Origin of the sequence: Micromonospora sp. LA-10 (assembly GCF_051853095.1) — a bacterium.
Taxonomy (GTDB): Bacteria; Actinomycetota; Actinomycetes; order Mycobacteriales; family Micromonosporaceae; genus Micromonospora; species Micromonospora echinospora_A.
This window is the reverse complement of record NZ_CP195710.1, coordinates 4,839,192-5,064,088: the sequence shown is the minus strand read 5'-3', so window position 1 is coordinate 5,064,088 and position 224,897 is coordinate 4,839,192. Positions and strand designations below refer to the sequence as shown.

Here is a 224,897-nt window from a genome sequence, read left to right as displayed (position 1 = left end):
CGGCCGCGGCCCAGCCGAGCACCCGCCGCCCGAGGCGCAGGCGGGTGCCGGTACGCGCGGCGAGGGCGAGGCCGAACGCGACGGAGCTGACGCGTACCGCCAGCACTGGCCACATGCCGGCGCTCTCGTCGGCCTGGCCGAGCAGGGCGAAGAAGACGCCGAAGAGCAGTCCCGCGGCGAGCGCCATGGCCAGGACGCGGCCGGAGACGCGGCGCGCGGCGCCGCGCTCCCCCAGGCTGACCAGCGCGATGGCGACCACGGCGAGCCCCGCGCCGCCCAGCGCCACGGCGCCCGGGGAGTGGGCGAGGACCAGGCCGGCGACGATCGGCACGATCGCCGCGGTGATCGCGGTGACCGGCGCGACGACGGCCATGACGCCGGTGGCCAGCGCCCGGTAGAGCAGCATGACGCCGCCCGCGCCCGCCACCCCGGCCAGCAGTCCCCAGCCCAGGTCGAGCGCGCTCGGGGTGCCGGGCACGACGAGTACGAGCCCGACAAGCAGCGGAATGCTGAGGATCTGCGACACGACGGTGACGGCGATCGGATCGGCCCATCGGGACGCCTTGCCGCCGGAGAAGTCGGCAGTGCCGAAGGCGAGCGCCGAGACGGCGGCGAGGACAATGGGGAGCACCCCGCAGTCGTACCACAATAGTGACCGTGAAGGACAGTGTGATGACCGACGCAAGCGACCGGGTCGGCGCGGTGACCTCAGCGGTCGCCCGCCAGGTACGTGAGTTGCGAGCCGCCCGCAGCTGGTCGTTCGAGGAACTGGCCGGCCGGTCCGGCGTCAGCAAGGGCATGCTCGTGCAGATCGAGGGCGCCCGCACCAACCCGAGCATCGGCACGCTCTGCCGGGTCGCCGACGCGTTCGGCGTCAGCATCGCCCGGCTCCTGGAGCCGGCCGAGGAGAGCACGGTACGGATCAGCGCGGCCGACGACGCGCCGGTGCTGTGGCGCGGCCCGCACGGCGGCCTGGCGCGGCTGCTCAGTGGTCTCGGCGAACCCGACCTGGTCGAGCTGTGGGACTGGCGGATGGAACCCGGCGAGGTGCTGCGCTCCCCCGACCACGCCCACGGCACCCGGGAAATCCTGCACGTGCTCGACGGCGCCGCGACAGTCACCGTCGACGGCGTCGACCACGAGGTACGCGCCGGCGAGACCGTCGAGTTCCACGCCGACCGGGAGCACGGCTACCGCACGGCCGGCGACGAGCCGGTGCGCCTGATGATGGTGGTGGTCACCCCGTCGGGCGAATGGGACCGGCGGACCCGCTCACGCGAACCGCGCCCGAGCTGACCCGGGCGCGGTCGCGAACAGCGGTCAGGCCGACTTCTCCTCGCGGTCCCGCCGGCGCCGGCCGGTGAACTCGCGGGGCACGATCGTCGGGTTGACGTTCTCCAGCACGACCTCACGGGTGATCAGCACCCGTGCGGCGTCGGGGTTGCTCGGCACCTCGTACATCACGGAGAGGAGAACCTCTTCCATGATCGCCCGCAGGCCACGGGCGCCGGTGCCCCGGAGCATGGCCTGGTCGGCGATGGCCTCCAGCGCGGGCGGCTCGAACTCCAGCTCGACGCCGTCCAGCTCGAACAGGCGCTGGTACTGCCGGACCAGCGCGTTGCGCGGCTCGGTCAGGATCCGCACCAGAGCGCTGCGGTCGAGGCTGCGCACGTTGGTGATCACCGGAAGCCGGCCGATGAACTCGGGGATCAGCCCGAACTTCAGCATGTCCTCCGGCATGACCTGGCTGAAGATGTCGTCGGTCGACCGCTCGGAGACCGACCGGAGCCGGGCGCCGAAGCCGGTGCCGCCGGAGCCGGTGCGGGCCTCGATGATCTGATCCAGCCCGGCGAACGCGCCACCGCAGATGAACAGCACGTTCGTGGTGTCGATCTGGATGAACTCCTGGTGCGGGTGCTTGCGCCCGCCCTGCGGCGGCACGTTGGCGACAGTGCCTTCGAGCATCTTCAGCAGCGCCTGCTGCACGCCCTCCCCGGAGACGTCACGGGTGATCGAGGGGTTCTCCGACTTACGGGCGATCTTGTCGACCTCGTCGATGTAGATGATGCCCGTCTCGGCGCGCTTGATGTCGTAGTCCGCGGCCTGGATCAGCTTCAGCAGGATGTTCTCGACGTCCTCGCCGACGTAGCCCGCCTCGGTGAGCGCGGTGGCGTCCGCGATCGCGAACGGGACGTTGAGCATCCGGGCGAGCGTCTGCGCCAGGTGGGTCTTGCCGCAGCCGGTCGGGCCGAGCAGCAGGATGTTGGACTTGGCCAGCTCCACCCCGTCGGTGCCGGAGCCCGGGGCGCCGGCGGCCTCGGCCTGGATCCGCTTGTAGTGGTTGTAGACCGCGACGGCGAGCGCCTTCTTGGCCTGCTCCTGACCGACGACGTAGTTGTCGAGGAACTGGCAGATCTCCATCGGCTTGGGAAGCTCTTCCCACTTCACCTCGCCGGACTCGGCCAGCTCCTCTTCGATGATCTCGTTGCAGAGATCGATGCACTCGTCGCAGATGTAGACGCCAGGGCCCGCGATGAGCTTCTTGACCTGCTTCTGCGACTTACCGCAGAACGAGCATTTCAGTAGGTCGCCGCCGTCACCGATCCGTGCCACCTACGTTCTCCCTGCACTCATCGGCCGGAACGCCGGCCCTGACCTGCGGACGCCGGAGCGCCCGTCCGTCCTGTCGTTCCACCATGCTGTCGGATCCCCCGATCCGACCGGCGGAGCGGTACAGACCCGACGTTACCCGGTGGCCGGGTTTTCTCCGACCCCCAAAACCGGTGTGTCAGAGGTCGACCGGGAACGATACCCCGACCGACCTCCGACCACACGTGGCTCAGCCCGCGGCGTGCGACGCCAGCAGACCCTTCTTACGGCTGGTCAGGATCGTGTCGACCAGCCCGTACTCCTTGGACTCCTCGGCCGTCATGATCTTGTCACGGTCGATGTCCTTGCGGACCTGCTCGATCGGGCGGTTGCAGTGCCGGGACAGCATGTCCTCCAGCTGCGTACGCATCCGCAGGATCTCCCGCGCCTGGATCTCGATGTCCGAGCCCTGGCCGTAGCCGCCCTCGGTGGCCGGCTGGTGGATGATGATCCGGGAGTTGGGCAGCGCCATCCGCTTGCCCGGCGTGCCCGCGGAGAGCAGCACCGCCGCCGCGCTCGCCGCCTGCCCGAGGCAGACGGTCTGGATGTCCGGGCGGACGTACTGCATGGTGTCGTAGATCGCCGTCATGGCGGTGAAGGAGCCACCGGGCGAGTTGATGTACATGATGATGTCGCGGTCCGGGTCGGTGCCCTCCAGCGTCAGCAGCTGGGCCATCACGTCGTTGGCCGACGCGTCGTCCACCTGGACGCCGAGGAAGATGATCCGGTCCTCGAAGAGCTTGTTGTACGGGTTGGACTCCTTCATCCCGTACGACGTGCGCTCGACGAACGACGGCAGAACGTAGCGGTTGTGCACGGCCGCGAACTGGGGCGGCAGGCTCAGGTCGGTCATCGTCAGCTCCTCGGTCAGCTCAGGGTCCCGGCGCCATCCGGAACCTGGGCGGCCCCGATGATCACCTTGTCGATGAAGCCGTAGTCCATGGCCTCCTGGGCGGTGAACCAGCGGTCACGGTCCGAGTCCGCCTCGATCTGCGCCTGGGACTGGCCGGTGTGGTACGCGACCCGCTCCTGGAACATCCGCTTGGTGTAGAGCATCTGCTCGGCCTGGATCGCGATGTCCGACGCGGTGCCGCCGAGGCCACCCGACGGCTGGTGCATCATGATCCGCGCGTGCGGCAGGGCGTACCGCTTGCCCTTGGTGCCGGCGCAGAGCAGCAGCTGGCCCATGGAGGCCGCCATGCCCATCGCGACGGTCGAGACGTCGTTGTCGATGTACTGCATCGTGTCGTAGATCGCCATGCCGGAGTAGACCGAGCCACCCGGCGAGTTGATCCAGAGGAAGATGTCGCGGTCCGGGTCCTCCGCGGCGAGCAGCAGCAACTGCGCGCAGATGCGGTTGGCCACCTGGTCGTTCACCTCGCTGCCCAGGAAGATGATCCGCTCCTTGAGCAACCGGTTGTAGACCGAGTCGTCGAGGTTGCCAATGGAGTCGCCACCGCGGGCCTCGTTCACCCGGAGCGACTTCTTGGGGATGTGCATGTCGGTCATGGCAGCCCTTCGCTCTCCGTACCGTCCTACCCGACACTAACCGCTCAGCCGGGAGGCGTACTCCCGGTCGGGGCACTGTTCGCTCTCAGCGCAGTCACCCGCATGGCGTACCCCGGAAAGGGTTTCGGCCGCCTCCCGGCGCGCAGCGCGGGACGGCGGCCGACACCCCCGACGGTCAGTGCTGGTGGTCGTGCTCGGCCTCGTTCTGGGCCCGCAGCGCGTCGAGGGAGACCTCGTTGCCCGCCGAGTCCTTGATCTTGATCTTCTCCATCACCGCGGCGAGCGCCTTGCCCCGGCGGACGTCGCCGAAGACGGCCGCGGCGGCGCCGGAGCGGACCAGCTGGTCGTAGTACTGCTGCGGGGCCATGCCGGCGCGCTGCGCACGGTGCACGATCTCGTGACCGAACTCGTCATCGGAGACCTGCACGTCCTCGGCGTCGGCGAGGGTGTCCAGCAGGAGCTGGATCTTGACGCCGTCGGTGGCCGCCTCGGTCAGCTCGGTGTCGATCTGCTCCTCGGTCTTCTCCTCCGCCGCGAGGTACTCCTCCAGGGAGGCGCCGATGCGCTCGAGCTGGTCGACCATCGCGGCCTTGCGGCTCTCGACCTCCTCCTTGACGACGCCCTCGGGCGCCGGCACCTCGGCGGCGGCCACCATCTGCTCCAGGGCCTTGTCGCGGGCGGCGTAGATCTGCTCGACCTGCTTGTTCCGGGTCACCCGCTCACGCAGGTCGGCGCGCAGCTCGTCGATGGTGTCGAACTCGCTGGCCATCTGAGCGAAGTCGTCGTTGAGCTCGGGGAGCTCCTTCTCCTTTACCGTGCGGACGGTCACCGCCACGTCGGCGTCGCGGCCGGCGTAGTCGCCGCCGACGAGCTGCGTGGTGAAGGTGGTGTCGTCGCCGGCGGCCAGGCCGACCAGCGCCTCGTCCAGACCCGGCAGGAGCTGCTTGCTGCCCACCTCGTGCGAGATGTTGCTCGCCGAGCCGCCCGGGACCTCTTCGCCGTCGACGGTGGCGTTCAGGTCGATCTGCACGAAGTCGCCCTCCTGGGCGGCCCGCTCGACGGTCTTCAGCGTCGCGAAGCGCTCGCGCAGGCTGTTGATCTGCTCGTCGATCTCGCTGTCGGCGATCTCGATCTCGTCGACGGTCACCTCGATGGTGGCCGGGTCCGGCAGGGTGATCTCCGGCCGGACGTCCACCTCGGCGGTGAAGTTGAGCGAGTCACCGTCGTTGAACTCCGTGATGTCGACCTCGGGACGGCCCAGCGTCTTCAGGTCGTGCTCCCGGACCGCGGCGAGGATGTTCTGCGGGATGGCCTCCTGGATCGCCTCGTTGAGGACGGTCCCCCGGCCCACCCGCTGGTCGATCACCGCGCTGGGAACCTTGCCCCGGCGGAAGCCGGGAACCTGGACCTGCTGGCCGATCTCCCGGTACGCCTTCTTGAGGCTCGGCTCGAGCTCGACGAACGGCACCTCGATGGCGAGCCGCACGCGCGTCGGGCTCAGAGTCTCGACGGTGCTCTTCACAGGCGTACTCCTTGACGGATCTGGGTGTCAGTTCTGGGGCGTGATTGCGCGCATCGAGTGTAGGCGAGCCGGCCGACGGCATCGGCAGGGCCCGGGCACCGCGCGGAAAAACCGGCGGTTCCCGGGACGATCCGGTCGCGAACGACAGTCGGGGTGGCGGGATTTGAACCCACGGCCCCTCGCTCCCAAAGCGAGTGCGCTACCAAGCTGCGCCACACCCCGTGGCGACGAAGAGTGTATGCCGTCCGGTCCCCCACGCGGGTGACCGGGGCGCGGCGCGGCGGCGCGCGGTCGGGCGGGCCGCACGCCAGCTCGGGGAAATGGCTGGGTCCGGCTACGCGGGAAGGCACCACCTCGCCGAAATGGTGTGGATCTTGACGGTCGGCGGGAACCTCCGGGGTACGCGCTGCGCGGTGGCGGTGGTGATTGGGTACGCTGTCGACGCGCCCTGCTGTGGTGGGGCGCTCGCGGGCGTAGCTCAATGGTAGAGCTTCAGTCTTCCAAACTGACTACGCGGGTTCGATTCCCGTCGCCCGCTCCAACGGCCTCCGGCCCAGGTCAGAGGCGAATTCCGGCCTGGGCCGCATCCATTAGCCTGTCGCCCGTGGGAACCGACATCTATGGCTTCGTCGAGGTCCGGCACCCCTTCGCGGATGAGGACTGGTACGAGTGGGAGCCGTGGGTGTGTCTGATGCCGATCTCCCCGCTCTATCTGAGCGACGACGACGATGCCTTCGGTTGCCTGTTCGGGGTGCGGAACTGGCTGCGCTGGGAGCCGGTCGCGGCTGAGCGTGGTCTCCCGGCGGACGTGTCGGGTGCGGTACGTGGCAGCTATGACAGGGACGGCCGACTGGATCCCGCCGTCCACGGCGCGAGCTGGGTGTCCTGGGCCGAGTTGCGCGACCTCGACATGTCAGTCGTACCTGCTGCTCGCGGGCTGCTGCGAGTGGAGGATCCGCCGCTGCTGCGCAGGTTCCGGGTGGACGACGAATGGCCCGGCGAGTTCGTCGAGAAGTACGGCGTTCCCCCGGTTGGCGCATCCCCCACCGAGGCGGCGCCGGGTCGCTGGGAGGCGGGCGGGGTCACCGTCGAGTACGGACCGTTGGTGACCCGGCACGACGTGCTCGGGCCGGGCACCGGATGGGAGCACGTCTTCGCCGTCATGCGCGCGCTCGGCCAGCGTTTCGGCGACGACGGTGTGCGCCTGGTGGTCTGGTTCGACTAGCCGGACGGCGGCTCAGCGCGGAGCAGTCTGCCGAGGTGAGCGGCTACCGCTCACCTGGTCCTCGGCCTGCTCCAGCCACCGCCGGTACCAGCGGGCGAACCGAAGCGGCGTGCCGTCGTGGTCGTGCAGCGGCCGGAAACCGTCGTCCGCGGCGGTGTCGTCCGCCCACATCTGACCCCGTGCCGGGCCGGTCACGACAAGCGCCTCCCGCAGCGCGCAGCCGAGGTGACACAGGTGCAGCAGGCCGACCGAGTGTTCCGGCGCGAAGACGACGGCGTCGTGCTGTTCCCAGTAGGCGTCCTCGGCCGCGTTGAACTCGTCCTCCGAGGAGTAGTCGTCCTCGTCCGGCGGGCCGGGCAGTCCGTCGGCCGGGTTGAACGGCTCGACATGCGGAAAGGGCCGGCCGAGCGTGCTGCGGTCGGTGAGGTCGGCGCCGTCGCCCTCCCACTGCCACAGTCCGTCGAGGCGGCGCATCGGAAAGAGCCCGTACGCGGGCCCCGCGCCGCCTCGCCCCGCCCCGCCTCCAGCAGGAAGGACCGGTACTCGCCGGGCAGCTCCACTCCGAGTTGGGTCTCGACTTCGGCCAGTTCCTCGGCGCGCAGCGGCGGTTCGAGCCGCCAGCTGTGACTGGCGGCGCCGAAGACCTCACGAGCGCCGGGCGCGGCGGCCACCTGTGCCAGCCGCTCGCGTACGTCGGACCAGTCGGCGCTCGTCACGCGCGGGACGATACCGGCCCGGCGGCGCCGTCAGCCGGCACTCGGGGTACCCGCCCGCGCGGCGGGCGTCGCGTCGGCGGCGGGCTCGGCCGGCTTCGGTCGCTTCGCGAGAACGATCCCGACCACCAGAAGGAGCACGAGCAACGCCGGCACCAGCACGGGCGCCAAGGACTGCCAGAGGGGCCACACCGGCTCGGCGAGCCCGTTCGTGGTCAGGTCCAGCCAGGTCATCGCGGCGCCCGGGAGCAGGGCGACCGTCACCAGCACGCCCACCAGCCGGGGTACGCGCGGCCGTCGCCGCGCCAGCAGCCAGAACAAGGCCGCGCCGACGGCGGCGCCGAGCAGGGTGCCGGTGATGGTGGCGGCGAGGAACCCGCGGGGCGCGGACGGTTCCATGCTGAGCCTCGGCCCGTGCGCCCGGTAGGTGAGCGTGAGCGACGTTCCGTCTCGCTCGGCCCGCCAGCCGTCACACGGGGAACCCGGCACGTCCCGGAACTCCTGCCACCCCCGAGTCTGGGCGGCCACCCGCAGCCGCTCGGACAGCGCGCAGTCCGCACCGCCGCCGTACTGGAGTGCGACCTGACTCCCGCCGACGTCGTCGGGAGCCAGCGCGACGCCGTACCGGTAGCCGAGCGCGGTGAGCGAGCCGATCGGCTCGGTCCCGGGGAGCAGTTCCTGAGCCACGCTCAGCGCCTTGTCGATGCTGACCGGGGCGGCGCCCCGGCCGCCGTACCAGGAACCGGCGGCGAGGCCGACAGTGCCGAGCAGCACGGCGCCGAGCAGGACCACCGCGATGTACCGCAGCCGATGCCGCACCGGCCCACCCCCCGAAGTCGTGCGGCTCAGCGTAGCCAGCGCGCGCCATCCTCGATGCCCGGCGCGAGGACGGGACGCGCGTCCTAGTAGTGGTCCTCGATCGGCCGGCGCGCCTCGTCGAACAGCGCCGGTCCGTCGTACCGCACCGGGCGCGGCGCCGGGGTGGCCGGCTTGACCTCGTTGAACTGCTCGGTGGACAGCGCGTACACGACCCGGCCGAGGCCGGACGCGTTGATCGCCACAGTGCACATCGGGCAGGGCTGGCAGCTGGTGTACATGGTGGTGGCGACCGCCGCCTCGGGGGCGAGCTGCCGGGCGGCCCAGCGGGCCAGCTTCAGCTCCGGGTGCGCGGTGACGTCCCGGTCGGAGACCACCGTGTTGTGGTCCTCGATCAGGACGGTGCCGTCCGCGCCGACCAGCAGCGACGCGAACGGCCGCTCGCCGGACGCGCCGGCCCGGTCGGCGAGTGCCACGGCGCGGCGCAGGAACGCTTCGTCGTCGGGGTTCATCGGCTCTCCAGGTGGTCAGTCGGCGGCGATCTGCTCGACGGATCGGGCGGCGACGGCGAGCAGGACCGGGTCGCCGCTGCGGGCGTACGCGTCGCTCAGGGTGTCGGTGAATTTGATCGCGTGCGCGTCCCCGGTGTCCAGCGCCCGCGCCATGACCTCGCCGAGTTCCGGCCCGGCGGCCGGTGGGAGGGCACGGGCCCCGGCCGGGGCGTAGGCGGCAGTGACGGCGGCGGTCGCCGCCCATGCGGCGGCGAGACTCGGCTGCCACAGCGTCGGCGGCAGGGCCGGCAGGGCACGCAGCACGGCGTTCGGCGCGGTCGCCGCGTGCACGAGCATGACCGGGGCGGCGTACCCGTGGGTGCCGTGCCGGCGCACGGCGGCGTCGACGACCGCCGCGAGCCGGGTGGGCGCGTCGTCGGCCGGGTCGCCGGGCACCGCCGCCGCCACCGCCGGCCACCGGGTCACGTCGGCCAGTTGCGCCAGGCGGGACCGGATGCCGAACCGCTGATCGGGTACGCGGGGAACCGCGTCGAGCGCGGACCGCGCGTCGGTCGCGGGGTACGGCCCGGCGCCCGGCGGCGCGAGCGGCTGCCAGCGGGCGGCCCAGTAGGCGAGCCCGTGGCCGAGTTCGGCGACACGCGGTCCGGTCTCGGCGTCCAGCAGGGCGCGTACGGCGTGGCCGACCCGGATGACGCCGTGGGTGGCCCCGGCGGCGATGTCCGGCAGCAGTCGTGGCCACCAGCGGGCCAGCACGTCGCGCCACGGTTCGCCGGCCAGCTCGCGGTCGAAGAGGTCGAGCCAGTCGCCGGTACGCACCGGGTCGCCGAGCGGGTCGCGCCACTCGTCGGCGGCGATGCGCCGGATGCCACGTGGACGGTCGTCCAGCCGGTCGGCGTACGTGTCGATCCAGCGGTGCACCGCCCGCCCATGGCCGTGGCGCACCAGCGCCTCCGCGGCCATCGGCACGTGGTTGGACAGCCACCCGTCGCGCTCGGGACCGGTGTGGCGTACCCGCTCGTACGCCTCGTCGAGAACAGAGTTCGGCACACCCGGAAGCGTCCGACCTGAAGTCCGGTTGACGTCAAGCGGACGCGGAACCCGCGCGGATCGGAGGACGTCGAAGCGCCATGAGACTTCGTGGCCTGCTTGTCGTCGCCCTGGCAGCTCTCGGCCTCGTCGTGGTCATGTCACCCCCGGAACCCGCGTGGGCGTGCTCGTGCGTCGGGTCCACCATCGAACAGGACGACAGCGCCGACAGCATCGTCGTCGGCACAGTGTCGCAGGTGACCGATCGCTCGGTCCGGCTCACCGTCGAGTCCGTCGAGAAGGGCGGCGCCCAGGTCGGGAGCAGCCTCGGGTTGCGCGTCTCGCCCGGCGAGGCCTCGTGCGGCTACGACTTCCGGGCGGGAGTCCGATACCGGGTCAACTCGTCGGGTGGCGCCACCGGCGTGTGCGCCGGCATCCGCGAGCCGGCGGGCCCGGCGTCGGCCACCGTGCCGTCGGCGACCTCGGCGCAGCGGACGCGTGCCGCGGGAGCGCCTGCCCGGTGGATCGTCGGCGGCGCGACGGTGGTGGTGCTCGCCGCCGCCGGGCTGGTGGTGGCGGCCCGGCGGCGGACCGGACGCGAACAGCCCTGACGGCCGGTCAGGACAGGCGGCGGCGGATCTGCGCCTTGTCCTCCTCGGGCAGCGCGTCGGCCACCAGCACCCGGGGCAGCAGTTCCGACTCCAGCGTCGTGGCCCGGAACACCAGCGCCACAGTCACGTCGTGGTCGGGCCGGTGCACGACCTCGACCGGGTCCCCGGCGCCGACGCTGCCCGGCGTGATCACCCGCAGGTACGCCCCGGGCCGCGCCGCCTGGGTGAACCGCTTGATCCAGCCGCGCTCACCCAGCCATCCCTGGAACGTGCCGCAGGGGATGCGCGGGCAGGTGACCTCCAGCACCAGGTCCGGGCCGATCCGCCACCGCTCGCCGATCAGCGCGCCGTTGACGTCCAGCCCGGTGGTGGTCAGGTTCTCCCCGAAGCTGCCGTCGGCGAGCGGGCGGCCCAGCTCGGCCTCCCAGTGGTCGAGGTCCTCCCGCGCGTACGCGTAGACCGCCTGGTCGGTACCGCCGTGATGGGCCACGTCGTAGACCCGGTCGCCGGCCAGCCCGACCGCGCCGGTGCCCTTCGGTCCGGGCGCGGTGACGGCGACCCGCCCGTCCACGGGCCGCTTGTCGATGCCGGTGGCCCCGATGCCCTTCCACGGGTTCGGTTGCGGTCGGCCCACGTTGACGGAGATCACCCTCATGACGGCGACGGTATGCGGCCAAGGGCCGGACGGGCCAGTCCATTCCCTCGGGCCGGGTGAACGGCGAGGCGGCGTGACCTGCGTACGATGCGGGCCGGACATCCTCGTCGGGTGGTGGAGGTAGCCGCGGATGGCAGGCCAGCAGGACGGTTTCGCCCTCGGCGTGGACCTCGGCACCTCGAACACGGTGGCGGTGCTGCGCTGGCCGGACGGGCGGACCCGGCCGGTGCTCGTCGACGGCCATCCGATCCTGCCGTCCGGCGTGTACGCCGACGCGGCCGGTCACCTGCACGTCGGGCGGGACGCGCAGCGCCTGGCCCAGGCCGACCCGGCCGCCTACGAGCCGAACCCGAAGCGCCGGGTCGACGAGGAGACAGTGGAGCTGGGCGGGCGGGCGTACCGGCCGGCGGAGCTGCTGGCCGCGACGTTGCGCGCGGTCGCGGACGCGGCGGTGGCGGCGGTCGGGATGCTGCCCCCGGCGGTGGTCACCCACCCGGCGGCCTGGACGCCGGCCCGCCGTCAGGTGCTGCACGACGCGCTGGAGCTCGCCGGCTGGCCGGCCGCGGCCGAGCACACGCTCGCCGGGCCGATCGCGCCCGGCACCCGCCTGCTGCGCGAGCCGGTGGCCGCGGCGCGTTACTTCACGCAGGTGCTGCGCCGGCCGGTGCCGGTGGGCGGTTCGGTGGCGGTGTTCGACTTCGGCGGCGGCACGCTCGACGTGGCGGTGCTGCGCAACGAGGGCGCCGATCCGTGGGGCGACTCCGGCTTCCAGCTGATCGCCACCGGCGGTATCCCCGACCTCGGCGGGCTGGACCTGGACGCGGCCCTGCTCGGACGCCTCGGCGAGCTGGTCGGCGCGGCCCACCCGCGCGAGTGGGCCCGGCTGACCGACCCGACGACGACCGCCGAGCGGCGGGACCGCCAGCAGCTCTGGGACAACGTGCGCGGCGCCAAGGAGATGCTGTCCCGGGCCATGGTGGCGCCGGTGGCCGTACCGGGGGTGGAGGCGGCGGTGCCGCTGACCCGGGAGGACTTCGAACGCCTGGCCGCGCCGCTGCTGGCCCGGGCGGTGACGGAGACCCGGGAGGTGACCGCCGCCGCCGGGGTGCGCCCGGAACAGCTCAGCGGCCTGTTCCTGGTGGGCGGGTCGACCCGGGTGCCGCTGGTGGCCCGGCTGCTGCACGCCGAGCTGGGCATCGCGCCGACGGTGCTGGAGCAGCCGGAGATGCCGGTCGCCGAGGGCGCGCTCACCGACCTGCCGCTGCCCCGGCGCTCCGGGCGCCCCGCCGCGCCCGCCCAGGTCGCGCCGACCCAGCCCGCACCGGGCGAGGTGGACGCCGCCACGGTCCCGGCCGGTGCGACGAGGACGAGCCCGACCGCGCCCCTCGGCGGAGCGGACGCAGCGCCCGCCGGACCGCACGGCACGCTGGTCGCCGACGGCCCCGTCCCACAAACTCCCGCCACCAGGTACGACGGCACGCCGCTCGCCGGCCCGGTGCCGCTCCAGCCCACGAGGTACGACCACATGCCGGCCGCCCCCGGTCATGTTCCGCCGCACCCGGCCGCGGGCTACGGCGTACCCGGGTCGGCAGCTCCCCCGCCCGGCGGCGGCCGGCCGCCCGGCGTACCCGGGGCGCCCTTCTCCCCCGCGCCGAACGGTGTCCGGCCCGGCGGCGGCCGGCCACCGCGCGGCCGGTGGATCGCGCTCGGCGCGGGTCTCGTCGTCGTCGCCGTGGCGGCGGCGGTGCTGCTCTGGGTGTTCCGGGACCGGCACCCGGCGCTGGACTTCCACACCGCCGAGCTGGTGAAGACGGTGCCCGCCGGTGACACCCGGCCGGGCCAGATGTTCACCGCGACGCTCGGTGACCGCGCCTACCTGGCCCGGTCGCTGCCCGACGAACACCTGCACGTGACGGCCGTCGAGGCGGCCACCGGAGAGACGGTCTGGGAGAAGCGGACCGACGCGGCCACGCAGCGGTGGGCGGCGATCCGGGCGCTGCCCGACGGGCTGCTCGTCCTCGGCGACGCCACCGGCAGCACCCCGCGGGTGGTGGCGGTGCTCGACGGTGATTCCGGCACGCAGCGCTGGCGGACCGAGATCGGCCGCGACGACGCGCTGTTCTTCGGGCCCGACACTGTGGTCCGGGTGGACCGGGGCGGCGAGCGCCTGGTCGGTCTGCGGCTGGACGACGGCCGGCAGCGGTGGGAACGGCGCAACCCGCGCACCGAGTACGGCGACGCGCGCACGAAGGTGCTGCCGGTCGGGACCGGCGCGGCGCTGGACGGGCCCGGGAGCGCCGAGGGCTCGCCGCTCGTTCCGTGGGCGGGGAAGGCGGACCGGCTGGTGCAGGTCGGCGCGGACCGCTCGGTGCGGGTCCTGGACATGCGCAGCGGGAAGATCCTCAAGGACCGGGGCAACGTGGCCGGCCTCGACGATCCGATGGCCGCCCGCGACGACCGGCTGTACGTGGCGGAGGACGATCGTGGCCTGCGGCTGATCTCCTACGACCTGGGCAGCCTCGGCACGCCCAGCGTGCTGTACGAGGCGCCGGAGCAGGGCGGCCGGGTGAAGGATCTGGTCACCTGCGGGGAACGTCGCGTATGCCTGCTGGAGACGCCCGGCAGCGGCGCCGACGACACCCGGGTGGTGGCGGCGACCGAGGGCGCGGGCACCCGGCAGTGGCCGGCCCCGCGCGCCGAGTCGCTGGTGCCGGTCGGTGAACACGTGCTCGCCGGGCAGGGCTCGCCGGACGTGGTGACGCTGTTCGCGCCGGACGGCGCCGCGGTGCTGCGTGACCGGGACGGGTTCGCGGTCCGGCTGGACGCCGGCAACCTGCTGGTCTTCTCCGAGGCGCCGAGCGGCTTCGAGGACGACCGGGTCCTCGCCGGGATGGCGGTGGACGGCAAGCCGGTCGAGATGGGGCAGCTGAAGCAGATCCGCAGCGAGTCCTGCTCGTGGAACACCCAGATGCTGGTGTGCGGCGCGGAGAAGGAGTTCCGGTTGTACCGGTTCGCCGGCTGACCGGAAGTGAGCTTGACAGCGATCGATGCCTCGACTGGTGTGAACGGCAGAGAGATCGACGTTCGTCAGGAGGCCCCGTGTTCGTCCGACGACGGTGGACCGCGCTCGCCACCACAAGCATCCTGATCGCCGCTGTCCTGTCCCATCCCGGCGCCGGCGCCGCCGCGCCGGCCGCCCCCGCGCTCACCCTCGCCCCCACCGAGACCGCCCTGGTGCGCGTCCAACTGGCCGACCGGGCGCAACTCGACCGCCTGGTCGCCGGCGGCGCGGACCTGGCCAACCGTCCCCGCTCGCGGGACGGCAAACTCATCGCCGACCTGGTCCTCACCGGCCGCCAGCTCACCGACCTCACCCGGCAGGGCGCGACCGCACTGCAGGTCGTGCAGCGGGCCGACGACGGCACCCGGCGGATCGCCGAGAGCCGCCGCGCCGCCCAGGAGCGCACCCGCGCCGGGCTGCGTGCGAGCGGCGCCGCCGCTGTCGACACGCTCCAGTTCCTCCAGGCGTACTGGTGGACCACCGGCGGGCGGACGTTCCTCCAGGCCCAGGTCGCCACCACCGCCAGCGACGACCCGGACGTGGAGATCACCGTCACCTGGCGTACGGCCGACGGCGCCACCGGCTCGTTCCCGCTGTACCGCTTCGAGGACGCGGGCGAGTACCAGTACCACTACGCGCTGCCGCAGCCGGTGCCCAGCCGGCCCGTGCAGTTCACCGCCACCTCCAGCCTCGGCGGGACGAGCCGGCCGGTGACCCCGTCGCTCTGGCCGAACGCCTCCCCGCCGCCGCAGCCGGCCGGCTACCAGAAGGACTTCATCGACGCGTACCTGACGCCGGTGGACATCAAGGCGCGCATCGCCCGGCTCGGCCGCCAGTACCGCGACCTGGTCGACGTGATCGACCTGCCGAACAAGACCCAGGGCTACCGCCGGACCGCGGCCGCGTACCTGGGTGACCCGGCGGCCGCCGCCGTGGTGGTGGAATCGGTCCGCTTCGGCGACCAGGGCATGAACGGCGTGCAGGTACGCACCGTCGACCCGGGCCGGCCGAACCGGCCGCTGAGCATGCGCTACCGGGACCGGGTGCTGACCATCTCGCTGGCCACCGACCGGGCGGGCAAGGTGACGAGCACCACCGACGACGTCGCCGCCCTGATCAACGCCCCGCAGGGCGCCCGCTTCCGGGCCACCGTGGAGGAGGGCTCGGCCGGGCTGCCGATGCCGGTGACCGGGCCGGTACGCCTCGACGACGGGTTGCAGGGCACCGAGGTGCCGGCCCGGCCGTGGACGGTGCAGGCGCTGCGGATCGGCAAGCACCGTGACGGCTCCCGGATCGGCGTGCTGGCGTACTCGCAGGAGCACGCCCGCGAGTGGGCCACCCCGCTGGTCACGCTGGAGTTCGCCGAGCGGCTGCTCGCCAACGCCCGGACCGACGCGGCGACCCGAAAGCTGCTGGAGCAGGTGGACGTGTTCGTCATCCCGACGGTGAACCCGGACGGCGCGAACTACTCGTTCCACGACTACAACTTCCAACGCAAGAACCTGGTCAACCACTGCGCCGGCGAGGCGCGCGACCCGAAGTACCGCACCATGTGGGGCGTCGACCTCAACCGCAACTACACCGTCGGATCCCTGTTCGACGGGTACGTGGGCGCGAGCGCGAACTGCCTCGCGGGCAACTACGCGGGTACGGCGGAGCTGTCCGAGCCGGAGAGCCGCAACGTGATCGACCTGGCCAAGGCCCACCCGAACATCAAGTTCGCGATGAACGTGCACTCCTACGGCGGCTACTTCATGTGGCCGCCCGGGGCGTACAAGGCCGACGGGCGGGTGACGCTGCCGCGCCCGTCGATCGACGAGTCGACGCTGTTCCTGGCCAGCGCCCGGCGCATCGTCGGCGCCATCGCGGCCGAGCGCGGCACCGTCACCTGGCCGTCGCAGACCGGCCCGGTCGCCGACGTGCTCTACTCGGCGGCCGGCAACTCGGCCGACCAGCTCTACTACGAGCTGGGCATCTTCGCCTGGGACTTCGAGGTCGGCAACGACAGGTGGAACGAGGCCACCGGCCAGTGGGAGGGCGTCGGCTTCCAGCCGCCGTTCGACGAGGCGCACGGCGAGGCACAGGAGTACGCCGGCGGCCTGGTGGAGCTGGTCCGGGTGGCCAGCGACTACGCGGCCCGCAACCCGGTCCGGCGCTGACCCGGCGGTCCCGGCCGGCGGCGCGATCGTCGTTTCCGCCGGCCGGGACCGGGGTAGGGCGGGCACATGGAGACGAACACGAAGGCGTACCTGGTGGGCGGGCCGCGCGACGGCAGCAGCCAGGACGTGGATGAGCAGGCCCTGCTGGAGATCGAGATCGACGGGATGATCCACCGCTACATCCGGACCACCAAGGCGCACGACGACGGCGTGGTCTACAACTACGACGGCATGGTGGCGCCGGGCGGCGGCGAGCCGGGCGTCGAGGACCCCGCGGCGCGGGTCTCCTCGCCGAAGGCCGACGAGCAGGGGTGACCGCTCAGCCCAACGGGCGACGGATGAAGCCCGTGGGGCTGGGTAAGCCCGCACGGTCCTGGTGGAGCGACGACCGGTGTCGCGGCGTACCGCGGCCGGGCACGCGGGCGGGCGGCGCGAATGCCGCCCGCCCGCGCATCCCGGGGCAAACCGAGTTTGATCGACGACGGCTGTCGGCTAGCGTGCGCAGGCGTGAAGACCAATCGGATCTTGCCGATCCTCCTGACCTGTGCCGTGCTGGGGCTCACCGCGTGCGGCGACGAGAAGCCCTCGACCACGGCCGGGCCGGCGGCCACCTCGGCCTCCGCCGTCCCCTCCTCGGCGGCCCCCTCCTCAGCGGCGCCCTCGCCGTCGGCGGCCGCCGTGAGCGACAAGGAACTCTGCACCGCCGCCGAGAAGATCAACAAGGACATGCGGGCGAAGCTCATGACCGCCGTGCAGGCGGGCGGCGACCTGACGAAGCAGACCGGCGCGATCCTGACCGAACTCGGTGACCGGGTGGCCCAGCTCGCCGGAACCGCCGGCGACGGCAAGGCGGCCACCGCCCTGAAGGAGTTCGCCGCGGAGGCCGGCAAGGCGGGCTCGGCCGCCGACCCGGGCACCGCCGCCGACAACCCCGCCATGGAGAAGGCCAGCAAGGACATCAACGCCGCCTGCCGGACGGCCGGCGCGCCGACCACCTTCTGACGCCGACGACCCGGGTCGTCCGTCCGGCGCGCGCCGGACGGACGACCGTCAACTAGACGCCGGTCACCCAGTTCCAGGCGGAGACCACCCACTCGGTCTGCTGCAGGTATGCCACCCCCACGCCGACCAGGAACAGCGCGGTGACCAGATGGGCGCCCCGGGCGCTGCGGCGCACCCGCCCGAACTGCCGCTCCAGGATCAGCCGCCCGAGCAGCCGGGCCAGCGCGAACAGGCCGACCGCGGTGAGCAGGCTGAGCACGAACGTGAGCAGCGGCGCGATCAGATTGCCGCGCCCGGAGATCGCCCAGATGCCCCAGCAGACGAACGCGAACAGGGCCCCGGCTGCGCTCAGCTCCCCACCCTTGCGGGCCTGGGCGAGGTGCCAGCTCATCGGCCGGCGCGGCGCCGGCTCACCGGCCCAGTCGCCGTGCTGCTCGACAGTCGGGAACTGCTCGGTGCGGGGCGTACGCGGCGTGCGCGGCTGACCGACCGCCGCCACCCCGCGCTGGAACGCGTCCCGCTGCGGGGGCACCACCCCCGGCTGGGGCGGCACCTCCACGGTGCGCTCGGCCCACGGCTGTGTCTGGTCCGCCATCTTCGTCCTCCCCCTCGACCGACTCCGGCCTCGGTTCCGAGGGTAGCCAGCCCGCAAATAGGGTGCCGACCCCCATCGCGGTGCGATACACACGTGCCGTGACCGACGTGCTGGTATCCCGGGCTGAGGACTTCGACGACATCGCGGCGCTGCTGGCGCTGGCCTTCCACGGCGATCTCGACCCCGACGTGCAGGCGCTCGAACGCCCGATCTTCGAGCCGGACCGGTCGCTGCTGGTCCGCGACGGCGGGACGGCTGTGGCACACGCCGCCGCGTTCAGCCGCGAGCTGGCCGTACCCGGCGCGTACGTGCCGGCCGCGCACGTGACGATGGTCGGGGTCGCGCCGACGCACCGGCGCCGTGGCCTGCTCACCACGCTGATGCGCCGCCAGCTGCGGGAGGTCCACGACGCCGGCCGGGAACCGATCGCGGTGCTCTGGGCCAGCGAGGGACGCATCTACCCCCGGTTCGGCTACGGGTCGGCGGCCCCGCGGTACCTGCTGTCCGTCGACACCACCGGGCTGCGCCTGCCCGCCCCGACGTCCGCCGAGGGCACGCTGCGACTGGACCGTCCGGACGCGCACCGGGACGAGCTGGCCCGGCTGTACGAGCAGGCACGCGCCGACCGTCCCGGCTGGTCCCGCCGCGACGAGCGCTGGTGGACGTACCTGCTGGCGGACCTGAAGGCCCACCGGGGCGGCGCCACCGAACGCCGGGTGCTGCTGCACGAAGGGCCCGGCGGGCTCGACGGGTACGCGCTCTACCGGACGAAGGACAACTCCTCGGCCACCGGCCCGCAGGCCGAGACGCATGTCGGCGAGGTGGTGGCGCTCACTCCGGAGGCGTACCGGGCCCTGTGGCGGCTGCTGCTCTCGGTCGACCTGACCCGGCGGCTGTCGTACCCGATCGCGGCCCTGGACGAGCCGCTGCTGCGGCTGGTGGACGAGCCCCGCCAGCTCTCCCCGCAGCTCGCCGACGCGCTCTGGGTACGCGTGGTGGACGTGCCGGCCGCGCTCGCCGCCCGGCGCTACGCCACCGACGTCGACGTGGTGATCGAGGTCACCGACGAACTGCTGAAGGAGAACACCGGCCGCTGGCGGCTGGTCGGCGGGCCCGACGGCGCGCAGTGCACGGCCACCACCGCCCCGGCCGCGCTGACCTGCGACGTACGCGCTCTCGGCGAGATGTACCTCGGCGGCGCGAACCCGCCCGCGCTGGCCGCCGCCGGGCACGTCCGGGAGCTGGTCCCGCACACCCTGACCGCGCTCACCCCCGCGTTCAGCTGGCACCGGGCCCCCTCCCCCATGGAGGTCTTCTGACCGCCCACCCGCTCGCCCCGCCCCGGCCCGCCCCCGGCCCCGGCCCGGCCCGGCCCGGCCCCGGCGCGGCGCGGCGCGGCGCGGCGATCATGAAGTTAGCGGCGCAAACCGTCCGGTTTGTCCCGGCTAACTTCATGATCGCGCGGGAGCTCGGCCCGCGAGCCGTGCGGGCGGTAGCGCGGGGTGCGGGGCGGAGCGCGTGCGAAAGCGCGGGGTGCGATCGGCGCGCGGGTGGCCGTGGGGACGGTACGGTCGGGGCATGGGTGAGGCGGAGCGACGGCGACGACGGCTGCGGCATCACGGCGAGGCTGCCATCCCCGCCGACACCGACGGCAGCAGCGCCGACGGCACCACCGCCAGCACCGCCCCCGTACACGACGACGTGACGCCCCGGTCCCCGCGCGGCGGCCGGCCGGGCGAGCCGGAGCCCCGCGCGCGCCGCGCCGCGCCCGCCGAGGAGGGCGAGCGCGGGCTGCGCGGACTGGTCGGCTCCGGCTCGTCGCAGGTGAGCGTGACCGCCGCGCTGCGGGCACGGGACGCCGCCCGCCCCACCGACGACGATCTCGCCGAAGCCGAACAGCGGGTGGTGCTCATCCGCCGCAACTGGGTGCCGCGCGAGGACCTGCCCCGCAACGGGCGCTGAGCCCGCCGGGGCCGGTACCGCGGCGACGGTGCGGACCCGGTGACCGGATCGCCGAGAATCGGTGTCCGGTCAGGCGGGCAGCTCGGGCAGTTTGCGGCTCTGCTCGTAGGCGGCCACCTGCTCGATGCGCCGGCTGTGCCGGGGGTTGCCGGAGAACGGCGTGGTGAGGAACGCCTCCACGAGCGCCGTCGCCTCGTCCAGCGTGTGCTGGCGGGCACCGATCGCGACGATGTTGGCGTCGTTGTGCTCGCGGGCCAGCTGGGCGGTCTCCACGTTCCAGGCCAGCGCCGCCCGCACGCCGGAGACCTTGTTCGAGGCGATCTGCTCGCCGTTGCCGGAGCCGCCGATCACCACGCCGAGGCTGCCCGGGTCACCGACCACCCGGTCGCCGGTGTGCAGGCAGAACGCCGGGTAGTCGTCGTCCGGGTCGAAGGCGTGCGGACCCACGTCCACCACCTCGTAGCCCTGCTTGGCCAGGTGGTTGGCCAGGTGCACCTTCAACTCGAAACCGGCGTGGTCGGATCCCAGGTAGACGCGCATACCGCGCAGTCTGACAGGCCCGCCTCCGGGCCGGTGCACCGGCGGCGACCCGGAGGCGTTTTCGTCACACGGTCAGTGCGGCAGCTCGGCCACGACCAGGCCGGCCCGCGCCTTCGGGGTGAACCAGGTGCTCTTGCGGGGCATCTTCTCCCGGGCCAGGTTCACCGCGACGAAGTCGTCCACGGTCACCGGCGCGACGAGCACCGCCAGCTCGGCCCGGCCGGCGTCGACCTCGCCGACGAGCCAGCTCGCCAGGTAGTCGCCGCCCACGTACGTGATCCGCTTGTCGCCCGGGTCGAGGCCCAGCGCGTCGCGCAGCAGCAGGCGCTCGACGAGCGCGTGGTCGAGGTTCTCCAGCCGGCCGGCGCCGACGTGCGGCAGCGTCACCGCGTACCCCCGGCCGCCGAGGTAGAGGCGCACGACGCCGCCGGTGTCCGGCACGTCCACCGTCCCGTCCACCGGGGTGATCTCCGCGCCCGCGGCGCGCAGCCGGTCGAGCAGCTCGTCGGGCGTGGTGGTCAGCTCACTGACCAGCCGGTTGTAGGGCTGGATGGCGACCGACGCGGGCGTGGTGACCACCGCCAGGAAGCGCGGGAACCCGCCGGTCTGCGCGGCCAGGCTGCGGTGGTTGCCGTCCGCCACCACCAGGTCCCCGCCGCCGGCGAGCGCGGTCAGCTCGTCCTGCGCCGGGCCCGGGCCGAGCAGCCAGATGGCGTGCGTGCGACCGGACTGGTCGACGTCGGTCGCGGCGGGCGCGCCGGCCGCCTCGGTCGCCGCCGCGAGCGCGGCGTGCAGCTCGTCGCCCTTGCCGGTCTGGAGCAGGAGTACGGGCGAGAGCAGGTGACCGATCGCCTCGGCCAGCGCGACGCGCTCGCGCACCTTGGCGATGAACACGTCCTCGTTGCGGATCACCAGGCCCGGCTCGTCGGCGCGGGTGGAGATCTGGTCGGTGTCGACCATCGCCCACAGCCCGTACGCGTTCTCCTCGCCCGGCGCGCTGATCCGGTAGAGCACCACGACCTGCTCGGCCGGGGTGTAGCTGCCGTCCGCCTTCGCCTCGGCCAGGCGGGCCACCGCGTCCGGCAGCGCGTCGAGGAATGACTTCCCGAGGCTGCCGGGCGCCCGGTGGGGCATCTCGATGCCCAGAGCGCTGTGCGGATTCGCCTCGACGATGGAGGTGATCTCCGCGTCGTCGGCGAACTCGTCGTAGTTCTGCGCGCCGGTGCCGCCAGTGGTGATCCAGGCCCGGGCGATCGGATGCACGACCGTCATGTCCGCTGACGCTACCCGGGCCCCGATCGCCCCCGCCGCCGGACTCACCCGCTTACCACCAGGTGAAAGGAAGGGCCCCCTGTTAACGCCTCCGGTAGAGGAGGGGCCCCTTCTTAACACCGGGAAGGGCGACTCAGGCGGTGGGGTTACGGTGCCGGCCCGGAGTCGGACGGCGGGCCGGCGCGGCGGGGCGGGAGCCGGCGTTGAGGCGTACCGTCGTCGCACCCGCGACGGCCGGGTGGGCCGCGGCGCCGGTCCGCGACGGCGCCCGGGCGGGCCGGACGGTCTCGGCCGGCGGCGTCATCCGCGAGGTGGCCACCACCCGGGCCACGCCGACCACGATCGGCGGGGCCAGCAGGTCGGCCACCTCGGCCGGGCCGGCCGGCCAGTCGCTCTCGGTCACCGACCAGTACGTCGCACCGGAGTCCTCGGTCGCCTGCTGCGGCGCGTCGTCGGACATGCGGCGGTGCTTAGCCATGGGAACGCCTCCAGGAGCTGCCGTGGTGCGGCCCCGCGCGGGCCGTCGGCTGGGACACCCGGTGAAACGAGCCCCGCACCGGCCCGGTGACGGGCGGCGCGGGGCTCGGGGCGCGGCGTCGCGAGGGCCCGGGGTGTTAAGAAGGGCCCCTTCCTCTACCGGAGGCGTTAAGAGGGGGCCCTTCCTTGCACCGCATCAGTCGAAGATGGGGCCCTGCTCGCGGGTGCGCTTCAGCTCGTAGAACCCGGGGGTGGCGGAGACCAGCAGTACGCCGTCCCAGAGGCGGCCGGCGGCCTCACCCTTGGGCGCCGGCGTGATCACCGGGCCGAAGAAGGCGACCTGCCCGCCGTCCGGGCCCGGCGCGTGGATCACCGGCGTGCCCACCTCGGTGCCGACCGGCCGCATGCCCGCCTCGTGGCTGGCCCGCAGCGCGTCGTCGTACTGGGTGGACTCGGCGGCGTCGGCGAGCGCCGGGTCCAGGCCGACGTCGGTGAGCGCGCCCACCAGCACGTCCCGGCCCAGCTCCTCCTTGCCGAGGTGGATCCGGGTGCCCATCGCGGTGTAGAGCTTCGCCAGCGCCTCGGCGCCGTGCGCCTGCTCGACGGCGATGCACACCCGCACCGGGCCCCAGCCCTTGACCATCAGGTCCTGGTACTCCTCCGGCAGGTCCCGCCCCTCGTTGAGCACGGACAGGCTCATCACGTGGAACCGGATGTCCACGTCCCGGACCTGCTCGACCTCGAGCAGCCAGCGGGAGGTGATCCAGGCCCACGGGCACAGCGGGTCGAACCACATGTCCGCGGTGACACGTTCGGTCACGGTGTCATCCCTTCACGACTTCGTCCGCGCCGGGGACCCGGCACGGTCACCCCCGATCCTCCACCCCCTGCCGTATCGACCGGTACCGGAATGAGAGCGTGACCTCGACCACCGAGAGCGGTCCGTGCATGGAAGACTCGGTTCTCAGCGGACCGTCACGAGCGGCCCGGGAAAGACCGGTGCCGCGGGGCGCGGCGAGACGAGTGGGATGGAGACGAACAGTGCCGGGAGTGCGCAACCTGACCCAGGTCGAGGCGACCGAGCGGGCCCGCCTGCTCGAGGTGACCGGGTACGACATCAGCCTTGACCTGTCGACCGCGGTGCAGCCCACCGGTCGCACGTTCCGCTCGGTGACCGAGGTCCGGTTCCGCTGCGCCGAGCCGGGGGCCACCACCTTCATCGAGGCGGCCGCCGAGTCGGTGCGCTCCGCCACGCTCAACGGCGAGCCGGTCGACCTGTCCGGCTGGTCCGCCGAGAAGGGTCTCACGCTGACCGGCCTGGCCGCCGAGAACGTGCTCGTGGTCGACGCCGACTTCGGCTACTCCAACAGCGGGCAGGGTCTGCACCGCACCGTCGACCCGGTGGACGGCGAGACCTACCTGTACAGCCAGTTCGAGACCGCCGACGCGCAGAAGGTCTACGCCTGCTTCGACCAGCCCGACCTGAAGAGCGTCTACACCTGGCACGCCACGGTGCCGGACCACTGGCGGGTCGTGTCGAACATGCCGGTGGCCCGCGAGGAGGCGGCCGGTGAAGGGCTGAAGACGGTGCACTTCACCGTCTCGGAGCGGATGAGCACGTACATCACCGCACTGTGCGCCGGGCCGTACCACGAGGTGCGCCGCAGCCACGACGGCATCGACATGGGCTACTTCTGCCGGGCCAGCATGGCCCCGCACATGGACGCCGACGACCTGCACCTGATCACCACGCAGGGCTTCGACTTCTTCCAGGAGAAGTTCGGCGTGCGTTACCCGCTGCCCAAGTACGACCAGCTCTGGGTGCCGGACTTCAACGCCGGCGCGATGGAGAACTTCGGCTGCGTCACGCACGCCGAGTCGCACTACATCTTCCGCTCGCAGGTCACCGACTTCGAGTACGAGCAGCGCGCCAACACGATCCTGCACGAGCTGGCGCACATGTGGTTCGGTGACCTGGTCACCATGCGCTGGTGGAACGACCTGTGGCTCAACGAGTCGTTCGCCGAGTGGGCGAGCCACTGGTGCAACACGCACGCCACCCGCTTCACCGACGCCTGGACCACGTTCCTGTCGATCCGCAAGAACTGGGGTTACCGGCAGGACCAGCTCTCCTCCACCCACCCGGTCTACTGCGAGATGCCGGACCTGGAGGCGGTCGAGGTCAACTTCGACGGCATCACGTACGCCAAGGGCGCGAGCGTGCTCAAGCAGCTCGTCGCGTACGTCGGCGAGGAGCCGTTCCTGGCCGGCCTGCGCGCCTACTTCGGCAAGTACGCCTGGGGCAACGCCACCTTCGACGACCTGCTGTCCGAGCTGGAGACGGCCTCGGGCCGCGAGCTGCGCAAGTTCGCCGCGCAGTGGCTGGAGACCGCGCAGGTCAACACGCTGCGCCCGGAGGTGACCATCGGCGCCGACGGCACGTACGAGCGGGTGGTGGTCCGGCAGGAGGCGCCGTCGGGCTTCCCGACGCTGCGTACCCACCGCATCGGCGTGGGCCTGTACGACCTCGCCGACGGCCGGCTGGTGCGCCGGGAGCTGGTCGAGACGGACGTGACGGGCGAGCTGACCGAGCTGTCCGCGCTGCACGGCAAGCCGGCCGCGGACGTGCTGCTGCTCAACGACGAGGACCTCACGTACGCCAAGCTGCGGCTGGACGAGCGGTCCATGGCCACCGTGGTGCAGCACATCGCCGGCTTCGACTCGTCGCTGGCCCGGGCGTTGTGCTGGACGGCCGCCTGGGACATGACCCGCGACGCGGAGCTGTCGGCCCGCGACTACGTGGCGCTGGTGCTGGCCGGGCTGACCGCCGAGACCGACATCAACCTGGTCACCGCCACGCTGCGGCAGGCGAGCACCGCGCTGACGTTCTACGCGGACCCGGCGTGGGCGCCGACCGGCTGGGCGGACCTGGCCCGGACCGCCCGGACCGCGCTGGCCGCCGCCGAGCCGGGCAGCGGCTTCCAGCTCGCCTGGGCCCGCGCGTACGCCTCGTCGGCCCGCTCCGGGGAGGACCTGGCCGTGCTGCGCGGCTGGCTGGACGGCAACGGGGTGCCGGAGGGGCTGACCGTCGACACCGAGCTGCGCTGGACCGTGCTCCAGTCGCTCGTGGCCAACGGCGCGGCCGGCGCCGCCGACGTGGACGCGGAACTGGCCGCCGACCGTACCGCCAGCGGTGAGCGGGAGGCCGCGTACGCGCACGCGCTGGTGCCGACCGAGGAGAACAAGGCATCCGTGTGGGCGCTGCTCACCGGCCCGGACGCGCTGCCCAACTGGCGCAACCGGGCGCTGCTGCAGGGCTTCACCCACCCGGCGCAGGTCGAGCTGACCGCGCCCTACCGGGAGCGGTACTTCGCCACGGTGGACCAGGTGTGGGCGCAGCGCGACAGCGAGCCGGCGCAGGAGTTCGTGCAGCTCGCCTACCCGGCGTACCTGGTCGAGGAGGACACCGTCGCGGCCACCGACGCGTGGCTGGCCCAGGACGGGCGGCCGGCGTCGCTGCGGCGGCTGGTGGCCGAGGGCCGCGACGGCGTGGTCCGCGCGCTGAAGGCCCGCGAGCGCGACGCCCGCACCGCCTGAGCAGGGGTACGGGGCCGGCGTGGGTGGGAGCCCACGCCGGCGCCGGCTGAGGACACGGAAAAGCCCGGCCCGCGCGGTGCGCGGGCCGGGCTTCGTCGTGTGCGGGGCGGGTCAGCCCTTGCCGGCGTGACTGGCGAGCTGGTCGAGGCCCTGGATGATGCCGCCGGCCAGGTCGCCGCCGCCGAAGGCGGCCACCATGGAGAGCGCGGCCAGCTTCGTGTACGTGTCCGGGATGCGCTTGCGCGCGTACCGGCCGGTGACGACCTCCAGCTGCCGCTGGTTGGGCGACACCGCGATCAGCACCGAGCGGTCGGGCTCGGCGAGCTGGCGGTGCAGCCGCTCGGCGTGCTCCCGGATCGGCTCGTCGAGCCCGCCGACATAGACCGAGAAGACCAGGCCGGTGCCCTGGTCGGCGAGGCGCAGCGCCTCGTCGATGCGGAGCAGCTGACGGGTCGAGAACGGTCCGTCCAGCACGTCGGGCGGGTTGTCCGTCCCGGTCGTGGGCCGCGCTTCACCAACGGTCACTTGCGCCTCCGGTTCCACCGGCCGGCGCCTCCCGGCCGGCCTGCTCCTGCTTGCGGCTGGTCAACGCCGGCGCCTGCGCCCCGGCGGACAGCGCCGTGCCGGCCGAGTCGGCCAGCTGCTCCGGACGGCTCAGGAACCAGACCGGAGTGAAGTCGAAGGGCCGGCCCGGCCGGTAGCGCTTGGCGCCGCCACCGTTGCCACGGCTGCCGACGGCCGCGAGGGCGGCGATCAGCAGCACCACGGCGGCCGGGATGCCGACGAAGACCACCAACGTCTCGGTAACAGACAATCCCAACGCCCCCAGGCGGAAAGAGAGACCAGGAATGGTTCGGGTCGGGTGACCGGTCAGGACCGGCCGCGCCCCACCTCACTTGTGATGTTCACGTTAGCGGAGTCGGTGGCCAGCCAGATTGCGGGGTGCTGATCCCATCCGCCACTCCAGTCCTCAAGTTGCGCGGCAGTGGCGACCAACGTCGCGTCGTCGCCGTACCGGCCGGTGAGCAGCACCCCGACCGGCAGTCCGTCGGCGGTCCGTCCGAGCGGCAGCGAAACGGACGGATCGCCGGTGACGTTGAAGACCGCGCAGTACGGCGAGAAGCGCCGCTGCCTGTCGAAATCCTCCGCCGGTTCGAGGGCGGCGAGCGCGCCCACCGGCATGCGCGGGGCCGCGAGCGTCGGGCAGAGCAGCAGGTCAACCCCGGCGGTACGGCGCACGCCGAGGCGTACCTGCGCCTGCAGCTCGCCGAGCGCGGCCATCAGCGCGGGGACGCCCAGCGCCGCGCCGCGCTCGCGCAGGAACCGGGTCAGCGGCAGCAGCTCGCCCTCCCGGTCGGGCGGGATCGGGGTGACCGCCAGCGCGTACCAGACGGTTTCGAACAGCGGCCACGCCTGGGGGCCGAGCGGCGCGGGGACGTCGACCACCTCGTGCCCGGCGTCGGCGAGCAGCGCGGCGGCCCGGTCGACGGCGGCGACGCAGTCCGGGTGGACCGGCTCATCGGCGAGCATCGGCGTGGTGAAGCGGCCGACGCGCAGCCGGCCGGGTCCGGTGGCGCGCGCGGACCGGGCGACGCCGAGGTAGCCACCGGTGGGTGCGGCCGGAGGCAGGTACGGCTCGCCGGGCACCGGTCGCGCCAGCACGTCGAGCATCGCGGCCACGTCGGCGACGGTACGGCCGATCGGCCCGTTCACGGGCAGCCCGAAGCCGCCGAAGCCGAGTGGCCCGCCGGAGACCATGCCCCGGCTCGGCTTGTAGCCGATCAGGCCGCAGAGCGCGGCCGGGATGCGCAGCGAGCCGCCGCCGTCGGAGCCCTGGGCCACCGGCACGAGCCCGGCGGCGACCGCGGCGGCCGCGCCGCCGCTGGACCCGCCCGCGGTGTACGCGAGGTCCCACGGGTTGCGGGCGGGCGGCGCGACCAGCCCTTCGGAGTAGAGCGAGCAGCCGAGTTCGGAGGTGGTGGTCTTGCCGACGCTGACCAGGCCGGCTTCGGCCAGGAGGCGGACCACGTCGGCGTCGACGGGCGGGACGAAGTCGGCGAAGGCGGCCGAGCCGAAGGTGGTGCGTACCCCGGCGGTGAGTGTCAGGTCCTTGATCGCGGTCGGTACTCCGTGCAGGGGGTGCCGGTCCGCCGCCGGGACCGTGTCGGCCGCCCGGGCCGCCGCCCGCGCGCGCTCGGCGGTGACGGTGACGAACGCGCCGACGGTGTCGCCGAGCGCCTCGACCCGGCGCAGGTGGTGTTCGACCAGTTCCAGGCTGGACAGCTCGCCCCGGCGGATCGCGGCGGCCTGCTCCAGCGCGGTCAGGTCGTGCGGCTCGGCCATGCCGTCCATCCTGCCGGGCCGGTGGCCGGGAGGCCGGGCGACACGGCCGGTGCGGCGGTCCATATCCGGGTGACATGACCGGTTCGGGATGGTCCGCCGGGCGGGCGGGACACGCAGGATGTGCAGATCGACGCAACTCGATCGAAGGCCGCCCCCACCACCCCGAGGAGCACGCCGTGCACCACGCACCCGGCACACCGGCCCGTCCGTCCCGGCTTCCGCGCGCCCTGCGCCCCCTGCTCGCCCTCGCCCTGACCGCCGCCGGCCTCGCCGCCCTGCCGGTGACGCCGGCCGGGGCCGGCGACGGCGGGCCGGCAGCCGCGCTGGCTGCGAACCCCTACGAGCGCGGTCCCGCGCCCACCACCGCCTCCATCGAGGCCACCCGTGGGCCGTTCGCATTCGCCCAGACCAGCGTCTCCGCATCGAGCGTCAGCGGCTTCCGGGGCGGCACGATCTACTACCCGACCAGCACCGCCGAGGGCACGTTCGGCGCGGTCGCCATCTCCCCCGGCTTCACCGCCGGCCAGTCCGCCGTGGCGTGGCTCGGGCCCCGGCTGGCCTCCCAGGGCTTCGTGGTCATCACCATCGACACCCTCTCCGTCTACGACCAGCCGGCCAGCCGCGGCACCCAGCTCCTGGCCGCGCTCGACTACCTGACCGGCACCAGCGCGGTCCGTACCCGGATCGACCGCAACCGGCTGGCGGTGATGGGGCACTCGATGGGCGGCGGCGGCAGCCTCTCGGCGGCGAACGCCCGGCCGGCGCTGCAGGCGGCGATCCCGCTGACCGGCTGGCACTCGACGAAGAACTGGTCGTCGGTGCGCGTGCCGACGCTCGTCATCGGCGCGGAGAACGACTCGGTGGCCCCGGTGTCGTCGCACTCGGAGCCGTTCTACACCAGCCTGCCGGCCACGCTGGACAAGGCGTACCTGGAGCTGAACGCCGCGAGCCACTCGGCGCCGACCTCGCCGAACGTGACGGTGGCGAAGTACAGCATCTCCTGGCTCAAGCGGTTCGTCGATGACGACACCCGCTACGAGCAGTTCCTGTGCCCGGCGCCCCGGGGCACCGCGATCGAGGAGTACCGGGACACCTGCCCGCACTCCTGAACGGCTACGGGTGCGTCTGTCGTCGCCTCAGCCGAGGACAGACGCACCCGCAGGCTCTCAGCGGCCGAGGAAACGCAGCGCGTTGCCGCCGAGCAGCGCGGCCCGCTGCTCGTCGGTGAGGAAGTCCGCCCGGTGCACCACCTGGCCCACCGGCCGCTCCCCCAGCGGGTACGGGTAGTCGCTGCCGAGCAGCACCCGCTCGGCGCCCATGGTGTCCACGAGCAGCCGCAGCGCGGCCGGCTCGAAGACCACCGAGTCGACGTGGAACCGGTCCACGTAGGAGCTGGGCGGCGCGCTCGACGCGCCGCGTACCAGGTCGCCGCGGCGGTGCCAGGCGTTGTCGGCGCGGCCCAGCCAGAACGGGAAACTGCCGCCGCCGTGCGCGAAGCAGATCCGCAGCGTCTCCGGCACCCGGTCGAACACGCCACCGAGGATCAGCGCCAGCACCGACAGGTGCGTCTCGGCCGGCATCCCGGTCAGCCACCGGGCCATCCACCGGTCCAGGCGAGGACCGCCGGGCATGTCCCACGGGTGCACGAAGACCGGCGCGCCGACCTCGGCGCAGTGGGTGAGGAACTGCACGATGCCCGCGTCGTCCAGGTCGCGGTCGCCGACGTGGTTGCCGATCTCCACCCCGGCGTGCCCGGCCGCGAGGCAGCGGTCCAGTTCGGCGCAGGCCGCGTCCGCGTCCTGCAACGGCACCTGGCAGAACGGCACCAGGCGGTCGCCGCCGGCCGCGGTGACCTCCAGCGTGAGGTCGTTGAAGATCCGGGCCACCTTGACCGCCTGGTCGGCCGGGCGGTCGTAGCTGAAGAAGACCGGCGTGGGCGAGACGACCTGCACGTCCACGCCGTCGGCGGACATGTCGGCGAGCCGGGTCGGCGCGTCCCAGCAGGGCGCGCCGATCGGCCGGAACTCCGTCTCCCCCACCATGATCATGGCGGCGCGCTCGGAGTCCACCCGCAGCCAGGGCCAGCCGGACCCGCCGCACGCCGCGGCGAGGTCCGGCCACCCCTTCGGCACGACGTGCGTGTGCACGTCCACGACCGGCATCGACACCGGCGTCAGCCCTTGCCCGGGTGCAGCGCGCCGCAGTTGTCGCAGGTGCGGGCCTTCTCGTCGGCGTAGAACGCGGCGAAGACCGGGGGCAGGTCGGCGGCGATGTCGCGGACCTGCAACTCCACCTCGTGCACCTTGTGGTGGCACTCGGCGCAGTACCACTGGAACTTCTCCAGCGTGCCCTCCTCGCGGACCCGCTCGATCACCATGCCGATCGAGCCGGCCTCGGGACGCTGCGGCGAGTGCGGGGTGTTGCGCGGCAGCATCCACATCTGCCCCTCGCGCACGTGCACCGTACGCGGCCCCTCGGGGAGCATCAGGTTGACGTGCATGTTGCCCTTGACCTGGTAGAAGAACTCCTCGTACGGGTCGACGTGGAAGTCCGTGCGCTGGTTCGGGCCGCCCACCACCATGACGATGAAGTCGTCGCTGCCGGGCAGCATCTCCTTGTTGCCCACCGGGGGCTTGAGCAGGTGCTGGTTGTCGCCGATCCAGCCGGAGAAGCTGAACGGCTCGGCGATCTCACTCATGGGAACCTCCCGACGGAAGTAGGGCGACGGCCTGCATCTCGATCAGCAGATGCGGGTGCGGAAGCTGGTGCACGGCCACAGTGGTCCGGGTCGGGCCGGTGGCGTCGAAGAACTCGGCCCACACCTGGTTGTAGCCACCGAAGTCGTTCATGTTGACCAGGTAGCTGGTGACCTGCACCAGGTCGGTCAGGTCGGCGCCGACCGAGCGCAGCAGGTCCCGGATGTTCTCGATCACGGCCCGGGTCTGCTCCCGGATGTCGAGGTCCGTGGTGCCGAGCTCGTCCACCGACACCCCGGCGAACGTGTTGTCCGGCCGGCGCGACGACGTGCCGGACACGTAGACGAATCCGCCGGCCACCTTGACGTGCGGGAACGCGCCCCGCGGCACGGCCTTCCCGGTCACCACGCGGGCCGTGGCCGGGCCGCTTTCCGTTCGCGACTGCGGGGCTCGCAAACCCGGCTCACTACTCGCGCTCACGAGAGGGCCTTCAGGGTGGCGGAACCGAGCTTCTCCACTGTGGCGCGCACGTGCGCGCCCGGCCGCAGCGGCACCGCGGCGGTCGCCGCGCCGGCCAGGAACACCCAGCCCTTGCGCAGCCGGACGCCGTGCCGGCCGGCCAGCCGCAGACCCTCGTCCAGGGCACGACGCGGGTCGCCGAGGATGGCGGCGGTCGAGCCGACCTGCGCCACCCGTCCGTCGATCTCCAGCAGCACGCCGAGGTTGTCCAGCCCGTCCGGCACCGGCGACCACGGCCCGACCACGAACGCGGCGGCCGAGGTGTTGTCGGCGATCACGTCCGGCAGGGAGAAGGTGAAGTTCGCGTACCGGGAGTCGATCAGCTCGATCGCCGGGGCGACCGCGCGTACCGCCCGGGTGAACGAGCCGACCGGTTCGCCCGGGTCGGGCAGCCGGTCCAGCAGGAACGCCACCTCCGGCTCGACGCGCGGGTGGATGAAGCCGCCGACGTCGACGGTCCCGCCGTCGGGCACCCGCATCACGTCGGTCAGCCGGCCCCAGATCACCTCGTCCACGCCGACCTGGGCCATCTTGGCCTTGCTGGTCAGCCCCATCTTCAGGCCGACAAGCCGCTCGCCCCGGTCGAGGCGGCGTCGCACCAGCGCGGTCTGCACCGCGTACGCGGCGTCCACGTCGAGGCCCGTCTCGGCGGCGAGCTGCGGGATCGCGGTGGCGGTGTCGGCCGCCGCGCCCAGCTTCTCCGCGATGCCGGCGGTGTCCGGCCCGATCATGAGTTCTCCTTACCGGCCAGGTCCAGTGCCACGTCCACGATCATGTCCTCCTGGCCGCCGACCATCCGGCGACGACCCAGCTCGACCAGGATCGAGCGGACGTCCACGCCGTACTTGGCCGAGGCGCGTTCGGCGTGACGCAGGAAGCTGGAGTAGACACCCGCGTACCCCAGGGAGAGCGTCTCCCGGTCCACCTGGACCGGGCGGTCCTGCAAAGGGCGGACGAGGTCGTCGGCCGCGTCCATCAGCGCGAACACGTCGCAGCCGTGCTTCCAGCCGTGCAGCTCGGCGACCGCGACGAAGACCTCCAGCGGCGCGTTGCCCGCGCCCGCGCCCATGCCGGCGAGCGACGCGTCCACCCGGACGGTCCGCCCGGACGGCGAACCGAGCGGGCCGTCGCCGAGGATCCGGCCGTGCTCGACCGCCAGCACGCTGTTCGCCACGCCCAGGGACAGGTTGTGGTGCGCGTGGATGCCGATCTGCGTCTCCGGTTCCAGCACCTGCCGGTACGCGTCGACGCGCTGCGCCACGTCCGACATCAGCAGCCGCCCGCCGGAGTCGGTGACGTAGACGCAGTGCGCGCCGTAGGACTCCATGAGCTTGGCCTGCGCGGCCAGTCCGGCCGGGTCGTTGAGGTGCGACATCATCAGGAACCCGGAGACGTCCATGTCGTTCTCCCGGGCCCAGGCGATGTGCTGGGCCGAGATGTCCGCCTCGGTGCAGTGCGTGGCGATCCGGACGCTTGTCACGCCGAGCGCCTTCGCCGCCTTCAGGTCGGCGATGGTGCCGATGCCGGGCAGCAGCAGCGTGGTGAGCCGCGCGGTGGTGAGCACCTCGGCGGCGGCGGCGATCCAGTCCGCGTCGGCGGCGGCGCCGTGCCCGTAGTTGACGCTGGAGCCGGCCAGGCCGTCGCCGTGCGCCACCTCGACCGCTGCCACGCCGGCCGCGTCGAGCGCGGCGGCGATGGTACGCACCTGGTCGACCGTGTAGCGGTGCCCGATGGCGTGCATGCCGTCGCGCAGCGTCACGTCCTGGATGTAGAGGTCGGTCATCGCGCACTCACCTCCGTCGCGCGCAGCGCCACCAGCCGCTCCGCGGTGCGCAGCGCGGCCGACGTCATGATGTCGAGGTTCCCGGCGTACGCGGGCAGGTAGTGCCCGGCGCCGGAGACCTCCAGGAACACCGAGACCTGAAGGCCGGTGAAGTGCCGGCCGAGCACCGGCGCGTACGTGTCGACCCGGTCGAACTGCACGTCCTGCTTCAGCCGGTACCCGGGCACGTACTCCTGCACGGCCTTGACCATGTCGGCCACCGAGGCGGCGATCGCGCCCCGGTCGGCGTCGGCGTCCGGGCACAGGCAGTAGACCGTGTCGCGCATCAGCAGCGGCGGGTCGGCCGGGTTCAGCACGATGATGGCCTTGCCGCGTTCGGCGCCGCCGACCACCTCGATCGCCCGCGCGGTGGTCTCGGTGAACTCGTCGATGTTGGCCCGGGTGCCCGGGCCGGCCGACTTCGAGGCGATCGAGGCGACGATCTCCCCGTACGCGACGGGGGTGACCCGGCCGACCGCGTGCACGATCGGCACCGTCGCCTGCCCGCCACAGGTCACCATGTTGACGTTCGGCTCGCCCAGGTGCTCGTCGAGGTTCACCGGCGGCACCACGTACGGGCCGATCGCGGCGGGCGTCAGGTCGACGACGGTGCGCCCGTGCGCCCGCAGCACCTCGTCGTGACGCTTGTGCGCGCCCGCGGAGGTGGCGTCGAAGACGAGCTGGACGTCCGCGAACTCGGGCAGCGCGACCAGCCCGTCGACGCCCTCGGCGGTGGTGGTCACGCCGAGCCGCCCGGCCCGGGCCAGACCGTCCGAGGCCGGGTCGATGCCGGCCATCGCCACCATGTGCAGGCTCTCACTGAGCCGCAGCACCTTGATCATCAGGTCGGTGCCGATGTTGCCCGACCCGAGCACCGCCACTCCGACGCTCATGCCGGCCCTCCGCTGCGCTGCGTGCCGCCATGAGGCTCGACGGCCCTGTATCGATGATTCGCTCGCTGGCGCTCGCTCATGCGGTTTCCTCCGTCGAGAAACAGGTACGCACCGAGCCGAGCCCGGAGATGCGCGCCTCGTACGCGGCGCCGGGCGTGACCGGCACCATCGGCCCGAGCGCGCCGGACAGCACCACGTCGCCCGCGCGCAGCGGGTCACCGGCGCGGGCCATCGTCCCGGCCAGCCACTGCAACGCGTGCAGCGGATTGCCGAGGCACGCCGCGCCCGCGCCGACCGAGACCGGCTCACCGGCGTGCTCCAGCACCATGCCGCACAGCCGCAGGTCCACGTCGGCGAGCCGCCGGGGCGTGGTGCCGAGCACGAACAGTCCGCTGGAGGCGTTGTCCGCCACCGTGTCCACGATGGAGATGTCCCAGTCGGCGATCCGCGAGTCGACGATCTCGATGGCCGGCAGCACGTGGTCCACCGCCCGGATCAGGTCGACAGTGGTGACCCGCTCGTCCGGCAGGTCGGCGCCGAGCACGAAGGCGATCTCCGCCTCCACGCGCGGCTGGAGCAGCCGGCCGATCGGCACCTCGACGCCGTCGCCGACGGCCATGTCGTCGAAGAGCACCCCGAAGTCGGGCTGGAAGACGCCGAAGCTCTCCTGCACGGTCCGCGACGTCAGGCCGATCTTCGCGCCGACGCGGCGGTGCCCCTTGCCCAGCCGCTGCCGGGTGTAGACCTGCTGCACCTGGTACGCGGCCTCGACGTCGCCCTCGGGCAGCAGCCGGCCGCGCAGCGGCGGGCAGGGTTTGCCCTCCTGCCGGGCCACCGCGAGTTCCCGGTTGGCGGCCTCGATGTCCACGGTCATGGCGGTTCCTCGCTTACGTCGCTGGGGATTCCGGCCATTCTGCCCACCGCGCGCGCCCGCGCCAGTCTTCGCGCTCATGACAGGTCCACACAGACGTTCGTCAGTTCCGAATAGAAGTCGAGCGAGTGCACGCCGCCCTCACGGCCGACACCCGACGCCTTCACCCCGCCGAACGGGGTGCGCAGGTCGCGCAGGAACCAGGTGTTCACCCAGACGATGCCCGCGTCGAGCCGGGCGCCGGCCCGGTGCGCCCGGCCCACGTCCCGCGTCCACACCGTCGCGGCCAGGCCGTAGTCGGTGCCGTTGGCCAGCGCGAACGCCTCGTCCTCGTCGTCGAACGGCGCGACGTGCACCACCGGGCCGAAGATCTCCTCCTGGTTGGTGCGGGCGTCCGCGCCCAGCCCGGTGAGCACCGTCGGCTGCACGTACGCCCCGCCGTCGCGGCCGTCGCCGAAGCGCGGCGTGCCGCCTCCCGCGCGGACCTCGGCGCCCTCGGTGCGGGCCAGCGCGTAGTGGCCGAGCACCTTGTCCCGGTGCCCGTGCGAGATCAGCGGCATGTTCGCCGTCGCCTCGTCGTCCGGCCAGCCGTACGCCAGCTCGTCGGCCCGCTTGGCCAGCCGCGCGGTGAACTCCTCGAACACCGGCCGCTGCACGTAGATGCGTTCGGTGCAGAGACAGACCTGGCCGCCGTTGGTGAAGCTGGACCGCACCGAACCGGCGATCGCCGCGTCCAGGTCGGCGTCGGCGAAGACCAGGCCGGCGTTCTTGCCGCCCAGCTCGAAGCTGACCGCCTTCACCCCGTCGGCGGCGGCGCGCATGATCGCGCTGCCGGTGGCCGACTCGCCGGTGAACGTGATCGCGTCCACGCCCGGGTGGCGGGTCAGGTGCTCGCCGGCCGAGCCCGGGCCGAAGCCGTGCACCAGGTTGAACACGCCGTCGGGCACGCCGGCCGCGGCCATCACCTCGGCCAGCAGCGTGGCGGAGGCGGGGGTCTCCTCGCTGGGCTTGACCACCACGGCGTTGCCGCAGGCCAGGGCCGGGGCGACCTTCCAGGTGAGCAGCAGCAGCGGCAGGTTCCACGGCACGATCACCGCGACCACGCCGACCGGCTTACGGACCGCGTAGTTCAGCGCCCGGCCACCGGTCGGGGTGACAGTGGTGAACGACTCGGTGGGCGCGGTCGCGACGATCTCGGCGAACGCGCGGAAGTTCGCCGCGCCGCGCGGGATGTCGAGCGTCCGGGCCTGCGAGATGGCCTTGCCGGTGTCCGCCACCTCGGCGGCCACCAGGTCGTCGAAGCGCCGTTCCAGCTCGTCGGCGACCCGGCGCAGCACCTCGGCCCGTTCCCGCTCCCCCATCCGGCCCCACGGGCCGCGCAGCGCCGCCCGGGCCGCGGCGACCGCGTCGTCCACCGTGGACTGCGACGCCTCGACCACCTCGAACACCGGCTCGCCGGTGACCGGGCTGCGCTTGGTGAACCGGGAGCCGGCGTCGACGAACTCGCCGCCGACGAAGTTGCGCAGCAGGCCGGGGCCGTCCGGCGCGTGCCCGGCCATCAGCCGGGGATCCCAGAGCGTCATCGCCGCCGCCCCAGCGCCGCGCGGACCCCACCGGCGAGCAGCGCCACCGCGCCGGCCGCTACCGCGCCGACGACCGCGTACTGCGCGCGCACCCGGCGGCGCACCTGCGCGTACGGGGTGGTGGAGAAGGAGACCAGCTCGTACTGGGAGACGTAGCGGCCGGGCAGCGCGCGCTCCAGCGCGTGCTCGACCTGCTTGCGGGTACGGAACACCGGGGAGGCGACCTTGTCCCGCATCTCCACGAAGTTCGCCAGCGCCATCCGGGCGATCGCCTCCGCGTTGTCCTGCCGGCGGTGCTGGTAGAGCGACAGCGCGGCGGCCCACTCGTCGTCGCACTCGTCCAGGCAGCGGTCCAGCTCGACCACGTCCTCGAACGCGCAGTTCGCGCCCTGGCCGTAGAACGGCACGATGGCGTGGGCGGCGTCGCCGATCAGGCCGACCTTCCCGGCGACCTGCCACGGCGTGCAGCGCACCGTGCCGAGCAGGCCGATCGGGTTGTGCTGGTAGTCGTCGACCAGGTTCGGGGCCATCGGCACCAGGTCCGGGTAGTGGGTGGCGAAGAACTGCTCGATCGCCGCCGGGCTGCTGAGAGAGGCGAAGCTGCGGGTGCCGTGGGTGGGCCAGAACAGCGTGCAGGTGAAGGAGCGGTCCGGGTTCGGCAGCGCGATCATCATCGAGGTACCGCGCGGCCAGATGTGCAGCGCGCCCGGGTCGAGCGCGAACTCCCCGCCCAGCGGCGGGATGGTCAGCTCCTTGTAGCCGTAGTCGAGGAAGTCCAGGCTCTCGGTCAGGCCCCCGTACGCGAGCAGCTGCCCGCGCACCGCGGAGCCGGCGCCGTCGGAGCCGAGGATGACCGAGGCGGTGGCGGTGACCTTGCCCTGCGGGGTCTCGAACGTCATCTCGCCGCCGAGCGGGTCGAGGCCGACCAGCCGGTGGTCGAACGCGACGCGCACGTTCGGCAGCGCGGCGGCGGCGTCGAGCAGCGCGTTGTTCAGCGCGCCCCGGCTGATCGAGTTGATCGCCCGGTCCCCGGTGCCGCTGTAGGACTGGAACTCCGGCTCACCCTCGACCGGGTGGATCATGCGGCCGCGCATCGGCAGCGCGTCCGCCATCACCTCGTCCTCCAGGCCGATGCGGCGCAGCGCGTCCAGCCCGCGCTCGGACAGCGCCAGGTTGATCGAGCGGCCCCGCTCGACGGTGCCGGTACGCGGGTCGGGCCGCCGCTCGTAGAGGGCCACCGGGTAGCCGCGCCGCGCCAGGTAGCAGGCCAGCAGGCAGCCGGCCAGTCCGGCGCCGACCACAGCGATCTCGTCGCGCTCTCTCACGAGCCCTCCTTCTCAAACGTTGCCGCCAGCGCCTCGGCGACCCGCCAGCAGTCGTGGTACGTCGAGTAGAGCGGCACCGGGGCGAACCGGACGATGTCCGGCTCCCGGGCGTCGGCGACCACGCCGTGCTCGTGCCGCAGCCGCTTGGTCAGCTCGTTCGCGCTGCCCACCCCGATCCGCACGGAGAGCTGGCAACCGCGCCGGGCCGGGTCGCGCGGGGTGACCACGCTCAGCGGCCGGCCGGGCGTGACCTCGTCGAGCAGCTGCTCCAGCCATGCGGTGAGCCGCAGGCTGCGCTCACGCAGCGCCGGCATGCCGACGGAGTCGAACAGCTCCAGCGAGGTACGCACCGGGCCCATCGCGAAGATCGGCGGGTTGGAGATCTGCCACGCCTCGACGGTGGCCGGCGGCCGGGACACCGGGGTCATCTCGAACCGGGTGGCCGCCTCGGTGCTCCACCAGCCCTCGAAGCGCTGGATGGTCGGGTCGCCGAGGTGCCGCTCGTGGACGAAGACGCCGCCCAGCGCGCCCGGGCCGGAGTTGAGGTACTTGTAGGAGCACCAGGCGGCGAAGTCGACGTCCCAGTCGTGCAGCGCCAGCGGGACGTTGCCGGCGGCGTGCGCCAGGTCCCAGCCGACCACCGCGCCCGCGGCCCGGCCGGCGGCGGTGATGGCGGGGATGTCCATCAGCTCGCCGGTCAGGTAGTTCACGCCGCCGAGCATCAGCAGCGCCACGGTGTGGCCTTCGCGGGCCAGGAAGTCCAGCACGTCCTCGGTGCCGAGCGTGTCGGAGCCGGGGCGCGGCTTGAGGCGTACGACTGTGGTGTCCGGGTCCAGGCCGTGGAAGCGGGCCTGGCTGCGCACGGCGTAGCTGTCCGAGGGGAATGCGCTGTCCTCGATGACGATGCGGGTGCGCTCGCCGGCCGGCCGGTAGAAGCTGACCATCAGCAGGTGCAGGTTGACGGTGAGGGAGTTCATCACCACGGTCTCGGCGGGCAGCGCGCCGACCAGGCGGGCGGCCGGCGCGGTCAGCAGCTCGTGGTACGGCAGCCAGGGCCGCTCCGACTCCAGGTGCCCCTCCACGCCCAGGCGCTGCCAGGCGTCCAGGTCGGCGAGGAGCTCGTCCCGGGTGGCGCGCGGCTGGAGACCGAGCGAGTTGCCGGCCAGGTACGCCGTGTCGGGGTAGCGGCCGGCGTCGGCGGGCGGGATGTGGAACAGGTGCCGGTGGCCGGGGTCGGCGTCGTCGCGGCGGAGGGCTTCGTTCTCGGGGGTGTGCATGCTGTTCTCTCTCGTCACATCGCGGTGCGGGCCGACCACAGCTCCGGGAAGACCACCCGGGCCATGCTGCGCTGCAACCATGCCAGTCCGGCGGAACCGCCGCTGCCGACCTTGGCGCCCATGGTGCGCTGCACGGCCTTGACGTGGTTCCAGCGCCAGTCGCCGAACTCCTCGGCGATCTCGGTCAGCGCGTCGCCGAGCAGCCGCAGGTGGTTCTCCGGGCCGCTGTCGCCGTAGATCTGGACCCAGGCCGCCTCGATCGCAGGGTGCGCCTCGTGCTCGCCGTTCACGTCCCGCTCCAGCAGCTCGGCCGGCACGTCGAAGCCCTTGCGGGCCAGCAGCGCCACCACCTCGTCCCAGAGGCTCGGCGTGGCCAGCGCGGCGGTCAGCTCGTCGTACACGTCGGTCTGCCGGCGGAACGGGCGGATGAGCGCCCGGTCGCGCAGGCCGAGCAGGAATTCGAGCTGCCGGTACATCGCGGACTGGAAGCCGGAGCCCTCGCCGAGCCGGTCGCGGAAGCGGTTGAAGTCGGCCGGGCTCATCCAGCGCAGGCCGTGCCAGGCGGCGTTGAGGCCCTCCAGGTGCAGGGCGGCCCGGCGCAGCGGGGCCAGCGCCTCCCAGATCCGGTCCTCGCGCAGCTCACGCTTGGCGTGCCGCAGCTCGTGGCAGGTCAGCCCGAAGTACAGCTCCATGATCTGGCTGACCATCAGGAAGGACATTTCGCCCGGGTCGTCGCTGAGCGGCTCCTGGAGCCGGTGCAGGGTGCTGGCCCGTACGTAGGCGTCGTACGGCACGCGCTCGGCGAATTCCAGCGTCGGCTCGCCGCCGTTGCGTGCCGCCCGAGCCGCCCGTTCCTGGGGGGTTACCGGGCGCACTGCCGTCGTCTGTTCCACAGTCGTTCTCCGTCCGTGCGCGGGGTAGATGTCATGATCCCGCTGGTGGACGGCCGAATGGAATGCCTGTTCAACGGCGGTATGGTGGTCTCACCTCGCGAACCGAAACCATCTCGCGTCGTTCCCTTTACGGAAGGAAGGTCCCCGCGTGGACGACATGGACTGGGCGTTGCTGCGTGAACTCCAGGCCGACGCCCGGCTCTCGTACAGCGAGTTGTCCCGCCGGGTCCACCTCTCCCCGCCCGCTGTCGCCGAACGGGTACGTCGGCTGGAGGAGTCCGGCGTGATCACCGGCTACCACGCCCACGTCGACCTGACCCGGGCCGGCCGCACGGTGCTCGCCCTGATCCGGATGTCCTGCTACGGCGCGCGCTGCATCCTCAACGACCCCGAGGTCTCCGGCTGGCCGGAGATCATGGAGATCCACCGGATCACCGGCGACGCGTGCAGCATGCTCAAGGTCGCGGCCACGAACATGGGCGAGTTCGAGGAGGTCATCGACCGGCTCGCCCCGTACGGCCAGCCGTCCAGCACGATGGTGCTCTCCACGCCGCTGGCCTGGCATCCCGTGGTGAAGGCGCCTCGTTAGCTTCCCCTGCCCCCCGGGAAAGCAGGCGCCGCTGCCCGTCAGTGGGTCCGGCGCACCGTCGCGCCGGGAGGGGGGAACCATGCGAGGGCTCCTGTCACACCGCGTGCTGTCGTCCGTACTGGGTCTGTTCGGCCTGGTCGCGGCGTTCGTCCTGGCCACCGCGCCACCGGCGCGGGCCGGGGAGAGCGTGTTCATCGAGGTGACGCCGAACAGCGTCCAGGCCGGTTCCCGGGTGAACCTGCGGGCCGGCTGCGACAACAGCAACAACCGCCAGGCCCAGGTCACCTCGGACGCCTTCGGGCGGGTGACGCTGCGGCCCGACAACGGCTTCCTCACCGGCTCGGTCACCGTGCCCGGCAACAAGGCGCCCGGCGACTACCCGGTGAACCTGGACTGCTCCAACGGCAACACCGCCTCGACCATGCTCACGGTGCTGAACATGGCGCAGCCGAGCAAGGGACCGGCGACCGGCGGTGGGGGCGCCGCGGGCGGCCGGGGCACGGGCTCGCTGCTGCTGGTCGGCGGCCTGGTGGCGGTGGCCGTGGTGGCCGGCGTGAGCGCCCGCCGCAAGCCCGGTAACCGCGTCTGACGAGGCGCCGACATGGCCCGCTCATCGCGCCGCCGGGACCGCGCCGGCCCGGCGGCGGACCGCACCCGCCGTCGCGCCGCCGGCCGCCGGTCGCCGGAGCGCGCCGGACGGCTCCGGGCCGCGCTGCGGCTGACGTCCCGGGCCGCACGCCGGTTCGCCCACGTCGCCGGGCACGCCTTCACGGTCAGTGTCACCACCGCCGACCCGCGGTCCGGGCCGGTCCCGGCCCGCCCCGGCACGACCACCACCCGCCGGTACGCGCCGAGCCGCCACCCGGGCGTGCCGGTGCTCGTGGTGGCGAGCGTGATGGCGCTGATCGTGGCCATGCTCGGGCTGGAACGGGTGACCGGGGTCAGCGTGCTGCCGGACCGGATCGTCGCCGGCCTGCGCCCGCCGCCGAAGAAGTTCCCGGTGCTGCCGGCCAGCCCGCCGACCGACCTGAGCATCGGCAAGCTCGACCTGCGCGCGCCGGTGCACCGCGTCGGCATCGCGCCGGACGGGAGCATCGACGTGCCGGACGTGGACCGGGCCGGCGAGGTCGGCTGGTACGACCAGGGCCCCACCCCCGGCCAGTACGGCCCGGCCGTGCTCGTCGGGCACGTCGACACCACCACCGGGCCGGCCGTCTTCCACGGGCTGAAGAACCTCGACGACGGCGACCGGATCGAGGTGACCCGCGAGGACCGCTCGGTGGCGGTGTTCGAGGTGACCTCGATCGAGCGGTACGGCAAGGAGAAGCTGCCGGTGGAGGACGTCTACGGCGACTTCAGCCGGCCCAACCTGCGCCTGATCACCTGCGGTGGGCGCTGGGTGGGCGGGGAGACCGGGTACGCGGACAACCTGGTCGTCTACGCCGCGCTGGTCAAGGCGCGCTGAGCGCGCCGGTCAGGCCGCCTCGGACTCGGGCTCGCGCAGGTCGAGCCAGTCCGCCCAGCGCGGGTCGGGCGCGCGGTGCCCGAGGACCCGCCAGGCCGTCCCTTTCGGCGGGGCCGGCAGGTGGTGCAGCCGCCAGCCCAGCTCGGCCGGCGTCTTGTCGCCTTTGGTGTGGTTGCACCGCGCGCAGGCGGCGACCACGTTCTCCCAGGCGTGCCGGCCGCCCCGGCTGCGCGGGAAGACGTGGTCGATGGTCTCCGCCGGCCCCCGGCAGTACGCGCACCGCCACCCGTCGCGGGCGAACAAGGCCCGCCGGGACAGCCCGACGTGGGTGCGGTAGGGCACCCGGACGTAGCGGGTCAGGCGCACCACCGAGGGCACCGGTAACGCGTTGCGCGCGCTGTGCAGGATGCCCTCGCCGTCGGCGACGCAGATCGCCTTGGCGGAGAGGACGAGGATCGCGGCACGACGCACGGACACGACGCACAGGGGTTCGTAGGTGGCGTTGAGAACGAGCGCACCGGAGCCCGCCGTGGGTCGTATGTCAGGCATCGCGTTCACCCTCCCGGTCCAGCCGCTCCCGCCGCCTGTGCGCCGGAACCGTCCGCGAACAGCGCGGAACGACTCCGACGCCGGCCGGGATCACCGACGTCCGTTGCGCCAATAGTCCCTGATCGCGCCCTCGATTGCACGCACGAATCTGCAAGCGGCCCGCCGGATCACCCGCATCGGGGCGGTTCGCGCCCTCGCGCTACGCCGTGCCGACGCCACGCAGCGTGTCGAGCCGGACCCACTGGCCCTCGTGCGGGCCGGAGGCCAGGCGGTAGTGCTGGACGCCGTCGAGGGCGGCGCGCAGATTCACTGTCACGGTGTCGCCGACGGCGAGGCCGGCGGTCACCGCCGTCACCTTCCCGGCGTCGTCCAGGGAGTACGCCTTGCCGGGCGCGGCGACGACCACTACCGAGCGCGGGATGCGGTAGCCGATCGGGGCCGCTCTGCCGACCTGGTACGACCGGCCGGGGATCTCCTTGACCAGGTAACCGCTGAGGCTCCCCTCGCTGATGTCGTACCAGATGCCGGTCTGCCGCATCACCTTGTGCCGTTCCGTGGAGGCCGCTTCGGCGGGCCTGGTCAGGGAGATCCGCTTGCGCTCCAGAACCGTGCCGGCCGCGTCGAACTTGTAGCCGACGTGGTCCCCGGCGGCGAGCCGGATCGTTCCGGACACCCCGTGCATGGGGTGGTCGGAGTAGAACAGGTCCATGATCCCGGCGAAGGTCGGGTCGCCGGTGATCGCGTGCAGCACGGCGTGCTGGATGATGTGCGTCGAGTGGTACATGCCCGCGTCCTTGCGGTGGGTGAGGCAGTACCTGCTCCGCCACTGGCGGGTGCGGACGAGGCGGTGGGCGTCCCGGGCGGTGGTGATCGCCCCCTGGAGCATCTGCTTGGCTTGGGCGTCGCGGCTCAGGCTCCAGTAGTCCCAGAGTCCGAAGGCCGAGAAGATGTGCCCGTTGTAGGTCTGGTCGCCGCGCACCCGCGTCGGGTGGGCGTACTCCTCCAGCCAGAGCAGGCCGTCCTTGACGTACACCCCCCACGGCTGGCCGCCCACCGGCGGGAGCAGGTAGGACGCGAACGTCGCGTCGGCCGCCTGCCGCCAGTGGGTGCGGTCGCCGACGATCTGCGCCAGCCGGACGAACAGGCTCATCGCCTGGCCCTGGGCCATCATCGAGTACCACGGCGTCTGGTAGACGTCGGTGCCGCGGTGCATGGCGTGCCGGAACCGGTACGGGTAGAACCAGCCGTCCCCGCGGACGACCCGCCGGTCGATCAGGCGCTGCGCCTGCGTCATCGCCCGCTTCAGGCACACCTGCTCGCCGGTGACCCGGAAACTCTCCAGCAGGTTGATGCCGTACTGGGCCTGGGCGACGGGATGGTCGTAGAGCTTCCCGGTGAGCAGCGCCATGCGTACGCCGTGCTTGTCGTGCGTGCCCGTGTCGACGATCGGCAGCCGGACGCCGCTGTAGTAGGGCCGCTGCCCCTGCGGCAGGTCGCGGATCTCGAACGGGTCGCTGCGGAACTTGACCGGCGTTTCGGCCGACCACCTCGCCGCGCCGGTCGCCACCAGCGGCGCGGCGCCGGCCGCCGCCGCCACCACCGTCAGCACCTGACGACGGGACCAGGATCGACGGGCGCCTAAGAGCTCCTCCGTCATGTCGCTTCTCCCCTTGCTCCGCCCAGCTGCGCGCTGGACGGCCAGTCGCGGGGCCCCCGTGCGGGCCGGGGCGTTTTTGCCGCCCCCCGGTACAACGGAGCAGGACGGAAGGCGGGTTGCTCGGCCGGCGAGCCGCCGGCGGCCGGTCCGACGGTGGGTCCGCGCCGGACGGGCGCCGCGCGTGCGGTACGAAAGCACTGTGAATCTCTCCGACCTGATCTCCGCCCTGCTGTCCGCCGTCTCCGACCGGCGGCCGGACTGCCAGGGCAGCAGCTCCTGCGAGTGGGTGTACCGGGTCACCGACTCCGCCTGGTTCGCCGAGAGCAGCTACTGGATCCTGTTCAAGCCGCTGCGGGTGGCGCTGATCCTGCTGCTCGCGGTGGCCGCCCGCTGGGCGGTGCACCGGACCATCAACCGGCTGGTGCGGACCACCACCGACGGCGCGGTGCCGACGATGCTCCGCCCGCTGCGGGAGCGGATTCCCAGCGCCACGCCGGACCCGGACCAGTTCGTGCCGGAGCGGCGGCGGCAGCGGGCCGAGGCGATCGGGTCGGTGCTGCGCAGCATGGTCACCGCGTTCGTGTTCGGCATCGCGTTGCTGATGGTGCTCAAGGAGTTCAGCTTCGACCTGGCCCCGCTGCTCGCCAGCGCGGGCATCGCCGGTGTGGCGCTCGGCTTCGGCGCGCAGAGCCTGGTCAAGGACCTGATCGCCGGCCTGTTCATGTTGATCGAGGACCAGTACGGCGTCGGCGACACGGTCGACCTCGGCGAGGCGACAGGCGTGGTGGAGGCGGTGGGACTGCGGGTGACCACGGTCCGTGACGGCCGCGGGGTGCTCTGGTACATCCGCAACGGGGAGATCGTCCGCGTCGGCAACAAGAGCCAGGGCTGGGCCCTGGTCGTGGTCGACCTGCCGATCGGCTTCGCCGGCACCGAGGAGGCCACCGCCGTGCTGCGTACCGCTGCGGCGTCGGTGGCGCTGGACCCGGAGCTGGCGCCGAAGATCGTCGAGGAGCCGGAGGTCCTCGGCGTCGAGCAGATCACCGTGGACGGCGCGGTGATCCGTACCGTCGTCAAGACCACCGCGGACGGGCAGTTCGCGGTGGGCCGGGAGCTGCGCCGCCGCCTCGCCGAGGCGCTGGAGAACTCCGGTATCACCGCGCGGATCGCGGCGGCCCGGCTCTTTCCCGGGCTGCCGCCGCAGACGCCGACGCCGTCCGCGGCTGAGGGCACAGGTACCAGCGGACCCACCTGAGTCGCCGGACAAGCCGGACTATTTCCGGGGGTCGCGCTCCGCGCGGCCCCTCGGGTATCGTCCGTTCGGTTCAGTCGGAGATGCGACGATCAATCCGTTCGCCCTAGCCAGTTGTCAGACGATCGGGCAGAATCCGGTGAACACGCTCCACCGGGGAGCGTGCTCGTGTCCTCGCTGATCGGTTGATCTGACGACGGTTCCCGGTCGGGCCATCACAAGTGGTCGACCAGGAACGATGGAGGCGACGGTGTCCGACGAGCGACCCGCCCAGGAGGGCCCGGCCACCTTCCGCGACGTGTTCGGTCAGCCGGAGTTCCGGGCGCTGTTCGCCGCCAACATCCTCTCCTGGGTCGGCGACTATCTCGCCAAGGCCGCGGTCACCGTGCTCGTGCTGCGCGAGACCGAATCGGTGGCGCTCTCCGCCGCCGCCTTCGCGGTCAGCTATCTGCCCTGGCTGCTCGGCGGCCCGTTGCTCTCGGCGCTCGCCGAGCGGCACCGCTACCGGCGGGTCATGGTGATCTGCGACCTGATCCGGATGGCGCTGATGGTGCTCGTCGCCATGCCGTTCATGCCGGCCTGGTCGGTCCTCGCGCTGATCTTCCTGGCCACGCTCGCCAATCCACCGAGCCAGGCGGCGCGCTCGGCGGTGATGCCGCAGATCCTCGCCGGCGACCGGCTGGTGGTGGGCCTGTCCGCGTTCACCAGCGCGTCCCAGGCCGCCCAGGTCGTCGGCTACCTGATCGGCGCGACCATCGCCGCGCTGAACCCGAACGCCGCGCTGCTCGTCAACGCGGCGACCTTCGCCCTGTCGGCCCTGCTGGTCCGCATCGGCGTACGCGACCGGCCGTCGACGATGACCGCGATGCACCGCAGCCACCTGCTGCGGGAGACCGGCCAGGGCTTCCGGATCGTCTTCGAGCGGCCGGTGCTGCGGGCCATCGCGATGCTGGTGTTCAGCGCGATGCTGTTCTCGATCGTCCCGGAAGGGCTGGCCGCCGGCTGGGCCGCCGAACGCACCGACGGCGCGATGGACGCCGGCACCGCCCAGGCGGTCATCATGGCCGCCGGTCCGGTCGGGTACGTCCTCGGCGGGCTGATCATCGGGCGGCTGATCGCCCCGGCGCGCCGTCTGGCGCTGATGCGGCCGCTGATGGTCATCGCGCCCGCGGTGCTCGTGCCCGCGCTCCTCGACCCGACCCCGTCGGTGGTGGCGTTGCTCGCCGCCGCGTGCGGCTTCGCGGTCGCCGGGCTGGTGCCGGTCGCCAACGGGCTGTTCGTGCAGGCCCTGCCGGACGGCTACCGCGCCCGGGCGTTCGGCGTGATGGCCACCGGCACCCAGGTCATCCAGGGCGCCGCGGTGCTGGCCACCGGCGCTCTCGCCGAACGGTTCTCCGTCCCGTCGGTGGTCGGCACGTGGAGCGCGGCGGGCGTGCTGCTCATGCTCGTCGCGGCGTTCGCCTGGCCCCGGCCGAGCACCATCGACGCGGCGATCGCGGCCGCCCGCGCCGAGTCCTCCCCGGACGCCCTCGCGCCCGCGCACAGCGCGCGGGGCCCGGCGGCGGGCGACCGGGGCCGCGAGCACGGGCGGCGCCGGCACGCGGTGACGTGATCCGCGCCGCCCCGCGGGCGGGCGCGGCTGCGGGGCAGCACCTGGCAGGATGGAAGCGTGACTTCCCCAGGCGAGTCGATGACCCTCTTCGAGGCGATCGGCGGTGAACCGACCTTCCGCAAACTGGTGGACGAGTTCTACGCCGGCGTCGCCGAGGACCCGGTGCTGCGGCCGATGTACCCGGAGGAGGATCTGGGCCCGGCGGCGGACCGGCTGACCCTCTTCCTCATCCAGTACTGGGGTGGCCCGCACACCTATTCCGAGCAGCGCGGGCACCCCCGGCTGCGGATGCGGCACGCCCCGTTCCGGATCGGCGCCGCCGAGCGGGACGCCTGGCTGCTGCACATGCGCCGGGCGGTGGACGCGCTGGACCTGCCGCCGCAGCTCGCCGCCGCGCTCTGGGACTACCTGGAGCGGGCCGCCTACTTCATGGTGAACGTGATGGAGGACCCGGCGGCCGGCTGAGCCGCCGGGCTCTCAGAGCAGCGCGCCCTCGTCGTGCAGCCAGTCGACGAACGTGGTGGCGACCGCGGCGCCGCAGTCGAGCATCTCGACGAGCAGCGCGTCGTGGGCGCCGGCGCCGAGCGGGACCTGGAGTTCGGCGTAGATCGGGAGCTGGCCGCGCTCGGTCGGGTCGCCGATGTACGCCTTGCAGAAGCGGCGGGTGTGGTTCCACTCGTTGACCACCCGGTACGCCCGGTCGGCCCAGTCCGGCGGGACCGTCGCGTGCGGGCGGGCCCGCATCACCAGGATCTCGTCCTCCGGGCCCTCCAGCGCGACGAGCACGGCGTGCCGCTCCCACATGGCCAGCAGGTTGCCGTCGCCGTCGGCCAGGTAGCGCACGTCCAGCAGGTCGAGCGCGTCACAGACCCGGCTCAGGGTGACCGGGGCGACGGTGGCCGGCATGTCGGCCAGGGCCGGGCGCTCGGGCACCGGCGCGTCGTCTCCCGGCTGGCGCGGGGTCGGTGGTCCGACCCGGATGGTGTCATCCACTGTGACTCCGCTTCGAGTCTCCGGTTCGCCGCCAGCGGCGGGACCAGGGCGCCATGACCACCACGGCATCGCTCGCGCACCTCACTCCCCAGCGGATCCAATCGCCTACGGTGCGTTGGATCCGAGGAAGGACGGTACCCGGATAGACGGCGTGAGGCATCCCCCCAACGACCGCCCCAAACCGGAAGGACGATGACGGGTCATACGTTCGGACGACCCGGCGTCGGCCTGAGTGCAAGATCGGCGACAGTACGCGACCAGACCGCCCCGAACGGACCGACGAGCCCGACCCACCGGCCCGCGGCCCGCACCTGAACGTCGTCCTCGCCGCTGCCGGCGAAACCCATCCGGACCAGGCCCTGCACCAGCCGCTGCGACACCTCCACCGGCGTGCGCGGGTCCTCGTCCGGCGTCACCACCACCGCGACGTGGTCCAGCAGCGCGTCCCGCAGCACCCGCTGGCCGACCGCGCGGCCGGCCACCCCGTGCGTGGCCGCCTCGCGCAGCGTCCCGGCCGCCGCCTCCGCGATCCGGCGCAGCTCCGCGCCGGGCAGCGACTCCACCGCCCGGCTCGCGCCCGGCGGCAACTGCCAGCGCCAGCCGTCGTCGCGGCGCACCGGCAGCGCCGCGCCCCCGGCGGTGAGTTCGGCGAGCAGCTCCCCCGCCCCGACGGTGACGTCACCGGGGGCGTCGCCGGGCACGGTACGGACCACGAGCACCCCCCAGGGCAGCCGCGCCCAGAGGGCCGTACGTCCGGCGCCGGGCACCGGCCGCAGGCGGACCAGGGTGGCCGGGTCGAACCGGACCAGCCGCGCCAGGAAGGCGCCCGCGTCGGCCACCCCGGTCAGCCCGTGCCCGGTCGTCATCCGGTCAGCCCCGGCGCGTAGCGGAGCAGGAACGCGCGCTCGTCCGGCGTGATCCGGCGTGGCCGCTGGGCGGCGAGGTCGAACGGCACCAGCACCGACCGGGCGGTGCTGGCCAGCGTGTCGCCGTCGTACAGCTCGTAGGCGACCGAGAACGAGGCGTTGCGGATCTGGTCCACCCACAGCTCGATCCGCACGCTCGGGGCCGCCTCCGCGCTGGCCCGGCCGAGCGCGTAGTCGACCGGGCGCAGGTAGTCGACCTCGTGCCGGCGGATGACCACCCCGTCGGCGAACGAGCCCACTCCCCACGCCCGGCCGCCGGCGAACATCATCGCCACCCGGGCCTCCTCGTAGAGCGTGAGGAAGCGGGCGTTGTTGACGTGGCCGTACGCGTCCAGGTCGGACCAGCGCAACGCGCAGTGGTAGACGAAGCGGTCAGTCACGGGTGAGCTTGCGGTAGGTCACCCGGTGCGGCCGGGCGGCCTCGGCCCCGAGGCGGTCGATCTTGTTCTTCTCGTACGCCTCGAAGTTGCCCTCGAACCAGAACCACTTCGCCGGGTCCTGGTCGTCGCCCTCCCAGGCCAGGATGTGCGTGGCGACCCGGTCCAGGAACATCCGGTCGTGGGAGATGACCACGGCGCAGCCGGGGAACTCCAGCAGCGCGTTCTCCAGGCTGGACAGCGTCTCCACGTCCAGGTCGTTCGTCGGCTCGTCGAGCAGGATGACGTTGCCGCCGATCTTCAGCGTCAGCGCCAGGTTCAGCCGGTTGCGCTCGCCGCCGGAGAGCACCTTCGTCGGCTTCTGCTGGTCCGGCCCCTTGAAGCCGAACGCCGCGATGTACGCGCGGGACGGCATCTCGACCTTGCCCACCATGAGGTGGTCCAGCCCGTCGGAGACGACCTCCCAGACCGTCTTGTCGCCGTCCAGGCCCTGGCGGTTCTGGTCGACGTACGACAGCGAGACGGTCTCGCCGACCCGGACCGAGCCGCTGGTCGGCTGCTCCAGCCCGACGATCGTCTTGAACAGCGTGGTCTTGCCGACGCCGTTCGGGCCGATGATGCCGACGATGCCGTTGCGGGGCAGCGAGAACGACAGGTTGTCGATCAGCACCCGGTCGCCGAACGCCTTGGTCAGGTTCTGCGCCTCGATGACGGTGTTGCCCAGGCGCGGGCCCGGCGGGATCTGGATCTCCTCGAAGTCCAGCTTCCGGGTCTTCTCCGCCTCGGCGGCCATCTCGTCGTAGCGGTCCAGGCGGGCCTTGGACTTGGTCTGCCGCGCCTTGGCGTTCGAGCGGACCCACTCCAGCTCCTCGGAGAGGCGCTTCTTCATCTTGGCGTCGCGACGCCCCTCGACGGAGAGCCGGGCGGCCTTCTTCTCCAGGTAGGTGGAGTAGTTGCCCTCGTACGGGTAGGCCCGGCCGCGGTCCAGCTCCAGGATCCAGTTGGCCACGTTGTCCAGGAAGTACCGGTCGTGGGTGATCGCCAGGACGGTGCCCGCGTACTTGGCCAGGTGCTGCTCCAGCCACTGCACGCTCTCCGCGTCCAGGTGGTTGGTGGGCTCGTCGAGCAGCAGCAGGTCCGGCGCCTCCAGCAGCAGCTTGCACAGCGCCACCCGGCGGCGCTCACCACCGGAGAGCGTGGTGACGTCGGCGTCCGGCGGCGGGCAGCGCAGCGCGTCCATTGCGAGTTCGAGCTTGGAGTCGATGTCCCACGCGTCGGCGGCGTCCAGATCCTCCTGGAGCTTGCCCATCTCCTCCATCAGCTCGTCGGAGTAGTCGGTGGCCATCTGCTCGGCGATCTTGTTGAACCGCTCCAGCTTGGCCTTGGTCTCGGCGACCGCCTCCTCGACGTTGCCGAGGACCGTCTTGGCGTCGTTGAGCGGCGGCTCCTGCGCGAGCATGCCGACGGAGTAGCCGGGCATGAGCCGGGCCTCGCCGTTGCTCGGCCGGTCCAGCCCTGCCATGATCTTGAGGAGGCTGGACTTACCGGCGCCGTTCGGACCGACCACCCCGATCTTGACACCCGGCAGGAAGTTCAGCGTCACGTTGTCGAGCACGACCTTGTCGCCGTGCGCCTTGCGCGCCTTGTCCAGGACGTAGATGAACTGGGCCACGGTGCGGGCTACCTCCGTCGGTTGCGATCGCGGGCTTGTCGGGTGCGGGGCGCGGGCGTCGATCTCCGCCCGCCGCCGCCGGCCGGGAGCCGGCCGCACGCACGCCGCCGTCAATCCTGACAGGTACGGACCACCACGCCCACATCACCCCACCCCAGGGGTACGGCGGCGCGCCTCGTTGCCACCCCCGGTACTACTCGTTACCGTCGACAGTATGACCAAGAAGATCGCCATCAGCGTCCCCGACGACGTGGCCGAACGACTGGCCCAGGAGCAGAACGTCTCCGCGTTCGTCACCGAGAGCGTGCGGCAACGGATGGCGGGAGAGCGCACCAGGCGCGCGCTCCGGCAGGTCGGCTTCCGGCTGTCCGACGGCGGGCTCGCCGACGCGGGCCAGGCGCTCGACGAGGCCCAGGCGAAGATCACCCCGGAACTGCGCGCCCGGGCGGCCGAGTTGCTGAGCGAGTCGTCACGTGGACGGCTGACCCGTGACTGACCCCGGACTGGTGCTCGACACCGCCTGCCTGCTGGCCTACTCGGACGGCACCGAGGCGGTCGGGGAGCAGATCGCGTCGGTCGCGGACCGGGGGCAGACGGTGATCGTGCCGGCGCTGTGTCTCGCCGAGGCGTACCGGCAGGTGGCCGTGGACGGCTGGCGCCTGCTGGACATCCTCGGCGATCTCGACCACGTGGTCGTCACCCCTGTTGCGCACGACATGTGCATGTTCCTCGGCGGCTGGTCGCGCACGCTCCTGAGCATGGACCTCGCCCAGGTGGCACTGGAGGCCGCACGGGCTACCACGCCAATCATGAGCGACCGGCGGGAACTGCTCGGTGAGGTGCTGCCCAAGGAGTGGCCGATCATCGACCTCTGAGCCACCGGTGTCGACAAGATCACGCGGTGGGTTCGGCGGTTCTGGGACGGGTAGGTAACTCCGGCACGGGGCAACAGAGGCCGCAGCTACGCTCAGTACGCTCATCGCGGTGGACCCGTCAGTACCCGGAGGTGGCCGATCGTGACCGTCCGTAGCTCCTTTGTCGTAGTGGCCAACCGCCTGCCGGTCGACGAGGTGAGCACACCCGAGGGGCGGCAGTGGCGGCGCAGCCCGGGCGGGCTGGTCACCGCGCTGCACCCGGTGCTGGCCGAGCACCAGGGCACCTGGGTGGGGTGGGCCGGCGGCACCGGCGCCGCGCCCGAGCCGTTCGACCTGGAGGGCATCCGGCTGCACCCCGTGCCGTTGAGCGCCGAGGAACTGGAGCGCTACTACGAGGGCCAGTCCAACGCGACGATCTGGCCGCTCTACCACGACGCGGTGGAGACGCCCGCCTACAAGCGGCGCTGGCGCGAGGCGTACCGGTTGGTCAACGCCCGGTTCGCGGAGGCCGCCGCCGACGTGGCGGCCGAGGGCGCCACGGTCTGGGTTCAGGACTACCAGCTCCAGCTGGTGCCGGCGATGCTCCGCGAGCTGCGGCCGGACCTGCGGATCGGCTTCTTCCTGCACATTCCGTTCCCGCCGATCGAGCTGTTCATGCAGATGCCGTTCCGCACCGAGATCCTGCGCGGCCTGCTCGGCGCGGACCTCGTCGGCTTCCAGCAGCGGCTGGCGGCGCAGAACTTCGTCCGCCTGGCCCGGCACCTGCTCGGCCTGCGCTACGAGGGCCAGATGATCCAGGTCGACGGCCGGCAGGTGAAGGCCGGCGCGTTCCCCATCTCGATCGACACCAAGGAGATGGAGCGGCTGGCCGAGGACCCGGCGATCCAGGCCCGCGCCAAGCAGATCCGTGAGGAGCTGGGCAACCCGAAGACCATCATCCTGGGCGTCGACCGGCTCGACTACACCAAGGGCATCGAACTCCGCCTGAAGGCCTTCCGCGAACTCCTTGCTGACGGAAAGTTGACAGTTCCCGACGCGGTTATGGTGCAGGTCGCCACGCCCAGCCGCGAGCGTGTGGAGCACTACCAGGCACTTCGGGTGAAGGTGGAACGCGAGGTTGGCCGGATCAATGGTGAATTCGGCCGGGTCGGCGTGCCTGCAGTGCATTATCTGCATCAGTCGTACAGTCGCTCCGAACTGGCCGCGATGTACGTCGCGGCCGACGTCATGATGGTGACCCCGCTGCGAGACGGAATGAATCTGGTGGCCAAGGAGTACGTCGCATCGCGCGCCGACCAGGGCGGCGCGCTCGTGCTCAGTGAGTTCGCCGGCGCTGCCACGGAGCTGCGCCAGGCGTTCCTGTGTAATCCGCACGACCCGGACGCGGTGAAGGACGCGTTGCTGCGGGCCGTGCATGTCGAAAAGCCCGAAGCCCGCCGCCGGATGCGCGTCATGCAGCGCCATCTGCGCAGCCACGACGTGGGCCACTGGGCCAAGTCGTTCCTCAGCGAGCTCGGCGTGCCCGATACGGAGGCTGCGTGACCTCGCCCGCCCTCGCCGCCGCCCACGGCGGCGTGCTGGATCCCGAACTGCGTGCCGCGATCGGCCGCATCGCCCGGGTTCCGCAGCTTCTGGTCGCCTGCGACTACGACGGCACGCTGGCGCCGATCGTCGAGGACCCGAGCAAGGCCGTACCGCTGCCGGAGTCGGTGGCCGCGGTACGCGCGCTCGCCGCGCTGCCGCAGACCAGCGTCGCGGTCGTCTCCGGCCGGGCGCTGCGCGACCTGGCCACGCTCTCCCGGCTGCCCAGCGAGGTGCACCTCGTCGGCAGCCACGGCTCGGAGTTCGACATCGGCTTCGTCGAGCGCCTCACCCCCGAGCTGATCGCGGTCCGGCACCGGCTCCGCGAGGCGCTGCGGGAGATCGCCGCCGCGCACCCGGGCATCCGCCTGGAGCGCAAGCCCGCGAGCGTCGCCGTGCACACCCGCGGCGTCGACCCGCACGTCGCCGCCCGGGCCGTCGAAGCGGTCCGCAACGGCCCCGCGACCTGGGACGGCGTGACGGTCACCCAGGGCAAGGAAGTCATCGAGCTGTCGGTGGTGGTCACCAACAAGGGCACCGCCGTCGACCAGCTCCGTACCCAGCTCGCGGCCAGCGCGGTGCTGTTCATCGGCGACGACGTCACCGACGAGAACGCGTTCGGCAACCTGACCGGGCCGGACGTCGGCATCAAGATCGGTCCCGGGGAGACCCGCGCCGACTACCGGGTGTCCGAGCCGATCGAGGCGGCCCGCGCACTCGGGCTGCTGCTGGAGACGCGGCGGCACTGGCTCTTCGGCGAGCGGGCCGTGCCGATCGAGCGGCACTCGATGCTCGCCAACGGCCGTACCGTCGCGCTCGTCACCCCCGAAGCCAAGATCACCTGGCTGTGCCACCCGAAGCCCGACTCGGCGGCGATCTTCGCCGACCTGGTCGGCGGCAGCCCGGCCGGGCACTTCACGGTCGGACCGGAGCGTGGCGGCATACCGCTCGGCCAGCGCTACCGCAGCAACACGATGACCGTGGAGACCCGCTGGTCCGGCCTGACCGTGACCGACTGGCTCGACCTTCCGGTACGGCAGACCACGCCGGACGACCCGGCCGTGGTCAGCGGTGACTCGACACTGGTCCGGGTGCTCAGCGGCACCGGACGGGCCCGCGTCGAGTTCGCGCCGCGCCCCGAGTTCGGTCAGGTCGCGGTGCAGCTCCAGCCGCTCGACGACGGCCTGCTGGTGCTCGGCTCCAACGAGCCGGTCGCGCTGCACTCCCCCGGCGTCGAGTGGGAGGTCACGAACGACGCCGGGTACGAAACCGCGAAGGCGGTGGTCGACCTGTCGGCGGCCGGCGGCCAGGTGGTGCTGGAGCTGCGCTTCGGCACGCAGAGCCTGGAGCCGCACCGGCTGCCGGTGCACGAGCGGCAGGCCGCCGCCGAGCAGCCCTGGAAGGACTGGGTGGCCTCGCTGCGGCTACCAGCCACCGCCCGGGACCTGGTCGCCCGCAGCGCGCTGACGCTGCGCGGGCTCTGCCACGAGCCGACCGGCTCGATCCTCGCCGCGGCCACCACCTCGCTGCCGGAGGAGCTGGGCGGTGTCCGCAACTGGGACTACCGCTACTGCTGGCTGCGCGACGCCGCGATGACCGCCCGCGCCCTGGTCGACCTCGGCTCCACCGAGGAGGCCGAAGGGCTGCTGCGCTGGATCGACGGCGTGGTCGAGCGCACCGGCGGGCACCCGGAGCGCCTGCACCCGCTCTACACGGTGGACGGCTTCGAACTGGGCGCCGAGGCGGTCATCGACACGCTGCCCGGCTACGCTGGCTCCCGGCCGGTACGCGTCGGCAACCTCGCCAACCACCAGCTCCAGCTCGACGTGTTCGGCCCGGTCGCGGACCTGATCGCGGCCGTGGCCGACGCCCGGGGCTCCATCCGCGACGACGAGTGGCGGGTGCTGGAGAACATGGTCGAGGCGGTACGCCGCCGCTGGCACGAACCCGACCACGGCATCTGGGAGGCCCGCCTCCCACCGCGGCACCACGTCTTCTCCAAGGTCATGCTCTGGATGACTGTGGACCGGGCGCTGCACGTGGTGCGGCAGCACGGCGGCGAGGACCGGCCCGAGTGGGTCGAGCTGCGCGACCGGATCGCCTCGAACGTGCTGGAGCACGGCTGGCACCCGGAGGCCGAGGCGTACAGCGTCGCCTACGGGTACGAGGAGATGGACGCCTCGTCGCTGTGGATCGGCATCTCCGGGCTGCTCGCCGGAGACGACCCGCGCTTCCTCTCCACCGTGCTCAAGATCGAGGCGGAGCTGCGCAGCGGTCCGGTCGTCTACCGGTACCACTGGGACGACGGGCTGCCCGGCCGCGAGGGCGGCTTCCACATCTGCACGTCGTGGCTGATCGAGGCGTACCTGCGCACCGGCCGCCGCAGCGACGCCGAGGAGCTGTTCACCCAGATGCTCGACACGGCTGGGCCGACCGGGCTGCTCCCCGAGCAGTACGACCCGCTGGCCGAACGCGGGCTGGGCAACCACCCGCAGGCGTACAGCCACCTGGGCCTGATCCGCTGCGCCCTGCTCCTGGACAACATGCTCAAGCAGTAGCGCCCGTACGACGGCGGCGGGAGACCCTCCGGGTCCCCCGCCGCCGTCCGCGTTCCACCCGCCCGCCCCGGCCCGGCCCGCCCGACCCGGCCCACCCCGGCGATCTTGCACTTGCCGCCCCGGCAAAAGGGCTATAACGGGCACCGAGCGGGCACCAAGTGCAAGATCGGCGGGGCGGGGTCGGACGAGGGAGCGCGGGTCGGGCGAGGGCGCGCGGGTCGGACGAGGGCGCGCGGGCGGGTCAGGCGGGGGCGTCGGGAGTCAGGGCGTGCACGACGTCGCCGATCACGACGATCGCGGGTGGGCGCAGCGCGGCGGCCTCGACGTCGGCGGCGACAGCGGCGAGCGTGGAGCGCAGTGTCCGCTGGCCCGCTGTGGTGCCCTCCTGGATCACCGCGGCCGGGGTCTGCGCCGGCTTGCCGTGCGCGACCAGTGTGGCGCTGATCGCGGCGAGGTTCTTCAGCCCCATCAGGATCACGAGCGTGCCGCGCAGCCCGGCCAGCGCCTCCCAGCGCACCAGCGACGTGGGCGAGTCGGGCGCGACGTGCCCGGAGACCACTGTGAACTCGTGCGCCACGCCCCGGTGGGTCACCGGCACGCCCGCCACCTCGGGCACCGCAACCGCGCTCGTCACCCCCGGCACCACTGTCACCGGCACGCCCGCCTCGGCGCAGGCGAGCAGTTCCTCGCCGCCCCGGCCGAAGACGTACGGGTCGCCGCCCTTGAGCCGCACCACCACCTTGCCGGCCCGGGCCCGGTCCACCAGGATCCGGTTGATCTCCTCCTGGGCGCGCGACGGCCCGTACGGGATCTTGGACGCGTCGACCAGTTCGACGTCCGGGCGCAGCTCGTCCAGGAGCAGTCCGGGCACGAGCCGGTCGGCGACGACCACCTCGGCCTCGGTGAGCAGCCGCCATCCCTTCACGGTGATCAGCTCCGGGTCACCCGGCCCGGCGCCGACAAGCGCGACGCGGCCGCCGGTGTTAACAGGGGTCCCTTCCTCTACCTGAGGCGTTAACGGGGGGCCCTTCCTTGCGCTCAGCAAGCCGCGGACGGCGTCGCGGACGGCCATCGCGCGGCGGGGGTCGCCGCCGCCGAGGACCGCCACCGTGACCGGGCCGTGCCGGGTCACCGCCGGGGTCCACGCGCTCGCCGCCGACCTGTCGTCGGCGCGGACGCAGAAGATCCGTCGCTCGGCCGCGGCGGCGCTGACCGCCGCGGCGGCGGCCCGGTCGTCCACCGCCACCTGGACCAGCCAGGCGCCGTCGAGGTCGCCGGGGACGAACCGGCGCGGCTCCCAGTGCAGCCGCCCGGCGTCGACGTGGGCGCGCAGGGCCGGGGTCAGCTCGGGCGACACCAGCAGGACGTCCGCGCCGGCGTCGAGCAGCGCGGGCACCCGCCGGGTGGCGACCGCTCCCCCGCCCACGACGACCACGCGCCGCCCGTCCAGCCGCAACCCCAGGGGGTACGGGCTGGGCGACGTCGGTCCGGTCACTTCTCCGCCACCCCGGCGGAGTCGAACGTCGCGACCTCGTGCAGGACCCGGACCGCGCCGGTGACCACAGGCAGGGCGAGCAGCGCCCCGGTGCCCTCGCCGAGCCGCAGTCCCAGGTCGATCAGCGGCTCCAGGCCGAGGTGCCGCAGCGCCGCCGTGGCGCCCGGCTCGGCGCTGCGGTGCCCGGCGACCATGGCGCCCACCGCGTCCGGCGCGAACGCGGCGGCGGCGAGCGCGGCGCTGACCGCGATCACGCCGTCGAGCAGCACCGGCACCTGGCGGGCGGCGGCGCCCAGGATCAGGCCGGTCAGCGCGGCGTGCTCCAGACCGCCGACCGCCGCGAGGACGCCCAGCGGGTCGGCCGGGTCGGGCTCGTGCCGGGCCAGCGCGGCGCGCACCACCGCCACCTTGCGGGCGTACGTCTCGTCGTCGACCCCAGTGCCCCGGCCGGTGGCCGCCTCGGCGTCCACGCGCGCGAACGCGGCGATGAGCGTGGCCGACGGGGTGGTGTTGCCGATGCCCATGTCGCCGGTGAGCAGGATGCCCGCTCCGGCGTCGATCAGCTCGCCGGCGACCCGGATGCCGGTCTCGACGGCCGTACGCGCCTCGTCCCGGGTGAGCGCGGCGGTGACAGTCATGTCCCGGGTGCCGGGGCGTACGTTCGCGGCCACCAGGCGCGGTCCGGCCGGGTCACCGGGCTCGTCGGCTTCGGCGCCGGGGATCGGGGTGGCCACGCCGACGTCCACCACTGTGACCGAGGCACCGGCCTGGCGGGCGAACGCGTTCACCACGGCGCCGCCGGCCAGGAAGTTGGCGATCATCTGCGCGGTGACCTCCTGCGGCCACGGGGTCACGCCCTGGGCGTGCACGCCGTGGTCACCGGCGAAGATCGCCACCGCGGCCGGTTCGGGCAGCGGCGGCGGGCAGGTGCCGGCCAGCCCGGCGAGGCGTACCGAGAGCGGCTCCAGGGCGCCGAGCGACCCGGCGGGCTTGGTCAGCCGGCCCTGCAACTCGCGCGCCGCCGCCATGGCGGCCTCGTCCAGCGGCCGGATCGCCGCGACTGTGGACTCCAGCATCATGCCTCCAGGATCCCTGCCAGCGTCCTGATGAACGCATCAGTGGTGCCCGGGTCGCGTACCGCGATCCGGAGCCAGTCCGGGCCGAGCCCGGGGAACGTGTCGCCCCGGCGTACCGCCCAGCCCAGCGCGCGCAGCCGCTCCCGCACCTCGGCGGCCCCGGCGAGGTGGATCAGCACGAAGGCGCTGGCCGGGCGCCCCGCCACGCGTACCCCTGGCAGGCCGGACAGGCGGGCCACCAGGTGGTCGCGGTCGGCGGCGAGTTCGGCGGCGATGGCGCGTTCGGCGGCGACGGCGGCCGGCGTGGCGCAGGCGGTGGCGGCGGCGAGCGCCGGGGTGGAGACCGCCCAGAGCGGCTGCGCGGCGGCGAACCGGGCCAGCAGCGCGGCGTCGCCGAGCAGGTAGCCGATCCGCAGCCCGGCCAGGCCCCAGGTCTTGGTGAGGCTGCGCACCACCACGAGGCCGGGCAGGTCGCGGCGCGCGGCGAGGGACTCGGGCTCGCCGTCGACGCCGGGCGCGGCGGTGGTGTCGGCGAACGCCTCGTCGACCACGAGTACCCGGCCGGGACGGGCCAGCGCGGCGATCGTGCCCGCCGGGTGCAGGACCGAGGTCGGGTTCGTGGGGTTGCCGATCATGACCAGGTCGGCGTCGTCCGGGACGCGGGCCGGGTCCAGGCGGAAGCCGTCGGCCGGGTCGAGCAGCACGCGGTCCACCCGGTGCCCGGCGGCCCGCAGCGCCGCTTCCGGCTCGGTGAACTGCGGGTGCACCACCACCGGGCGGCGGGCGCCGGACAGCGCACGGGCGATCAGCACGAAGCCCTCGGCGGCCCCGGCGGTGAGAAGTACCTCCTCCGGGGGTCGCCCGTGCCGGTGAGCGACGGCGGCGCGGGCCGGCGCCGGGTCCGGGTACGCGGCCAGGTCGCCCAGCGCGGCGGTGACCGGGTCGGCCAGCCAGTCCGGCATCGGGGCGCGGCGCACGTTCACCGCCAGGTCGACCAGGCCGGGCGTGGCCTCGACGTCTCCGTGGTGGCCCAGGTCGGGCTCGTCGAGCGCGGCGGCGCTCCCGGTCGGTGGTGCGGGCATGTCCGCGATCCTGCCGGGAAGCCGCCGCCCGGGACAGCGCATCCCGGCGTGGGTCGCGTCACGGTCCGCCGGTTTATGAGTTCTTCTCATTTCCGAATCGGAAATGTCATAGCTTGACCCCGTGAGCAATCGTCCCCTTGCTTCCGCTGGCCGTCTCGTTCCTCTCCTCCGCGCCGGGCTGATCGCCGGCATCGTCGTCGCCGCCGCGTTGTACCCGCTGGTCGCCGTCACCGGCCTCGGGGCCAAGGCCACCGCGCACGCGATGGAACAGAAGACGAACATCCTCAAGACCGCGCTGCCGGCCGAGACCTCGTACGTCTACGCGCCGGACGGCAAGACCGTGCTGACCATGTTCTACGAGGAGTACCGGCAGTACACCAAGATCGAGAGCATGTCGCCGAACATCCAGCAGGCGATCGTCGCCGCCGAGGACAACCGCTTCTACCAGCACCACGGCGTCGACCCGAAGGGCGTGGCGCGTGCCTTCGTCTCCAACGCCCGATCCGGCGGCGTCTCCCAGGGCGCCTCGACGATCACCATGCAGTACGTGCGGATGGCGCTGCGGGACAGCGCGACCACGCCCAGGGAGGTCCAGGAGGCGACTCAGCAGACCAGCCTGCGCAAGGTCAAGGAGATGCGCATGGCGATGGACATCGAGAAGCACCTGAGCAAGGAACACATCCTGGAGCGCTACCTCAACTCGGCCTACTTCGGTCACCGCGCCTACGGGATCTACGCCGCCTCGCAGATCTTCTTCTCCAAGACCCCGGCGACGCTCACCCCGGTCGAGGCGGCCACGCTGGCCGGGCTGGTGAAGTCACCGTCGGAGTACGACCCGATCACCTCCGACCAGAAGGACGCCACCGCCCGGCGCAACTACGTGCTGGACAACATGTCCCGCCTCGGCTACCTGTCACCTGACGCCGCCGCGGCGGCCAAGGGCCAGCCGATCAAGCTGAAGCTGACCGACCCGCCGAACGACTGCGCCGCGATCGACGGCGGGCACCGCTCCTGGGGCTTCTACTGCGACTACCTGAAGAACTGGTGGAGCTCCCAGCCCGCGTTCGGCGAGAACCGGCTGGAACGGATGGACAAGCTGCGCCGCGGCGGCTACCGGATCGTGCTCGCGCTCGACCCGAAGACCCAGGCGGCGGCGGAGAAGAACGTCGGGGCCAAGGACAACACCGGCAGCCCGTTCGCCAACGGCATCGTGGTCGCCGAGCCCGGCACCGGGCGGATCAAGGCGATGGCGGTGAACCGGAACTACTCGCTCGACCTGGCCGAGAACCCGAACAGCTCGAACCCGGAGGCCGGGCCGAAGGTCAAGGCGAACTATCCGAACACGGTGGCGCCGCTGCTCGGCGGCGGGACGCTACCGGGCTACCAGGCCGGTTCGACGTTCAAGATGTTCCCGATGCTGGCCGCGCTCAACGCCGGGATGCCGCTGTCCACCGCGTACGACTCCCCGTACACGTACAAGTCGGCCGTCTACGACGGGTGGGCCCCGTCCAACGCCAGCGGGGCGATGACCGGGCGGCAGACCATGTGGTCCGGCTTCGGCAAGTCGGTGAACACGTACTTCGTCCAGCTGGAGGAGAAGATCGGCGCGGACGCCGGGGTACGCCTGGCCGAGCAGCTGGGGCTGCGCTGGCGTACCGACGTGGACCGGGACCAGGCTTCGCCGGCCAAGGTGAAGAAGTGGGGCGCGTTCACGCTCGGCGTCTCCGACGCCACCCCGCTGGAGATGGCGAACGCCTACGCCGCGATCGCCGCCGACGGGCGCTACTGCGAGGCGATCCCGGTCAACTCGATCATGAACCGGGACGGCTCGCCCGCCACGTACACCACACCGGGCGGGGTGCAGCGGGAGGTGGCCAAGCCCCGGTGCCGGCAGGTGGTGAACGCGGACGCGGCCCGGGCCGCCACGGACGCGGCACGCTGCCCGACCGGCGACACCCCGGCCAAGGGGAGTTGCGGCGGCTGGTCGACAGCCGACAGCGTCCGCGGCACCGTGGGCCGCCCGGTCGCCGGCAAGACGGGTACGACGGACAGCACCCGGTCGGCCTGGTTCGTCGGCTACACGCCGGAGCTGGCGGCGGCGAGCTTCATCGCCGACCCGGACAATCCGTTCAACGCGGTGGGCGACGGGCAGTCGCAGATCCCGGTGAACGCGGTGGCGCAGACGCTTCGGGATTCCCTGAAGGGCCAGCCGACCCGCCAGTTCACGCCACCCTCTGACCAGATAGTCGGCTGACCCGCCCTGATCCGCCCGGGGGTGCGCCCGGGTAGTCGATCAAGGAGTTTGCGTCCGGATCGCCTGATCCGCCGACGCGAGCTCCTTGATCGACGTTGCGGCGGGGACAGGCCGCCGGCCGCCCGGTCAGGCGGGCGCGGGCACGGGCGCCAGCGCGGCGGCCACCAGGCGAGCCGCGACGCCCGGGTGCGCGGCCCAGTGCGGCACGAGCTGCGAGGCGTGCACGGCCTGCCGGACGAAACCCTCCGGGTTGCCGCCCTCCCAGCGCCAGGCCGGCCGCTCACCGGCACGCGGCGTCAGCACGGCCGCGTGCTGCTTGTGCCCGGTCACTGTCGTACCGGCCGGCGCCACCACGCTGTCCGTGACCGCCGTGGCCGTGCGGTAGCCGACCACCAGGCCGTCCCGGACCGTGCCGACCGCGTCCAGCACGCCGCACATCGGCAGGCCGTCCAGCTCCCGGGCCAGCCAGAGCAGCCCGGCCCCCTCGGCGATCACCGGGCGGCCCGAGCGGGCCAGCTCGGCCACCGCGATGCAGAGGCGGCGGTTGGCGGAGAGCTGCTCCGCGTACGTCTCGGGCAACCCGCCGCCGACGACGAGCGCCCGCGTCCCGGCGGGCAGCGCCTCGTCGCGCAGCGGGTCGAGCGTGACCACCTCGGCGCCGGCGGCGCGCAGCAGCTCGGCGACCTCCGGGTGGCTGTACGCGCCGGCCGGGCCGCCGGCCAGCGCGACCACCGGGCGCTCCGCCGACGCCGGCGGGGCGTCGGCCGGCTCCGGAGACCACGCCTCAACGGTGAGCTCCGGAGCGGACCGGGCCAGCACCAGCAGCCGGTCCAGGTCGACGGTGGCGGCCACCGCCTCCCCGAGCCGGCGCACGCCGCGTTCGGCGTCGGCGTCGCCGCGCACCACCGGACCGGTGCCGTGCCGCCGGGCGGGCAGCACCGGGGGCAGTTCGTGCCTGCGCAGCGCGCCGTAGACCGGAACGCCGACGTCGTCGAGCGCCTCGCGCAGCAGCGCCTCGTGCCGGGGCGAGGCCACCCGGTTGAGGATCACGCCACCCAGCCAGAGTTCGTCGTCGTACGCCCGGAAGCCGTGCACCAGCGCGGCCACCGACTGGCCCATCGCGGCCACGTCCACCACCAGCACCACCGGGCTGCGCAGCGCGGTGGCCACCGCCGCCGTCGATTCGCTCTCCGGCCGCCCGGCCACCGAGTCGTAGAGGCCCATCGTTCCCTGCACCAGGGCGAACCCGGCCCCGGCCGCGCCGTGCGCGAAGAGCGGCACGATCCGCTCCGGGCCGACCAGCCTCGGGTCGAGCGTGCGCCCGGGACGGCCGGCGGCGAGCCCGAGGTACGCCGCGTCCACCTGGTCCGGCCCGACCTTGAAACCGGCCACCCGGAGATCCCGGTCGGCGAGGGCCGCCAGCAGGCCGAGAGAGACGGCGCCCGTGCCGTGCCCCGAGGAGGGCGCACTCAGCACGACGCGCGGCACGTCGGTCATCATCGACTCCTGATGTGGGTGGTTTCCGCCCGCGTGACCATACCCCGCCCCGCCCGGCCCGCGAGGTCCGCGCGTACCGCCGTTTCTGCCCGGCGACGGCGAGTGGCATCGCTCATACGGGTAGCCTTGGCCAACGTGTACCGGTTCCTGCTGACCCCGCGCTGGCTCGGCTACCTCGCGCTGACGCTCGTCGCCGCGACGGTGATGGTGTTCCTGGGCAACTGGCAGCTGGACCGCTACCGGGGCCGCACGGCGATCAACGACCGGATCGACGCCGGGGCCACCATGACGCCCGCGCCGCTGCGCGACGCGCTGCCCGCGCCCTCCGGCGGCGCCGGTTCCGTCGGTCCCGCTCCGGCCGAGCAGCTGACCTGGAGCCGGGTCACCGCCACCGGCCGGTACGACAGCACGAACACCGTCCTGATCCGCGGCCGGACCGTCGACCGGACGGTCGGCTTCGAGGTGCTGACCCCGCTGGTACTCGCCGACGGCAGCGCTGTGCTCGTCGACCGGGGCTGGATTCCGCCCGCCCCGGGGGCCGGCGCGATGGTCCAGCCGCAGGTGCCGGCGGCGCCGGACGGCGAGGTCACGGTGACCGGCCGGGTCGTCGCCAGCGAGAGCGGCGGGGGCGGGGTCGGCCGGCGCGACGGGACTTTGGAGGCCCGGCGCATCGACATCCCCCGGCTGGCCGAGCAGCTCCCCTATCCGGTGACCGGCGGGTACGTGCTGCTCGACGGGCAGACGCCGGCCGCCGACCCGGCCTTCCAGGCGGTGCAGATCGGGCACACGAACAACTGGCAGAACTTCGGCTACGTGTGGCAGTGGTGGATCTTCGCGGTGATGAGCCTGTTCGGCTACGGCTGGGTGGCGCGCCGCGAGGCCCGGCGACTCGCCGGGCTGGACAAGCCGGGCGAGCCGGTGGACCGGGCCGCCGAGCCGGCCGCCCCCACGTCCGCCTGAACCGGACCGGTCAGCCGGTGACCCGGCCGGCGTGGATGGCGCGGACCGCGTCGATGGTGTCCGCCTCGGCGGCCGTCTTGTCGTGGCGATAACGCAGCACGCGGGCGAAACGCAACGCCATCCCGCCCGGGTAGCGGCTGCTGGTCTGCACCCCGTCGAACGCGATCTCGACCACCTGCACCGGCCGGACCCGCACCTCCCAGTCGCCCTTCTCCACCGCGAGCGACAGGAACCGTTCGGTCTGCCAGCGCAGCAGCTCGTCGGTGAGCCCCTTGAACGTCTTGCCGAGCATGACGAACTCGCCGGTTCGCGGGTCGCGGGCGCCGAGGTGCAGGTTCGACAACCACCCCTCCCGCCGGCCGCTGCCCCACTCGACCGCGAGCACCACCAGGTCGAGCGTGTGCCGCGGCTTGACCTTCACCCAGGCCGAGCCACGCCGGCCGGCGTCGTAGGGCGCGGCCGGATCCTTCACGACCACGCCTTCCTGACCGGCGTCGACAGCCGCGGCGAACGCCGTGGCCGCCTGCTCCGCGTCGTCCACCTCGACCCGGTCGACGAGCAGCGACGCGTCGACCGCGCCGGCCAGAGCCGCCCACCGCTCCCGGCCGGGAGCGTCGATCAGGTCGGCGCCGTCGAGGTGCAGCAGGTCGAAGAAGTACGGCGTGAGCACCGGCTCGCCGGTGCGCTCGGCGGCGGCCAGCACTGCTGGCGCGACCGGCGCCTGCCCGGTGGTGCTGGGCGTGGCGCGCCGGGCCGCCCGGCTTGACGTCTCCTGGAACGGCAGCGGCCGGCCCGCCGCGTCCAGCCCGATCGCCTCACCGTCGAGCACCAGCTCGCGGGCGGGCAGCGCGCGGACGGCGGCCACCACCTGGGGCAGCCGGCCGGTGATCTCGTCCAGGCTGCGGGTGAACACGGCGATGTCCGCGCCGGAGCGGTGCACCTGGATGCGGATGCCGTCGAGCTTCACGTCGACCATCGCCGGCGCGCCGGTGGCGGTGAGCGCCTCGTCGACCGAGGGCGCGCTCTGCGCCAGCATCGGCGCCAACGGCCGGCCCACCTGGAGCCCGAACCCGGCCAGCGCCGGAGCGCCGCCGGTGAGCGCCGCGACCGCCACCGCCCGCAGGTCACCGGCGAGCAGCAGGGCACGCCGGACGGCCGCGACCGGTACGTCGGCGGCGCGGGCCACCGCGTCGGTCAGCAGCCCGGCCTGCGCGCCCTGACGCAGCTCGCCCCGGAACAGCCCGGTCAGCAGACGCTGCTCGTCGGCGGTCGCGGCGGCGAAGAGACGGCCGACGAGGTCCCGCCGCCGGGCCTGCGAACCGGCCCCGGCGACGCGGGAGATCTCCTCGACGGCCATGTCCACGGCGGCGACGGTGAGCGTCGGCTCGGCGGCCGGCGGAGGCAGGTCACGCAGGCCCGCCCAGCCGACACCGGTCTGCCGCTGGCGCAGCTCACCGGCGAGATAGCCGGCGCCGGCCGGGATCTCGCCCGGCTCCAACCCCCGCAGCGCAGCGGCCAGCAGCTCCACCTTGGCCCGTCTGCCACTGGTGGCGCCGACCGCGGCCGAGGTGGCCGCCAGCTCCGCGAAACGCACGCCCATATCCTGCCAGTCACCTGCGACACCGGGGCGGATCCGGCGACCCGGCACACCACAAGGGTGGCCGGGTCACCGGCGGCCGGTCAGGCCGAGACCGGTTCCTCGATCCGCAGGCCGCGGCCCCGCACGCCCTCGGCGACCCGGGTGAGCAGCGCGTCGAGCGTGACCAGCGCGGCGGAAAGCTCGCCGATCTGTTCGTTGAGCGTGTCCTCGGACCACGCGGAGACGTCGACGTCCCCCAGAGCACGGACGGCGGCCTGAAGCCGCTCCATCTCGTCGTTCGTACGCATGTTCGAAAGGCTATAACACCCCGCCCGTCGACACACCACAAACTCCGACATCGGCCCCGAAGTTACGGTTTCGACACCTCAGACGCGGTTTCCGGCCTCCGCCACCCGGGCCAGCAGCAGCGCCTCGGCCAGGCAGACGCGCGCGAACTCGCCCAGGTGCAGGCTCTCGTTCGGCCCGTGCGCCCGCGCGTGCGGGTCCTCCACGCCGGTGACCAGGATCGCGGCCTGCGGGAACATCTCCTGGAACGTGGCGATGAACGGGATCGACCCGCCCACCCCGATGTCGACCGGGTCGGTGCCGTCCCAGGCCGCCTTGAACGCCGACCGGGCCGCGTCGAACATCGGGCCGGAGGCGTCGATGACGCAGGGCGCGCCGTCGTGCTCCAGCGTCAGCGTCACCTGCGCACCCCACGGCGCGTGCCGCTCCAGATGCGCGGCCAGCGCCGCGTACGCCTTCTTCGGGTCGTCGCCCGGCGCCAGCCGTACGCTCAGCTTCGCCTTCGCCGACGGCACCAGCGCGTTCGGCGCCTCGCCGGTGGCCGGCGCGTCCACGCCCAGGATGGCCAGCGCCGGCTTGGTCCAGAGCCGGTCGGTGATCCGGCCGGTGCCGAACAGCTCCGCGCCGTCGACCAGGCCGGCCTCGGCGCGGAACCGGTCCTCCGGGTAGTCGACGCTGGCGCCGTCGCGGCCGACCAGCCCATCCACCGCGACGTCACCGGCCTCGTCGTGCAGCGTGGCGAGCAGCTTCACCAGCGCGGTGAGCGCGTCCGGCACGGCGCCGCCGAACATGCCGCTGTGCACCGCGTGGTCGAGCGTGCGCACCTCCACGAAGCAGTTCACGACGCCGCGCAGCGAGGTGGTGAGCGCCGGCACGCCGACGTCCCAGTTGGTGGAGTCGGCGATGACGATGACGTCCGAGGCCAGGTCGTCGCGGTGCTCGGCGAGCAGCCGCTCCAACGAGTCCGAGCCGTACTCCTCCTCGCCCTCGATGAACAGCACCACGCCGACCGGGAGCCGGTCGCCGAACGCGCGCAGCGCGGCGACGTGCGCCATGATGCCGGCCTTGTCGTCGGCGGCGCCCCGGCCGTAGAGGCGGCCGTCGCGCTCCACCGGCTCGAACGGGTCCGACTCCCACAGCGACAGGTCGCCGACCGGCTGCACGTCGTGGTGCGCGTACATGAGCACGGTGGGCGCGCCGGGCGGGGCCGCCTTCGTGCCGATCACGGCCGGCTGGCCGCCGGACCGGACGATCCGCGTGTCGAGGCCGCAGCCGCGCAGCAGCTCCGCCACCGCCTCGGCGGAACGCTCCACGTGCGAGTGGTCGAAGCCCTCGAAGGCGATGCCCGGGATGCGGACGAGTCGCTCGAGGTCGGCACGGACGCCGGGCAGTTCCCGCTCGACGGCGGCCCGCACCTCGGACTCGGAGAGGATCGGAGTGGTCATGAGCGGAATCGTATGCTGGCCTTACCCCGCCACGTCGCTCGAGCCCGATCGCCGCCCCACCCGCACGTAGTAGCGGTCCGCGTCGTGCGGCAGGTCCGGGGCGCCGTCGACGACCAGGTCCACCGCCGCCGCCGTGCCGTCGGCGGCGAAGTGCGCCCGCTCCCCCGCGTGCCAGCGGCGCAGCTCCGGCAGGATCTGCTCCCCGTCGCGGGCCACCGCCCGGCGCAACCGCAGCTCGGCCGGCGCGGTGACCAGCACCGACAGCGTCAGCTCGGGCCGCACCGCGGCGCGTGCCGCGCTCACCCCCTCGACGATCAGCACCGGCCCGGCCGGCACCGGCACCACCCGGTCCAGGAACCGGCGGCGCACCCAGCTGTAGCGGCGGTAGCCGCCCGCCCGGCCGGCCCGCACCGGGGCGAGCACCTGCTCCTCCAGCCGGGTCCAGAACGTGAGCTGGTCGTCCCAGCCGTCGAGCAGGTCGTCGGTGTGCACCAGCGGCGGGCGGACGCCGCCCGCCTGCGCCGAGAGCGCGGCCGCGAGGCGCGTCGCGAACAGACTCTTGCCCGCGCCGCTGGGCCCGTCGACGGCAACCAGCCGGGTACGCCCCAACCGCGCCGGACCGGCCAGCACCCGGCGGGCCAACCCGGCGTACGCCTCGATCAGGGCCACGTTCACCCGACCGACGCTAACGTTCCCCCGTCCGCTGGAACCTGCGACCCGGGCGGACCGTTTCACCGAGCGGCGGCGCGGGCCGCTGGGCATCATCGGGGGGTGCTCCATGACGTGATGTGTCCGGGCGTCGACGCCCTCCTGGAACAGGCCCGCGCCGGTCTCCGCCGGCTGACTCCGCACGAGACCGTCGAGGCGGTCCGAGGCGGCGCGCTGCTTATCGACACGCGTACCGAGGCGCAGCGCCGCGAGGAGGGTGAGCTGCCCGGCGCGATCGTCATCGACCGCACCGTGCTGGAGTGGCGGCTCGACCCGGCCAGCGACTGGCGCATCCCCGAGGCCACCGGGTACGACCGCGAGATCGTCGTGGTGTGCCGGGAGGGGTACAGCTCAAGTCTGGCCGCCGCCAGCCTTCAGACGCTCGGGCTGCGGCAGGCCACCGACATGATCGGCGGCGTGCAGGGCTGGCGGGAGGCCGGGCTGCCGATGTCCGACCGCCCGGCCGACGTGCGCTACTGAGCTCACAGCCGATCGCGCCGTCGCAGGCTCCTTGGCCGGACGGCAACGGCGCACGGCTGAGCCGCGGGCCGCCGGCCTGGGTCGCGCGGTCCCGGGCGGCCGGGCGCAGCGACGGCCTATGTCGAGGGCGCCCCGGGCCGCCAGCGCAGCGTCGTCCTGTGCCGGCGGCGCGCCGGGTGGCACGATCCGGGCCGCCGGGCGCGGCGACGGCCTATGCCGGTGGCGCTCCGGGTGGCACGAACGGCAGTCCGGGCGGCGGGCCGGACTCGATCAGCCGCCACAGCGCGTCCGTGTCGAGGTGTTCCTCGACCAGGTCGCCGAGCAGGTCGAGCGTCCGCTCCCGGGCCGCCGCGAAGGACGTGTCCGGCGCGACCTTGAAGCCGGCGCGTCCGGCCGCCGCCGCGACGTCGGTCAGGAACCGGCGGCGGAACGCGTCCGAGGAGAAGGCGCCGTGCCAGTGCGTGCCGTACACGTTGCCGAGGCGCGCGCCCTCGCCGGCGCCGTCGGCGTAGCGCAGCAGCGGCGCGAGGCCCGGGTCGGCGGCCGAGACGCGGCCGTGGTGGATCTCGTAGCCGTGCACCGGCACGTCTCCGGCGGCGGTGCCCTCGGCGCGGCGGACCGTCTTGCGCGGCTCGAAGGTGATCTCGACGGGCAGCAGTCCGAGGCCGGGCACGGTGCCCGCGCGGCTCTCCACCGCATCGTGGATCGCCCGGCCGAGCATCTGGAAGCCGCCGCAGATGCCGAGCAGTGGCCGCCCGGCGGCGGCGTGCGCCAGTACCGCGTCGGCCAGGCCGGTCTCCCGCAGCCAGGCCAGGTCGGCGACAGTCGACTTGGTGCCGGGGAGCACCACGAGGTCGGCGGCGGCCAGTTCGGCCGGCTCGACGGTCAGGCGTACCCGCACCCCCGGCTCGGTGGCGAGGGCCTCGACGTCGGTGGCGTTGCTGATCCGGGGTAGCCGCACCACTGCGACGTCGAGCCAGTCGGTGCCCCGGGGCGCGGGCGGGCGGCCGAGCACCCGCCCGTACGCGAGCGAGTCCTCCGCGTCCAGCCACAGGTCCAGCGCCCAGGGCACCACCCCGTACGTGGGGCGGCCGGTGACCCGGCGCAGCATGTCCAGCCCCGGCTGGAGCAGCCCGCGGTCGCCCCGGAACTTGTTCACCACGAACCCGGCCACCAGCGCCTGGTCGACCGCGTCGAGCAGGGCGACGGTGCCGAACATCGAGGCGAACACGCCACCCCGGTCGATGTCGCCGACCACGATCGTCGGCAGCCCGGCCTGACGCGCCAGCCCCATGTTGACGTAGTCGCCCTCGCGCAGGTTGATCTCGGCGGGGCTGCCCGCGCCCTCGCAGATCACCACGTCGTACTCCTCGCGCAGCTCGGCCAGCGCTGCGTACGCGGTGGTGGCGAGCCGGGACCGCACCTCGTGGTAGTTGCCGGCGGTGACCGTATCGACAGCCTCGCCGAGCAGCACCACCTGGCTGGCGTGGTCACTGCCCGGCTTGAGCAGCACCGGATTGAACCGCAGGTCGGCGTCGAGCCCGCAGGCTGCGGCCTGCATCGCCTGGGCCCGGCCCAGCTCTCCACCGCGCCCGTCCGGCCCGACCACGACGGCGGAGTTGTTCGACATGTTCTGCGCCTTGAACGGGGCGACCCGGACGCCCCGGCGGCGCAGCCAGCGGCAGATGCCCGCGGTGAGCACGCTCTTGCCGGCGTCGGAGGTGGTGCCGGCGACAAGCAGCCCGCCGCTCACCGCCCGCTCTCCGTGGCCCCGCTCCCCTGGTGCCCGCTCCCCGCCTCGGCCGCGCGGCCCCGGACGCGAGCCGCACGAGCGGGGTCGCGGGCTGCCCGGGTGAGGGCGCCCAGCGCAGCCCGCCCAGCCGCCCCGGCCAGGCGCCCGACGGTCACCGGGTAGAGCGCGGCCAGGCCGAGCGCGGCCACGCCGACCGCGCCGGAGATCCGGGCGGCCCGCTTCAGGTGCCGCGCCTCGGGGCGAGGGCCGTCACCGAGGAACGGCCGGGTCTCGGCTCGGCCGAAGTAGACATTGCGCCCGCCGAGCCGGACGCCGAGCGCGCCCGCCATGGCTGCCTCGCACTGACCGGCGTTCGGGCTCGGGTGGTCGGCCCGGTCCCGCCGCCACACCTGCCACGCGACGGCGCGGTCCCCGTGCGCGGCCGGTGCGACCGCCACCGTGAGCAACCCGGTCAGCCGGGACGGCACCAGGTTCAGCACGTCGTCCAGCCGGGCCGCCGGGGTGCCGAAGCGCGCGTACCGGGGCGAGCGGTGGCCGACCATCGCGTCGAGCGTGTTGGCCGCCCGGTAGCCGAGCAGGCCGGGCAGGCCCGCGACCGCGCCCCAGACCAGCGGGGCGACCACGGCGTCCGAGGTGTTCTCGGCGACCGACTCGACGGTGGCGCGGGCGAGTTCGGGCTCGTCCAGCGCGGATGGGTCCCGTCCGCAGAGGTTGCCGAGGCGGGCCCGGGCGGCGGGCAGGTCGGCGCGGCCCAGCGCCCGTGCCATCACCCGGGACTCGTGCCGCAGTGTGCGCCCACCCAGCACCGTCCAGGTGCCGGCGGCGACCAGCGCGGCCCGGGCCACCGGATGACGGCGGGTGGCCAGCGCGGCGGCGGCGCCGAGCAGGACCGGCGCGCCGACCGCCAGCGCCGTGAACGCGGCGCCGGCCGACCGGTCGGGGCGGTAGAGCCGCTGTTCCAGGGCACCGGCCGCCCGGCCGAAGCCGGCCACCGGATGCCACCGGCGGGGGTCACCGAGCAGCGCGTCGAGCGCGTAGCCCGCCACCAGTCCGGTCGCGTTCGCCATGGCGGTCGCCTGCCGCACCCGTCACCACCTCCGGCGGGCCAGCCTAGTCGTACCGCGGGGTGGTGACGCCGATGTCACCACCCCGCGCCCCCGTCGGACGAAGGCTCAGGCGGGCACCGGGGTGCGCCGCCTGCTCCGGCGCCCCGACGCGGTGCCGCCCGTGCTCGCGCCGCCCGGCTCGCCCGCACCCGGCCCGGAACCACCCGGTCCGCCGACCTCCGGCGGTGCGACCTCGCCCAGTTCGTCGTCCTCGGCCGTGGCCGGCCCGTCGTCCGCCACGTCGCCCAGCTCGTCCTCCCCTGCCGGGCCACCCGAACCGGGCTCGAAGCCGGTGGCCTGCCGCACGCCGGGCCGGTCGTCGAACGGGTCGGGCTCACCCACCCGCTCGACGGTGCCGACCAGCCCGACCCGGCCCCCGCCGTACTCCGGGGGCGGGAAGTCGTCGTCGAAGGGCCGGTCGTCGAAGGTGGCCGGGGCCTGCCCGTCGGGCACCGGCTCGGTCGTCTCGCCGTGCACCCGCTGCTCGGCCTCCGCGTCCTCGACCGTGCTGGTGGCCGCACGGGGCTGGTTGCGCAGGAACCGGGCCCGGCCGCGGCACAGGTCGTGCCCGACGGCGACCGCCTCCAGCTCGTAGAGCGTGCGGTGGGTGCCGGACTCGTCGGTCCAGTCCCGGGTGTAGAGACGGCCGGCGACGATCACCGGGTCGCCGACCGCGACCGAGGACGCGACTCCCTCGGCCAGACGGCGCCAGCAGTTCACCCGTACCCGCAGGCTGTTGCCGTCGACCCAGCGGCCGCTGTCGCGGTCGAGCCGGCGGGCGGTCGAGGCGACCTTGAAGTTGGCCACCAGCGTTCCGCTCTGGGTGGTCCGGCGCCACTCCGGCGCGGTCAGCACATTGCCGACGATCGTGACGTACGTATCGAACATCGCCCCTCCCAGGGATCGACTTGTCCCGGTGAGCGTCGTCCGGATGGCTCGCCCGGACCACCCGCCCACCCCTTGCCTGTGGACGACGGACCGCCTGTGGACAACCCCCTGATCAAGGTCCCGATCTGCTAGGCCAACCGGCCCTACGCGTCTGACCTGCGGCGACGCACGATCGAGTGGAGCCGGCAAGCAGGCGTTCCGGAATCACGCCGGTTGGGTAAGTGATTGATCAACCGAGAGAAAGGGAGCTCCCATGCTTCTCCGAGACGTCCGCGAGGCAGCGCGATGAGCGCCGTGGCGAACCCCGCGACCGTGGCCGAATGCCTGCGGGTCGGCGCCGGGTTCTCCCAGGGCGACCGCAACTGGATCGCCGAGCAGTTCGCGACCCTGGACACCCGGCTCGCCGGCTTCCACGCCGACGCCACCGAGCTGGAGGTCACCGTCAAGGATCGCGAGGCCCGAGGCCAGAAGGTGACCTTGGAGTGCTGGATCGCCGGGCGGCAGAAGATCGTCACCACCTCGACCGAGGAGGATCTGCACGCCGCGCTCAACGACGTCCGGGACGACCTGCGCCGCAAGCTCAACGACGCGAAGACCCGGCAGGAGCCGCGCAACAACAAGCACCTGCGCGCCGTCGACCAGCCCGAGGCCGCCCCGTTGCAGGACGCCGAGCGCGAGGACGCCGAGACCGCCTGAATTCCGGCACGGCCCGCCCGCACGGTGCCGGCGGGCGGGCCGTCCCTGCGCTGCGGCGTTGTTAACAAGGGGCCCTTCCTCTACCGGAGGCGTTAACAAGGGGCCCCTCCTTACAACCCCTACCGCCGGGTAGCGCGGCGGCGTACCGTCGCGGTCGTGGAACCGGACGTGCTGGGCGCCCCCTACGAGCGGCGGACGATCGAGCTGGGCACCGACGACGAAGGGCCGGTCGTCGCGACCCTGGTGCGGCGACGGGCCGACCGCCCGACCGGCCGCGCCGTGCTCTACGTGCACGGCTTCGTCGACTACTTCTTCCAGACCCACGTGGCTGACTTCTTCGCCGAGCGTGGCTGGGATTTCTACGCGCTCGACCTGCGCAAGTACGGCCGCAGCCTGCTGGCGCACCAGACCCCGAACTTCTGCCGTGACCTGAGCGACTACTTCCCCGAGCTGGACGCCGCCGCAGAGATCATCCGCGCCGAGGAGGGACACGACACCCTGCTCGCCATGGGCCACTCGACCGGCGGCCTGATCATCTCGCTCTGGGCGCACGACCGCCGCGACGCCGGCCTGGTCGACGGGATCGTGCTCAACAGCCCCTTCTTCGACATCAACGCGCCCTGGATGGTCCGCCGGCCCCTCGCGGCCGCCGTCTCCCGCCTGGGCCGCAGGGCGCCGCAGCGTGTCCTGCCGTTCGGCCTGGGCACGGTGTACGGCGAGAGCCTGCACGCCGACCACCGGGGCGAATGGCGGTACGACCTGGCCTGGAAGCCGCTGGCCGGGTTCCCGGTGCGGGCCGGCTGGATCAGCGCGATCCGGGCCGGTCAGCGTCGCCTGCGGGCCGGCCTGGACATCCCGGTGCCGGTGCTGCTCGCCTGCTCCACGCGCAGCTTCCGGGGCACCAAGTGGCACGACAGCGCCACCGGCGCCGACGCCGTCCTCGACGTCGAGCACATGGTGCGCTGGGCGCCCCGCCTCGGCCACCACGTCACGCTGGCCCGCTTCGACGGCGGGCTGCACGACCTCACGCTGTCCAGTCCGGGCGTACGCGAGAAGGTCTTCGCAGAGGTCGGGCGGTGGGCGGAGGGGTTCCTCCGCGCCGGGCCGACCGAACCGGAGCCCACGACGCCGCCGTCACCGCGGCGACCGGCCGACGCGACCGCCGAGGGCTGATTCGATCGGCCTCCCCGGTCGGCTCCCGGCCGACGGCCAGGCTCGGTCGGCGGCCTGATCGCCGGCGCCGGGCGGTCGGCTCAGTCGGTGACGACCGCCGCGAGCGCGGCGCGGATCCGGTCGAACGTGGCGACCGGGTGCCCGCCCTCACGCGGCGGCAGCAGCACGCCCAGGCAGCGCAACGCCGGCCCGCCGTCCGGTCCGGCCTCCACCGCGAACACCGGCGCGCCCACGTACCCGGCGGGCAGCTCCGTGGTGACCCGCACCTCGCCGCCGTCCCGGGCGACCCGCTCGACCACCGCTTCCAGCGGCCGCGACCCGTCCTCGCCCGCGCCCAGCGCAAGCACGAACGCCGAGGCGGGTGCCGCGCCGATCCGGGCGACCGAGTCGGCCGACGCGGCCACCGCCTCGGTCACCTGCTGGGTACGCCAGCGCCAGCCCCGGTCGTCGGCCCAGCCGTGCAGGCCACCGGTCGGCATCGCGGCGAGCCCCAGCTCCGGCAGGTGCAGCCAGTAGTCGGCGAAGCCGGGCAGCTCGATCGGCTCGTCCGCCCCCTCGGCCGGCTCGGTGACGCTCGGCCGCAACCCGATCTCCCCGTACGCCCGCTCGGTCAGCGCGTCGGCGGTGAGCAGCCACTCGTGCGCGACCTCCCCGTCGTCTGTGGCGCCGACCAGTTCGCTGTAGAAGAAGGCGGTGCCGAGGACGCCGGCCGGCGCGCCCGGCCCGTCCGAGCCGGTGAGAGGCAGGATCGCCCGTCCGAGGAGCTGACACAGCTCGAAGACGATCTCGTTCTCGGTTTCCTGGTCGAGCAGCATCCGACGAGGGTACGGATCGCGTCCCGCCCGGCCCGCGCGGGACCCGCCGGAACTGTGGTGCCGGTCCGGGGCCCGGCGTGGGACGCTGAGGGGCGGAACGGACGCGCCGACCCGTACCCCCGGGCGGGCCGGGACCGGCGGTACCCTCTTGGCGCGACGACCGTCGGCGCGCGCCCGTAGCTCAGCGGATAGAGCAGGGGACTTCTAATCCCAAGGCCGCAGGTTCGAATCCTGCCGGGCGCACCTTCACCACCGCAGTTCAGCGGCTCGGTGCGCCCGGCCCCGCACTTCCCGGCCAGGGCAGACCTGCACGTAGGCGAGCTACAGGTTGTTGATTCGGGCCAGCAGCTCCGCCTCGGTCAGGTTTTCCAGGACCGCGTCCTGCTTGCGGCCCAGGACCGCCAGCAGCTTCTCCTTCTCCAGCTTCTTGGCCGCCGCCGCCTTCGCCGCCTGGTCCTCGGAGAGGCGTACGGCGATGACGTGCTTGACGACCTCCAACTTGGTTTCCAAGGTCGCCTTGGCCGGATTGGCCTCGGTGGCCACGAACGACTCGGTGTCGACGGCCTTGAGTTCGGCGTTGACCGCCTTGGCGACGTCGTCGAGGCTGAAGCCGGACTTGGCGGTCAGCGGAAGCTCCCACAACTGTTCCGTGGTCAGCAGTCCCTTGGCAGACGGATAGCGGAACTTCTCCCGCGTGGCCTTCTCAAAAATGGTCACGACGACCTCTCTCCGATTTCTGGGCAGGGAATCAGAACTGGATGCTGACGAGGCGGCGCCGGCCGCCGGTCATGGTCACCTTGGCGACCACGGAGTTGCGGACCGTGGAGCTGAAGCCGAGGCCGGAAAGCTGATCCGGAGACGGCTCGCACTTGGTGCGGTCGCCGAGAACCTCGAACACCTTGCGGTGCGGTTGCAGGTCGCCGCGGAGGAACTCGTTGTAGATCCCGCGCGTCGGCTGGTCGTTCACGCACCCCTTCAGGATGAAGAAGTAGTGCCGGTTGCCGACCTCGTTGTCGTCGAAGTAGTTCGGCGAGTACATGATCGTGGACACCGGTACGAACTGTTCGGTGGTGATGCCCCACAGCTCCTTGCCCGCACTGCCCGGCTGCACGTCCTTACCCGGCCGGAAAGCGGTGATCACACCGCCGGTGACCGTCATCCGCCCCACCTCGACGGTCTCCTTGTGGCCGACCGCGCGCTCGTGGCTGTAGTGTTCGATCTTCCCGTCGCTCTCGGTCTCGATCACGAAGCCGACCTGGGCGCTGTCCCGCTTGCGGTACTGGTTCACCTCGATCCGGTACTCCCCGTCGGGGACATGGTCGGTCCAGGTGACGTTCTCCACCGGCTCGCGGGAGAGCGGCCCGCTGGCGTTCATGTCAACGTCCAGCTTGTCGCGCTTCTCCTGGTACCAGATGTGATCGCCGTTTGGCTCGAACACGTGCAGGTCGAGGTCGTCGTGGTTGAACCAGGACAGGCTCACGCGCAGCTTGCCGGTGACGTTGCCGCCGGCCCGCTTGACCTTCTCCCTGATCGAGTCGGTGACGTTGCCGCCGTACGACCAGGCGAAATCGTTGTCCCACCTGAACAACCGCGGAGCAGTGGGGTGCCGGCCGGTCGTGAGGCTGACGAAGTGCGGCTCGTGGGTGTTGGCTACCCACAGGTCGATGGTGGCGGCGCCGGGCAGGATGTCCTTCATGAAGGAGACCACGGGAATCTCCTCCGGCTTCGCGTCACGAAGGCGCGCGCCTGTCGACTTCGTGGTGGCCGCCTGCATGAGCAGCCCTTCGATGCCGTCCTTCATCCGCGGCTGTGTGTCGTTGTCGACCCAGAGCACGTTGTTGACCGACACGTCGGACAGCCGGGCGAACCGTCGCTGCAACGACTCCTCGATGCCCAACTCGTCAATGGTCTTCATGGCGGCCTTGACCATGGCCGGGGTGATCAACGCCGTGGGGCGTTGATAGTTCTGCGGCGCCACCTTCGTCTCGAACGACCGGACCGCCTGCTCCAGGTCGACGCCCGCGGAGAGATCCTGGACGAGGGTGCCGATCACCGTGTTGCGAAGGCGTGCCGCCGGGTTCATGGCGTTGGCGAAGACGAAGGCCCGTCTGTCGGTCGCCTTCGTCCACTGGTTCTGCAGCGACCGGAACTCGGTCACCGCCCGGCGATGCTCCGTACCGCGGTAGAGGGCGTTGTCGTCGATGAGGTCGACGACGGTGTCCAGAGCGTTCCGGGTCAGCTCGGCCAGGCCGCGCTGGAGGACCTGCACCGCGGCGCCGAAGTTGCTCTGTGCCGCGCCGACGTCTTCGGCACGATGCCGATTCTCCACCCGGCCGTGCAGGTGGTGCCACACCTCGACCTGGCCGTCGCGCAGCGATCGGGTGGTCTTCGTGCCGTACTGCGCCTGGCTGGACCGGAAGACGGTGGACAACGGCAGCGAAAGAACGAACTCGTCCAGAGCGGCGGCGACGACGGAGAAGACCGGGTCGGAGGCCGAGACCCCGGACCAGACGGTACGGACCCGCCCGGCGTGGATCTCGACGACGTTGCCGAAGTGCTTGATGAAACGGCGGCAGGTCGAGCAGTCGTACTCGGCCCGCTCACGGAATCGTGGATTGGTGCCGGCGGGGAAGGATTCGAGGAAGGTGAGCCAGAGCGAGTCCCGGTCGAGGCCGTCGCCGACGACGTACAACTCGCCTTTGGACATGGTGGACAGACGCGAGGTCACGTCCGTCACGAACTGCTGGAAATCGCCCACCGTTCTCATCTCCCTTGATCGCCGGAGATCCTACGGAGCGAACGCCGATCGGGAGAACCGCGTTTCCGGCTGGGCGCCCGGTTCCTCGTCTCGGTGTGCTACCAAGAAGCCGGTTGCCTGCCGGCCCTGCGCGTACTGCGGTCGGAGCGCCTTGGCGAAGGGCTAGGGGTGCGCGGATGAGAGCGATGGTCTACGACCGGTACGGGCCGCCGGATGTGTTGCGGATCGAGGACGTCGCCAAGCCGTCTCCCACTGGGCAACAGGTGCTCGTCAAGGTCGCAGCGACGTCGGTCAACCTCAGCGATTGGGAGACCCTGCGCGGCTCGCCCGTGTATTCGCGCATCGGTGGGCTGCGCTCCCCGGCGCGCCGGACACTCGGTTCGGACATCGCAGGCCGGGTCGACGCGGTCGGCCCGGAGGTCACCCAATTCCGGCCAGGTGACGAAGTGTACGGCGACAACCTCATGCTCAAGGGCGGCTTCGCCGAGTACGCGATCGCTGAAGAGTCGGTTCTGGCCCGCAAGCCGGCCGCACTGACCTTTGCCGAGGCCTCAACGATCCCGCAGGCAGGGGCCATCGCATGGCAAGGGACTCAAGGCGCCGCAGCCGGGAAACGGGTCCTGATCAACGGTGCCGGCGGAGGATCGGGCTCATTCGCCGTTCAGATCGCCAAGCGGCTCGGCGCCGAGGTGACGGGTGTCGACAACGCCGGCAAGCTCGACTTCATGCGATCGGTCGGCGTGGACAAGGTGATCGACTACCGCAGCCAGGACTTCACCCGCAGCGGCCCGTACGACCTCATCCTCGACCTGGTGGCGCACCGGTCGGTGTTCGGCTACCGCCGGGCACTGGCCCCCGGCGGCCGTTACCGGTGCGTCGGCGGATCGGTCCCGACGCTGCTTCGCGTACTGACGATCGGTGCCGCGGCCGGCCGGCTCACCCACCGCCGCCTGGGTGTGCTCGCCGTCAAGGAAGGACCGGCGCATTTCGAACCGGTGGCCGACCTCTGCGCCACGGGTGACCTCACCGTCCACATCGACCGGTCCTTCACCCTTGACGAGGTGCCCGAGGCGTTGGCTCACGTCGGAGAGGGCCGGGCCCTCGGGAAAGTCGTCGTGACCGTCGCCTGACCCATCGGCCCGCAGAGATCCGCCGGCCACGTCGAGGCGGGGGAACAACTGACGTCGCTCGTCGCCGATCTTCGTGCCCACTTTCAGGGACTGGCGAGGTGACAGCCCTGCTCATCGGCACCGAGGTCCAGCATGAACGGGGAGCCGGGGCGCTCCGGCTGCCATCCCCGCTCAAGCGCCTGCTGGACGGCGCCTGCGACCACCGAGGGGAGCACCGGCGAGGCCGGGGCGCTCATCCAGTTGTCGGGTCGTGGTGATGCGAGTCGGACGACAAGGGTGGCGCAGTTAGCCAGATCCGCCCGCTCGACGGCGAAGCTCAGCGGCGACCAGGTCATGCCTTGGCTGTATGTCGGCTTCCGGCGGACGAGCCAGCGGTAGCGGTTGCCGTCGACGACGATGCGCCGGCTGCCTCGCTTGTTCAGCGCCACTGATCCTCCAGCCATGCCCGCGCGGGTGCAGCCAGCGCCCCCGAGCCCACGCCGGCCAGACGATCCTCCTGCACATCGCCCCAGAGCGCACACGTATTCCATCGACCCGCGCACGGAGCTGACGGGCCGCCTTGCGGCGCTAGTCGACCAGCCGGGCAACCAGCGCGGCGAGTAGGTCGGGGTGCTCATCGGTGACGAGATGGCCGGCGGCGGGAATGATGTCGGCGTCGGCATGGATCCGCTGTCGTGCTCCTGCACGCAGTCGGTGCGGGGGCAGGAACACGTCGTGGTGTCCGCTCGCGATCACGACCGGCGTCGGGTGAGCGGCCGCCGGTACGAGGTCGTCGGAACTCACCGGACGGGCGTTCCGGGCGACCAGCGTCATCCACTCCACCAGTTCGGCGCGGGGCCCTCGGCCGGGGGCAGACAGGATGCGTAGCAGCCGACGGCTCGAAGCAGCTCGTGGCCGCACCAGCCATGCGAGGAACGCCAGCAGGACGCGCGGTGTGATCCGGAGCCGGCACAACCCGGCTGGAGACACGGCGACCTTTCCCCGAATCCGGGGATGGTCCGCGGCGAGCGCGACAGCGCCGCCGAACGAATGCCCGAACACCACGACCGGCCCGGCGGTGGCCTTCTCGACGACCTCGCCCAGCCATGAGCCGTACCACGTGAGCCGGCCGCCGGCGGTGCCCGCTTCACCGGCGCTCAGCCCTGGCTGGCCCGGAATGTCGGCGGCGACCACCCGGTAGCGCTGAGCCAAGGCAGTGAGCAGCGGCAGGTAGGCGGCCGTGCTGAAGCGGTCACCAGCGACGAAGACGACCGTGACCGGGCCTTCGCCGACGGAGACGACGTGAGTGTCTTCGGCCTGGGCGCGGATCACGCGTCGATCGTGCTGGACCGGCCATGCGCTCAGCTGTTCCTCGCACCACTGGCGGATGCGGTCCCGGCCCGCAGCGGTTCGATAGATCGAGGCCACCGCTGCATCCTGCATCAAGCTGGTCGGAAGCGCCACGCGTACACCGCTGCCGGAGTCCATCCGCCCGGCCGGTGAGGCGCCGCGCTCCGGGGCCTACCGGCTGGGACGGATCCGGTGAAGTGCTCGCCGTACGGCCCGGACCACTCGCCCACGCCGACCGCCGACCCGACCGGCCGTTCCGGGCTCGTCCGGTCGGCGGTCGGCGCCCGCCCACTCCGCGTCGTTCCAGGTCGCGGGTACTGCACCGACCGGCTGGAACCGGATCTGCGGGTCGTTGCTCTGCACGAGACACATCAGGCGCCGGCCGAACAGGCCGGCCCGGCGGGAGTGACGTGCCATGGTGTCCAGCACGATCTCGGCGGACCTCGGGCAGTGCGTGGCGAACGTGTCGTAGCCGGTGAGCACGAGGGCGAGCCCGGTTGCCTCGGGCGGCCAGCCGTACTCCTGGCGCACCACGTCACGCATGCAGTCGTTGAGGGCGTCGAGGTTGTGCCCGTAGTAGCCGGGGAACCCGAGCACGGCCGCCACGTCCCGGTGCATGGCCTCCTCGGTCGTCCAGCCCGAGGCGTCCAGGTGGGTGACCTGGTAGCCGTGATCGCGCAACCACTCGGTCGTCCGGCCGAGGACCGCCATGCGCCAGAAGAGGGTCACCGGTGTGTTGCTCAGGAGGCGGAAGCCCACGTCTGCGCTGAGATCGGCCTCCGCGTCGAACGCGGCCACGACCGGGACGGTACAGCCAGGCCCGATCAGGCCGCCAGCGCCGCCAGCGCCCGGTCCATCGCGGCGTTGAACTCCTCCGGCTTCAGCGTCAGCCGGGACTTGACGTCGCGGCTCCACTGGTCGGCGAGGACCTCGGCGGAGCCCGTCTCGACGCCGTCGAGCGCCGCGTCGGCCAGATCCGACGGCGCGATCTTGTCGACGGGCCAGCCCGCTGACATGTCGGTGTCGGCCAGGCCGAGGTGTACCGCCGTCACCAGCGTGCCCTGCTCGGCGAGTTCCAGGCGTACGCCGTTCGTCATGGCCCAGGCGGCGGCCTTGGTCAGGTGGTACGCGCCGGCGCCCCTGGTCCCGAACCACGACATGGCGGAGAGGACGTTGACGATCGCGCCTCCGCCGTTGCGGGCCAGCGCCGGCGCGAACGCCCGGATCATGGTCAGGTGGCCGAGCACGTTGGTCTCCACCTCGTGCCGGACCGCCTCCAGCGAACCGCCCACCAGGTCGGTTCCGGTCTGGATGCCGGCGTTGTTGACGAGCAGCGTGACGTCCGGGGCGGCCTCGGCGACGGCGCGTACGGATGCGGCGGCGGTGATGTCGAGCGGCAGCACCTCGACGCCGGGCAGGTCGACGGTCTCCGGCCGGCGGGCGGTCGCGTAGACCTTGCGGGCGCCGCGTTCGAGCAGGCGCTGGGCGAAGGCGCGGCCCAGGCCGCGGTTGGCTCCGGTGACGAGGGCTACCGAGTTGGTGATGTCCATGCCCGGTACGCTAAAACCTGACGTTGACGTCAGAGGCAAGTGCTGAGCGCCCGAGCCGGGGTGAGAGGAGTCACCGTGCCCGAGCAGCTGATCCGCATCGGCGAAGTGGCGCGCGGCGCCGGTGTCTCGGTGCGCGCCGTGCGCTACTACGAGGAGCAAGGGCTTCTCGTCCCCGGGCGCAGCCCGTCCGGCCAGCGCCTCTACCGACCGGACACGGTCACGCTGGTCCGCTTCATCCAGCAGATGTACGCGGCCGGCCTCACCAGCAGCAGGATCGCGGAACTCCTGCCGTGCTGGGACTCCGGACACACCGACCCCGGGCAGCGCGCCATGCTGCGCGCCGAACGCGAGCGCATCCAGGCTAAGGTCGACGACCTCCGGGCCGCCCTGGAGCGCCTCGACGAGGTCATCGCGATCACCGACAACCACCCGTAGGCGGCGGCCGCGGGCCTAGAGCGGCTGCCGGCCCTCGGCCTCGCGGTGGGCGCGCAGCGCGCCGACGACCGCCAGCCCCACGCCGCCGAGTGCGACAGCCGTCTCCACGGCCGACGACACCTGCAGGGCGCCTCCCGCCGAAGCGCCCACGCTCACCATGATTCCCGGTTGCAGGAAGGCGTCCCCGGCCGGCTCGGCCAGGCTCCACCAGCTCGCCCACGTGGCGGCCAGGTTTGCGCAGATCCGCACGGCCACAAGCGACAGCAGGACCATCCCCGCCGGGAGAAGCCCGTGTCGGTCGCCCCGCCGTCCGGACCACGCGAGCGCCCCGGCGGTCACGAGCGCGGCGAGCAACGCCGGCCACACCGCCGCGAACAGGCCGGGCAGCGGTGGCTCGCCGGGCGTCAGCGCCACGCGCGCCACGCACCAGACGAGCACGGCCGCCGCCAGGGCCGTCGTCACCACACCCCGCCGCCGGCCGCGCCGACACGGCAGCGCCAAGCAGGAGTACGCCGAGAGCCAGGCCCCCGGCTGTCAGCCGCTGCCGGTCCATGCCGTCCTGCCAGCTCTCCAGCAGGTACGCCCGCGCGGCGGACTGTCCCCGTGCCGGCTCGCCCGCGTCCGCGGCCTGTTCCCCGTACCAGCGCAGGTTCGCCACCGTCACCAGGGCGAACAGCCCGGCACCGACGGCGACGCCCCATTTCACCCGGGGAGAACCGGAGGCGGTGAGCGCGTGGCCGCACAGCGCCGCCAGCGTGACCACTGCCCACAGAAGCGACGCCTCCCGCATGGCGAGCAGTGCCGCCCCGGCCGACAGCAGGCCGGCCACGACCGCGGCGACTCGCAGACCCGCCGACAAGCGCATGGCGCAGAGAGTGGCACAGGAATCCGGGCCGCGATGACCCGCCGGTTTCGTCGGTGGTCTCGGGCATGATCGCGTGCGCCGTCGGACGGCGGCGGTCGACGAGCGGGATCACCGGGAGGCAGCGTGGGCGCATCGGGCTGGAACTACTTCGTGGCGTATCAGCCGGATGCGCAGGCCGCGTTGGACGAACTGCGCCGGCAGGTCTTCGAGGCAGGCGACTACTGGTGGGCGGCGCCGGGCGAGTTCGGCGCGTCCGCCGCCGACTTCCCGGACCGTCCCCGCAGCGAGGAGGCGCTGTGGGCGGACGAGCGGGTGCAGGAGTCCGGCACGCACTCCATCCTGGACATGACGCGGGTGCTGGCCGACGGCGACGAGCCCGACTTCGGGACGTTCCAGCGGGTGACCGAGGCGGAGGTGCTCGCCCGCGCGGGCGTCGCCCGGCCGACGCGCGCTCACGTCGACGCGCTCGCGCCGCTGGCCGAGCAGCGTTGGTTCGGCCGGTACGCCGTGCTGCACGACGAGGCGGGTGCCCCGAACGAGATCTACTTCTGGGGGTTCTCCGGGGACTAGGCTCAGCGTGCCGTTCCGGCGAGCAGCCACCGCCGGACGGGCACCTCCAGCAGCACCCGGTCCCCGTCCGTCGTGACCGGCTGCCGGATGTCCCATCCCCCGTACTTGTCCGCGAACGCCGCGACGACCGCGGGCGGGAAGCCGGCGCGGTGCACGCGCGCCTCGCCTTCGGCGACGACCGGGTGGACGCCGTCCTCCAGGGCGAGCGAGACGCGGGGGTCGGCCGACACGTTGCGGGCCTTGACGCTGCGCCCCTCGCAGCCGATCCACCAGACGCCGTCGGCGTAGACGAACCACACGGGAGTGACGTGCGGTGAGCCGTCACGGCGCAGCGTGCAGAGCCAGACGTTGCGCTCGCGGGCGAGCCGGTCCTCGACGGCCGGCGGGAGCGGTGCGGTGGAAGGTGAGGTCATCCGACAAGTGGATCAGGCGCCGCGCGGAGGCGCGCGACCGGCTCACTCGCAGATCCGCCACTCCCCGTCCTCTTTGACCATCGGGAACGTCTGGTTCACGTTGGTGCCGACCGCCGGGGTGAAGCGAATGCTGGTCGACCCGCTCACCCGTCCGTTGTTGTTCGACACGTTGACCCCGGTGATGTCGTAGCCGGTGAACTCCGGCTGGGAGGACTGCTGCTGGGCGAAGTCGGCCTCGCTGACCCGGTCGCGTACGCGCGAGCAGAGCTGCCGGTACGCGGCGGGGTAGTCGCGGTCGACGATCGCCTCGGCGTAGGTCTTCGCCGTGGTTCGGGCCGGGCCGGTGGCTTCCTGCACGACCCGGAAGAGGAAGAAGCCGCCGAGCACACCGCCGGAGCAACAGATCGCCAGCACCACGCCGAGCACGATGAACAGGGTTCGCTTGGACTTCTTCGGCGGCACCATGGCCGGCTGGTATGCCATACCCCGCAGGGTAGGAAACGTGAGCAACCGCAGAATCGGATGCTTGCTTTACGCCGGAGCGAAACTCGTCAAGCACCAAGGGTGACCAGTACCGACAAACCGTGTTATTCTCCGGCGTCAATCTATGCCGCGCGGACCCGGCCGGGTCGCTGCCGGAAGGACATCTCCCCGATGCCGGTCGCTGCCGCCATGCCCCTGTCACGGCCCTCGCCGGCCCGCCCGGCGGGTGACGCGTTCGGCCTGATCTTCACCACCACGCCGGCGCTGTTGCGGCTCACCTGCGGCCTGGTCAGCGCGGTGGTCGCGCTGTCGGTGCGGACGCCGCCGGTGCGGGTGGCGTTGCTGATCCCCGCGGTCGTCGTGCTCACCGCCTGGTCGGTCTGGTACGCCTGGCGGGCGTTCCGGCACGGCATCGACGGCCCGCTGGTGACCGGCGACGTCGCGCTGACCACCGCCGCCGCGCTCGCCGTGCCGTGGCTGGTCGCGCCGGAGGTGCTGCCGGGCGAGGCGAGCTGGATCGCGGTGCTGGCCAGCTCGACAGTCATCAACGCGCAGGCCACCGCCCCGGCCCGCTGGTCGGTGCCGGCCGGGCTGCTGGTCACCGCCGCGTACGTCACCGGCGCCACGATGGCTGGCAACCCGGTCGAGGCCCGGGCGCACGCCGGCACGCTGCTGGTGCAGACGGGCAGCACGGCGGTGATGACCGCGGTGATGCGCCGCCGGATCGGCCGCGCCGACGCCGCGTTCGCCGACTTCCAGCGGTTGTCCCACGAGGCGGTGGTGGCGCGCGCCGCCCGCGAGGCCGAACGGCGACACAACCGCGACCTGCACGACACGGTGCTGGGCACGCTGACCATGGTCGGTCTCGGCGCGGTCCCCGACTCGACGACGCTGCGGGAGCGGTGCGCGCACGATCTGCGTACCCTCACCGCCCTGGCCGGCGCACGGTCCGCGAGCGCGGCCGACGAGGCCGACCTGGACGAACGGCTGCGCGAGGTGCTCGCCGGGATGCCCGGACCGGCGGTGACCGCGACGCTTGCGCCATGCCGGCTGCCGGCGGAGGTCGCCACGGCGCTCGCGGACAGCGCCGCCGCCGCGCTCGCGAACGTGGCGCGGCACGCGCCGGGCGCGGCCACCTCGCTGCGCCTGGCCCGCGAGGGCTCCGCCGTCGTGGTCGAGGTGGCCGACGACGGACCGGGCTTCGATCCCGCCACGGTCCCGGCCCACCGGTACGGGCTGCGCGAGTCGATCCACGGGCGGATGGCCACTGTGGGCGGACGTGCCGTGGTGACTTCTGCCCCTGGCGCGGGCACCCGGATTCGGCTGGAGTGGTCCGATGGCGACTGAGTCGGGCACGGCGGTGACCGCCGACTCCGTGCTGCGCCCACTGCCCCGGCCGCGGGTGGCGACGCGCCCGGCGCCGGCCACGGCCCCGCCGGAGGCGCACGCGGTAGCCGACGCGTCCGACGGGGGCGCTCGGGTCGCGGTGATCGTCATCGCGGCGGCCTGGCACCTGGGGGTCGCGCTGCCGGGGGTGTTGCGGGCGGGACAGGGCATGGCGGCGCCCACAGTGGTGGCGGTGGGCTGGCTGGTGACCGCGCTGGTCGGGGTCGGGGCCGGCGTACGGCTGCTGCGCGGCGGGCTGCCCCCGGCCCGGAGCCTGGCCGTGGCGCTGCTGGTGGTCGACGCGGCGGTCGTCGCGGGTGCCGGCGAGCGTTTCCTGTTCAGCACCGCCAACTGGGTGTGGGGCGGCCTGGCCTGGTTCTTCCTGCTGGCGCTCTGGCAGCGGCCGGTGCGCTGGCTGCTGGTCATGCTCACCGCGCACGGCGCGATCGCATTGACGGCTGTGGTGCTGTACGGCGCGACCGCGCCGGCCGATCTGAGCCGGGCCACGATGTACGTTTACGGCACCTCCACCCTGCCGGTGGCGGTCTTCGTCGGCGCGGCGGCGATCACCGCGCAGGCCCGCGACCGGGCGGCCACCGCGGCGGCGGCGCTGGCCGTGGCCGCGGAGCGGGAGGCGGCCGAGCGGGCCCGCACCGAGCGCCAGGAACGGCTGGCTTTGGTCAGTGGCACCGCCGAGGAGGTGCTGGCCGAGCTGGCGGCGGGCGACGCCGACCCGGCCGACCCGGCGGTGCGGCGGCGGGCGGTGCTGGCCGCCGCCCGGCTACGCCGGCTCATCGCCGAGTCGGACGACGTGCCCGACGCGCTGCTGCACGAGCTGCGCGCGGCGGCCGACCTGGCCGAGCGCAACGGGCTGCCGATCGATCTGGTGGCGGTCGGCACGCCACCGGAGCTGCCGGTGGAGATCCGGCGCGGGCTGGCCGACCCGCTGACGGCGGCGCTCTCCGCCGCCGAGGGCTGGGCCCGGCTGACGGTGGTGGCGGGACCGGACGAGGTGGTGGTCAGCCTGGTGACACCGGACCACGACGGCCCGGACGAGACAACGACCGGTGGCGGTGGGCCGGTGGAACACCTGCACGAGCGGGACGGGGAGATCAGATGGACGCAAACCCGCTGGCGGCGGACGTGAACGCCGGGTGGCCGATCGGGGTGGCGATCGTGGACGACCATCCGGTGGTGATCGACGGGGTGCGTGCCTGGCTGGCCGGCGAGCCGCGGTTGCGGGTGGTGGCCACCGGCGACGACCCGGACGAGGTGCTGCGGGCCGCGCCCGACGCCGAGGTGGTGCTGCTCGACCTGCGCCTGCACGGCCGGATGGTGCTGGACAAGCTGGCCGAGCTGAGCACTGCCGGGCGCCGGGTGGTGGTCTACTCCGAACACAGCGACCCGCCGACCATGCTGGCCGCGCTGGATGCGGGCGCGGTGGCGTTCCTGGCCAAGCACGAGGGACGCGAGCACTGTGTGGCGACCGTGCTGGCGGCGGCGCACGACCGGCCGTACGTTCCGCCCGCGCTGGCCGGCGCGATGGTCGGCGACGCCCGTCCGGATCGTCCGGCCCTGTCGGACAAGGAGCGTGAGGCGCTGCTGTTGTGGTTCCAGTCGATGTCGAAGGCGTCGGTGGCGCGCCGGATGCAGATCAGCGAGCACACAGTGAAGCAGTACGTCGACCGAGCGCGGATCAAGTACACCCGAGCGGGGCGTCCGGCCGCCACGAAGGCGGCTCTGCTCGCCCGGGCGATCGAGGACGGACTCGTCCGACCGGAAGATATCGGCATCTACCGGTCGCAGGCGTCGGCCGACCGGCCGACCCCCTAACAGGTGTCATGACAATCACCCTACGAATCCGGCAGGCTCCCTGATACCGCCAACCGTCACCGGGAGGTCGTACCGTGCCGGAGGACGCCGCACCATTCTTCGTCGGGCCGCATCGGTTCGACGCCGACGCCGACCCCACCCGTCCCGTGCTCGACCGGCGTTACGCGCTGGTGCCCGAGCCGGGTGAGCGCCTGCTCGGGCACCACCTGCTGCGGGTCGCCGGTCACCTGCTGGGTCCCACCGAGGACGCCCGCTGCTGGGCGCTGCCCACGCCGGCGACGATCACCGTGACCGACCGCCGCCTGGTGTACGTCTGCAGCGGCTCCGAGTTGTCAGTGGTCCCCGGGCGGGACAGCCGGACGGGTGCCCGGCACCGGCGCCCGGTCCGGCTGTCCCGCCTGGTCAGCGGTCAGATCCGCTGGCAGTGGCCGTCCCGGCTGGAACTGGCCGACCTCGGCGACGGCACGGCCGAGCTGCGCGTGGTCTGCGACGCCCTGCGTACCATCCGGCAGCCGGCGCTGGCACTGGGCGGCCCGGTCGGGCCGGTCGCCGGCCTGGCCCGGCAGGTACGCCGCTCGGTGGCCGGCTACCGCCTGGCCAACCCCGATCTGGTCGACCTCTCGCCGCCGGAGCGGGACGTGCTCGCCACCCGGGTCGCCGCCTCCCCCGGCCCGATGCTCGGCACGGTGACGCTGCCGGGCTCGCTGCCGGTGGAGTTCCTGTCCCGCGACGACTACTACCGTCCGCCGGTGGCCGAGGCGTCGCCGTGGGCACGGTCGGACGTCCCGGCCCGCGACCGGCCCGGCTCCGCCTGCTGACGCTCCCCCGTCGCAGGCGGAGTCAGGTCGCCGGCGGTGTCAGGAGGCGCTGCGGGTACGGCGCTCGGAGCGGTCCAGCTCGACGGCCTCCTCCGGGGTGGGCGCGCTGCCGCCCAGGTGGGCCGGCTGCCACCAGGTGTCGTCCGGGCCGGCCGGCTTGTCCGGGTACTCCCGCTGGGCCCGGTCGACCAGCGCCGACAGGCGGGTACGCAGGTCGGCGGTCATGACAGTGGCGTCCGGGTAGGCGGCCGGGTCCATCGGCTCGCCGACGATGATGGTGATCGGCGTGTGCCGGCGGGTGAGCGTGCGCGGGCGCCCCTTGGTCCACAGTCGCTGGGTGCCCCAGAGCGCCACCGGCAGCAGCGGCACGCCGGCCTCCTGCGACATCCGGGCCGCGCCGTTCTTGAGGTCCTTGACGGTGAAGGAGCGGCTGATCGTCGCCTCCGGGAAGACGCCGACCACCTCGCCGCGGCGCAGCGCGCCGACAGCGCTGGCGTACGAGCCGGCGCCCGCGGAGCGGTTGACCGGGATGTGCTTCATGCCGCGCATCAGCGGACCGGACACGCGGTGCCGGAAGACGCTGTCCTTGGCCATGAAGCGGACCAGCCGCTTGGCCGGGTGCGCGCCGTAGCCGCAGAAGATGAAGTCGAGGTAGCTCACGTGGTTGGACGCGAGCACGGCGCCGCCGGTGGGCGGCACGTGGTCGCTGCCCGACACGTCCAGGCGCAGGTCGAGGAGCCGGAACATCGTCTTGGCGGCGGTGATCACAGGTGGGTACACGAGTTCCGACATGGCGCAACTTTACCCCGAGTAGGTTACGCGACCGTAGGGCCGATCTGCCCTCGGCAGACCGGGGTCGCGTGCCGCCGCGTACGCGGCCACGATGGCGGCATGACCGAACGCGGCGTGCTGCTCTGGATCCACGGCGGAGGCTGGCGGGCCCGCGCCTCGGAGGACGGCGCCGCGCTCGCGTCGCTCGGACTGCGCGTGGTGGCCGCCACCTACCGCTTCTCGCACCAGGCGCGCTGGCCGGCCCAGCTCGACGACGTACGCGCCGCGGCACGGACCGCCCGGGCCGCGGCGGGCGGCCGGCCGCTGCTGGTGGGCGGCGACTCGGCGGGCGGCATGCTGGCCCTTCAGCTCGCCCTGCGCGGGGTGGACCGGCCCGGCGACGTGGCGGGCGTGCTCGCGTACTGGGCGCCCGTCGACCCGCTCGACCCGCAGCAGCGCCGCCGGCGCGCTCCCGGCGACGACCCGTGGACCGACCTGCTGGGCCACCCGCCGGCCGCGGGAGACCCGGCCACCACCGACGCGACAGTCGCCACCCATCTCGGCTCCGGCGTGCCGGTGCTGCTGGTCCAGGGCCGCGACGACGAGGCGGTGCCGGCCGCCCAGCCGGTCGAGCTGACCGCCCGGCTGCTCGCCGCCGGCCACCCGGCGCACCTGTGGCTCACCGACGGCGGTCACGCGCTCGACCTGGACCGGCCCGACCTGCGCGCGGTGGCCGCCGCGTTCCTGGACAGCGTCCTGCCCGCCGTCGCGGACGACTAGGTTCGAGGCATGCCCGACCTCGCCGCGATCGTCATCCACTGCCGCGACCCCTACCTGCTCGCGCCGTTCTGGAGCGCGGTCACCGGGCTGCCGGTGGTCGAGGCGGACCGGGTCAAGCTCGCCGAGGGCACGCTCGCCCCGGCCGAGGCGGTGCTGCTGCGCGACCCGCACGGCCGGCGGCCAGACCTGTGGATCAGCCCCGCCGCCGAGCTGCCGGCGCCCGGCCGGATCCACCTCGACCTGGTCGGCGACGCCGAGGAGCGGGCCGCCGTGCTGGAGGCGGGCGCGACAGTCGTACGCGAACTGCCGCGCTGGACCGTGCTGGCCGACCCGGAGGGCAACGAATTCTGCCTGCTGCCGCCGAACGAGGCGCACAGCGCGCCGCCGCCCGGGCACTGACTCAGTCGGCCGGCTCGTCGAGGTCGAGGCGGCCCCGGGCGAACGCGTCCAGCCGGCCCCAGCGGCCCGGGATGTCCAGCAACTCGATGCGTCCCATGCCCACCGGCAGGCGCGGATCCACCGCCAGGTGCCCCTCGTGCGGCTCCAGGCCCAGCATGGTGCGGATCAGCAACAGCGGGGCGCCGGTGGACCAGGCCTGCGGACTGCACGCGGTCGGGTACTCCACCGGGAACTTCGTCAGCTCCCGCTGGTAGCCCCCGAACGCCTCCGGCAGGCGGCCGTCGAAGTAGGTGGCCGCGTCGAGGATGCCGTTGGCCACGGTGGCCGCCTCCTCGTTGAAGCCGTACCGGCGCAGGCCCCACGCGACGAACGAGTTGTCGAACGGCCAGATCGTGCCGTTGTGGTAGCCGATCGGGTTGTAGCGGACCTCGCCCTCGGCCAGCGTCCGCACCCCCCAGCCGGACCAGAGCCGGGGCCCCACCAGATGCTCGGCGATCTGCGGCGCCCGTTCCTCGTCGACGATCCCGCTCCACAGCAGGTGGCCGATGTTGGAGCTGAGCACGTCGCACTGGCGCCCGTCCGGGTCCAGCGCGAGCGCGTAGAAGCCGCGATCGGCGACCCACCAGTCCTGGTTGAAGCGCCGCTTCAGCTCCGCGGCCTCGCGTTCGAGCTGATCGGCGTACGTGTGGTCGCCCCAGAACTCCCGGGCCAGGCGGGCGGCGCGCATCTTCGCGTCGTACGCGTACCCCTGCACCTCACAGGTGGCCCGGGGAAACGGCGGCAGCGTGCCGTCGGCGTACGAGATGGAGTCCCACGAGTCCTTCCAGCACTGGTTTTCCAGGCCGGTGTCGGTGTTGCGCCGCTCGTACCAGATGTAGCCGCTGCCGACCAGGTCGGCGTACTTGTCGATCCACTTCAGCGCGGCCCGGCACTCCACTTCCAGTTCCTTGACCAGCGCGCCGTCGCCGCTCCACCGCTCGTACTCGTCGAGCAGCACCAGGAACAGCGGGGTCGCGTCCACCGAGCCGTAGTACGGCGAGTGCGGCTGCTCCTCGAACGCGGCGGTCTCGCCGTAGCGCATCTCGTGCAGGATCCGGCCGGGGTCCTCGTCCCGGAAGTCGTCGAACCGGGTGCCCTGGAGCGCGGCGAGGATCCGCAGCGTGGTCTTCGACAGCTCCGGCGCGAACGGCAGCACCTGCAGACAGGTGAGGATGCTGTCGCGCCCGAACATCGTCATGAACCACGGCAGGCCGGCGGCCGGCAGCGTCTGCCCGCCGAGCGACAGCGGCGAGAAGCGCAGCGCCGCGAGGTCGACCAGGCTCCGCCGGTAGGTCGAGGCGAGCTCTTCGTGCTCGCTGTTCAGCTTCGGCGCCCGGCTGATCCACTCCTCCAGGTCCTGCTGGAGCGCGAGCCGCTCGACGCCGTGCGCGCGCAGCCCGATCCGCAGGTCCCGGCCGCCGGGGCCGATGGCGAACGTCTGCACGTCGATGACGGCGTCCCACTGCTCGTTGGGTTCCAGCCGCAGGCTCCAGGCGAAACCGCGCTTGTCGTAGCGGGCCGGCTGGTTGGCGGAGACGACTGTCTCGCGCCGGAAGTTGCCCCGCCGGTAGCCCAGGCGCAGCCGGTCCGGCTCGGCCTCGGCGTACAGCTCGCCCTTCTTGTTGAGGATCTCGTCCTTGATCTGGAAGAGGTCGGCGAAGTCGGAGCCGGCGTCCATCCGGATCTCCAGGTCGACGGCCTTCTCGTCGTGGTTGAGGATGGTCAGCGTCTCCCGGAAGCTGCCGCCCACCGCACGCTCCCGGATCACCGACAGCTTCGCGTCGATGTAGTGCGTGGCCATGCCGGGCACCAGGAAGAACCGGGCCTCGTAGTACTGCAGGTCGTCGTAGGACAGCGCGTTGAGCCGCTCGCCGTTGACGGTGAGCACCCACTTCGACAGGTAGCGCGTGTCGAGCGAGAAGAGACCCGTCGGCTCGTTCGGCGTGGCCTCGATGTCGCCGGTGTCCTCGCTGACCACGAAGGTGTTGCCGTCCAGGATGCGGACGGTGTTGGCCCCGGGCATCAGGCGTCCCTCCCACTGAACGTGTGACGTGGTCCCCGGGAATCCGGCGGACCGGGGAAGACCCGCTCGACCTGCAACACCAGCCGCAGGTCGCCGACGACCGTCATGTCGCCGCGCAGCAGCGCCGCGATGGCGTTCTCCTCGCCGCCGACCAGCTCGGCGAAGAGGCGGGGCTCGGTGCCGACCACGGTGTCCGCCTCGCCGTCCTCCTGCCGGACCCGCAGGTTGCCCCGGTCGATCTCCAGCAGCCAGTGCGTGGTGTGCGGGCCCTCGTGCAGGTCGAAGCGAAGCGTTCCGGATGTCTTGACCAACAAGGGCTCGAACCCCCGCCGGTCCAGGTCCTCGAAGAATCTTGTGGCCATGTCCACCATCCGGGCGACTCCTCCCGCTATCTGCGGTCTTCCGTCCGAGATGCGGTGTGCCCACCCGTTCCCCGGTCAACCTCGCCCGATCCGGGTGAGCGCGGCGGCGCGGGCGTGACGCGAGACGCCGGCCCCCGAACCGGGAGCCGGCGTCACCGCGTCGGACAGGTCAGTTGTTGGGGTCGTCGGCGCTGATGTCCGCGAGCACCGACTGGGGTTCCCGCTCGACCGCCAGGTCACCCATGGAGATCAGGCCGACCAGCCGGCCGTCGTCGACCACCGGGAGCCGGCGGACCGCGTACGTGCGCATCAGGTCGGCGGCGGCCACCACGTCGTCGTACTGGCTCACCGTCACCACGTCCTTGCTGGTGATCTGGTTGAGCCGGGTGGCGGTGGGGTCCATGTCCTCGGCCACGCCCCGCACCGTGATGTCCCGGTCCGTGACGATTCCGACCACGTCGCCGTCGTCGGTCACCACCACGTCGCCGATGGCGCTGTCGCGCATCTCCTGCGCCGCGGCGATGAGCGTGTCGTTGCCGTCCATCGTCACCAACCGGGTCGTCATGAACTCTCCGACCGTTGTCATGGTGCTCCCCTCTCGGTGTCGGCACGGCGGTCTACCCGCCGCCGGGGGCGGGGTAACGCTCACCGCCCGTGGCGCAGCCGACGGCGCAGGTCGTAGGAGCCGTTGCTGGACAACCCGTAGAAGATCGGCAGCAGCAGGAGCACCACGAGCGCCGCCGGTACGCTCAGCGCCACGCCCACCAGACCGGCGATCGCGTACGCGAGGACGCCGAGCAGGGCCCGGACACGTTCGGCCTCGAAGAAGCCGGCGCTGACGTGCGGCTCCAGCAGTTCCCGGTGCCGGCTCAGGTAGTGGTAGAGCCACAGCCAGGTGACCGAGAGGAGCACGCCGACCAGCGCATACGCGGACACCGCGACCCGCTCGTCGAAGGTGTCGCCCTCCTCGACCGCGCGGGAGACGAGGCCGGTCACGAACGGCAGCAGCGCCACGCTGAACAGCACACCGAGGTTCGCCCAGTGCAGACCCCGGTCGGTGCTGCGGACCCGGTGGAACGTCCCCTTGTGGTTCAGCCAGTTGACGGCCACGTACAGGTAGGACGTGACGTAGGCGAGGTACACCGGCCACTGGTCGAGCAGCTCGCGCAGCATCCCGCCCGGGGCCGTCTCGGGCACCCGCAGGTCGAGCACCAGCAGCGTGATGACGATGGCGAAGACCGCGTCGCTGAACCCGATGGCCCGGTTCGTGTCCGGGCGCGTCCCGTCAGCCGCGGCGTCCCCGGTGTCCCGTCCGGCCGTCATCGGCACCCCCGCCCTGCCGGCGCGGGGCGGCCGGCGACCTGGCGGGCATACCCGCTGCGCGGGCGTCCGTGCCGGGTGGCCCGGCACGGACGCCCGGCGGGTCAGCGCTCGGCGGCGACCAGCTCGGCGAGCTGCACGGCGTTCAGCGCCGCGCCCTTGCGCAGGTTGTCGTTCGCGCAGAACAGCGCGAGCCCGTGCTCGACGGTCTCGTCGGCGCGGATCCGCCCGACGTACGTCGGGTCCTGGCCGGCCGCCTCCAGCGGGGTGGGCACGTCGCGCAGCGCCACACCGGGCGCGCCGTCGAGCAGCTCGCGGGCCCGGGCCGGGTCGATCGGGCGGGCGAACCGGGCGTTGATCTGCAACGAGTGGCCGGTGAACACGGGCACCCGCACGCAGGTGCCGGAGACCTTCAGCCCGGGGATCTCCAGGATCTTGCGGCTCTCGTTGCGCAGCTTCTGCTCCTCGTCGGTCTCGAAGGAGCCGTCGTCGACGATCGAGCCGGCCAGCGGGAGCACGTTGAAGGCGATCGGGCGGGCGAACGAGCGCGGCGCCGGGAACTCGACGGACGAGCCGTCGAACGCGAGCCCGGTGGCGTCCTCGGCCACCTTGCGGACCTGCTCGTCCAGCTCCGCCACGCCGGCCAGGCCCGCGCCGGACACCGCCTGGTAGGTGGCGACCACCAGGCTGACCAGCTCGGCCTCGGCGTGCAGCGGGCGCAGCACCGGCATCGCGGCCATCGTGGTGCAGTTCGGGTTCGCCACGATGCCCTTCGGGCGGTCGGCGATCGCGTGCGGGTTGACCTCGGCGACCACCAGCGGCACCTGCGGGTCCATCCGGAACGCCGACGAGTTGTCGATCACCACGGCGCCGGTCTCGGCGACCCGGGGAGCCAGCTCCTTCGCGGTGGCTTTGCCCGCCGAGAAGAGCACGATGTCCAGGCCGCGGTAGTCCGCGGTGGCCGCGTCCTCCACGGTGACCTCGCCGTCGCGCCAGGGCAGCGTGCGCCCGGCCGACCGGGCCGAGGCGAACAGGCGCACCTGCTCCGCCGGGAACTCGCGCTCCGCCAGCACCTGCCGCATGACGCCACCGACCTGACCGGTGGCTCCCACAATGCCGATCCTCATGCCCGCGAGGCTACCCAGCCGGACGGCGACGATGGGAAACGTTTCCCACCGCGCGGATGCGGGGCGACGGGAATCACAGGCCCGTCGCCCCGCCGGGTCACGTGTGGTCGACCACCTCGCCGAGACCGCTGGCGACCAGCTCGTCCCGGATGACCGCCGCGTCCCCCTCGATCACCATGGTCAGCGACTCGGGGTGCAGGTACGTCGCCGCAGCGGCGGAGACGTCCTCGACTGTCGCCGCGAGCAGTTGCTCCCGCAGCCGCGCGTGGTAGTCGTCCGGCAGGTCGTGCACGACCAGCGTGGTCAGGGCCGCGGCGATCGCCCGCGGGCTCTGCAACTCGACCGAGAGCTGCCCGGCCCGCCAGGAACGCGCCACCTCCAGTTCCTCCTCGGTCACCCCGGTCAGCTGGGTACGCGAGATCTCGCCCACCGACTCGACGAGCGCCGGCGCGGTCACCGCGGTCTGCACGCCGGAGCTGACCGCGAACCGCCCGAAGCGCCGGGACGAGGCGAAGTCGCCCCGGATCCCGTACGTGTAGCCGCGTACCTCGCGGATCAGGTGGTTGAGCCGGGACGTGAACGCGCCGCCCAGCACGGTGCCGGCGAGCGTCATCGGCACGTGGTCCGGGTGGGCGCGGTGCGGGGACGGGTGACCGAGCCGCAGCGTGGACTGCACCGAGCCGGGCCGGTCCACCAGGATGATCCGGCGCTGCCCGGCCAGCGGCACGTCGATCGGGCCGCCGCGTTCCACCGGGCCCCCGCCGGCGCCCGCGAACGCGGTGGCGGCGAGCGCGTCCAGGTCGATCCGTTCCAGGTCACCGGCGACGACGAGCGTGCCGGGGCGGATGAACCACTCGGAGTGGAAGACCGTGACGTCGTCCACCTCCAGCGCGGCCACGCTGCCCGGGTCGCCGTAGAGCGGGCGGCCCCACCGGTGCTGCGCGCCGAACAGCTCGGCCCGCAGCACCGCGTCGGCGCGCGGGCCGGGATTGGCCCAGTCCATCCGCAGTGCGGTCGCCTCGTCGTCGCGTACGCGCAGCACGTCGGCCGGGTCGAGCCGGGGCGTCCGGACCGCCTCGGCCAGCAGCTCCACGGCGGCGGTCAGCCGGTCCACCGGCACCTGCACGCTCACCTGGAACGAGTCCCAGTCGAGCCCGGTCGCCAGCTCGGTGCCGAGCGCCTCGATGGCCAGCGCGTACGCGGTGGCGTCCCGCTGCGCGGTGCCCTCCTCCAGCGCCTTGGCCAGCACCGCGCCGAGCCCTTCCTTGCCGACCGGCTCCCGGCCCGCGCCGCCGTCGAGCAGCAGCAACGCGACGGCGAGGTTCTGCCCGGGCAGGTGCGCGGCGACCACCTGGCCGCCGGCCGCCGTCCGCCGGACCACCTGCGGGAACCGGTACGCGCGGGCGGCGCCGGGGCCGGGGCGGGTGGCGATCAGCGACATCACTTCTCCTCGGGCAGGTAGGTCAGGATCACCCGGTCGGCGGCGCCGAGCAGCTCGGCGGCCTGCTCGGCGATCTGCTCCGCGGTCACCGCGAGCCAGGCCGGCAGCCGGTCGGCCGCGCGGGCCGGGTCGCCGAACTGGGTGGCGTAGCGGCCGAGCGTGTCCGCCCGCCCGTCCACGGTGGACATCTGCCGCCACCACATGGTGCTCAGCAGCGCCTTGGCCCGGTCCAGCTCGGCGGCGGTCACCGGCACCGAGGCCAGCTCGTCGACCACCTGGGCGAGCCCGTCGCGCAGCCGCTCGGCGCTCACCCCGGGGCGGGCCGTGGCGGTGGCGATCAGCGGGGCGGGCGCGTGCGCCAGATCCACCCCGTACGCGCCGACCAGGTCCGGCTGGGCGATCCGCTCACCGTCGGCGAGCCGCTGGTAGAGGCGGCTGCCCCGGCCGCTGCCGAGCACCGTCGCCAGCACCGTGGTCACGTCGTACCCCTCGGTGCCGAACGGGTGGGTGCGGTGCGCGACGTAGACGCGGGGGGCGGGCACGTCGGCGGTGACCGTCTCCACCGCCGGGCGGCCGGTGGCCGGCACGGCGCGGCCGTCCGGCGCGGACGGGATGTCGGCGCGCGCGGCGAGGCCACCGAAGTACTTGTCGGCGAGCGCGAACACCTCGGCGGCGGTGGTGTCGCCGACCACCGTGAGGACGGCGTTGTTCGGCGCGTAGTACGTGCTGTGGAACTCCTGGAAGGTGGCCAGGTCGGCGGCGTTCAGGTCGGCCATCGACCCGATCGTCGCGTGGTGGTACGGGTGCCCCGGCGGGTAGAGCAGCGGCAGCAGCCGAAGCCAGGCGTCGCCGTACGGCACGTTCTCGTACCGCTGCCGCCGTTCGTTCTTCACCACGTCACGCTGGTTGTCGAGCGTGTCCTGGGTCAGCGCCGGCACCAGCCCGCCCATCCGGTCGGCCTCCAGCCACAGCGCCAGCTCCAAGTGCTCGGCCGGGACCGTCTCGAAGTAGTTGGTCCGGTCCGGGTTGGTGGTCGCGTTGAGCGAGCCGCCCGCGCCCTGGATGAGCTTCATGTGCTCGGTCTTCGCCACGTTCACCGAACCCTCGAACATGAGGTGCTCGAAGAGGTGGGCGAAGCCGGTCTGTCCCGCCGGCTCGTGGCGGGAGCCCACGTCGTACCAGAGGTTGACCGCCACGGCCGGGGCGGTGCGGTCCTCGCTCACCACCACGCGCAGGCCGTTGTCCAGTCGGGTCGTCTCGATCGGCCAGGGGAAACCGCTGTCGGGCATGGCACCGACGCTATCCGATCTCGGAGGCGGAAAGGTGACACGCGCGCCGGAGCATCGTCGGTGCGCGCCGGGGTACCCGTGCGGGCATGGCCGCCACCACATCGTCCGCCGTCGAACGCGCCGCCGCCGCGCTGGCCCGGCTCCGGCACGCCCGGCTGCTGCACCCGGCCGGGCGCACGTTCGGCGGCGAGGCCCGGATCTGGGGTACGCCGGGACCGCCGGCCGGGGTTCCGCTGCTCGACTCACCCGACCGGTGGCCGGCCACGATCCGCCTCTCCAAGGGCGTGCCGACGCCGGGCCGCTGGCCGGACGTGCTGGGTGTGGCGGTACGGCTGCACCGCGACCCGGAGCCGCCGGTGGACCTGCTGTTCAGTTCCAGCGCCGCCGCGCCGGTGCTGCGGAACGTGCCGCTGCCCCGGCGGCGCTTCACCGGGACGTACACGTCAATCATGCCGTTCCGGGCCGGCGGACGGCGGCTGTTCCTGGCCGTGCTGGCCGACCCGGAGTCGCCCGACCTGGGCCGGGGCCTGGCCGAGGCCGGCGCGGCGGTGGCCGGCGACGAGCCCCGGCTGGTGCTGGCGGCGGCCTCGGCGGTGGGCCGGTGGCGGCCGTTCGGCGAGGTACGCCTCGACGACGAGCGCGGCGCCGCCGAGGACGCCGCGCTCGCCTTCGATCCGATCGGCAACGTGCCGCCGGGGTTGCGTCTGGCCGGCCCGCTGGCCCGGTTGCGGGACGACAGTTACCGGGGTTCCCGCCGGGCCCGGGGCGCGACGCTCAGTCGGGCGGCTCGACGGGGGTGACGGTCTGCTCGGAGGTGCGGTGCTCAAGCACCGTGTCGGGGGCGGCGTTCTGGTCGGCCTCGCGGATGTCGGATTCGGTGAGGATCGCGTCGGCCTGCGCCTCGGCGTCGTCGCTGCCCGCCGCCGCCTCCTCCGGCAGCAGGTGCGCTCGGGATTCGATCCGTTCCTGGTCAGTCGGGTCGTGGCTCGTGGTCATGGCGATCACATACCCCGTGTTCCGCACTTCGGAACGACAGCGGGCTTTTCGGCGGGCGTCGGGTACGCTGGCCGACGTGACGATGTCGTATCGATGGTTTACGCAGCCGGCTGGAGGAGCCGGTGAGTCGACCATGAGCTGACGTCACCACCTCTTCGAGCCGGCCGGGCAGGGATCCTTTTCCCTGCCCTTTCGTATGCGAGCAGCCGGCTCGATCCCCCGGACCCGGCACGGGGGCACGGTCGGCGGAAGGAAACCCCACCGTGACCACGTCCCAGGACGCCCATCGGGTCATCGACCAGCGCATCGACCGTGTGGTGCCGCTGACCACCCCGGCCCTGCTGCACCACCACCTGCCACTGGACACCCCGCTGGCCGAGGCCGTCGTGGCGGGCCGGCGTGCCGTCGGCCGGGTGCTGGACCGCGCCGACGACCGGCTGCTCGTCGTCGTCGGCCCCTGCTCCGTGCACGACCCGGCCGCCGCCCTGGAGTACGCGGGCCGCCTGCGCGAGGCCGCCGCGCGGGTCGCCGACGACCTGCTCGTGGTGATGCGCGTCTACTTCGAGAAGCCGCGCTCGACGGTGGGCTGGAAGGGCCTGATCAACGACCCGGCGCTGGACGGCTCCGGCGACGTGAACACCGGCCTGCGTACCGCGCGGGCGCTCCTGCTCGACGTGCTGCGCCTGGGCCTGCCGGTGGGCTGCGAGTTCCTCGACCCGATCACCCCGCAGTACATCGCCGACACGGTGGCCTGGGGCGCGATCGGCGCGCGGACGGTGGAGAGCCAGGTGCACCGGCAGCTCGCCTCCGGGCTGTCCATGCCGATCGGCATGAAGAACCGCCCCGACGGCAGCATCGCCACCGCCGTGGACGCGATCCGGGCGGCCGGTGTGCCGCACGTCTTCCCCGGCATCGACGTCTCCGGCACCCCGGCGATCATGCACACCCGGGGCAACGCGGACGGGCACCTGGTGCTGCGCGGCGGGGGCGGCCGGCCGAACTACGACGCGGAGTCGGTGGCCGGGGCGCTGGAGCTGCTGCGGGCCGCGGGCCTGCCGGAGCGGGTGGTGGTCGACGCCAGTCACGCCAACAGCGGCAAGGACCACCGCAACCAGCCGCTTGTCGCGGCGGACGTGGCGGCCCAGCTCGCCGCCGGTCAGCGCGGGATCGTCGGCATCATGCTGGAGAGCTTCCTGGCGCCCGGCCGGCAGGACCTGGACCCGACCCGGGAGCTGGCGTACGGCCAGTCGGTCACCGACGCCTGCATCGGCTGGGACACCACGGACGAGGTCCTGGATCACCTGGCGCAGGCCGTCCGGGCCCGCCGGGCCACGCTCCCGGCACGGGCCTGAGCGGGGTTGGGGCGAGTTTGACCGGTTCGGCGCCGGGTAGGTGGTCGGCGTGACCGATGACGCGCCCGTGACCGAGCAGCCCGACACCCGGCCGCTCGACGACCTGCTCGACGACATCTACCACGGCCAGGAGCGGATCACTCAGGCGGACATCTACCGCCGGGCGGTGGCCGCCGAACTCCCCGCGGAGCTGCTCACCCGGATCGCCGCGCTCCCCCAGGGCGAGTACGCGGCGGACGAGGCGGCCGATCTGCTGGGCGGCACGGTCGCCTGAGCCCCCGCCGACGAGAGGACGCGAACATGACCGACCGCAACCCCGACCACGAGCACCTGGCGGCGCTCGGCCAGCCCCCGGAGGGCGTCGACACGCTCCCGGAGCCGGACTTCGCCAACGAGCACGACCGGACCGCTGTGGACCGGGAGGTCGTCACCGGCGAGGACGAGGACGAGCGGGAGCCGGAGGCGTCGCGCGGCTGGGCTGGCGAGGACCACGGCACCACCCCCACCTGACGGTGGGAAGACACGGAAAAGGGGGCCGGCTCGCCGGCCCCCTTTCGTGTCCGTGGGTCACTCCTCGTGGCGACCGCCCTCGGCCGCCTGCTGGGCGACCGCGTACCCCATCTGGAGGAAGTCGGAGGCGGCCACCGCGGTCAGCGCGGTGGCGACCAGCCGGGTCAGCCGGGGCGCCAGCACCAGGCCGCCGGTGAGCCCGGTCGCCACCCAGACCGCCAGGCAGAACGGGCAGCTGACCAGCTCGCCGAGCGCGTGCCGGGTGGGGCTGCCCTCGTCGCGGACCTGCTCCATCACCTCGCCGCTGCCGATCGGGTGGTCGTAGCGGGTGAACGGCGCCCGCAGCGGGCTGGTGATCGCGTCCTTGGACAGCAGCCGGCTGAGCTTGTGCGTGGCGATCGAGAGCAGCACCACGTCCGCGGGCGTGGGCCGCTCGGGCACCGGCCGGCCGGTCGCCCGGACCAGGCCGACGAGCGCGGCGGTCACGCCCGCGTAAGTGCCCATCGCCTTCAGATAGCCCTCCAGCGGCCGGTGCTCGTGCGGCGCGTACGCCTGGCGCAGGCGCGCCACCTTCTGCTTCAGGCCACTCCCGGTCAACCCGGCCTCCTCGTGCTCGTCGTGCGGGCCGGGCTCATCCGGCGGTCAGGTTGTCGGCCACCTCGCGGTCGAGGTTGGCCAGGATCTCGTCGGCCAGGTCGTGGTCGGGGCCGGCCAGGTCGAGCCGCACCCGGGCGCCGCCCGCGTCGGCCGGCTCCACGTCGATCTCGGCGGACCAGTCCGCGGCGCTCCACCGGGCCCGCATGTCGTCGGCGTCGACGACCTCGACCCGGCACGTGCCGGAGTTGCGCAGCCGCTCCGGCAGCCAGGCCGAGGAGCGGTCCGGGTCGGTAGCGGTGTTGAAGACCACCTCCGGGGGCGCGGACATGCCGCGTTCGGCGTGGCTGGCCATCAGGCGTCCCGCAACCGGCTCGGGTCGACCTCCCGGCCGGGGTGCCGGGCCAGGTACTCAGTCTCCAGTTCGGCGGTGCGCCGCAGGTGGTTGGCGAGCGCCGAGTCGGTGGCGTGGCGCAGCGTGTCCAGCCGGGTGCGGTGCAGGCTCTGCATCTCCCGGACCAGGTCCTCGTCGCCCAGCTCCACCGGGTCCACCCCGAGCTGCTCTCCGTCGACGGCGCGGGCGTGGTCGCCGTCCCACTCCGCGACCCGCTGTTCCGGGCTCGCGTCCCGGCGTACCGATTCGGTCATCGTCGCCCCCTCGTCTCGTTCGGGTTGGCACCTGTTCGGATGCCCAGCGGGCGTGTCACCAAACCACCGCCCGGACTACGACGCCGTGTCGGAGACACCCCGGCCGTCCCGGTACTCTCGTGGGCATGGAACGGCTCTGGACACCGGCGTGGATCGTCCGCCACGTGGCCATGGTCGTGCTGGTGGCAGGTTGCCTCGGGATGGGCTGGTGGCAGGTCACCCGCGCCGCCGGGGGGAACGCGATCAGCTTCGGTTACGCGATCGAGTGGCCGGTCTTCGCCGGTTTCGTGATCTTCGTCTGGTGGCGTGAGGTCCGGCAGGCGCTGCGGGCCGGTCCGGCGGGCGACGCGCAGCCGCCGGGCGATCCGGCGCCGTCGGCGGCCGCCGGCGCCGAGGCGGCGGGCACCACCCCGGCGGTACGCCGTCCGGTGCGCGTCGTGCGGACGCCGGCCGCCCCGGCCGACGGGGCGGACGACGCCGAACTGGCCGCGTACAACCGCTATCTATCCTGGTTGAACGCCAATCCGGGCGCCCGGCCCGGCGACTATCCCGGCTGAGGCCGGTGCGGAAGGACGGACGACGGTGGGCGGAGCCCTTACCCGGTACCGCGTGATCGCCTGGATCGTGGGCGTGGCGCTCGTGGTGCTGGTCCTGATCGGCATGCCGCTGAAGTACGGCTTCGACAACCCGAGCGTGGTGGGCGTGGTCGGGGTGGCGCACGGCTGGCTGTACATGCTCTATCTGGCGCTCACGTTCGACCTGTCCCGCCGGGCGAACTGGCCGCTGAAGCGGATGCTGCTGGTGATGCTCGCCGGCACCGTGCCGTTCGTCTCGTTCTACGCCGAGCGGCGGGTGAGCCAGTGGGTGGCCGCCGAGCAGCGGCCGCGTACCCCGGAGCCGGTCGCGGGCTGAGCGCCGCTCACCGCGGCGGCCGCCACGGCTCGGCCGGCGGCGGGTCGGCCCAGCCGCCCATGCGCGCCGCCTCACGGGCTCGGCGCAGCGCCCGGCTGACCTGACCGAACTGCCGTTCGTCGTCGCTGCTGAACAGCAGCACCTCGGTGCCGCGGACGCGGCCCCACAGCTCGTGCGCGGGGGGCCGCCAGCGGTCGCCGATCAGCACGAGCAGCAGCGGCACCAGCCCGACCCCGCCGAGCATGAGGTACGCCCCGGCGGTGAGCCGGTGCAGGCCGCCGGTGAAGCCGAGCAGCACCCCGACCGCGGCGATCATCGCGGCGGACACGACGACAGCGCGGATCGCGAGCCGGTCGTGCGGGCCGCGGTCGGTCCGCACCTGGGTGATCTCGGCCACCGGCCAGGTGTTGCGGCCGACGGTGAAGCGCTCGGCGGTGACGACGATGCCGGGCCGGGCGTAGAGCAGCTTGGGTGTGGCGGGTCGGGGCGGCTGGGTGGCGGAGCGGTCGGTCTGCACGGCGGCCTCCCGGGGACGCGGATCCCGTGCGGGAATCCCGGTTCCGGGCTTCATTGTGTTGCGGGTCCGCCACCTGACCTCGGGTTTTCGGCTGTCGACCGCCGGGGCTGCCCCGGGCGGCCCGCCGGAAAGAGAGAGCGATTTCCACCTTTGTCGTGACTTTGCGTGGCGGTGGCTGACGACATCCGCCCAGAACGACCAATGGGGCGAGCCACACCATCTACGCAGACGCCCCGAACCCGGGTACGGCCGGTCGGTGAGGCGGGCACGGACGGTCAGGCGCATCATCGTCACTTTCCGCCACTTTGCCAACTTTCGCCCCTGCTTGAACTCCCGGCCACTCCGATCACGGGTTAGGTTGTGCAGGTCGGCCCGGTCGACAGCCATCCGCCCGGATGGCCCCGGGCCGGTGTCGCCGGGTCGCGAACGCGCCCGGCGACCGGTGGGAGAGGAGCTTTCCGCTCTTGTCGTCCTTACGGATGCTGCTCCGCTCGCTGGCGGTGGCCGGCCTCTCGGCCGCGCTGCTCGCCCCGGCGCAGGTGGCTCGGGCCGAGCCCACCCCCGCCGAGCTGACGAAGCAGATCGAGAAGTCCTCGACTGAGCTGGAGCGAATCGTCGAGTCCTACAACAAGCTCAACGAGGACATCAAGGCCAACAAGGCCACCGCGGCCAAGTTGGAGGCCCGGATCGGGCCGTTGCAGGAACAGGCCGAGCGCAGCCGCGCCGAGGTGGGCGTGCTGGCGGCGACGGCGTACAAGACCGGCGGCATGCGTACCACCGCGGCCCTGCTGGACCCGGGCGGCCAGGCCACGCTGCCGGAGCGGCTGGGCACGCTGGACCAGCTCACCCGCCAGCGCCAGCGCACCCTCTCCAGCTTCACCGCCGACCAGCAGCGGCTGATCGACCAGAAGACCCGGCTGGACGCCACGCTCGCCCGCGAGGCGGCGCAGGCCAAGCAGCTCAAGACCGCGAAGACGCGGATCGAGGGCGACCTGGCCGACCTCTACGAGATGCGGCGCAGGGCGTACGGGCGGGCCACCGAGGCGCCCGGCAACGCCGGCTCGGCGGGCAAGCCCCCGGCCGTCTCCGGTGACGCCGGCAAGGCCGTCCGGTACGCCTACGGCGCGGTCGGCAAGCCCTACGGCTACGGCCAGGACGGCCCCGGCAGTTACGACTGCTCGGGTCTCACGCTCGCGGCGTGGCGGGTGGCCGGGAAGTCGCTGCCGCACAGCGCGGCGCGACAGTGGAGCGCCACCAAGCGGATCAGCCGCAGCGAGCTGCAACCGGGCGACCTGGTGTTCTACTCCGGGCTCGGGCACGTGGCGCTCTACGTCGGCAACGGCCAGATCATCGACGCGCCGAGCGCCGGACGCAACGTCAGCAAACGCGGTATGAACATCATGTCGATCGCCGGCTACGGCCGGGTCTGATCGACGCGGACGGCGAACGGCCGGCGTCCCCCTGTCGGACGCCGGCCGTTCGTTGTCTCAATTACTACCAGGTCAGGCCGCCTGCAGCCCCTCCGCGCGAGCCAGCTCACGCAGCCGGCCGAGGGCCTGGATCTCCAGCTGGCGGATCCGCTCCCGGGAGAGCGAGAACCGCGACGCGACCTCGGTCAGCGAGTGCTCGCGCCCGTCCTCCAGGCCGTACCGGGCCCGCATGATGCCGGCGGACCGGTCGTCGAGGTGGTTGAGCAGACCCTCGATCCGCTGCCGCTCCAGGCCGGTGAGCACGATCTCCTCGGGCGACGGCGCGTCGCTGTCGGCGACCAGGTCACCGAGGTTGGTGTCGCCGTCGTCACCGACCGGCGTGTCCAGCGAGACGGTGTCCTGCGACCAGCGGACCAGCTCGTTGACCCGCTCGACGGTCACGCCGAGTGCGGTCGCGATCTGCTCCGGCTCCGGGTCGCCGCCCAGCTCACGGGTGAGCTGCCGGGCCACGTTGCGCATCCGGTTGACGTCCTCCACCAGGTGCACGGGCAGCCGTACGGTCCGCTCCTGCTGGGCGATCGCCCGGCTGATGGCCTGGCGGATCCACCACGTCGCGTAGGTGGAGAACTTGAAGCCACGCTCGTAGTCGAACTTCTCGACCGCCCGGACCAGGCCGGTGTTGCCCTCCTGGATCAGGTCCAGCATGGGCATGCCGGAGCGCACGTAGCGCCGGGCGATCGACACGACCAGCCGCAGGTTCGCGCGGATGAACAGGTCCTTCGCGCGCTCACCCTCGACGACCAGCTGCTCCAGGTCCTCCCGGTCGACGCCGTCGGGAATGCGCTCCGAGTCGAGCAGGTGCTCGGCGTAGAGGCCCGCCTCGATCGTCTTGGAGAGGTCGACCTCCCGGGCGGCGTCGAGCAGCGGCGTCCGGGAGATCTCGTGCAGGTAGACGCCGACCAGGTCCCGCTCCTCGGCGACCTCGTCGGTACGCATGCCGATGTTCTTGTCCACGATTGCCACGGTCCCCTCGCTCGCGCCGGTTGCCCGGTTCCTTGCCATCCCCACGTTCATCAGCCCTCCCCGTAACCTCCGCTGTGCCCGTAGGTGCTGACACCTACACAACAGATGTGACGCGTCGGGGATTCCATGCCGTGAGTCGAAACTGTCACGAATGCCTGAGTACTAGCTGAGAGCCCGGTCCATGTTTCCTGTTACCGGCCCGGTTCGGACGGGTTCCGGACACGGCTTTTGACGCCTGCCGGAGCTGCTGAATCGCTATTCGCCCATGGAATGGCACCATTGCCTGTTCCATGAACACAGCGAGCCGCGTCACCGGGTCGTTGCGATCCTGGTCACTGCGAGATACGCGCTCGCGGACCGGTCGGTTCAGCCACGCTCAGGATTACCCTCCGCCTCGTTGAACAATCCGTGCGGGCGGGAACGTCCCCCTCCCGCACGTGATACGCGTCGCACCCCCCGGACGGATGCGCCCGGGCGGGTGGATCGGCGGGAGAACGGGTGAGCGGGAGCGGTCAGGAGGCGAGCAGGGCGAGCGCGCCGCGTACCTGGTGGGCGGAGCGGGCCAGCGCGGCCCGGGCGGCCGGCACCTCGGCGCCGGAGACGAGCGCGACGAGCGCGGTCTTCAGGTCGCCGTCGGCCTCCCGCAGGGCGGCCCGGCAGACCTCCTCGGCGCAGCCGGTGGCCTCCATGAGGATCGAGATCATGCGGCCGCGCAGTTTGGCGTTCGTGGCCACCATGTCGATCATCAGGTTCGAGTAGACACGGCCCAGACGCACCATGACGGCCGTGGAAAACGTGTTGAGCACCAGCTTCTGCGCGGTGCCGGCCTTCATCCGGGTCGACCCGGTGACCACCTCCGGCCCGGTGTCCACGCCGATGAAGACGTCCACCGACGCGGCGGCCGGGGCCTCCGGATTCGCGCAGAGCAGCACCGTAGCGGCCCCCAGCTCCCGGGACGCGGCGAGCGCCCCGAGGACGTACGGGGTGCGTCCGCTGGCCGCCAGGCCCACCACCAGGTCGCCCGGGCGTACGCACTCGGCGGCTTCGGCGGCGCCGCCGCGCTCGTCGTCCTCGGCGTCCTCGACCGCCCGCCACATGGCGTCCGGGCCACCGGCGAGGTGCGAGCAGAACCAGTGCCGGGGCGAGTTGAACGTGGGGGCCAGCTCGGCCGCGTCCAGCACGCCGAGGCGGCCGGAGGTGCCGGCGCCGAAGTAGTGCACGCGGTGTCCGTCACGCAGCGCGGCCACCGCCAGGTCGACGGTCTCGGCGATCTCGTCCAGCACGGCGGCGACGGCGGCCGGCACCCTCCGGTCGGCCTCGTTGATCACGGTGAGCACGTCCCGGGTGGACATCAGGTCGAGGTCGAAGCTGTGCGGGTTGCGACGCTCGGTCGGCGCGCCGACACGCACCACCGGCTGGATCGCCGCCACGCCGTCGCGTTCCACCCGGCCCGCCGTCATCCCCGCCTCCGCCCGGGACCGACCCGGCGCGACTTGACCGCCTCGGCGGTGGCTTCGAGCGCCTTCTTGGTCCGGGCGCGGCTGCGCGCGGCCACCCCGACGAAGAGGCAGTCGACGACGGTGAGCTGGGCCAGCCGGCTGGCCGTCGCGCCGGAGCGGTAGGTCGTCTCCCGGGCGGCGGTGGTGAGCACGTGGTCGGCGACGTCGGTGATCGGCGAGCGCGGGAAGTTGGTGAGCGCCACGGTGGTGGCTCCGCGGGCCCGCGCCTGCTCCAGCACCTCGATGACGTCGGACGTGGTGCCGGTGTGCGAGATGCCGACCGCGACGTCGCCGCGCCCGAGCAGGGCGGCGGAGGTGAGCGCGGTGTGCACGTCCGGGAAGTAGAACGCGATGCGGCCGATGCGGTGCAGCTTCTGCTGGAAGTCGGAGGCGACGAAGCCGCTGGCGCCCGCGCCGTAGACGTCGATCCGGCCGGCGGCGCCGATCGCCTCGACGACCTGCTCGCAGACCGCCGGGTCGAGCTGCTCGGCGGTCTCCTCGACGGCCCGGGCGTCGTTGAAGGCGATGGTGGCGATGATCTGGGCCAGGTCCGCGCCCGGCGGGATGTCGCCACCGACGACCCGCGCGTCCGGCGGCTCGATCCGGCGGGCGGCCTCGGCGGCGAGGCGGATCCGCAGCTGGGGATAGCCGTCCATGCCGACCGAGCGGCAGAAGCGGATCACGGTCGCCTCGGATGTCTCGGCGGCGGTGGCGAGGTCGGTGATCGTGCGCCGGGCCGCGTCCGCCGGATCGGCGACGACCAGCCGGGCCACCCGCTGTTCGGCCGGGGACAGCGAGGGCAGCAGGCCGCTGATGTGGACGATCAGTCCACCGGGCTCGTGACTCGCAGAAATCTTCGGACTCTTCGCCACGGATGAAACTTACTTTCAGAGGGCGTGAGCGTCAACCATGACACCGCGTATCGGGAAATTTACCGTCTTCCGTGCCCGCCACCCGAGCCAAGGATCCCATTCTCGCAGCCCGGCCGCTTCATCCGGTCCGGCCGAGTCCGTCCCGCCGGGCGACGTGCCGGTCCGCCGTCGCGCGCGCCCGCCTGGCTGGACGGCCTCGACCAGGCAGGCCGGACGGCCGCCGCCGGGCCGCCGGACGGCCGGTGGGGCCGTTGGTTAGCGTGTGTCCATGACGGAACGCACGGTGCTGGTGACCGGAGGTACGGGCGGACTGGGCGGCGCGGTCACCGACGCCTTCCTGGAGGCCGGCTGGCGGGTGGTCGTACCCCAGCGGGAGCCCGGGACGGACGGCGGCGGCCCGGTCCGCGTCGAGGCGGACCTGCTGACCCCCGAGGGGGCCGCGCGGGCGGTCGAGGTCGCCACCGCCGAACCCGCCGCGCCGCTGCGCGCGCTGGTCAACCTGGTCGGCGGGTACGCCGCCGGCGGCCTGGTGCACGAGACCCCGGTCGAGGAGTTCGAGCGGATGCTGCGGATCAACCTGCGCCCGACCTACCTGGTGACCCGGGCGGCGCTGCCGCACCTGTCGGCGACCGGCGACGGCGCCGTGGTGTGCGTCTCCGCGCGGGCGGCGGTGTCGCCGTTCCCGGGCGCCTCGGGCTACGTCACCGCCAAGGCCGCGGTGCGGGCGTTCGCCGACGCGGTCGCTGTCGAGTACCGGCAGCGCGGTGTGCGGTGCAACACGGTGCTGCCGAGCGTCATCGACACCCCGGCCAACCGGGCCGCCCAGCCCGACGCCGACCACCGGCGCTGGGTGCCCCCGGCGGAGATCGCCGCCGTTATCCGGTTCCTGGCCTCCACCGAGTCGGCGCCCACGAGCGGCGCCGGCATCCCGGTCTACGGCCGGGCCTGAGCCGGCACCGGGCCGTCGCGGCCCGCGCCGCCGGCCGGACGCGGCGGGCCGCCCGGAGCCGGACCGGGACCGGCGGACGGATCGTCGGGCAGCCACTCGCTCAGATGCGCCCGGATCCGGCGGGCCACCTCCTCCGGCGGACCGTTGCCGTCCACCACCACGAATCCGCCGTACTCCGGCAGCCCCCGGTAGGCGGCGTCCGCGTCGGTCAGCCATTCCATGCTCTCGTGGTCGGTGCCGCGCCGCTCGATCCGGCGGTACGCCTCGGCCGGGTCGACGGTGAGCAGGAACGTCACCTCGGGCGCCGGGAAGACCCGGTACCCGGCCCGGGCCAGCCGTTCCCACCGCTGCCCGCCGTGCGCCCGGATGCTCGCGTACTGGCAGTAGGACCAGCGGTCCATCACCGCGGTACGGCCGGTGACCAGGCAGCTGAGCAGCGCGAGCGCGATCGCCAGCCACCGCAGCGCCGACTCGACGACGAGCAGGCCGTCGCGCCCGACGAGCCGCTGCGCGTCCGCACGGCCGACCCGTTGGGCGATGCGGCCCAGCCAGCGGCGGCCACCGGCGTTGCGGTGATAGGTCGCGGGGTGGCCGGCGGCGGTCAGGGCCTGGGCGAGCCGGTGCGCCTGGGTGGTCTTGCCCGAGCCGTCGATGCCGATCAGGGCTACGGCGCGCAGTCGGGCCCTGCCGCGCCGCGCTCGCCGGGAGCTGGCCACCTTGTCGAGGTTATCCGATCGACGCTCACCATCGCCGATTTGTCGCTTTCCTGCCCGAGCGGACGGACCGCGCCGCTACAGGTGTGACCAAAGCGCCAGCCGGGTACGCATCGTGATCCCAACGCCCATGACGACGAGGGAGCCGCAGATGGCCGAGCGCGGGGACGAGACCCTGGTGCACACGCTGAAGAAGGTCGCCGCCGTGCTCAAACAGTCCGAGATCCCGTTCGCGCTGGGTGGCAGCTTCGCGGTGTACGCGCACGGCGGCCACTCCAGCGACCACGACGTGGACTTCCTGCTCCGGGAGGCGGACGTCGACCGGGCACTGGAGGCGCTCGTCGAGGCCGGCTTCACCGCCGAGCGCCCGCCGGAGGACTGGCTGGTCAAGGTCTACGACGAGGACCGGATGGTGGACCTGATCCACCGGCCGGTCGAGACGCCGGTGACGGAGGAGACGTTCGCCGACACGATCGTGCGTCCGGTCGACGCCATCCACATGCCGGTGCTCTCGGCCAGCCAGCTCATGGTGCACAAGCTGCTGAGCTTCTCGCAGCACTACTGCGACTTCGCCCGCGCCCTGCCGCTGGCCCGCTCGCTGCGGGAACAGATCGACTGGGAACGGGTACGGAAGGAGACGCAGCACTCGCCGTACGCGGAGGCGTTCCTGGTGCTGCTCGACCGGCTGGACGTGCTGCCCGGCGGCGTGCCCGGCGGAAGGGAGACCCTGTGACCGGACAGTCGCACGACGTTCCACCCGACGAGTACGTCGAGGCGGAGATCCAGAGCATGCTCGCCGAGGACCCCTCGGTGGCCGAGCAGGGCATCACAGTGGTGCGCCGGGAGAGCGGGCTGGTGCTCTACGGCGAGGTGGAGAGCCCGCACCGGCGCGAGGAGATCCTGCGGCGGGTCGCCGAGCGCTTCCCGGACACCCCGGTCACCAGTGACATCGGGGTGATCCGCACCGAGGCGCCCACCCAGGTCGAGGAACTGCCGTGAGGGAGGTTCGATGGTGATCCGGATCGCCGCCGTCGGCGACGTGCATCTGGACGAGGACGTGGTGGGCCGGTTCCGGCCGGCGCTGGAGGAGCTGCCCGGCAGCGCCGACGCGCTGCTGCTCGCCGGTGACCTGACCCGGCACGGCACCGAGGCCGAGGCGCGCTGCGTGGCCCAGGAGTTCGGCGATGTCGGCGTACCGGTGATCACCGTGCTCGGCAACCACGACCACCAGTGCGACCAGGTGCCGCAGGTGGTGAAGGTGCTGGAGGACGCCGGGATCACCGTGCTGGAGGGCACCGGCACCGTGGTGGACACCCCCGGCGGGCGGCTCGGGGTGGCCGGCGTGAAGGGGTTCGGCGGCGGGTTCGCCGGGCGGTGCGCCAGCGACTTCGGGGAGCCGGAGATGAAGGCGTTCGTGCGGACCACCCGGGAGAGCGCCGACGCGCTGGCCGACGCGCTGCTCTCGCTCGACTGCGATGCGCTCGTCGCGCTCACCCACTACTCCCCCGTGCCGGACACGCTCGCCGGCGAGCCGCTGGAGATCTATCCGTTCCTCGGGTGCTACCAGCTCGGGCAGGCGATCGACGCCGCGCCCACCGCGCTGGCGCTGCACGGGCACGCCCACCACGGCACCGAGCGCGGCACCACGCCGGGCGGAGTACGGGTCCGCAACGTGGCGCACCCGGTGATCAAGCAGGCGTACAGCGTCTTCCACCTGGGCGGTGATCAGCTCGACTGAGCGGGAGGTTTCCGGGATCGGGCGTACGGGTATTCAGCCGCCATGGAGCTGATTCTCTGGATTCTCGCAGTCGTATTGGTGGTCGCCGGAATTCTCGCCCTGTTCCGCCGGCAGATCCTCTGGGGCATCGTCCTCATCGTCGTCGGCCTGCTGGTCGGCCCGGGCGGCGTCAGCATCTTCAACACCTAACCCGTACCGAAGCGCGACGCGCCGGAGTCCTCGGGCCCAGGCGTTCCCTCCTTGCGGATCGGAACGTCGGCACCCGAGGACTCCGGCGTCTCCGTGTCCGGGGCCGGATGTCCACCGACGTTTGCCCGCCCCGCTGAGCGGAAACATCTCGACCATGGAGATGTCGCAGAGTGTCACCCGGCGGACGGCCGGCGCCCGGAAGTGGTGGGCGCTGCTCGGCTTCGGCGCCGCCACCTTCGCCGCGGCCGCCATCGGCGGGCTGGGTGTCCAGGGCACCTCCACCGAGTACCAGAGCCTGGAGCAGCCCGCCTGGGCGCCGCCGTCGTGGCTGTTCGGCCCGGTCTGGACGGTCCTCTACGCGCTGATCGCGATCGCCGGCTGGCTGGTCTGGCGCCGGGCCGGTTTCGGCCCCGCGCTGTGGGCCTGGGTGGTGCAGCTCGTGCTGAACGCGATCTGGACCCCGCTGTTCTTCGGCGCCGGGGCGTACGGGCTGGCGTTCGCCGAGATCGTGCTGATGTGGCTGGCGATCGGCGTGACGGTGGCGCTGTTCCGGCGCGTCTCCCGGCCCGCCACGCTGCTGATGCTGCCGTACTGGGCGTGGGTGACGTTCGCGTCCGCGCTGAACTTCGCGGTGTGGCGGCTGAACTCCTGACCGGTACGGGACTCCTGACCGGTACGGGCGCGGAGGCCGGTCGCCCCCGCGCCCGCCGGGCTCAGCAGCGGGGTACGCCGGGGATGTAGCCGTCGTAGCCGGTGTAGACGTAGGCGTCGGAGATGAACCGGCCGGAGCCGATCCGGTCCCAGATCGAGCTGGTGCCGTAGGTGCCGCTGACGCTGGTGCCGCTGGTCTGGCACTGGATGGTCACCTTCGCCCCGTCGGCGACCGTGCCGACCGAGCTGTAGCCGGTGCCGGGGCCGGAGCGGACCGTCAGCGGGGACCCGGCCGTGTTCACGGTGCCCTCGCCGGTGTTCGTCCCGCCGCAGCCGTTGTCGCTGGTGTAGGTCTTGGTGCCCCAGTAGAGCGCCTGGACGCCGTTGAACTTGATCTTCACGGAGCTGCCGTCGATGCGCTGCTCGTAGTGCAGGTGCGGGCCGGTGGAGCCGCCGGTAGTGCCGACGTACCCGATCACCCGGCCGTAGCCGACGGTCTGCCCGACGGAGACGTTGAAGGCGCTGAGGTGGGCGTAGTAGGTGGTGTGGCCGCCGCCGTGGTTGATCCGGACGTACTTGCCGTAGCTGGTGTCGCCGAGGTTGGTGACCACGTCGACGGTGCCGGGCGCGCTGGCGACCACCGGGTCGCCGGCGTCGTCGGTGCGGTTGAAGTCGATGGCGTTCGCCGGGCTGTGGTTGGTCCGGGTCTGGCCGGACCAGGACTGGTTGCAGGGGAACGGGACCTTGAACGTCGGGGCGGCCATCGCCGGCGCGGCCGGCACGAGGGTCGCCGCCAGGACAGCCACACTCGCCCCGAGGGCGAGCCATCGCTTGCGCATCCACTGCCTCCAATGTTGAAAGTCTTCAATATGATGTGGACATCCTGACAGAAAGTTCCGTTCTCGGGAAGATTCGTGGGAGCGCACCCACAGCCGCTGGCCAGGGTTTCGGGATTGTTACCGGGCCGTGTCCGACCAGGGGTGGACCCGACACGATGCAAGCGCTTACATGTGAGGACGACCATCGGACCGGCGCGGGTTCGATCCCCCCACGCGCCGGCAAGGAAGGAGATCGGCATGGCGTTTGCCAGATCGCGCCAGACGCTCGCGGTCGCCGGCGTCCTGGGGCTGGCGCTCGGTGTCGCCGCCTGCGGCACCGGCGATGACAAGAAGAGCGACAAGGCCGGATCGGCCGAATGCGCCGCATACGAGAAGTACGAAGGTCACGACGGCAAGAAGGTGACCATCTACTCCTCCATCCGGGAGATCGAGGCCGACCGCCTCAACGAGTCCTGGAAGCAGTTCGAGGACTGCACCGGCATCGAGATCGACCACGAGGGCAACGCCGAGTTCGAGGCGCAGCTCCCCGTCCGGGTCGACGGCGGCAACGCCCCCGACCTCGCCTTCATCCCGCAGCCGGGCCTGCTGAAGCGCTTCGTCGACTCGGGCAAGCTCAAGCCGGTCGGCGCCGACACCAAGGCGATGGCCGAGCAGAACTACTCCCCCGACTGGCTGAAGTACAGCACCGTCAACGGCCAGCTCTACGGCGCCCCGCTCGGCTCGAACGTGAAGTCCTTCGTGTGGTACTCGCCGAAGACCTTCAAGGAGAAGGGCTGGACCGTCCCCACCACGTGGGACGACCTGATCAAGCTCTCCGACCAGATCGCGGGCAGCGGCACCAAGCCGTGGTGCGCCGGCATCGAGTCCGGTGACGCCACCGGCTGGCCGGCCACCGACTGGATCGAGGACGTGCTGCTGCGTACCGGCGGCCCGGAGGTCTACGACAGGTGGACCACCCACCAGATCCCGTTCAACGACCCGCAGGTGGCTGACGCGCTCAACCGGGCCGGCACCATCCTGAAGAACGAGAAGTACATGAACGGCGGCTTCGGCGGCGTCAAGAGCATCTCCACCACCGCCTTCCAGGAGGGCGGCACGCCGATCACCACCGGCAAGTGCGCGATGCACCGCCAGGCGTCCTTCTACGCCAACCAGTGGCCCGAGGGCACCAAGGTGGCCGAGGACGGCGACGTCTTCGCGTTCTACTTCCCGGCCATCGACCCGGCCAAGGGCAAGCCGGTGCTGGGTGGCGGCGAGTTCGTCGGCGCGTTCGCCGACCGTCCCGAGGTCCAGGCGGTGCAGACCTACCTGGCCTCCGGCGAGTACGCCAACAGCCGCGCCAAGATCGGTGACTGGGTGTCCGCGAACAAGAAGCTGGACATCAACAACGTGCCGAACCCGGTGGACAAGCTCTCCGTGGGCATCCTCCAGGACGAGAAGACGGTCTTCCGCTTCGACGGCTCGGACCTGATGCCGGCCGCGGTCGGCGCCGGCACCTTCTGGAAGGGCATGGTGGCCTGGATCAACGGCAAGGACACCAACTCCGTCCTGAACGACATCGAGGGAAGCTGGAAGTGATCTAGCAGGTGGCCCGGTCCGCGCACGCGGACCGGGCCACCTCTGGTAACCGAGCCCTTGAAGGAGGGTCGATGGAGTTCGACTTCGCGGCGGAGCAGCCGAAGTTCCTCATGCTGATGTACGGGCTGATCGCCTTCGTCGCGGTGGTGGGCGGGCTGCTCCTGCTCCTCGACGTGGTGCCGTCGTACTTCGCCCGGCGCCGGGAGGCGCAACTGGTCGCCGCCTCGGTGAGCGGCACGCCGCTGCCCCGCCGGCCCAAGCAGCGCGAGGGCGCGTTCGCGTTCTTCTTCCTGTTGCCGACACTGCTGCTGCTCGCCGTCGGACTGGTGGTGCCGGCCATCCGCACCACGCTGCTCTCCTTCATGGACTCCAGCAGCAGCAACTGGGTGGGACTGGACAACTACCGCTGGATGTTCGCCGAGGACTCGATCGTCCGGGTCCTGATCAACACGCTGATCTGGGTACTGCTGGTGCCGCTGGTGGCCACCGCGTTCGGCCTCATCTACGCGGTCCTGGTGGACAAGGCCCGGTTCGAGGCCGTGGCCAAGTCCCTGATCTTCCTGCCGATGGCGATCTCGTTCGTCGGCGCCTCCATCATCTGGCGCTTCGTCTACGCCTACCGGGGCGAGGGCGACCAGATCGGCCTGCTCAACCAGATCGTGGTGAGCCTCGGCGGCGAGCCGAAGCAGTGGCTGCTGGACTCGCCGCTGAACACGTTCCTGCTCATCGTGATCATGGTGTGGATCCAGGCCGGTTTCGCGATGGTGGTGCTCTCCGCCGCGATCAAGGCCATCCCGGCCGACATCGTCGAGGCGGCCCGGCTCGACGGGACCACCGCGTGGCAGATGTTCTGGCGGATCACCATTCCGAGCATCCGGCCGGCGCTGATCGTCGTGGTGGTGACGATCTCCATCGCCACGCTCAAGGTCTTCGACATCGTCCGGACCGCCACCAACGGCAACTACGACACGAACGTGATCGCGACCGAGATGTACAACCAGGCCTTCCGCTACCAGGAGAACGGCCAGGGCTCGGCGCTGGCGGTGTTCCTGTTCGTCCTGGTGATCCCGATCGTGATCTACCAGATCCGCAACCTGCGCAAGCAGCGGGAGGGCTGAGATGACCACCACCACGCCCACCGTCGGAGTCGGCGCCCAGGCCACCGAGCCGACCACCCGGGGCGCCCGGGTCCGCAAGCGCCTGAACAGCCGTACCGCCACGCTCGTGTCGATCGTCATCGCGATGCTCTGGACGATCCCGACCTTCGGCCTGTTCATCTCCTCGCTCCGGCCGGAGAACGAGATCAAGACCACCGGGTGGTGGACGTTCTTCACCGACCCGCAGATCACGCTGGAGAACTACCAGGAGGTGCTGTTCAGCTCCGGCTCGTCCGGGCAGCTGGCCAGCTACTTCATCAACTCGCTGGCGATCACCATCCCCTCGGTGCTCTTCCCCCTGGCCTTCGCGTCGCTCGCCGCGTACGCGCTGGCGTGGATGAACTTCAAGGGGCGGGACTGGGTCTACATCGGCATCTTCGCGCTCCAGATCGTGCCGCTGCAGATGGCCCTGGTGCCGCTGCTGCGGTTCTTCTCCACCGGCGTCACGGTCGCCGGGGTGCAGATCCTCCCCGCGTGGGACCTGGTCGACGAGCAGAAGTTCGCCCAGGTGTGGTTCGCGCACACCTGTTTCGCGCTTCCGTTCGCCGTGTTCCTGCTGCACAACTTCATCTCGCAGCTCCCCGGCGACCTGATGGAGGCGGCCCGGGTCGACGGGGCCACCCACCCGAAGATCTTCCGCACCATCGTGCTGCCGCTGATCATGCCCGCGCTGGCCGCGTTCGGCATCTTCCAGTTCCTCTGGGTCTGGAACGACCTGCTGGTCGCGCTGATCTTCGCCGGTGGCGGCGACGAGACCGCTCCGCTCACGGTCCGGCTCGCGGAGCTGGCCGGCACCCGGGGCAACGAGTGGCAGCGGCTGACGGCCGGCGCGTTCGTGTCGATCGTCGTACCGCTGATCGTGTTCCTGTCCCTCCAGCGCTTCTTCGTGCGAGGTCTGCTCGCCGGCAGCGTCAAGGGTTGATCCGGCGTCCCGCCGCCGGCACGGCCGGCGGCGGGCCCGGGTCACAGCGGGGAGCCCACGATGACCAGAATTGACGACGTCGCCCGGCTGGCCGGAGTCTCCACGGCCACCGTCTCCCGGGCGCTGCGGGGCCTGCCGACGGTCTCGGCCGCGACCCGCCGCCGGGTGCTCGCCGCCGCCGAACAACTCCAGTACGCGGTGTCGCCCAGCGCCAGCCGGCTGGCCGGCGGCCGGACCGGCACGGTCGCGGTGGTCGTTCCCCGGATCACCAGATGGTTCTTCGGCACAGTTGTCGAATCGGTCGAGGAGTTCCTCCAGGACAGCGGGTACGACCTGCTGCTCTACAACCTCGGCGGCCGGGAGCGGACCCGCCAGCGGGTGTTGCACACGGCGAGCCTGCACAAGCGCGTGGACGCGATCATCCTGGTCGCCACCCCGCTGCGGGCGGCCGACGTGCACGCGCTGACGAAACTGGAGCTGCCGGGCGTGACGATCAGCTCCGGCACCAAGGTCCCCGGCTGGCCCTGCGTCCGGATCGACGACGTGGCCGCCGCCCGGACCGCCACCCGCCACCTGCTCGACCTCGGCCACACCCGGATCGCGCACATCTCCGGCGACCCGGACGACGAACTGGCCTTCACCACGCACCTGGACCGGCGGCGCGGCTACCAGGAGGCGTTACGGGCCGCCGGCATCGCCCTCGATCCGAGCCTCGACGTCGAGTCCCGCTTCACCATCGACGGCGGCACCCGGGCCACCGCCGAGCTGCTGGCCCGGGGCGAGCCGCCGACCGCCATCTTCGCCGCGTGCGACGAGATGGCGATGGGCGCGATCACCGCGCTGCGCGACGCCGGGCTGCGGGTGCCGCAGGACGTGAGCGTGATCGGCATCGACGACCACGACCTCGCGGGTGTGCTCGGCCTGAGCACCATCGCCCAGCCCGCCGCCGAGCAGGGGCTGCTGGCCGCCCGCATCCTGCTCGACCCGCTGGGCGTACGGGCCGCCGCGCCGTACCCCGGCCCGGTGCCCGCGCCGCGCGGCGCCGACACCGACGACCGGACGCCGACCCCGGTGATGCTCCCCACTCGCCTGGTGGTGCGCGAATCGACAGCGCCGCCCCGGGCACACTGAACCAACTTGCTCGTCCCGCACCACCCAGACAGGAGTAAGGCCCTGAACACCCACGCGACGCAGCAGGCCCCGGGCACCGGATGGTGGACCGAGGCGGTCATCTACCAGGTCTACCCGCGCTCGTTCGCCGACTCCGACGGCGACGGGATCGGTGACCTGCCGGGCATCACCTCCCGGCTCGACCACCTCGCCGAGCTGGGAGTCGACGCGCTCTGGCTGTCCCCGTTCTATCCGTCCCCGCAGGCCGACGCCGGGTACGACGTGGCCGACTACCGCGACGTCGACCCGCTGTTCGGCACGCTCGCCGACGCCGACAAGCTGATCACCGAGGCGAAGGCGCGCGGGCTGCGGGTGATCGTCGACCTGGTGCCCAACCACACCTCGTCCGCGCACCGCTGGTTCGAAGCGGCGGTGGCGGCCGCCCCGGGCAGCCCGGAGCGGCAGCGCTACGTCTTCCGCGACGGCAAGGGCCCGGACGGCGCCGAGCCGCCGAACGACTGGGTGAGCGTCTTCGGAGGCCCGGCCTGGACGCGGCTGCCCGACGGGCAGTGGTACCTGCACCTGTTCGACTCCGGCCAGCCCGACCTCAACTGGGACAACCCGGAGGTGCGCGCGGAGTTCCTCGACGTGCTGCGCTTCTGGCTGGACCGCGGCGTGGACGGCTTCCGGGTGGACGTGGCGCACGGCCTGATCAAGCAGGCCGACCTGGCCGACTGGCAGGAGCCGCAGGAGATCCTCTCCGGCAGCGACGTGGACAAGCCGCGCCCGCCGATGTGGGACCAGGACGGCGTGCACGAGATCTACCGGGAGTGGCGGCGGGTACTCGACTCGTACCCCGGTGAGCGGGTCCTCGTCGCCGAGGCGTGGGTGGAGCCGGCCGAGCGGCTGGCCCGGTACGTGCGCCCCGACGAGATGCACCAGGCGTTCAACTTCGAGTACCTGATGGCCGCGTGGACCGCGCCGGCCCAGTACGCGGTGATCACCCGGTCGCTGGAGGCCACCGACTCGGTCGGCGCGCCCACCACCTGGGTGCTGTCCAACCACGACGTGGTCCGGCACGCCTCCCGGCTCGGGCTCGGCACCGCCGGTGGCCGGGCCAACGGCGTCGGCGTGGACGACCCGCAGCCGGACGCCGCGCTGGGCCTGCGCCGGGCCCGGGCGGCCAGCCTGCTGATGCTCGCGCTGCCCGGCTCCGCCTACCTCTACCAGGGTGAGGAACTGGGGCTGCCGGAGCACACCACGCTGCCCGACGAGGCCCGGCAGGACCCGACCTGGGCGCGCAGCGGGCACACCGAGCGCGGCCGGGACGGCTGCCGGGTGCCGATCCCGTGGGAGGCCGACGCCCCGTCGTACGGCTTCGGGCCGACCGACGCGAGCTGGCTGCCCCAGCCGTCGACGTGGGCCGAGTACGCGCTGGACCGGCAGCGTGGCGTGGCCGGCTCGACGTACGAGCTGTACCGGACCGCGCTGCGGCTGCGCCGCGAGCACGCGCTGGCCCGGGGCCCGCTGCGGTTCCTGTCCTCCGGCGACGAGGTGCTCACGTTCACCAACGGCGGCCTCACCGTGCTGACGAACTTCGGCGCCGAGCCGGTGCCGCTGCCGGCCGGCGCGCAGGTGCTGGTGTCGAGCGCCCCGCTCGACAACGCCACCGTCCCCACGGACGTCACCGTCTGGTTCCGGGTGTAAGGAAGGGCCCCTTATTAGCGCCTCCGGTAGAGGAAGGGCCCCTTCTTAACACCACCTGTTAAGAAGGGGCCCTTCCTTCCAGGCGGTCGGCTCGGGCGTGCAGCAGGTCGTGCACCTGCGCGATGTCCCGGGGTGAGGTGCGGGCCGCGAGCCAGTACATGATCCCGGTCGGGATGAAGAAGAGCTGGAACGCGGCCAGCCCGACCGCGTAGTTCAACGGCGGCGGGAAGGCCGTACGAAGCGCGGCGAACGCCACCCCGACCAGCCCGTTGCCGGCCGCCCGCCCGACGCCGTTCACCAGGTTGCCCAGGCTGTAGACGGTGCCCCGGTGCTCGGGCGGGTTCACGTCGGCGATCAGCGCGAACCAGTTCGGCGAGTTCGCCGACGTCAGCGCCAGCGCCACCACGGCGGTGAGCAGGCTCAGCCCCACCGTCGGCTCGGTCAGCACGCTGGACAGCACCGCCGTCACCACCGCGCCCGCCCCGGCGCCGTCGGGCACGTCGATGCGGATCGGCACGAAGAACAGGACCAGGTAGAACGGCAGCGCCGCGAGGATGCCGACGGCCGCGACAATGGCCCGGCCGCTCGGCGTACGCCGTTGCAGCGCGTCGCCGACCAGACCGCCCACGATCGAGAGCACACCGCCGAGCTGGAACAGCGTGGCGAAGACGCTGCCCACCACCACTGCCGTGGCCGGTGAGTAGCCCTGCGCCTCGGCCCGCTGGCTGAACAGCACCGGCAACCAGACCAGTGAGCCGAACGCGGCCTGGGCGGTCAGCCCTTGCAGGATCAGCCAGCGGTTGGTCCGGCGAGCGAGGATCCGGGGCAGGTCGGCGCGGCTGATCCGGTAGTCGTACTCGCTCCCGGCGTCGATCGCCCCGGCCAGCTCCGGTTCGCTCTGCCCGCGCCGGATGTCGTAGGTGAACAGGTACGCCAGCGTCGCGGCCAGACCCACGCCGGTCAGCAGCAGGAACGGCCGCCGCCAGTCGGTCGACCCGAGCACGCCGCCGAGCAGCGTCCCGGCAAGCGTGCCGACGCCCTGGGACAGCCCCCAGAAGCTCATCACCAGGCCCCGTCGGCGCGGTGAGATCAGGTCGGTGACCACCGAGAAGCCGACCGAGCCCACAGCGCCCAGCCCGACCGCGCCGACGAACTGCGCGGCCAGGAACGTCGCGTACCCGTCGGCGAGCGCGCTGCCCCCGGTGCCGGCGGCCCAGAGCAGCGTGCCGACCATGAGCAGCGGCTTGCGGTTGGTGCGGTCCCCGACGTACGCCCAGCCGACCGCCGCCACCGCGCTGACCAGGAAGCTGACGGCGGTGACCAGGCCGAGCATCCGGGCGGGTACGTCGAGCGCGGTGGAGATCGGCCCGTACAGCGGGGGCACCAGGCCGATCGCCACGTTGTCCAGCGAGGCGAGCACCACGAAGACCACGACGCTGTAGAACCGGTGTGCCGCGTTCCCGCGCCGGGGGATCTTCGTGCTGCTCATGCCCGGCAGCAAATCAGGTGCGGGTCACGTCGCGAACACGGACCCGCCGATCAGAGGTAACCACCGATCTCGACGGGCACCGCGCCGGCCGTGGCGGTGCCGGCCCGCAACGCGTACAACTCGGCGAGGGTGGCGCCCTGCGCGGGGACGCCGGCCCCGGCGCCGAGCCAGTCGACCGCCTCGGCGTGCGACAGCGGCCCGACCTCGACGCGGGCCAGGCAGCGACCGGGACGGGTCACCGCCGGGTGCAACCGGGACAGGTCCTCGTTTGTGGTCACCGCCACCAGCACCCGGCGTCCCTGTCCCAGCAGCCCGTCGGTGAGGTTGAGCAGGCGGGACAGCGCCTGCCCGGCGATCTCCCGGGCGTCGCCCCGGATCAGCGTGTCGCAGTCCTCCAGGATCAGCAGCCGCCAGCGCGTCCGCTCCTCGCCGTCCTCTCCGTCGTCGTCCTCCCCCACTGCCACCTCGGCGAGGTAGGCGGGGTCGCCGAAGAGCGCTTCGGGGTCGAGCACGCTGTCCACCTGGCACCACTGCCGCCACTCGTGGGCCAGCGCGCGCAAGGCGGTGGTCTTCCCGGTGCCGGGCGGCCCGTGCATCAGCAGCAGCCGCCCGGTGACCGTCTCTGCGGTGGTGGTCATCAGCGCGTCGAGCGCGGCCGCCGCCTGGGCCGGATAGTTCGGCCGGATCGCCGACCAGACCGGCGTGTCGATCCGGCGGTTGTCCCGCTGGGCGCCCCGCCGCGGGTCCTGGTGCCAGAATCCGATCGGCGCGGTGCCCGGCCGGACCGGCTCGGCGCCGGTCGTGACGATCTCGTCCAGCACTGCCGTCCCGGTCGCCTCGTCGACGGCGGTGACGGTGACCTCGGCGCCCCGCCCTCGCCAGGTGACCACCCGCAACGTCCAGCCGTCCCCGGTGGCGAGGCGGGCGGCGCGGTTGCGCTCGACAGCGGTCCGGGTGACGGTCGCCCGCTCCGGCACCAGCGACACCCCTCGCCGGACCTTCGCCATGCGGACCGTCCGGGCCCAGGGCTGGCGGCCGGTGACGAAATCGGTGAGCAGCAGGGTGTCGATGGCGTCGCCGGGACTGTCGACGTCGTCGTACTGGAAGACGGGCAGCGGGGTGCGCCGGGCGGCGCCGTCCGCGGGGAGGGTCGGAGACACGGCCCGATGATCCCCGGCACGACGCCACCCGGCACCAGGTTTTACGCCACCCGGTCGAGCACCTGCTCGCAGGCCCGGGAGTAGCGCTCGCGGATGGCCGGCACGGCCTCTGCCGCGTACTCCTCGGTGTCCCCGACCGACCAGGTGGGCGGGGTGTCGCCACCCAGCGCGACCCAGGCGGCCTGCCGGGCCGCGCCGTCGGCCACGTACTCGCCGGGCGGCGGCACCACCACCGGGCGGCCGAAGACCTGCGGCGCGATCCGCCGTACCGCGGCGGACCGGGCGCCGCCCCCGACCAGGATGATCCGGTCGGCTCGGGCACCTTGGGCGAGCAGCGCGTCGAGACCGTCGGCCAGCCCGCAGAGCATCCCCTCGACCGCGGCCCGGGCCAGGTGCGCCGGGGTCGAGGTGCCGAGCGTGAGGCCGTGCAGGGCGCCGGTGGCCAGCGGCCGGTCCGGTGTCCGTTCCCCTTCCAGGTACGGCACCAGGACCAGCCCGCCGGCGCCGGGCGGGGCGGACAGGGCCAGTTCGCCGAGCGTGTCGAGGTCCACGCCGAGCAGGGTCGCGGTGGCGTCGAGCACCCGGGCCGCGTTCAGCGTGCACACCAGCGGCAGGAACCGGCCGGTGGCGTCGGCGAACCCGGCCACCGCGCCGCTCGGGTCGGCGGCCGGGGTGTCCGCGACCGCGAAGACGGTGCCGGAGGTGCCGATCGAGACGAGCACGTCGCCCGGTCCGGCGCCGACACCGAGCGCCGCCGCCGCGTTGTCCCCGGTGCCGGGCCCGAGCAGGATCCGCCCCGCCGTGCCCGGGTCGCCGTCGAGCACCGCCGGGTCGAGGTGTCCGGCCGCCTCGGCCGGGCCGAGCACGACCGGCACCTTCGGGCGCCGCCCGAGCGCCTGTTCCAGCAGGTCCAGCCGGTATTCGCCGGTGCGCGGCGACCAGTAGCCGGTGCCGCTGGCGTCGCCCCGGTCGGTGCGCAGCGCGTCCAGGCCGGGAGCGCCGGCCAGCCGCCAGGTCAGCCAGTCGTGCGGCAGGCACACGGCGGCCACCCGGTCGGCGTTGTCCGGCTCGTGCCGGGCCAGCCAGCGCAGCTTGGTGGCGGTGAAGCTGGCCACCGGCACCGCGCCGGTCGCGTCGGCCCAGAACCGGCGGCCGGTCTCCCCGCCGCCGGCCTCCTCGACCAGTTCCCCGGCCGCGTCGGCGGACCGGGTGTCGTTCCAGAGCAGCGCCGGGCGGACCACCTTCCCGGACTCGTCCAGGCAGACCATGCCGTGCTGCTGGCCGCCGACCGAGACGGCTGCCACGTCGGACAGGCCGCCGGCCTCGGCGACCGCCGCCCGCAGGGCCTCCCACCAGGCGTGCGGGTCGACCTCGGTGCCGGGCGGGTGCGGCGCGCGGCCCTGCCGGACCAGCGCGCCGGTCTCCGCGTCCCGGACCACCACCTTGCAGGACTGGGTCGACGAGTCGACCCCCGCGACGAGCGGCATGGCGGCCCGCCTCAGCGCGCGTCGAGCACGTGCTCGACGGCGAGCTGGTTGAGCCGGACGAAGCCGAAGCCCTTGGCGCCGACCGAATCCGGGTCGAAGTCCTCGAACGCGGTCCGGTCGGCCAGCAGCTCGCGGTAGCCCTCACCGGCGTTGAGCGTCGGGGTAGCCAGCTCGGCCACCCGGGCGGCGGCGAGCGCCTCGACCACCTCCGGGTCGGCGCGGAACGCCGCGGCCCGCTCCTTGAGCAGCAGGTACGTCCGCATGTTCGCCTCGGCGGAGGCCCACACGCCGGCGATGTCCTCGGTGCGGGACGGCTTGTAGTCGAAGTGACGCGGGCCGTCGTACGCCGGGCCGCCGTTCGGGCCGCCGTGCTCCAGCAGGTCGACCAGGGCGAACGCGTTGAGCAGGTCGCCGTGACCGAAGACCAGGTCCTGGTCGTACTTGATGCCGCGCTGGCCGTTGAGGTCGATGTGGAACAGCTTGCCCTGCCAGAGCGCCTGGGCGATGCCGTGGGCGAAGTTCAGCCCGGCCATCTGCTCGTGCCCGACCTCCGGGTTGAGCCCGACCATCTCCGGGCGGGCCAGCGTGGAGATGAAGCCGAGCGCGTGGCCGACGGTGGGCAGCAGGATGTCGCCACGCGGCTCGTTCGGCTTGGGCTCCAGGGCGAAGCGCAGGTCGTAGCCGTTGTCGACGACGTACTCGCAGAGCAGGTCGACCGCTTCGCGGTAGCGGTCCAGCGCGGCCTGGACGTCCTTCGCGACGTCGTACTCGGCGCCTTCCCGGCCGCCCCACATGACGAACGTCTTCGCGCCCATCTCGGCGGCCAGGTCGATGTTGCGCAGCACCTTGCGCAGCGCGTACCGGCGTACGTCGCGGTCGTTGCTGGTGAAGCCGCCGTCCTTGAACACCGGGTGGTTGAACAGGTTGGTGGTGACCATCGGCACGACCAGGCCGGTCTCGTCGAGGGCCTTGCGGAAGCGGCTCAGCCGGGCGTCGCGGGTGGCCGCGTCCGCGCCGAACGGCACCAGGTCGTCGTCGTGGAAGGTGATGCCGTACGCGCCCAGCTCGGCGAGCCGGTGCACCGCCTCGACGGCGTCCAGTTCGGGACGGGTGGCGTCGCCGAACGGGTCACGGGCCGGCCAGCCCACCGTCCAGAGGCCGAAGGAGAACTTGTCCGCGGGGGTGGGACGGGGTGCCATGGCAGACCTCCAGGTGGTGGTGTCGTCCGCGATTTGTTCAGCGGTTGAATTAAATGGCGGCGATGTGGCAGTGTCAAGAGGTGACAAGCGCCAGCACCGCCGGGGCGGTCCGGCAGGGCAGCCTGCGCGAGTTGAACCTCGCCGTCGTGCTCCGGCGGATCGCCGCCGCCGACCGGCCACCCTCCCGGGCCGGGATCGCCGCCGGCACCGGCCTGACCCGGGCCACCGTTTCGGCGGTCGTGGACGACCTGATCGCCGGCCGGCTGGTCGTCGAGGCGGAGCCGGAGCCGCGTACCGGGGCGGGAAGGCCGGCCCGGGGCCTGGTGCTCGCCTCCGACGGCCCGGCCGGGCTCGGCCTGGAGGTGAACGTCGACTACCTGGCCGCCTGCGTCGTCGACCTGACCGGCACGGTCCGGCACCACCTGGTCCGCCGCGCCGACCTGCGCCCGGTCTCCCCCGCCGACGCGCTCGCCCGGCTCGCCGCACTGGCCGCCGAGGCGCGCGCCGCCGCCGTACGCGACGGCCTGACCCTGGCCGGGGCGGCGCTTGCGGTGCCCGGCCTGGTCGGTGAGGGCGGCCTGGTCCGGCTCGCGCCGAACCTCGGCTGGCGCGACGTGGACGTGCCGGCGCTGCTCGCCGGGCACCGGCTGGCCGAGCCGGTCGGCGGGGTGCCACCGCTCGTGGTCGACAACGAGGCGAACCTGGCGGCGCTCGGCGAGCTGTACGCGCGACCGGCCGGGCCCCGCAGCTTCCTGCACATCACCGGTGAGATCGGCATCGGCGCCGGGATCGTGCTGGACGGCTCGCTCTACCGGGGCGCGCGCGGATGGAGCGGCGAGATCGGTCACTTCCCGGTCCAGCCGCAGGGGCGGCCGTGCCGCTGTGGCGGCCAGGGTTGCCTGGAGCGGTACGCGGGCCAGGAGGCGATCCTGGCCGCGGCCGGGCTGCCCGGCGCGGAGCTGCCCGCCGACACCGCCGCCACCCGCCTCGCCGACCTGGCCGGCGGAGGCGACCCGGCCACGCTCGCCGCCCTGGCCGACGCCGGCGCCGCCCTCGGCGTCGCCGTGGCGGGCGTGGTGAACCTGCTCGACCTGGACACGGTGGTGCTCGGCGGCGGATACGCCCCGCTCGCGCCCTGGCTGCGGCCACCGGTGGTGGCGGAGATCTCCCGGCGGGTGCTGACCGCCGCCTGGGCGCCGGTCGAGGTGCGCCCGGCCGTGCTCGGAGCACAGTCCGCCGCGGTCGGCGGGGCCGGCTCGGTGGTTCGCCGAATCGTCGACCGCCCGGTGGGCTGGCTGGCCCGAAGCGCCTGATCCGGGCCGTCCTGGACGGGCATTCCGTGCCTGCGCTCGGTACTCTTGCCGCCAGGCAACCTGTCCGCCGAGCGAGGAGTGCACCGACAGCATGCGCAGGGGTCGACTGACCGAAGCGCCCGGCCACCTGAGGTGACCGCCGCGCGCCGGGGCGGTGTCGCGGGGCCGGTCAGCGGCGGTGGGCACGCCTGGAGGAAGCGACCCCGGCGGGTGGCCGGGGTCGGGCTCCCGGCTGACGACCGGCTCGCCCAGGAGCTGCTGGACGGGCTCGCCGAGGCGGTCGTGACAGTCGATCCCGCCGGCGTGGTGGCCCTGGTCAACGCGATGGCCACCGACCTGCTCCCGGAGCTTGCCCCCGGCGTCGACCTGGCCGGGTGCCGGGTGCCGGCGCTGGCCGAGGCGGCGCGCGCCGGAGCGGACACGTTCGAGACCGAGCACCACGGCCGGCGGTTGCGCGGGCTGCGGCGCCCGCTGGCCGCCGAGCGCAGTGCCTGGTACGTCCGCGACGTCACGGAGGAGCACGCGCGCACCGACGCGCTGCTCGCCGAACGGTCCCGGACCGCGTTCCTCGCCCAGGCCGGCAGCCGGCTCGGGCTGTCCCTGCACCGGGACCAGACATTGCGCGCCACGGTGACGCTGCCGGTGCCCTACCTGGCCGACGTCGCCGTGGTGGTGCACCGCCCGGCCCCGCCCGCCGAGGACCAGCCGCACTGGATCCGGTACGCCACCGGCGAGTCCGGTCCGGTCACCGGCGTGACCGGCTGGCGCACCGTGGAGTCCGTCCCCGGGCTGGTCGAGGCGCTCGACGGCGACCGCACCGAGCCCAGCCCCTGGCTCGACGCCGAGCTGGCCGACCTGGCCGAGGTGCTGCCCACCGGCTTCGGCCGGCCGGGCACCGTGTTGATCAGCCCGATGCCCAGCGCCGGCGGACCGGCCGGCGCGCTGGTGCTGGCCCGCCGTCCCGAACGGTCCGGCTTCGACCAGCGGGAGATCGCGCTGGCCCGGGAGTTCGCCGGGCGGGCCGGCGCCGCGCTGGCCGCCGCCGAGCTGTACGGCGAGCAGGCCCATCTGGCGCGGGTGCTGCAGAACAGCCTGCTCCCGCCGGAGCTGCCGCGCCTGCCGGGGATGACGCTGGCCGGCGGTTACCGCGCGGCCGGGGACAGCCTGCGCATCGGCGGGGACTTCTACGACGTGTTCCCCACCGGCGAGGGCGGTCTCCTCGCGCTCGGCGACGTCTGCGGCAAGGGCGTCGGCGCGGCCGTGCTGACCGGCCGGGTACGCCAGTCGCTGCAGACGTTGCGCCTCGTCGAGCAGCGTCCCCGGGAACTGCTGGAGCTGCTCAACCGGGCGCTGCTGGACGCGCCGGACGCGGCCCGCCGGGCCCAGTTCACGACGCTCCTGCTCGGCGCCGTGCGCCGCGAGCCGGGCGGCGGGCTGCTGGTCCGGGTGGCCGGTGGCGGGCACCCCGCCCCGCTCGTCGTCCGCGCCGACGGCGGGATCGAGACGGTCCGGGTGGGCGGCATGCCGGTGGGCGCGCTCACCGCCGCGCGGTTCGCCGACACCGAGGTACGGCTGGCGCCGGGCGACCTGCTGCTGGCGTACACCGACGGGGTGACCGAGGCCCGGGGCGGCCCGACCGAGCTGGCCATGTTCGGCGAGGACCGGTTGCGCCAGGCGGTCGCCTCCGGCGCCGGACTTCCGCCGGCCGCGCTCGTGGAGCGGGTGCTCCAGCTCGTCGACGAGTGGCTGGACGGGCAGCCGCACGACGACATCGCCATGCTGGCCCTGGCCGCCGTGTGAGCCCGGAGCGCCGGATCGGGCCGGAGACACTCGCCGCGTACCTCGATCACCTGGACCGGGCCGACCGGGCCGGCGCGATCGCGCTGGCGCAGGAGCTGCTCGCCGCGGGCGTCCCGGTCGCGGACGTCCTGGTGGACCTCGTAGCGGTGGCGCAGCGGGAGATCGGCCGCCGCTGGCTCACCGGTTCCTGGAGCGTCGCCCAGGAGCACGCCGCCACCCATGTCAGCGAGCTCGTGGTCGGCGCGGTGGGCGCGACGATCGGCCCACCGCGACGCGGGCACGTGGTGATGGCCTGCGTCGAGGGCGAGTGGCACGCGCTGGCCGCCCGGATCGTCGCCGAGGTGGTCCGGGCGGCCGGCTGGCGGGTGACGTTCCTGGGCGCAAGCGTGCCGGCCCGGCACCTGGTCTCCTACCTGCACCAGACCGGCCCGGACGCGGTGCTGCTGAGCTGCGTGCAGCCAAACCGGTTGGTCCGGGCGGCGCGGATGGTGGAGGCGAGCCGCGCGGCCGGGGTGCCGGTGCTGGCGGGCGGCCCCGGCTTCGGGCCGGAGGGCCGGTGGGCCACAGTCATCGGCGCGGCGGCCTGGGGCGCCAGCGCCCGGGACGCCGTCGCGCTGCTGGACCGGCCGCTGCCGGCCGGCGCGCACACCGGCGCGCCGCCACCGCCGCCCGACGACTCGTACGTCGCAGTGCTGCACCGGCGGCGGGAGCTGGTCCGGGTCGCGCTGGCCGCGGTGGACCCGCCCGAGGAGACCGCCGACGACGTCGCCACCGGCATCGCGCACCTGGTGGACGCGCTGATCGCGGCCGTGCGGGTGGACGACGACCGGCTGCTGCGGGACTTCGTCGAGTGGCAGGCGGAGGCGCTGACGTCCCGGGGCGGGCGGACGCTGCTGGACGACGTCCTCGGCACGCTGGAGCGGGCGCTGATCGAGCATCCCCGGGTGGCGGCGCGGCTGCGGGCCGTCGGCAGGGCCGGGTGAGTCAGCGGGCCGGGTGAGTCAGGCGGTACGGGCCACCGGCGGCTCGCCGGACGGACGGGCCGGGTCGCCGATCCACTCGCCCGACGGCTGCAGCACCGGCCAGCCCTCGGCCACTGTCGACTCCCCGTGCCGGCCGACCTCGTCGAACTCGCGCATGCCGCGCAGCAGCGCGCGCCGGCCCTCGGCGCTCATTCCGGTGAGGATCCGCTCCAGCCGGCGCCGCCGGTCGGTGCGCAGTTCGGCGAGGAGCCGCAGGGCCGCCGGCGTGAGGTGCAGGGAGATCTCCCGCCGGTCGTAGCGACCCGGCTCGCGTTCCAGCATTCCGGCCGCCACCAGCCGGTCGCAGAGCCGGCTGGCGGAGGAGAGCAGCATGTCGGTGAGGGTGGCGAGCCGGCGCAGGTTGATGCCGTCATACTGCTCGACGACCATGATCGCGCGTAACTGGGCACTGGACAGCCGGCTGGTGGTGCGCTCCCGGGCAGCCTCCCAGACGGCGAGCAAGGTGCCTGCCGCCTCGTCCAGGGCGGCGGACATACTCGTGTCAGGTCCCTGGGGACCAGGCTCTTCGGTCATGGTGGGCCCGAGACTACTCCCCGGATCTGCGCGGCGACCTGTGCAAAGGAGCAAAGATGAGCGGAGCGGAGGGCCGCGCGCGCCGGGTCCTGACCGAGGCGCCGACGGATCTCATCGTGGACCGGCTCGCCGGCGAACTGGCGCGCACGTACGGGATCACCCGCACCGAGCTCTACCAGGTCGACTACCGGCTCGCGGAGCTGCTGCCGCTGGGTGACGGCGCGGCCCTCGCCCGTCCCGGTCACCCGGCCTGGCGCGCCTTCGACCACCAGGAGCCGGTGATCGCCGACGGCGTGGGCTGGTTTCCCGTCGGCATGCGCGGCGAGCGCCGGGGCGTGCTCCAGGTGTCGCCGGTGCCGGACGACCCGGACGCACGCCGCGAGCTGGACACCATCGCCACGGTGCTCGGGCACGAGCTGAGCGCGGTCATGGCGACCACCGACATCTACCGGACCGCCCGGCGCAGCCGCCGCCTCACGCTCGCCGCCGAGATGCAGTGGGAGCTGCTGCCCGGGCGCAGCCGGATCCGCCCCTCGTTCAGCCTGGCCGGGCAGCTGGAACCGGCGTACGCGGTGCGCGGGGACAGCTTCGACTGGTCCGACGACGGCCACCGGCTCTGGCTGGCGGTCTCCAACGGCTTCGGTGAGGGGGTGGCCGCCGCGCTGCTCGCCTCGCTCGCCACGTACGCGCTGCGCAATGCGCGCCGGGCCGGGCTCTCCCTGGCCGATCAGGCCGCGCTTGCCGATCAGGCGATCTACGCGCAGCACCGGGGCCAGCAGCACGTCTCGGTGCTGCTCGTCGAGCTGGACCTGGCTACCGGCGCACTGGCCGTGGTCGACGCCGGCTCGCCCCGTCTGCTGCGGCTGCGGGCCGGCGAGGTCAGCGAGCAGGCGCTGGACAAGCAGTTCCCGCTCGGCATGTTCGAGGGAACCGACTACCGGGAGCAGACGTTCCAGCTGGAGCGCGGTGACCGGCTCTTCGTGGTGAGCGACGGCGTCATCGACGCCACCGCCGAGCAGGTGCGCTACGGCGAGGCGGCGCTGGACCGGTTCCTGCGCCGGACCGGGCCGATGGAGCCGCTGGACGCGGTGCGGTCGCTGATCGGCGACCTGCGGGCCTTCGTCGCCGGTGACCTGGTGGACGACGCGGTGGTGGTCTGCCTGGACTGGCTGGGCCCGCAGCCCTGACCCGGCCCGCTCAGTACGCGCCGCGGCTGTTGATCACCGCGCCGAACGTCTTCCAGAGGATGGTCAGGTCTGCGGCCAGCGACCAGTTCTCCACGTAGTAGAGGTCCAGCCGGATGCCGTCCTCCCAGCTCAGGTCGGACCGCCCGCTGACCTGCCATAGGCCGGTCATGCCGGGCTTGACCAGGAGGCGTCGCGCCACGTCGCCGTCGTAGCGGGCCACCTCGGACGGCAGCGGCGGACGCGGGCCGACCAGGCTCATCTGGCCGAGCAGCACGTTGGCGAGCTGGGGCAGCTCGTCCAGCGACCACTTGCGCAGCAGCCGGCCCACCCGGGTCACCCGCGGGTCGTCGCGCATCTTGAACATCAGGCCGTCGGTCTCGTTGCGCGCGGCCAGCTCGGCGAGCAGCGCGTCGGCGTTGACCACCATGGTGCGGAACTTGAAGACGCCGAACTCCTCGCCGCCCTGGCCGACGCGGGTCTGGCGGAACAGCACCGGGCCACGGCTGTCGATCTTGATGGCGAGCGCGATCACGGTCAGCAGCGGCGCCAGCACGAGCAGGGCGATCAGCGAGATCGACCGGTCCACGAAGCCCTTTACGAGCTTGCGGGCGCCGCGGAACTCGGGCGCCTCGACGTGGATCAGCGGCAGGCCGGCGACCGGACGGGTGTGGATGCGGGGGCCGGCGACGTCGGTCAGCGCCGGCGCCACCACCAGGTCGACGCCGGTGCCCTCCAGTTGCCAGCCCAGGCGGCGCAGCCGGGTCGCGGTCAGCTCACCGGAGGCGGTGACCGCCACCGTGTCGGCGCCGATCGCGGTGGCCGCCTCCGGGATGCCCCGGAAGGAGCCGACCACCGGCACGTCGCCCAGCCGCTGCGGCACCGGGGCGAGCAGCGCGTCCGGGATGCACGCGCCGACCACCTGGTAGCCCGCGTACGGCTCCCGGCGCAGCGTGTGCACCAACTCCAGCACGTGTGCCGTGTCGCCCACCACGAGCACCTTGCGGGACCAGCCGGCACCCCGGTCGCGGGCGCGGTGCAGCCGCTTGCGGGCCGCGAACCGCGCCACCTCCAGGCCGACGGTGCCGACGGCGAAGGAGATGGCCAGGAAACCCCGGGAGACGCCGACGTCGGCGATGTACCCGGCGATGGCGATACCGCCGGCCAACCGCATGCTCGCCGCGCTGACCCGGCGGTACTCGTCCGCGCCGTAGCCGAGCACCTGGTCGTCGTAGCACCGCATCGCCTTGAGCGAGACGAGCCAGACCAGCAGCAGCGCCGGGGCGACCACGACGTACGGGATCTCGGAGCCGGTCGGCTCCTCGTCGCCGAACCGCGCCAGGTAACCGACCAGGATGGCCACCGCGAGCACCGCGGTGTCCAGCACCACCAGGACCCGGATGTAGGCCCGTTCCGCCGCTCGTGTCGTCTTGCCCGGGCGATCACCACCGGGTCGCGACGTCGTGGCAGGGGTCAACAGCGTCGCCGAGGTCACCGGCCCTCCCCACTTCGCTCAGGACCGCCCCGTCCCCGCCCGGCTCCGGTGTGGAGCCCGCGGTCGAGGCACCCGGTCATCATGCCTGGACAATTATGGTTACCGATTGATTCGGACGCATTACCGTCAGTTCTCATCCCACGCCTTGAGCCGGGAAGCCTTCCGCCGTACCGGATTTCCCGGTACGGCGGAAGGGTAGCGCTGAGCGCCAGGTCAGCGGGGGGCGGGCGGCCGTAGCGCGATCGCCCGGAGGAAGATCTCGCCGATCTTGCTGGGGTCGGTGGTGACGAACGCGCCGCCGCCGGTGACCTTGGTGATCGACTCCAGCTCGGCCCGGTTCACCTCGGTGCCGATGCCGATGATGACGACCTGGACCGGCTGCTCGTCGTCCTTCAGCTTCTTCAGCTGGTCCAGCAGCGCCTTCTGCGAGATACCGTTGTCGTCCTCGTTCTTGCCGTCGGTGAACAGCACGATCGAGTTGACCTTGCCCGGCTCCCAGTCCTGCTGCACCTTCTTGTACGCCGCGAGCATGGTGTCGTACAGGCCGGTGTCGCCGCTTGAGGGCTTGATCGAGGCGAGGCCGCGCTGCAGCGCGCCCCGGTTGCTGGACAGAGGCTTTATTCCGACCAGCTCGCTCCAGTCCTGCGAGCCCTGGAGGTTGGTGGAGAAGGTCCAGAGGCCGATCGACCAGGAGTCGTCGAACAGCCCGAGGCCCTGACTCGCGGCCGCCACTGTGACCTGCTCCCGGCTGGCGCCGTTCGCGGTCACGACCGGCTTCTTCATCGAGCCGGAGACGTCGATGACGCAGAGCATCCGGCCCGACTGCGTGGCCACCGACCAGGTGGTGGTCGCCGTCGAGATGGCGCCCGGGTCGAGGTCGGCCGCGCCGCCCTGACCGGACGGCGGCACCTGGCTCGCGCCGCCGTTCGCCGGGCTCGGCGCGCCCGTCGGGGCCTGGAAGCCGCGGCCCCAGTTGCCGTCCGGCGCGCGCAGCGCCTGCGAGGCCAGCCGGTCCTTGAAGTCCGGCGTACGCAGCACCTCGAAGAGCACCCGGGCGGCGGACGCCTTGGCCGGCTCGATGCCGGGCAGCACCGCGAACGGGTAGTCCAGCGGGATCGGCACCGGCTCCAGGTAGAGCGCGGCCAGCCGGATCGGCGGCTTCGTGCTGTTGTAGGCGATCACGTCCTCTTCGGACAGCGCCGCCGCGCCCAGTCCGTTGGCGATCGCCGTCGGGTCCGACGAGCGCGGGAACCGCGCGAGGAGGTCCTGCCGCAGCGAGGAGCGGTTCGTCGCCAGCGCCCGCAGCGCCCCGACCATCGCCTCCTGCGCCTTCGGCGAGCCGGAATCGCCGGTGGAGCTGGCAGCGGCGGTGAGCGACAGCAGCCCGGACAGGCCGGCCGCGTCCTGGGTCGGCTCGACGATCCCGGCCCGCAGCGGCTTGCTCGCGGTGACCTGGGTCAGCATGTCGGACCACCGCAGTTTCTTGTCCGGCCAGCCGATGCGCGAGGCCACCGGCTCGGGTAGCGCCACGACCACCGGGCTGCGCGCGATCGAGGCCCCGTTCGTCGGCGCGAACGCGCTGGCGCCGCCGCTCTTGAGCCGGACCAGCCAGGTCGAGGAGTCGGGCACCCAGACGTCGGGGGTGACAGCGGTGCCGCTGGCCTGCCCGACACCGGCGAGCGTGGCGCCGTGCTTGCTGGCCACCGCGGCGGCCACCTCGACCGACTCGGAGGAGGAGACGTTGACGGCGATGCAGGTGCCGCCCACCGCGGCGCCGTCGGAGACCCACTGGTCGGCGGCGCCGCGCACCGCGGGGGCGATCTCCGGGGCGGTCGCCACCGACAACTCGATCCGGCCCGAACAGTTCGGGCCGGCCAGCTGCTGGTAGCCGAACCAGGAGCCGCCCACGACGGCGACCAGGGCTACCGCCACAGCGGCGGCGCCTGCTCCACGGAGGTTGGAACGCATGCGATGGCGGCCAGACACGGTGACCATCTTGCGTACCTCGTGGGGTTACCACCACAACCGTTCGGACGAAAGTTACGCAGCAGAAACAGTTGATCACCTAACCCATACGCTAAGTTACTGATCAGTCAACTTTGGGTGATATCAGTCCACTCCGGACGGTTGTTTAAGTGACCGCTCGATCACGGCAGGAAGCATGTCGGGCTCGCCACCGGAACCGGTTCCCCCACCGCCTCGGGCACCCCACTGACCGGATCGACCCGAAAGATCCTGATCATGTCGGCCCGCTCGTCGGCGACGTACAGGTGGTCCCCCGCGAACGCGAAGTGCCGCGGCCACTCGCCGCCGGTGTCGACCTCCGCCACCAGCTCCGGCGCGGCGCCGTCGAGCGCGAAGACCGCCACCGTTCCGACGCCCCGGTTGCCCACGTAGAGGAAGCGCCCACCGGGTCCCACGCTCACCTCGGACGGCTGGACGTGCCCGGCCCGCCCGCTGGCGTCGACGCGCGCCCGCTCCCGCGGCCCGTCCGGCGTCAGGTCGTACGCGGTGACGGTGGCGTCCAGCTCGCCGACCAGCCAGCCGCGCCGCCCGTCCGGGTGCCGGGCCAGATGGCGGGGCCCGGTGCCGGGCGGGGTGCTCAACCGGGGTTCCCGGGGCGTCAACCGGCCGGTGTCCGCGTCGACGTCGTACCGGTAGACCGAGTCGGTGCCCAGGTCGACGGCGAGCAGCGGGCCGCCCGCCGGATCCGGCGAGACCATGTGGCAGTGCGCGTGCTCCTGCCGGTCGGGGTCGGGGCCGTGCCCCTCGTGCCGGACCAGGTCGGTGCGCTCCCCCGGCACGCCCTCGGCGTCCAGGCCGAACACCGCCACGCTGCCGCCGCCGTAGTTCGCCACGAACAGGTGCCGCCCGTCCGGGGCCACCGCCAGGTGACAGGGCTCGGCCCCGCCGGACGGACGCTCGCCCAGCGGCGTGAGGTCCCCGTCCGGCGCCACCCGGAACGCGCTGACCCGGCCGTCCGGCAGCTCGTTGCACGCGTACAGCACCGGCAGCGCCGGGTGCCGGACCAGGAACGACGGCGACGGGGTGACCGCCACGACACCCAGCGGCGTCAGCCCGCCGCTCGCCCGGTCCCGCCGGGCCGCGACGATGCCCTCGCCCCGCCCGCCCGTCTCCGCCGTGTAGCCGCCGATGTGGACGATCTCGTCCTGCCCGGTCACCGCTCCCACCTTCCGTCGGTCCTGTCTCCGCAGATCCAACCAGAGGCTTCCCGGTCATGCGCCCGATCAGTCCCGCGACGGCCGACGGGATTCCCGGCGGGAGGCTCAGCCCACCGGCACCGGCTCGCCGCGCTGCCGCGCCACATGCTCGACCAGCGAGATCAGCACCAGCTTGCCGGACTGCCGGTCCCGGGCGTCGCAGAGCACGAGCGGGACGTCCGGGTCCAGGTCGAGGGCGTCGCGTACCGCCTCCAGGCCGAACCGGCGGGAGCCCTCGAAGCAGTTGACGCCCACCACGAACGGGATGCCCCGCTGCTCGAAGTAGTCGATGGAGGGAAAGCAGTCGGCCAGCCGCCGGGTGTCGGCGAGCACCACCGCGCCGAGCGCGCCGAACGCCAGCTCGTCCCAGAGGAACCAGAACCGGTCCTGACCCGGCGTACCGAACAGGTAGACCTGGAGATCGTCGTTGATGGTGATCCGGCCGAAGTCCATCGCCACTGTGGTGGTCGACTTCTGCTCCACCCCGGAGACGTCGTCGGTGTCGAGCCCGGCGCCGGTCAGGACCTCCTCGGTCTGCAGCGGCCGCACCTCGCTCAACGCGCTGACCAGCGTCGTCTTGCCGGCGCCGAACCCACCGGCGATGAGGATCTTCAGTGCCAGCGGCACCCCGGGCGCTCCCGGCTCCTGGTCATAACGCACGGAGTCCACTGACCACCGCCTTGAGGATGTTGTCGTCGGGCAGGTACGCGGTGGCCGGTGGCCGGTGCACCGCGACGAAGCCATGGGCGAGGAGGTCGCCGAGCAGCACCCGGACCACGCCCACGGCGAGGTCCAGGTCGGCGGCGAGGTCGGCCACGGCCTTGGGCCGGCGGGCCAGTTCGATCAGCCGGCGGTGCTCCGGCTGGAGGCCGGGCGTGCCGGCCGGATCGGCGTCCGGGGTGGCGAGCACGAAGGCCAGCAGGTCGAAGCCGTCCACCGGCGGGCGCACCCGGCCTCCGGTGAGCGTGTACGGGCGCACCACCGGACCGGCGTCGGCGTCCAGCCACTCGTGCTGCGGCCCCGGCGAGTCAGCGCGCATCGGCCGACCCCCCGCCGCTTCGGGTCGGCGCGGCCAGATTCTCCCCGACCCGGATCACCAGCATCGCCATCTCGTACGCCACCAGGCCGATGTCGGCGTCGGCGTCGCTCGCCACAGCCAGGCAGGCACCCTGCCCGGCGGCGGTCACGAAGAGGTAGGCGGACTCCATCTCCACCACTGTCTGGCGGACCGCGCCGCCGCCGAGGTGCCGGGTGGCGCCCTTGGCCAGCCCGGAGAAGCCGGACGCCAGCGCGCACAGGTGCTCCGCGTCGCTGCGGTCCTGGTCGCCGGAGGCGCCGAGCAGGAGCCCGTCCGCCGAGAGCACCACCGCCTGGCGTGCGGCGGGCACCCGGTCCACCAGGTCGTCGAGCAGCCAGTCGAGATCGGCGTTCTGCCGCGTCGTGTGCACCACTAGGCGTCCCTCTCAGTCGCGGTTCGGTCCTCCGCCACCGGCAGGGCGGGCTCCACGGCCGGCCCCGGCGTGGCGGGCGGCGTACCGGTGTCAGGCTTTTCGGTGGTGGCGGGCGTGTCCGGATCGGCGTCACCGGCCGCCTGGGCGCGGGAGCCGTCCCGGCGTCCCCGCGCGGTGCCCGCCTGCAACGCCGACATGGCCCGGCGCGCCTCCTCCGGCGTGCGGTACGCCGGGGCGTCCACGACCGCCGCGCGCGGACGCGCCGACGCGCCGCGCCGCCGGATCCGGCGCGGCAGGCCGTCGCCGTCGGTGGGTGGTTCCACTGTCGAGGCACGCGCGGACTGCAACGGGACCACAGTGCTCTCCGACCGGTCCCGTCCCGGCCGGTTCGGGCGCCCCGGACGCGGCACCGTGCTCAACCGGGTGACCTTGGCCAGGCGCCGCCGCTCCGGCCCGGCGGGGCCGTCCGCGCCCACCGGCGGCTCGTCGGTGATCAGGTCCGACGGTACGAACACCGCGGCGACGATCCCGGCCGGGCGGGCCGGGCGCAGCTCCACCCGTACGCCGTGCCGTGCGGCCAGGCGCGCCACCACGAACAGCCCCAGCCGGGCGCTGTCGGCCGGGTCGAACTCGGGCGGCTCGGCCAGCTTGCGGTTGGCCGCGGACAGGGCCGGCGCGGACATGCCCAGCCCTCGGTCAGTGATCTCGATGGTGTAACCGCCCGGGACGGTCCGGCCGGTGACGTCCACCCGGGTGCCCGGCGGCGAGTACGCGGTGGCGTTCTCGATCAGCTCGGCGAGCAGGTGGATCACGTCGCCGACGGCCCGGCCCAGCACCCCGGCCGACGCTACCTCACCCACGTCGACCCGGTCGTACGCCTCGACCTCGGAGATCGCGCCGCGCATCACGTCGACCGCGGCGACCGGCCGGCGCCAGCCCCGCCCGGGCGCGGCCCCGGCGAGGATGACCAGGTCCTCGGCGTGCCGCCGGAGCCGGGTCGCCAGGTGGTCGACCTGGAACAGCCCGGCCAGCTCGTCCGGGTCCTCGGTACGCCGTTCCAGCCGGTCCAGCAGCGCCAGCTGCCGGTGCACCAGGCCCTGGCTGCGCCGGGCGAGGTTGAGGATCACCTCATTGAACCCGCGGCGCAGGGTGACTTCGTCGATCGCGGCCCGCACCGCCGTGCGCCGCACCTCGTTGAACGCGCGCGCCACCTGGCCGATCTCGTCGCCGCCGTGGTCCAGCTCGGGCGCCTCCCGGGCGACGTCGACCTCCTCGCCCCGGCGCAGCCGGGCGACCACGTCGGGCAGCCGGTGCTCGGCGACCTCGGTCGCGGCGGCGCGTACGCCGGTCAGCCGCCGGGCCAGCGACCGGCCGACCCGCAGCGCCACGAGCACGCAGACCACTATCGCGACGAGCCCCAGCACACCGGCGGCGGCGAGCTGGACGAGGATCCGCGTCGCCATCGGCACCGACCGCTCGGCGAGGGCGTCCGCGCCGCGCAGCTCGAAGTCGCGCAGGCTCTGCCACACCTCGGCGTGACTGGCCTCCCAGCCGGCCATGTCGAACCGGGCCGGCAGCCCGGGCGAGCGGATCAGGGTGTCCTGGAAGGCGCGCATCTTGACGAACCCGGGGGCCTCGGTCAACCGCTGGTACGAGGTCCGCTCCCCGGCCGGCAGGTCGGCCACCGCCGTCTCCGCCAGGAAACGGTGGTTCTCCACGGTCCGGACCAGCTGCTCGTGCTCGCCCTCGGCGTACCGGCCGGCGGTGACGGCGCCGGCCAGCAGCGCGTCGGCCTGGCCGAGCAGCTCGCGGGAGCGGCCCAGCGCGGTGAGCGCTGTCGCTTCCCGGTTGAGCTGGGCGTCGGGCAGGGCGGCCATCGCGCCGAACGCCTGGAACGCCGAGCCGATCATTCCGCTGTAGAGGCCGACGGCGCCGGACCGGTCCACCTTCCGGTCGTCGATGAAGGCGCGCCCGGCGGGCAGCGCGTCCAGCGCCGAGACCAGCTGGTCGAGCCGGGCGTCGAGCTGCTCGTCGGCGACGTCGCGCAGGTCCTTGCCGTCGACCTTGCGGCGCAGCTCGACGATCGCGTCGTCGGTGCGTACCCGCTGCTCGGCCAGCGCCGGCAGGGTGCCGCCGCCGGCGAGCTGGACCACCGATAGCCGCCGCTCCCGCTGCAGCTCCGCCACCACGCTCTCGCCGGGACGGCCGAGGTCGTAGAGGAGGGTACGGGCGGAGAGCAGGTCGAGGGCGGGCCCGAAGGTGAGCGTGGTGGCGAAGATCCACAACGCCAGCAGCCCGGTCACCGGGCCGATGACCAGCGCGGTCAGCTTGGCGCGGATCGGCCAGTCACGGGTGTTCAATCAGACCTCGCCCGGGAAGGTGTCGCTCGGTGGCGCCGGCAGCGGCCGCCGTTTCGCCGGCCACGACGCCGGGCCCCGGCCCGGACGCCTTGGGCAGGATACGTAATCCGGGGCGGATGCACTACCGGCCGTCTCGGCGCTCGCTACGGTCCGAGACGGGCACGACGGGCTCAGTCGGACACCGGACCGGCACCGGACGGCGACCGCGACACCGCGCCTTTTTCCCGACCGGGGCGGAAAGTGCCGCGCAACGGGATTGGCGATCACCCGCACGAGGGAATACCAGCGTGCGAAGGAGGAGCCATGTCGTCCACCCAGGTAGTCGTCATAGTCATCGTCGTCCTCGTCATCGCCGCGCTCGCCGCGGTCGCCGTGGTCGCCAGCCGGCGGCGCGGGCTGCGGGAGCGCTTCGGCCCGGAGTACGACCGGGTCGTCGCCGAGCAGGACAGCCGCAGCGCCGCCGAACGTGAGCTGCGTGAGCGCGAGCGCCGGCACGCCGAACTGGAGCTGACCCCGCTGAGCCCGGAGTCGCGAGCCCGCTACGCCGCCGCCTGGGAGGACCTCCAGGTGCGCTTCGTCGACTCGCCCGCCGAGACCGTCGGCGAGGCGGACGAGCTGGTCAGTCGCCTGATCGCCGAGCGCGGATACCCCACCGGGGACTTCTCGGACCAGATCGCCCACCTCTCCGTCGAGCACGCCCGCACCCTCACCCACTACCGCGACGCCCACGAGATCCGGCAGCGCAACGAGCGCGGTGAGGCCGGCACCGAGGACCTCCGGCAGGCGCTCGTGCACTACCGCGCCCTCTTCGCCGACCTGCTCGGTGAGGACCCGGTGCCCACGTCCACGCCGCAGCCGGAGCAGCCGGAGCAGCGCCACCCCGACCACGACCACGACGTCACGAGCCGCTGAGGAGGCCGCCGCCATGCGCCAGGAAGAGCAGGTCACGCAGGACCACCCCGAGGCCGTCCGGTCCGCGCCGGTACCGGTGCCGCAGCCGGGCGACCACGCCGACGCCGACCGGGCCGACGTGCCCGAGGACGCGCTCGACGACCGGGGCACCTTCGACGACCCGGCCGTCGACGACGATCGCCGCGACCCGGGAGCCGACGATCGGCGCGACGACGAGGTCGACGAGACCCGCGCGTACGACTCGGGCGAGCTGAGCGACGCGGCCGACCGTACCGACGACGGGCGCGACGACGACGGGCGTCCCCCGTTCCACGAGCCGGCGCCGCTGCCGACGGCGTTCGGCGCGGCCACGGTGGGCGACGCGGTCGCCGCGTCGGCGCTGGCGAGCGGCCGTCCGCAGGACGAGCGCGACGCCCGTGACGAGGACACGGCCGTGCCGGGCGACGGCGCGCCGGGCCGGACCGACCCGCTGGACGACGAGCGGGCCGACCCGACGGCCGGGGACCGCCTGCACGACCGGGACCGCTGGGACACCGAGCACTCGGACGCCGACGACGCGGACCGGGACGACACGGTGACCGACGGCGTCGTCCGGGACGACGCGGCGGCCGACGGCGCGGTCGGGTACGGCAGCGCCGAGCCGGGCCTGGTCGACCCCGACGCCGAACCGGTCGCGGCGGCCGACGAGGACGCCGGGCGGCACCACGACCGCGTCGACCCGGACACCGCCACCGCGGCGGCTGCCGGCGCGGCGGCGGGCACGGCAGCGGCCGGCACGAGCCTGGGCGGGGCGGACCGGCCCACGCAGGGCGCGGTACCGGCCGACGCCGCGACGCTGTTCGCGCCGGAGGCGGCGCAGGGCTTCCGGGACCGCTGGCGCGACGTGCAGCTGCGCTTCGTGGACGACCCGCGCGCCGCTGTCGGCGAGGCCGAGTCGCTCGTCGAGGAGGCGATCGAGGCGCTCTCCACGGCCCTGCGCGAGCAGCGCACGAGCCTCGGCGCCTGGCAGGAGTCCGGCTCCAGCGACACCGAGCAGCTCCGCGTCGCCGTGCGCGGCTACCGCGACTTCCTGGACCGCGTCCTGGGGCGCTGAGGCCCCCCGCAGAAACCCCATCGAGCCCCGGCCGGCGACCCGGCCGGGGCTCGTTCGTGCCCGGACCGAACAGCAGGCATGAAACTTCGCAATCGGGGTACGTGCGGGCAGCGGTGCACACGAGGGGAGCACGGGCATGGGTGGCGGCGGCCTGCGTCTGGACATGAACGCGGTGGACTACCTGATCCTCGGGCTCTACTTCGTCACGGTGCTCGGCGTCGGTTTCGCCGCCCGGCGGGCGATCCGCACCAGCGTGGACTTCTTCCTCTCCGGCCGATCGCTGCCCGCCTGGGTCACCGGCCTGGCGTTCGTCTCGGCGAACCTGGGCGCGCTGGAGATCATCGGCATGGCCGCCAACGGCGCCCAGTACGGCATCATGACCGTGCACTACTACTGGATCGGCGCCGTGCCGGCGATGGTCTTCCTCGGCATCGTGATGATGCCGTTCTACTACGGCTCCAAGGTCCGCAGCGTCCCCGAGTACCTGCGGCTGCGCTTCAACCGCCCTACCCATCTGCTCAACGCGATCAGCTTCGCGGTCGCGCAGGTGCTCATCGCGGGCGTGAACCTCTACGCGCTGGCGCTGATCATGCAGGCGCTGCTCGGCTGGCCGCTCTGGTTCGCGATCATCGTCGGCGCGGTGATCGTGCTGGCGTACATCACCGTCGGCGGCCTCTCCGGCGCGATCTACAACGAGGTGCTCCAGTTCTTCGTGATCATCGCCGGTCTGGTGCCGATCACGGTGATCGGCCTGGTCAAGGTCGGCGGCGTGAGCGGCCTGATGGACGCCGTCCGCGACTCCAAGCTCGGCGAGGCCGGCCTGCACGCCTGGGAGGGCACCGGCAGCACCGCCAACCCGCTCGGCGCGCACTGGCTGGGCATCGTGTTCGGTCTCGGCTTCGTGCTCTCCTTCGGCTACTGGACCACCAACTTCGCCGAGGTGCAGCGCGCCCTGTCCGCGCGCAACATGAGCGCCGCCCGGCGTACGCCGATCATCGCCGCGTACCCGAAGCTGCTCATCCCCGCGGTCACCGTGATCCCCGGCCTGATCGCCCTGGTCACAGTCAAAGGGCTCGGCGCCGACGAGGGCGACATGGTCTACAACAACGCGATCCCGCTGCTCATGCGCGACCTGCTGCCCAACGGCGTGCTCGGCATCGCGGTCACCGGCCTGGTCGCCTCGTTCATGGCCGGCATGGCCGCGAACGTCAGCGGGTTCAACACCGTCTTCACGTACGACATCTGGCAGGCGTACTTCCGGCGCAACGAGTCGGACGAGCACTACGTGAAGGTGGGCCGGATCGCCACAGTGGGCGCGGTGGTGATCGGCATCGGCACCGCGTTCATCGCCGCCGGGTTCAGCAACATCATGAACTACATCCAGGCGCTCTTCTCGGTCTTCAACGCCCCGCTCTTCGGCACCTTCATCATCGGCATGTTCTGGCGGCGGATGAGCCCGCTGGCCGGCTTCTGGTCGCTGCTGTCCGGCACGATCGTGGCCGCCGCCACCTACCTGCTCTACAAGGGCGGCGTGATCAGCTTCAACTCGGACCTGGAGGAGAGCTTCTGGGGCGCGGGCCTGGCCTTCGCCACCGTCGCGGTGGTGGCCGCGATCGTCACCCCGCTGACCCGGCCGAAGACCGACGACCAGCTGACCGGGCTGGTGTACGGCCTCAGCGACACCACGCTCGCCGACGACTCGCTGGCCGGCGACGCCGCCTGGTACCGCTCCCCGGTGCTGCTCGGCGTCGTCGCCGTGATCCTCGCCGCCCTGTTCTACATCCCGGTCTTCTAAAGGAGGGGACGCACGCCATGGCAGACGACGCGGACCGCAACTACCAGGGCGGGGAGGCGCACGACCCGCTCGTCGACGAGACCGAGGACGCCCGGGAGGCCCGCTCCGCGGCGGCCCGGCTGTTCGACATCCGCCGGGTGATCGGCGGCCTGTTCGTCGCGTACGGGCTGATCGTCGGCCTGATGGGGCTCTTCGACACGTCCGCCGAGATCGACAAGGCGCAGGGCGTCCGGATCAACCTGTGGGCCGGCGCGGCGATGCTGGTGTTCGGCCTGCTGATGCTGCTCTGGCAGCGGCTGCGCCCGACCGAGACGCCGGAGCCCGGCCACGACGACGCCTGACCGTCCGCATGGCGCGGCCCGCACCGGGTACGCCCAGGGGATCACGCGAAAGGGACAGGAGGGCAGCAGCATGACCGATCGTGACCGCGGTGGCGAGCGGCCGCTCGAGGAGACCCCCGAGGTGGCCGCGGCGGTGGACGACGACAGCACGGTGCCCCAGTTGCGCGCCGGCGGCACCGACCCGGACAACCCCACCTTCACCGAGCCCGACGGCGCGGTGCCCGACACCGGTTCGCCGAACATCATCGGGGACCCGTACGCGGCCGGGACCGGCGCGACCGGCACCGGCACGGGCGCGGCCCCGGACGGCATCCGGACCGGCGCCGAGCAGCCCTGGGAGCCGGAGGACCTGGTGATGGCCCGGGGCCAGGACATGACGCCGGAGAACCTGGAACGGGCCCGCCGAGACCTGCACGAGCTGGGCCGGGCCGCGATCGAGCGCACGGTTCCCTGACCCGGACGCCCGGGGGCCCCTGGCCGACGTGGGCGTCGACCAGGGGCCCGGGGAACCCGCGCAGGCGGTGCCTCACTCCCGCCGCCGCGGGTGGTACGGCAGCGCCTCAGGAGAGCGGCGGGTACGCGTTCTGCATCAGCTGCTGGAACTGTGCCGCGAACCACGCGCCGGAGATCGGCGCGTCCGGCAGGGCGCCGGACATGTTGTTGCCGTTGCGGGCGTTACCGGTGTACGTCGGGTCGCACATCCGGTCGAAGCCCTTGCCCTCGTTGTTCGGGATCTCCTTGCTGGAGCCGTCCGACTCACCCGGGGGCTTCACCCAGACGTAGGCGTCGATCCCGGTCTCCGGGTTGGCCCGCGGCCGCTCGCCGAGACCCGCGCCGGCCTGGTTGCACCAGTTGCCGGTGTGGAAGCGCCGGTCGACCCGACCGCCGTCGACGTAGGCGTCCACGCTGGTCGACGGGCCGGGGCCGGTCGGCCGGGCGGTGCCGCCCCAACCGTTGCGGGAGGTGTCGATCAGCATGCCGATGTTGCTGTCGAAGCCGACCGAGACCAGCTTCTGGCGGAACGCCTGGGCGAACGACAGCTCGTCGACGTACTGGTTCCAGTCGATCCACTTGGACTGCCGGACCGTCTGGCCGTTCACCGAGTCGGTGACCTTGACGTACGGCTCCTTGAGAGCGGAGTAGTTCGCCGTGTTGACGATGAAGCCCTGCACGTTGGCGACGGTGCTGCCGGACGCCACGGCGGCGGCCTTGAGCTGGTCGGCGACCGGGCCGAAGTTGCTGTCCCAGCCGATCCAGCCGTGGTGGGCGGCGTCGATGTAGTTGTAGACGTTGCCGATCGCGCCCAGCTTCGCCAGGGCGTAGCCGACACCGTTCACGTACGCGCCGTTGGCCTTCACCGTGTCACACATGACGGTGCCGCCAGCGTTGCCCGAGGTGTTGGTCACCAGGTTGGGCAGCGAGTCGATCTCGATGATGTTGACGATGCGCAGGTTCCGGTACTTCGCGTCGCTCTGGATCGCGGCGATCGGGTCGATGTACTCGGCCTTGTAGCGGGGCAGCTCGTCCGGGCCCAGCTCACCGTTGGAGGCGAGCGCCGAGCAGTCACGGCCGGGCAGGTTGTAGATGACGAACTGGATGTAGCCGGCGCCCTGGGCGAGCGCGGCGTCCAGGTGCTCACGGACGCCCATCGCGCCGTTGGAGCTGCTGTCCGGCGTGCCGTTGATGGCGGCGATCCGGTCGAGCCAGACCGCGGTCGGGTTGTTCGACACCCGGTTGCCGCCGGACACCGACTCGGCCTTGGCCTTCCACTCGGGGTTCACGTACCCCTTCACACCGGCGTACGGGTTGTCGACCCGCTGCCCGGGCGGCGGCTGCGACGTCGGCGGGGCCGACGTCGGCGGCGTGCTCGTGGGCGGCGTGCTGGTCGGCGGGGTGCTGGTCGGCGGCGTGCTCGTCGGCGGGGTGCTGGTGGTCGGCGTGCCGCCGTTGCAGACCGTGCCGTTGAGCGTGAACTGGGTCGGCTTGGGGTTGCTGCCGCTCCAGGAGCCGTTGAAGCCGATGGTGGTGCTGGCGCCGCTGGCGAGCGCCCCGTTGTACGACTCGTTCTGCGCGGTGACGTTCTGGCCGCTCTGGGACCATCTCGCGGACCAGCCGTTCACCACCCGCTGCGAGCTGTTCGGGAAGGTGAAGCCGAGGTTCCACGAGGTGAGCGCGTCACCGATGTTCCTGATGGTCACGTTGCCGGTGAATCCACCGGGCCAGTCGCTGGTCGTGTAGGTCACGCTGCACTGGGTGGCGGCCTGCGCCGCGGTGACCGGGAGGGTCACCAGTCCACCGGCTACCAGGACGCCGGCGCTGGTCAGCGCGAGCGCCCGGTTCCGGCCGGACAGCCTTCTCCACAGATTCATGCCACTGATCTCCTTGGGCGAGACCGGATCCGCGTAACGGCCCGGCGCAAATGGCGGCGGCGGTCGCCCTGCGGGAACGACCGTGCGCGCCACGGGTTACTTCGGGGGACGCCCGACCCGGACGGGCGTTGGGGGTGGTGGTGCCGACCGGTCCGCAGGACCGGCCGATGGAGCCGGACGTCGGCCGGTGAACCGGCTGCCCTCGACGCCTGAGCTCGCGGTGTGGCTCCCCGAACCGCGTGCAGCGATTCTTGCATGGGAGCGCTTCCATGGCAATGCCTCGATGCGCCTCGGGCCTCACCCTACCGCCGACCTCGAACCCGCCCCCGGCGGCGACCTGCCCAGCCCCGGGCTCACCGGCGATCGCCCACCAGGCCCACCCGCCTCGCCGAGCCCACCCGCACGACGGGCCACCCGACGGGCCGCCCGGCCGGCCACCCCGGCCCGCCGCCCAGCCGGTGGAACGTCATGGGTGTCAAAACGGCCCGATGGCACCCATGACGTTCCACCCACCGGCGAGGGCCGTGCGCCGCCTCCGACACCGAACGGATTGCGGGAGATCCTGCCGAAGTCGGGCCGATCGGCGCGCGGAGTCGGGGACGGCGCGGACAGCACCTGATCTCGACAAACTCCTAAAAGCGAATGTTTCCCCGAATAAGCCGTGAAAAGGTCTAACGTCGGCCTTAGCTCGACTGACGTCGGGCTCAGGACGAACAGGGATGGAGACGCTGGTCATGGCTAAGAAGATGCTCGGGAAGGTGGTCGCGGGCGCCGCCCTCGGCGGGGCCGGCCTTCTCGTGTTCACCCCGGGATTGGCCTTCGCGGGCGGGCACGACGAGGGCAAGGTCATCGCCAAGCCCCACGTGGTCAAGGCGGGGGACACCGTCGAACTGCTCGCGATCTGCTCCGAGCCGCAGAAGCACGCCACGGTCTGGTCGAAGGTGACCGGCAAGGTCGACCTGCACCCGGCCCGGGACGGCGAGCACGGCGACTGGGCCGACCGCGGCGGCGACCGGGGCGGCGACCAGGACTGGGGCTGGGACGACAAGGGCCCGGACGGCAAGGACGACCACGGCAAGGGCCCCGACGGCAAGGACGAGCACGGCAAGGACGAGCACGGCAAGGGCCCGGACGGCCGCGGCGAGCCGGGCGGGGACGGACACGGCCCGGGCGGGAACGGCCCAGGTGGCAACGGACCCGGCGGGAACGGTCCCGGCGGGAACGGTCCCGGCGGGAACGGTCCGGGCGGGAACGGTCCGGGCGGGGACGGCATGCCGCAGCCTCCGGCGAACCAGCCCCAGCCGCCGGCCAGCCAGCCGGACGGGCAGCCGCAGCCGGGTGGCGCGGGCGCGGGCGCGGCCGTCGACCCGGGCGACTGGCAGGGGCACGACGAGTACGGCCAGGACGCCGAGCCGGGCTGGGACAAGGAGAAGCCGGGCTGGGAGAAGGAGAAGCCGGGCGCGCCGGACTGGACCAAGGACGCGCACGGCCCCGACGGCAAGGACCGGTACGGCAAGGACGCCAAGGACGAGCACGGCAAGGACGACCGTGGCGGCCGGCCGGACGACAAGGGCAAGGACGGCAAGGACGAGCACGGCGCCTGGCAGGACGACAAGAGCGACTGGCAGGACGACAAGAGCGACTGGCAGGGCGGCAAGGACGACTGGCAGGCGAGCGGAGGCGCCTGGCAGGACGACAAGGCCGACTACGGCAAGGACGCCGAGCGCGACTACGGCAAGGACGACAAGGGCGACTACGGCAAGGACGGCTGGGAGCACGGGAAGGACTTCGTCTACTACGGCGAGGCCACCGTCTCGCACGACGCCCGGCCGGGCCGGTACGAGCTGAAGGGCTCCTGCGGCGAGGGCGAGCTGGTGGTCCTGCCGCGCGGCGGGGTCGACGGCGGTGACGGTGGCATGGCGAGCACCGGTGTGGACCGTAACCTCGCCACCGGCGGGGCGGGCATGATCGGCGCCGCGGCGCTGGGCGGCCTGGTGCTGCTGCGTCGGCGGCGGGCCGGTGACCTGGTCTGACCGGACGACGACCCGGGCCGGCGGCCGTCACGGGAGACCGTGGCGTGCCGTCGGCGCGGCCGTCGTCGTCCTGCTCGCCATGGTGGGCGCGGGCCTGGTCGGTGCGTCCGTCCGGACCGTCCCGTCGCCCACCCCGCCGCAGCCGCTCGGGCAGGCGGGCCCGGTCGCCACCGACCCGCTGACCGACCCGCTGACCGACCCGGATGGCGCCTACGCCGATCCGGACACCGGAGGGCAGGCCGTCCCGGGCGCCGAGGGGCAACAGACATCAGCGCCGGCCACCGCCGCACAACCCGCACCGGGCGCCACGGGGCAACCGACGCCGGGAAGCAATGGGCCGACGACCCCCGGCCAGGGCACCCCGGCCGCGACCGGTCCCGCCCCGGCCCCGCTGCCCCGGTCCGCGCCGACGACCATCTCGATCCCCCGCATCGGGGTGCAGGCGCAGATCATGTCGCTCGGCACGAACCCGGACGGCACGGTCCAGGTGCCCCCGCTGGACCAGGCCATGAAGGCCGGCTGGTACTCCCCCGGCGCCAGCCCCGGCGAGGCCGGCAACGCGGTGATCGTGGGCCACGTCGACTCCGCCCAGCTCGGCCCGGCGGTGTTCTTCAACCTCGGCGCGCTGGTTCCCGGCGACAAGATAGTGGTCGTCCGGCAGGACGGCAGGGCCGCCACGTTCACGGTGCGCGAGGTGGGGTCGTACCCGAAGACCGCCTTTCCCGCCGCGCAGGTCTACGGCCCGTCGGCGGTCCCCGCCCTGCGCGTGGTGACCTGCGGCGGGGTGTTCGACAAGACGGCCGGAAGCTACCTGAACAACATCGTCGTCTACGCCCCGATGACGGGGTGAGGGCTCAGACGGCGGTGGCCCGGTGGTCGGGAACCGACCACCGGGCCACGCTCGGTTGAACGGTCAGGCCGCCGCCGAGGTCCGGACCAGGGTACGGATCTGGCGCAGCAGCACCGACAGCGCGGACAGGTCGGCGCGGGACTCGTCGAACTCCCCCATCGCCCGGTGCGCGCGGTGGATCGAGGTGGCGTTCGCCTGCTCCCACTCCTGCACCCGCTCCACCGGCGGCACGTCGTCCGGGGTGGAGCCGAGCACCTCGGCGGTGAGCGCGGCCAGCGCGGCGTACAGGTCGTAGCGCAGTGCCATCCGGGCGAGCGTCTGCCACCGGTCCTCGCGCGGCAGCAGGGAGATCTTCGACAGCAGCGCGTCCACCCGGAACCGGTCGGAGAGCACGAAGTAGACCGAGGCCACCTCGCCCACGTCCCGCCCGGTCGCCTGCGCCGTCTCGACGATGTCGAGCAGGCCGAAGCTGTACATCAGGCGGGTCGCCTGCTCGGCCAGGTCACGCGGCAGCCCTCGTTCGACGAGCGACTCGATGTGCGCCGCGATGGCCTCCCGCTCGGTGCCCCAGAACCGGTGCTCCAGGTCCGGCAGGAGCCGGGCCACGCCGTCGCGCAGCCGGGCGATCTCCGCCGGCACGTCGATCGGCGACCGCCGGTTGGTGACCAGCCAGCGCACCGCGCGGTCGAGCAGCCGCCGGGTGTCCAGGTAGACGGCGGTCTGCAACTCGGGCGAGACCTTGTTGTCCAGCGCCTCGACCGCGTCCCAGAGGTCACGCAGGCCGAACACCTCGCGGACCACCACGTACGCCCGGAGCACGTCCGCCGCGGAGGCGGCCGTCTCCTCGACCACCCGGAAGACGAACGAGATGCCGCCCCGGTTGATCGCCTCGTTGACCAGGACCGTGGTGACGATGTCCCGGCGCAGCCGGTGCCGGCCCATCCGGTCGGCGAAACGCTGCCGCAGCGGCGTCGGGAAGTAGTTGACCAGGATGTCGGTCGTCCACTCCTCGTCCGCCAGGCCCTCGCCGACGATCTCGCGCTCCAACACGATCTTGACGTACGCGAGCAGCACCGCGAACTCCGGCGGGGTCAGCCCGCTCTCGGTGCGGACCGCCAGTTCCTCGTCCGACGGCAGCGCCTCCAGCGCCCGGTCCAGCGCGCCGGACCGCTCCAGGTCGTTGATCATCCGCCGGTGCACCGGGAGCAGCGAGGCGGCCTGGGCCTGGGCGTTGTTGAGCGCCCGCGCCTGGTCGTAGTTGTCCCGCAGCACCAGCTCGGCGACCTCGTCGGTCATCCGGGCCAGCAGCTCGTCGCGCTCCGGCCGGTCCAGCTCCCCGTCGGCCACCGCCGTGTTGAGCAGGATCTTGATGTTGACCTCGTGGTCGGAGCAGTCCACACCGGCCGCGTTGTCGATGAAGTCGGTGTAGATGCGGCCGCCGGTCGCCGCGTACTCGATCCGGCCCTGCTGGGTGAAGCCCAGGTTGCCGCCCTCGCCGACCACCCGGCAGCGCAGGCTCTTGCCGTCCACCCGGATGGCGTCGTTCGACTTGTCGCCGACCTCGGCGTTGGTCTGGCTCGACGCCTTGACGTAGGTGCCGATGCCGCCGTTCCAGAACAGGTCGACCGGCGCGGTGAGGATCGCCTTCATCAGCTCCTGCGGGCTGAGCTGCGTGACGTCCTCGTCGAGCCCGAGCACCGCGCGGACCTGCGGCGTGATCGGCACCGACTTGGCGGTACGCGGGTGGACGCCGCCGCCTTCGGAGATCAGCTCGCTGTCGTAGTCCTCCCACGACGAGCGGGGCAGGTCGAACAGCCGCTTGCGCTCCTGGAAGGAACGGGCCGAGTCCGGGTCCGGGTCGAGGAAGATGTGCCGGTGGTCGAACGCGGCCACCAGCCGGATGTGCTGGGACAGCAGCATCCCGTTGCCGAACACGTCGCCGGACATGTCACCGACGCCGACCACAGTGAAGTCCTGCGTCTGGGTGTCGTGGCCCAGCTCCCGGAAGTGCCGCTTCACCGACTCCCAGGCGCCCCGGGCGGTGATGCCCATCTTCTTGTGGTCGTAGCCGGCCGAGCCGCCGGAGGCGAACGCGTCGCCGAGCCAGAAGCTGTGCGCCTCGGAGATCTCGTTGGCGATGTCGGAGAACGTCGCGGTGCCCTTGTCCGCTGCGACCACCAGGTACGGGTCGTCGCCGTCGTGCCGGACCACGTCCTCGGGCGGCACGATCTCGCCGCTGACGATGTTGTCCGTGACGTCCAGCAGCGCGGAGATGAACTCCTTGTAGCAGGCCACCGCCTCGTCCCGGTCGCCCGGCTTCTGCTTGAGCACGAAGCCGCCCTTGGCGCCGACCGGCACGATCACCGCGTTCTTCACCATCTGCGCCTTGACCAGGCCGAGCACCTCGGTCCGGAAGTCCTCGCGCCGGTCGGACCAGCGCAGGCCGCCGCGGGCCACCGGCCCGTAGCGCAGGTGCACGCCCTCGAACCGGGGCGAGTAGACGAAGATCTCGAACTTGGGTCGCGGCGCCGGCAGGTCCGGGATGGCCTGCGGGTCCAGCTTGAACGCCACGTACGCCTTGGGCCGCCCGCCCACCGGCTTCTGGTAGAAGCTGGTGCGCAGCGTGGCCTGGATCAGCGTCAGGTACGCCCGCAGGATGCGGTCCTGGTCGAGGCTGGCCACCTCGTCCAGCGCCTCGCCGATCGCGTCGACCAGCTCGGCGCTGCGCTGCCGGCGCTCGTCCAGCGTGGTCGCGCCCGGCGCGAACCGGGTCTCGAACAGCTTCACCAGCAGTTCGGCGATCTGCGGGTACGCGATGAACGTCTGCTCCATGTACTCCTGGGAGAACACGGTGCCGGCCTGGCGCAGGTACTTCGCGTACGCGCGCAGCACGACGACCTGCCGCCAGGTGAGCCCGGCGCGCAGCACCAGTTCGTTGAAGCCGTCCACCTCGGCCTCGCCCCGCCAGGCGGCGGCGAAGGCGTTCTCCACGTGCGGGCGCACCTCGGCCAGGTCCTGGTGCCGCTCGGGCAGCTCCAGACCGAAGTCGTAGAGCCAGATCCGGCCGTCGACGCGCTCCACCTCGTACGGGTGCTCGTCGACCACCTTCACGCCGAGCGAGTGCAGCACCGGCAGCACGGCGGAGAGCATCATCGGCTCGCCGTACCGGTAGACCTTGAACCGCACGTCCATCGCCTCGTCGGCGTCGGCGGCGCGACCCGCGTACGGGCGCGGCGGCGCCTGCTTGCGGAACAGGTGCATCTCCAGCTGGCCGGGCTCCTCAAGCAGCTCCAGCTTCGCCAGGTCCTTCATCGCCTCGTACGGCGTGTGCCCGTCCTTGTAGCCCTCCGGGAAGGCGTCGGCGTACCGGGCGAACAGGTGCTTGGCCTGCTCGTCGCCGAGCTTGCGCTCCAGCACCAGCCGGTAGTCGTCGTCCCAGAGGCGGGTCGCGTCGGCCAACTCCTCGGCGAGCAGGTCGGCGTCGATGTCACCGGGCGGGTTGCTCGGGTCGGTACGCACGATGAAGTGCACCCGGGCCAGCATCGACTCGGTCACCCGCGTGGTGTAGTCGACGCCGACGCCGTTCAGCTCGCGCAGCAGGATGTCCTGCATGCGCAGCCGGTTCTGCGTGGTGAACCGGTCCCGCGGCAGGTAGATCAGGCAGGAGATGAACCGCCCGTACGCGTCGCGGCGCAGGAACACCCGCAGCTGCCGGCGACCCGCCATCCGCAGCACGCCGATCACCGCGTGGTAGAGGTCGTCGGTCTTGATCTGGAACAGCTCGTCGCGCGGATAGGTCTCCAGGATCTGCAACAGGTCCTTGCCGGAGTGGCTGCGCAGGCTCAGGCCCGAGCGGTCCAGCACCTCGGCGACCTTGCGCCGGACCACCGGCAGCTCCTGCACGCTGGTCCGGTACGCGGCGGTGGAGAACAGGCCGAGGAAGCGCCGCTCCCCGACCACCTCGCCGGCCTCGTTGAAGATCTTGAAGCCGATGTAGTCGAGGTAGGCCGACCGGTGCACGGTGGCACGCGAGTTGGCCTTGGTGATGATGAGCAGGCGCTTCTCCAGCACCTTCTCGTGCGCCTCGGGCGTCATCGAGTTCAGCGACCGGGCCTCCGGCGAGTCGGAGCGCAGGATGCCCAGCCCGGTGCCGAGCACCGCCTCCAGGGCCTGCCCGCTGCCGCGCGCGCCGTCGGCGGCGACCAGGCGGTACTCCCGGTAGCCGAGGAACGTGAAGTGGTCGTGCGCGAGCCAGCGCAGCAGCTCCACCGAGTCCGTGATGTCCTTCTCCGGCACCGGCGGGCGATTGTCCGACGTCCGGGCGGCGGCCAGTTCGTCAGCCAGGGCCAGGGCCCGCTGCCGCATCTTGGGCCAGTCCTCGACCGCCTCGCGCACGTCGGTGAGCACCCGCTGCAACTCGCGGCGCAGCGCCTCCCGCTCGGCCGGGTCACGGACCGGGTCGATCTCGATCCGCATCCAGCTCTCGACCAGGTCACCGGCGATGGCGTCGTCCGGCTCCACGTCCGCGGAGACCTCGGTGAGCCGGCCGAGCGGCTCGCGCCGCACCACGACCAGCGGGTGCACCAGCAGGTGCACGTCGAGGTGACGGGAGTTCAGCAGGGCGGTCACCGAGTCGACCAGGAACGGCATGTCGTCGGTGACGATCTCGACGACCGTGTGGTGCTGCTCGGCGTCCGGCTCGTGGATGCGCAGCTTCAGCTCGCCCGGAACCCGCTGCTGGGCCAGGTCCCGGTGGGCCCTGGCCGCCTCCAGCATCTCCTCGGCGGTGAAGCCGATCAGCTCCTCGTCCGGCGCGAACCGCCAGAAGCGGTCCACGAGTGTGGCCGCGTCGTGGTCGTCGCCGGCGAGCGCGACCGCCTGGGCGACCAGCCGTTCCGCGTTGGGAACGGGCTCGTCCAGCTCAGCGTCCTCCGACTCGTCGGCCAGTGCCTGCGTGGGCAGGCCCAGGTCGTAGAGGGTGTCGATGCTGGAACCGGTCATCCCGGTCACTCCTGTGTCGAGACGGCTGAAACCGTCCCCGTCGGTCGCCGAATCGAAGCTGTCGTCGTCCCGGCCGGTGTCAGCCTGCCGGAGGTCGGGTCCCGGTTTGATCGCCGGACGCCGGTCCATCGGTGCCACTCCCCTCGACCCACCACACTGTGGGTCACTCTGCCGCCCAGCCTAGGCCCTACCGCGCGGTACCTCCCGCGGCGGACCACTGGCCGGACGTCCGGATCGGGACTTCGTCCTTTCACCCGTTGCGGGTCCGTGGTCGGCCGCCCGCGGAGTACCCCGACTGGCGATGTTCATCACACTGCCACACGGGGCTTTCCGCGCTGCCGGAGGCCGTGGCGGGGCGGTGGCGAACGCCGGGCCGTACTAGCGTGCAGGGCAGTTGAGCACCGGAGGGACCGCTTCATGCCTGTGTCGTACCCCGTCCGCCCCAGTCGCCACACCCGCCGTCGCCTCCTCGCCGGGCTGGCCGCCGCCCTGGTCACAGCGGGCGCGCTGACCGGATGCTCCGGCGACGACGGCCCGGAGGGGGCCGTGGAGGCGTTCCTCGGCGGCTGGCGCTCCGGCGACCTGCAGGCGGTCGGCTTCATCCAGCCGTCCGGCGGGCGGGTGCCGGCCGGCGAGGTGACCAAGCAGCTCCAGGCGCTCGCCGGTGAGCTGGCGGCCAACCCGCCGGAGCTGGCGCGCGCCGGCGACATCACCACCAAGGGCGACGTCGCCACCGCCCGGGTCAAGGTGAGCTGGGCGCTGCCCGGCGGCGGCACCTGGGCCTACGAGAATCCGGTACGCCTCAAGCGCGGCGGCGACGACCAGTGGCAGGTGATCTGGGAACCGGCTGTGGTGCACGAGAAGCTGGAGGACGGCGACCGGATCGCGCTGCGGCGGGAGCCGGCGCAGCGCGCCGGCGTGCTGGACGCCGCCGGCCAGCCGATCGTCGCGCCGCGCCCGGTGGTCCGGGTGCAGGTCGTCCCCGGCGAGGTCACCGACGTGCCCGGCCTGGTCAAGAAGCTGGACGCCGCGTTCAAGGCGATCCGGCCCGCGCTCAGCCCGCCGGTTGACCTCGGCGACCTGCCCAAGCGGCTCAAGGAGGCGAAGCCGGACGGGCTCGTCGAGGTGGTGACGCTGCGTGAGGACGCGTACCGGCAGATCAAGCCGCGCATCTACGAGCTGCCCGGCACCCGGTTCGCGACCGACCAGCTCATGCTGGCCCCGACGCGCGAGTTCGCCCGGGCGCTGCTCGGCTCGGTCGACCAGGCCACCGCCGACGACCTCCAGGCCCACCCCGAGCGGTACGCGCGCGGCGACCTAATCGGCCACGGCGGCCTCCAGGGCCGGTACGACGAGCGGCTGCGCGGCGTCACCGGCGTCACCGTGATCACCGAGCGGAGGACCCCGGAGGGCAAGGTGGAGCCGACCGGCACGGAGCTGTTCCGCGCCGACCCGAAGCCCGGTCAGCCGGTGAAGACCACCATCGACGTGGCCACCCAGAACGCGGCCGACGCCGCGCTGCGCGGGCAGACCCGCCGCTCCGCGCTGGTGGCGCTGCGGATCAGCGACGGCGCGGTGCTGGCCGCCGCGAACGGTCCCGGGGCGGCCGGCGAGAACCTGGCGTTCACCGCCCAGGTGCCGCCCGGCTCGACGTTCAAGATGGTCAGCGCGCTCGGCCTGCTCGACCGGGGCGCGGTGACCCCGCAGACCACTGTGAACTGCCCGAAGACGGCGACGGTCGAGGGGCGCAGCTTCAAGAATTCGGACAACTTCGAGCTGGGTGCGGTGCCGTTCGCCACCGACTTCGCCAAGTCCTGCAACACCGCGTTCGTGGCGCTGGCGCCGAAGCTCGGCCCGGACGGGCTGGCGCAGGCCGGCCGTACGCTCGGCCTGGAGGCCGCGTGGGATCTCGGCGCCGAGGCGTTCACCGGCAAGGTCTCCGCCAACGGCTCGGCCACCGAGCAGGCCGCCGCCGCGATCGGCCAGGGCACCACGCTGGTGAGCCCGCTGGCCATGGCGAGCGCCACCGCGGCCGTGGCCCGGGGCAAGTTCGAGCAGCCCAAGCTGCTGCTCGACCCGGCGCCGGCCAAGCCCGCGCCGGCCGGCGAGGCGCTCAAGCCGGAATCGGTGACGGCGCTGAAGTCGATGATGCGCCAGGTGGTCACGTCGGGCAGCGGCAGCGCGCTGGCGGACGTGCCGGGCGAGCCGGTGCACGGCAAGACCGGCACCGCGGAGTACGACAACAACCCGGCGAACACGCACGCCTGGTTCGTCGGGTGGCAGGGTGACGTGGCCTTCGCCGTCTTCGTCGAGCAGGGCGGGGCGGGCTCGAAGGTGGCGGCGCCGATCGCCGAGAAGTTCCTGCGCGGCCTGGCCGCGAGCTGACGCGTACCGGTCAGGCGATGTCGATGCCGGAGCGGGCCGGGTCCGGCTCGTCCGCGGCGGGTGCCCGGCGCAGCAGGCCGGGCCCCAGCGGGTCGGTGCCGAGGTCGTCGACGGCGCCGTCGGAGGTCGGGTCGGGGCCGATCGGCTCCACCGCCACCGCCGGGGCCGGTACCGCCGCCGGGGCGGGCAGCGGCTCGGGCGCCGGTCGGCTGTCGGCGGCCCGGGGCGCGGGCGCGACCGGCCCGGCCGGCAGCAGACGGGGCGGCACCGCGCCCGGCGCGACGACCGGGGCGAGCCCGGCCACCACCGTGTTGACGATCTCGGCCGCGTACGCCCCGTCCGGGTCGTAGTCGGGGTCGAAGACGGTCAGCTCGACGCCGAGGCAGTGCGGGGTGTCGACCAGCCCGGCCAGCAGGATCTCCAGCTCGGCGAAGGCGATGCCACCGGGGTCGGGCGCGTCCACGGCGGGCATCACCGCCGGGTCGAGCACGTCGACGTCGATGTGCACCCAGTAGCCGGCGCAGTCGACGAGCTGCTCGTGCGCCCACTGGGCGGTACGGGCGGCGCCCTCGGCGCGCAGCGCCGGCACCGGCCGGGTGGTGATGCCGGCGGCCTGCAGGTCGAGGCGGTACTCGTCCTGCGCGCGGATGCCGAGCACCACCACGTCGATGTCCCGGAAGTAGGGCCGCCGCCCCTCGATGGCGGCCAGGTCGGGCTGCCCCCGCCCGGTGACCAGCGCCAGGTCCTCCCCGGCGGCCGCGCCGACGTAGGAGGCGTTGCCGGGATGCCGGAAGTCGGAGTGGCCGTCGACGAAGACCAGGCCGATCCGCCCGCCGACCGCCTCGCCGAGGCGGTGCATGGCCAGCCCGGAGCCGAGCAGCACCGAGCAGTCCCCGCCGAGCACCAGCGGGAACTCGCCCCGGTCGATGATCGCGCCGATCCGGTCGGCGAGCGCCAGCGAGTACGTGGAGATCTCCGGCGCGTGGCAGACGCCGTCGCCGGGCCGCCAGTCCCCCGGGTCGTACCGGGGCGGGGTCAGGCAGCCGGCGTCGCGGGCGCGCAGCCGGGCGAGCAGGCCGTGGTCGCGCAGCGCGCCCGGCGCCTTGGTGCACCCGGGCACGGAGCTGGCTGTGGGCGGGCGCAGTCCGAGGTTCGTCGGCGCGTCGAGGACGGCGATCCGGCGCATCATGGGCTCCCGTCCTCGATGGTCGGGCGGGCCGGCGGTGCGCCGGCCCGCGCGGGTTGACTCAGAACAGCGCGCTGGCCAGGGCGCGTCGGGCGGACGCCACGGCGGGGTCGTCCGGGCCGGCGATGGTGAACAGGCCGAGCAGGTGCTGGCGTACCCGGTCCCGGTCGTCCCCGGCGGTGCGCCGGACCAGGCCGACGAGCCGCTTGTACGCCTGGTCGGCGAGGCCGCTGAGCACCTCGATGTCGGCGGCCAGCAGCTGCGCGTCCACGTCGTCGGGGGCGGCGGCCGCGGCGTCCAGCGCCGCCTGCGGGTCCGCGCCGGCGACCCGGCGGGCCAGCCCGACCTGCGCCAGGCCGGCCTCCGCCGCCGCGTCGGCCGGGGTCTCGGCCAGGATCTTGCGGTACGCGGCCTCGGCGGCGTCGAGGTCGCCGCTCATCAGCGCGTCGTCGGCGGCGTCGAGGCGCGGGTCCTCCGGCTCGGCCACCGTGACGCCACCGGCCTTGAGCACGGCCTGGAGCCACTGTCGCAACTGCGACTCCGGCACCGGGCCGGGGAAGGCGTCGATCGGGCGGCCGCCGACGATGGCGTACGTGGTGGGCAGCGCCTGGAGCTGGAACATCTGCGCGAGCCGCGGCTGCTGCTGCACGTCGACCCGGGCCAGCAGCCACGCTCCGCCGCCCTCGGCGGCCAGCTTCTCCAGCACCGGGGCGAACTGGTCGCTCTCCGGGTAGCCGGCGGCGCCGAAGAAGACCACAACCGGTGTGGTGAGCGAGCGTTCGAGCACCTCGGACTGGATGTTCGCCTCGGTCACGTCGATCACGGCGGCGGAGCCGGCGGGGCTGCCCGGCAGCCCGGCGGGTGTGCCGCTCGGAGACGGTGTGGCGGTGGAGGTGTCGGCAGGTGCGGGGGTGCGCAGCGCGCTGAGGTCGACCGCGCCGCGGGTGAAGATCGACGAGGTGATCCGTGGGTCGCTCATGGTTGTCTAGTCTCGCACGTACGCCACGGATCTCCGACCAGCCGCGACGGCGACAGTCACCACTCTCCCCCAGCTCAGCCCGCCCGCAAGGAAGGGCCCCCTGTTAACGCCTGCGGTAGAGGAAGGGCCCCTTGTTAACAGCAGCTGTTAACAAGGGGCCCTTCCTTGCAGAGCGGGGTCAGAAGCGGGCGGGTTCGCGGTAAACGCCCCACTCGGTGCGGAGGGCGTCGCAGATCTCGCCGAGGGTGGCCTCGGCGCGGACCGCGTCGAGCATGGCGGGGATCATGTTCTCGCCGCTGCGGGCGACCTCGACCATCCGCGCCACGGCGGCGGTGACGGCGGCGTCGACGCGGGCCGACTTGCGCTCGGCCAGCACCCGGCGCTGCTCCAGCTCCACCTCGTGCGAGATGCGCAGGATCTCCAGTTCCTTGGCCACCGTGCCGGTGTGGCAGTTGACGCCGACGATCTTCTTCTCGCCCTTCTCCAGCGCCTGCTGGTAGACGAAGGCCGACTCGGCGATGTGCCCGGTGAACCAGCCGTCCTCGATGCCGCGCAGGATGCCGGAGGTCATCGGGCCGATGGCGTGCGGGCCCTCGCCGCCGAGCTGCTTGATCCGGGCGAAGATCTCCTCCGCCTCGGCCTCGATCCGGTCGGTGAGCGCCTCGACGTACCAGGCGCCGCCGAGCGGGTCGGCCACGTTCGTCACGCCGGTCTCCTCCATCAGCACCTGCTGGGTACGCAGGGCGATCTCGGCCGACTCGTCGGTGGGCAGGGCGAGCGTCTCGTCGAGGGCGTTCGTGTGCAGCGAGTTGGTGCCGCCGAGCACCGCGGCCAGGGCCTCCACCGCGGTACGCACCACGTTGTTGACCGGCTGCTGCGCGGTGAGCGACACCCCGGCGGTCTGCGTGTGGAACCGCAGCCACTGTGCCTTCTCGCTGGTCGCGCCGTACACGTCGCGCAGCCAGCGGGCCCAGATCCGGCGGGCGGCGCGGAACTTGGCGATCTCCTCGAAGAAGTCCAGATGGGAGTCGAAGAAGAAGCTCAGGCCCGGGGCGAACGTGTTCACGTCCAGCCCGCGCGACAGGCCCAGCTCGACGTACCCGAACCCGTCGGCCAGCGTGTACGCCAGCTCCTGCGCGGCGGTCGAGCCGGCCTCGCGGATGTGGTAGCCGGAGACGGACAGCGGCTTGTACCGGGGGATCTCCCGGGCGCAGTACTCCATCAGGTCGCCGATGAGGCGCAGGTGCGGCTCGGGGTCGAACAGCCACTCCTTCTGCGCGATGTACTCCTTGAAGATGTCCGTCTGGAGCGTGCCGTCCAGCGTGGACACATCCGCGCCCTGCCGTTCGGCGGCGACCAGGTACATGCAGAAGACCGGCACGGCCGGCCCGGAGATGGTCATCGAGGTGGTCACGCCGGCCAGGTCGATGCCGTCGAACAGCACCTCCATGTCGGCGGCCGAGTCCACGGCGACGCCGCAGTGCCCGACCTCGCCGAGCGACTGCGGGTCGTCCGAGTCGCGGCCCATCAGCGTCGGCATGTCGAAGGCGACGGAGAGCCCGCCGCCACCGGCGCCGAGGATCATCTTGTACCGCTCGTTCGTCTGCCGGGCGTTGCCGAAGCCGGCGAACTGCCGGATGGTCCAGGTCCGCCCGCGGTAGCCGGTCGGGTGCAGACCCCGGGTGTACGGGAACTCGCCCGGCCAGCCGATCCGGTCGAAGCCCGGGTACGCGGTGCCCTCCGGCGGGCCGTACACCGGGTCGACGCTCATGCCGGACAGCGTGGTGAAGTCCGCGTCGCGCTTGCGGGCGGCGTCGTAGCGGGCCTGCCAGCGGGCCCGACCGGCGGCGATCTCGTCAGCGTCCATGCGCGGAGCTCCTTCTCAAGTCGTCGTCCCACGCCCGAGTGTAGAGCGAGATCCTGAACGATCCTTAAGTGCATGCGTACCGGCCGGTAACCCCGCGCCGCCGGGCGCGGAACCCCTCCACGATCGTCGATCCGCAGGTCAGGGCCCTGTCTCACGTGCCGGACGGCTTGCCGCCGGAGCCTCCCGGGCGGCCCGGGGACATGCCACACTCCCGCCGTGGGCATGCACATCACGATCGGGCCGATTACCTAGGCGGCGTACGCCTTCCGCGTGCGTCGCCGGCCAAGCCACCCCTGTCGGCTCGACACTGTGAGGCCCCCGTGACCACGTTCCCGTTCACCCCCGACACCGTCGATCGCCAGCGGCCCGGCCCGGTCGCCCCGCCGCACGACGAGTCCCCCGCCGCCACGTGCACGATGGTGGTCCACCTCGGCCCCGGGCACTCCACCAGCGGCCTGCTCAAGGTGCTGTCCGTGCTGCACTCACGCCGCGTCGCGGTCACACACGTCCAGTACGTGCAGTGCCCGAACCAGTCGGCGGTGATGATCGTGGAGTGCTCCCCCTCCGTGGCGTCGCTGGAGACGGTGCGCAAGAGCGTCGCGAACGCGGTGCCGGTGGTCAGCGTCAGCATGCACACCGCGCCCACGCGCGACGCCGTCCGGCGGCCGCGGGCACGTCGCGGCCGGTGACCGGACGGGTCAGCTCGCGGAACCGGAGACGCCGCCACCGCGCATGACGTCCCGGGCGGTCAGCGCCACGTGCAGCGACAGGCGCCGCTCGCTCGAATCCAGGTCGACGCCGAGCACCCGCTCGATCAACTGCAACCGCTGGTACAGCGCGGACCGGGACAGCGACATCTCCTCCGCCGCGCGCCGCTTGTTGCGCCCCTCGACCAGGTACGCCTCGAGCAGGGCCACGTGGTTCGTGCCGTGCCGCTCGTCGTACGAGAGCAGCGGGCCCAGCTCGCGCTCGACGAACGTCTGCAGGCGCACGTCGTCGCGCAGCAGGTACAGCAGGCCCCGGAGGCGGACGTCGAGGAGCCGGTAGTAGGGCCGGGGTTCGGCGGTGTGCGCCGTGGCGTCGGCCACCTGCGCCGCCTCGACCAGCGAGCGCCGCGCCAGGTCCAGAGACCTGACCACGGAGCCGGCGGCGACCACGACGTCCGACCCGGCCCGCAGGCCCGCCCGGGTGAGCGCGGTGGACAGCCCGAGCAGCACGGCCTCGTCGGACTCGGCCTCGGCGAGGGCGACGAGCACTGTGACCTCCGCGCCGCCGAGCCCGTCGACGTCACCGGCCAGCGCCGCCAGCCCGCAGTCGCGCACCGCCGCCTCCACCGCGTCCAGCAGATCCCGGCGGCGCGCGTTCATCTCGGCGCCGGGACCCGGGCCCGGCCGGCGCCTGCGCACCACGACCCCGAGCAGCCGCCGCTGCTCCAGCGTCACACCGAGCCCGCGTGCCCGCAGCGCCACGTCCCGGGTCGGCGCGGAGTGGTTGACGATGCTCCACAGCAGGCTGCTGCGCGCCTGCCGTTCGACCGACGAGTCGTCCCGGGCGACGAGCTGGTTCAGCGCGATGGTGGACGCGGCGCGCTCCAGCAGGACGCTCGTCCGGGCCGGCGGCTCCTGGTCGCACAGCAGCACCAGCCGCCCCCACCGGTTGCCCCGGGCCTCCACGCCGGTCACCAGCCAGCCCGAACGCGGCTCGTAGCCGGTGCCGGACGGAACCTCGACCGCGCGGGAACGGGTCTCCCAGCGGTCGAGCAGCTCCTCGGCCGACAGCGGGCCGGTCTCGTACGCCAGCACCTGGTGGGAGAGGTTCTCCAGCACCGCGGGGCGCCGGGACAGCCGGGTTACCTCGCGGAGCACCTGCCGGGGCTCCGCGCCCTCCACCGACAGCTCGGTGAAGATCCGGTGGATCTCGTCCTTCGCGAGCAGGTCGGCCGTCTGCTCCTCGACGATCACCGAGTGGACCACCTCGGTCACCGCCACGAACCGCATCTCCCGCTGGAGCGCGACGAGGGGCAGGTTCCGGCTGCGGGCCTGCTCGACGAGCGCGGCCGGCAGCGTCCCGCCGAACCGGCGGCCCAGCTCGACCACGACCCCGGCCGCGCCGACCGCCGCCAGGCCGTCGATCCACCGGCGCAGCCCGTCGTCGTCCGGCGGCAGGCCGATGCCGGTGGTCAGCACCAGCTCCCCACCGCGGAGCAGGTCGGCGATCTCCGGGATCTCGGCGACGTGCACCCATCGCACCGGAGCGTCCAGACGGTCCCGCCCGGCCATGACACGCGGCCCGGCCTGCTGCAACGCCGGCAGTTCGAGCACGTCACGAACCGTCATCGGCATCAGACCGTCTCCCTCCTCGCTCCGGCGCACAGTATGTGTGCTTCTCCAGGGCGGGAACGACACAGTGCCCATTGCCCGGGCCTGGGGAAGCGCAGATGATCCGGGCATGACCCAGACAGCACCCGGCACCGCGCCCGCTCCCGTTCCGCTGGAGCGGGTGACCCACTGGATCGACGGCAAGCCGTTCGCCGGCGTCACCGAGCGTACGGCCCCAGTCTACGATCCGGCGCTGGGCACGGTCCGGACGGAGGTGCCGCTGGCCTCCGTCGACGAGGTGGACCAGGCCGTCGCCTCCGCCGCCGCCGCGTTCGCCTCCTGGCGGAACTCGTCGCTGACCAAGCGCACCCAGGTGCTGTTCGCGTTCCGGGAGCTGGTGAACCAGCACAAGCAGGAACTGGCCGAGCTGATCACGGCCGAGCACGGCAAGGTCGTCTCGGACGCCCTGGGTGAGGTCACCCGCGGTCTGGAGGTCGTCGAGTTCGCGTGCGGCATCCCGCACCTGCTCAAGGGCGGCCACTCCGAGGGCGTGTCCACGAACGTGGACGTCTACTCCATCCGGCAGCCGGTCGGCGTGTGCGCCGTCATCTCCCCGTTCAACTTCCCGGTGATGGTCCCGATGTGGTTTGTGCCCATCGCCATCGCGGCCGGCAACGCCGTCGTGCTCAAGCCCAGCGAGAAGGACCCGTCCGCGTCGCTGCTCGTCGCCCGGCTCTGGGAGCAGGCCGGCCTGCCCGCCGGCGTGTTCAACGTGGTGCACGGCGACAAGGTGGCAGTCGACCGGCTGCTGGAGCACCCCGAGGTCAAGGCGGTGTCGTTCGTCGGCTCCACCCCGATCGCCCGGTACGTGTACGAGACCGGCACCCGCAACGGCAAGCGCGTACAGGCCCTCGGCGGCGCGAAGAACCACATGGTGGTGCTGCCGGACGCCGACCTCGACCTGGCCGCCGACGCGGCCGTCAACGCCGGGTTCGGCTCGGCCGGCGAGCGGTGCATGGCGATCTCCGCCCTGGTGGTCGTCGAGCCCGTCGCCGACGACCTGGTGTCGCGCATCCGCGAGCGCATCGCCGGCCTGAAGATCGGTGACGGCCGTCGCTCCTGCGACATGGGGCCGCTGGTCACCAGGGAGCACCGCGACCGGGTCGCGTCGTACCTCGACGCGGGCGTCGAGGCCGGCGCCGAGCTGGTGGTGGACGGCCGGCAGGTGCAGGTCGACGGCGACGAGGCCGGGTTCTGGCTCGGGCCGAGCCTGCTGGACCGGGTCGCGCCGGACATGAGCGTCTACACCGACGAGATCTTCGGGCCGGTGCTGTCAGTGGTGCGGGTCGGCAGCTACGACGAGGCGCTCGCGCTGGTGAACTCCAACCCCTACGGCAACGGGACCGCGATCTTCACCAACGACGGCGGCGCGGCCCGCCGGTACCAGAACGAGGTCGAGGTCGGCATGGTCGGCATCAACGTGCCGATCCCGGTGCCGATGGCCTACTACTCGTTCGGCGGCTGGAAGGACAGCCTCTTCGGCGACTCCCACGCCCACGGCGCCGAGGGCGTGCACTTCTTCACCCGCGGCAAGGTCGTCACCTCCCGCTGGCTCGACCCCAGCCACGGCGGGATCAACCTCGGCTTCCCCGAGAACGACTGAGCAGCGGAGAAAGGCCACCATGAGCACCAGCGCACGCCGCACCTACGAACTCGACCGCGCCCACGTCTTCCACTCCTGGTCCGCCCAGTCCCTGCTCGACCCGATGGTGGTCGAGCGCGCCGAGGGCTCGTACTTCTGGGACGGCGACGGGAACCGCTACCTGGACTTCTCCTCCCAGCTCGTCAACACCAACATCGGCCACCAGCACCCGGCGGTGGTCGCGGCGATCCAGGAGCAGGCCGCCAAGCTGTGCACCATCGCGCCGTCGTACGCCAACGACGCCCGCAGCGAGGCGGCCCGGCTGATCGCCGAGCGGACCCCGGCGGGCCTGGAGAAGGTGTTCTTCACCAACGGCGGCGCGGACGCGATCGAGCACGCCGTCCGGATGGCCCGGCTGCACACCGGCCGGCCGAAGGTGCTGTCGCAGTACCGCAGCTACCACGGCGGCACCCAGACCGCGGTGAACCTGACCGGCGACCCGCGTCGCTGGCCCAGCGACAACGGCACCGCCGGGGTCGTGCACTTCTTCGGCCCGTTCCTCTACCGGTCGGAGTTCGGCGCGACGACCGAGGAGGAGGAGAGCCGCCTCGCGCTGCGCCACCTCGAACGGGTCGTGGAGATGGAGGGCCCGTCCACCATCGCCGCGATCGTGCTGGAGACGGTGCCGGGCACCGCCGGCATCATGCCGCCGCCGCCGGGCTTCCTGGCCGGCGTACGCGAGCTGTGTGACAGGCACGGCATCCTCTATATCGCCGACGAGGTGATGGCGGGGTTCGGGCGTACCGGCGCCTGGTTCGCCCTGGACCACTACGGCGTGACGCCCGACCTGATCACCTTCGCCAAGGGCGTGAACTCCGGTTACGTCCCGCTCGGCGGTGTGGTGATCGCCGACCACGTCGCCGACACGTTCGCCACCCGCCCCTACCCCGGCGGGCTGACCTACTCCGGTCACCCGCTGGCCACCGCCGCCGCCGTCGCGACCATCAACGCGATGCGGGACGAGGGCATCGTCGAGAACGCCGCCCGCATCGGCGCGGACGTGCTCGGCCCGGGGCTGCGGGAGATCGCCGAGCGGCACCCGAGCGTCGGTGAGGTACGCGGGCTCGGCGTCTTCTGGGCGCTGGAACTGGTCCGTGACCGCGAGACCCGGGAACCGCTGGCGCCGTACGGGTCGTCGTCACCGGAGATGAACGACGTGCTGGCCGAGTGCAAGCGCAACGGCCTGGTCGTGTTCGCCAACTTCAACCGGATCCACGTGGTGCCGCCGTGCACCGTGTCGGAGACGGAGGCCAAGGCGGGCTTGGCGGTCCTCGACGAGGCGCTGACACTCGCCGACCGGCACACGGTCTAGCCGGACGAACATCACCGCCCGCCGGGTCCACCCCGGCGGGCGGTCCCATATCCGAGATCCGCGAGACGGCCGGCGACCCCGGCGACGCGGAGACCCCGCACCCAGAAGGTGACGAATGACTACCGTAGATCTCGCCGACCCGACGGTCACCAACCCCTTCACCGGCACCATCGACCTTCCGCGCTCCGCCGAGGGCTGGACCCAGCTCGTCACCCCGGACGGACGCCTGCACCCGGACGTCGACGTCGACCGCGACGCCCTCGGCCGCCTCACCCGCGACCTGTACCGGGGGATGCGGCTCGCCCGCCGCCTCGACGACGAGGCGTTCGCGTTGCAGCGACAGGGCGAGCTGGGCCTGTGGCTGCAGTGCCGCGGACAGGAGGCCGCACAGGTCGGCTCCGTCGCGGCGGTACGCGCCGACGACTACGTCTTCCCGAGCTACCGCGAGCACGCGGCGGCCCTGTGGCGCGGCATCGGCCCGGCCGACCTGCTCCGCCAGTGGCGGGGCGTCGCGCACAGCGGCTGGGATCCGGAGCCGTACTCGTTCCACATCTACACGCTGGTCCTGGCGGCCCAGCTGCTGCACGCCACCGGGTACGCCCTCGGCGTGCAGCGCGACGGCAGCGACATGGTCGTCGTGACGTACTTCGGTGACGGCGCGGCCAGCGAGGGCGACGCGAGCGAGGCCATGAACATCGCCGCCGTCAACAACGCGCCGATGGTGTTCTTCTGCCAGAACAACCAGTGGGCCATCTCGACGCCGACGGCCTCGCAGACCCGTACGCCGATCCACCGCCGCGGCGCCGGGTTCGGGCTGCGCAGCGAGTGGGTCGACGGCAACGACGTGCTCGCGGTGTACGCGGTGACGTCAGCGGTGACCGAGCACGCCCGCACCGGCAGCGGCCCCGCGATCGTCGAGGCCACCACGTACCGGATGGGCGGGCACAGCACGTCGGACGACCCGACCCGGTACCGCACCGACGACGAGCTGGAGTCGTGGCGGGCGCGGGACCCGCTGGCCCGGGTCGAGGCGCTGATGCGCGCCGAGGGCTGGAGCGACGAGACGTTCCTCGGCCAGATCCAGGCCGAGGCGGACGAACTCGCCGACCGGACCCGCCGGGAGTGCCTGGCCCTGGCGGCGCCGGACCTGACGGACGCCTTCGCCACCGTGCTGTCCGACGTGCCCCAGCTTCTGCGGGAGGAGCGCGACGCGTTCGTCGCCTACCGCGCCTCCTTCCTCGACTGACGCCCGCCCCGATCGGAGAACTCGTTTCATGCTCACTCTCTGTCAGGCACTGAACAGCGGCCTGCGCCGCGCCATGGAGGACGACGACAAGGTCCTCCTGATGGGCGAGGACGTCGGCCGCCTCGGCGGCGTCTTCCGGGTCACCGACGGCCTCCAGAAGGACTTCGGCGAAGCCCGGGTGGTGGACACGACCCTCGCCGAGTCCGGGATCATCGGCACCGCCATCGGCCTGGCGCTGCGCGGGTACCGCCCGGTCTGCGAGATCCAGTTCGACGGCTTCGTCTACCCCGCGTTCAACCAGATCGTCTCGCAGCTGGCCAAGATGCGGGCCCGCACCGGTGGCCGTACCGCCCTTCCGGTGGTGGTGCGCATCCCGGTGGGTGGCGGCATCGGCGCGGTGGAGCACCACAGCGAGTCGAACGAGGCGTACTTCGCGCACACCGCCGGGCTGCGCGTCGTCTACTGCGCCAGTCCGGACGACGCGCACTGGATGATCCGGCAGGCCGTCGCCGGTGACGACCCGGTGATCTTCTACGAGCCGAAGCGCCGCTACTGGGTCAAGGGCGAGGTGACGCCCGAGAACGCCGGGCCGCCGCTGCCGCTGGACCGCGCCCGGGTCGTGCGCCCCGGCGCCGACGTGACGCTGCTGACGTACGGCGGCACCGTCGCCACCTGCGTCGCCGCCGCCGAGGCCGCCGCACAGGAGGGACGTGACATCGAGGTGATCGACCTGCGGTCCATCTCCCCGCTCGACGTGGCCACGGTCGAGGAGTCCGTCCGCCGTACCGGGCGGGCGGTGGTGGTCCACGAGGCCCCCACGTTCGCCGGATTCGGCGCCGAGGTCGTCGCGCAGGTGACGAGCCGGTGCTTCTACTCGCTGGAGGCGCCGGTCGAGCGGGTCGGCGGCTTCAACCTGCCGTACCCGCCGGCCAAGGTCGAGGAGGAGTACCTGCCCGACCTGGACCGGATCCTCGACGCCGTCGACCGCGTCCTCGCCGCCTGAAGGGAGAGGTGTCAATGACAGTTCAGCAGTTCCGCCTGCCCGACGTCGGCGAAGGACTCACCGAGGCCGAGATCGTCACCTGGCGGGTCGCGCCGGGCGACACGGTGCGCCTCAACGACATCCTGGTGGACATCGAGACCGCCAAGGCCGTCGTCGAGCTGCCCAGCCCGTACGCCGGTGTGGTGGACCGCCTCCTCGCCGAGGAGGGCCAGACCGTCGACGTCGGCTCGCCGATCATCGCGATCCGGGCGGCGGGCGACGGCCCGGCGGCGCCCGCCGACGGGCCCGCCGCCGCGCCGCCGACCGCGGACGAACCGGCCGCCGAGGAACCGGCGGCGGAGCGGACCGCGGTGCTCGTGGGCTACGGCGTGTCCGCGCAGGCGCGGACCCGCCGGCCACGCCGCGCCACGCCGTCGGTCCGCCCGGCCGAGCCGGTCCGCGGGCCGCACACGTCCCGACCGCCGGTGCTCACCAAGCCTCCGCTGCGCAAGCTCGCGAAGGACCTCGGTGTGGAGCTGGCCGACGTCCGCGGCAGCGGTCCCGGCGGTCTCATCACGCGCCAGGACCTGCTCGACCACACCGCCCGGCCCGCGCCCGGGGCCACCGAGGCGGTACGGCGGGACGAGCGCCTGCCCGTACGCGGGGTGCGCAAGGCGACGGCGGCCGCCATGGTCGCCAGCGCGTTCACCGCGCCACACGTCACGGAGTTCCTCACCGTCGACATGACCGGCACCGTCGAGTTCGTGGACCGGCTGAAGCAGGACCCGGCCTTCCAGGGCGTGAAGGTCAGCCCGCTGCTCGTGGCGTCGCTGGCGGTGCTGGACGCGATCCGCCGGTACCCCGACGTCAACGCCCGGTGGGACGAGGAGAACCAGGAGATCGTCCGGTTCGCCGACGTCAACCTCGGCATCGCCGCCGCGACGCCGCGCGGCCTGCTGGTGCCGAACATCAAGGCCGCGCACAACCTGGGGGTACGGGACCTCGCGGTCGCGCTGAACGAGCTGGCGGGCACCGCGCGGGAGGGCCGTACCCGTCCCGCCGACCTGTCCGGCGGCACCATCACCATCACCAACATCGGTGTGTTCGGGGTGGACGCCGGCACGCCGATCCTCAACCCCGGTGAGGCGGCGATCCTCTGCCTCGGCGCGCTGCGCCGCATGCCGTGGGTCGTCGACGAGCAGGTCGTTCCCCGGTGGACGGTGCAGTTGTCGCTGTCCTTCGACCACCGGCTCGTGGACGGGGAACTGGGCAGCCGGGTACTCGCCCACGTCGGGCGGTTCCTGGAGGACCCGCTGTGGGGCCTGGCCCTGCGCTGAGGCCCCGGCAGACGGACGGCGCGTGGACGGACAACGAGGTCCGTCCACGCGCCGTCGCCGTACGCGCCGAGCGCGTCAGTCCACTACTTCGAACCCCACTCCGGCCGACGGCCGCGGCGCGACGTCGTCCGCCGCCGCGATGGGCTCGCCGATCTCCTCGGACGCGGCGAGCCGGAACCGCACGTACTCCAGCTCACCGGAGAACTCGTGCCGGGCCGGGTAGCTCGGCGACACCGGCGAGTGGATGCTGCGCCCGATGTCCATGCCCGCGAACCCGTGGAAGAACGGCAGCAGTCGCGGGAACAGCGCCTCGCCCGCCGCCTCGCCGTCCACGTACAGGCGGCCGGCGCCCTGGCAGTCGGCGGTCTTCGTCAGCTCGAACGTCAGCTCCACCGGCCCGAGCGGCAGCTCGCCCTCGGACCGCAGCACGTGGTGGTCGCCGAGATAGTTGTACTCGTACACCAGGTGGTTGTCCTTGATGTGCAGCACGTAGCCGCCGCTGACGTTGCCGAGCGCCACGATCACGCCGCCCTGCGCGGCGTCGGTGCGGCTCAGCCGCGCGGTGATGGCGTGCGAGCGGTTCATCGTCGGCGGCGCCGCCGCGCCGGAGACCGTCGGCACGCCCGCCAGGTAGGTGAAGACCAGCCGGTCCCGCACCGACCCGGGACGTGGCACCCGGGCCCGGATCGCGAATCCCCTGTCGTCCAGCGGCAGCACGTCGTAGCGGGCCGCCTCGATCCAGAACTCCTCGACGAGACGCCGCAGCACCTCCGGGTACTCGGCGGCGAGGTCCCGGCTCTCGGTCGGGTCCTCGTCGATCCGGTACAGCTCCCAGCGGTCCTCGTCCCACGAGGTGCCGCGCTCGTGGAACGCGACAGCCTTCCAGCCCTGGTGGTAGATGCCGCGGTGGCCGAACATCTCGAAGTACTGGCGGTCCCGCGACGGCGGCGCCGCCGGGTCGCGCAGCCCGTCGCGGAAGCTGCGGCCGTGCAGCGGCATCTGCGGTACGCCCCGGCGCACCGCGGGTGGCTGCACCCCGACGAGGTCGAGCACCGTCGCGGTGACGTCGATGCTGTGCTGGAACTGCGTCCGCACCTGCCCGCCGGGCACGTCACCGGCCGGCCAGCTCAGCACGAACGGCACCCGGACCCCGCCCTCGTGGGTGTGCTGCTTGTAGCGGCGGAACGGGGTGTTGCTGACCTGCGCCCAGCCCAGCGGATAGTTGCTCTGCGCCCGCGGGCCGCCGATCTCGTCGATCCGGTCCAGGCTGTCCTGGAGGTTCTCCGGCACCCGGTTCTGGAAGGCGGTGGGATTGAGCGTGCCGAGCGGCGTGCCCTCGGGGCTCGCCCCGTTGTCCGACATGACCACGAAGATCGTGTTGTCCAGGCGGCCGATCCGCTCCAGGAAGTCGACCAGGCGCCCGAGCTGGGCGTCGGTGTGGTCGACCATCGCCGCGTACGCCTCCTGCATGCGGGCGAACAGGCGCCGCTGCTCCGGCGGCACGTCGTCCCACGGCACGACGCCGGGGTTGTGCGGCGGCAGCGGCGCGTCCGGCGGGATGATGCCCAGCCCGATCTGCCGCCGGTGCCGGTCCGCGCGGACGACGTCCCAGCCCCTGTCGTAGCGGCCCCGGTACTTCGCCAGGTACTCCGGCGGCGCCTGGTGCGGCGCGTGCGCGGCGGCGTACGCCAGATAGAGGAAGAACGGCTTCTCCGGCGTGAACGACGTCTGGTCCCGGACGAACCCGATGGCCCGGTCGGTCAGGTCCTCGGTGAGGTGGTAGCCCTCCTCCGGGGTGGCCGGCGGGTCAACCTGGTGGTTGTCGTGGACCAGCTCCGGATAGAAGTTGTCGGTCTCGGCCTCCAGGAAGCCGTAGTACCGCTCGAAGCCGCGGCCCAGCGGCCACTGGTCGTACGGCCCGGACGGCGTGGTGTGCTCCAGCGGCGCGACGTGCCACTTGCCGACCGCCATGGTGTTGAAGCCGGCGTCGGCGAGCATCTCCGCGACGGTGGCGGCGGCGTGCGTGATCCGGCCCCGCCCGCTGGGGAAGCCGCTGTCGAAGTTGGACAGCATGCGCATGCCGACGCTGTGGTGGTTGCGGCCGGTGAGCACGCTGGCCCGGGTCGGCGAGCACAGCGGCGAGGTGTGGAAGTTGGTGTACCGCAGCCCGGACGCGGCCAGCCGGTCGATCGTCGGAGTGTCGATCTCGGCGCCGAAGCAGCCGAAGTCGGCGAACCCGACGTCGTCCAGCAGCACGTACACCACGTTCGGGGTGCCCGGGGCGGCCGACGGCGGCGCGCTCCAGTGCTCCGTCGACTCGTGGTAGGTGCGCCCGATCGTGCCCTCGTACGGGGGGTCCGCCAGCGAACTGGTCACGGTGCGCCTCAGCCGGCCGTCGTGCCGCCGTCGAGGACGAGCGTGTGGCCCGTCACCATCCGCGCCTCGTCGCTGGCGAGGAACACCACCGCGTCGGCGGAGTCGCGCGGCGTCGCCATGCGGCCCAGCGGGATCGACGCGCGGAAGTTCTCCCGGGCGCTGTCCGGCACGTCGCCCATGCCGCCCAGGAACGCCGAGAGCATCGGCGTCTCGGTCGCCGCCGGGGCGATCGCGTTGACCCGGATGCCGTGCGGCGCCAGTTCCAGCGCCAGCGCCTTCATCAGGCCGATGACGCCGTGCTTGGCGGCGGTGTACGGCGCGTACCGGGGGCGGGCGATGACGGCCTGCAGGGACGCGGTGAACACGATCGAGCCGCCGCCGGCCTCGATCAGCGCGGGCGCGGCGGCCTGCGCGGTCCAGAACGCGCCCTTGAGGTTGACGTCGATCACGCGGTCCAGCGTCGCCTGGTCCACCTCGTCGACCGGGCCGGTGAACGGCGTACCGGCGTTGGCGTGCATGAGGTCTAGCCGCCCGAACCGCTCGACGGCGGTCTCGACGGCGGCGCGGCAGTCCTCGGCCCGGGTGACGTCGCAGGCCACGCCGACGACGGCGGACCCGAAGCCGGCGGCCGCCTCGGCGGCGCGGTCGCCGTCGAGGTCGGCGATGACGACGCGCGCGCCCTCCTCGACGAGCCGGCCGACGGTGGCCAGTCCGATGCCGCTGGCGCCTCCGGTGACGACGGCGACGCGGTCAACCAACCTCATGTGCTGCTCCTGTTGAATCGGTCCAGGAGGTCGCCGCTCAGGGTGGGCACCGCGGACAGCAGCCTCTGGGTGTAGGGGTGCTGGGGGTCGGAGTAGATCGATTCGGTGTCACCCGTCTCGACGATCCGGCCCTGGTTCATCACCGCGATCCGGTCGCAGAGATACCGGACCACGGACAGGTCGTGGGAGACCAGGATCAGGGTCAGCTTGAACTGCTCGGCCAGGTCGGTGAGCAGGTTGAGGATCTGCGCGCGCACCGAGACGTCGAGCGCGCTGACCGGCTCGTCGCCCACGATGACCTTCGGCCCCGCCGCGAGGGCGCGGGCGATCGCGATGCGCTGCCGCTGGCCGCCGGAGAACTGGTGCGGGTAGCGGGTCACCGCCTCCTCGGGCAGGCCGACGGAGTGCATCAGCTCGGCCACGCGGGCCCGGTGGTCGCCCGGCAGGCGCAGCGCGCGCATCGGCTCCGCGATGATGTCCGCGACGGGCATCCGCGGGTTCAGCGACGACATCGGGTCCTGGAGCACCATCTGCACGTCGCGCCGCAGGAACGCGAGCCGTCGCTCCGGTACGCCGCTGATGCGCTGGCCGTTGTAGAACGCGGTGCCCGACGTCGGCTGGTCGAGGGCCATGAGGATGCGCGACAGCGTGGACTTGCCGGAGCCGCTCTCCCCCACGATCCCGAACGCCTCGCCCTCGTGGACCTGCACGCTCACGCCGTCCAGCGCGCGAATCGGCTGCCCGGGCGTCCGCAGGGACCGCCGGGGCGACCGGTACTCGCGCACCACGTCGACGGCTTCCAGCAACGGGGTGGTGGTCATGCGCTGGCCTTCCCGCTTCCTAGGGGCTGGTCGCTCTCGATCGGGTGGTGGCACGCGGCCCGCTGGGTGCTACCGGGCGGCGCCGTCAGCAGCGGCACGGTGCGGCAGACGTCGTCGGCGCGCGGGCAGCGGTTGCGGTACACGCAGCCGTTCGGGAAGGACCCGAGCGACGGGACCCGGCCCGGGATGGTCGACAGCCGGCCGGTGCCGTCGGTGCTCTCCAGCACGGTGGACGCCCGCAGGCCCGCCGTGTACGGGTGCCGTGGCGAGTCGAAGACGGTGGCCACGTCGCCGTGCTCGACGATCGAGCCGCCGTACATGACGAGCAGTTCCTGGCAGATGCTGGCGACCACCGGCAGGTCGTGCGTGATCAGCAGCAGGGACGCGCCCTCCTCCCGCACCAGCGTGTCCATCAGCCGCAGCATCTCCGCCTGCACCGTGACGTCGAGCGCGGTGGTCGGCTCGTCCGCGACCAGCACGGCCGGGTCGCACGCCAGCGCGATGGCCAGCACGACGCGCTGGCGCTGGCCCCCGGAGAGCTGGTGCGGGTACTTGCGCGCGGTGCGGTCGGGCTCGGGCAGCTGGACCCGTTCGAGCAGTTCGACGGCGCGGGCGGAGGCCGCCGCGCGGTTCATGCCCTTGTGCAGCCGCAGCGACTCGGCGACCTGGTTGCCGACCCGCATCAGCGGGTTCAGCGCCGTCATCGGCTCCTGGAACACCATGGCGATGTCGTTGCCGCGGACCGCGCACATCTGCTTGTCGGACAGGTCGAGCAGGTTCCGGCCGTTGAGCAGCACCCGCCCGGACGCCGTCACGCCGTGCGGCAGCAGGCCCATCAGGGCGAGCGCGGTCAGCGACTTGCCGCAGCCGGACTCGCCGATGAGCCCCATCCGGCGTCCCCGCCCGATCTCGAACGAGACGCCCTTGACGGCCTGGATGTCGTGGACCTTGACGACGAGGTCCTCCACCACGAGCCCGCTCACGCCGGTCACCGTCCTCTCAGCCGCGGGTCGAGGGCGTCGCGCAGCCCGTCGCCCATGAGGTTGAAACCGAGCACCGACAGGGCGATGGCCAGACCGGGCCAGACGGCGAGCATCGGCTGCACGACGAAGTAGTTCTGGGCCTCCTGGAGCATCCGGCCCCAGGTGGGGGTCGGCGGCGGCGTGCCGTACCCGAGGTAGGACAGCGCCGCCTCGGCGAGCACCGCGTGCGCGAACGACACCGACGCCTGGACGATCAGCAGGGCCGCGATGTTGGGCAGCACGTACCGCACCATGAGCACCACGCCCCGGCGGCCGTAGCTGCGCGCGGCCAGCACGAAGTCGCTCTGCAGCACCTGCATCGCGCCGGCCCGGGTGAGGCGGCCGAACACCGGGACGTTGGCGACGCCGATCGCGATCATGCCGGTGAGCGTGGAGGCGCCGAAGCCGGCCGCCAGGATGATCGCCAGCAGGATGGCCGGGAAGGCGAAGACGATGTCCAGCGCCCGCATCACCGGCTCGCTGAGCCAGCGGTGCCCGGTGGCGGCGAGCAGACCCAGCGGTACGCCGACCGCCGCGGCGATCGCGACGGCGACCACACCGACGAACAGTGTGGTCCGCGCGCCGACGAGGATCTGGCTGACGATGTCCCGGCCGAAGTGGTCGGTGCCGAGCCAGTGCTCGCCGCCCGGGGAGAGCAGCGTCTGCGACGGGTCGACCCGGGTCGGGTCGTACGGCGTCCAGAGGAACGACACCAGCGCGGTGAGGACGACCAGGCCCACCAGGCCGGCGCCGATCACCAGCGTGAGGTTCCAGCGGCGGCGCGGCTTGACGGGGCCGGCCGCGACGACGTCGGCGGTGGCGTCCGGTGGGGCGTCGGCGACTGATGTCATGCCTTGCTCCTCAGCCTGGGGTCGACCGCGTGGTAGACCACGTCGACGACGAAGTTGATCAGAAGCACCGCGGCCGTCAGCACCATCACTGTGCCCTGCACCTTCAGCAGGTCGCGGTTGCCGACGTCCTGCAGCAGCATCCGGCCGAGGCCGGGCAGGCCGAAGACGTTCTCGATCACGACGGTGCCGATGAGCAGCGTCGCCAGTTGCAGACCGAGGACGGTGATGACCGGGATGGCCGCGTTGCGCAGCGCGTGCCGGGTCAGCGCCTGCGTGCGGCTCAGACCCTTGGCCCGCGCGGTCTGGATGAAGTCCTCCTGCATGACCTCGACCACCGCGGACCGGACGTAGCGCATCAGGATCGCGCCCTGCGCCACGCCGAGGACCAGCGCCGGCATCAGCAGGGCCCGCACGGCGCCGCCGAAGTCGTCCCACCCGGTGAACCCGCCGGCGGGCAGCCACTGCAGCTTCACCGCGAACACGGTGATGAGCAGGATGCCGAGCCAGAACGACGGAACGGCGATGCCGACCTGGCTCAGCGCCGACAGCGCCGTACCGATCGCGGTGCGGCTCTTCACCGCGGCGAGGATGCCCAGCGGTACGGCGATGAGCAGCGCCAGCGTCATCCCGGCCAGGATGAGCGGCACTGTCACGCCGAGCTTGTCGGAGATCTCCGAGCCGACCGAAACCCCGCTGAGCGGCGAGATCCCGAAGTCACCGCGGATCAGGCCGCCGGCCCACTCCAGGTACCGCTCGCTGAACGGCCGGTTCGTCCCGAACTGCTCCCGCAGCGCCTCCAGCGCCTCCGGCGTGGCGTTCACGCCGAGCATCGCCTGCGCCTGGTCGCCCGGCAGCAGCGACAGCATCGTGAAGACGAGGATCGACGCGGCGAACAGCGATACCGCGAGGATGGCCAGCCGCCGGACGAAGTAGATCACCATGCGTGTGTGCTCCCACTCCGAGTCATGGCCTGATCATCACCATCTTGGTCACGGTCAGCTCCTCCATGGCGAAGCGCGGTCCCTCCCGGCCGATGCCGGAGTCCTTGACGCCGCCGTACGGCATGTTGTCGGCGCGGAAGCCGGGCACCTCGTTGACGAGCACGCCACCCACGTCGAGGCGGCGCACGACGTCGAGGGCCACCGCCAGGTCGCGGGTGAAGACGGCCGCCTGGAGCCCGTAGCGGGACCGGTTGACCAGCTCGACGGCCGCGTCCATGTCCGGCACCGACCTGACGCACACCACCGGCCCGAAGATCTCCTCCGCCCAGCACTCGGCGTCCTCGGGGACGTCGACGAGCACTGTCGGTTGCAGCACCCGGCCCTGCGCCGTACCGCCGGCCAGGCAGCGCGCGCCGCCGGCGACCGCGCGGTCCACCCACGAGTGGACCCGCTCGGTGGACGCCTCGTCCACCAGGGCGGACACGCGGGTGTCGGCGGACCGGGGATCGCCGGTCGTGACCGTCTCCAGCAGCGGCTGGAGGCGTTCCAGCAGCGCCTCGCGGACCGGCTCCTCGACGATCACCCGCTGGACGCTGATGCACGCCTGGCCGGAGGCGTAGAACCCGCCGCGTACGACCGCTTCCGCGGCCCGGTCGAGGTCGGCGTCGCGGCCGACGACGAGCGCCGCGTTGGACCCGAGTTCCAGCAGCACCTTGCGCGGGGCCGCGGCGCGGGCGATCTGGTGGCCGACCTGCGCGGACCCGGTGAACGACACGGCGGCGACGCGCGGGTGGGTGGTCAGGAGCTTGCCGACCTCGACGCCGCCGGTGACGAGCTGCACGCCGGCGGCCGGGCAGCCCGCCTGGCGGAACAGGTCGATCAGCACCAGCGTGGCCAGCGGCGTGTTCGGCGCCGGCTTGACGATCACCGGGCAGCCCGCCGCCACCGACGGCGCGACCTTGTGCGCGGCCAGCAGCAGCGGGTAGTTGAACCCGGTGATGCCGACGACGACACCCACCGGGCGGCGTACCCAGAAGCCGAGCATGCCCTCGCCGGCCGGCTGCATGTCCAGCGCCACCGTCTCGCCGGTGAGGTGCCCCACCTCCTCGGCCGCCGTCTCCAGCGTGACGAGCGTGCGGGCGACCTCGACCCGGCAGTCGACAAGCGGCTTGCCGGTCTCCAGGACGAGCAGTTCGGCGAGGTCGTCGGCGCGGGCGCGGATCTCGGCGGCGACGGTCGTCAGGATGGCGCGCCGCCGGTGGCCGGGCAGGCCGGCCATCTCCGCGGCGACCTCGTGCGCGGCCTCGACCGCAGCTTCCGCGTCGGCGGGGTCACCCCAGGGCGCCTGGGTCACGGTGCTGCCGTCGTACGGGAAACGCACCGGCGCGGTCTGCGCGGTGGTGGCCCAGCCGGCGCCGATCGGCAGTCCGGCGGGCAGCGCGGCCAGCAGCTCCTGCGCGGTCACGACGCCTCACCCGCCCGCGCGCCGGTGGCGCCGGTCAGGAAGGCCAGCGCCGCCTCGGCGTAGACCTTGGTCTTGCGGACGATGTCGTCGACCTCGACGTACTCGTCGGGCTGGTGGGCGATCCACTTCGGGCCGGGGCCGTACACCACGTTCGGGATGCCGCTGTCGCGCCACAGGATGGTGCCGTCGGTCGCGCCGGGCACGCCGCCGAAGACCGGCGCGGTACCGGTGACGGCGCGGTGCGCGTCGGCCACGGCGAGCGAGATCGGGTGGTCCTCCGGGGTGACCGCGCACGGCCGGTCGTCGACCACCTCGACGGCGAAGCTGACACCGTGCCGGGCGCCGATCGCGTCGGCGTCGGAGCGGACACGCGCGGCGAGGGCGGCGTGGTCGACGCCGGGGACGGTCCGGCAGTCCACGCCGAGGACGGCGCGGCCGGGGATGACGTTGAGCTGGTCGGCGGAGCCGGCGTCCAGCACGGTGGGGGTCAGGAACGTCAGGCCGAGGTGCTCGTGCTCACCCGGGTCGGCCTGGAGCTCCTTCTGGAACCGGCCGAGCGCGGCGACCAGCTCGGCCACGGCGGGGACGGGGTTGCGGCCGTGCTGCGGCATCGCGCCGTGCGCCATCTTGCCGGTGCAGGTGACCAGCAGGCGGACCGCGCCCTTGGCGACCGCGCAGATCTCCTCCGCCTCCGGCTCGCAGATGATCGCGGCGTCCACCTCGCGGGCCAGCGCGGTGGTGGTGAAGTGCTTCGCGCCGAGCATCTGGCCCTCCTCGTCCACCAGGGCCGCCACCACGATCCGGCCCGGGAACGGCCCGGCCAGCTCGACGGCGCGGGCCGCGTGGATCATCGCGGCGACACCGGCCTTCATGTCGGCGGAGCCGCGACCGTACAGCCGCCCGTCGACGATGTCGCCGCCGAACGGGTCGACCGTCCACTCCTCGGGAGAGCCCTCGGTGACGACGTCGGTGTGCCCCTCGAACATCAGCGTCGGGCCGGGCAGGCCGCCGTCCACCACCGCGACGACGTTGGGCCGCCCGGGGACGACCTCGGTGACCTCCGGCCGCCAGCCGAAGCCCCGCATGATCTCCGCGACGAGCTCCGCCACGGGCTGCTCGCTACGCCCCTGCGCGGCGTCCCAGGTCGAGGGGATGCGGACCAGGTCCTGGGTGAGCGACACGACGGCTTGCTCGTCCACGAGATGGCCGGCGCGGAGGGAGGCATGGGTGTCCGACGTCATGGCGTCGGAGGTTACGAACTCCGACCCCGGAGGGGAACGTCCAGTTTCCGGGCCGGTGGGGGTACCAGTCGTGGCCGGACCTGGTCTTCTACGGCCGCGGCGACCCGCCGGACCCCCTCGTCGATCCGGTCCAGCGGCATCACCTGGTACCCCAGCCGCAGGTGGTGACGCGGGGTGGGGCGGGTCGTCCAGTACGGCGCGCCGGGGTCGAGCAGGACGCCCTGGCGGCGCAGGTCGACGGCGAGCTGCCCGGCGTCCAGCCCCGGCGGGCCGGTGATCCACCGGGCCAGGCCGCCGCGCGGCACCGGCTGCGGCCCCCAGCGCACGTGCCGCTCGATCGCGCCCGCCATCTCCTCGTACAGCCCCTGGTAGTGGGCGCGGATGCGGCGCACGTGGCGGGCGAGGTCCCGGCTGGCGATCATCCGGGCGAGGGCGCGTTGCATGGGCCCGGGCGGGTGGCGCAGCACGTAGCGGGAGCGGGCCCGCATGGCCTCCACCAGCGCCGGGGACGCCACCACGTAGCCGAGCCGCAGGCCCGGCGCCAGCAGCTTGCTGAAGCTGCCGAGGTAGACGACGCGGTCCTCGTCGTCCAGCGCCCGCACCGCCACCGCGGGCATCCCCCGGAACGTCATCTCCGGGTCGTAGTCGTCCTCGATCACCACGGCGTCCGCCGCGCCGGCCCGGCGCAGCAGCTCCTCACGCCGCGACGCCGACATCGTCGCGCCGGTCGGGTACTGGTGGCTCGGCGTGACGTACACCAGCTCCGCGCCGTGCAGGTCGGCCGGCAGGTCCTCCACGACGAGGCCGTCCTCATCCACCCGGCCGGGCACCACGTCGGCGCCCGCCATCTGCATGATCGTCCGCGCGTCGGGGTAGCCCGGGTCCTCCACCAGCACGACGCTGCCCGGCCGGACCAGGACGCTCGCCAGCAGGTGCAGCGCGTGCGTCGAGCCCAGCGTGATCATCACCTGGTTCGGCTCGGCCGAGATGCCACGCGAGGGCAGCACGTGCTCACAGAGCTGGCGGACGAGCTGCGGGTCGTCGGCCTGGCCGGCGTCCCCGATCACCCGGGACAACCCGTCCTGCCGCAGCGCCTCACGCTGCGCCCGTTCCCACGCGCCGGTGGGGAACATGCCGGGGTCCGGCTGGCCGACGACGAACGGGAACGGCGCCCGCGACCACGCCGGGTCCCGGTGCACGGGGGTGGGCGGCGGCTCGGGCAGCCGCGACTCCCAGTCGATGGGCCGCATCGGGGAGCGGGAGGCCCGTCGCGCGGCCCGCATCCGGACCACCGCCTCGGAGGAGACGTAGAGGCCGCGCCGGGGGACGGTCGCGATCAGGCCCTGCTCCATGAGGCGGTCGTACGCGGTCAGGACCGTGTTCCGGGAGACGCCCAGCGCCTCGGCCAGACGGCGGGTGCTCGGCAGCGGGCCGTCGTCGTACTGCCCGGCGAGGATGGCGTCCTCAAGCCCCGTGATGATCTGCTCGTAGAGCGGAACCGTGCTCTGCGGGTTGACCGGCAGCAGGAAATCCGCCATTTCGACCTCCCCACCTCTCGCGGGGATCTCGCCTCGTCCCGTCGTCGCACTCCTGTGCACATCATTCGCGTCCCGCTGGTACCAGCCTAGCCGGAGACCTGGACCTGTTGCGGAGGGCCCGATCCCGCCAGTCTTGGCCGGGCGATGGCAGGTGACGGTCTCCTGCACGCGGACAGGGGTGGACTAATGAGCGCCCAGCGAATCGCGCTGGTGCCCGGCGACGGCATCGGACCGGAGGTCACCGCGCAGGCGGTCAAGGCGTGCGACGCCGCCGCCCAACGGTTCGGGATCGACCTGGTGTGGGAAGACTACGAACTCGGCGCGGACTACTGGCGGATCACCGGCCAGGTCGTGCCGCCGGACGTGGAGCGGGAGCTGGCCAAGGCGGACGCCATTCTCTTCGGCGCCGTCGGCGACCCGTCGGTGCCACCCGGCGTGCTCGAACGCGGCCTGGTCATCCACCTGCGGACCGCCTTCGACCAGTACGTCAACCTGCGGCCGGTCAAGTTGCTGCCCGGCGTGCCCTCGCCCATCGGCGGGCTGCGTCCCGAGCAGTGCGACCTGGTGATCCTGCGGGAGAACACCGAGGGCGCCTACGTCGGCGCCGGCGGCTTCATCCACCGGGGCAGCCCGGACGAGATCGCCACCCAGGAGTCGGTCAACACGCGCAAGGGGGTCGAACGCCTCATCCGGCACGGTTTCCGGCTGGCGCTGACCCGCCGCAAGCACGTGACCCTGGTGCACAAGGCGAACATCCTCACGTTCGCCGGCGACCTGTGGCAGCGGACCTTCGAGGAGGTCGCGGCGGAGTACCCGGAGATCGCGGTGGATTACGTGCACGTCGACGCGATGTGCCTCTACCTGGTCACCCAGCCGGAGCGGTTCGACGTGGTGGTCACCGACAACCTGTTCGGCGACATCATCACCGACCTCGGCGCGGCCGTGCAGGGCGGTCTCGGCCTGGCCGCGAGCGGCAACCTCAACCCGACCGGGTCGGCGCCGAGCATGTTCGAGCCGGTGCACGGCTCCGCGCCCGACATCGCGGGCCGGGGCTGGGCCAACCCCGCCGGCTCGATCCTCAGCGCCGCGCTGATGCTGGAGCACCTGGGCCACCCGGAGGCCGCGCGCAGCCTGGAGGACGGGGTGAAGGCGGTGCTGCCGCGCCTGGGCGCCATGCGCGGGCCGGAGATGGGCATGTCGACGGAGGACTTCGGGGACGCCGTCGCCGCCGCCATCAGCGAGGACGCGTACCAGGCGGACGCCCTGCGGGCGTAACGCGGATGTGAGCACCGAATCGGCTGGACCGGACGACGGCGGGGATCTCACCCCGCCGTCGCCGTGTTGCGCGCCGAAACGCCCGCCCGCCGCCGCCGGCAACGGCGCGCCGCCGGGTGCGAGCGCCGTCCGTTCGGGGGGTACGGACGACCTCATCGCGCTGCCCGGCGGCGACTTCCTCATGGGCACCGACGATCCGGAGGGCTTCCCGGAGGACCTGGAGGGGCCGGTCCGCCCGGTGACGGTGGCCCCGTTCGAGATCGCCGCGACGCCGGTGACGAACCGGCAGTTCGCCCGCTTCGTCGAGTCGACCGGCTACCGCACCGACGCGGAACGGTACGGCTGGTCCTTCGTCTTCCACCTGCTGCTGGCGCCGTCGGCACGCCCGTACGTGCTCGACGCCGCGGTGCCGGGGGCGCCCTGGTGGCTGGCGGTCGAGGGCGCGCACTGGGCGGCCCCGGACGGGCCCGGCTCGGGCCTGTCGGGACGCGAGCGGCATCCGGTCGTCCACGTCTCCCATCGGGACGCCGAGGCGTACTGCGCATGGTCCGGGACGCGGCTGCCGGCCGAGGCCGAATGGGAGTACGCGGCACGCGGCGGGCTGTCCCAGGCGCGCTTCGCCTGGGGCGACGAGCTGACTCCGGACGGGCGCCACCGGTGCAACATCTGGCAGGGCGCCTTCCCCGCTGTCAACACCGCGGACGACGGATTCGTGGGCACCTCACCGGTGACCGCGTTTCCGCCGAACGGCTACGGCTTGTACGACGTCGCGGGCAACGTTTGGGAACTCACGGCCGAACCCTGGCGCGACCGCCGAGGACACATCTCACCAGGTGAGAGCGTCATCCGGGGCGGTTCGTACCTCTGCCACGACTCTTATTGCAACCGTTACCGCGTAGCCGCACGGAGTCGGACCACCGTTGACTCCTCAAGTGGCAACACCGGATTCCGGGTGGCACGGTAGTCAGACGCCGATTGGTACCTGCCGACCCCGCTGAACTGGCCCTTTTGCATCGCGTAGCACGCTCCTAGTGTCCCGCCTCACAGGCTACGAGCGCCCTTGGCGTTCTTCGCGATGGGACACACGAATGAATCGGCTGAAGATAACGCTGCCCGCCGTGCTGCTCGCCACGGCGCTGGCTCTGACCGCGTGCAGTAGCGATGGTGACTCCGAGACCACGACCGGCGGTGGCGGCTCCGGCAACGGTACGGTCACCCTCGGTGCCTACCTCGAGCCGGTGAGCCTCGACCTGACCGCCGAGGCCGGCGCCGCGATCCCGCAGGTCCTGCTCTACAACGTGTACGAGGGCCTGGTGCGCCAGAACGCGGACACCGGTGAGGTGGAGCCGCTGCTGGCCAGCGAATGGAAGATGTCCGACGACGGCACCAAGTACACGTTCAAGCTCCGCGACGGCGTGACGTTCCACGACGGCCAGAAGCTCACCGCGCAGGACGTGATGTGGAGCTTCAAGCGGGTGACCGCGGAGGGCTCGACGAACCCGTTCAAGTCGCAGATGACGGTCGTGAAGACCGTCGAGGCGCCGGACGCTTCCACGGTGGAGGTGACGCTGTCGCGGCCGAGCCAGAGCTGGCTGTTCGACGTCGCCGGCCGCGTCGGCGTGGTGCTCAAGGAGAACGCCACCGACCTCGGCACGAAGCCGAACGGCACCGGCCCGTTCAAGTTCGACAAGTGGAACCGGGGCGACAGCATCACCCTGGTGCGCAACGACGGCTACTGGGGTGACAAGGCGAAGGTCGGCACCGCCGTCTTCCGGTACATCACCGACGCCAACGCGCTGAACAACGCGATGCTCTCCGGTCAGCTCGACATCGTGGCGAACATCCAGGCGCCGCAGCTGCTCGAGGTGTTCAAGGGCAACAAGCAGTTCGAGGTGGTCGAGGGCAAGACGACCGGTGAGGTCGTCCTGGCGATGAACAACGGCAAGGGCCCGCTGGCCGACGTCCGGGTGCGCCAGGCCATCCGCCACGCGATCGACCACGACGCGCTCATCAAGACCGTCTGGTCCGGGTACGGGACGAAGATCGGCAGCATGGTGCCGCCGAGCGACCCGTGGTACGAGGACCGCACCGGCGACTTCCCGCACGACCCCGCCAAGGCCAAGCAGCTGCTCGCCGACGCCGGTCACGCCAACGGGCTCACCCTGACCATGGACGTCCCGCCGCCCGGCTACGCCCGCGCGTCGGCGCAGTTCGTCGCCTCGCAGCTCGCCGAGGTCGGCATCAAGGTGACCCAGAACAACGTCGAGATGCCGCAGTGGCTCGACAAGGTGCTCGGCAAGGCCAACTACGACCTGTCGATCATCGCCCACGTCGAGCCCCGTGACCTGGTCCGCTACGGCCAGCCGGAGTACTACTACCGCTACAAGAACCCGGCCGTCACGCAGCTCATGAACGAGGCCGACACGGCTCTGGACGCGGCGACCCGGGACAAGAAGTTCGCCGAGGCCGCGAAGGTCATCTCGCAGGAGGCCGCCAGCGACTGGCTCTTCCTGCTGCCGAACCTGGCGGTGATCCGTGACGGCGTCGAGGGCTACCCGAAGGACGCGGTGACCCAGTCGTTCGACGTCACCAAGGTGTCGAAGAAGTAATCCCGCTCCACGCACCACAGAAGGACCTGGTTGGGCCCCGGCCCACCAGGTCCTTCTTCATGCTCCCTTCGGTCCCCGCGTCGTGGCCCGCGCCTCGGCCGTGAGCTCAGGCCCTCGGCTCGGGCTCGCTCTCGGCCCTCCGGGGTCAGACCGCCCTCGGCTCGGGCAGGGACGGGCCGGGCTGGGGTTGGGCCGGACTAAGCCGGACCGGGTTGGCCTCGGCGGGGCCGGGCTGGGCTGGGACGGGACCGGGCCAGCTTGGACCCCGCGATCTTGCAGTTGCGGCCCTCGGCGCGAGCGATCCGCCCCTTTCGCCGGGGCACCAAGTGCAAGATCACGCGAGTGCGGACGGCCGCTGTGGACAGATGAGGCTCGGGAGCGGCTCGCGCTGCCCGGGTTGGGTGCCGGCCGTCGTGGTGCCGGAGTGCGGGTCGGTGGCACCGGGTGTGCCGGGCCAGCCGGCGCATTAGCTCGCCCGTCAGGCGAGGTCGCACTTTCCCCTCGGGCGCGACGTCCGGCCACGTGACACCGCGTGGAAAACCGCGCCGGCTGGCCAGGACGGCCTCTCTGCGGCAGCAGTCCCCTGCTGGACCAAGTAAGGCAGAGCCGCCTCTGGGGCGGCAGCAGTCGCGAATTCCTCGACTTGGAGGACCGCGTCAAGCGGGCCTGCCTCTGGTGCAGCAGCAAATACCGGCTCACCCGACCTGCAGGGGCCACGCAGGCGGCGCCTGGACGGTTCTCATCAGCCCTGCACCCGAATTGCGCCCCCCGTCGACGACAGCGGCAGCCGCGGGACCCGGCCCAGTGGGCCGCCCACTGGGGGCGAGAAGCGGAGCGCACGCAGCGAGGCGGGTTCCGTCCAGGGTGGACGGAACCCGCCTCGATCGTTCACGCGCGCCTAGCTACCGGCGCGACGGTGAGACAGGGTGCGTGTCAGGCGAGCCGGTCGGAAGCCTGCCCCCGGCGGCGACCCCGCAGGTGCATGCCCAGCAGGCCGACGCCCAGGATGCCCGCGGCCAGCAGGCCCGTGGTCACGCCGGTCGGGACGCTGGGGCCACCGGCGTTACCGGAGGCGAGAACCATGCCGTTCTGCGAGTCCTGCTGAGTGGTGTTGCCGGCCGGAGCAGCCTTCGGCTTGGGCTTGGGCTTGCCGTTGTCGGCAGCGGCCGGCGCGGGGACCGGGGTCTGCGCCAGCGCCTGCGACGCCTGGGCGAAGGTCTCCGGGGTCACGGTCGGGGCGTTGCCCTGGGTACGCCACTGCTTGAGCTGCTTCATGCCCTTGCAGGCCGAGGGGTAGCGGTCGCAGTAGCTGGTGCTGTTGCCGATGCTCTCGGACGAGAGGACGGCCTTGGCGATGGCACGGGCCAGCGTGCTGGCGCCGGCGTTGAAGATGGCGTTCAGCTGACGGGTGTCGGCCGGGTCGTTGATCTGCAGCGCCTCGCCCTTGCCAGTGGAGACGGCGAAGACGGTGTCACCGTCGCCCAGGGTGTGGATCGGGCTGATCGCGCGGGCCATGCCGTCGTGCGCGTTGCCGGACATCCGCTGGGCGGCGGCCTTCTCCAGCGGCGCGTTGGTGGCGACCACGGCGATCGTGGTGTTCGCCGGCTGCTGGGCGGCGGTGCTCGGCGGGTTGCACTCCTTCTTCTTGGGAGCCTTGTAGCCGGCGAACTCGTCGCCGATGCCGTACTTGACGCCGTACAGCGTGCAGTCGGCCGGGTCGACCGGGGAGCCAGCCGGGTTGACGATCACCATGGCGCCGACGTAGATGCCGTCACCGAGGTGAACGCTGGCGGTGCCGACGCCGCCGCGCAGGCCGCCGCCGCGGGCGCCGGTGCCGCCACCGACGCCGCCCTGACGGACCGGACCGTCCGAAGTGGCCTGAGCCGCGAGGTAACCCCACTCGGCGGAGGTACGCGCCTTCGGGTCACCGCCGCGGCCGAGGTCGAAGATGTCCGCGGCCGGGACGATCGGGGCCACGCCGCCGGCGCCGACACGTACGCCCTCGCCGCGGTCCTCCAGCCAGCGGATGATGCCGTTGGTGGCGGACAGCCCGTACATGCTGCTGCCGCCGAGCTGAATCGCGTTGACGCCCGGGTTCGAGTTGAGCGGGCTGAGGAGGTCGGTCTCCTTGGTGGCGGGGGCACCGCCACGCTGGTCCACGCTGGCCACCGACATCTGCGGCATGTACACGACCGAGGTGCCGGTCAGGTACGGGGCGATGTCGGACTGGACCTGACCGACCTGGATTCCGGGAACGTCGGTGATGGCGTTGTGGGCGCCTGGCGCGCCGGCGGCGGGATTGGCCGACGCGGGCGACCCGCTGACGAGCACGAGTCCCGGACAGACCAGGGCAGCCGCGGCGAGCGCGGCAAATCTGGACGACTTCATGGAGCTTCTCCCATGCGAAGCACTGCGACTCCCGCCCAGCTTGGGACGGTCGCGGCATTGGTCAACTGCGGAGTCCCCCGTGTACACGACGGTGATGTGGGGGAGGCTACTGGTCAGACCAGTTGAAGGGAAGGGCTGCCCAGTTAATGGCCGATCTTGCATCATCCGAGGTCAGGCCACATCGGGCTGTTTCAGAGCAATACGTCCACCATCGAGCGCCGGGGCTCCGGCACGTACTCGGCGTAGTAGCGGTGCAGTTCCTCCCGGGTCAGCCGGGCGACCTCGTCGGCCTCGCCGGCCCGCATCGCGTCGAGGACGCGACGGTGGTGGGCGAGCGTGCGCTCCATCAGCGCCTCACGGTCCGGTGCCTCGGCGAGCTTCGTGGAGATGAGGTCGAGCACCATGCTGCGGACCGCGTCGAGGCAGAGCACGAGCAGCTCGTTCCCCGACAGACGGGCGACGTGCTCGTGGAAGCGGACGTCCGCGGCGCTGAAGGCCTCGTAACCGTCGGCCATGGCGTCCCTCATCCCCGCCAGCGCCTGCTCCAGCTCGTCCAGCTCGGGCGGGGACGCCAGCCGGGCCGCGACGGAACCGGCGGCCGACTCGATGATCATCCGGAACTGGAGCAGCTCCGCCACGCCCAGCCGCTTGCTGTCCACGACCCGGGCGAACAGCTTGCGCATCGCCGAGGCGGTCGACGCGATCACCTGCGGCCCGAGCGGATCACCGGGGCGCGACCGGATCAGCCCGCTGCTCTCCAGGACGCGCAGCGCCTCACGCACGGTGGACCTGCTGACGTCGAACTGCGTCGTCAGCTCGCGCTCACTCGGGAGCCGGTCCCCCGGCCGCAGATCGCCGGCGGCGATCCGCTCCTCGACCTGCCGGACGATGCCCTCGTACGCCCTCACGGTGCGCACTGGAGCGAACGAGACACCCTTCGGCATGGCGTACCTCCCGACGAGCGGCGGCACGGCGCCGCCCAGAACAACGGTACGGTGCATCCGCCCGCCCGACGGTCGGACCCCGCTCGCCACGACGAGTGCGCAGGCCGGGCGGCGGGTCACCGAAGCAGCCGGCGGGCGCACGGGCCATCATGGTCGGCCCGCAGCAGGCAGCGCCGACCGTCGCCCATCCGCAGAACGGCCATAAGTTGAGGTACCCACGAGGGCACAAGGCTGAAGACATGGCCATCGATCCGCGCTCGCACACGCCGGTCTATGTGCAGCTTGCCGACCTGCTGCGCGAACGGATCGAGTCAGGCGAGATGTCGGCCGGATCGACCCTCGCCAGCGAGGCACGCCTCTCGCAGGAATACGGCATCGGCCGCGACGCCGTTCGCATGGCGATCTCGCTGCTGCGATCGGAGGGCCTGGTCAGCACGAGGCGCGGTCACGGCACCGTCGTCCGTGAGACGCCGCAGCGCAGGCAGGTGGAGCTGGCCGCGGGTGCGAGAGTCGTCGCGCGGATGCCTTACCGATGCCGAGCGCCGGAACATGCTGCTGGACGAGGGCGTACCGGTGCTCGAGATCCACGGCCCGGAGGGCGACGTGGAGTTGCTGCCGGGCGACGAGGTGGAGCTGACCCGCCCGGCGCACGACTGAGCCGGGCGGCGCGCGTCAGGCGGTGGGCGTACCCATCGCCACGTCGTCGACCTTGATGTTGATCTCGTCGACCCGCAGGCCGTACGCCTCGACGGCGGACGCGACAGCGATGCGTACCTCGTCGGTCACCTGCGGAACCGGGTGGCCGGCCTCGATCACGAGGACCAGGTTGATCACGGCAGCGCCGTTGGTGACGTGGGCCGTGCATCCCCGCCGGGCGTCGCCGACCTGGTCAAGTCCGACCCGGTCGAGCACCGCGTTGAAGAACCGGGCCACGTCACCGCCCAACTCCGCCACCCCGGGCACCCCTCGGGCGGCGGCCACCGCGATCTTCTCCACCACCTCGTCGGAGACGTGCGTGGTCCCGCCCGCCACCGCGTCCGGCGTCACCTGAAGTTCCTGGGTCGCCTCGTCAGCCATGCTCTCCCACCCGTCGCACCGCCCCACGCGTCGGCGTGGGGCGGTGCGAGCGTACTAGGCGGAAGCGGTCCGCAGTGGACGGCCACCAGGTTCAGCGCGCCCCGGCCGGCTCCAGCTCGCCGATCCCGTCCAGCCCGCCGGGGGCGCCCGGCGCCGGGTGCGGCCCGGCGTCACCCGCTGCCTGCTCGCGGCGCCGCAACCACCGGTCGACGCCGAGGTTGAGCAGCAGGCCGACCGCGGCCCAGACCGCCACGACGGCAAGGTTCCGCCCGACGCCGACCCCGCCGAAGTAGACGAGCGACCGGGCCGTGTCCACAGCGGCGGGCAGCGGCAGAACGTCCTGGAGCGTCCGGAAGAACTCCGGCACCATGTAGACCGACAGGCCGCCGCCGGACGCGGGCACACCAGCCATCATCAGGACCACCATCATCGGGATGATCGCGGCAAGGCCGAAGGTACGGGTGAACACGGCGGTCACCAGCGACACGGCGAAGATGGTGAGCGCGCCGAAGGCGATCATCTCCAGGGCGTGCCCGTTGACCGCGCCGATGATCACGTCGAACAGCAGCCACAGCCAGGTGGACATGCCGATCGCCCAGCCGCCGAGGATCGGCAGGAACTGGCGCAGCCGCCGGATGTGCGGCGCCCCGCCGCGGAGCACTGCCAGCATCAGGAAGCCGGACATGATCCAGGACATGCCGACGTACAGGCTGTTGCTGCCCATCGTGTCGGTCTCGCTCAGCGGCGACACGTCGGTGACCGCCAGTGGCATCTGCTGCCCGGCCGCGACCTGCCGGAACATGGTCTGCACCATGGTGTGCTGGCTGAACCCGGCGGCCGAGGACGAGTACAGCGTGGCCTCGCCACCGGGCGTGGACGGCAGCACGTACGCGGCGACCAGGTCGCGCGCAAGGATGCGTTCGCGGGCCTCGTCCACCGACGCGGCCACGGAGATGTCGGCAACGCCGTTCAGGCCCGCCCGCAGCCCGGCGGCGGCCCGCTCGGCCTGCTCCGGGACGGCGGCGACCACGGCTACGGGAATGTCGTGGGGCTCCGGCTTGTGCATGGAGAAGCTCATCAGGCCCACCACCACGACCAGGATGCTCAGCGGGAACGCTGCCACCGTCGCGTACCGGAACCGCTTGGACCGCGGCGGCCCGCCGGCCAGCGCGGGCAGCGGCGTGTCCGGGCCGTCGACCTGCGGCGCCTGCGGGATGGGCGCCCCGCCGCGCTCCTTGAGCAGGCAGAGCACCACGGCGGCGACGATCCACGCGGCGAGCGTCAGCAGGTGGACGCCGATGCCCCGCCCGTCGAAGTAGAGCGCCGACCGCAGCGCCTCGCCGGCCGCCGGCAGGGGCAGTACGCCGTGCAGGAACTGGAAGAAGCCGGGCATCGTGTCGACCGGCAGCGCCAGGTTCGACGCGGGCATGCCGAACACGACGAAGAGCAGCATCCCGAGCAGGACCGCCAGCGGCCCCATCAGCTTCGTGAAGAGCAGTTGGGCGAGACCGACGGCGGCGGTGGCGAGCATGCCGACGCCGAGGAACGTGAGGTAGTGGCCGTCCACCGCGCCGACGACCGGACCGAGGATCAGCCAGACGATCGTGCTGGTCAGCGCGGACCAGCCGGCGACCAGCGGGACGAACCGCCGCAGGCGCAGCAGGTGCGGCGTCGCCATCAGGAGCAGGCTCAGCGGCACGTAGCCGGCGAGCATCATGCCCATCGCGGCGAACAGCACGGCGATACCGGCCCGGTCCTCGTCGGGCAGCGCCGCGACCTCCTCGGTCGTGGCCGTCCACTGCTGCTGCACCGCGACCGGGGCGAGGATCTGCTGGGCGGTGGCGGCGCCAGAGGCCCCGGCCGCCGACGCCGTGAAGATCGTCGCTTGGGCCGACCCGGCGGCCGGGAGTTGCAGCGCGCCGCTGATCTCCCGGTCCCGCAGCAGCTCGACCGCGGCGTCCCGGGACGTCACCAGCCGGGCCTCGACCGGCTCTCCCGGGGTGGCGTTGAGTGCGTCCACGACGCCCTGCGCCTTGGCGCCGCTGCCGACCACCGCCACCGGCATCTGCCGGGGGTGTGGCGAGTGCATCGTCGCCATGTAGGTCGCGAACATCATCGTGACCATGAGGAACGGCATGACGAAGAGGGCGACCGAGCGGATGATCCGCTCCTTGCGGTCGGCGGCGTTCGGCTCGGCGGTCGCCGGGTCGGTGGTGGGCGGCACAGGCATGCTCCGGAGGGGGGTTCGCGGCCGCGTCGGCAGCCAGAATGTAAGTCAACTGACTTACGCAGTGTAGGTGACGCCGGCGCCGGACCACGAAACGACTAGGTTTGGCCTGCGCCACAGTCGCGCGGTCCACAAGGTGAGGTGCGGTCATGGCACGGTCGGAGGCAGCCCGCGTCGCGCTGCTCGACGCGGCCGAACACCTGTTCGCCGAGGAGGGGATCGCCCAGGTCTCCGACCGCCGGGTGGCCGAGGTGGCGGGCAACACCAACCACTCCGCGGTGCGCTACTACTTCGGGGGCCGGGAGGGCCTGCTCCGGGCCCTGGTCGCCCGGCACATGGACGCCCTGGCCGAACCCCGCCGGGCAATGCCCGAGCAGCCCGACTCGGTCCTCGGCGACGTACGCAGTCTCGTGCAGCCGTCCATGGCAGTGCTCGCGAGCCTGCCCCGGCCGAGTTGGCGGGCCCGCTTCCTCGCCCAGGCCCTGCACGACCCGACGCTGCGCGGGCTGATGCGCGAGGCGTTCGAGTCGGACTTCGTCGATCTGCCGGCCCGCGCGTCATTGGCGTCACACCTGGCGCACCTCGACCGCGGGGTGGTGGCCGGCCGGGCGGCGCTCATCGCCCGGATCGTCATGACCGCCACCGCCGAAGTCGAGGCGCGCGCCGAACAGGACGGGCAGGACCCGCGCTGGCTGGCCGTCGGCGACTTCCTCGCCGACGCCATCGCCGGCATGCTGGCGGCCCCGGTCAGCCGGCCCGGAGTCGCCAACCCGCTCACCGACGCGCAACTCTGAGAGGCCGACCGGGTGACCCGGCCGGCCGCGGCCTCAGGAGCCGAGCTGCGCGAGCAGGTCCTCGGCTGCGGCGTACGGGTCCAGGGCGCCCTCGGCGACCTTGGCGGCGAGCGTCGGGAGCTGCGTACCGTCGCGCAGCGAACCGATCCGCGCGCGCAGGACGCCCAGCGCGATCGCCTCGATCTCGGCGGCGGCCCGCGTCTCCCGGCGGCGGCGCAGCTCGCCGTGGCGCTCCAGCCAGTCGCGGTGCTTGTCGATCGCGGCGGCGATGTCGTCGATGCCCTCGGCGCGCGCGGCGATCGAGCGCACCACCTGCGGACGCCACTCCCCCGGGCCGCGCTCGCCGAGCGCGATCATGCCCTGGATGTCGCGGACCGTGGCGTCGGCGCCGTCCCGGTCGGCCTTGTTGACCACGAAGACGTCGGCGATCTCCAGGATGCCGGCCTTTACGGCCTGGATCGCGTCACCCATGCCCGGCGCGAGCAGCACCAGCGTGGTGTCGGCCAGCGAGGCCACCTCCACCTCGGCCTGCCCGACGCCGACGGTCTCGACAAGCACCACGTCGCAGCCCGCGCCCTCCAGCACCCGCACCGCCTGCGGCGTGGCGGCGGAGAGCCCGCCCAGGTGGCCCCGGCTGGACATCGAGCGGATGTAGACGCCCGGGTCGGTGGCGTGGTCCTGCATCCGGACCCGGTCGCCGAGGATGGCCCCGCCGGTGAACGGGCTGGACGGGTCGATCGCCAGCACGCCGACCCGGTGACCGCGCGCCCGAAGCGCCCGGACCAGCTCGTTCGTGGTGGTCGACTTGCCCACCCCGGGCGAGCCGGTCAGGCCGACGACCTGCGCCTGCCCCGCGTACGGCGCGAGCGCCGCCGCGACCTGCGGCAGCACCTCGTCACCGGACTCGACCAGGGTGATCAGCCGGGCCACCGCGCGGGGGTCGCCCGCGCGGGCCCGCTCGACAAGCATGGGTACGTCCCGGCTGCGGCGCACCGGGCCGGTGGCCGCCGCCGGGGCGTTCTGTACGTCACTCACAGGTATCAGCTATCAGCTCTCGTCGCCGTTCGGCACATGGATGATCAGCGCGTCGCCCTGCCCGCCACCGCCGCAGAGCGCCGCCGCGCCGGTGCCACCGCCCCGGCGCTTCAACTCCATCGCCAGTGTGAGCACGAGCCGGGCGCCGGACATGCCGATCGGGTGGCCGAGCGCGATCGCGCCGCCGTTGACGTTCACCTTGTCGGCGCCGACCCCGAGGTCGCGGGCGGACTGGATGCCGACTGCCGCGAACGCCTCGTTGATCTCGATGAGGTCGAGGTCGTCGATGCTCAGGCCGCCCTTCTTCAGGGCGTGGTTGATCGCGTTGGACGGCTGCGAGTGCAGGGAGTTGTCCGGGCCGGCCACGTTGCCGTGGGCGCCGATCTCGGCCAGCCAGGTGAGCCCCAGCTCCTTGGCCTTGGCCTTGCTCATCACCACGACCGCGGCGGCGCCGTCGGAGATCGGCGAGGAGCTGCCGGCCGTGATGGTCCCGTCCTTGGTGAAGGCGGGGCGCAGCTTGCCGAGCGACTCGGCGGTGGTGTCCGGCCGGATGCCCTCGTCCTCGCTGATCACCAGCGGCTCGCCCTTGCGCTGCGGGATGACCACGGGGGTGATCTCGTCGGCGAAGTGCCCGTTCTTCTGCGCGGCGGCGGCGCGCTGGTGGCTGGCCGCGGCGAACGCGTCCTGCTCCTCGCGGGTGATGCCGTGCTTCGCGCCGTGCCGCTCGGTGGACTCGCCCATCGAGCAGCAGTCCCAGGCGTCGGTGAGGCCGTCCAGGGCCATGTGGTCCTTGACCGCCACGTCGCCGTACTTGTAGCCCGAGCGCTGGCCGAGCAGCAGGTGCGGCGCGTTGGTCATCGACTCCATGCCGCCGGCCACCACGACGTCGAACTCGCCGGCCCGGATGAGCTGGTCGGCCAGCGCGATCGCGTCCAGCCCGGAGAGGCAGACCTTGTTGATGGTCAGCGCCGGGGTGGACATCGGGATGCCGGCCTCGACGGCGGCCTGCCGGGCCGGGATCTGGCCGGCGCCGGCCTGGAGCACCTGCCCCATGATCACGTACTGGACCTGCTCGGGCGCGACGCCGGCGCGCTCCAGGGCCGCCTTGATCGCGATGCCACCGAGTTTGGTCGCGGGGAGGTCCTTGAGGTTGCCCAGCAGGCGCCCCATCGGGGTCCGCGCGCCGCTGACGATCACCGAAGCCATTGCCTGCCTCCGAGGGGTGCCGACCTGTACGCCTTAACGATTGTTCGGTCAGACTAGCGTCATGGCTGAGAACTCCCCCGTCGAGCCCGCTGCCGAGTTTGTCACAGACATCGGCCTGCGCCGCATCGACCACGTCGGGATCGCCGTCGGCGACCTGGACGCCGCGATCGACTTCTACCAGCGCACGTTCGGCATGCGCTGTGTGCACACCGAGACCAACGACGAGCAGGGCGTACGCGAGGCGATGCTGGCGGTCGGGCCGGACGCCTCCGGCGGCATGGTGCAGCTGCTCGCGCCGCTGTCCCCGGACACCACGATCGGCAAGTTCCTGGACAAGCGCGGCCCGGGCATCCAGCAGGTCGCGTACACGGTGGCGGACATCGACGCGGCCTGCGCGGCGCTGCGCGAGCGCGGCGTTCGGCTGCTGTACGACGCCCCCCGGCGCGGCACGTCGAACTCCCGGGTCAACTTCGTGCACCCGAAGGACGCCGGCGGCGTGCTGATCGAGCTGGTCCAGCCCGCCTGAGACGCAAGGAAGGGCCCCTTCTTAACAGACGTCTGTTAAGAAGGGGCCCTTCCTAACAAGTGGGAACGCGCGCGGCAGTGCGCGCTTGCACGTTCCCACGGACACCTCCACGCATCGGCCGATGCAGTTTTTCACAGAGGGCTTCCCGCTTTAGCTACCGTTAAGTAACGTCCGCCGGACAGGAGCGCGACCGGTGCCGGAATGTGTCGATTGCCGACATGGCGGTCCCGTCGCACCGGCGCCGACGATGGCAGCACCCCTGCCCGCGGTGTGCGGGTGCGGACTAACGGGAGGTCACCGTGCAGGACATCCTCGAAGCGATCATGGCGGCGGAGGGTTCGTCGCAGCCGGAGCGGGAGCTCGCCGGGATCGCCGGCCTGCCCGTGCCGGAGAGCTACCGGGGCGTGGTGGTGCGCGCCGAGGACACCCGCATGTTCGACGGCATGGCCACCCGCGACAAGGACCCGCGCAAGGCGCTGCACGTCCAGGAGGTGCCCACCCCCGAGCTGGGCCCGGGTGAGGCCCTGGTCGCGGTGATGGCGAGCGCGATCAACTACAACACGGTGTGGACCAGCATCTTCGAGCCGCTGCCCACGTTCAAGTTCCTCCAGCGCTACGGCCGGCTCTCCGAGCTGACCCGCCGCCACGACCTGCCGTACCACGTGGTCGGCTCGGACGCCGCGGGCGTAGTCCTGCGTACCGGGCCGGGCGTGACCAAGTGGAAGGCCGGCGACGAGGTGGTCGCGCACTGCCTGTCGGTCGAGCTGGAGGACTCCGCCGGCCACGACGACACGATGCTCGACCCGCAGCAGCGGATCTGGGGCTTCGAGACCAACTTCGGCGGCCTGGCCGAGCTGGCGATCGTCAAGGCCAACCAGCTGATGCCGAAGCCGCGCCACCTGAGCTGGGAGGAGGCGGCCAGCCCGGGGCTGGTCAACTCCACCGCGTACCGGCAGCTCGTCTCGCACCACGGCGCGAACATGAAGCAGGGCGACGTGGTGCTTATCTGGGGCGCCTCCGGCGGCCTCGGCGGCTACGCCACCCAGATGGCGCTCAACGGCGGTGCGATCCCGGTCTGCGTGGTCTCCTCGCCCGAGAAGGCCGAGCTGTGCCGCAAGATGGGCGCCGAGCTGGTCATCGACCGCACCGCCGAGGGGTTCAAGTTCTGGTCCGACGAGCAGACCCAGGACCAGGACGAGTGGCGCCGCTTCGGTGAGCGCATCCGCGAGCTGACCGGCGGCGAGGACCCGGACATCGTCTTCGAGCACCCGGGCCGGGAGACGTTCGGCGCCAGCGTCTACGTCGCCAAGAAGGGCGGCACGATCGTCACCTGCGCCTCCACCAGCGGTTACATGCACCAGTACGACAACCGCTACCTGTGGATGCACCTCAAGCGGATCGTCGGCAGCCACTTCGCCAACTACCACGAGGCGTGGCAGGCCAACCGGCTGGTCGCGCTCGGCAAGGTGCACCCGACCGTGTCGAAGACCTACTCGCTGGAGCAGACCGGCCAGGCCGCGTACGAGGTGCACCGCAACGCGCACCAGGGCAAGGTCGGCGTCCGGTGCCTGGCCCCCGCCGACGGTCTCGGCGTCCGCGACACCGAGATGCGCTCGCGGCACGAAAGCGCGATCAACCGCTTCCGCGGCCACTGACCGTACGGCCGTCCCGGATTGCCTTTCCGGCCGACCCGGGCGCCATTCGACCGGCGTACGCACAAAAGGGCCGCGGGTTCCGACCCGCGGCCCTTTTCGCGCCGCCTTCCCCGCAGAAGCCCGACCCGTCCGACCCGCCCGGGACCTGCCAAGATCGCCACTTGGTCCGGTCCCACCGGCCGACCGAGTTGACCATGTAAACAGGACGCGAAAGGTGCCCACCGCTCTTGCGAACCACCCTGGGGCGTCTGCCAGTATGTCCCAATGCCCCAGCAGCAGTCCTCCCCTCTTGCGTTCTTCGATAACGCGAACTCACAGCCCGATTTCACCGTGGGCCTGCGCGGTTACAACACCAACCAGGTCGACGACTTCATCGGCCGCCTCACCGCCGCCCTGAGCCAGTCCGAGCAGGCCCGCGCCGAGGCCGAGCAGCGGATGAACGACGCTCAGCGCCGGCTGCGGCAGGCCGAGCAGCGCCAGAGCGCGCTCGAGCAGAAGCTCACCGAGACCAACAAGCAGCTCGAGGAGAACAGCCGGCCGACCCTGTCCGGCCTGGGCACTCGCGTCGAGCAGATCCTGCGGCTGGCCGAGGAGCAGGCCAACGACCACCGCAACGAGGCCAAGCGCGAGTCGGAGGGCATCCTCTCCGCCGCCCGCCTCGAGGCGCGGGAGATCACCGACAAGGCACGCGCCGAGGCGGCCGCCATGAAGGCCACCGCCGAGCGCGAGGCCGGCAGCGTCCGTACCGCCGCCGAGCGCGAGGCCGCCGAGGTCCGGGTGCAGGCCCGCCGCGAGGCCGACACGCTGCGCGCCGACGCCGACCGGGAGACCAAGCAGCTGCGTACGGTCACCGCGCACGAGGTGGCCGAGCTGAAGTCGACTGTCGAGCGGGAGGTCGCCACGCTGCGTGCCACCGCCGAGCGGGAGATCACCCAGCAGCGGGCCAAGGCCGCCCGGGAGGCCGAGGAGAAGCGCGCCGAGGCGACCAAGCTGCTCACCGACGCGCGCGACAAGCGCGACAAGGACCTGCAGGCGCTGGAGCTCCAGCTCGCCGAGCGGCGCGAGAAGGCCGAGCGCGAGGAGTCGGAGCGGCACGCCGCCCAGGTCTCGCAGACCCAGAAGCTGGTGAACGAGGCCGAGCAGCGGGCGCGCGCCGCGCAGGAGCGGGCCAAGGAGATCGAGCAGCGGGCCGAGGCCCGGCGGGTCGAGTCCGAGCGCACCGCCAACGAGACCGTCGACAAGGCCAAGGCGCTGGCCGACAAGACGCTCAACGAGGCGCGTGCCGAGGCGCAGCGGGTGCTCAACGAGGCCCGCACCGAGGCCGAGCTGACCACGCAGGCCGCTCGCCGCGAGGTCGAGGACCTCACCCGCCAGAAGGACGCGGTCACCTCGCAGCTCGGGCAGATGCTGTCCGGCCTGGCCGGCATCGTGCCGGGCGTCCCGGCCGGCGGCAAGGGCGAGACCCCGAAGGCCGACGCCTCCGGGCAGAAGGTGACGGCCGAGTCGGCCGGCTGACCGATTCACCCGCTGTCGGGGGCATGAGCCACGGCGCGGGGTGACGCCGGGTGACCGGTGTCGCCTCGCGCCGTCATGCTGTGCGGGCCCGTTTCGCCAGGAGGGTGAAGTAGCTCCCAGAAGGGGCGTCCGTATCGCCCCAGCAGAACCGGATGCGTGTGAGGATGGGGTCATGTCGCACGGCGAGGAACTGTTCGCGCTCGGCGGGGACGTGACGACGGAGCCCAGCTTCGAGTCCGCCCTGCGGGGGTACGAGAAACGGCAGGTCGACCGCTACGTCGCTCGCGCGGAGCACGAGATCGCGGCGCTGACCACCGAGCGGGAACAGGCGTACACGCAGATCCACAAGCTGGCCGGTCAGGTCGAGGTGCTCCAGCGCGACCTGGCCCAGGTGCGCAAGCAGGCGGCGGTGGTGGACCGGGCGTCGTTCCGGCACCTGGGTCCGCGCGTCGAGCAGATCCTCACCATGGCCGAGGAGCAGGCCGACGACATCCTCGCCGCCGCCAACGAGGAAATCGAGGCCCGCCGGGCCGCCGCCGAGCACATCGTCGAGGAGGCCCGGGAGCAGGCCGCCCAGGCGCTGAAGGACTTCGAGATCGCGCTGGCCGCCCGCCGGGCCGAGGAGGAGCGGCACACCGCCGCCCGCAAGGCCGAGGCCGAGGCGACGCTCAAGGCCGCCAAGGACGAGTCGGCGACGCTGCGCAAGAGCGCGCAGGACGAGTCGGAGAAAATGCGTGCCGCCGCCCGGGACGAGGCCGAGAAGCTGCGCCGGACCGCCCAGGACGCGCTGGCGAAGGCCCAGCAGGAGGCCACCCAGCTCCGCGACACCGCCAAGGAGATCCACTCCCGGGCCCAGCAGGAGGCCGCCCGGCTGCGTGAGACGGCCAAGGAGGCGCTGGCCAAGGCCCAGCAGGAGGCGAGCCAGCTCCGCGAGGCGGCCAAGGAGGTGCACGCCAAGGGTCAGCAGGAGGCCAAGCGGCTCACCGACGCCGCCGCCGAGGCCGGCCGGGCCTCGCACGCCAAGGCGCTGGCCGAGGCCAAGAAGATCGTGGACGACGCGGAGGAGGCCGCCAAGGCCACCCGCGGCCGGGCGCGCACGGAGGCCAACCGGCTCACCACCGAGGCCGCTGAGGCGGGCAAGCGCAACCGCGCCGAGGTCGAGGCGTACGTGCAGCGCATGCGCACCGAGACCGAGGCGTACGTGCAGCAGTCCCGCGCCCAGACCCAGCAGGAGCTGGGCGCCTGGCGGGCCGGGGTGGAGAAGGAGGTCGCCGAGCGGCGGGACGGCGCCGAGCAGGAGCTGGCCCAGCGCCGGGCCGCCGCCGAGCAGGAGTTCGCCAAGCGCCGCGACGAGCTGGACAAGCAGCACGCCAAGCGGCAGGAGGAGCTGGAGCAGGCGTACACCACCCGCCGCGACGAGATCGAGCGCACCGCCGCCGACGTCCGGCAGGCCGCCGAGGCCGACGCGCTGAGCATGCGGCAGCAGGCCGAGCTGGAGGCCGCCGAGCTGCTGCGCCGGGCCGAGGAGGACGCCACCGCGCAGCGCCGCAAGGCCGACGAGCACGTCGCGGCCTCGCGCCGCCAGTTCGAGGAGTACGCGGCCACGACCCAGCAGCACCTCGCCACCACCCAGCAGCACCTGGCCGCGACCCAGCAGGAGGTGGCCGCCGGCCGGCAGCAGCTCGCCGGTGTGATGCTGGAGATCGCCAAGGCGCAGCAGGAGCTGGCCGACCTGCGCAGCGAGACGTGGAAGTCGCGGCAGGAGTCCGACGACCTGCAGCGACAGCTCACGGACCTGCGGCGCGACGCCGGCTCGGCCGGCATCACGGCCACTCCGGTCGATCCGGACGACCTCGCCACCGCCGCCTCTACCGGCCGGTCCTCTGACGACGGCAAGCCGGCGGGCGAGGGCACGCCGGTCAGCAGCGGCACGGAGACCGCCGACGACACCCCGGCCGGCAGCGGCGCGCCGGTGGCCGCGAAGGGCACCGCCACCGCGGTCCCCAACGGCGCGGGGCCGGCCAAGGGTGACGGCGAGCCCGCCGAGGCGGGCAAGGCGAAGCCGGTCGGCGAGCCGGTGACCACCATGGACTCCCCGGCCGGCGCGGGCGTCGACGGCGAGCCCACGGTGGCCGCCGTGCCGGGTGAGGGCGGGCGCGGCGCCACCCCCACGAAGATCACCAGCACCGGTGAGAACGGCAAGCGCCCGACCAAGCCCACCACCGACGAGCGCAGCGCCAAGCCCAGCACGGTGACAGTCGACAAGGACTGATCACCCGCCTCCGCCGCGCCACCTCGGGGAGGTGGTGGCATCCGACCCACCCGGACCACACCACCACCCCGAACTGGCGCACCCAACGCCACCTCGGGGAGGTGGCGGCATCCCACCCACCCGAACCACACCACCACCCCGATCTGGCGGGCGGCGCGGGCCGGGGCGGCCCGCCCGGACGGCCCGGCGGGAAGTGGTGGTGGGATGGTTTGGGCGGGCGGCGGCGACTACCCTGCGGGCAGAGGGCCGTGTGTCGGCCGTGGACGGCGGCGGCGGGCGAGCCGGTCAGCGCGGAAGCCGGGAGGCACGGGTGTCGCAGGAGGGCTCCGCCGCCCGGGATGACGAGGCCGCGGCCGTGAACCCCACCGGCGAGACGGAACCCGCGCGCGACGCCACGAGCAACGCCGGCGGCCCGCGAACCGGCACGGACACGAGCAGCGAGCCGCGCGACGCCACGAGCACCGCCGGCAGCCCGCGAACCGGCACGGACGCCGGCAGCGAGCGACCCGCCGACGTCGAGCCGGGCGAGTTCGAGCCGAGCGGCCGGTTCGGCGTGCCGGGGCGCCCGCTCAAGCGCAGCGCCTTCCTGATCGGCTTCACCGGCGCGCTCGGCGTGCTGCTGGCGTACGCGCTGTTCCTGGGCGTGCGGAACGCGGCCGGCGTCCTGGTGCTCGTGGTGATCGCGCTGTTCCTCGCTGTCGGCCTGCACCCGGCGGTGGTCCGGCTGTGCCGCTGGGGCCTGCCGCGCGGGCTGGCGGTGGCGGTGGTGACACTCACCCTGCTGCTGCTGATCGTCGCCGGCCTGCTGGCCCTGGTGCCGCCGGTGGTGACCCAGTCCGGCCAGTTCATCCAGCAGTTGCCCGGCTACGTCGAGGAGCTGCGGCGCAACCAGACGGTCAACGACCTGGTGATCCGGTACGACGTGATGGAGCGGGTCCAGGCGGCGGCGAACGCGGACAACGTCGAGCGGGCCCTGGGCGGTGTGCTCGGCGGGGCACAACTGATCTTCGGCACGCTCTTCCGCCTGCTCACCGTGCTGGTGCTCACCATCTACTTCCTGGCGTACTTCGACCGGATGCGCGAACTCGGGTACGCGCTGGCGCCGCGCTCGCGCCGGGAGCGGGTCCGCCTGATCGGCGACGAGATCCTGACCCGGGTCGGCGCGTACATGGTCGGCGCGCTCGCCATCGCGGTGCTGGCCGGGGTCAGCACGTTCGTGTTCGCGCTCGCGGTCGGCCTGCCGTACCCGTTCGCGCTCGCCGTGGTGGTCGCGGTGACCGACCTGATCCCGCAGATCGGGGCGACGCTGGGCGCGGTGGTGGTGACGCTCGTCGGGCTCGCCACCGATCTGCCGGTGGGCATCGCCTGCCTGGTGTTCTTCGTGATCTACCAGCAGGTGGAGAACTATCTGATCTACCCGAAGATCATGCGCCGGGCGGTGTCGGTGAACGAGGTGGCCGCGTTGCTCGCGGCGCTGCTCGGGGTGTCGCTGTTCGGCGTGGTGGGTGCGCTCATCGCGATTCCCATGGTGGCCGCGTTGCAGCTGATCCTGCGCGAGGTGGTGCTACCCCGCCAGGACGCCCGCTGAGCCGCTACTCGGCGCGCTGCTGGGCCGGGCCGGGCACCGGGGTGTCGGCGAACGCGGCGACAGTGCGGTCCGCGTACGCGCTGACGTCGCCGGTCTCCATCGGGCCGTCCCAGGTCGTCGGCAGCGGAAGCGGCACGCCGGGGGCGACCCGCCGGACGATCTCGTCCAGCGCCTTCTCCGCGTCGCCGACCCAGAGGTGCTTGGCGCCGTCCACGCCGACCACCTCGGCCTGCGGCACGGCGGCGAAGCGCTGCCGGGCCTCCTCCGGCCGCAGGTAGTCGTCGAACTCGGGGACCAGCGCGGTGAGTGGCTTGCCGGACTCGGCCCAGACCGCCAGGTCCTCCGGGGCGGAGAAGCGCAGCGGCGGGGAGAGCAGGATGGCGCCCGCCACCGCCGGGTCGCAGCCGTACTTCAACGCCAAATCGGTGCCGAACGACCACCCGACCAGCCAGATGTTCGGCAGCTCGTGGAACTCGGCGTACTCGATCGCGGCAGCCACGTCGAACCGCTCGCCCACCGCGCCGTCGAAGGCGCCCTCGCTGGTGCCGCGGACGCTGCTGGTGCCCCGGGTGTTGAACCGGAGCACGGCCAGGTCGGCGAGCGCGGGCAGCCGCCAGGCCGCCTTGCGGAACACGTGGCTGTCCATCATCCCGCCGTGGGTGGGCAGCGGGTGCAGGCAGACCAGGGTGGCGGACGGCTCGCGCTCCAGCGGCCGGGCCAGCTCACCGACGAGCGTCAGCCCGTCGGCGGTGTGCAGCTCGATGTCCTCCCGGCGGCCGGGCAGGATCGACGACGCGCGAATCGGAGTGCTCACGCCTGCCAGTCTCCCGTGTCGGCGGCTCTACCGCCCAGTGGGACGGGAACCGGGTGATCCAGATCGCTCAGCCGTAGCGCGGGGCGCCCCGGCCGCGTTGGAGGTTCGGGCCACGCCGGTCCCGGGCCCGCCAGCAGCCGGAGTGCCAGTGCCGGCGGTCGGTCAGGTCGCCCCGGTCGTCGGCCGGCCAGGCCACCAGGTGCGCCACGCCCGGACGGATCTCCTGGTCACAGCCGGGACAACGGTACGTCTTGGCTGACGCGCCGCCGCTGATCGCGCGTACCTGCCAGTCGCCGTCGCGCCACTGCTGCACGGTCGGCACGCCGTGGCGGGCACGCTCGCCGTCCACTGCGGCGATCTCGTCCCGGCGGGGACGGTTGCGACGGGGGCTCACGATCCCAGCCTACGGCCCTTCCCCACCCCACCGCCGGTGCCCCGAAACCGAGCGATCTTGGTACGGGTACGCCCTCTCAGGGGCAGTTCCGTACCAAGATCGCTCGCGCGGTCGGTCAGGGCCAGGTCTGCGGGCGGGTTAGGTCTTGTGCCACCTGCGTCCCGGCGAGCACGGTCGCCGCGTCGGCCTCGGCGAAGTTCACCTGGCCCGGGGGTCCGTAGCCGGGGAAGGGCCAGGCGAAGTCGACTGTCAACCGCACCTTGGGCAGGCCGAGCAGTTCCAGGCGGTTGCCGTCCGGATACCGGAAGCCCGGACGGCCACCCAGGTCGCGGTTGCTGGCGCGGCCCGTGTCCTCCCCCATCTCCGCCCCGTAGATCAGCTTCATCCACATGGTCGAGGACGGTTCCCGGAAAACGGTGAGCTGAGCCGTGAGGCTCTTCGGGAAGGCGGCCGCGTCCACCGAGCAACTGGTCACCGCCGCGTTCGCCGGCAACGTGGTCAGCCGCACCGGCCCGGTGCATCGCCGGGCTTCGTCCCAGCGCACCAGGCCGGCGACCCGTTTCAGGGCGGCCACGTCACCGCGGAGCGTCGCCGCCCGGGCGTAGAGACCGGGGAACGGCTGCCACGACGTGACCAGACCGTCCGTACCGGCGACGCGCAGCACGCCACCGTCGAAGGCCAGCCGGCCGCTGACGGCCTGCGTCGGGAAGCCGTCGATCGAAGTGTTGTCGAGAGCCTTCGCCACCGGGCTGACCTCGAGCAGGACCGGGTGTCCGTCACCGACGCTGAACCGGATCGACTCGACCCGGTTGGAGCTGTGGACGGACCAGCCCAGGTAGCGGGCCCGGGTGGTGTCGACGCCCAGGTGCAGCACCTGCGGATCGGTGCCTACCAGATCGGGACGCTGAAGCGCCCCGGGCACCCCGTCGGCGAGCGGCGGCATCGGGGGTGGCGCCGCCTCCGGGGTCGCGGCAGTCCAGGGCATCCGCCCGGCCAGCCCGCCCAGGTCCGCGCGTACCGCGCCGGTGAAGCCGAGCACGCCGACCAGGGCGAGCGCGGTGCCGGCGGTCGCCCGGCGGCGTACCTGCCGGCGCCGGCCGAGCGCGCGCGAGCCGCGCAGCAGGCGTCCGGTGTCGATCTCCCCCTCGGCCTGCTCCCGCAGCTCCGAGGCGATCCGTTCGTCGAGGTCGGTCACGGCCGGCTCCCCTTTGTCGTCGGGACGCCGCAGCGCTCCCGGAGGTGGGCGAGCGCCCGCATCGCGTGGGTGCGGACGGTGACCGGGGAGCAGTCGAGGATCTGGGCGATCGTGGCGTCGTCCAGATCCTCGTAGTAGCGCAGCACCAGCACGGCGCGCTGACGGTCGGGCAGGGCGCGGATCAGCCGCCACATCTCGTCCCGCTCCGCCGCCTCGCCACCGAGGTCGCCGCGCTGGGGCCGGTCGGCGAACGTGTCCACCGCCAGCTCGCGGCTGGACCGCCGCCGCCACCAGGACGTGTTCGCGTTGACCAGCATCCGGCGCACGTACACGTCGGGCCGGTCGACCCGGGCGATCTTCCGCCAGTGCACGTACGCGCGGGCCAGCACGTCCTGCGTGAGGTCCTCGGCCCGGTGCGCGTCGCCGGTGAGCAGCCGGGCCAGGCGCAACAGCGCCGGACCGCGGCTGCCGACGTACTCCTCGAATGTCACACCCGGAAGACGCCGTCACCGCCGCCGGGCGTTGACCGGGATCAGCGCCGGGTGTGGTCGCGGAAGCCGCGGCCGGTCTTGCGGCCCAGGTAGCCGGCCGTGACCAGATGCTCCAGCAGCGGCGCCGGGGCGAAGCCCGGCTCGCGCAGCTCCAGGTACAGCTCCCGCTGGATGGCCAGCGAGACGTCCAGGCCGACCACGTCGAGCAGCTCGAACGGGCCCATCGGGTAGCCGCAGCCGAGCTTCATCGCGTAGTCGATGTCGTCGGCGGTCGAGTAGCTGGCCTCCAGCATCTTCACCGCGTCGTTCAGGTACGGGAAGAGCAGCGCGTTGACGATGAAACCGGACCGGTCGCCGCAGACCACGCCGGTCTTGCCGAGCTTCGCGCAGACCGCGCGGGCGGTGGTCGACGTCTCGGCGGAGGTGCGGATGGTCTGCACGATCTCCACCAGCGGCATGATCGGCGCCGGGTTGAAGAAGTGCAGGCCGATCACGTCGGCCGGACGCTGGGTCGCCATCGCCACGTCGATCACCGGCAGCGACGAGGTGGTGGTGGCGAGCACGACGCCCGGCTTGCAGATCTCGTCGAGGCTGGCGAACAGCGCCTTCTTGACGCTCAGCTCCTCGATCACGGCCTCGACCACCAGGTCGACGTCGGCCAGGTGGTCCAGCGTCGCGGACCAGGTGATCCGGCCGAGCGCGGCGTCCCGGTCGATCTCGCTGAGCTTGCCCCGCACCACACCCTTGTTGAGCGAGGTCTTGACCGCCTCGCAGACCTTCGCGGACTTCTCCGCGCCCCGGGTCACCGAGATGACCTCGTAGCCGGCCTTCGCGAAGACCTCGATGATGCCGGTGGCCATGGTCCCGGAGCCGACCACGCCGACCTTCGCGATGCCCCGGGCGCCGTCGGCGAGCGCGGCGTCCCCGGCCGCCGGCGTGTACTCGTCGGGTACGACCTTCGGCGAGCCCGGCCGCTCGTAGGTGTAGAAGCCGCGACCGGACTTCCGGCCGAGCAGCCCGGCGGTGACCATCTGCTTGAGCAGCGGGGCCGGGGCGTGCCGGCGGTCCCGGCCGCCGCGCCGGTACATGGTGTCGAGGATCTCGTACGCGGTGTCCAGGCCGATCAGGTCCATCAGCGCCAGCGGGCCCATCGGCAGGCCGCAGCCGAGCTTCATGGCGGCGTCGATGTCCTCGCGGGTGGCGTAGCGGGCCTCGAACATGCCGACCGCGTGGTTCAGGTAGCCGAACAGCAGCGCGTTGGCGATGAAGCCGGCCCGGTCGCTGATCGTCACGTCGACCTTGCCGAGCCGCTCGCAGAGCGCCTCCACGTCGGCGACCACGTCGGCGGAGGTGACCACCGTGCGGACCACCTCGACCAGCTTCATCACCGGGGCCGGGTTGAAGAAGTGGATGCCGATGACCTGGTTTGGCCGGGAGGTGGCGACGGAGATCTCGGTGACGCTGAGCGAGGACGTGTTGGTGGCCAGGATCGCCTCGGGCTTGCAGACCCGGTCCAGCTCGGCGAAGATCCGCTGCTTGAGGTCGAGGTGCTCGGGCACCGCCTCGATCACCAGGTCCACGTCGTGCAGCGCGTCCAGCCCGACCCGGAAGTCGACCCGCGCGAGCAGCGCGTCCCGCTCGGCTTCGGCGAGCTTGCCCTTGGCGACGGCCCGGTCGGTGGAGCCGGTCAGCGTGATCCGGCCCCGTTCCAGGGCGGCCTCGGAGATCTCCACAGCTGTGACGTCGAGGCCGTTGCGGGCGAACACCTCCACGATGCCGGCACCCATGGTGCCCAGACCCACCACGCCTACCCTGGTGAACTCCCGCGCCACGACCGGCCTCCCCTGGCTCGACTCCGCCGTCCGCGACATGAACGGCCGCTAAGGTTATGCGCCGGAGTCTGCCACGTGACGCTGTGTTGTCGAGACGCCGTGGGATATTTCACGCACCGCGCCTCAGCCGGTGGCGTTCTCCCCCGCCAGCGCCAGCAGTTCGGCGACGAATTCCGCCGGCCGCTCCAGGTGCGGGCTGTGCCCGCAGCCGGGCAGCACCACCTCGCGGTACGTCCCGCCGGCCGCCGCGTACCGCTGAAGCACCGCGCGGGTCTGCCCGACCATCGGCTGCGGCGGGCACTCCCGCTCACCCGGCCAGCCGGGCACCACACCGAGCTGACCGAGGTACGCCAGGTCGAACAGTGAGGTGTCCGAGACGATCACGTCGGCGTCTCCGCGTACCCAGGTCACCGGCGGCTTGACCGGCACGGCGACCAGCTCGTCGGCGAGCCGGAAGTGGGCCGGGGCCAGCGCGTTGAGCACGCCGCGCCGCCCGGCGGCGGTCCCCGGCCAGTGTTCCGACGCGGCCGCGGTGCCCGGGTAGTTGTCGTCCCCGGTGGCGGTGGTCAGCATGCTCTCCAGCAGCAGGTCCTCGTGTTCGCCCAGCGAGGCCGGGTCGGCCACGTACGCGGCACGCAGCACCGCGCGCGGGCTGGTCGGGCCGTCCGCGCCTCGGTCATCGGCGGCGAGCCGGGCCACGAAGTCGGGGTTCGCGCCGCCGGCGCCGGTGCCGGCGAAGTCGGGCGTGGTGGGGGTGCCGTCGAGGTCCCGGGTGCCGCAGAAGCCGTACGGGGACACTGGCGCCTCCAGCAGCAGCCCGGCCACCCGCCCGGGGTGGTCGACGAGCAGCCGCATCGCCACCCCGCCGCCGAGCGAGTGCCCGACCACCACCGGCCGGGCGCCGGGCGGGAACAGCCCCGGCGTGTCCAGCAGCGCGGCCACGTCGTCGGCGAAGTCGTCGAGCCCTCGGGTGGCGTCGACCGGCGCGGTGTCCGTCTCGCCGTAGCCGCGCAGGTCCGGGGCGACCACCCGCAGCGTCTCCGGCAGCCGGGCCAGCAGCGGTTCCCAGAAGGCGGAGGAGGAGACGTTGCCGTGCACCAGCAGGACCGGTACGCCGTCCGGCGGACCGGCCACGCGGACCGCCTGGGTGATGCCGTTGGCCTGGACCGTCTGCCGTGCGCTGCGCATCCGCGCATGCTGGCACGGGCACCGGCCCTCGGTCCATGTGCCCCACCGACACACCGGCCCGCCCGGAGGTGGGCGCCGGACCATCCCTCTACCGCGTCGATCATGAGGTTGGCGGCGACATATCGGACGCAGAACGCCGCCAACTTCATGATCGACCGGGCCTAGGAGCGCCCCGGAGGTCTAGCTGACGTCGGCCGGCTGCGCCTCGATCGGCTGGCGGGGCGCCGGGACCGGCAACGGCAGGGTGGGGCGCTGGTCGCGGCGCAGCGCGCCGAAGCTCATCCCGACCGGGTCGGTGCGGGCCACGCCCGGGTCGTAGAGACGCAGGTCGGTGCGGCCCAGGCGGACCACGTCCCCGTCGGCGATCGGCACGCTGCCGGTGATCCGGGTGTCGTTGAGCCAGGTGCCGTTCGTCGAGCCGAGGTCGGTGAGCAGCACCCCCTCGGGGGTGGCCCGGACGCTGGCGTGCCGCCGGCTCAGGTGCGGATCGGCGAGCACGATGTCGGCGCTCGGCGCACGGCCGATCACCTGCGCGTCCCGGCCGACCCTGAAGGTGAGCCCTCGCATCGCCCCGCCGGACACCGTCAGCAACGGCATCAGCTCAGGATGCTCCTCCATGGACAGTCGACCTCCACCCCACATCGCCCCGCGGCGTCAGCCTGCCACCTCACCGTAGTGGCTTGCACCACCGCGCGGTCACCCCCGCGACCCCGGCCGGTCATCTCCCGTTCGCCGTTTCGGACGGCACCTCCGTCGATGCGACGGGCTGATCGTCCGCGCAGCGTACGGGCCCTGCGCACCTACCGGCGAGTAATCTTCGGGTCTAGACTTCGGCCATGACCGCTGTGCATGTGCCGGGCGCCCCGCTCATTTCCGAGGGTCGATTGGTGTCGACCAGCCCGGCCACCGGCGCTGAAGCCGGTCGGTTCCCGCTGGCGGCCGAGGCTGACGTGCGCGCCGCCGTCGAGCGCGCCCGGGAAGCAGGCGACTGGTGGGCCGGGCTCGGCTTCGCCGGCCGGCGGGACCGGCTCCAGCGCTGGCGCGGCGTGCTCGCGCGGCGGATCGAGGAACTGGCCGACCTGATGCACACCGAGGGCGGCAAGCCGGTCGGTGACGCCGTCGTGGAGATCCTCACCGCGCTGGAGCACATCGACTGGGCGGCCCGCAACGCGCAGCGGGTGCTCGGACCGCGCCGGGTCCGCTCCCGCCTGGTCCTCGCCGAGTTCAGCGGCCACCTGGAATACCAGCCGTACGGCGTGGTGGGCGTGATCGGCCCGTGGAACTACCCGGTCTTCACCCCGATCGGCTCTGCCGCGTACGCGCTCGCGGCCGGCAACGCCGTGGTGTTCAAGCCGAGCGAGTACACCCCGGCGGTCGGCCAGTGGCTGGTCGACCGGTTCGCCGAGGTGGTGCCGGAGCAGCCGGTGTTCCAGGTGGTGCACGGCTTCGGCGCGGTCGGCGCGGCGCTGTGCCGCTCCGGTGTCGGCAAGGTGGCCTTCACCGGCTCGACCGCCACCGCGAAGCGGGTGATGGCCGCCTGCGCGGAGACGCTCACCCCGGTGCTGCTGGAGGCCGGCGGCAAGGACGCCATGATCGTGGACAGCGACGCCGACCTGGACGCCGCGGCGGAGGCGTGCGTCTGGGGCGGGATGACGAACGCCGGCCAGACCTGCATCGGCATCGAGCGGGTCTACGCGGTCGACCAGGTCTTCGACGCCTTCGTGGAGAAGGTGGTGGCGAAGGCCGGGCGGCTCACTGTCGGCGCCGACGGGACCGACCTCGGCCCGATCACCATGCCGTCGCAGATCGACATCATCCGCCGGCACATCGACGACGCGCTGAGCCGCGGCGGCCGGGCGGTGCTCGGCGGCCCGGAGGTGGTCCAGCCGCCGTACGTGCACCCGACGGTGCTTGTCGACGTGCCGGAGGACTCGGCCGCCGTGCGGGAGGAGACGTTCGGCCCGACGCTCGTCGTGAACCGGGTCCGCGACGTGGACGAGGCGATCGAGCGGGCCAACGCGCTGCCGTACGGGCTCGGGGGTTCGGTCTTCGGCCGGGCGCGGGCGGTGGCTGTCGCGCGGCGCCTGCGCTCCGGGATGGCCTCGGTCAACTCGGCGCTGACCTTCGCCGGCATGTCGACGCTGCCGTTCGGCGGCGTCGGCGAGTCCGGCATCGGCCGCATCCACGGCGAGGAGGGGCTCCGCGAGTTCGGCCGCCCCAAGTCGGTCACCCGCCGCCGGGCCCGCTCGCTGCTGCCGGCGATGACGTTCGAACGCACCCCGGCCGACGTCGCCCGCATCATCAAGATCGCCAAGCTGATGTACGGCCGGGGCCGCTGAGGCAGCGCCTCAGAACAGCGTCAGCTCGTCGCGCTCGATGCCGCGCAGCTTGTCGTAGTCGACCACCACGCAGCGGATCCCGCGGTCGGTGGCGAGCACCCGCGCCTGCGGCTTGATCTCCTGCGCGGCGAACACGCCGGCCACCGGCGCGAGCAGCGGGTCGCGGTTCATCAGCTCCAGGTAGCGGGTGAGCTGCTCCACGCCGTCGATCTCGCCGCGCCGCTTCACCTCGATCGCCACCGCGCCGCCGGTCGCGTCCCGGCAGAGCAGGTCGACCGGCCCGATCGCGGTCATGTACTCCCGCCGGACCAGCGTGAAGCCCTCCCCCAGCGTCTCCGGGTTCGCGGCCAGCAGCTCCTGCAGGTGCGCCTCGACGCCGTCCTTGCGCAGGCCCGGGTCCACGCCCAGCTCGTAGGACGTGTCCTGGAAGATCTCCTCCAGGGTGATGCGCAGCTCCTCGCCGGCCTTGTTGACCACCCGCCACACGCCGGGCGCCTCCTCCAGCCGGCAGGGCGGGCTCATCCAGTTCAGCGGCTTGTACGCCCGGTCGTCCGCATGGATCGACACCGAGCCGTCCGCCTTCACCATGAGCAACCGAGTGGCCGGCGGCAGGTGAGCCGAGAGCCGTCCGACGTAGTCCACCGAGCACTTCGCAATCACCAACCGCACCCGACGAGGGTAGCCGAGCCCTCGGCAGACGCCGACGAGCGCCACTGGCGTACCGGTGCCATATTGAGATCGTGCTCGAAGTCCTCACCGGTTCCGGCCTCGCCGCCTCGGCGGGCCTGAACGCCTACATCCCCCTCCTGCTGATGGGTCTGCTGTCCCGCTGCACCGACCTGGTCGAGCTGCCCAGCGGCTGGCAGTGGCTCGGCAACGGCTGGGTGGTGCTGATCCTCGCCGTCCTGCTCGTGGTCGAGACGGTGGCCGACAAGGTGCCGGTGGTCGACCACGTCAACGACGTGGTGCAGACGGTGGTCCGGCCGACCGCCGGCGGGCTCGCGTTCGGCGCGGGCGCCGGCTCGGAGACGGTCACCGTCAGCGACCCGGACACGTTCTTCTCCACGCACCAGTGGGTGCCGGTGGTGGTCGGCGTGCTCATCGCGCTCGGCGTGCACCTGCTCAAGGCCGCCGCCCGGCCGGTGATCAACGCGACCACCGCCGGGGTGGGCGCGCCGGTGGCCAGCACCGCCGAGGACGCGACGAGCGTGGTCATGTCCGTGGTGGCGCTGCTGCTGCCGGTGCTGGTGCTGGTGTTCCTGCTCGGCCTGGTGTTCTTCGTACCCTGGCTGTTCCGCCGCCGCCGGGAGCGGCGACGGGAGCGCGCCGCCGCCCGCGCGGCCGGCTTCCGCGTCTGACCCGCGCCGACTCCCGAAACCTCTAAAATCAGGGCAAGACACCCAAGGAGGTACGGGAAGATGACCGCGTCGTTGGAAATGCCCCGGGTCCAGGAGTGCGCCGTCCGATCCTGCGCCTACAACCACACGAACGACTGCCACGCCTTCGCCATCACGATCGGCAGCAGTGACCACGCGCACTGCCACACGTTCGTGGAGATGCCGGTGCGCGGCGGCCTCGACCAGCTGGTCGCCCAGGTGGGGGCGTGCTCGCGCGCCGACTGCCGGCACAACGCCGACCTGGAGTGTCACGCCCCGGCCATCACCGTCGGCCCCGACATGGACATGGCCGACTGCATGACCTACCAGAGCCGCTGATCCGCCCGGACGCGGTGCCCGCTTGCGGGGGCGCCGCGTCCGCGCGCGGTTGTTAAGAAGGGGCCCCTCCTCTACCGGAGGCGTTAAGAAGGGGCCCTTCCTTTCACCCCAGGGCGTTGGCCTCGCGGATCACCGTCACCAGCTCGTCGATGATGCCGGTGAGCGCGAAGTCCTTCGGCGTGAACACCCGCGCCACCCCGGCCGCCCGCAGCGTCTCGGCGTCGGCGGGCGGGATGATCCCGCCCACCACCACCGGCAGGTCGCCCCGCCCGGCCGCGCGCAGCCCGTCCAGCACCGCCGGCACGGCGGCCAGGTGCGAACCGGAGAGCACGGAGAGCCCGACCAGGTCGACGTCCTCCTCCACGGCGGCCGCCACGATCTGCCCGGCGGTCAGCCGGATGCCCTGGTAGACCACCTCGAAACCGGCGTCACGGGCGCGTACCGCGATCTGCTCCGCGCCGTTGGAGTGCCCGTCCAGCCCGGGCTTGCCGACCAGCAGCCGCAGCCGGCCGCTGCCCAGCTCCCGGGCGGTCGCGACGACCCGCTCGCGGACCCCGGCGAGGGTGGCGTCACCGGCCGTCCCGACCGCCCCGGCCAGGCCGGTGGGCGCGCGGTACTCGCCGTACACCTGGCGCAGGGCGCCCGCCCACTCGCCGGTGGTGACCCCGGCCCGCACGCATCCGAGCGTCGCCGGCATCAGGTTCGCGGTGGTGGCGGCGTCCGCGCGCAGCTTCGCCAGCGCCTCCTCCACCGCCGCCGCGTCCCGGCCGGCGCGCCATTCGCGTACGCCCGCGGTGGCCGCCTCCTCGACGGCCGGGTCCACCTGCTCGATCGCCTCGGCGCCGGCGGCGGTGAGCGGGGACGGCTCGGTCTCGGTGAACCGGTTGACGCCGACCACCACGTCCGAGCCGGACTCCATCCGGCGGCGCCGGTCGGCGAGCGAGGCCACCAGCGCGCTCTTGAGGTAGCCGGACTCGACGGCGGTAACCACGCCGCCCATCTCCAGCACCTTCTCCAGCTCGACGCGGGCGCCGGAGACGATGTCGTCGACCAGCGCGGTCATCACGTGCGAGCCGGCGAACAGGTCCGGGTACTCCAGCAGGTCCGACTCGTACGCCAGCACCTGCTGCATGCGCAGCGACCACTGCTGGTCCCACGGGCGGGGCAGGCCCAGCGCCTCGTTCCAGGCGGGCAGCTGCACGGCGCGGGCGCGGGCGTCGCGGGACAGCGTGACGCCCAGCATCTCCAGCACGATGCGCTGGATGTTGTTCTCCGGCTGCGCCTCGGTCAGGCCCAGCGAGTTGACCTGGACGCCGTAGCGGAACCGGCGCTGCTTCTCCTCCGTCACGCCGTAGCGGTCGCGGGTGATCTCGTCCCAGAGCGCGCCGAACGCGCGCATCTTGGCGATCTCCTCGACGAAGCGCACCCCGGCGTTGACGAAGAACGAGATCCGCTGGACCACGTCGCCCATCCGCTCGGGCGGCACCTGGCCGGAGTCGCGCACGGTGTCCAGCACGGCGACGGCGGTGGCCAGCGCGAAGCCGACCTCCTGCACCGGCGTGGCGCCGGCCTCCTGGAGGTGGTACGAGCAGATGTTCACCGGGTTCCACCGGGGCATCTCGCGCAGCGTGTACGCGATCACGTCGGCGGTCAGCCGCAGCGACGCCGCCGGCGGGAAGATGTACGTCCCCCGGGACAGGTACTCCTTGATGATGTCGTTCTGCGTGGTGCCGGCGCAGCGGCTCAGCTCGGCGCCCTGCTCGGCGGCGACGGTGCCGTAGAGGCCGAGCAGCCACATCGCGGGGGCGTTGATGGTCATCGAGGTGTTCATCTCGGCGAGCGGGATGCCCTCGAACAGCGCCCGCATGTCGCCCAGGTGCGCCACCGGCACGCCGACCCGGCCCACCTCGCCGGAGGCCAGCTCGTGGTCCGGGTCGTACCCGGTCTGGGTGGGCAGGTCGAAGGCGACCGACAGGCCGGTCTGCCCCTTTGCCAGGTTGCGGCGGAAGAGCGCGTTGGTGGCCGCGGCGGAGGAGTGCCCGGCGTACGTGCGCATCACCCACGGGCGGTCCCGCTCCGGCAGCCGTCCCGGCATCGCGTCGTCCATGGCCGGAGTTTAAGTTACCGTTTAGTAAAAGAGAGTGTGGAAAACCACACAACCGGCTGCCCACGCCGGTGGGCCGGCCCGCGGCCGGCCCACCGTACGAGTCACTCGCTGCGGGCGGTCTCCGGGCCGGTGATCCGTTCCAGCAGCGGCAGGGTGGCGGCGACGACCGCGAGGCAGCCCAGCACGCCGAGGACCACCACGGCGACGAACCCGAATCCCGGCACGCGCAGGTCGTAGTCCATCTGCGCGCGCAGGAACAGCTGCGCGGCGACCAGTCCCATCCCGACCGCCACCACGGCGACGGTCAGCAGCGGCACCGCGCTCTCCAGGGCCACCACCCGGCGCAGCAGCCGCACCGGGGCGCCACTGAGCCGGAGCAGGCTGAACGGCCGCTTCCGTTCGCTGAGGCCGGCCGCCACCGCCACGGCCAGGCTGCACCCGGCGAGCACGAGACCGGTCACCACGACGAGGTCGGCCAGCCGCTGCCAGCCCCGCATCGTGTCGGCGAATTCGGCCTCGAAGTCGCCGGGCACGTTCGGCGCCACGTAGAAGGTGGGGAAGGTGGCTTCGAGGACCGTCCGGGCCCGCTCGACAGCGGCCGGGTCCGCCGCCTCGACCGCCACCGAAGCGGCGGGCAGCCCGGGCAGCGCGGCCGGGTCCACCGGGGACGCAGGCCAGATCCGGTCGGCCGAGGCGGACTCCCGCCAGGGGATCAGGTCCGGCGGCACCTCGGCGACGATCGCCCCGGCGGCGCACCGCCCGTACGCGGGCGGGATGTCCGCGCAGGCGATCACGCCGGGGTCGCGGCCGTTGTCGCGTACCGGGTTCTCCCGGACGAGCACCGGGTTGCGTACCCCGGGAATCGCCGCGAGGTCGGCGAGCAGCGTGCCGGGCACCGGCGGGTCGTCGGTCAGCACCATCGACAACCGGCCGGCCTCCAGGGAACCCCGGGGCGCGGGACCGCGCTCGTACGTGATCGTCCCCATCACGGCGACCGCCACCGTCGTGACGAACAGCGCGAGCATCACCCCGCCCACCGCGCGGAACCCGGCGGCCGGGTTGTCGGCGAGCCGGCGCGCGGCGATCAGCGCGGCGGGCCGGCTGGCGCGAGCGGCCATCGCCCGGGCGCCGACCATCGTCAGCCACGGCCCGCCCGTGATCAGCCCGGCCATGACCAGCAACAGCGCGGGCAGGAACAACGCGGTCTGACCGTCCGAGGTGGGGGGCCGGTACACCAGGGCGAAGCCGAGCCCGGCCAGGCCGAGCGCGAGCGGGATCAGCCGGTACGCCCGGGGCGGCCGGGGCGTGACCCGGCGGGTGACGCCGAGCGGGGAGATCCGGACCCGGCGCAGCGCGAGCCAGGCCGCGGCCGCCGCGCCCGCCGGCACGCCGAGCGCCACCACAAGGGCCTCCGGCGCGCCGAGGGCCATGTCCTCCGGGAAGAACGGCATGCCGGTGAACGGGATGCCGGCGAGCTGCCCGCGCAACGCGAAGAACACCGCGAAGCCCACCGCCGCGCCGGCCGCCGCCGCGAGCGCGGCCTCCACGGCCGCGACCGCCGAGATCTGCCGGGGCGTGGCCCCGACCAGCCGCATGGCCGCGAATCGTTGCTCCCGGCGGGCGGCGCCGAGCCGGGTCGCCGTGCCGATGAAGACGAGTACGGGGAACAGCAGCCCGCCCGCGACCACGCCGAGGATGAGGTCGACAGCCGCCCCCGGCAGCGGGGCGCCGTTGCCGTCGAGCCGGGTGACCTTCCGGACCTGGTCCAGCCCGCCCACCTGCTCCGGGGTGCCGCCGACCAGGACGAGCAACGTGTCCGGCGAGGTGAGCGCCGCCGGCCCGACCTCGCCGAGGTCCCGGCCCGGGTAGCGGTCGGCGAGCTGGTCGGCGGGGGCGGTCGCCAGCAGCTTCCGCAGCGCCGGGGAGGCGTAGAACTCGCCCGGCCCCGGTACGCGGGGAACGCCGACCGGGGTCGGCGCGTCCGGACCGGTCGCGGCGACGTCGATGCGGATGATCTGATCGCCGCGGAAGTAGTCGGTCCGGGTGGACCAGAGCAGCGGGTCGACAGACGCGTCGGCCGTCTCCTGCGGGTACATCGACGCGTACCGGGTGAGCTGGGCGTCGGCGGCGTGCACACCGGCGAGCGTGGTGAGCAGCAGCCCGGTGCCGACAGCGACGGCGGCGGCGATCGCGACCAGCCGGAACAGCGCCTCCCGACCACCGGCGACGGCGAGCCGGAGCGCCAGCCCGATCATGAGACGACCCCGGCGGGCGCGTTGACCCGGCCGTCGCGCACCATGACCTCCCGGTCGGCGTACGCGGCGATGCGCGCCTCGTGGGTGACCAGGACGACAGTGGTGCCGCGCTCGCGGGCGGCGTCCGTCAGCAGCGTCATCACCTCCTCACCGGTGAGCGAGTCGAGCGCGCCGGTGGGCTCGTCGGCGAACAGCACCCGCGGCTCGGCGACCAGGCCGCGGGCCAGCGCGACCCGCTGGGCCTGCCCGCCGGACAACTCGCCGGAGCGGCGGTGCTCCAGGCCGGCCAGGCCGAGCCGCTCGAACCAGCCCCGCGCGGCGCGCAGCGCCGGGGTGCGGCGGACGCCGCGCAGCAGCAGCGGAAGCGCCACGTTCTCGGCCGCGGTGAGTTCCGGCACGAGCTGGCCGAACTGGAAGACGAAGCCGAAGGTGTCCCGGCGCAACGTGCTCCGGTCGGCCTCGCCGAGCGTGTCGATCCGGGCGCCGTCGAACCAGACCTCCCCGGAGTCGGGGCGCAGGATGCCGGCCAGGCAGTGCAGCAGCGTCGACTTGCCGGAGCCGCTCGGCCCCATCACGGCGACGACCTCACCGGCCGCCACCGCGAGGCTCGCGCCGCGCAGGGCGGGTGTCTCGCCGAACGCGTACGTGACGTCCCGCGCCTCGATCATCGGGCTCATTGCCGAACCGCCTTTCTCAGTGCGTCCAGTCGGGCGCCAGTCGTCTCGATCCACCGCAGGTCCGCCTCCAGGTGGTAGAGACCGTGGTCGGCGAGCATCACGTCGACGAGTTCGCCGTTGCGTTTGATCTCGGTGAGTTCGCGCATCCGGCGCAGGTGGGCGGCGCGCTGGGTGTCCAGGTACTCCTCGGCCGGGCGGTCGAGCATCAGCGCGAGCACGACCTTGGTGAACAGCAGGGTCTGCAGGTGCGGTTCCGGCTCGACCGGCTCGGTCAGCCAGTGCTCCACCTCGGTGGCGCCCAGGTCGGTGATGACGTAGCGCTTGCGGTCCGGCCCCGCGCCGGGGGCGACGTCGCCGACCATCACCTTGCCGTCGCGGGCCAGCCGGCTCAGCGTCGAGTAGACCTGCCCGTACGGCAGCGGCTTGCCGCGCCCGAAGAAGGTGTCGTAGTCGCGCTTGAGGTCGTAGCCGTGGCTCGGTTCTCGTTCGAGCAGCCCGAGCAGGGTCAGGGGCACCGTCATGAGCAGAGACTACACCGAGTGTATACCTCGCGTATATAGCTGACCCGGGAGCGGAACGGGCGACCGCACGACGCACACTTGACGGCATGGAGAACGAGCTCGCGATTTCCGTGCGAGGGCTGCGCAAGGCGTACGGCGACAACGTCGCCGTGGCCGGGGTGGACCTGGACGTCCACCGGGGCGAGGTGTTCGCCCTGCTCGGCCCGAACGGCGCCGGCAAGACCACCACTGTCGAGATCCTGGAGGGCTACCGGCAGCGCGACGGCGGCGAGGTACGCGTGCTCGGCGCCGACCCCGCCCACCCCGACGCCGGCTGGCGCTCCCGCGTCGGCATCGTGCTCCAGGGCACCGGCGAGTTCGACGAACTCAGCGTCATCGAGGTGGTCCGCCACTTCTCCGGCTTCTACCCGGGCGCCGACGACCCGGACAAGGTGGTCGAGCGGGTCGGGCTGGGCGCCAAGGCCAGGGCGCGTACGCACACGCTCTCCGGCGGGCAGAAGCGCCGCCTGGACGTGGCGCTCGGCATCATCGGCCGCCCCGAGCTGCTCTTCCTCGACGAGCCGACCACCGGCTTCGACCCGGAGGCCCGGCGCGAGTTCTGGGAGCTGATCCGGGACCTGTCCGCCGCCGGCACCACGATCGTGCTCACCACCCACTACCTGGACGAGGCCGAGGCGCTCGCCGACCGGGTCGGCGTCATCGCCGCCGGACGGGTGATCGAGGTCGCGCCGCCGAACGCGCTGGGCAACCGGCAGGAGTCGCTGGCGACCGTCTCCTGGCGTACCCCTGACGGAACGCCGGCCTCGGCGGAGACCGCGACGCCGACGGCGCTGGTGGCCGACCTGGCCGCGCGCTTCGGCGGCGAGGTGCCGGGCCTCACCGTGACCCGGCCGACCCTGGAAGACGTCTACCTGCGGATGATCGGACACTCATGACCACCACCACGAACCCCGCGGCCCCGGTCACCGCCGCCGCGGCCCGGCGGCCCGGCGCCGGCGCGCTGGCGCTGCGCCAGGGGCGGCTGGAGATCACCCAGTTCCTGCGCAGCCGGGAGTCCGTCGTGTTCACGATGGGCTTCCCGATCATCATGATCCTGATCTTCGCGGCGATCTTCAGCGACGAGATCGCGCCGGGGGTCAGCTACACGCAGTACTTCATCACCGGCATGATCGCGACCGGCCTGATGACGGTCAGCTTCCAGAACCTCGGCATCTGGATCCCGATCGAGCGGGACCGGGGCGTGCTCAAGCGCTACCGCGGCACGCCGATGCCGAAGTGGGTCTGGTTCGCCGGCAAGGTGATCATGGTGGTGGTCATCGGCATCGCCGAGACCGTGCTGCTGCTCGCCGTCTCGGTGGCGATGTTCGACCTGGATCTGCCGCAGACCACCACCAAGTGGCTGACGTTCGCCTGGGTCTCCGTGCTCGGCGTCACCGCCTGCACGCTCTGCGGCATCGCCATCTCGTCGCTGGCCCGTACCGCCCGCAGCGGCTCGGCAGTGGTCACCCCGGTCGCGCTTGTGCTCCAGTTCATCTCCGGCGTGTTCTTCGTCTTCACCAGCCTGCCCACCTGGATGCAGCAGGTCGCGGCGATCTTCCCGCTCAAGTGGATGTGCCAGGGGCTGCGGTCGGTCTTCCTGCCGGACAGCTTCGGCGCGCGGGAGCCGGGCGGCTCGTTCGAGCTGGGCACCGTCGCGCTGGTGCTGGGCGCATGGTGCGTCATCGGCCTGGTGCTCTGCCTGACCACGTTCCGCTGGACCACCAAGCGCGACGGCTGATGTGCAAGGAAGGGCCCCCTCTTAACGCCTGCGGTAGAGAAAGGGCCCCTTCTTAACGCACGCCTGGCGGTGGCACACTCGCCGGCATGGCACCCACGCTGTCCCGGCGTACCCTGCTCGGCGCCGCCGCCGGCGTGGCCGGCGTCGCGGTGGTCGGCGGCCTGGCCGCCCGGCAACTCTCCGGCCCCCGCCCGGGACCGGCGCCGGCCCTGCCGGACGCCCCGGCCGGCGACGAACGGCTGATCCGCATCGCATCCGGCGCGCGCGGCCGCGAGGTGGACTTCTGGACGGCGGTGCCCGACGGGTACGGCGACGGCCGCGGCCTGCCCGTCTGCCTGGTGCTGCACGGCGCGTCGGCCACCCCGCGCGACTACGGCCGGTTCGGCCTGGCCCGCTTCCTCACCGACGCGGTACGCCGCGGCGCCCCGCCGTTCGCGCTCGCCGGAGCCACCGGCGGGCGGCTGTCCTGGCGCGCCTCGGGCGACGACGACCCGCAGCGGATGGTGCGCGAGGAGGTGCCCACCTGGTGCGCCCGGCGCGGCTTCGACAGCAGCCGGCTGGCCGTGTGGGGCTGGTCGATGGGCGGCTTCGGCGCGTTGCTGCTGGCCGAGACGTACCCGAGGTGGCTGCGGATGGCGGCGGCCTTCTCCCCCGCGGTGAGCCCCGGCGACGCGGTCTTCACCGGCGTGGCGAAGCTGCGCGGCACCCCGGTCGGGCTCTGGTGCGGACGGCAGGACAACTTCCTGAAGGACGTCCGGGCTCTGGCCCGGGCGCTGCCCGAGGAGCCGGTCCGCGCCGCCTGGGCCGACGGGCGGCACAACTTCGGCTACTGGGGCACGGTGATCCCGGACGCGTTCGGGCTGATCGGCGCCGCGCTCAGCCCGCCCCGGACGTGAACCGGGCCCGGACGTGAACCGCCCCCGGCCGCGCGGGCCGGGGGCGGGACAGGCCGGTCAGTACGAGTAGAAGCCCTGGCCGGTCTTGCGGCCCAGGTCGCCGGCGGTGGCCATGCGCTGGAGCAGCTCCGGCGGGAAGAACTTCTCGTCGGCGGTGTCGGTGTAGATGTTGCGGGTGGCGTTGAGCAGCACGTCCACGCCGGTCAGGTCGACCGTGGCCAGCGGGCCCATGGCGTGGCCGAAGCCCAGCTTGCAGGCGGTGTCCAGGTCCTCGGCGGAGATCACGCCGGACTCGACGAGCTTGACCGCCTCCATCGCCAGCGCGCAGATCAGCCGGGTGGTGACGAAACCGGCGATGTCCCGGTTGACCACCACCACGGTCTTGCCGATCTCCTCGGCGAACGACTTGACCGTGTCCATCGTCGCGTCGCTGGTCTTGTAGCCGCGTACCAGCTCGCAGAGCTTCATCATCGGCACCGGCGAGAAGAAGTGGGTGCCCACGACCGACTCCGGGCGCTCGGTGGCGGTGGCGATCTGGGTCACCGGGATGGCCGAGGTGTTGGTGGCCAGCACCGCGTCCGCCTTGCAGATCTTGTCCAGCGCGCGGAACACCTCGTGCTTGATCTCGATCTTCTCGAAGACCGCCTCGACCACGATGTCCGCGTCGGCGGCCGCCTCCAGGTCGGTGGTCGGCGTGATCCGGCCCAGCGTCGCCTCGACGTCGGACGCCTCGATCTTGCCCTTCTCGGCGAACTTCGTCAGCGACTTCCGGATGCCGTCCACGCCCCGCTTCGTGGCCGCGTCGTCGATGTCGCGCAGCGTCACCTGCCAGCCCGCCTGCGCCGCCACCTGTGCGATGCCCGAGCCCATCAGCCCGGCACCGACGACCGCGAGTCGACCCGCCATCTGCTTCTCCCTCGCCGTGTTCTGCAACGTCTGCCAGAACCCTACTTAACGACGGATAAGCACCCGCTGTCAGATGGCCAGGTCCGGTTCCTCCGGCGCGGTGCCGCGCTCCACCTCGACGCCGAGCGCCCGCAGGTCCGCCACGAAGTCCGGGTAGCCCCGGTCGACGTGGTGCACGTGCGAGACCTCGGTCAGCCCGTCCGCGCAGAGCCCGGCGATGATCAGGCCGGCGCCGGCCCGGATGTCGGTCGCGCGTACCGGGGCGCCGGACAGCCGCTCCCGGCCGCACACCAGCGCGTGGTGGCCGTCGGTACGGATCTCCGCGCCCAGCCGCATCATCTCGTTGGCGAACATGAACCGCCCGTCGAAGATGTTCTCGGTGATCAGGGAACCGCCCTCGCTCACCGCCGCCAGCCCGATCGCCATCGGCAGCAGGTCGGTGGCGAAACCCGGGTACGGCAGCGTCACCACGTCCACCGCCCGGGGGCGGTCGTCCATCCGTACCCGGAAGGCGTCGCCCCGGGTCTCGACCAGGCCGCCGGCCGCGATCAGCTTGTCCAGCGCGACCTCCAGGTACGCCGGGTCCAGGCCGGTCACCGTCACGTCGCCGCGGGTCATCGCGGCGGCGAACGCCCACGTCCCGGCCACGATCCGGTCCCCCACCGTGGCGTGCCGGACCGGCCGCAACTCGGGTACGCCGACGATGTGCAGCGTCGACGTGCCGGCCCCTTCGATCCGGGCGCCCATGTTGTTCAGCATCGTGCAGATGTCGACGATCTCCGGCTCCCGGGCCGCGTTGTCGATCGTCGTGGCGCCCCGGGCCAGCACCGCCGCCATGACCAGGTTCTCGGTCGCGCCCACGCTCGGGAAGTCCAGCACGATGTCGGCGCCATGCAGCCCGTCCGGGGCCTCGGCGATGACGAAGCCGTGCTCACCGGAGATCTCCGCGCCCATCCGGGCCAGCCCGGCGATGTGCATGTCCAGGCCGCGCGAGCCGATCGCGTCACCGCCCGGGTGGGCCACCCGGACGTACCCCCGGCGGGCCAGCAGCGGGCCGAGCACGCAGATCGACGCGCGCAGCCGCCGCACCAGGTCGTAGTCGGCCTCCGCGCCCGGCCGTTCCGGCACGTCGATGAGCACCGAGCGGGACCGCTCCACACCGCCGTGGGCCACCATCGGGTCGACCGGGTCGTCCGGCCCGAAGCGTACGCCGCAGCCGAGCCGCCGCAGCACCTCGCCCATGATCGCGATGTCGGTGATCCGGGGCACGTTGGTGATCAGGCTGCGGCCCGGCGCGAGCAACGCGGCGGCCATCAGCTTCAACGCGGAGTTCTTCGCACCCACCACGTGCACGGTGCCGGCGAGCCGGGCGTCACCGCGTACCCGGATGACGTCGACGTCGTTGAGGGCCGGATCTCCCGCGTCCCCCGGCCCCACCGGACTCGGCCGGGCCGGGATCGTCAGTTCCGGTATCCGTAGGCTGTGCGTCATGGCCGTCCACCTCACGCGCATCTACACCAAGGCCGGCGACGCCGGCATGACCAGGCTGAGCAACAACGAGCAGGTGCCGAAGACCGATCCGCGCATCGCCGCGTACGCGGACGTCGACGAGTGCAACGCCTCGATCGGCGTCGCGCTCGCCCTGGGGCAGCTCTCCGACGAGCTGCGAGCCGTGCTGGAATCCGTGCAGAACGACATGTTCGACGTCGGGGCGGACCTGGCGACGCCGGTGGAGCCGGACCCGAAGTACCCGCCGCTGCGGGTGACCGAGGAGTACGTCGAGCGCCTCGAGGGCTGGTGCGACGAGTACAACGCGCGCCTGAGCAAGCTCGACTCCTTCATCCTCCCCGGCGGCACCGCGGGCGCGGCACTGCTGCACGTGGCACGGACGACCGCCCGGCGCGCCGAGCGTGCGGCATGGGCGCTGGTCGCACACGACCCCGATCGGACCAGTCCCCTCCCGGCAAAGTATCTCAACCGGCTCTCCGATTTGCTCTTTATCCTGTCAAGAACGGCAAATCCGGACGGCGACGTGCTATGGGTTCCGGGCGGGAAGCGCTGATCGTCCGCATCACGCGGAGGCCTGGGTACCCGGCCTGACGGCGGCCAGTCCTTCGCGGGGCCGGCTTCTCGGTGAACTCGCAGGTACGTGAAAGGCCGGCACCCCGTTGGTTCGGGGTGCCGGCCTTTCGCTGTGTCTTACTTGTTCCAGTGTTCGGCGACGAGGTCGGCGGCCTGCTGCTCCCACTGGGCGTAGTGGTCGGGGTAGGCGGAGACCTGGACGGTCTGGGCGGCCTTGGTCAGCGGCATGTCCTGCCAGCCGTCGACCTGCTTCAGACCCTTCAGGAACGCGGTCGTGGAGTACTCGGGGTCGGTGATCTGCTCCACCGTGCCCCAACCGCTGGACGGGCGCTGCTGGAACAGGCCCTGGGAGTCGTGGTCGTTGCGGTCACCCAGGTGACCGAGGTTCTCCAGCTTCGACTCCTGCAACGCGGTGGCGATCGAGACGACGGCGGCGCGTTCGTCCATGCCGGCCTTCTTCGTCGCCGCGATGATCGCCTTCACGTTGGCGGTCTGCTCGTCGTTGAGGTCGATACGCGACTGCTTGCCCTGCACGCCGTGCGGGATCAGCTTGTCGCCCTGCTGCACCGTCGCGGTGACCGGCTTGGCGCCGGCGGTGGTGTCCGCGGCGTGGGCGGCGACCGGGCCGGCGAACACGCCACCGGTGAAGGCCAGACCAGCAATACCCAGGATGCTCTTCCGCAGGATCGTGTTCATTGGGGGGCTCCATTCGGGGGATCGACGCCCACACCGACAGGGGGTTTCGGTGCGGGTGCGAGCACCGTCAGGCGCTCAAGAAGTCTTGGGGGTTCGGCTGCTCGCGGGGCGGGGGCCTCTACGCGGGTGCCGGAAGCATGTCCAACGACCCGCCACCCGGCATCATTCCCGGGCGCCTCACGCCATCGGGGAGCGGCGCGGGGGTTCACGTCGTCGGAACCATGCTCAACGACCGGCCGGGCGGGATGATTCCCTGCGGCTCACGCCGTCGGAACCGAACTCAACGAGCGCTGGCCCCGGACTGTTTCCCACAGCCGACGCCGCTCCGCTCAGGGGCGCGGCCTTGCTCGGCGGGGGTGCGGCCTTGCTCGGTCGGTCACCTGGTTACAACGCCACCGACCCGCCACCGATTCCACCCTCAGAGTGCCGCCCACCACCCCCGAACCGGACACCGCACCCACAAAAGCCCCATCGCACCGGAGCCCTAACCCAGTCCAGCCGGGCACCTCGCTCGGCGCCCCGGTGATCAAGGAGTTTGGGGTGATTTCCGGCCCCGACGAGGACACAAACTCCTTGATCACCCCCGAAGAAGCCCTTCCCGGGCACCCGCTGCGGCGTCGATCATGAGGTTAGCGGCGGCAAACCGGACACCAAGCGCCGCTAAGTTCATGATCGACGCGACCCAGGCAGAGCTGGCTCGCCCGGGCGCGGCCCCGCGAGGGCAGCAGGCGCGATCTTGCAGTTCGAGCCCTGCGGAGGTCCCATTCGCGAGGTTTGCGGGGTACCTAAGTGCAAGATCGCGGGCGCCACGGGGAGAGCCTCGGGGATCTTGAAGTTGTGGTGCCTCGCGAAACGTCGCGAACCCGGCATCTCGTGGCGCCACAACTC

General features: G+C 72.8%; 206 protein-coding genes, 3 tRNA genes and 4 pseudogenes (1 of these 213 only partly in view). 90 read left to right on the top strand and 123 right to left on the bottom strand.

From position 1 onward, the window contains the following. A protein-coding gene (locus ACSDG8_RS23925) for an EamA family transporter (RefSeq protein ID WP_210900620.1) crosses the window boundary here: on the bottom strand, positions 1-631 show its 5' portion. 203 nt of this gene lie to the left of the window's left edge; only the first 631 of its 834 coding nucleotides appear in the window; it begins with the start codon at positions 629-631; its stop codon lies off the left edge, out of view. Positions 632-672: 41 nt separating this feature from the next. On the opposite strand from ACSDG8_RS23925, the gene ACSDG8_RS23920 reads away from it, so the two are divergent. Next, complete coding sequence (locus ACSDG8_RS23920; RefSeq protein ID WP_210900617.1) at positions 673-1,296, top strand: helix-turn-helix domain-containing protein; 624 nt, start codon at positions 673-675, stop codon at positions 1,294-1,296. A 24-nt stretch (positions 1,297-1,320) separates the two neighbouring features. Here the strand turns inward: ACSDG8_RS23920 and clpX are convergent, their stop codons facing one another. The 5 genes from clpX to ACSDG8_RS23895 form a co-directional block, all read right to left on the bottom strand. Beyond that, entirely contained in the window at positions 1,321-2,613 is a 1,293-nt protein-coding gene (gene clpX, locus ACSDG8_RS23915; RefSeq protein ID WP_091423211.1) for an ATP-dependent Clp protease ATP-binding subunit ClpX, read from the bottom strand. Positions 2,614-2,839: 226 nt separating this feature from the next. Then, positions 2,840-3,502: an ATP-dependent Clp protease proteolytic subunit gene (locus ACSDG8_RS23910; RefSeq protein ID WP_013288034.1), complete on the bottom strand. Its 663-nt coding sequence runs from the start codon at positions 3,500-3,502 to the stop codon at positions 2,840-2,842. Positions 3,503-3,516: 14 nt separating this feature from the next. Further along, positions 3,517-4,158: an ATP-dependent Clp protease proteolytic subunit gene (locus ACSDG8_RS23905; protein WP_210898629.1), complete on the bottom strand. Its 642-nt coding sequence runs from the start codon at positions 4,156-4,158 to the stop codon at positions 3,517-3,519. A gap of 175 nt (positions 4,159-4,333) precedes the next feature. Beyond that, positions 4,334-5,680 (bottom strand): trigger factor, encoded by a 1,347-nt coding sequence (gene tig, locus ACSDG8_RS23900; protein WP_210898628.1) that lies wholly within the window; start codon positions 5,678-5,680, stop codon positions 4,334-4,336. A gap of 148 nt (positions 5,681-5,828) precedes the next feature. Continuing rightward, a tRNA-Pro gene (locus ACSDG8_RS23895) sits at positions 5,829-5,902 on the bottom strand. 245 nt (positions 5,903-6,147) lie between these two features. Between ACSDG8_RS23895 and ACSDG8_RS23890 the strand changes: the two genes are divergently transcribed. Both ACSDG8_RS23890 and ACSDG8_RS23885 read left to right on the top strand, forming a co-directional pair. After that, positions 6,148-6,221: transfer RNA gene (locus ACSDG8_RS23890), tRNA-Gly, on the top strand. Between the two features lie 63 nt (positions 6,222-6,284). Then, complete coding sequence (locus ACSDG8_RS23885) at positions 6,285-6,905, top strand: hypothetical protein (RefSeq protein ID WP_210898627.1); 621 nt, start codon at positions 6,285-6,287, stop codon at positions 6,903-6,905. Positions 6,906-6,917: 12 nt separating this feature from the next. Here the strand turns inward: ACSDG8_RS23885 and ACSDG8_RS23880 are convergent, their stop codons facing one another. The 4 genes from ACSDG8_RS23880 to ACSDG8_RS23865 all read right to left on the bottom strand — a co-directional run bounded on the left by ACSDG8_RS23880 (position 6,918) and on the right by ACSDG8_RS23865 (position 9,993). Next, positions 6,918-7,379 carry a hypothetical protein gene (locus ACSDG8_RS23880; RefSeq protein WP_247679460.1) on the bottom strand — a complete coding sequence of 154 codons (462 nt, stop codon included), beginning with the start codon at positions 7,377-7,379 and terminating at the stop codon, positions 6,918-6,920. A gap of 272 nt (positions 7,380-7,651) precedes the next feature. Beyond that, entirely contained in the window at positions 7,652-8,437 is a 786-nt protein-coding gene (locus tag ACSDG8_RS23875; protein ID WP_210898626.1) for a hypothetical protein, read from the bottom strand. A gap of 83 nt (positions 8,438-8,520) precedes the next feature. Continuing rightward, positions 8,521-8,946 carry a nucleoside deaminase gene (locus ACSDG8_RS23870; protein WP_210898625.1) on the bottom strand — a complete coding sequence of 142 codons (426 nt, stop codon included), beginning with the start codon at positions 8,944-8,946 and terminating at the stop codon, positions 8,521-8,523. A 15-nt stretch (positions 8,947-8,961) separates the two neighbouring features. After that, the gene (locus ACSDG8_RS23865) at positions 8,962-9,993 is read right to left on the bottom strand and encodes a questin oxidase family protein (RefSeq protein ID WP_210898624.1); all 1,032 of its coding nucleotides are present in this window, start codon (positions 9,991-9,993) and stop codon (positions 8,962-8,964) included. Positions 9,994-10,073: 80 nt separating this feature from the next. On the opposite strand from ACSDG8_RS23865, the gene ACSDG8_RS23860 reads away from it, so the two are divergent. Further along, positions 10,074-10,583 (top strand): hypothetical protein, encoded by a 510-nt coding sequence (locus tag ACSDG8_RS23860; RefSeq protein WP_439427255.1) that lies wholly within the window; start codon positions 10,074-10,076, stop codon positions 10,581-10,583. A 7-nt stretch (positions 10,584-10,590) separates the two neighbouring features. Here the strand turns inward: ACSDG8_RS23860 and ACSDG8_RS23855 are convergent, their stop codons facing one another. Next, positions 10,591-11,238: an MOSC domain-containing protein gene (locus tag ACSDG8_RS23855; protein WP_439427254.1), complete on the bottom strand. Its 648-nt coding sequence runs from the start codon at positions 11,236-11,238 to the stop codon at positions 10,591-10,593. A 130-nt stretch (positions 11,239-11,368) separates the two neighbouring features. Between ACSDG8_RS23855 and ACSDG8_RS23850 the strand changes: the two genes are divergently transcribed. From ACSDG8_RS23850 to ACSDG8_RS23835, 4 genes are all read left to right on the top strand, one after another. Continuing rightward, the gene (locus ACSDG8_RS23850; RefSeq protein WP_439427253.1) at positions 11,369-14,260 is read left to right on the top strand and encodes an Hsp70 family protein; all 2,892 of its coding nucleotides are present in this window, start codon (positions 11,369-11,371) and stop codon (positions 14,258-14,260) included. Between the two features lie 77 nt (positions 14,261-14,337). Beyond that, positions 14,338-16,458, top strand: coding sequence for a M14 family zinc carboxypeptidase (locus tag ACSDG8_RS23845; RefSeq protein WP_439427252.1), 2,121 nt, complete (start codon positions 14,338-14,340; stop codon positions 16,456-16,458). A gap of 66 nt (positions 16,459-16,524) precedes the next feature. Beyond that, the gene (locus tag ACSDG8_RS23840; RefSeq protein WP_210898619.1) at positions 16,525-16,773 is read left to right on the top strand and encodes a hypothetical protein; all 249 of its coding nucleotides are present in this window, start codon (positions 16,525-16,527) and stop codon (positions 16,771-16,773) included. Positions 16,774-16,965: 192 nt separating this feature from the next. After that, positions 16,966-17,460 carry a hypothetical protein gene (locus tag ACSDG8_RS23835; protein WP_439427251.1) on the top strand — a complete coding sequence of 165 codons (495 nt, stop codon included), beginning with the start codon at positions 16,966-16,968 and terminating at the stop codon, positions 17,458-17,460. Positions 17,461-17,512: 52 nt separating this feature from the next. Here ACSDG8_RS23835 and ACSDG8_RS23830 read toward each other — a convergent pair whose 3' ends face one another. Then, positions 17,513-18,055, bottom strand: a complete 543-nt coding sequence (locus tag ACSDG8_RS23830) for a hypothetical protein (protein ID WP_210898617.1) — start codon at positions 18,053-18,055, stop codon at positions 17,513-17,515. 98 nt (positions 18,056-18,153) lie between these two features. Between ACSDG8_RS23830 and ACSDG8_RS23825 the strand changes: the two genes are divergently transcribed. Beyond that, a complete protein-coding gene (locus ACSDG8_RS23825) occupies positions 18,154-19,374 on the top strand; it encodes a GNAT family N-acetyltransferase (protein ID WP_439427250.1) in 1,221 nt (406 codons plus the stop codon). A 259-nt stretch (positions 19,375-19,633) separates the two neighbouring features. After that, positions 19,634-20,017: a hypothetical protein gene (locus tag ACSDG8_RS23820; RefSeq protein WP_210898615.1), complete on the top strand. Its 384-nt coding sequence runs from the start codon at positions 19,634-19,636 to the stop codon at positions 20,015-20,017. A 69-nt stretch (positions 20,018-20,086) separates the two neighbouring features. On the opposite strand, the gene ACSDG8_RS23815 is transcribed toward ACSDG8_RS23820, so the two are convergent. The 4 genes from ACSDG8_RS23815 to ACSDG8_RS23800 form a co-directional block, all read right to left on the bottom strand. Beyond that, positions 20,087-20,557: a ribose-5-phosphate isomerase gene (locus ACSDG8_RS23815; protein ID WP_210898614.1), complete on the bottom strand. Its 471-nt coding sequence runs from the start codon at positions 20,555-20,557 to the stop codon at positions 20,087-20,089. Positions 20,558-20,629: 72 nt separating this feature from the next. Next, positions 20,630-21,829 (bottom strand): DUF1015 family protein, encoded by a 1,200-nt coding sequence (locus tag ACSDG8_RS23810; RefSeq protein WP_210898612.1) that lies wholly within the window; start codon positions 21,827-21,829, stop codon positions 20,630-20,632. 133 nt (positions 21,830-21,962) lie between these two features. Continuing rightward, positions 21,963-22,307 (bottom strand): hypothetical protein, encoded by a 345-nt coding sequence (locus tag ACSDG8_RS23805; RefSeq protein ID WP_210898610.1) that lies wholly within the window; start codon positions 22,305-22,307, stop codon positions 21,963-21,965. Between the two features lie 195 nt (positions 22,308-22,502). After that, entirely contained in the window at positions 22,503-23,126 is a 624-nt protein-coding gene (locus ACSDG8_RS23800; RefSeq protein WP_210898608.1) for a mycothiol-dependent nitroreductase Rv2466c family protein, read from the bottom strand. Positions 23,127-23,356: 230 nt separating this feature from the next. Here ACSDG8_RS23800 and pepN point away from each other — a divergent pair, with 230 nt between their 5' ends. Further along, a complete protein-coding gene (gene pepN / locus ACSDG8_RS23795) occupies positions 23,357-25,903 on the top strand; it encodes an aminopeptidase N (protein WP_210898606.1) in 2,547 nt (848 codons plus the stop codon). Positions 25,904-26,014: 111 nt separating this feature from the next. On the opposite strand, the gene ACSDG8_RS23790 is transcribed toward pepN, so the two are convergent. The 3 genes from ACSDG8_RS23790 to ACSDG8_RS23780 form a co-directional block, all read right to left on the bottom strand. Further along, positions 26,015-26,428, bottom strand: a complete 414-nt coding sequence (locus ACSDG8_RS23790; RefSeq protein ID WP_210898604.1) for a DUF5130 family protein — start codon at positions 26,426-26,428, stop codon at positions 26,015-26,017. Continuing rightward, positions 26,415-26,696: an aa3-type cytochrome oxidase subunit CtaJ gene (gene ctaJ / locus ACSDG8_RS23785; RefSeq protein WP_439427249.1), complete on the bottom strand. Its 282-nt coding sequence runs from the start codon at positions 26,694-26,696 to the stop codon at positions 26,415-26,417. The genes ACSDG8_RS23790 and ctaJ overlap by 14 nt, the downstream gene beginning before the upstream one ends. 77 nt (positions 26,697-26,773) lie before the next feature. After that, entirely contained in the window at positions 26,774-28,246 is a 1,473-nt protein-coding gene (locus tag ACSDG8_RS23780) for an amidase (protein ID WP_210898602.1), read from the bottom strand. A 176-nt stretch (positions 28,247-28,422) separates the two neighbouring features. Between ACSDG8_RS23780 and ACSDG8_RS23775 the strand changes: the two genes are divergently transcribed. Next, positions 28,423-29,355, top strand: a complete 933-nt coding sequence (locus tag ACSDG8_RS23775; RefSeq protein WP_210898600.1) for a poly(ethylene terephthalate) hydrolase family protein — start codon at positions 28,423-28,425, stop codon at positions 29,353-29,355. A gap of 57 nt (positions 29,356-29,412) precedes the next feature. Here the strand turns inward: ACSDG8_RS23775 and ACSDG8_RS23770 are convergent, their stop codons facing one another. The 11 genes from ACSDG8_RS23770 to ACSDG8_RS23720 form a co-directional block, all read right to left on the bottom strand. Beyond that, positions 29,413-30,414, bottom strand: coding sequence for an amidohydrolase family protein (locus ACSDG8_RS23770; protein WP_210898598.1), 1,002 nt, complete (start codon positions 30,412-30,414; stop codon positions 29,413-29,415). Positions 30,415-30,419: 5 nt separating this feature from the next. Beyond that, a complete protein-coding gene (locus ACSDG8_RS23765; protein WP_030502185.1) occupies positions 30,420-30,944 on the bottom strand; it encodes a 3-hydroxyanthranilate 3,4-dioxygenase in 525 nt (174 codons plus the stop codon). Beyond that, the gene (locus tag ACSDG8_RS23760; protein WP_210898596.1) at positions 30,937-31,398 is read right to left on the bottom strand and encodes a RidA family protein; all 462 of its coding nucleotides are present in this window, start codon (positions 31,396-31,398) and stop codon (positions 30,937-30,939) included. The genes ACSDG8_RS23765 and ACSDG8_RS23760 overlap by 8 nt, the downstream gene beginning before the upstream one ends. Positions 31,399-31,418: 20 nt before the next feature. Further along, positions 31,419-32,192: a 2-keto-4-pentenoate hydratase gene (locus ACSDG8_RS23755; protein WP_210898594.1), complete on the bottom strand. Its 774-nt coding sequence runs from the start codon at positions 32,190-32,192 to the stop codon at positions 31,419-31,421. Further along, positions 32,189-33,244, bottom strand: coding sequence for a 4-hydroxy-2-oxovalerate aldolase (gene dmpG / locus ACSDG8_RS23750; RefSeq protein ID WP_030502188.1), 1,056 nt, complete (start codon positions 33,242-33,244; stop codon positions 32,189-32,191). The genes ACSDG8_RS23755 and dmpG overlap by 4 nt, the downstream gene beginning before the upstream one ends. Further along, positions 33,241-34,176, bottom strand: coding sequence for an acetaldehyde dehydrogenase (acetylating) (locus ACSDG8_RS23745; protein ID WP_210898592.1), 936 nt, complete (start codon positions 34,174-34,176; stop codon positions 33,241-33,243). The genes dmpG and ACSDG8_RS23745 overlap by 4 nt, the downstream gene beginning before the upstream one ends. Positions 34,177-34,252: 76 nt before the next feature. Next, positions 34,253-35,050 carry a 2-keto-4-pentenoate hydratase gene (locus ACSDG8_RS23740; RefSeq protein ID WP_210898590.1) on the bottom strand — a complete coding sequence of 266 codons (798 nt, stop codon included), beginning with the start codon at positions 35,048-35,050 and terminating at the stop codon, positions 34,253-34,255. Positions 35,051-35,124: 74 nt separating this feature from the next. After that, positions 35,125-36,606 (bottom strand): 2-hydroxymuconic semialdehyde dehydrogenase, encoded by a 1,482-nt coding sequence (locus ACSDG8_RS23735; protein WP_210898647.1) that lies wholly within the window; start codon positions 36,604-36,606, stop codon positions 35,125-35,127. Positions 36,607-36,626: 20 nt separating this feature from the next. Continuing rightward, positions 36,627-37,955, bottom strand: a complete 1,329-nt coding sequence (locus ACSDG8_RS23730; RefSeq protein ID WP_210898588.1) for an FAD-dependent oxidoreductase — start codon at positions 37,953-37,955, stop codon at positions 36,627-36,629. Next, complete coding sequence (gene kynU / locus ACSDG8_RS23725; protein WP_210898586.1) at positions 37,952-39,232, bottom strand: kynureninase; 1,281 nt, start codon at positions 39,230-39,232, stop codon at positions 37,952-37,954. Before kynU ends, ACSDG8_RS23730 begins: the two co-directional genes overlap by 4 nt. A 14-nt stretch (positions 39,233-39,246) precedes the next feature. Next, a complete protein-coding gene (locus ACSDG8_RS23720) occupies positions 39,247-40,125 on the bottom strand; it encodes a tryptophan 2,3-dioxygenase (protein ID WP_210898584.1) in 879 nt (292 codons plus the stop codon). A gap of 148 nt (positions 40,126-40,273) precedes the next feature. Here ACSDG8_RS23720 and ACSDG8_RS23715 point away from each other — a divergent pair, with 148 nt between their 5' ends. From ACSDG8_RS23715 to ACSDG8_RS23705, 3 genes are all read left to right on the top strand, one after another. Further along, positions 40,274-40,714, top strand: a complete 441-nt coding sequence (locus tag ACSDG8_RS23715; RefSeq protein ID WP_210898582.1) for an Lrp/AsnC family transcriptional regulator — start codon at positions 40,274-40,276, stop codon at positions 40,712-40,714. A gap of 79 nt (positions 40,715-40,793) precedes the next feature. After that, complete coding sequence (locus tag ACSDG8_RS23710; RefSeq protein ID WP_210898580.1) at positions 40,794-41,303, top strand: hypothetical protein; 510 nt, start codon at positions 40,794-40,796, stop codon at positions 41,301-41,303. A 12-nt stretch (positions 41,304-41,315) separates the two neighbouring features. Continuing rightward, entirely contained in the window at positions 41,316-42,179 is an 864-nt protein-coding gene (locus ACSDG8_RS23705) for a class F sortase (RefSeq protein WP_210898578.1), read from the top strand. A 9-nt stretch (positions 42,180-42,188) separates the two neighbouring features. On the opposite strand, the gene ACSDG8_RS23700 is transcribed toward ACSDG8_RS23705, so the two are convergent. Next, on the bottom strand, positions 42,189-42,728 hold the full coding sequence (locus ACSDG8_RS23700; RefSeq protein WP_210898576.1) for an HNH endonuclease: 540 nt from the start codon (positions 42,726-42,728) through the stop codon (positions 42,189-42,191). Between the two features lie 199 nt (positions 42,729-42,927). Further along, entirely contained in the window at positions 42,928-44,385 is a 1,458-nt protein-coding gene (locus ACSDG8_RS23695) for a D-glucuronyl C5-epimerase family protein (RefSeq protein WP_210898574.1), read from the bottom strand. 199 nt (positions 44,386-44,584) lie between these two features. On the opposite strand from ACSDG8_RS23695, the gene ACSDG8_RS23690 reads away from it, so the two are divergent. The 3 genes from ACSDG8_RS23690 to ACSDG8_RS23680 all read left to right on the top strand — a co-directional run bounded on the left by ACSDG8_RS23690 (position 44,585) and on the right by ACSDG8_RS23680 (position 47,714). Then, positions 44,585-45,640, top strand: a complete 1,056-nt coding sequence (locus tag ACSDG8_RS23690; protein ID WP_307856237.1) for a mechanosensitive ion channel family protein — start codon at positions 44,585-44,587, stop codon at positions 45,638-45,640. Between the two features lie 235 nt (positions 45,641-45,875). Next, positions 45,876-47,249: an MFS transporter gene (locus ACSDG8_RS23685; RefSeq protein WP_210898570.1), complete on the top strand. Its 1,374-nt coding sequence runs from the start codon at positions 45,876-45,878 to the stop codon at positions 47,247-47,249. Between the two features lie 78 nt (positions 47,250-47,327). Next, on the top strand, positions 47,328-47,714 hold the full coding sequence (locus ACSDG8_RS23680) for a globin (RefSeq protein WP_210898645.1): 387 nt from the start codon (positions 47,328-47,330) through the stop codon (positions 47,712-47,714). Positions 47,715-47,726: 12 nt separating this feature from the next. Here ACSDG8_RS23680 and ACSDG8_RS23675 read toward each other — a convergent pair whose 3' ends face one another. The 4 genes from ACSDG8_RS23675 to ettA all read right to left on the bottom strand — a co-directional run bounded on the left by ACSDG8_RS23675 (position 47,727) and on the right by ettA (position 51,217). Further along, positions 47,727-48,311 carry a YbjN domain-containing protein gene (locus ACSDG8_RS23675; RefSeq protein WP_174533758.1) on the bottom strand — a complete coding sequence of 195 codons (585 nt, stop codon included), beginning with the start codon at positions 48,309-48,311 and terminating at the stop codon, positions 47,727-47,729. Between the two features lie 131 nt (positions 48,312-48,442). Next, positions 48,443-49,108, bottom strand: a complete 666-nt coding sequence (locus ACSDG8_RS23670) for a hypothetical protein (RefSeq protein ID WP_210898568.1) — start codon at positions 49,106-49,108, stop codon at positions 48,443-48,445. Next, on the bottom strand, positions 49,105-49,548 hold the full coding sequence (locus tag ACSDG8_RS23665; RefSeq protein ID WP_210898566.1) for an acyl-CoA thioesterase: 444 nt from the start codon (positions 49,546-49,548) through the stop codon (positions 49,105-49,107). Before ACSDG8_RS23665 ends, ACSDG8_RS23670 begins: the two co-directional genes overlap by 4 nt. Continuing rightward, positions 49,541-51,217: an energy-dependent translational throttle protein EttA gene (ettA, locus tag ACSDG8_RS23660; RefSeq protein WP_210898564.1), complete on the bottom strand. Its 1,677-nt coding sequence runs from the start codon at positions 51,215-51,217 to the stop codon at positions 49,541-49,543. Before ettA ends, ACSDG8_RS23665 begins: the two co-directional genes overlap by 8 nt. Positions 51,218-51,431: 214 nt before the next feature. Between ettA and ACSDG8_RS23655 the strand changes: the two genes are divergently transcribed. The 4 genes from ACSDG8_RS23655 to otsB all read left to right on the top strand — a co-directional run bounded on the left by ACSDG8_RS23655 (position 51,432) and on the right by otsB (position 56,231). Next, positions 51,432-51,713 (top strand): hypothetical protein, encoded by a 282-nt coding sequence (locus tag ACSDG8_RS23655; RefSeq protein WP_210898562.1) that lies wholly within the window; start codon positions 51,432-51,434, stop codon positions 51,711-51,713. Beyond that, complete coding sequence (locus ACSDG8_RS23650) at positions 51,706-52,092, top strand: hypothetical protein (RefSeq protein WP_210898559.1); 387 nt, start codon at positions 51,706-51,708, stop codon at positions 52,090-52,092. The genes ACSDG8_RS23655 and ACSDG8_RS23650 overlap by 8 nt, the downstream gene beginning before the upstream one ends. 141 nt (positions 52,093-52,233) lie before the next feature. Next, on the top strand, positions 52,234-53,634 hold the full coding sequence (locus ACSDG8_RS23645; RefSeq protein ID WP_013288079.1) for an alpha,alpha-trehalose-phosphate synthase (UDP-forming): 1,401 nt from the start codon (positions 52,234-52,236) through the stop codon (positions 53,632-53,634). Next, positions 53,631-56,231: a trehalose-phosphatase gene (gene otsB / locus ACSDG8_RS23640; RefSeq protein ID WP_210898557.1), complete on the top strand. Its 2,601-nt coding sequence runs from the start codon at positions 53,631-53,633 to the stop codon at positions 56,229-56,231. The genes ACSDG8_RS23645 and otsB overlap by 4 nt, the downstream gene beginning before the upstream one ends. A gap of 241 nt (positions 56,232-56,472) precedes the next feature. Here otsB and cobA read toward each other — a convergent pair whose 3' ends face one another. Genes cobA through cobC form a run of 3 tightly spaced genes read right to left on the bottom strand, consistent with a single transcriptional unit; the run spans position 56,473 to position 59,884 of the window. Continuing rightward, positions 56,473-57,726 (bottom strand): uroporphyrinogen-III C-methyltransferase, encoded by a 1,254-nt coding sequence (cobA, locus tag ACSDG8_RS23635; protein WP_210898555.1) that lies wholly within the window; start codon positions 57,724-57,726, stop codon positions 56,473-56,475. After that, on the bottom strand, positions 57,723-58,802 hold the full coding sequence (gene cobT, locus ACSDG8_RS23630) for a nicotinate-nucleotide--dimethylbenzimidazole phosphoribosyltransferase (protein WP_210898643.1): 1,080 nt from the start codon (positions 58,800-58,802) through the stop codon (positions 57,723-57,725). The genes cobA and cobT overlap by 4 nt, the downstream gene beginning before the upstream one ends. Continuing rightward, positions 58,802-59,884, bottom strand: a complete 1,083-nt coding sequence (gene cobC, locus ACSDG8_RS23625) for an Rv2231c family pyridoxal phosphate-dependent protein CobC (RefSeq protein ID WP_210898553.1) — start codon at positions 59,882-59,884, stop codon at positions 58,802-58,804. Before cobC ends, cobT begins: the two co-directional genes overlap by 1 nt. A 121-nt stretch (positions 59,885-60,005) precedes the next feature. Between cobC and ACSDG8_RS23620 the strand changes: the two genes are divergently transcribed. Continuing rightward, positions 60,006-62,138 carry a transglycosylase domain-containing protein gene (locus ACSDG8_RS23620; protein WP_210898551.1) on the top strand — a complete coding sequence of 711 codons (2,133 nt, stop codon included), beginning with the start codon at positions 60,006-60,008 and terminating at the stop codon, positions 62,136-62,138. 126 nt (positions 62,139-62,264) lie between these two features. On the opposite strand, the gene ACSDG8_RS23615 is transcribed toward ACSDG8_RS23620, so the two are convergent. Beyond that, positions 62,265-63,635 carry a cobyrinate a,c-diamide synthase gene (locus tag ACSDG8_RS23615; protein ID WP_210898549.1) on the bottom strand — a complete coding sequence of 457 codons (1,371 nt, stop codon included), beginning with the start codon at positions 63,633-63,635 and terminating at the stop codon, positions 62,265-62,267. 135 nt (positions 63,636-63,770) lie between these two features. Between ACSDG8_RS23615 and ACSDG8_RS23610 the strand changes: the two genes are divergently transcribed. Continuing rightward, a complete protein-coding gene (locus ACSDG8_RS23610; RefSeq protein WP_210898547.1) occupies positions 63,771-64,595 on the top strand; it encodes an SURF1 family cytochrome oxidase biogenesis protein in 825 nt (274 codons plus the stop codon). A 10-nt stretch (positions 64,596-64,605) separates the two neighbouring features. Here the strand turns inward: ACSDG8_RS23610 and ACSDG8_RS23605 are convergent, their stop codons facing one another. The 4 genes from ACSDG8_RS23605 to ACSDG8_RS23590 form a co-directional block, all read right to left on the bottom strand. Next, complete coding sequence (locus ACSDG8_RS23605) at positions 64,606-66,189, bottom strand: ATP-dependent DNA ligase (protein WP_210898546.1); 1,584 nt, start codon at positions 66,187-66,189, stop codon at positions 64,606-64,608. Positions 66,190-66,275: 86 nt separating this feature from the next. Beyond that, positions 66,276-66,482 carry a hypothetical protein gene (locus tag ACSDG8_RS23600; RefSeq protein WP_030273275.1) on the bottom strand — a complete coding sequence of 69 codons (207 nt, stop codon included), beginning with the start codon at positions 66,480-66,482 and terminating at the stop codon, positions 66,276-66,278. 78 nt (positions 66,483-66,560) lie between these two features. Further along, positions 66,561-67,925, bottom strand: coding sequence for a dipeptidase (locus ACSDG8_RS23595; RefSeq protein ID WP_210898544.1), 1,365 nt, complete (start codon positions 67,923-67,925; stop codon positions 66,561-66,563). A 21-nt stretch (positions 67,926-67,946) separates the two neighbouring features. After that, complete coding sequence (locus ACSDG8_RS23590; protein WP_210898542.1) at positions 67,947-68,600, bottom strand: uridine kinase family protein; 654 nt, start codon at positions 68,598-68,600, stop codon at positions 67,947-67,949. A gap of 111 nt (positions 68,601-68,711) precedes the next feature. Between ACSDG8_RS23590 and ACSDG8_RS23585 the strand changes: the two genes are divergently transcribed. Next, positions 68,712-69,113, top strand: a complete 402-nt coding sequence (locus ACSDG8_RS23585; protein WP_210898641.1) for a rhodanese-like domain-containing protein — start codon at positions 68,712-68,714, stop codon at positions 69,111-69,113. Between the two features lie 211 nt (positions 69,114-69,324). Here the strand turns inward: ACSDG8_RS23585 and ACSDG8_RS23580 are convergent, their stop codons facing one another. The 3 genes from ACSDG8_RS23580 to ssb form a co-directional block, all read right to left on the bottom strand. Beyond that, entirely contained in the window at positions 69,325-70,866 is a 1,542-nt protein-coding gene (locus tag ACSDG8_RS23580) for a cobyric acid synthase (protein ID WP_210898540.1), read from the bottom strand. Then, a complete protein-coding gene (locus ACSDG8_RS23575) occupies positions 70,863-71,951 on the bottom strand; it encodes a cobalamin biosynthesis protein (protein ID WP_374223547.1) in 1,089 nt (362 codons plus the stop codon). Before ACSDG8_RS23575 ends, ACSDG8_RS23580 begins: the two co-directional genes overlap by 4 nt. A gap of 87 nt (positions 71,952-72,038) precedes the next feature. Next, the gene (gene ssb, locus ACSDG8_RS23570) at positions 72,039-72,860 is read right to left on the bottom strand and encodes a single-stranded DNA-binding protein (RefSeq protein WP_210898538.1); all 822 of its coding nucleotides are present in this window, start codon (positions 72,858-72,860) and stop codon (positions 72,039-72,041) included. Positions 72,861-73,145: 285 nt separating this feature from the next. Here ssb and ACSDG8_RS23565 point away from each other — a divergent pair, with 285 nt between their 5' ends. Together ACSDG8_RS23565 and ACSDG8_RS23560 are read left to right on the top strand one after the other, a co-directional pair. Next, entirely contained in the window at positions 73,146-73,556 is a 411-nt protein-coding gene (locus tag ACSDG8_RS23565; protein WP_210898536.1) for an HPF/RaiA family ribosome-associated protein, read from the top strand. Positions 73,557-73,712: 156 nt separating this feature from the next. Then, positions 73,713-74,729: an alpha/beta hydrolase gene (locus tag ACSDG8_RS23560; RefSeq protein WP_210898534.1), complete on the top strand. Its 1,017-nt coding sequence runs from the start codon at positions 73,713-73,715 to the stop codon at positions 74,727-74,729. Positions 74,730-74,809: 80 nt separating this feature from the next. On the opposite strand, the gene ACSDG8_RS23555 is transcribed toward ACSDG8_RS23560, so the two are convergent. Further along, complete coding sequence (locus ACSDG8_RS23555; RefSeq protein ID WP_210898532.1) at positions 74,810-75,544, bottom strand: hypothetical protein; 735 nt, start codon at positions 75,542-75,544, stop codon at positions 74,810-74,812. A gap of 170 nt (positions 75,545-75,714) precedes the next feature. On the opposite strand from ACSDG8_RS23555, the gene ACSDG8_RS23550 reads away from it, so the two are divergent. Continuing rightward, a tRNA-Arg gene (locus ACSDG8_RS23550) sits at positions 75,715-75,787 on the top strand. Between the two features lie 78 nt (positions 75,788-75,865). Here ACSDG8_RS23550 and ACSDG8_RS23545 read toward each other — a convergent pair. Beyond that, entirely contained in the window at positions 75,866-76,261 is a 396-nt protein-coding gene (locus ACSDG8_RS23545; RefSeq protein ID WP_210898530.1) for a hypothetical protein, read from the bottom strand. A gap of 31 nt (positions 76,262-76,292) precedes the next feature. Next, complete coding sequence (locus ACSDG8_RS23540; protein ID WP_210898528.1) at positions 76,293-78,302, bottom strand: hypothetical protein; 2,010 nt, start codon at positions 78,300-78,302, stop codon at positions 76,293-76,295. A gap of 185 nt (positions 78,303-78,487) precedes the next feature. Between ACSDG8_RS23540 and ACSDG8_RS23535 the strand changes: the two genes are divergently transcribed. Beyond that, the gene (locus ACSDG8_RS23535; RefSeq protein WP_247679420.1) at positions 78,488-79,432 is read left to right on the top strand and encodes an NAD(P)-dependent alcohol dehydrogenase; all 945 of its coding nucleotides are present in this window, start codon (positions 78,488-78,490) and stop codon (positions 79,430-79,432) included. 83 nt (positions 79,433-79,515) lie between these two features. Here the strand turns inward: ACSDG8_RS23535 and ACSDG8_RS23530 are convergent, their stop codons facing one another. The 4 genes and pseudogenes from ACSDG8_RS23530 to ACSDG8_RS23515 form a co-directional block, all read right to left on the bottom strand. Continuing rightward, the gene (locus tag ACSDG8_RS23530; protein WP_210898524.1) at positions 79,516-79,860 is read right to left on the bottom strand and encodes a hypothetical protein; all 345 of its coding nucleotides are present in this window, start codon (positions 79,858-79,860) and stop codon (positions 79,516-79,518) included. A 139-nt stretch (positions 79,861-79,999) separates the two neighbouring features. Beyond that, complete coding sequence (locus tag ACSDG8_RS23525; protein WP_210943002.1) at positions 80,000-80,875, bottom strand: alpha/beta fold hydrolase; 876 nt, start codon at positions 80,873-80,875, stop codon at positions 80,000-80,002. A gap of 144 nt (positions 80,876-81,019) precedes the next feature. Next, positions 81,020-81,559: pseudogene (locus ACSDG8_RS23520) on the bottom strand (barstar family protein); the annotation flags it as partial. Positions 81,560-81,585: 26 nt separating this feature from the next. Further along, a complete protein-coding gene (locus tag ACSDG8_RS23515; protein ID WP_210898515.1) occupies positions 81,586-82,311 on the bottom strand; it encodes an SDR family oxidoreductase in 726 nt (241 codons plus the stop codon). A gap of 75 nt (positions 82,312-82,386) precedes the next feature. Between ACSDG8_RS23515 and ACSDG8_RS23510 the strand changes: the two genes are divergently transcribed. Continuing rightward, entirely contained in the window at positions 82,387-82,746 is a 360-nt protein-coding gene (locus tag ACSDG8_RS23510) for a MerR family transcriptional regulator (RefSeq protein ID WP_210898513.1), read from the top strand. Positions 82,747-82,761: 15 nt separating this feature from the next. On the opposite strand, the gene ACSDG8_RS23505 is transcribed toward ACSDG8_RS23510, so the two are convergent. Continuing rightward, the gene (locus tag ACSDG8_RS23505) at positions 82,762-83,208 is read right to left on the bottom strand and encodes a hypothetical protein (protein WP_247679419.1); all 447 of its coding nucleotides are present in this window, start codon (positions 83,206-83,208) and stop codon (positions 82,762-82,764) included. Positions 83,209-83,734: 526 nt separating this feature from the next. Here ACSDG8_RS23505 and ACSDG8_RS23500 point away from each other — a divergent pair. Next, positions 83,735-84,181, top strand: coding sequence for a hypothetical protein (locus tag ACSDG8_RS23500; RefSeq protein WP_210898509.1), 447 nt, complete (start codon positions 83,735-83,737; stop codon positions 84,179-84,181). A gap of 2 nt (positions 84,182-84,183) precedes the next feature. Here ACSDG8_RS23500 and ACSDG8_RS23495 read toward each other — a convergent pair whose 3' ends face one another. Both ACSDG8_RS23495 and ACSDG8_RS23490 read right to left on the bottom strand, forming a co-directional pair. Continuing rightward, positions 84,184-84,594, bottom strand: coding sequence for a pyridoxamine 5'-phosphate oxidase family protein (locus ACSDG8_RS23495; protein WP_210898508.1), 411 nt, complete (start codon positions 84,592-84,594; stop codon positions 84,184-84,186). Positions 84,595-84,636: 42 nt separating this feature from the next. Next, positions 84,637-85,077: an Rv0361 family membrane protein gene (locus ACSDG8_RS23490; protein WP_210898507.1), complete on the bottom strand. Its 441-nt coding sequence runs from the start codon at positions 85,075-85,077 to the stop codon at positions 84,637-84,639. A gap of 171 nt (positions 85,078-85,248) precedes the next feature. Between ACSDG8_RS23490 and ACSDG8_RS23485 the strand changes: the two genes are divergently transcribed. The 4 genes from ACSDG8_RS23485 (at position 85,249) to ACSDG8_RS23470 (ending at position 89,114) form a co-directional block, all read left to right on the top strand. Continuing rightward, positions 85,249-86,424 (top strand): sensor histidine kinase, encoded by a 1,176-nt coding sequence (locus tag ACSDG8_RS23485; protein ID WP_210898505.1) that lies wholly within the window; start codon positions 85,249-85,251, stop codon positions 86,422-86,424. Next, positions 86,414-87,610, top strand: coding sequence for a hypothetical protein (locus tag ACSDG8_RS23480; protein ID WP_247679417.1), 1,197 nt, complete (start codon positions 86,414-86,416; stop codon positions 87,608-87,610). Before ACSDG8_RS23485 ends, ACSDG8_RS23480 begins: the two co-directional genes overlap by 11 nt. Beyond that, positions 87,580-88,296: a response regulator transcription factor gene (locus ACSDG8_RS23475; RefSeq protein WP_210898503.1), complete on the top strand. Its 717-nt coding sequence runs from the start codon at positions 87,580-87,582 to the stop codon at positions 88,294-88,296. The genes ACSDG8_RS23480 and ACSDG8_RS23475 overlap by 31 nt, the downstream gene beginning before the upstream one ends. A 74-nt stretch (positions 88,297-88,370) precedes the next feature. Continuing rightward, positions 88,371-89,114 carry a hypothetical protein gene (locus ACSDG8_RS23470; RefSeq protein ID WP_210898500.1) on the top strand — a complete coding sequence of 248 codons (744 nt, stop codon included), beginning with the start codon at positions 88,371-88,373 and terminating at the stop codon, positions 89,112-89,114. A gap of 39 nt (positions 89,115-89,153) precedes the next feature. Here ACSDG8_RS23470 and ACSDG8_RS23465 read toward each other — a convergent pair whose 3' ends face one another. Further along, the gene (locus tag ACSDG8_RS23465) at positions 89,154-89,906 is read right to left on the bottom strand and encodes a lysophospholipid acyltransferase family protein (RefSeq protein WP_210898498.1); all 753 of its coding nucleotides are present in this window, start codon (positions 89,904-89,906) and stop codon (positions 89,154-89,156) included. 99 nt (positions 89,907-90,005) lie between these two features. Here ACSDG8_RS23465 and ACSDG8_RS23460 point away from each other — a divergent pair, with 99 nt between their 5' ends. Further along, on the top strand, positions 90,006-90,665 hold the full coding sequence (locus ACSDG8_RS23460) for an alpha/beta hydrolase (RefSeq protein ID WP_210898497.1): 660 nt from the start codon (positions 90,006-90,008) through the stop codon (positions 90,663-90,665). A 9-nt stretch (positions 90,666-90,674) separates the two neighbouring features. Further along, complete coding sequence (locus ACSDG8_RS23455) at positions 90,675-91,064, top strand: VOC family protein (protein ID WP_210898494.1); 390 nt, start codon at positions 90,675-90,677, stop codon at positions 91,062-91,064. A gap of 1 nt (position 91,065) precedes the next feature. Here the strand turns inward: ACSDG8_RS23455 and ACSDG8_RS23450 are convergent, their stop codons facing one another. The 7 genes from ACSDG8_RS23450 to ACSDG8_RS23420 form a co-directional block, all read right to left on the bottom strand. Further along, the gene (locus tag ACSDG8_RS23450) at positions 91,066-93,126 is read right to left on the bottom strand and encodes an amylo-alpha-1,6-glucosidase (RefSeq protein ID WP_210898493.1); all 2,061 of its coding nucleotides are present in this window, start codon (positions 93,124-93,126) and stop codon (positions 91,066-91,068) included. Continuing rightward, positions 93,126-93,497, bottom strand: coding sequence for an SCP2 sterol-binding domain-containing protein (locus ACSDG8_RS23445; RefSeq protein WP_210898492.1), 372 nt, complete (start codon positions 93,495-93,497; stop codon positions 93,126-93,128). The genes ACSDG8_RS23450 and ACSDG8_RS23445 overlap by 1 nt, the downstream gene beginning before the upstream one ends. A 160-nt stretch (positions 93,498-93,657) precedes the next feature. Next, positions 93,658-94,074: a CBS domain-containing protein gene (locus ACSDG8_RS23440; protein WP_210898490.1), complete on the bottom strand. Its 417-nt coding sequence runs from the start codon at positions 94,072-94,074 to the stop codon at positions 93,658-93,660. Between the two features lie 59 nt (positions 94,075-94,133). Continuing rightward, entirely contained in the window at positions 94,134-94,811 is a 678-nt protein-coding gene (locus tag ACSDG8_RS23435; RefSeq protein WP_210898488.1) for a TMEM175 family protein, read from the bottom strand. Positions 94,812-94,912: 101 nt separating this feature from the next. Then, on the bottom strand, positions 94,913-95,935 hold the full coding sequence (locus ACSDG8_RS23430) for an aspartate-semialdehyde dehydrogenase (RefSeq protein WP_210898487.1): 1,023 nt from the start codon (positions 95,933-95,935) through the stop codon (positions 94,913-94,915). Positions 95,936-96,032: 97 nt separating this feature from the next. Continuing rightward, positions 96,033-97,376: a M16 family metallopeptidase gene (locus ACSDG8_RS23425; RefSeq protein WP_210898486.1), complete on the bottom strand. Its 1,344-nt coding sequence runs from the start codon at positions 97,374-97,376 to the stop codon at positions 96,033-96,035. Further along, positions 97,376-98,665 carry a M16 family metallopeptidase gene (locus tag ACSDG8_RS23420; protein ID WP_210898484.1) on the bottom strand — a complete coding sequence of 430 codons (1,290 nt, stop codon included), beginning with the start codon at positions 98,663-98,665 and terminating at the stop codon, positions 97,376-97,378. Before ACSDG8_RS23420 ends, ACSDG8_RS23425 begins: the two co-directional genes overlap by 1 nt. An 86-nt stretch (positions 98,666-98,751) precedes the next feature. On the opposite strand from ACSDG8_RS23420, the gene ACSDG8_RS23415 reads away from it, so the two are divergent. Beyond that, on the top strand, positions 98,752-99,465 hold the full coding sequence (locus ACSDG8_RS23415) for a phosphodiesterase (protein WP_210898482.1): 714 nt from the start codon (positions 98,752-98,754) through the stop codon (positions 99,463-99,465). On the opposite strand, the gene ACSDG8_RS23410 is transcribed toward ACSDG8_RS23415, so the two are convergent. Further along, the gene (locus ACSDG8_RS23410) at positions 99,440-99,661 is read right to left on the bottom strand and encodes a hypothetical protein (protein WP_210898479.1); all 222 of its coding nucleotides are present in this window, start codon (positions 99,659-99,661) and stop codon (positions 99,440-99,442) included. The two genes, ACSDG8_RS23415 and ACSDG8_RS23410, sit on opposite strands and share 26 nt — an antisense overlap. A 263-nt stretch (positions 99,662-99,924) precedes the next feature. Between ACSDG8_RS23410 and ACSDG8_RS23405 the strand changes: the two genes are divergently transcribed. From ACSDG8_RS23405 to ACSDG8_RS23395, 3 genes are read left to right on the top strand one after another with little or no spacing between them, the layout of a single operon-like run. Further along, positions 99,925-101,013, top strand: coding sequence for a 3-deoxy-7-phosphoheptulonate synthase (locus ACSDG8_RS23405; RefSeq protein ID WP_210898477.1), 1,089 nt, complete (start codon positions 99,925-99,927; stop codon positions 101,011-101,013). Between the two features lie 40 nt (positions 101,014-101,053). After that, positions 101,054-101,287, top strand: a complete 234-nt coding sequence (locus ACSDG8_RS23400; RefSeq protein ID WP_018786980.1) for a hypothetical protein — start codon at positions 101,054-101,056, stop codon at positions 101,285-101,287. Positions 101,288-101,313: 26 nt separating this feature from the next. Then, positions 101,314-101,523: a hypothetical protein gene (locus tag ACSDG8_RS23395; RefSeq protein WP_210898475.1), complete on the top strand. Its 210-nt coding sequence runs from the start codon at positions 101,314-101,316 to the stop codon at positions 101,521-101,523. Between the two features lie 57 nt (positions 101,524-101,580). Here the strand turns inward: ACSDG8_RS23395 and ACSDG8_RS23390 are convergent, their stop codons facing one another. Genes ACSDG8_RS23390 through ACSDG8_RS23380 form a run of 3 tightly spaced genes read right to left on the bottom strand, consistent with a single transcriptional unit; the run spans position 101,581 to position 102,765 of the window. Beyond that, positions 101,581-102,120 carry a DUF1360 domain-containing protein gene (locus ACSDG8_RS23390; protein WP_210898473.1) on the bottom strand — a complete coding sequence of 180 codons (540 nt, stop codon included), beginning with the start codon at positions 102,118-102,120 and terminating at the stop codon, positions 101,581-101,583. A gap of 34 nt (positions 102,121-102,154) precedes the next feature. Continuing rightward, positions 102,155-102,472: a hypothetical protein gene (locus ACSDG8_RS23385; RefSeq protein ID WP_210898471.1), complete on the bottom strand. Its 318-nt coding sequence runs from the start codon at positions 102,470-102,472 to the stop codon at positions 102,155-102,157. After that, positions 102,472-102,765, bottom strand: a complete 294-nt coding sequence (locus tag ACSDG8_RS23380) for a DUF6158 family protein (protein WP_210898469.1) — start codon at positions 102,763-102,765, stop codon at positions 102,472-102,474. Before ACSDG8_RS23380 ends, ACSDG8_RS23385 begins: the two co-directional genes overlap by 1 nt. 125 nt (positions 102,766-102,890) lie before the next feature. On the opposite strand from ACSDG8_RS23380, the gene ACSDG8_RS23375 reads away from it, so the two are divergent. Both ACSDG8_RS23375 and ACSDG8_RS23370 read left to right on the top strand, forming a co-directional pair. Then, positions 102,891-103,322 carry a hypothetical protein gene (locus ACSDG8_RS23375; protein WP_210898467.1) on the top strand — a complete coding sequence of 144 codons (432 nt, stop codon included), beginning with the start codon at positions 102,891-102,893 and terminating at the stop codon, positions 103,320-103,322. A gap of 25 nt (positions 103,323-103,347) precedes the next feature. Next, positions 103,348-103,677 carry a DUF3817 domain-containing protein gene (locus tag ACSDG8_RS23370; RefSeq protein ID WP_030502253.1) on the top strand — a complete coding sequence of 110 codons (330 nt, stop codon included), beginning with the start codon at positions 103,348-103,350 and terminating at the stop codon, positions 103,675-103,677. Between the two features lie 7 nt (positions 103,678-103,684). Here the strand turns inward: ACSDG8_RS23370 and ACSDG8_RS23365 are convergent, their stop codons facing one another. After that, positions 103,685-104,194, bottom strand: a complete 510-nt coding sequence (locus ACSDG8_RS23365) for a DUF6232 family protein (RefSeq protein WP_210898463.1) — start codon at positions 104,192-104,194, stop codon at positions 103,685-103,687. A gap of 464 nt (positions 104,195-104,658) precedes the next feature. Between ACSDG8_RS23365 and ACSDG8_RS23360 the strand changes: the two genes are divergently transcribed. Beyond that, positions 104,659-105,624, top strand: a complete 966-nt coding sequence (locus ACSDG8_RS23360) for a C40 family peptidase (protein ID WP_210898462.1) — start codon at positions 104,659-104,661, stop codon at positions 105,622-105,624. 72 nt (positions 105,625-105,696) lie between these two features. Here the strand turns inward: ACSDG8_RS23360 and ACSDG8_RS23355 are convergent, their stop codons facing one another. The 3 genes from ACSDG8_RS23355 to ACSDG8_RS23345 form a co-directional block, all read right to left on the bottom strand. After that, positions 105,697-106,686 (bottom strand): sigma-70 family RNA polymerase sigma factor, encoded by a 990-nt coding sequence (locus ACSDG8_RS23355; RefSeq protein ID WP_210898635.1) that lies wholly within the window; start codon positions 106,684-106,686, stop codon positions 105,697-105,699. 473 nt (positions 106,687-107,159) lie between these two features. Then, the gene (gene murQ / locus ACSDG8_RS23350) at positions 107,160-108,107 is read right to left on the bottom strand and encodes an N-acetylmuramic acid 6-phosphate etherase (protein WP_210898459.1); all 948 of its coding nucleotides are present in this window, start codon (positions 108,105-108,107) and stop codon (positions 107,160-107,162) included. Beyond that, positions 108,104-109,018: a MurR/RpiR family transcriptional regulator gene (locus tag ACSDG8_RS23345; RefSeq protein ID WP_210898457.1), complete on the bottom strand. Its 915-nt coding sequence runs from the start codon at positions 109,016-109,018 to the stop codon at positions 108,104-108,106. The genes murQ and ACSDG8_RS23345 overlap by 4 nt, the downstream gene beginning before the upstream one ends. Positions 109,019-109,286: 268 nt before the next feature. On the opposite strand from ACSDG8_RS23345, the gene ACSDG8_RS23340 reads away from it, so the two are divergent. Then, positions 109,287-109,967, top strand: coding sequence for an SDR family NAD(P)-dependent oxidoreductase (locus ACSDG8_RS23340; protein WP_210898456.1), 681 nt, complete (start codon positions 109,287-109,289; stop codon positions 109,965-109,967). On the opposite strand, the gene ACSDG8_RS23335 is transcribed toward ACSDG8_RS23340, so the two are convergent. Then, positions 109,952-110,683, bottom strand: a complete 732-nt coding sequence (locus ACSDG8_RS23335; RefSeq protein WP_210898455.1) for a dTMP kinase — start codon at positions 110,681-110,683, stop codon at positions 109,952-109,954. The genes ACSDG8_RS23340 and ACSDG8_RS23335 overlap by 16 nt on opposite strands. Before the next feature lie 148 nt (positions 110,684-110,831). Here ACSDG8_RS23335 and ACSDG8_RS23330 point away from each other — a divergent pair, with 148 nt between their 5' ends. From ACSDG8_RS23330 to ACSDG8_RS23310, 5 genes and pseudogenes are all read left to right on the top strand, one after another. Continuing rightward, a complete protein-coding gene (locus ACSDG8_RS23330) occupies positions 110,832-111,413 on the top strand; it encodes a nucleotidyltransferase (protein ID WP_174533809.1) in 582 nt (193 codons plus the stop codon). A 56-nt stretch (positions 111,414-111,469) separates the two neighbouring features. Continuing rightward, positions 111,470-111,679 (top strand): hypothetical protein, encoded by a 210-nt coding sequence (locus tag ACSDG8_RS23325; protein WP_221454666.1) that lies wholly within the window; start codon positions 111,470-111,472, stop codon positions 111,677-111,679. A 10-nt stretch (positions 111,680-111,689) separates the two neighbouring features. Then, positions 111,690-112,470 (top strand): annotated as a pseudogene (locus tag ACSDG8_RS23320) (metallophosphoesterase family protein). After that, complete coding sequence (locus ACSDG8_RS23315; RefSeq protein WP_013288160.1) at positions 112,461-112,607, top strand: GPGG-motif small membrane protein; 147 nt, start codon at positions 112,461-112,463, stop codon at positions 112,605-112,607. The pseudogene ACSDG8_RS23320 and the gene ACSDG8_RS23315 overlap by 10 nt, the downstream one beginning before the upstream one ends. 154 nt (positions 112,608-112,761) lie before the next feature. Continuing rightward, a complete protein-coding gene (locus ACSDG8_RS23310) occupies positions 112,762-113,259 on the top strand; it encodes a TspO/MBR family protein (RefSeq protein WP_210898451.1) in 498 nt (165 codons plus the stop codon). 61 nt (positions 113,260-113,320) lie between these two features. On the opposite strand, the gene ACSDG8_RS23305 is transcribed toward ACSDG8_RS23310, so the two are convergent. Continuing rightward, positions 113,321-114,097: a M23 family metallopeptidase gene (locus ACSDG8_RS23305; RefSeq protein WP_210898449.1), complete on the bottom strand. Its 777-nt coding sequence runs from the start codon at positions 114,095-114,097 to the stop codon at positions 113,321-113,323. A 237-nt stretch (positions 114,098-114,334) separates the two neighbouring features. Between ACSDG8_RS23305 and ACSDG8_RS23300 the strand changes: the two genes are divergently transcribed. From ACSDG8_RS23300 to ACSDG8_RS23280, 5 genes are all read left to right on the top strand, one after another. Then, a complete protein-coding gene (locus tag ACSDG8_RS23300) occupies positions 114,335-115,675 on the top strand; it encodes an ABC transporter substrate-binding protein (RefSeq protein ID WP_210898447.1) in 1,341 nt (446 codons plus the stop codon). A gap of 71 nt (positions 115,676-115,746) precedes the next feature. Then, positions 115,747-116,793: a carbohydrate ABC transporter permease gene (locus ACSDG8_RS23295; RefSeq protein ID WP_073830593.1), complete on the top strand. Its 1,047-nt coding sequence runs from the start codon at positions 115,747-115,749 to the stop codon at positions 116,791-116,793. Position 116,794: 1 nt separating this feature from the next. Beyond that, positions 116,795-117,754: a carbohydrate ABC transporter permease gene (locus tag ACSDG8_RS23290; RefSeq protein ID WP_030502267.1), complete on the top strand. Its 960-nt coding sequence runs from the start codon at positions 116,795-116,797 to the stop codon at positions 117,752-117,754. A 60-nt stretch (positions 117,755-117,814) separates the two neighbouring features. After that, complete coding sequence (locus ACSDG8_RS23285; RefSeq protein WP_210898445.1) at positions 117,815-118,885, top strand: LacI family DNA-binding transcriptional regulator; 1,071 nt, start codon at positions 117,815-117,817, stop codon at positions 118,883-118,885. A 42-nt stretch (positions 118,886-118,927) separates the two neighbouring features. Next, on the top strand, positions 118,928-120,571 hold the full coding sequence (locus ACSDG8_RS23280; RefSeq protein ID WP_210898633.1) for a glycoside hydrolase family 13 protein: 1,644 nt from the start codon (positions 118,928-118,930) through the stop codon (positions 120,569-120,571). Positions 120,572-120,629: 58 nt separating this feature from the next. On the opposite strand, the gene ACSDG8_RS23275 is transcribed toward ACSDG8_RS23280, so the two are convergent. The 4 genes from ACSDG8_RS23275 to xylA are packed head-to-tail and all read right to left on the bottom strand — an operon-like array spanning position 120,630 to position 125,906. Next, positions 120,630-122,060: an MFS transporter gene (locus tag ACSDG8_RS23275; RefSeq protein WP_210898443.1), complete on the bottom strand. Its 1,431-nt coding sequence runs from the start codon at positions 122,058-122,060 to the stop codon at positions 120,630-120,632. A 50-nt stretch (positions 122,061-122,110) separates the two neighbouring features. Beyond that, on the bottom strand, positions 122,111-123,220 hold the full coding sequence (locus ACSDG8_RS23270) for a DUF5925 domain-containing protein (protein ID WP_210898441.1): 1,110 nt from the start codon (positions 123,218-123,220) through the stop codon (positions 122,111-122,113). A gap of 41 nt (positions 123,221-123,261) precedes the next feature. After that, entirely contained in the window at positions 123,262-124,707 is a 1,446-nt protein-coding gene (gene xylB, locus ACSDG8_RS23265; RefSeq protein WP_210898439.1) for a xylulokinase, read from the bottom strand. Between the two features lie 11 nt (positions 124,708-124,718). After that, the gene (gene xylA, locus ACSDG8_RS23260) at positions 124,719-125,906 is read right to left on the bottom strand and encodes a xylose isomerase (RefSeq protein ID WP_210898437.1); all 1,188 of its coding nucleotides are present in this window, start codon (positions 125,904-125,906) and stop codon (positions 124,719-124,721) included. A 53-nt stretch (positions 125,907-125,959) separates the two neighbouring features. On the opposite strand from xylA, the gene ACSDG8_RS23255 reads away from it, so the two are divergent. The 3 genes from ACSDG8_RS23255 (at position 125,960) to ACSDG8_RS23245 (ending at position 130,002) form a co-directional block, all read left to right on the top strand. Further along, positions 125,960-127,219 (top strand): ROK family protein, encoded by a 1,260-nt coding sequence (locus ACSDG8_RS23255; RefSeq protein ID WP_210898435.1) that lies wholly within the window; start codon positions 125,960-125,962, stop codon positions 127,217-127,219. Positions 127,220-127,429: 210 nt separating this feature from the next. Further along, positions 127,430-129,019, top strand: coding sequence for a PP2C family protein-serine/threonine phosphatase (locus tag ACSDG8_RS23250; protein ID WP_439427248.1), 1,590 nt, complete (start codon positions 127,430-127,432; stop codon positions 129,017-129,019). Beyond that, on the top strand, positions 129,016-130,002 hold the full coding sequence (locus ACSDG8_RS23245; RefSeq protein ID WP_439427247.1) for a cobalamin B12-binding domain-containing protein: 987 nt from the start codon (positions 129,016-129,018) through the stop codon (positions 130,000-130,002). Before ACSDG8_RS23250 ends, ACSDG8_RS23245 begins: the two co-directional genes overlap by 4 nt. An 18-nt stretch (positions 130,003-130,020) precedes the next feature. Here the strand turns inward: ACSDG8_RS23245 and ACSDG8_RS23240 are convergent, their stop codons facing one another. Further along, entirely contained in the window at positions 130,021-130,536 is a 516-nt protein-coding gene (locus ACSDG8_RS23240) for a MarR family winged helix-turn-helix transcriptional regulator (protein WP_210898431.1), read from the bottom strand. Between the two features lie 95 nt (positions 130,537-130,631). Here ACSDG8_RS23240 and ACSDG8_RS23235 point away from each other — a divergent pair, with 95 nt between their 5' ends. Next, positions 130,632-131,762: a PP2C family protein-serine/threonine phosphatase gene (locus ACSDG8_RS23235; protein WP_210898429.1), complete on the top strand. Its 1,131-nt coding sequence runs from the start codon at positions 130,632-130,634 to the stop codon at positions 131,760-131,762. Positions 131,763-131,772: 10 nt separating this feature from the next. Here the strand turns inward: ACSDG8_RS23235 and ACSDG8_RS23230 are convergent, their stop codons facing one another. The 7 genes from ACSDG8_RS23230 to ACSDG8_RS23200 form a co-directional block, all read right to left on the bottom strand. After that, complete coding sequence (locus ACSDG8_RS23230) at positions 131,773-133,254, bottom strand: sugar transferase (RefSeq protein WP_439427246.1); 1,482 nt, start codon at positions 133,252-133,254, stop codon at positions 131,773-131,775. Positions 133,255-133,467: 213 nt separating this feature from the next. After that, on the bottom strand, positions 133,468-135,222 hold the full coding sequence (locus ACSDG8_RS23225; RefSeq protein WP_439427245.1) for a substrate-binding domain-containing protein: 1,755 nt from the start codon (positions 135,220-135,222) through the stop codon (positions 133,468-133,470). 179 nt (positions 135,223-135,401) lie between these two features. Continuing rightward, the gene (locus tag ACSDG8_RS23220; RefSeq protein ID WP_210898424.1) at positions 135,402-136,436 is read right to left on the bottom strand and encodes a lactonase family protein; all 1,035 of its coding nucleotides are present in this window, start codon (positions 136,434-136,436) and stop codon (positions 135,402-135,404) included. A gap of 105 nt (positions 136,437-136,541) precedes the next feature. Continuing rightward, positions 136,542-137,144, bottom strand: a complete 603-nt coding sequence (locus ACSDG8_RS23215) for a GTP-binding protein (RefSeq protein WP_210898422.1) — start codon at positions 137,142-137,144, stop codon at positions 136,542-136,544. Continuing rightward, positions 137,125-137,514: a DUF742 domain-containing protein gene (locus ACSDG8_RS23210; RefSeq protein ID WP_073830577.1), complete on the bottom strand. Its 390-nt coding sequence runs from the start codon at positions 137,512-137,514 to the stop codon at positions 137,125-137,127. Before ACSDG8_RS23210 ends, ACSDG8_RS23215 begins: the two co-directional genes overlap by 20 nt. Further along, positions 137,504-137,926: a roadblock/LC7 domain-containing protein gene (locus ACSDG8_RS23205; RefSeq protein ID WP_210898420.1), complete on the bottom strand. Its 423-nt coding sequence runs from the start codon at positions 137,924-137,926 to the stop codon at positions 137,504-137,506. The genes ACSDG8_RS23210 and ACSDG8_RS23205 overlap by 11 nt, the downstream gene beginning before the upstream one ends. After that, positions 137,926-140,286, bottom strand: coding sequence for a nitrate- and nitrite sensing domain-containing protein (locus tag ACSDG8_RS23200; protein ID WP_439427244.1), 2,361 nt, complete (start codon positions 140,284-140,286; stop codon positions 137,926-137,928). Before ACSDG8_RS23200 ends, ACSDG8_RS23205 begins: the two co-directional genes overlap by 1 nt. Positions 140,287-140,589: 303 nt before the next feature. Here ACSDG8_RS23200 and ACSDG8_RS23195 point away from each other — a divergent pair, with 303 nt between their 5' ends. The 5 genes from ACSDG8_RS23195 to ACSDG8_RS23175 all read left to right on the top strand — a co-directional run bounded on the left by ACSDG8_RS23195 (position 140,590) and on the right by ACSDG8_RS23175 (position 144,881). After that, positions 140,590-141,198 (top strand): hypothetical protein, encoded by a 609-nt coding sequence (locus ACSDG8_RS23195; RefSeq protein WP_439427243.1) that lies wholly within the window; start codon positions 140,590-140,592, stop codon positions 141,196-141,198. 13 nt (positions 141,199-141,211) lie between these two features. Further along, positions 141,212-142,291: a hypothetical protein gene (locus ACSDG8_RS23190; RefSeq protein ID WP_210898414.1), complete on the top strand. Its 1,080-nt coding sequence runs from the start codon at positions 141,212-141,214 to the stop codon at positions 142,289-142,291. 136 nt (positions 142,292-142,427) lie between these two features. Then, positions 142,428-144,086 (top strand): sodium:solute symporter family protein, encoded by a 1,659-nt coding sequence (locus ACSDG8_RS23185; RefSeq protein ID WP_439427242.1) that lies wholly within the window; start codon positions 142,428-142,430, stop codon positions 144,084-144,086. 17 nt (positions 144,087-144,103) lie between these two features. After that, a complete protein-coding gene (locus ACSDG8_RS23180) occupies positions 144,104-144,427 on the top strand; it encodes a hypothetical protein (RefSeq protein WP_210893940.1) in 324 nt (107 codons plus the stop codon). 70 nt (positions 144,428-144,497) lie between these two features. Next, entirely contained in the window at positions 144,498-144,881 is a 384-nt protein-coding gene (locus tag ACSDG8_RS23175) for a hypothetical protein (protein WP_073830568.1), read from the top strand. A 106-nt stretch (positions 144,882-144,987) separates the two neighbouring features. Here the strand turns inward: ACSDG8_RS23175 and ACSDG8_RS23170 are convergent, their stop codons facing one another. Then, positions 144,988-146,796, bottom strand: a complete 1,809-nt coding sequence (locus tag ACSDG8_RS23170; RefSeq protein ID WP_210942999.1) for a glycoside hydrolase family 6 protein — start codon at positions 146,794-146,796, stop codon at positions 144,988-144,990. Between the two features lie 719 nt (positions 146,797-147,515). Between ACSDG8_RS23170 and ACSDG8_RS23165 the strand changes: the two genes are divergently transcribed. After that, on the top strand, positions 147,516-148,829 hold the full coding sequence (locus ACSDG8_RS23165; RefSeq protein ID WP_210893936.1) for a hypothetical protein: 1,314 nt from the start codon (positions 147,516-147,518) through the stop codon (positions 148,827-148,829). Beyond that, positions 148,816-149,679, top strand: a complete 864-nt coding sequence (locus tag ACSDG8_RS23160; protein ID WP_307856235.1) for a class F sortase — start codon at positions 148,816-148,818, stop codon at positions 149,677-149,679. Before ACSDG8_RS23165 ends, ACSDG8_RS23160 begins: the two co-directional genes overlap by 14 nt. 63 nt (positions 149,680-149,742) lie before the next feature. Here ACSDG8_RS23160 and ACSDG8_RS23155 read toward each other — a convergent pair whose 3' ends face one another. Beyond that, positions 149,743-154,809: an NAD-glutamate dehydrogenase gene (locus ACSDG8_RS23155; RefSeq protein ID WP_210893933.1), complete on the bottom strand. Its 5,067-nt coding sequence runs from the start codon at positions 154,807-154,809 to the stop codon at positions 149,743-149,745. Positions 154,810-155,097: 288 nt separating this feature from the next. Here ACSDG8_RS23155 and ACSDG8_RS23150 point away from each other — a divergent pair, with 288 nt between their 5' ends. Continuing rightward, the gene (locus tag ACSDG8_RS23150; protein ID WP_439427241.1) at positions 155,098-157,065 is read left to right on the top strand and encodes a penicillin-binding transpeptidase domain-containing protein; all 1,968 of its coding nucleotides are present in this window, start codon (positions 155,098-155,100) and stop codon (positions 157,063-157,065) included. A gap of 10 nt (positions 157,066-157,075) precedes the next feature. On the opposite strand, the gene ACSDG8_RS23145 is transcribed toward ACSDG8_RS23150, so the two are convergent. The 3 genes from ACSDG8_RS23145 to ACSDG8_RS23135 all read right to left on the bottom strand — a co-directional run bounded on the left by ACSDG8_RS23145 (position 157,076) and on the right by ACSDG8_RS23135 (position 161,097). Further along, positions 157,076-158,254, bottom strand: a complete 1,179-nt coding sequence (locus ACSDG8_RS23145) for an arginase family protein (protein WP_210893929.1) — start codon at positions 158,252-158,254, stop codon at positions 157,076-157,078. 58 nt (positions 158,255-158,312) lie between these two features. After that, positions 158,313-159,230: a tetratricopeptide repeat protein gene (locus tag ACSDG8_RS23140; RefSeq protein ID WP_210893927.1), complete on the bottom strand. Its 918-nt coding sequence runs from the start codon at positions 159,228-159,230 to the stop codon at positions 158,313-158,315. A 178-nt stretch (positions 159,231-159,408) separates the two neighbouring features. Beyond that, positions 159,409-161,097: an acyl-CoA mutase large subunit family protein gene (locus ACSDG8_RS23135; protein WP_439427240.1), complete on the bottom strand. Its 1,689-nt coding sequence runs from the start codon at positions 161,095-161,097 to the stop codon at positions 159,409-159,411. Positions 161,098-161,417: 320 nt separating this feature from the next. Here ACSDG8_RS23135 and ACSDG8_RS23130 point away from each other — a divergent pair, with 320 nt between their 5' ends. Next, positions 161,418-161,786, top strand: a complete 369-nt coding sequence (locus ACSDG8_RS23130) for a hypothetical protein (protein ID WP_210893923.1) — start codon at positions 161,418-161,420, stop codon at positions 161,784-161,786. 9 nt (positions 161,787-161,795) lie between these two features. On the opposite strand, the gene ACSDG8_RS23125 is transcribed toward ACSDG8_RS23130, so the two are convergent. Further along, a complete protein-coding gene (locus ACSDG8_RS23125) occupies positions 161,796-163,439 on the bottom strand; it encodes a PucR family transcriptional regulator (protein ID WP_439427239.1) in 1,644 nt (547 codons plus the stop codon). Between the two features lie 106 nt (positions 163,440-163,545). Between ACSDG8_RS23125 and ACSDG8_RS23120 the strand changes: the two genes are divergently transcribed. From ACSDG8_RS23120 to ACSDG8_RS23100, 5 genes and pseudogenes are all read left to right on the top strand, one after another. Further along, entirely contained in the window at positions 163,546-165,078 is a 1,533-nt protein-coding gene (locus tag ACSDG8_RS23120) for a CoA-acylating methylmalonate-semialdehyde dehydrogenase (protein WP_374223546.1), read from the top strand. A 16-nt stretch (positions 165,079-165,094) separates the two neighbouring features. Further along, positions 165,095-166,429 (top strand): annotated as a pseudogene (locus ACSDG8_RS23115) (aspartate aminotransferase family protein); the annotation flags it as partial. 115 nt (positions 166,430-166,544) lie between these two features. Continuing rightward, positions 166,545-167,675 (top strand): thiamine pyrophosphate-dependent dehydrogenase E1 component subunit alpha, encoded by a 1,131-nt coding sequence (locus tag ACSDG8_RS23110; RefSeq protein ID WP_210893916.1) that lies wholly within the window; start codon positions 166,545-166,547, stop codon positions 167,673-167,675. A 28-nt stretch (positions 167,676-167,703) separates the two neighbouring features. Continuing rightward, entirely contained in the window at positions 167,704-168,678 is a 975-nt protein-coding gene (locus ACSDG8_RS23105) for an alpha-ketoacid dehydrogenase subunit beta (RefSeq protein WP_210893914.1), read from the top strand. 14 nt (positions 168,679-168,692) lie between these two features. After that, positions 168,693-169,994, top strand: a complete 1,302-nt coding sequence (locus ACSDG8_RS23100) for a dihydrolipoamide acetyltransferase family protein (protein ID WP_210893912.1) — start codon at positions 168,693-168,695, stop codon at positions 169,992-169,994. Between the two features lie 75 nt (positions 169,995-170,069). On the opposite strand, the gene ACSDG8_RS23095 is transcribed toward ACSDG8_RS23100, so the two are convergent. From ACSDG8_RS23095 to ACSDG8_RS23055, 9 genes are read right to left on the bottom strand one after another with little or no spacing between them, the layout of a single operon-like run. Continuing rightward, positions 170,070-172,370, bottom strand: a complete 2,301-nt coding sequence (locus tag ACSDG8_RS23095; RefSeq protein ID WP_210893910.1) for an arylsulfatase — start codon at positions 172,368-172,370, stop codon at positions 170,070-170,072. An 8-nt stretch (positions 172,371-172,378) separates the two neighbouring features. After that, positions 172,379-173,134 (bottom strand): SDR family NAD(P)-dependent oxidoreductase, encoded by a 756-nt coding sequence (locus ACSDG8_RS23090; protein ID WP_210893908.1) that lies wholly within the window; start codon positions 173,132-173,134, stop codon positions 172,379-172,381. Further along, positions 173,131-173,955 carry an ATP-binding cassette domain-containing protein gene (locus ACSDG8_RS23085; RefSeq protein WP_210893906.1) on the bottom strand — a complete coding sequence of 275 codons (825 nt, stop codon included), beginning with the start codon at positions 173,953-173,955 and terminating at the stop codon, positions 173,131-173,133. The genes ACSDG8_RS23090 and ACSDG8_RS23085 overlap by 4 nt, the downstream gene beginning before the upstream one ends. Further along, positions 173,952-174,938 (bottom strand): ABC transporter ATP-binding protein, encoded by a 987-nt coding sequence (locus tag ACSDG8_RS23080; RefSeq protein WP_307856234.1) that lies wholly within the window; start codon positions 174,936-174,938, stop codon positions 173,952-173,954. The genes ACSDG8_RS23085 and ACSDG8_RS23080 overlap by 4 nt, the downstream gene beginning before the upstream one ends. Before the next feature lie 5 nt (positions 174,939-174,943). Next, complete coding sequence (locus ACSDG8_RS23075; protein WP_210893902.1) at positions 174,944-175,828, bottom strand: ABC transporter permease; 885 nt, start codon at positions 175,826-175,828, stop codon at positions 174,944-174,946. Then, a complete protein-coding gene (locus ACSDG8_RS23070) occupies positions 175,825-176,769 on the bottom strand; it encodes an ABC transporter permease (RefSeq protein WP_210893899.1) in 945 nt (314 codons plus the stop codon). The genes ACSDG8_RS23075 and ACSDG8_RS23070 overlap by 4 nt, the downstream gene beginning before the upstream one ends. Positions 176,770-176,791: 22 nt before the next feature. After that, the gene (locus ACSDG8_RS23065) at positions 176,792-178,234 is read right to left on the bottom strand and encodes an aldehyde dehydrogenase family protein (RefSeq protein ID WP_210893898.1); all 1,443 of its coding nucleotides are present in this window, start codon (positions 178,232-178,234) and stop codon (positions 176,792-176,794) included. Next, on the bottom strand, positions 178,231-179,475 hold the full coding sequence (locus ACSDG8_RS23060; RefSeq protein ID WP_210893896.1) for a M20 family metallopeptidase: 1,245 nt from the start codon (positions 179,473-179,475) through the stop codon (positions 178,231-178,233). The genes ACSDG8_RS23065 and ACSDG8_RS23060 overlap by 4 nt, the downstream gene beginning before the upstream one ends. Positions 179,476-179,486: 11 nt before the next feature. Continuing rightward, on the bottom strand, positions 179,487-181,013 hold the full coding sequence (locus ACSDG8_RS23055; RefSeq protein ID WP_210893894.1) for a PLP-dependent aminotransferase family protein: 1,527 nt from the start codon (positions 181,011-181,013) through the stop codon (positions 179,487-179,489). Between the two features lie 186 nt (positions 181,014-181,199). Between ACSDG8_RS23055 and ACSDG8_RS23050 the strand changes: the two genes are divergently transcribed. From ACSDG8_RS23050 to ACSDG8_RS23040, 3 genes are all read left to right on the top strand, one after another. Beyond that, positions 181,200-182,288 carry a 3-isopropylmalate dehydrogenase gene (locus tag ACSDG8_RS23050; RefSeq protein WP_210893892.1) on the top strand — a complete coding sequence of 363 codons (1,089 nt, stop codon included), beginning with the start codon at positions 181,200-181,202 and terminating at the stop codon, positions 182,286-182,288. Positions 182,289-182,295: 7 nt separating this feature from the next. After that, positions 182,296-183,252: a formylglycine-generating enzyme family protein gene (locus tag ACSDG8_RS23045; protein WP_210893890.1), complete on the top strand. Its 957-nt coding sequence runs from the start codon at positions 182,296-182,298 to the stop codon at positions 183,250-183,252. A 124-nt stretch (positions 183,253-183,376) separates the two neighbouring features. Next, positions 183,377-184,897, top strand: coding sequence for an ABC transporter substrate-binding protein (locus ACSDG8_RS23040; RefSeq protein WP_210893888.1), 1,521 nt, complete (start codon positions 183,377-183,379; stop codon positions 184,895-184,897). Between the two features lie 933 nt (positions 184,898-185,830). Here ACSDG8_RS23040 and ACSDG8_RS23035 read toward each other — a convergent pair. Both ACSDG8_RS23035 and ACSDG8_RS23030 read right to left on the bottom strand, forming a co-directional pair. Next, on the bottom strand, positions 185,831-187,285 hold the full coding sequence (locus ACSDG8_RS23035) for a P1 family peptidase (protein WP_210893886.1): 1,455 nt from the start codon (positions 187,283-187,285) through the stop codon (positions 185,831-185,833). A gap of 191 nt (positions 187,286-187,476) precedes the next feature. Then, positions 187,477-188,193 (bottom strand): FadR/GntR family transcriptional regulator, encoded by a 717-nt coding sequence (locus tag ACSDG8_RS23030; protein WP_307856233.1) that lies wholly within the window; start codon positions 188,191-188,193, stop codon positions 187,477-187,479. Between the two features lie 185 nt (positions 188,194-188,378). Between ACSDG8_RS23030 and ACSDG8_RS23025 the strand changes: the two are divergent. Then, a pseudogene (locus ACSDG8_RS23025) lies at positions 188,379-188,630 on the top strand (GntR family transcriptional regulator); the annotation flags it as partial. Between the two features lie 271 nt (positions 188,631-188,901). Here the strand turns inward: ACSDG8_RS23025 and ACSDG8_RS23020 are convergent. Both ACSDG8_RS23020 and ACSDG8_RS23015 read right to left on the bottom strand, forming a co-directional pair. Continuing rightward, positions 188,902-189,306 carry an Asp23/Gls24 family envelope stress response protein gene (locus tag ACSDG8_RS23020; RefSeq protein WP_091422729.1) on the bottom strand — a complete coding sequence of 135 codons (405 nt, stop codon included), beginning with the start codon at positions 189,304-189,306 and terminating at the stop codon, positions 188,902-188,904. 91 nt (positions 189,307-189,397) lie between these two features. Further along, positions 189,398-191,536: an ABC transporter permease gene (locus ACSDG8_RS23015; protein ID WP_439427238.1), complete on the bottom strand. Its 2,139-nt coding sequence runs from the start codon at positions 191,534-191,536 to the stop codon at positions 189,398-189,400. Between the two features lie 146 nt (positions 191,537-191,682). Between ACSDG8_RS23015 and ACSDG8_RS23010 the strand changes: the two genes are divergently transcribed. Beyond that, positions 191,683-192,327, top strand: a complete 645-nt coding sequence (locus tag ACSDG8_RS23010; protein ID WP_210893879.1) for a TetR/AcrR family transcriptional regulator — start codon at positions 191,683-191,685, stop codon at positions 192,325-192,327. 33 nt (positions 192,328-192,360) lie between these two features. Here the strand turns inward: ACSDG8_RS23010 and meaB are convergent, their stop codons facing one another. Both meaB and ACSDG8_RS23000 read right to left on the bottom strand, forming a co-directional pair. Next, on the bottom strand, positions 192,361-193,296 hold the full coding sequence (gene meaB / locus ACSDG8_RS23005) for a methylmalonyl Co-A mutase-associated GTPase MeaB (protein ID WP_247678428.1): 936 nt from the start codon (positions 193,294-193,296) through the stop codon (positions 192,361-192,363). 78 nt (positions 193,297-193,374) lie between these two features. Then, positions 193,375-194,568 (bottom strand): acetyl-CoA C-acetyltransferase, encoded by a 1,194-nt coding sequence (locus ACSDG8_RS23000; protein ID WP_210893875.1) that lies wholly within the window; start codon positions 194,566-194,568, stop codon positions 193,375-193,377. Between the two features lie 61 nt (positions 194,569-194,629). Here ACSDG8_RS23000 and mce point away from each other — a divergent pair, with 61 nt between their 5' ends. From mce to ACSDG8_RS22975, 5 genes are all read left to right on the top strand, one after another. Further along, entirely contained in the window at positions 194,630-195,094 is a 465-nt protein-coding gene (gene mce, locus ACSDG8_RS22995) for a methylmalonyl-CoA epimerase (protein ID WP_210893873.1), read from the top strand. A gap of 299 nt (positions 195,095-195,393) precedes the next feature. Further along, positions 195,394-196,749, top strand: coding sequence for a crotonyl-CoA carboxylase/reductase (ccrA, locus tag ACSDG8_RS22990; protein ID WP_210893871.1), 1,356 nt, complete (start codon positions 195,394-195,396; stop codon positions 196,747-196,749). A gap of 264 nt (positions 196,750-197,013) precedes the next feature. Continuing rightward, entirely contained in the window at positions 197,014-198,264 is a 1,251-nt protein-coding gene (locus tag ACSDG8_RS22985; RefSeq protein WP_073830529.1) for a DivIVA domain-containing protein, read from the top strand. 172 nt (positions 198,265-198,436) lie between these two features. Beyond that, positions 198,437-200,536: a hypothetical protein gene (locus ACSDG8_RS22980; RefSeq protein WP_439427237.1), complete on the top strand. Its 2,100-nt coding sequence runs from the start codon at positions 198,437-198,439 to the stop codon at positions 200,534-200,536. Positions 200,537-200,846: 310 nt separating this feature from the next. Continuing rightward, positions 200,847-202,124 carry an AI-2E family transporter gene (locus ACSDG8_RS22975; protein WP_439427236.1) on the top strand — a complete coding sequence of 426 codons (1,278 nt, stop codon included), beginning with the start codon at positions 200,847-200,849 and terminating at the stop codon, positions 202,122-202,124. Positions 202,125-202,128: 4 nt separating this feature from the next. Here the strand turns inward: ACSDG8_RS22975 and ACSDG8_RS22970 are convergent, their stop codons facing one another. The 7 genes from ACSDG8_RS22970 to ACSDG8_RS22940 all read right to left on the bottom strand — a co-directional run bounded on the left by ACSDG8_RS22970 (position 202,129) and on the right by ACSDG8_RS22940 (position 208,656). Next, positions 202,129-202,938 (bottom strand): alpha/beta hydrolase, encoded by an 810-nt coding sequence (locus ACSDG8_RS22970; protein ID WP_439427235.1) that lies wholly within the window; start codon positions 202,936-202,938, stop codon positions 202,129-202,131. 67 nt (positions 202,939-203,005) lie between these two features. Then, complete coding sequence (locus tag ACSDG8_RS22965; RefSeq protein WP_374223586.1) at positions 203,006-203,332, bottom strand: hypothetical protein; 327 nt, start codon at positions 203,330-203,332, stop codon at positions 203,006-203,008. 115 nt (positions 203,333-203,447) lie between these two features. Further along, a complete protein-coding gene (locus ACSDG8_RS22960; protein WP_439427234.1) occupies positions 203,448-204,527 on the bottom strand; it encodes a hypothetical protein in 1,080 nt (359 codons plus the stop codon). After that, positions 204,524-205,018, bottom strand: a complete 495-nt coding sequence (locus tag ACSDG8_RS22955) for a SigE family RNA polymerase sigma factor (protein WP_439427233.1) — start codon at positions 205,016-205,018, stop codon at positions 204,524-204,526. Before ACSDG8_RS22955 ends, ACSDG8_RS22960 begins: the two co-directional genes overlap by 4 nt. A 41-nt stretch (positions 205,019-205,059) precedes the next feature. Further along, positions 205,060-206,850 (bottom strand): 3-hydroxyacyl-CoA dehydrogenase family protein, encoded by a 1,791-nt coding sequence (locus ACSDG8_RS22950; protein ID WP_210893859.1) that lies wholly within the window; start codon positions 206,848-206,850, stop codon positions 205,060-205,062. Between the two features lie 123 nt (positions 206,851-206,973). Next, positions 206,974-208,038 (bottom strand): alpha/beta fold hydrolase, encoded by a 1,065-nt coding sequence (locus ACSDG8_RS22945; protein ID WP_210893857.1) that lies wholly within the window; start codon positions 208,036-208,038, stop codon positions 206,974-206,976. Positions 208,039-208,218: 180 nt separating this feature from the next. Further along, on the bottom strand, positions 208,219-208,656 hold the full coding sequence (locus ACSDG8_RS22940; protein ID WP_210893855.1) for an FHA domain-containing protein: 438 nt from the start codon (positions 208,654-208,656) through the stop codon (positions 208,219-208,221). A gap of 218 nt (positions 208,657-208,874) precedes the next feature. Between ACSDG8_RS22940 and ACSDG8_RS22935 the strand changes: the two genes are divergently transcribed. Further along, a complete protein-coding gene (locus ACSDG8_RS22935; RefSeq protein ID WP_210893854.1) occupies positions 208,875-210,377 on the top strand; it encodes an aldehyde dehydrogenase family protein in 1,503 nt (500 codons plus the stop codon). A gap of 9 nt (positions 210,378-210,386) precedes the next feature. Here the strand turns inward: ACSDG8_RS22935 and nucS are convergent, their stop codons facing one another. Further along, positions 210,387-211,046, bottom strand: coding sequence for an endonuclease NucS (gene nucS / locus ACSDG8_RS22930; RefSeq protein ID WP_210893851.1), 660 nt, complete (start codon positions 211,044-211,046; stop codon positions 210,387-210,389). 71 nt (positions 211,047-211,117) lie between these two features. Between nucS and ACSDG8_RS22925 the strand changes: the two genes are divergently transcribed. Beyond that, on the top strand, positions 211,118-211,735 hold the full coding sequence (locus tag ACSDG8_RS22925) for a DUF4126 domain-containing protein (RefSeq protein WP_210893849.1): 618 nt from the start codon (positions 211,118-211,120) through the stop codon (positions 211,733-211,735). A gap of 60 nt (positions 211,736-211,795) precedes the next feature. Beyond that, positions 211,796-212,092 carry a DUF1540 domain-containing protein gene (locus ACSDG8_RS22920; protein ID WP_043328704.1) on the top strand — a complete coding sequence of 99 codons (297 nt, stop codon included), beginning with the start codon at positions 211,796-211,798 and terminating at the stop codon, positions 212,090-212,092. A 103-nt stretch (positions 212,093-212,195) separates the two neighbouring features. Here the strand turns inward: ACSDG8_RS22920 and ACSDG8_RS22915 are convergent, their stop codons facing one another. From ACSDG8_RS22915 to ACSDG8_RS22900, 4 genes are all read right to left on the bottom strand, one after another. Beyond that, on the bottom strand, positions 212,196-214,199 hold the full coding sequence (locus ACSDG8_RS22915) for a protein meaA (RefSeq protein WP_210893847.1): 2,004 nt from the start codon (positions 214,197-214,199) through the stop codon (positions 212,196-212,198). 101 nt (positions 214,200-214,300) lie between these two features. Next, positions 214,301-216,454, bottom strand: a complete 2,154-nt coding sequence (locus tag ACSDG8_RS22910; protein ID WP_210893845.1) for an FtsX-like permease family protein — start codon at positions 216,452-216,454, stop codon at positions 214,301-214,303. Further along, the gene (locus ACSDG8_RS22905; protein ID WP_210893842.1) at positions 216,451-217,131 is read right to left on the bottom strand and encodes an ABC transporter ATP-binding protein; all 681 of its coding nucleotides are present in this window, start codon (positions 217,129-217,131) and stop codon (positions 216,451-216,453) included. Before ACSDG8_RS22905 ends, ACSDG8_RS22910 begins: the two co-directional genes overlap by 4 nt. Next, positions 217,128-217,652, bottom strand: a complete 525-nt coding sequence (locus ACSDG8_RS22900; protein WP_210893840.1) for a PadR family transcriptional regulator — start codon at positions 217,650-217,652, stop codon at positions 217,128-217,130. Before ACSDG8_RS22900 ends, ACSDG8_RS22905 begins: the two co-directional genes overlap by 4 nt. A gap of 86 nt (positions 217,653-217,738) precedes the next feature. Between ACSDG8_RS22900 and ACSDG8_RS22895 the strand changes: the two genes are divergently transcribed. The 3 genes from ACSDG8_RS22895 (at position 217,739) to ACSDG8_RS22885 (ending at position 220,325) form a co-directional block, all read left to right on the top strand. Next, entirely contained in the window at positions 217,739-218,587 is an 849-nt protein-coding gene (locus ACSDG8_RS22895) for an ABC transporter ATP-binding protein (protein ID WP_210893838.1), read from the top strand. After that, positions 218,584-219,429, top strand: a complete 846-nt coding sequence (locus ACSDG8_RS22890; protein WP_210893836.1) for an ABC transporter permease — start codon at positions 218,584-218,586, stop codon at positions 219,427-219,429. Before ACSDG8_RS22895 ends, ACSDG8_RS22890 begins: the two co-directional genes overlap by 4 nt. An 86-nt stretch (positions 219,430-219,515) precedes the next feature. Continuing rightward, complete coding sequence (locus ACSDG8_RS22885) at positions 219,516-220,325, top strand: alpha/beta hydrolase (protein ID WP_210893834.1); 810 nt, start codon at positions 219,516-219,518, stop codon at positions 220,323-220,325. Positions 220,326-220,382: 57 nt separating this feature from the next. Here the strand turns inward: ACSDG8_RS22885 and ACSDG8_RS22880 are convergent, their stop codons facing one another. Both ACSDG8_RS22880 and murA read right to left on the bottom strand, forming a co-directional pair. Further along, positions 220,383-221,231: a 3-hydroxyacyl-CoA dehydrogenase family protein gene (locus tag ACSDG8_RS22880; protein WP_013475365.1), complete on the bottom strand. Its 849-nt coding sequence runs from the start codon at positions 221,229-221,231 to the stop codon at positions 220,383-220,385. Positions 221,232-221,300: 69 nt separating this feature from the next. Beyond that, complete coding sequence (gene murA / locus ACSDG8_RS22875; RefSeq protein WP_210893832.1) at positions 221,301-222,722, bottom strand: UDP-N-acetylglucosamine 1-carboxyvinyltransferase; 1,422 nt, start codon at positions 222,720-222,722, stop codon at positions 221,301-221,303. Between murA and ACSDG8_RS22870 the strand changes: the two genes are divergently transcribed. After that, positions 222,721-223,293, top strand: coding sequence for a cob(I)yrinic acid a,c-diamide adenosyltransferase (locus tag ACSDG8_RS22870; protein ID WP_013475364.1), 573 nt, complete (start codon positions 222,721-222,723; stop codon positions 223,291-223,293). The genes murA and ACSDG8_RS22870 overlap by 2 nt on opposite strands. Before the next feature lie 137 nt (positions 223,294-223,430). Here the strand turns inward: ACSDG8_RS22870 and ACSDG8_RS22865 are convergent, their stop codons facing one another. Continuing rightward, positions 223,431-224,009, bottom strand: a complete 579-nt coding sequence (locus ACSDG8_RS22865; protein ID WP_210896892.1) for a hypothetical protein — start codon at positions 224,007-224,009, stop codon at positions 223,431-223,433. Positions 224,010-224,897: the final 888 nt, after the last annotated feature.

Coding starts and splice junctions, on each gene's coding strand:
- ACSDG8_RS23920 (WP_210900617.1), top strand. CDS start 673: ATGACCGACGCAAGCGACCGGGTCGGCGCGGTGACCTCAGCGGTCGCC.
- ACSDG8_RS23910 (WP_013288034.1), bottom strand. CDS start 3,502: ATGACCGACCTGAGCCTGCCGCCCCAGTTCGCGGCCGTGCACAACCGC.
- ACSDG8_RS23905 (WP_210898629.1), bottom strand. CDS start 4,158: ATGACCGACATGCACATCCCCAAGAAGTCGCTCCGGGTGAACGAGGCC.
- ACSDG8_RS23880 (WP_247679460.1), bottom strand. CDS start 7,379: ATGCGCCGCCTCGACGGACTGTGGCAGTGGGAGGGCGACGGCGCCGAC.
- ACSDG8_RS23870 (WP_210898625.1), bottom strand. CDS start 8,946: ATGAACCCCGACGACGAAGCGTTCCTGCGCCGCGCCGTGGCACTCGCC.
- ACSDG8_RS23860 (WP_439427255.1), top strand. CDS start 10,074: ATGAGACTTCGTGGCCTGCTTGTCGTCGCCCTGGCAGCTCTCGGCCTC.
- ACSDG8_RS23855 (WP_439427254.1), bottom strand. CDS start 11,238: ATGAGGGTGATCTCCGTCAACGTGGGCCGACCGCAACCGAACCCGTGG.
- ACSDG8_RS23850 (WP_439427253.1), top strand. CDS start 11,369: ATGGCAGGCCAGCAGGACGGTTTCGCCCTCGGCGTGGACCTCGGCACC.
- ACSDG8_RS23840 (WP_210898619.1), top strand. CDS start 16,525: ATGGAGACGAACACGAAGGCGTACCTGGTGGGCGGGCCGCGCGACGGC.
- ACSDG8_RS23830 (WP_210898617.1), bottom strand. CDS start 18,055: ATGGCGGACCAGACACAGCCGTGGGCCGAGCGCACCGTGGAGGTGCCG.
- ACSDG8_RS23820 (WP_210898615.1), top strand. CDS start 19,634: ATGGGTGAGGCGGAGCGACGGCGACGACGGCTGCGGCATCACGGCGAG.
- ACSDG8_RS23815 (WP_210898614.1), bottom strand. CDS start 20,557: ATGCGCGTCTACCTGGGATCCGACCACGCCGGTTTCGAGTTGAAGGTG.
- ACSDG8_RS23810 (WP_210898612.1), bottom strand. CDS start 21,829: ATGACGGTCGTGCATCCGATCGCCCGGGCCTGGATCACCACTGGCGGC.
- ACSDG8_RS23805 (WP_210898610.1), bottom strand. CDS start 22,307: ATGGCTAAGCACCGCCGCATGTCCGACGACGCGCCGCAGCAGGCGACC.
- ACSDG8_RS23780 (WP_210898602.1), bottom strand. CDS start 28,246: ATGGCCGAGCCGCACGACCTGACCGCGCTGGAGCAGGCCGCCGCGATC.
- ACSDG8_RS23765 (WP_030502185.1), bottom strand. CDS start 30,944: ATGAGTGAGATCGCCGAGCCGTTCAGCTTCTCCGGCTGGATCGGCGAC.
- ACSDG8_RS23755 (WP_210898594.1), bottom strand. CDS start 32,192: ATGATCGGGCCGGACACCGCCGGCATCGCGGAGAAGCTGGGCGCGGCG.
- dmpG (WP_030502188.1), bottom strand. CDS start 33,244: ATGACCGACCTCTACATCCAGGACGTGACGCTGCGCGACGGCATGCAC.
- ACSDG8_RS23745 (WP_210898592.1), bottom strand. CDS start 34,176: ATGAGCGTCGGAGTGGCGGTGCTCGGGTCGGGCAACATCGGCACCGAC.
- ACSDG8_RS23740 (WP_210898590.1), bottom strand. CDS start 35,050: ATGACCGTGGACATCGAGGCCGCCAACCGGGAACTCGCGGTGGCCCGG.
- ACSDG8_RS23735 (WP_210898647.1), bottom strand. CDS start 36,606: ATGGCCGGGCACGCGCCGGACGGCCCCGGCCTGCTGCGCAACTTCGTC.
- kynU (WP_210898586.1), bottom strand. CDS start 39,232: ATGCACACCCCCGAGAACGAAGCCCTCCGCCGCGACGACGCCGACCCC.
- ACSDG8_RS23710 (WP_210898580.1), top strand. CDS start 40,794: ATGCGAGGGCTCCTGTCACACCGCGTGCTGTCGTCCGTACTGGGTCTG.
- ACSDG8_RS23705 (WP_210898578.1), top strand. CDS start 41,316: ATGGCCCGCTCATCGCGCCGCCGGGACCGCGCCGGCCCGGCGGCGGAC.
- ACSDG8_RS23700 (WP_210898576.1), bottom strand. CDS start 42,728: ATGCCTGACATACGACCCACGGCGGGCTCCGGTGCGCTCGTTCTCAAC.
- ACSDG8_RS23695 (WP_210898574.1), bottom strand. CDS start 44,385: ATGACGGAGGAGCTCTTAGGCGCCCGTCGATCCTGGTCCCGTCGTCAG.
- ACSDG8_RS23685 (WP_210898570.1), top strand. CDS start 45,876: ATGGAGGCGACGGTGTCCGACGAGCGACCCGCCCAGGAGGGCCCGGCC.
- ACSDG8_RS23680 (WP_210898645.1), top strand. CDS start 47,328: ATGACCCTCTTCGAGGCGATCGGCGGTGAACCGACCTTCCGCAAACTG.
- ACSDG8_RS23675 (WP_174533758.1), bottom strand. CDS start 48,311: ATGCCGTGGTGGTCATGGCGCCCTGGTCCCGCCGCTGGCGGCGAACCG.
- ACSDG8_RS23670 (WP_210898568.1), bottom strand. CDS start 49,108: ATGACGACCGGGCACGGGCTGACCGGGGTGGCCGACGCGGGCGCCTTC.
- ACSDG8_RS23655 (WP_210898562.1), top strand. CDS start 51,432: ATGACCAAGAAGATCGCCATCAGCGTCCCCGACGACGTGGCCGAACGA.
- cobT (WP_210898643.1), bottom strand. CDS start 58,802: ATGCTGGAGTCCACAGTCGCGGCGATCCGGCCGCTGGACGAGGCCGCC.
- cobC (WP_210898553.1), bottom strand. CDS start 59,884: ATGCCCGCACCACCGACCGGGAGCGCCGCCGCGCTCGACGAGCCCGAC.
- ACSDG8_RS23615 (WP_210898549.1), bottom strand. CDS start 63,635: ATGACCGACGTGCCGCGCGTCGTGCTGAGTGCGCCCTCCTCGGGGCAC.
- ACSDG8_RS23600 (WP_030273275.1), bottom strand. CDS start 66,482: ATGCGTACGAACGACGAGATGGAGCGGCTTCAGGCCGCCGTCCGTGCT.
- ACSDG8_RS23595 (WP_210898544.1), bottom strand. CDS start 67,925: ATGACCACTCCGATCCTCTCCGAGTCCGAGGTGCGGGCCGCCGTCGAG.
- ACSDG8_RS23585 (WP_210898641.1), top strand. CDS start 68,712: ATGTGTCCGGGCGTCGACGCCCTCCTGGAACAGGCCCGCGCCGGTCTC.
- ssb (WP_210898538.1), bottom strand. CDS start 72,860: ATGTTCGATACGTACGTCACGATCGTCGGCAATGTGCTGACCGCGCCG.
- ACSDG8_RS23565 (WP_210898536.1), top strand. CDS start 73,146: ATGAGCGCCGTGGCGAACCCCGCGACCGTGGCCGAATGCCTGCGGGTC.
- ACSDG8_RS23555 (WP_210898532.1), bottom strand. CDS start 75,544: ATGCTGCTCGACCAGGAAACCGAGAACGAGATCGTCTTCGAGCTGTGT.
- ACSDG8_RS23535 (WP_247679420.1), top strand. CDS start 78,488: ATGGTCTACGACCGGTACGGGCCGCCGGATGTGTTGCGGATCGAGGAC.
- ACSDG8_RS23515 (WP_210898515.1), bottom strand. CDS start 82,311: ATGGACATCACCAACTCGGTAGCCCTCGTCACCGGAGCCAACCGCGGC.
- ACSDG8_RS23495 (WP_210898508.1), bottom strand. CDS start 84,594: ATGACCTCACCTTCCACCGCACCGCTCCCGCCGGCCGTCGAGGACCGG.
- ACSDG8_RS23490 (WP_210898507.1), bottom strand. CDS start 85,077: ATGGCATACCAGCCGGCCATGGTGCCGCCGAAGAAGTCCAAGCGAACC.
- ACSDG8_RS23485 (WP_210898505.1), top strand. CDS start 85,249: ATGCCGGTCGCTGCCGCCATGCCCCTGTCACGGCCCTCGCCGGCCCGC.
- ACSDG8_RS23480 (WP_247679417.1), top strand. CDS start 86,414: ATGGCGACTGAGTCGGGCACGGCGGTGACCGCCGACTCCGTGCTGCGC.
- ACSDG8_RS23475 (WP_210898503.1), top strand. CDS start 87,580: ATGGACGCAAACCCGCTGGCGGCGGACGTGAACGCCGGGTGGCCGATC.
- ACSDG8_RS23465 (WP_210898498.1), bottom strand. CDS start 89,906: ATGTCGGAACTCGTGTACCCACCTGTGATCACCGCCGCCAAGACGATG.
- ACSDG8_RS23460 (WP_210898497.1), top strand. CDS start 90,006: ATGACCGAACGCGGCGTGCTGCTCTGGATCCACGGCGGAGGCTGGCGG.
- ACSDG8_RS23455 (WP_210898494.1), top strand. CDS start 90,675: ATGCCCGACCTCGCCGCGATCGTCATCCACTGCCGCGACCCCTACCTG.
- ACSDG8_RS23450 (WP_210898493.1), bottom strand. CDS start 93,126: ATGCCCGGGGCCAACACCGTCCGCATCCTGGACGGCAACACCTTCGTG.
- ACSDG8_RS23445 (WP_210898492.1), bottom strand. CDS start 93,497: ATGGTGGACATGGCCACAAGATTCTTCGAGGACCTGGACCGGCGGGGG.
- ACSDG8_RS23440 (WP_210898490.1), bottom strand. CDS start 94,074: ATGACAACGGTCGGAGAGTTCATGACGACCCGGTTGGTGACGATGGAC.
- ACSDG8_RS23435 (WP_210898488.1), bottom strand. CDS start 94,811: ATGACGGCCGGACGGGACACCGGGGACGCCGCGGCTGACGGGACGCGC.
- ACSDG8_RS23430 (WP_210898487.1), bottom strand. CDS start 95,935: ATGAGGATCGGCATTGTGGGAGCCACCGGTCAGGTCGGTGGCGTCATG.
- ACSDG8_RS23425 (WP_210898486.1), bottom strand. CDS start 97,376: ATGTCGCTGATCGCCACCCGCCCCGGCCCCGGCGCCGCCCGCGCGTAC.
- ACSDG8_RS23420 (WP_210898484.1), bottom strand. CDS start 98,665: ATGCCCGACAGCGGTTTCCCCTGGCCGATCGAGACGACCCGACTGGAC.
- ACSDG8_RS23415 (WP_210898482.1), top strand. CDS start 98,752: ATGGCCGCCACCACATCGTCCGCCGTCGAACGCGCCGCCGCCGCGCTG.
- ACSDG8_RS23410 (WP_210898479.1), bottom strand. CDS start 99,661: ATGACCACGAGCCACGACCCGACTGACCAGGAACGGATCGAATCCCGA.
- ACSDG8_RS23395 (WP_210898475.1), top strand. CDS start 101,314: ATGACCGACCGCAACCCCGACCACGAGCACCTGGCGGCGCTCGGCCAG.
- ACSDG8_RS23385 (WP_210898471.1), bottom strand. CDS start 102,472: ATGGCCAGCCACGCCGAACGCGGCATGTCCGCGCCCCCGGAGGTGGTC.
- ACSDG8_RS23380 (WP_210898469.1), bottom strand. CDS start 102,765: ATGACCGAATCGGTACGCCGGGACGCGAGCCCGGAACAGCGGGTCGCG.
- ACSDG8_RS23375 (WP_210898467.1), top strand. CDS start 102,891: ATGGAACGGCTCTGGACACCGGCGTGGATCGTCCGCCACGTGGCCATG.
- ACSDG8_RS23355 (WP_210898635.1), bottom strand. CDS start 106,686: ATGGCAAGGAACCGGGCAACCGGCGCGAGCGAGGGGACCGTGGCAATC.
- murQ (WP_210898459.1), bottom strand. CDS start 108,107: ATGACGGCGGGCCGGGTGGAACGCGACGGCGTGGCGGCGATCCAGCCG.
- ACSDG8_RS23340 (WP_210898456.1), top strand. CDS start 109,287: ATGACGGAACGCACGGTGCTGGTGACCGGAGGTACGGGCGGACTGGGC.
- ACSDG8_RS23330 (WP_174533809.1), top strand. CDS start 110,832: ATGGCCGAGCGCGGGGACGAGACCCTGGTGCACACGCTGAAGAAGGTC.
- ACSDG8_RS23325 (WP_221454666.1), top strand. CDS start 111,470: ATGCTCGCCGAGGACCCCTCGGTGGCCGAGCAGGGCATCACAGTGGTG.
- ACSDG8_RS23315 (WP_013288160.1), top strand. CDS start 112,461: ATGGAGCTGATTCTCTGGATTCTCGCAGTCGTATTGGTGGTCGCCGGA.
- ACSDG8_RS23310 (WP_210898451.1), top strand. CDS start 112,762: ATGGAGATGTCGCAGAGTGTCACCCGGCGGACGGCCGGCGCCCGGAAG.
- ACSDG8_RS23305 (WP_210898449.1), bottom strand. CDS start 114,097: ATGCGCAAGCGATGGCTCGCCCTCGGGGCGAGTGTGGCTGTCCTGGCG.
- ACSDG8_RS23300 (WP_210898447.1), top strand. CDS start 114,335: ATGGCGTTTGCCAGATCGCGCCAGACGCTCGCGGTCGCCGGCGTCCTG.
- ACSDG8_RS23295 (WP_073830593.1), top strand. CDS start 115,747: ATGGAGTTCGACTTCGCGGCGGAGCAGCCGAAGTTCCTCATGCTGATG.
- ACSDG8_RS23290 (WP_030502267.1), top strand. CDS start 116,795: ATGACCACCACCACGCCCACCGTCGGAGTCGGCGCCCAGGCCACCGAG.
- ACSDG8_RS23285 (WP_210898445.1), top strand. CDS start 117,815: ATGACCAGAATTGACGACGTCGCCCGGCTGGCCGGAGTCTCCACGGCC.
- ACSDG8_RS23275 (WP_210898443.1), bottom strand. CDS start 122,060: ATGAGCAGCACGAAGATCCCCCGGCGCGGGAACGCGGCACACCGGTTC.
- xylB (WP_210898439.1), bottom strand. CDS start 124,707: ATGCCGCTCGTCGCGGGGGTCGACTCGTCGACCCAGTCCTGCAAGGTG.
- xylA (WP_210898437.1), bottom strand. CDS start 125,906: ATGGCACCCCGTCCCACCCCCGCGGACAAGTTCTCCTTCGGCCTCTGG.
- ACSDG8_RS23255 (WP_210898435.1), top strand. CDS start 125,960: ATGGCGGCGATGTGGCAGTGTCAAGAGGTGACAAGCGCCAGCACCGCC.
- ACSDG8_RS23240 (WP_210898431.1), bottom strand. CDS start 130,536: ATGTCCGCCGCCCTGGACGAGGCGGCAGGCACCTTGCTCGCCGTCTGG.
- ACSDG8_RS23235 (WP_210898429.1), top strand. CDS start 130,632: ATGAGCGGAGCGGAGGGCCGCGCGCGCCGGGTCCTGACCGAGGCGCCG.
- ACSDG8_RS23225 (WP_439427245.1), bottom strand. CDS start 135,222: ATGCGTTCCAACCTCCGTGGAGCAGGCGCCGCCGCTGTGGCGGTAGCC.
- ACSDG8_RS23210 (WP_073830577.1), bottom strand. CDS start 137,514: ATGCGCGCTGACTCGCCGGGGCCGCAGCACGAGTGGCTGGACGCCGAC.
- ACSDG8_RS23195 (WP_439427243.1), top strand. CDS start 140,590: ATGTCGTCCACCCAGGTAGTCGTCATAGTCATCGTCGTCCTCGTCATC.
- ACSDG8_RS23190 (WP_210898414.1), top strand. CDS start 141,212: ATGCGCCAGGAAGAGCAGGTCACGCAGGACCACCCCGAGGCCGTCCGG.
- ACSDG8_RS23185 (WP_439427242.1), top strand. CDS start 142,428: ATGGGTGGCGGCGGCCTGCGTCTGGACATGAACGCGGTGGACTACCTG.
- ACSDG8_RS23180 (WP_210893940.1), top strand. CDS start 144,104: ATGGCAGACGACGCGGACCGCAACTACCAGGGCGGGGAGGCGCACGAC.
- ACSDG8_RS23175 (WP_073830568.1), top strand. CDS start 144,498: ATGACCGATCGTGACCGCGGTGGCGAGCGGCCGCTCGAGGAGACCCCC.
- ACSDG8_RS23170 (WP_210942999.1), bottom strand. CDS start 146,796: ATGAATCTGTGGAGAAGGCTGTCCGGCCGGAACCGGGCGCTCGCGCTG.
- ACSDG8_RS23165 (WP_210893936.1), top strand. CDS start 147,516: ATGGAGACGCTGGTCATGGCTAAGAAGATGCTCGGGAAGGTGGTCGCG.
- ACSDG8_RS23155 (WP_210893933.1), bottom strand. CDS start 154,809: ATGGACCGGCGTCCGGCGATCAAACCGGGACCCGACCTCCGGCAGGCT.
- ACSDG8_RS23150 (WP_439427241.1), top strand. CDS start 155,098: ATGCCTGTGTCGTACCCCGTCCGCCCCAGTCGCCACACCCGCCGTCGC.
- ACSDG8_RS23145 (WP_210893929.1), bottom strand. CDS start 158,254: ATGATGCGCCGGATCGCCGTCCTCGACGCGCCGACGAACCTCGGACTG.
- ACSDG8_RS23140 (WP_210893927.1), bottom strand. CDS start 159,230: ATGAGCGACCCACGGATCACCTCGTCGATCTTCACCCGCGGCGCGGTC.
- ACSDG8_RS23135 (WP_439427240.1), bottom strand. CDS start 161,097: ATGGACGCTGACGAGATCGCCGCCGGTCGGGCCCGCTGGCAGGCCCGC.
- ACSDG8_RS23125 (WP_439427239.1), bottom strand. CDS start 163,439: ATGCCGATGACGGTTCGTGACGTGCTCGAACTGCCGGCGTTGCAGCAG.
- ACSDG8_RS23120 (WP_374223546.1), top strand. CDS start 163,546: ATGACCCAGACAGCACCCGGCACCGCGCCCGCTCCCGTTCCGCTGGAG.
- ACSDG8_RS23110 (WP_210893916.1), top strand. CDS start 166,545: ATGACTACCGTAGATCTCGCCGACCCGACGGTCACCAACCCCTTCACC.
- ACSDG8_RS23105 (WP_210893914.1), top strand. CDS start 167,704: ATGCTCACTCTCTGTCAGGCACTGAACAGCGGCCTGCGCCGCGCCATG.
- ACSDG8_RS23100 (WP_210893912.1), top strand. CDS start 168,693: ATGACAGTTCAGCAGTTCCGCCTGCCCGACGTCGGCGAAGGACTCACC.
- ACSDG8_RS23090 (WP_210893908.1), bottom strand. CDS start 173,134: ATGAGGTTGGTTGACCGCGTCGCCGTCGTCACCGGAGGCGCCAGCGGC.
- ACSDG8_RS23085 (WP_210893906.1), bottom strand. CDS start 173,955: ATGACCACCACCCCGTTGCTGGAAGCCGTCGACGTGGTGCGCGAGTAC.
- ACSDG8_RS23075 (WP_210893902.1), bottom strand. CDS start 175,828: ATGACATCAGTCGCCGACGCCCCACCGGACGCCACCGCCGACGTCGTC.
- ACSDG8_RS23070 (WP_210893899.1), bottom strand. CDS start 176,769: ATGGTGATCTACTTCGTCCGGCGGCTGGCCATCCTCGCGGTATCGCTG.
- ACSDG8_RS23060 (WP_210893896.1), bottom strand. CDS start 179,475: ATGACGTCGGACACCCATGCCTCCCTCCGCGCCGGCCATCTCGTGGAC.
- ACSDG8_RS23055 (WP_210893894.1), bottom strand. CDS start 181,013: ATGGCGGATTTCCTGCTGCCGGTCAACCCGCAGAGCACGGTTCCGCTC.
- ACSDG8_RS23050 (WP_210893892.1), top strand. CDS start 181,200: ATGAGCGCCCAGCGAATCGCGCTGGTGCCCGGCGACGGCATCGGACCG.
- ACSDG8_RS23040 (WP_210893888.1), top strand. CDS start 183,377: ATGAATCGGCTGAAGATAACGCTGCCCGCCGTGCTGCTCGCCACGGCG.
- ACSDG8_RS23035 (WP_210893886.1), bottom strand. CDS start 187,285: ATGAAGTCGTCCAGATTTGCCGCGCTCGCCGCGGCTGCCCTGGTCTGT.
- ACSDG8_RS23020 (WP_091422729.1), bottom strand. CDS start 189,306: ATGGCTGACGAGGCGACCCAGGAACTTCAGGTGACGCCGGACGCGGTG.
- ACSDG8_RS23015 (WP_439427238.1), bottom strand. CDS start 191,536: ATGCCTGTGCCGCCCACCACCGACCCGGCGACCGCCGAGCCGAACGCC.
- ACSDG8_RS23010 (WP_210893879.1), top strand. CDS start 191,683: ATGGCACGGTCGGAGGCAGCCCGCGTCGCGCTGCTCGACGCGGCCGAA.
- meaB (WP_247678428.1), bottom strand. CDS start 193,296: ATGCTTGTCGAGCGGGCCCGCGCGGGCGACCCCCGCGCGGTGGCCCGG.
- ACSDG8_RS23000 (WP_210893875.1), bottom strand. CDS start 194,568: ATGGCTTCGGTGATCGTCAGCGGCGCGCGGACCCCGATGGGGCGCCTG.
- mce (WP_210893873.1), top strand. CDS start 194,630: ATGGCTGAGAACTCCCCCGTCGAGCCCGCTGCCGAGTTTGTCACAGAC.
- ACSDG8_RS22985 (WP_073830529.1), top strand. CDS start 197,014: ATGCCCCAGCAGCAGTCCTCCCCTCTTGCGTTCTTCGATAACGCGAAC.
- ACSDG8_RS22980 (WP_439427237.1), top strand. CDS start 198,437: ATGTCGCACGGCGAGGAACTGTTCGCGCTCGGCGGGGACGTGACGACG.
- ACSDG8_RS22945 (WP_210893857.1), bottom strand. CDS start 208,038: ATGCGCAGCGCACGGCAGACGGTCCAGGCCAACGGCATCACCCAGGCG.
- ACSDG8_RS22940 (WP_210893855.1), bottom strand. CDS start 208,656: ATGGAGGAGCATCCTGAGCTGATGCCGTTGCTGACGGTGTCCGGCGGG.
- ACSDG8_RS22935 (WP_210893854.1), top strand. CDS start 208,875: ATGACCGCTGTGCATGTGCCGGGCGCCCCGCTCATTTCCGAGGGTCGA.
- ACSDG8_RS22920 (WP_043328704.1), top strand. CDS start 211,796: ATGACCGCGTCGTTGGAAATGCCCCGGGTCCAGGAGTGCGCCGTCCGA.
- ACSDG8_RS22915 (WP_210893847.1), bottom strand. CDS start 214,199: ATGGACGACGCGATGCCGGGACGGCTGCCGGAGCGGGACCGCCCGTGG.
- ACSDG8_RS22910 (WP_210893845.1), bottom strand. CDS start 216,454: ATGATCGGGCTGGCGCTCCGGCTCGCCGTCGCCGGTGGTCGGGAGGCG.
- ACSDG8_RS22905 (WP_210893842.1), bottom strand. CDS start 217,131: ATGAGCCCGATGATCGAGGCGCGGGACGTCACGTACGCGTTCGGCGAG.
- ACSDG8_RS22900 (WP_210893840.1), bottom strand. CDS start 217,652: ATGACGGTGCCCCTGACCCTGCTCGGGCTGCTCGAACGAGAACCGAGC.
- ACSDG8_RS22895 (WP_210893838.1), top strand. CDS start 217,739: ATGGAGAACGAGCTCGCGATTTCCGTGCGAGGGCTGCGCAAGGCGTAC.
- ACSDG8_RS22890 (WP_210893836.1), top strand. CDS start 218,584: ATGACCACCACCACGAACCCCGCGGCCCCGGTCACCGCCGCCGCGGCC.
- ACSDG8_RS22885 (WP_210893834.1), top strand. CDS start 219,516: ATGGCACCCACGCTGTCCCGGCGTACCCTGCTCGGCGCCGCCGCCGGC.
- ACSDG8_RS22880 (WP_013475365.1), bottom strand. CDS start 221,231: ATGGCGGGTCGACTCGCGGTCGTCGGTGCCGGGCTGATGGGCTCGGGC.
- ACSDG8_RS22870 (WP_013475364.1), top strand. CDS start 222,721: ATGGCCGTCCACCTCACGCGCATCTACACCAAGGCCGGCGACGCCGGC.
- murA (WP_210893832.1), bottom strand. CDS start 222,722: ATGACGCACAGCCTACGGATACCGGAACTGACGATCCCGGCCCGGCCG.
- ACSDG8_RS22865 (WP_210896892.1), bottom strand. CDS start 224,009: ATGAACACGATCCTGCGGAAGAGCATCCTGGGTATTGCTGGTCTGGCC.